This is a genomic window from Pseudovibrio axinellae (assembly GCF_900110875.1).
Taxonomy (GTDB): Bacteria; Pseudomonadota; Alphaproteobacteria; order Rhizobiales; family Stappiaceae; genus Pseudovibrio; species Pseudovibrio axinellae.
Genome location: NZ_FOFM01000005.1, coordinates 56,270 through 286,955 on the forward strand (window position 1 = coordinate 56,270; position 230,686 = coordinate 286,955).

Below are 230,686 nucleotides of genomic sequence, written 5' to 3' on the forward strand. Positions count from 1 at the left end.
CCCTCTTTCTTCAGCTGTTCCAAAGAAGGAACAACAGAAGTCATGAGCTGGATAATAATCGACGCTGAAATGTAAGGCATAATGCCAAGGGCAAAAATAGCCATACGCTCGACAGCGCCACCGGAAAACATGTTGAACAGACCGACAATGCCGGTCTGTACGTTTCCGAAGGCCTGCGCGAGCGCGTCAGGATTAATTCCAGGCAGAGGTATATAGGTTCCGAACCGATAAACCAGAAGCGCGCCTAGCGTGAACCAGATCCGCTTCTTCAGTTCCTCGGCTTTCGCAAAGGCAGAAAAGTTAAGGTTTGAAGCAAGTTGCTCGGCAGCAGAAGCCATTCCGCGCTCCGGTCAGTTTGGATACACCCCAAAAAAAGACAAGGCTGTTAAGCCTTGCCTTCCTTGATGACGACTTTGCCGCCGGCCTTCTCAACTGCTTCAACAGCAGTTTTAGACGCGCCAGCAATTTCGAAGTTCACAGCAGTTTTCAGCTCACCGTCGGACAGAAGGCGAACGCCATCTAGAACGCGGCGAACAACGCCAGCTGCGACAAGTGTTTCAACTGTAACTGTAGCGGAAGCATCAAGCTTACCAGCTTCAATCGCAGTCTGAACACGACCCAAGGACACAATGTTAAGGTCCTTAGCAAAAATGTTGGTGAAGCCGCGTTTTGGAAGACGACGGTGCAATGGCATCTGCCCGCCTTCAAAACCCTTAATTGCTACACCCGAACGGGACTTCTGACCTTTGACACCACGGCCGCCAGTCTTGCCCTTGCCAGAACCGATACCGCGTCCTACGCGGGTCCGATCCTGTACTGCACCCGGATTATCCCGGAGTTCGTTGAGCTTCATGATAGTTCTCCCGGTCCGCTTATGCTTCGTCTACAACGCGAACCAGATGCTGAACCTTACGGATCATGCCGCGTACTTCTGGAGTATCCTTCAGAGTACGACGACGGTGCATCTTGTTCAGACCCAGACCAACCAGCGTTGCGCGCTGATCAGCAGGACGGCGAAGCGGGCTACCGATCTGTTCGACCGTTACGGTCTTTTCAGTATTAGCCATGACACTAACCCTTGTTCATCAATCAGTAAGATCGAGGCTTACGCCCCTGCCTTCACTGGTGCCGCATCATCGTTGTCACGACGGCGTGCCTGTAAGGTAGATACCTTAAGACCACGACGTGCTGCAACAGAACGCGGGCTGTCTTCTTTTTTCAGTGCATCAAAGGTGGCACGAACCATGTTGTATGGGTTGGAAGTTCCGAGGGACTTCGCAACAACATCCTGAACACCAAGTGTTTCAAACACAGCACGCATTGGACCACCAGCAATGATACCGGTACCGGCTGGAGCCGCACGCAGGATAACTTTACCTGCGCCATGACGACCTTCAACATCGTGATGAAGCGTCCGACCTTCGCGAAGTGGCACACGAACCATAGTACGCTTAGCAGCTTCTGTTGCTTTGCGGATGGCTTCTGGCACTTCACGAGCCTTACCGTGACCAAAGCCTACGCGGCCCTTCTGATCACCAACTACTACAAGGGCAGCAAAGCCGAAACGACGACCACCCTTAACTACTTTAGCGACGCGGTTGATGTGAACAAGCTTATCGACAAACTCGCTGTCGCGCTCTTCACGATCCCGATTATCCTGTCTCGCCATAATAATGTTTCCCGTTCTCTAGGAGCACCTACAGGCGCCGATCAGAAGTTCAGACCGCCTTCACGTGCTGCATCTGCCAAGGCCTTTACACGGCCATGGTAGATGTAACCACCACGATCAAACACGACTTCTTTAATGCCAGCAGCGATAGCACGTTCAGCAATTAGCTTGCCAACAACAACAGCAGCATCTTTGTTGCCACCGTATGCTATCTTCACGTCTTTCTCAATGGTAGACGCTGACGCAAGGGTCACGCCCTTGGCATCGTCGATGATCTGAGCGTAAATCTGCTTGGATGAGCGGAAAACGGATAGTCGAGCACGACCATTCGCTACCTTTGTGATCGAACGGCGCACACGGGCGCGACGACGTTCGAAAGAATTTCCATTCGCCATGGTCCGTACCGTTACTTCTTCTTGCCTTCTTTACGGACGATAAACTCATCCGCATAACGAATACCCTTGCCCTTGTATGGCTCGGGTGGGCGATATTCGCGAATATTCGCGGCAACCTGCCCTATTTGTTGCTTATCAATGCCGTTGATGACAATTTCTGTCGGCTTCGGACATTTGATTTCAACACCCTCAGGGATGTCAAATTTGACATCGTGAGAGAAGCCAAGAGCTAGATTAAGGGTTTTACCCTGAACCTGAGCACGGTAACCAACACCGGTAATCGCCAGCTGCTTTTCGAAGCCGGAGGTCACACCAGTGATAAGGTTAGCAACCATAGTGCGGGACATTCCCCACAAAGAACGCGCGTTCTTGGTCTGGTTGCGCGGATCAAGACGGATACCATCATCCGTCATATCGACCGAAACGAGATCGTTGACCACGAAGGAGAGTTCCCCCTTCGGGCCTTTAACGATAACATTCTGGCCGTTGATCGTTGCCGTTACCCCGCTTGGCACGGGGACTGGCTTCTTGCCAATTCGAGACATAAGATCAACCTGTCTGTTATTTTAGTTAATCGTGCTATGCCGCGTCAGAAGACGCGGCAGAGTACTTCACCACCCACATTTTTCTCACGTGCATCGTAGTCTGCCATAACGCCCTGAGGAGTTGACAGAATAGAAACACCCAAGCCGTTTGCAACGTGTGGGATGTTCTTGACTGAAGAATACACACGACGACCAGGTTTTGAAACGCGCTCGATGGTGCGAATCACTGGCGTACCGTCGAAGTACTTCAGTTCAATTTCTAGTTCGGACTTTCCGCCACCGAAGTCTACTTCAGTGTAACCGCGGATATATCCTTCCGCAGCTAGAACGTCCAGGATGCGTGCACGCAGCTTAGAAGCGGGTGTGCTTACTTTAGATTTGCGACGCATTTGCGCATTACGGATGCGCGTGATCATATCCCCGACTGGATCGGAAATCGACATAGCAGTAACTCCTTACCAGCTCGACTTCACGAGACCCGGGATCTTGCCCATGGAACCCAACTCACGAAGCGCAATACGCGACATCTTGAGCTTGCGGTAGTAACCGCGTGGGCGACCTGTGACTTCACACCGGTTGCGTACCCGTGTAGGCGCAGAATTGCGCGGCAGCTTTGCAAGCTGTAGCCGGGCAGTAAACCGCTCCTCCAGGGAAAGACTCTCGTCCTTGGCCATCGCCTTCAGGGCAGCGCGTTTTGCAGCAAACTTGCTTACAAGTTGCTCACGCCGCTTATTTTTCTCGACCGCGCTTTTCTTCGCCATCGTCTGTCCTCGTTCCTTTCCCGTATACCGCTTTTATTTGCGGAACGGGAAGTTGAACGCGCGCAGCAGTTCACGCGCTTCGTCATCGGTTTTAGCATTGGTACAAACAACAATGTCCATACCCCACATTTGATCTACTTTATCGTAGTCAATTTCAGGGAAAACAATGTGTTCTTTAAGTCCCATAGCGTAGTTGCCACGTCCGTCGAAGCTCTTCGGATTCAGGCCGCGGAAATCACGTACACGCGGAAGCGCGATTGTGATCAAACGATCCATGAATTCGAACATCTGATTACGACGAAGAGTAACTTTAGTACCCAGTGGCATATCTTCACGAACCTTAAAGGTCGCGATAGATTTCCTAGCACGGGTAATAACCGCCTTTTGACCAGCAATCAAGCTAAGATCTTCAGCAGCGATACGAGCTTTCTTACTATCACCAACAGCTTCACCAACACCCATGTTCAAAACGATCTTTTCGACCGAAGGGATCATCATTGGGTTGGTGTAGTTAAACTTCTCCTGAAGCTGGCCACGCACTACATCTTTGTAGTGCGCTTTGAGCCGTGGAGTGTAGGTAGCGTCAGCCATCAATCACGTCTCCTGAACGCTTAGCGACACGAACCGTGGCGCCTGCATCATTAGTCGTGAAACCGACGCGGGTCGGCTTGCCATCCTTAGGATCAGCAATGGCAATATTGGAAAGCTGAATTGGAGCTTCCTTAGTGATGATTCCACCTTCGCTCTGCTGGGTCTGGCGCTGGTGACGTTTCACCAAGTTAACGCCACGCACGACAGCGCGGTTTTCGGATGGAAGCATCTGGATAACTTCCCCAGACTTTCCTTTGTCACGACCGGCTATTACGACGACATTGTCGCCTTTTTTGATCTTCGCGGGCATCAGAGCACCTCCGGCGCAAGCGAAATGATCTTCATGTGATTCTTGCCACGCAGTTCACGAGGAACTGGGCCAAAAATACGTGTTCCGATCGGTTCTTTGTTGTTGTTGATCAGCACGGCCGCATTGCGGTCGAAACGGATCACACTGCCGTCAGCACGACGGATGTCTTTAGCCGTGCGAACGACGACCGCTTTCATCACGTCGCCCTTTTTAACACGACCCCGTGGAATTGCTTCTTTGACGGAGACAACAATTACGTCGCCAACGCCAGCATACTTCCGTTTGGAGCCGCCGAGCACTTTGATGCACATGACACGACGTGCGCCTGAATTATCGGCTACGTCGAGGTTTGTTTGCATCTGAATCATGACTCGTCGCCTTATTCTTTCTCAGTGTCCTAAAAATTAGGAGCACTGGATGCGTTCACTAGCTCGCTGCTTCCGAAGAAACAACGGTCCATTTCTTATTCTTAGAAATTGGAGCACACTCTTCAATCTGAACCGTGTCACCAACCTTGTAAGAATTATTTTCGTCATGCGCACGATACTTCTTCGAACGGCGCACAACTTTTTTCAGCAATGGGTGGGTAAAGCGACGCTCTACCTTCACCGTTACTGTTTTCTCGTTCGCATCGCTAACAACGACACCCTGCAAAATACGCTTTGGCATCATTAGCTCCTTATGCGTTATCAGACATACGCTTGTCGCGCAGTACTGTCTGGATCCGCGCAATGTCCCGCCGAACCTGACGGACTCGGGCGGTGTTTTCGAGCTGACCAGTTGCTCTCTGGAAGCGTAGGTTGAACTGTTCTTTTTTCAGTCCTTCCAAGCTATCTTTGAGCTCATCAGAGGTCTTAGCTCTTACGTCGCTAGCCTTCATGGCTTTTTCCTTTCGATGCCCGACTTACTCACCGATGCGCTGGACGAACCGGCACTTGATCGGGAGCTTGGCGGCGGCCAGACGGAATGCTTCACGAGCAATCTCTTCGGACACACCATCAACTTCGAACATGATACGGCCCGGTTTTACCCGGCAAGCCCAGTACTCAGGAGAGCCTTTACCCTTACCCATACGGACTTCCGCAGGCTTGGTGGACACAGGCACGTCCGGGAAAATTCTAATCCACACGCGACCCGCACGCTTCATGTAACGGGTCATTGCACGACGGGCTGCCTCAATTTGGCGAGCGGTGATCCGCTCTGGTTCCAAGGCTTTCATGCCAAAAGAACCAAAATTGAGGTCCGTACCACCCTTGGCGTTGCCATGGATGCGGCCCTTGTGCTGCTTGCGGAACTTAGTACGCTTTGGTTGCAGCATCGCTTTTCTCTCGCTTTAATAGTTAAGCCGTGTGAAGGCGCTGCTTACGCAGCGCGCTCACGCCGACCGCCACCTTGGCGTTCGCTCTTGCCACCACCTTCGGTCGCACGACGTTCAGAAGCCATTGGATCATGCTCAAGGATTTCGCCCTTGAAGATCCAGACTTTAACGCCACACGCGCCGTAAGCGGTGTGTGCTGTAGCAGTACCGTAGTCGATGTCTGCACGAAGAGTGTGCAGAGGCACACGACCTTCACGGTACCATTCGATACGTGCGATTTCCGCACCACCAAGACGACCACCGCAGTTAATACGGATGCCCTGGGCGCCAAGACGCATTGCAGACTGAACTGCACGCTTCATGGCACGGCGGAATGCAACACGACGCTCGAGCTGCTGAGCGATAGATGCTGCAACAAGCGCTGCATCAGTTTCCGGCTTGCGCACTTCAACGATGTTGAGGTGCACTTCCGAATTCGTCATCTCGGACAGCTTCTTACGAAGACGTTCGATGTCTGCACCTTTTTTACCGATAACAACACCTGGACGACCAGAGTGAATAGTTACACGGCATTTCTTGTGCGGACGTTCGATGACGACCTTGGAAATAGCCGCCTGCTTAAGTTCTTTAAGCAGGTATTCGCGGATGCGAAAATCTTCATGAAGAAGATCGCCGTATTCGTTCTTGCCGGCAAACCAACGAGAATCCCAGGTCCGGTTAATACCAAGGCGGAAGCCAATTGGATTAATCTTCTGTCCCATCAGGCAGTCTCCTCAACTTCCCGAACAACGATAGTCAGGTTGGAAAACGGCTTTTGAATCCGTCCAACGCGACCACGCGCCCGTGGCTGAAAACGCTTCATTACAAGCGCCTTGCCAACGAAGGCCTCGGCGACGACGAGATTGTCGACGTCGAGATCGTGATTGTTTTCCGCATTTGCAATGGCTGACATCAAAGTCTTTTTGACATCGCCAGAGATACGCTTGCGAGAGAAGGTAAGGTCAGCAAGAGCTGCGCCAACCTTCTTACCGCGGATCGATGCAGCAACGAGATTTAGCTTCTGCGGGGAAACCCGCAGCATCCGGCATACTGCCTTCGCCTCGCTGTCGGCGAGCGTCCGCTCACGCTTCTGCTTGCCCATCTTTACTTCCTCTTTGACTTTTTGTCAGCACCATGACCGTAGTAAGTACGAGATGGAGCGAATTCGCCCAACTTGTGACCCACCATGTCTTCGCTGATCAAAACGGGAATGTGCTTCTGACCGTTATATACGCCAAAAGTCAACCCCACAAAGTGCGGCAGAACGGTAGAACGACGGCTCCAGGTCTTAATGACCTCATTCCGGCCGGATTCACGAACCTTTTCCGCTTTCTTCAGGAGGTAACCGTCGATGAACGGCCCTTTCCAGATCGAACGTGCCACGATCCGTTCCTCTACTTCTTACGCGCGTGACGAGAACGAACGATAAACTTATCGCTGGACTTGTTACTGCGTGTGCGTTTGCCTTTGGTCGGTTTACCCCAAGGAGTAACCGGATGACGTCCGCCTGATGTACGACCTTCACCACCACCATGAGGGTGATCGACAGGGTTCATAGCAACACCGCGAACATGTGGACGACGGCCCAACCAACGGGAACGACCAGCCTTACCAAGGTTGATGTTCGAGTGGTCCTGGTTGGAAACCGCACCAACGGTTGCCATACAGGTGCCGAGTACACGACGCTGTTCGCCGGAAAGCAGACGGATTACTGTGTAACCAGCGTCACGACCAACGATTTGAGCATAGGCACCAGCGGAACGTGCAAACTGTGCACCTTTGCCTGGCTTAAGCTCAATGTTGTGAACGATCGTACCAACTGGGATAGAAGCCAGCGGCATAGCGTTGCCCGGCTTAATATCTACAGCTTCACCCGCTACAATCTTATCACCGGCAGCAAGACGCTGTGGTGCAAGAATGTAAGCCTGCTCACCATCATCATAAGTGATGAGAGCGATGAACGCGGTACGGTTCGGATCGTATTCAAGACGCTCAACAGTGCCGACAACATCGAATTTACGACGTTTGAAGTCAACCAAACGGTATGTGCGCTTATGCCCACCACCGATGTTGTTTGCAGTCTTGCGACCGTAGTTGTTACGACCACCGGACTTTGAGAGACCTTCAGTCAATTTCTTGACTGGTTTGCCCTTCCAAAGATCGGAACGGTCTACCTGGACCAGCTGACGACGGCCAGGAGATGTCGGATTAAATGTCTTAAGTGCCATTTTGTCCTACCCCTTAAAGACCGGTCGTCACGTCGATGGATTGACCATCTTCCAGTGTGACTACAGCTTTCTTGAAGTTGCTCTGCTTACCTACAACACCTTTGAAACGCTTGGTTTTACCCTTACGGATCAGAGTGTTGACAGATTTGACTTTTACGCCAAACAAAGCTTCAACAGCTGATTTGATTTCCGGTTTAGTGGCAGTGAGAGCAACCTTAAAAACAACCTTGTTCTCTTCAGAAGCAAAAGTCGCCTTCTCGGTGATCACCGGTGATACGATTTTGTCGTAGTGAACGAGCTTACTCATTAGAAGCGCTCCTCCAAAGCTGCAACTGCCGCTTTGGTCAGGACAAGCGTATCACGACGAAGAATGTCGTAAACGTTGATACCCTGTACCGGCAGTACATCTACGAGTGGAATGTTACGAGTAGCCAAACCGAAGTTTGCATCTACATCAGAACCGTCCACAAACAGCGCACTCGTCAATCCGAGGGAACCGAGCTGTGCAATCAGAGCCTTGGTTTTGGCTTCTGCTGCTTTCGCATCTTCAACAACAACGAGGTTGCCAGAAGCTGCTTTAGCAGACAGGGCATGCTTCAGACCCAACGCACGAACCTTCTTAGGAAGATCGTGAGCGTGCTCGCGCACTACTGGACCAAATGCTTTACCACCACCGCGGAACTGAGGAGCCTTACGGTTACCGTGACGTGCACCGCCAGAACCTTTCTGGCGTACGAATTTTTTGGTGGTACCATTAACTTCGGAACGACCCAAAGTCTTATGTGTACCAGCCTGGCGTTTTGCAAGCTGCCAGCGTACTACACGCTGAATAAGGTCGACACGTGGCTCGAGACCAAAGATCTCATCAGACACTGTGATCGAACCCGCTGCGTTACCGCCGAGGGATTTAACCTCGAGTTCCATCACTCACCTTCCTTACCGGCTTCCGCCACTGCAACAGAAGAGTTCTGACGGAAAGCACCTGGCATAGGCACGTTCTCTGGCAGAGACTTCTTGATTGCATCACGCACAAGGATCCAACCGCCTTTAGAACCAGGTACAGAGCCCTCAACCATGATCAGACCACGTTCAACGTCGGTCCGAACCACTTTAAGGTTCTGAGTGGTAACGCGCTCGCTACCCATGTGTCCGGCCATTTTCTTGCCTTTGAACACCTTACCTGGATCCTGACACTGACCAGTGGAACCATGTGCACGGTGAGAAATCGAAACACCATGAGAAGCACGCATGCCCCCAAAGTTGTGTCGCTTCATCGCGCCAGCAAAGCCCTTACCAATCGAGGTGCCGGTTACATCCACAAACTGACCGTTAAGAAAGTGGTCAGCTGTAAGCTCTGCACCAACTTCGATCAAATTGCCTTCAGAAACACGAAACTCTGCGAGTTTGCGCTTTGGTTCCACTTTTGCAACTGCAAAGTGGCCCCGCATTGCGCGGTTCGTGTTCTTAACTTTTGCTGCACCTACGCCCAACTGAAGCGCAGTGTAGCCGTTCTTGTCTGCCGTCCGGTGAGCAACAACTTGACAGTTGTCTAGACGGAGCACTGTAACGGGCACGTGTTCACCTGCCTCGTTATAGATGCGGGTCATGCCCACCTTCTGTGCGATCACTCCAGAACGCATCACTGTGTCCCCTTGCCGCACTTAAAGCTTGATCTCGACGTCAACGCCAGCAGCCAGGTCGAGCTTCATCAAAGCATCTACTGTCTGTGGAGTTGGATCGACGATGTCCAAAAGGCGCTTATGAGTGCGCATTTCAAACTGATCACGGCTCTTTTTATCAACATGCGGTCCGCGAAGTACTGTGTACTTCTCAATCCGCGTCGGCAACGGAACTGGTCCACGCACTTGTGCGCCGGTCCGTTTTGCCGTGTTCACGATTTCCTTAGTGGAAGCGTCAAGAACACGGTGATCAAACGCCTTAAGGCGGATCCGTATATTCTGACCGTTCATGACTAATCCTTAACTGAGTAAGACAACTGCGGTTCAATATGAAGATGAACCGCAGTCCAAACTCAATTCTTATTCGATGATTTCAGCTACAACGCCAGCGCCGACGGTACGACCGCCTTCGCGGATAGCGAAGCGCAGACCATCTTCCATAGCGATTGGCACGATAAGTTCAACCGAAACTGAAACGTTATCACCAGGCATCACCATTTCTGTGCCTTCTGGCAGAGAAACAACACCGGTCACATCAGTCGTACGGAAGTAGAACTGCGGACGGTAGTTGGTGAAGAATGGAGTATGACGTCCACCCTCTTCCTTGGTGAGGATGTAAGCCTCAGCCTTGAACTTGGTGTGAGGATTAACGGAACCTGGCTTACACAAAACCTGGCCACGCTCAACATCTTCACGACCAACACCGCGGATCAATGCGCCAATGTTATCGCCAGCTTCACCCTGATCGAGCAGCTTGCGGAACATTTCAACACCGGTAACGGTAGTCTTAGCTGTTTCTTTAACACCAACGATTTCAACTTCTTCGCCGACCTTAACGATACCGCGCTCAACACGACCGGTTACAACAGTACCACGGCCGGAAATTGAGAACACGTCTTCGATAGGCATCAAGAATGGCAAATCGCGTGGACGCTCTGGAGTTGGGATGTACTCGTCAACTGCAGCCATCAGTTCAACGATCTTGTCTTTACCGATCGCATCGTCGCGATCTTCAAGAGCAGCAAGAGCTGAACCAGCAATGATTGGAATATCATCGCCTGGGAATTCGTAGGAAGAAAGAAGTTCACGAACTTCCATTTCTACGAGTTCAAGCAGTTCTTCATCATCAACCTGGTCAACTTTGTTCATGAAGACAACCAGCGCAGGCACACCAACCTGACGAGCGAGCAGGATGTGCTCACGTGTCTGAGGCATTGGGCCGTCTGCAGCATTAACAACGAGGATCGCACCATCCATCTGCGCAGCGCCGGTGATCATGTTTTTCACATAATCGGCGTGACCTGGGCAGTCAACGTGTGCGTAGTGACGAGCTTCGGTCTCATACTCAACGTGTGCTGTTGAAATGGTGATACCGCGAGCACGCTCTTCAGGAGCGCCATCGATTTCGTCGTATGCTTTAAAATCACCGAAGGATTTAGTAATCGCTGCGGTAAGGGTAGTTTTGCCGTGATCAACGTGGCCGATAGTGCCGATGTTGACGTGTGGCTTATTACGTTCAAATTTTTCTTTAGCCATCGGATTTCTCCGTTCTCTCTGTAATCCCTTTGACTGATGAATTTGAGGTTAGGCGAACTTCGCCATAACCTCATCTGCAACAGCCTGTGGGACCTGGTCGTAATGATCGAACACCATGGAATACTGCGCACGTCCTTGGGACATGGAACGCAAATTGTTCACGTAGCCAAACATGTTGGCCAGCGGAACCATAGCAGTGATAACGGTCACGACACCGCGGTTTTCGGTACCAGCAATCTGTCCACGACGGGAATTCAGATCACCAATGACATCACCCATGTAATCTTCAGGGGTAACAACCTCAACCTTCATCACTGGCTCGAGAAGTTTCGGACCAGCTTTGGCCACGGCTTCACGGAAACCAGCGCGCCCTGCGATCTCAAACGCGAGTACCGAGGAGTCAACATCGTGGTAAGCACCATCAGTGAGGGTAGCTTTAATGTCGACCATCGGGAAGCCAGCGAGTGGACCAGAGGACATGACGGATTCGATACCTTTAGAAACACCAGGGATGTATTCTTTAGGAACGTTACCGCCAACAATCGTGTTAGCAAACGCAAAACCTTCACCGACTTCATTCGGCTCGATTGAGAGTTTGATGCGAGCAAACTGGCCAGTACCACCGGACTGCTTCTTGTGGGTATAATCCACATCGGCAGACTTGGTAATGGTTTCACGGTAAGCAACCTGAGGTGCACCGATGTTTGCTTCAACCTTGAATTCACGCTTCATGCGATCAACAAGGATATCCAGGTGAAGTTCACCCATGCCAGCAATAATTGTCTGACCGGATTCTTCATCTGTCTTCACGCGGAAGGACGGATCCTCAGCAGCCAGGCGGTTCAGGGCAAGGCCCATCTTTTCCTGGTCACCTTTGGTTTTAGGCTCAACTGCGATCTCGATAACCGGATCCGGGAACTCCATGCGCTCCAGAATCACAGGCTTCAGAGGATCACAAAGCGTATCACCAGTGGTCGTGTCCTTCAGGCCTGCGATAGCAACGATGTCACCTGCGTAGGCTACATCAATGTCATCGCGGGAATTTGAGTGCATCTGCATCATACGACCAACGCGTTCGCGCTTGCCCTTAACAGTATTCAGCACGGATGAGCCTTTATTCAGCACACCAGAGTAAATACGTGCGAAGGTCAAAGAACCAACGAACGGATCGTTCATGATTTTAAATGCGAGCATACCAAGCGGCTCTTCATCAGAAGATTCGCGTACGGTTTCTTCTTCAGTCTTGGCGTCGATACCTTTAATCGCCGGCACTTCTACCGGGTTAGGAAGGTAGTCTACAACAGCATCAAGAAGGGGCTGAACACCCTTGTTCTTAAACGCCGTACCGCACAATACTGGAACGAAGTCACCAGCAATGGTACCCTTACGAATAAGCTCCTGAAGCTTTTCATTGGATGGCATCTCGCCTTCCAAGTAAGCTTCCGTTGCTTCTTCTTCAACTTCTACTGCGATCTCGATCAGTTTATCGCGGTATTCAGCAGCTTGGTCAGCAAGATCAGCAGGAATATCCAGCTCATCCCAGCTTGCACCAAGGCTCTCACCGTTCCAAACCAAAGCTTTCATCTTCAGCAGATCGATAACGCCAGCAAATTCGCTTTCAGCGCCGATTGGCAGCTGGAGGCATGCTGGAGTTGCACCAAGACGTTTCTCGATCATTTCTACACAACGGAAGAAATCAGCACCGAGCTTGTCCATCTTGTTGACGAAGATCATGCGTGGAACGTTGTACTTATCAGCCTGACGCCATACGGTCTCAGTCTGAGGTTCAACACCAGCATTCGCATCGAGAAGTGCAACAGCGCCATCGAGAACACGCAGGGAACGCTCAACTTCAATCGTGAAGTCAACGTGACCTGGAGTATCAATGATGTTCAGTCGCTTACCGTTCCAGTGGGCAGTCGTAGCAGCTGAAGTAATGGTAATACCACGCTCCTGCTCCTGCTCCATCCAGTCCATGGTAGCTGCACCATCATGAACTTCACCGATCTTATGGGACTTACCAGTGTAATACAGAATACGTTCTGTAGTGGTCGTCTTACCAGCATCGATGTGAGCCATGATGCCGAAGTTACGGTAGTCCTCGATTTTGTGCGTACGTGACATAGCGTCAGCCTCTATCCAGAAAGATTACCAACGGTAGTGCGCGAACGCACGGTTAGCTTCAGCCATCCGGTGGGTATCTTCGCGCTTCTTAACGGAGTTACCACGGCCATTCGCTGCATCCAACAATTCGCCGGACAAACGACCAACCATAGTGGTTTCGTTACGGCTGCGAGCTGCAGAAATCAACCAGCGGATAGCAAGGGCCTGACGACGCTCTGTACGAACTTCGACTGGAACCTGATAGGTTGCACCACCAACACGACGGGAGCGAACTTCAACCTGTGGCATAACGTTTTCGAGCGCCTGATGGAACATCTCGAGAGGGCTAGCCTTGGATTTGTTTTCGATCACATCGAAAGCACCGTATACGATGCGTTCAGCAGTGGATTTTTTACCATCGAGCATTACTGCGTTCATGAACTTAGTAACGACGATATCTCCGAACTTAGGATCCGGAATAACTTGACGCTTTTCAGCGGCGTGACGGCGGGACATATCGGTCTATATCCTATTATTTCGGACGCTTAGCGCCATACTTGGAACGACGCTGTTTACGATCTTTAACACCCTGTGTGTCAAGAACGCCACGGATGATGTGATAACGGACACCAGGCAAATCCTTTACACGACCACCACGGATCATGACAACGGAGTGCTCTTGGAGGTTATGACCTTCGCCCGGGATGTAGCCAATAACTTCAAAGCCATTGGTCAAGCGGATTTTTGCCACTTTACGAAGCGCTGAGTTAGGCTTCTTAGGAGTGGTTGTATATACACGAGTACACACGCCGCGCTTTTGCGGGCATGCTTCCATCGCAGGAACTTTGTTCCGCTTCGCCGGCACTTTGCGCGGCTTGCGGATCAACTGGTTGATCGTTGGCATAATTTGCCCTTTAACTACTTTTGCTCTTCGACCGGACGCAGTAACTGGTAGACATACGCAAGCGCACCAATTCCGTAGATAAAATCTACGGAAGGCGCTGCGAAAACCAGAGGACCACGGATAAACCGCGGTCTTGCATTCGACTTGTATTCGCCTTTGAACCCGACAGCGTTTAAGCTTCAGTACTCCGAGGCGAGACGCCTCAGGAGAAGGACATTGCTTACTGCCTGTCATAAGGTAGCCGGAACCTACTCATCAGGACACTGTTCGTCAAGTCCCTTCCAAGAGATTCTTAGCCACGGGAGTTCATATTAAGGGTGCTTTACACTAGGATTCAGGCAAAACTAGATATCTAGGCTGAAAACCAGAGTTTTAGAGGTCCACAATTCTCTATTTCGCCTCGGCACGCCGCCATCTAGCAAAATGAAGCAGGACTCGCGCGACAATATCGATGAAAAACCTTGAGTCTTGATTCTCCGCTCAAACACTATACGCCCAGCACATAGTTCGCAGCCCCCATCAAAGGCGTTGCGTTTAGCGCATGCCTTAAAACAATGTGACAACAAGATTGATAGGAATAACGGAAAACAGCGTTGAGCACGTGATGATCGCCGCCATCAGGGCCCTCCCCCCCACTTGACGCGCCCATATATATGAGTTGGCCGCTCTGGGCATCACAGAACTGATGATGCTGGCAATCGCACGCCCCTCGACACCGAAAGTCGCGGCAGCTACCGAAAACAAGATTCAGGAATTTTAGCGTACACCGCCCTGAAGGATGAACGACGCCGACGCACGCGACACCTTCAGCAATGGGCTGGCCAGATGAAGCCCCAGGCACTAACCAAAGTTCCCAGCAGTACAGCTTCAATGACCGGAGCAATTGCATGGACGTCCAATGACGTCTGCCCGATTGAAAAAATAAACAAGGCGGGAAAGAACACATACTATGTCAACTGTTCCAGTGTCTTCCAGAAGCTTTCAGTTGCTCCAAACGAGCGACGAAGCAATGCACCGGCAATCACGACGGTGAATGTGGGGGCAATTTGCAGAAGCGTGATCAACAGAATGCAGTCGGTTTCGTTCTCCGCAGTGTCGCCGCGCAAGACCCTTTGCGCCCACTCCATAAGCATAAATTTCGTTGCTCTGCTCAAACGGTCTCCTGAATCTATTTGGTACGGAGAATCTTCCATAGCAAAACGAAGCATGCCTACCCCACTGTCGGGCTGGAGCGCAGAAGCGCTCCAACATCCAATGGTTGCAGCTCTTCGAAGGCGTGATATGGCGGCACCGCAGCTCCAACTCAGTCAACGACAGACAGTCCCCGCATTATCTTCGCCACCGACCTCGCTATCCGCACGGCCCCTCTAAACTCTCCATAGGAAGAGGGAAACGGAAACTATGGTGAGAACCCAAAAAGCAAGGTAATTGCCGGTTGCCCCGCATGCCCAAGCTGCAGGGCCGGATGGCGGATCGCAAACTCGGTGAGAGCAGCGCTCCTTAACAACTGTACTCACTCAACTTCATCAACACCGCCATAAGACAGTCGCGCTTTTGGAGGATCTACGTAGCTTTCAAATTGTGATTTTGCAGAGCTTGCGCCATCGTGAGGCCCCGCGCATAGAGCAGACCTCAATCTTCAAGTTCTCCAGAGCCGTCTCTGGCGTATACTCTGAGATATCTTTTTCAAAGCAATAGCGATTGCTGTTGTGATCAAGCCCTATATATCCCTGGCGTTCCGCATCACGTAGACGCTGCAGCTCAACAGCCGCTTGAACCGTAACAAAATCTGCACCGCCCTCCTCCAGAGTCAAACCAGCTTGAGATGAGCGTGCCCACTCACCATCTGCCCTTACCTTGGCGATAACCTCCAACCCGTTACGGCATGTGCCGAAGCTCAGCCGCATACCCGGCAGCTCATGCTGCAACATCTGCCCAAACATTTGATAGGTGCTGCGCTCACAGGTCTGCTATCGGGTCACAGGGTTGCACGCATGAAGATGGTAATATCTGACACCACCAGCATAAAGCGCCCTAGCCTCGACTACCGTGTCGCTCACCCCCACTGGAATATCATCACCGAGAAGCATAGCATCAACATCGCTCTGTCCGCCGCCATGATTTTTGGGCGTAAATTTGGCCCTGTTGACGCACAACCAAGAACCAACTTTTCTCGTTTTGCCGCTGATACTACAGAAACCTAACTGGCACTTTTATCAGCGAGGACTTTTAGTAAGAACTAAAGCAAGAGCACGTCTGGTCGCCGCACTCACTTTTTCAAAAGCGCCCCATCAACTCAGCGGTGCCTCCCCTCACGAGCCCAACAACAGCTTCAGCCCCAAGCACCCATGCATTCGCAAATGCTAGCGCATCAAACGCAAAAAAAGGAGAGGTCACCCTCTCCTTTCCTTAAACTACGTACTCATCGTCTTTTGATCTTAAAAAGTGATCACAGAGACGTTGCCTGCCAAAGCATCCTTATAAGGCTGAACGAAGAACTCTTCCTCTGGAACCTCGGTGATATATCCCAGCTGATCAAGAGCTGCATCAACAAAGCCCTGCTCACCCAATGCTTCAACTGCCCGGCGAACAGCTCCATCATCGTCAGGTGCGGTCACCATGACATGGAAAGGAAGAGCATCTTCTTCGTTTCCGTTTTCCTCTTTCCAGGCACGACCCATAATCAGGTAAACCACTGGAGGAGTGTCTTCGTCATTTGTTTCGTCGTTCACATCAGACATTTTGTTTCCTTCATCGCGCTTCCAACTCGGTCCGGTTCAACCAGAAAGAAGCGCGTCAAATCAATTTCCTAATACGCTTCCACCGACCCGCTTCCGGTTCCAAAGGTGAAAGACGCATACGTCCTGTATGGGTCAGATCCGCAGGTCGCGCATAGGCAACCGCCTGCCATAAACGGAAAAGCCGCCCCGAGGGGCGGCTCAACCTAATTTTAAGATGTCAAAGACACTAGAATTGACCGCCGCGGCTGAAGTCTTCCAGAACGGAATCCGCACTTGCAGCTGTTGAAGCTGAACGGCGCGCATCCTGGATGAGATCATCACGCAATGTCGCAATCTTACGAGTGCGGCTCATTGCCCCGCCTGTACCAGCAGGGATCAGACGACCAACAATAACGTTCTCTTTCAGACCATCCAGTGGATCGATCTTACCAAAGACAGCTGCTTCAGTCAGAACCCGAGTTGTTTCCTGGAACGATGCAGCAGAGAAGAACGAACGAGTCTGCAAACTTGCTTTGGTGATACCCAGCAGAACTGGAACACCCTTAGCAGGGTCACGTGCATTATCAACTGCACGCTGGTTTGCTGCTTCAAACTCGATCTTATCAACCTGCTCACCAGAGAAGAACTCTGTTTCGCCCGGATCAGTGATCTCAACTTTCTGCAACATCTGGCGAACAATCACTTCGATGTGCTTATCGTTGATGCCCACGCCCTGAAGACGGTACACTTCCTGAATTTCGTTCACGAGGAACGCTGCAAGCGCTTCAACACCCTTAATGGCAAGAATGTCGTGCGGTGCCGGGTTACCATCGACCAGGTATTCACCCTTCTCGATGATATCACCTTCCTGCAGGTGGAAGTGCTTGTTCTTCGGAATGAGGTACTCAACAGGCTCCAGGCTCTCATCGTTAGCTTCGATGATAACACGGCGCTTGTTTTTGTAATCACGACCAAAGCGGATCGTACCGTCGATTTCTGCGATAATCGCATGATCTTTCGGACGACGTGCTTCAAACAGTTCCGCCACACGTGGCAGACCACCGGTGATGTCTTTCGTTTTTGCAGATTCCAAAGGAATACGTGCAAGAACGTCACCAGCAGAAACCATATCGCCTGGCTGAACCGACAGGATCGCATCAACAGAAAGCAGGGAGCGAGCGTCGCCACCACGTGCTAGCTTTTTGATCTTTCCACTATCGTCTTTAATGATCATCGCAGGCTTCAGATCTGCACCACGCTGAGAAGAACGCCAGTCGATCACGACGCGCTTGGTAATACCAGTCGCCTCATCTGCAGTTTCCTGAACAGAATGACCATCCACGAGATCTTCAGAGTCCACACGGCCAGATACTTCCGTCAGGATCGGACGAGTGTATGGATCCCATTCAGAAATACGATCACCACGCTTGATGCTGTCACCTTCGTCAACGAAGACCTTACCACCGTAAGTCAGACGGTGCGTAGAACGCTCGTTGCCGTCACTGTCAACAATCACAACAGACATGTTACGTGCCATGACGATGTGGTTGCCGTCAGAGTCGCGAACCACATTGCGGTTGCGGATCTTAACAGTGCCTTCGAAGTTGGATTCGATGAAGGAACTATCAACAACCTGTGCCGTACCACCAATGTGGAACGTACGCATTGTCAACTGAGTACCAGGCTCACCAATGGACTGTGCAGCAATAACACCAACAGCTTCACCGATGTTTACTGGAGTACCACGGGCAAGGTCACGGCCATAACAGGTCGCACACACACCAGTCTTGGTATCACAAGTCAGCACGGAGCGGATCTTGACCATCTGGACCTTGGCAGCTTCAATCTGCTCAACATCCTTCTCGTCAATCAAATGCCCCTTCGGAACAACGACTTCACCAGTCTTGTTGTTCACAATATCGGTTGCAGCCGTACGGCCAAGAACACGCGTTCCAAGGCTCGCGATCACGTTACCAGCGTCAACGATAGGCTGAACAGTAATACCACCTTCAGAACCACAATCGGGCTCAAGGATGATGCTGTCCTGCGCAACGTCAACGAGACGACGTGTCAGGTAACCGGAGTTCGCAGTCTTCAACGCCGTATCGGCAAGACCCTTACGGGCACCGTGGGTGGAGTTGAAGTATTCGAGAACCGACAGGCCTTCTTTAAAGTTCGCGATAATCGGGTTTTCGATGATCGAGCCATCTGGCTTAGCCATCAGACCACGCATACCACCAAGCTGCTTCATCTGAGCTGGAGAACCACGTGCACCGGAGTGCGCCATCATGTAAACAGAGTTCATCTGTTTCTGACGACCAGTGTCTTCTTCAAACTCAGTCGCAGAGATGCGACCCATCATTTCATCAGCAACTTTGTCAGTACACTTCGCCCAAGCGTCAACAACCTTGTTGTATTTCTCGCCCTGAGTGATCAGACCGTCATTGTACTGCTGTTCGTATTCCGCAACCATTGCAGTGGTGCTTTCAACGAGCTTCGCTTTGGTATCAGGGATAACCATGTCATCCTTACCAAACGAAATACCAGCATGACATGCGTTTTTGAAGCCAAGCTGCATGACGCGGTCACAGAAGATCACTGTCTCTTTCTGACCACATGCACGATAAACCGTATCGATCATCTGAGAGATGTCTTTTTTGGTCATCAGCTTGTTACAAACGTCAAACGGAACTTCGAAGTGCTTTGGCAGCAGTTCAGCAATCATCATTCGACCTGGTGTGGTCTCATAGATTGCAGAAGTTGGGTTACCCAGCTCATCAACGCTCTTGAAGCGACCACGGATTTTGGTGTGAACCGTGATGGCTCCGCTTTCCAATGCGTGGTGCAACTCACCCAAGTTACCAAAGGCCATGCCTTCGCCTGGCTCACCATCTGCCATAATAGACAGGTAGTAAAGGCCAAGAACAATATCCTGGGACGGAACGATGATCGGACCACCGTTTGCCGGGTGCAGAATGTTATTGGTAGACATCATGAGGGTACGGGCTTCAAGCTGCGCTTCCAGAGAAAGCGGAACGTGAACAGCCATCTGGTCACCATCGAAGTCAGCGTTAAACGCGGAACATACGAGTGGGTGCAGCTGGATAGCCTTACCTTCAATCAGGGTAGGTTCGAATGCCTGGATACCAAGACGGTGAAGCGTTGGCGCACGGTTCAACAGAACCGGGTGCTCACGGATCACTTCATCAAGAATATCCCAAACTTCCGGACGTTCTTTTTCAACGAGCTTCTTCGCCTGTTTAACAGTGGAAGAGTAACCCTTCGCGTCAAGACGGGAGTAGATGAACGGCTTGAACAGCTCAAGCGCCATCTTCTTAGGCAAACCACACTGGTGCAGCTTCAGCTCAGGACCCACGGTAATAACGGAACGACCGGAGTAATCCACGCGCTTACCAAGAAGGTTCTGACGGAAACGACCCTGCTTACCTTTCAGCATATCTGAAAGGGATTTCAAAGGACGTTTGTTAGCACCCTGAATCACACGACCACGACGACCATTATCGAACAGCGCATCTACAGATTCCTGCAGCATACGTTTTTCGTTACGGATAATGATGTCAGGCGCTTTAAGCTCGATGAGACGCTTCAGGCGGTTGTTACGGTTGATCACACGGCGGTACAGATCGTTCAGATCTGACGTGGCGAAACGACCACCATCCAATGGAACCAAAGGACGAAGATCTGGTGGGATCACAGGAACAACGGTCAGGATCATCCATTCCGGGCGGTTGCCGGATTCGATGAACGCTTCAACAACCTTCAAACGCTTAGCCAGTTTCTTAGGCTTCAGCTCAGTGGTCGCTTCTGCGATTTCCTGACGGATCTTTTCAGATTCACGCTGCAGATCCATGCTGGCAAGGATCTCACGGATCGCTTCAGCACCAATCATAGCAGTGAAGCTGTCTTCACCGTATTCGTCTTGAGCCGCAACATACTCTTCCTCTGAAAGCAGCTGACGCAGCTTCATAGGTGTAAGGCCTGGCTCAATAACAACGTAGTTCTCAAAGTATAGGATGCGCTCAAGGTCCTTAAGCGTCATGTCCAGCAGCATGCCGATACGAGATGGCAGCGACTTCAAGAACCAGATATGAGCAACAGGAGCAGCAAGCTCAATGTGGCCCATACGTTCGCGGCGTACACGAGACAAGGTGACTTCAACACCACACTTCTCACAGATAACACCTTTGTATTTCATGCGCTTGTATTTACCACACAAGCACTCGTAGTCCTTAATTGGACCGAAAATCCGAGCACAGAACAGCCCGTCGCGCTCTGGCTTGAAAGTTCTGTAGTTGATCGTTTCCGGCTTTTTAATCTCACCGAACGACCAGGACAGAATTTTCTCCGGGCTGGCGATTGAGATGCGGATATGATCGAATGTCTGTGCGGGAGCCTGTTGATTGAACAGGTTCATGACCTCTTGCGACATCAGCTCTCTCCTATAATGCGCAGGTCGGGGCGTTTGCGAATTGGCAAACACCCCTCACCGGCATGAAAACATGACTTACAGCGAAACACCTTGAAAGGTATTATTCCGCGGCATCGATTGCTTCAGCGTCATCATTGGCTTTCTGACGCGGTTCCTTATCCTGCAACTCGACATTGAGGCCCAGTGAACGCATTTCCTTGACGAGAACGTTAAAGCTCTCAGGAATGCCTGCCTCAAATGTGTCGTCACCCCGGACGATAGCTTCATAAACCTTGGTACGACCAGCCACGTCATCAGACTTAACTGTGAGCATTTCCTGCAAGGTGTACGCTGCGCCATAAGCTTCCAGCGCCCACACTTCCATCTCACCGAAGCGCTGACCACCGAACTGCGCCTTACCACCCAGCGGCTGCTGAGTAACGAGCGAGTAAGGTCCGATTGAACGGGCGTGGATCTTATCGTCGACCAAGTGGTGAAGCTTGAGCATGTAGATGTAACCAACAGTGACCTGACGGTCGAACTGTTCACCGGTACGTCCATCAAACAAGGTGGACTGACCAGAAGGCTTCATCTCAGCGATCTTCAGCATGTCAACCACATCAGGTTCACGTGCACCATCAAAGACCGGGGTCGCGATGGAAACGCCTTTAGTCAGCTGTTCGCCGAGCTTAGCAATTCCTTCGTCGTCATAGTCTTTTACAGGTTCACCCTTGATGTTGTCGCCGTAGATCTCAACGACTTTGCCGCGAAGCTGTTCGATCTCGCCAGACTTACGATATTCTTCGTAAAGCTCGCCGATCTTCTGCCCCATACCGGCACAAGCCCAACCAAGGTGCGTTTCAAGGATCTGACCAACGTTCATGCGTGAAGGCACGCCGAGCGGGTTCAGAACGATGTCAACGTGTTGGCCATCTTCAAGGAATGGCATGTCTTCACATGGGTTGATTTTGGAAACCACACCCTTGTTACCGTGACGACCAGCCATTTTATCGCCTGGCTGAATCTTACGCTTAACCGCAACGAAGACTTTAACCATCTTCATAACGCCAGGTGGCAATTCATCACCACGCTGCAGCTTCTCAACCTTGTCGATGAAGCGTTGCTCAAGACGCTTACGGCTCTCATCATAAGAACCACGAAGCGCTTCAAGTTCGCTCATCAGCTGTTCGTCTTCAACGGCAAACTGCCACCACTGAGAACGTGGGAACTCGTTCAGAACATTACCGTCGATTTCAACACCCTTGCGGAAGTTCTTCGGACCACCAACACTCACATGACCGATGATCATCTCGGCCAGACGGCCATAGACGTTACGGTCAAGAATTGCCTGTTCGTCGTCACGGTCTTTCGCAAGACGTTCAATCTCTTCGCGCTCGATAGCCATCGCGCGTTCGTCTTTTTCAACACCATGACGGTTGAACACACGAACTTCAACAACAGTACCAACAACACCAGGAGACAGACGCATGGATGTATCACGAACGTCAGAAGCTTTCTCACCGAAGATCGCACGCAGAAGCTTTTCTTCTGGTGTCATTGGGCTTTCGCCCTTTGGAGTGATCTTACCAACAAGAATGTCGCCAGGTTTCACCTCAGCACCAACATAAACAATGCCGGCTTCATCAAGGTTCTTCAGGGCTTCTTCAGAAACGTTAGGAATATCGCGAGTGATTTCCTCAGGACCAAGCTTCGTATCACGCGCCATTACCTCAAATTCTTCAAGGTGGATGGAGGTGAACACGTCATCGCGAACGATGCGCTCGGAAAGAAGGATGGAATCCTCAAAGTTATAGCCGTTCCAAGGCATGAACGCGACCATAACGTTACGGCCAAGCGCCAAATCACCCAGATCAGTCGAAGGACCATCTGCAATGATATCGCCTTTACCAACGCGGTCACCTACGTTCACCAACGGACGTTGGTTGATACAGGTATCCTGGTTGGAACGCTGGAACTTCATCAAGCGGTAGATATCTACGCCTGACTTGGAAGGATCGAGATCCTCAGTCGCACGAATAACGATACGAGTTGCATCAACCTGATCAACAACACCACTACGGCGAGCGCCGATAGCAGCACCGGAATCGCGTGCCACAACAGGTTCCATACCGGTACCAACAAATGGCGCCTGTGCACGAACGAGCGGCACAGCCTGACGCATCATGTTGGAACCCATCAGTGCGCGGTTCGCATCATCGTTCTCAAGGAACGGGATGAGAGACGCAGCAACAGAAACCAGCTGCTTAGGCGAAACATCCATCAGATCAACGCGATCGGACGTCACCAGAATGTTCTCGCCAGCATGACGACACTGGATGAGATCATCTGTGAGGCGACCATCGTCGTTCATCGCCGCGTTAGCCTGAGAAACGTAGTACTTGCTCTCTTCCATAGCGGAGAGATAGACAACGTCTTTCGTCACAACACCATCATTTACACGGCGGTATGGGCTTTCAATAAAGCCATACTTGTTCACACGCGCAAAAGTAGCCAGTGAGTTGATCAGACCAATGTTCGGACCTTCCGGTGTTTCAATCGGGCAAATACGACCATAGTGAGTTGGGTGAACGTCACGTACCTCAAAGCCTGCGCGCTCACGGGTCAAACCACCTGGCCCAAGCGCTGAAAGACGACGCTTATGCGTCACTTCAGAAAGTGGGTTGGTCTGATCCATAAACTGTGACAGCTGTGAAGAACCGAAGAACTCACGAACTGCAGCAGCAGCTGGCTTTGCGTTGATCAGATCCTGCGGCATGACAGTGTCGATCTCAACAGAGCTCATACGCTCTTTGATCGCACGTTCCATACGCAGAAGACCAACACGGTACTGGTTTTCCATCAATTCGCCTACGGAGCGAACACGACGGTTACCCAAGTTATCGATGTCATCGATTTCGCCGCGGCCATCACGAAGATTGAGCAGCAGGCTGATCACTGACAGAATGTCGTCTTTACGCAGAACACGAACAGTATCTTCACACTCAAGGTCAAGACGCATGTTCATCTTCACACGGCCAACCGCAGAAAGATCGTAGCGCTCAGCATCGAAGAACAGAGACTGGAACATTGCCTCAGCTGTTTCGATGGTTGGCGGCTCACCAGGACGCATTACACGATAGATATCGAACAACGCACCTTCGCGGCCATCATTTTTGTCTGCAGCAAGCGTATTGCGGATATATGGACCAACGTTAACGTAGTCGATATCCAAAACAGGAAGATCGTGATATCCGCGCTCAACAAGCTCATGAAGAAGCTTTTCAGTCAGCTCCTCACCAGCTTCAGCGTATATCTCACCTGTACCCATGTCGACGATGTCTTCAGCAAGGTACTGACCGTACAGATCTTCATCAACGCCTTTAAGAGCTTTAACGCCCTTTTCGGTGAGTTCACGAATTGTACGTGCGGTGATTTTCTTGCCCGCTTCTACAACAACTTCACCGCTGGCAGCATCAACCATGTCGTTGATAGCTTTAGTGCCTTTCAAGCGTGCGCCATCAAACGGAACAGACCAGCTGTCCTCGCCGTTGCGAACATACTCGATACGGTTATAGAAGGTGTTCAGAATCTCGTCGCTGTCCAGACCAAGCGCCATCATCAAAGATGTTACTGGGATCTTACGGCGGCGATCGATACGTGCGTGAACAATATCCTTAGCATCGAACTCAATGTCGAGCCAGGACCCGCGGTAAGGGATCACACGTGCAGCAAACAAAAGTTTACCGGAAGAGTGCGTCTTACCTTTATCGTGGTCGAAGAATACACCTGGGGAACGGTGCATCTGGGACACGATAACACGCTCGGTACCATTGATCACAAAGGTACCGTTATCGGTCATGAACGGAATATCGCCCATATAGACATCTTGTTCTTTGATGTCTTTAACCGATTTTGCGCCGGTATCTTCATCCACATCAAACACGATGAGGCGAAGCGTAAGCTTCAGTGGCGAAGCGTAAGTCATATCACGCTGGCGGCACTCTTCCACATCATACTTTGGTGCTTCAAATTCGTAATCTACGAATTCAAGAAGGGAATTACCTGCAAAATCCGAAATGGGGAATACGGACTTAAATACGGCTTCTAAGCCTTCGTCAACGCGGCCATCTTCTTCCTTATTGACTTGCAAGAATTGGTCATAAGACGCCTTCTGCACTTCGATAAGATTTGGCATAGCCGCTACATCGCGGATGGATCCGAAATACTTACGGACCCGCTTGCGACCGTTGAACGTCTGCGTCATTGTCGCTCCTCGTATCACTCAAGGTGACGGTTCAAAAAAACGACGCCTTGCCAGAGGCAAAGAACGTAGCTTTTCAGAACCGTCCACAAAAGGCGCTGTCAAGCACCCTCCCCCGTCGGGACGTTTACCCCGGCCGGAAAACCCGCCAGGGTACGGAAAAAGGCCCCGGATTGCTCCGGGACCAAAATGCTAAGAACTCAGAATTACTTGAGTTCTACTTTTGCACCAGCTTCTTCAAGCTTTTTCTTCAGCTCTTCAGCTTCGTCTTTAGAAACTGCTTCTTTAACAGCTTTAGGAGCGCCTTCTACGAGCTCTTTAGCTTCTTTCAGGCCAAGACCGGTGATCGCACGTACTTCTTTGATCACGTTGATTTTCTTCGCGCCAGCGTCAGCCAGAACAACGTCGAATTCAGTCTTTTCTTCAGCAGCTTCAGCAGCAGGACCAGCAGCAGCTACAGCTACAGGAGCAGCAGCAGAAACGCCCCACTTGTCTTCAAGCAGTTTGGAAAGCTCAGCAGCTTCCATAACGGTCAGTGCAGAGAGTTCTTCTACGATCTTTTCGAGATCAGCCATTTTTCAGTACCTTGTTGTTCGAACCGTATTCGGTTTTGACAAAAATTAGTGTGGTTCCGCCTTACGCGGCTTGGTCCTTCTCGGCGTACGCATTGAAGACGCGAGCAAGTTGCCCGGCCGGTGCGCTCGTAACCATGGCCATACGGGTTGCTGGTGTTTGGATCATTCCAACCAGCTTGCCGCGAAGCTCGTCCAAAGACGGCATCGCTGCTAGTGCTTTAACACCAGCAGAGTCCAGGTTAGTTGAACCCAGAGCACCACCAAGGATCACGAAATTTTCGTTAGCCTTAGCGAAGTTAGCAGCAGCCTTAGGAGCAGCAACTGGATCGTCTGAATAGACGATTACAGTTGGGCCCTTGAACAGGTCGCTGATATGCTCAAGTTCAGTGCCTTGAAGGGCAAGCTTGACAAGGCGGTTTTTAGCAACCTTAACGGTACCACCAGCTTCACGAGCATCAGCACGAAGCTGAGTCATCTGAGAAACTGAAAGACCCGCATAGTGCGCAACGACAGCAACGCCAGTGTTAGACAACACTTCGTTGAAATCGCCGACGAACTTTTGCTTATCCGCTCTTTCCACTTGCCTTCTCCAGTTGGCAACAATTCTCATTGTTGCCGGTTTGCCTTTGCCGCATCAAAATCGGGTTAAACCCGACCTCGACAACGACGATTAGGGTCCTGTCCCCTTACGCGCCGGAGCGACGCAGCAAGGCAATTTGGTTCGAACTGTACCGATGAATAGCAATAAGCCATGTCAACCAATTCAGCTCTTCTCCATCTATGCAGGCCTTTCTAAGCGAAAAACTTAAGCTGGCAATGCCAACACCTGCAGTCTCGGACAGGGATGCCGAAAGACCATAACAGCCTTTCAGCGTTAAAACCTCCCACATTAAAGCGGGAGGTAACTCTTATAGACGTGGTGTTTACTCGGTAATGGTACCAAGTTCAACCTTTACGCCCGGTCCCATCGTGGATGAAAGTGCAACGCGCTTAACGTACGTGCCCTTTGCACCTGATGGTTTAGCTTTGATCACTGCATCAACCAAAGATTTCACGTTTTCGGCCAGCTTGTCTGCACCGAAGGAAACTTTGCCAACGCCAGCGTGGATGATACCAGCTTTTTCAACGCGGAACTGAACAGAACCACCTTTAGCGTCTGTAACAGCTTTGGTCACATCAGGGGTCACAGTGCCAACCTTAGGGTTAGGCATCATGCCGCGAGGACCAAGAACTTTACCAAGACGACCAACGAGTGGCATCATGTCAGGAGTTGCGATAACGGTGTCAAAGTTAATTGTACCGCCCTGAACTTCCTTAACCAGCTCTTCAGCACCAACGATGTCTGCGCCCGCAGCTTTAGCTTCGTCCGCTTTCGCGTCACGAGCAAAAACAGCAACGCGTACAGTTTTACCGGTACCGTTTGGAAGAACACATGCACCGCGAACCATCTGGTCAGCGTGACGTGGGTCAACACCAAGGTTGATCGCAATTTCGACAGTTTCGTCGAACTTAGCTGTGCCACGAGCTTTGATCATGTCAACAGCTTCGCTCAGGCCGTAATCTTTGTTACGATCAACACCTTCGCGAGCAGCTGTAATACGCTTACCTACTTTAGCCATGATACCCTTACTCCGTAACTTCCACGCCCATGGAACGGGCGGAGCCTTCGATCATCAGCATTGCTGCTTCAATATCGTTAGCGTTGAGGTCTTTCATCTTCGCTTCAGCGATTTCACGAACCTGAGCTTTAGTCACAGACGCCACGGTACCGCGACCAGCTGTTGCTGAGCCAGATTTGATCTTCGCAGCTTTCTTGATGAAGAAAGAAGCAGGTGCTGTCTTAACTTCGAAAGTGAAAGACTTATCGGAGTAGTAAGTGATAATGGTTGGGCAAGGAGCGCCTTTCTCAACATCCTGGGTCTTAGCGTTAAACGCCTTACAGAATTCCATGATGTTCAGACCGCGCTGACCTAGCGCAGGACCAATTGGTGGGGATGGTGTAGCAGAACCTGCTGGCACCTGAAGCTTTAAATAGCCGTCAATCTTTTTCGCCATAATTCTCTCCAGAATGGATCTGTGAAATCACGCTGCGCGCATTTCACTGGATAAGAGAGCGGGCGGTCTGGCTTCCAGCACACCGACGAAAGTGCACTTCACCTGCCGCCCCAACCCGACCTAGCCGACTTTGTCAACCTGGCCGTATTCAAGTTCAACCGGGGTAGCCCGGCCGAAAATGGACACTGTCACTTTAAGACGTGCCCGTTCCTCGTCGACTTCTTCGACAAGACCAGAGAAGGAAGCAAACGGCCCATCGCTAACGCGAACCTGTTCACCAACTTCAAAGCTAATGGAAGGCTTCGGCGCTTCGACACCTTCCTGAACCTGATTAAGAATACGCTGCGCTTCCGCCTCAGAGATAGGCATAGGCTTCTTGTCATTTCCAAGAAAACCCGAAACCTTCGGCGTATCGTTGATCAGGTGATAAGCATCGTCGCTCATCTCCATCTTCACCAGAACATAGCCTGGGAAGAATTTGCGCTCGGCATCAACCTTGCGCCCACGACGAACTTCAACAAACTTCTCGGTCGGAACCAGAACTTCATCAAAGGAGTCTTCAAGACCCTGCTGCTGCGCTCTTTCTTTAATCGCCTCAGCAACTTTGCGCTCAAAGTTAGAATAAGCGTGAACAATATACCAGCGCTTAGCCATCTTAAATCCCGTTCCTACTATAATTGCCCGCGGAGCTTTTAAAAGCCAAGCAGAAAACTGATACCTAAGCTCATCAGCTGATCAGCAGCAAGAAAGAACATCGCCGCCAGGAAAACCATAATGAACACCATCAAGGTGGTCACGCCTGTCTCCTTACGCGTCGGCCAAGTAACCTTCGCAGTTTCAGAACGAACTTGCTGGATAAATGTAAAAGGATTGGTTTTTGCCATCCGGTCCCGGCCTATTACACGACAGGTGGGCGCGTAGAACTTTCCACGCACCCTATCCCTGAAAAACTCTTCATATGCCACCAACATCGATTAATCAAGAATTTTCTTGCACCGATGGAATGGCAGGGGCAGCAGGGCTCGAACCCGCGACCTACGGTTTTGGAGACCGTCGCTCTACCAACTGAGCTATACCCCTACAAATGTCCCAAGCATGGAACAAAACCTAAACCTTCATCTCAGAAGGCACCGTGTCGCAATACCTATCGCGACACGGTATGTAAAGACCTCAAAAGTCTTTATTCAATAATTTCAGCTACAACGCCAGCACCAACGGTACGACCACCCTCACGGATAGCGAAGCGCAGACCATCTTCCATAGCGATTGGCACGATAAGTTCAACCGAAACTGAAACGTTATCACCAGGCATCACCATTTCTGTGCCTTCTGGCAGAGAAACAACACCGGTCACATCAGTCGTACGGAAGTAGAACTGCGGACGGTAGTTGGTGAAGAATGGAGTATGACGTCCACCCTCTTCCTTGGTGAGGATGTAAGCCTCAGCCTTGAACTTGGTGTGAGGATTAACGGAACCTGGCTTACACAAAACCTGGCCACGCTCAACATCTTCACGACCAACACCGCGGATCAATGCGCCAATGTTATCGCCGGCTTCACCCTGATCGAGCAGCTTGCGGAACATTTCAACACCGGTAACGGTAGTCTTAGCTGTTTCTTTAACACCAACGATTTCAACTTCTTCGCCGACCTTAACGATACCGCGCTCAACACGACCGGTTACAACAGTACCACGGCCGGAAATTGAGAACACATCTTCGATAGGCATCAAGAATGGCAAATCGCGTGGACGCTCTGGAGTTGGGATGTACTCGTCAACTGCAGCCATCAGTTCAACAATCTTGTCTTTACCGATCGCATCGTCGCGATCTTCAAGAGCAGCAAGAGCTGAACCAGCAATGATTGGAATATCATCGCCTGGGAATTCGTAGGAAGAAAGAAGTTCACGAACTTCCATTTCTACGAGTTCAAGCAGTTCCTCATCATCAACCTGGTCAACTTTGTTCATGAAGACAACCAGCGCAGGCACACCAACCTGACGAGCGAGCAGGATGTGCTCACGTGTCTGAGGCATTGGGCCGTCTGCAGCGTTAACAACGAGGATCGCACCATCCATCTGCGCAGCGCCGGTGATCATGTTTTTCACATAATCGGCGTGGCCTGGGCAATCAACGTGTGCGTAGTGACGAGCTTCGGTTTCATATTCAACGTGCGCTGTGGAGATAGTGATACCACGTGCGCGCTCTTCAGGAGCACCGTCGATTTCGTCGTATGCTTTAAAATCACCAAAAGATTTAGTAATTGCAGCAGTCAGCGTAGTTTTGCCGTGATCAACGTGGCCGATTGTGCCGATGTTGACGTGCGGCTTATTACGTTCAAATTTTTCCTTCGCCATGGGCGTAGCTCTCTATTTAATCGTAGTTCCGTCGATCAAGGCTTGAAATCTGTAAAAGACCTCAAGGATTCTGGTAGGACATCTTCAGCGAAAGCGAGAAGAAGTTGGAGCGGGTGAAGGGAATCGAACCCTCGTATTCAGCTTGGAAGGCTGCTGCTCTACCATTGAGCTACACCCGCATTACCAATTTCAAGTCGATGGTGGAGGAGGTTGGATTCGAACCAACGTAGGCATAGCCAGCGGATTTACAGTCCGCCCCCTTTAGCCACTCGGGCACTCCTCCGAGATCGACCAAAACTCTCTAAAAGAGAATTTCTTGAAACTCGTTTTGCCGAACACGCCGCTTAACCGCTATGCAGTTGCGCCGCGTCCTGTGGCGCGGTTTATGCCGCTGAGAACGCCATCTGTCAACGCCTCTTTTGCAAGTGTCTGTGCAAAATTAACAGGACAGTTGGTTTTCCCCCTTTTTTACTGAATTTTCTGCCGATGTTTTCCACGTATGACCTTGCAAACGCACGCCTCTTCACAATCTCGGCCCAAATTTTCCCTGCGGATAATTCAATTCCCGTAGATCTGATAGCTCCAAGCATTCCACCAAACCCGCCTTCGCAGAAAAATCAGGTAATTTGCCAGACGAAAAATATTTGCAAGAGTGGGGACGACCACTGGACGACATACCCTCCCCAAAACAAATGAAGCGCCGAGTAGACTACCAAACATTAAAAACCTTAGGCATCCTCCCACTGTATTTAACTACACAGGACCCATTAAGGGTAAAGTTCAGGCTAGGTATTGCGACAGGAACTTTTTGAAGCTCAGCAACTTCACATCGTTCTTCCGGGACCGCTGATAGCACATGGAAAGCTCCTTCGACGGAAACATTGTTTCCGGAAACAAATTTATAAGCGCTCCTCTTTGAATATCATCCTCTACAAGTTGGTAGGGAAGCTGCGTTACGCCAAGCCCTGCCAAAGCGGCTTTTCGAAGCTCAGCTGCATCAGTAGAGATGAAGTTACCCGCAAAATTACAGAGTAGTACTTCGTTCTCAATCTTGAAACTCCACTGATAGAGCGCATGGTCCGATGAGAAGCGAAAATTTAGGCAATTATGATTTGCAAGTGAATCAACAAACTGCGGGCGTCCGCAGCGCTCTATATAGTCGGGCGAGGCGGTGGTAGGAAACCCAATATCCATCAGTTTAATCGCAACCATATCCTGATGCTTGACATGACCGGTCCGGAAGTAGAGGTCAACTACACCTGAAGCGACCTCTGACGGCCCGTCATTTAACCTCAAGTCAATCGTCATCCTCGGGTACGCTCGCAAGTAATCCTGGATTATACTGGAAAGAAAGGATCTCCCAAACAGAGCAGAGGAATCGATCGTTAAGACACCTGACGGTTCAGATTTAAATTGTGAAACATGACCCTCTGTCAGCTCTATGGCCGCCAACGCCGGGGCGACACCCTTCAGGTACGCCTCCCCCACTTCCGTAAGAGACAGGTTTCGTGAAGTGCGTTTTAACAATTGCACACCAAGTAAGCTCTCCAGCACGGTTATATTTTTGCTTGCAGCGCTACGGGAAATGTTGAGTGCACGAGCACCTGCAGCAACACTCCCCCCCTCGACCGCTGCGATCAAGGTTCGTGCGAGCTGTATCTTCGTTTTCACAAGGGCACCTCACTTTATTGTCAACCAAACAGAAACATTCATGTGCGACTTTCGTGTGTATTCAGTCAACAAACTTGGTCCTACATTTCTTTTCAAGCAGAAAAGGAAGCAGCAATGACCATGAAGTATTACGTATTTGATCCAATCGGAGACATTTCCAACCTTGTACAGCGAACAGGTCGCATTCCTTCACCGCATAAAGATAACGATGTCATTATAAGAGTCGAAGCCACTAGTCTGAACTACAAGGACTTGGTTCTGGCACATGGCCACCTCGCCTTAAATAACAATAGCGCAGAGTATGTCCCTCTATCTGATGGAGCCGGGAGAGTCGTGGCAACGGGCGCTTCGGCTAAATACTTAAGCGTCGGCGAACGTGTAGTTGCTTCATTCTTCCCAACTTGGGAAAATGGCCTCCCCACCGGGAATGAGAAAGCGCTGGGACGAGAACTTTCGGGGATGCTGAGCGAATACATTCGGCTCCCGGCTGAGGCTCTGGTGAGTGTACCCAGGACATTCAATAGTGCTCAGGCTGCCGCATTCCCTTGCGCTGGCGTTACAGCATGGAACGCACTTGTTGAAATGGGCCAGTTCAACGCCGGCCATACTGTGCTAACGATGGGGACAGGTGGCGTGTCGATATTTGCCTTGCAAATAGCAAAAGCAAGCGGCGCGACAGTGATTGCGTTAACCGGAAGCGCGACAAAAGAAGCATTTTTGCATCATCTCGGCGCAGATCATGTAATCAATTACAGACAAAATACTGACTGGGATGAAAAAGTTCTTCAGCTCACACATGGCAGTGGCGCTGACATCATCCTTGAAGTAGGAGGCGCGAAAACATTCCAGAAATCACTAAACGCTGCTGCATTTGGAGGCCGAATTTCAGCTGTTGGAGTTTTGGCAGGCGTCGATGGAATGGCCAACCCAACTGACATCATTTTTAAATCGCTGACGATAAACGGCGTCTATGTCGGCAATACGCGGATGCTTACAGATGTTTTAAACTTCTTTGAAAAGAATAAGTTGCAGCCCATTATCGACAGCCATAGCTTTAATTTCGAAACCGTCCCACAAGCCTACGCACATATGCAAACGCAAGAACACATCGGTAAGATCATTATTGATCTAACCTGAGAGTGTCCGCAAATAACTCTCAGATTTGGCACGTATTTACCACCTTAAGCCCTCTGTTAGGGGCCCATGGACGCAATGCGTGTCATTTTACTCTGCCGCTTTTATATGCGCAGATATAAAGTTTGTTTGGATTGTTCCCTCCTATTTCCTTGAAGCGTGCGCGCGACAAGAGTATCGAAAGACCATGAGCACATATAAAAAGCAAAAAAGCGAGAGTGACTCCCGCTGGAACCCTCACAAGGGCGGCGAGCGATCCTCCCAGCAAAACAAAGCCGGTGGCAAGAGCAATTCGTTTTCCAAATCTGGACCCAACAAAGAGTCTAGAGGCAAACCGTGGCTCAATAAATCAGGCGGCGAAGATGGTCCCTACTATATATATGGTCTTCACACCGTAGAAGCTGCCTTCAACAACCCCCAGCGCAAACGCCATAGCCTAGTGGTAACCCAGAACGCGCTTCGCCGGTTGGAAGAACGCAACATCACAATTGATGTACCGGTCGAAACCAAAAGTCCGCGTGATATTGATCACATGGTTTCAAAAGATGCTGTTCATCAGGGCGTTTTGCTTCTTGTAGACCCCCTGCCTGAATACGGCGCAGAAGAACTGGAAGAGGGACATCTTGTTCTGGCATTGGATCAGGTAACTGACCCGCACAATGTCGGCGCAATTTTGCGCTCTGCCGTCGCCCTTGGCGCCGATGCCGTGGTAACCACCACACGGCACGCTCCAGAAGAAGGCGGCGTGCTTGCCAAATCGGCGTCCGGTGCGCTGGACATAATTAAACATGTACGCGTTCCAAACATGTCGCGCTTCGTCACAGAAATGCGCAACAAAGGCTATCAGGCAATCGCATTAGACAGTGAAGGCCCCGCCTCCGTTGAAGACACCCCCTTCACCTATAAGACGCTCCTTGTACTTGGCTCAGAAGGAAAAGGCGTGCGCGAAGGTGTTCGCAAAAACTGCGACGCATTGGCAAGACTAGATATGCCAGGCCCGATCAAATCCCTGAACGTTTCGAACGCGGCTATTCTTTCATTATATGTAGCGCGCATGAAAATGGGACTGTCATAACCTGACAGCCTCGGGCTCTTGCTCCGCGAGAGCCCCGCCCACTCAACATCCAACCCACCTGCTCCACAACACCTCCTCCCTTATAGATGAAAGAGCCTGTTCAACCGGAAGAAGCGCTGATATCTAGCAGATGTATATATGCACACCTCACGGATACGAGTTCAGCCGGAAGCTTGCAAACGTTTATGCATACTGCACCTTGCGCTTAGGCTTGCCTCCCTATCTGCACCAGCAAGCAAGTGCCTTTTTATGCAAATAAACAAAGCAACTCAGAAAAATGCCGTTCCCCTCATAACAACGCACAAAACAACGCAAAACGCGGGAACATCTAAAATCTTCCATCAATTTCAATAGGCTGCGCGGCGTGCATGTGGAAAAGAAATGCCAAAATAGCCAAATCAAGGCCAATTTTGGAGGAAATTTTCTCTCCCCTGTGAATTCTTCCAAATTTTCGCATTTTGGGTATTTACAAACCCCGCCAGCACCCGTAAATACCCCTCCAACGAAGACGACGCCGGCATAGCTCAGATGGTAGAGCACCTGACTTGTAATCAGGGGGTCGCGGGTTCGATCCCTGCTGCCGGCACCACTCTTCTCCTTGATTTATCAAGAGAATTTCAAAGCCTCCTCCGGGAGGCTTTTTGCTTTTCCGGCTTTTGTCAGCATATTGTAAGCAAATGGGCGTTTTTGTAAGCAGGATTTTACCCCTCTCAGCCCCTCCAATCTCTCTTTCAACTTAATACTGGAAAAGCTGTGAATGCCGTCAATAGCCGTCAGAGGCAAGGCATTCTATGAAGTTTGACACAAACCGAGTCGTCAGGATTCTGTACCCCCTCGTCACAGCCTCCACATGCTAAGTTATCCTCCAACTCAGATTAACTTATGCTCCTCAGATAATTCGACGGCTATAGAAAGAAAAAACTGATTTAGTGAGCTCCAAATTACACGATGAGAACTTGCGTGTCAGTTTGACCGCAGGGCTCTTTGATACCAGTCGAAGTGACAACTATTGCAGCTTCAACTCTACTCGCGCAAACGATGTAATCTATCAGGTAGACGATGCCTAACTTCCAACCACACCAATTCCACACTCCACCGCAGGTAACCCCTCTGAACTTAGATTGCATAAGCTTGGGCGGCGGCGGTTGGGCACCCTCTCAATTTGAAGGCACGACGCAAGATGGCTACGGCATCTATTGTAGGTATCGAGGCGGCTACTTATCGGTAGACATCAGTAACGAACCTGGTGGAGACGCAATTAGTGATGGAAAGGAAATCCTTGGACTCCAATTGGGGCCACAACTTCATGGAGGGATGTCATTAGGTCAATTATGTTCGATTGCAGGGATAACAATTAATGGTGAGAGGCCACCAATGCCAACCCTCGCCGAAATTCGCAAAGAACGCTGGTTAGACCTAAGCGGCACCACAAGCTTCTTTAATTTTTCATTGGATAGCACAGTAGAGACAGCAAAACGTATTGTTAGCTCTATGGGCGATCTTTTGGGAGGAGCGCACTTTGTTGAACGAGTGATGGATATGGATTTTCAAACGACAGGCGCAATCTTGCGCAACACGCCTGCTGAGTTTGAAACTATCGACCCCACAATCATGTTTGGTGAGAGGCCAGTAGCATCCGAACTTGTAAAAGTGTCTGATACAATTAGTCTTCAAGACCTGTATCCAACCTCCCTTTTACTGAACACGAACTTCTCTGGATTTCGACACCCGTTACGTATGTACTTGAGATCGCAGATTTTGGACAAGCAGCTCGACGAACTAGGTCGAAATGTCAAAATCGCAGGGCACGATGATGAATGCTTATATGGGGCACTGATGTTTGCAGCTAGTTTCCCTACAAAAGACGTACAAAAACGGCATACCCTTCAACAGGTTGCTGAAAAAACAAACGCATTAACTCCAGAGTTCAAAGTTCATGCCACCAATTTACAAACAGGGGAACCACTACCTAATTTCGATGAAATCAAACGGATAGATCCAGTAATCACCGATTGGGTTTTGTCTGATGAAAGAAACTGGCTTCAGATACGTATCGAGCGCTTTAATGAGCAACGCATTATTGTTGGTTATAGGCTAAACATGTCACTCAATTAAAGTTCACAGTTGGCAGACATCAGCGTTCTAACCACCAATCAAACAAGGCCTGAGAAGCGTCACGCTTCCCAAGCCAGAGTATTCTGCGAGAGGCAAAGCACCTCTTCATTCCGTGTTTAGTCTTTGGAGGTTTCCAACGCGCAAGGATCAAGCAGAACGGAAATCTTCTCGCTACTTTCCTTGCACATATTCAATGTGATTACGCACAGGCTCAAACAGCATGAGCAACGCTTCATATTCCTGTTTTAGCTTGCCCGCTCTGCTATCTGCGTAGCCACGGTCTTAACCAAAGACCTGTGTTCCACCTCAGCCAACAACAACATAAACATCAAAACCAAGCCCTCACGAAGACCATATAGCCGCTTGCGCCATGGTCCCGAACTACCCGTAGGCAGGCAAAAGCCTGAGAAGGACCCACGATGTTTTGGAAGCGTCGTCTCTAAATGACATCCAGATAAATCAACCGCCTTGAACCCGTCGCCTTCTTTGCCACCTGAATCTGCTTCTGCCTTAAGAGTGGAGCTACACGCTCCACCGCATTACCAAACGCATTCACCTTTTGCGGCCAGAAGCGTGAAGATCTGATCTGGTCACTCACAAACACATTCAGCTCAGCAAGCAACTCAGTTGCCGTGCCCACCCAGCTTTCACCACCTTGTCGAACCATGAGAAACTCATGAAGCGCCACCGCCACCGGGTCGCCCTCAAACACAGCTTCTGCCGTGCCGCGCCGGTTGCTTTCATAAGCCTCCAGAAACTCCCCATCTTTCCAACCAAGCCCGGTAGAGGCTGCAACCATCAGACGCGCAAAATCCGCCATACGTGGATGTCGATCCAGGTGCACACTCTCAATATTGCGGATAGCTGTGCTCAACGCATCCAGCAAAGCCCCAAGCATACCCGGTTTGAGGTGCTCCCATTCCTGCCAGAACAATTCTTCCGGCTGACGGCCCACCTCATCAATACGCTTGAGGCGAACAGAAAGCGCCCGCTCGGCCAGGTCAGCCCGCTCAGTTAGCGCTGGAATGCCATTGAGAAGCACAGGCCGCGCCCCTTGAAACCAATAGGCATCGCCATCCGTATGCAGCTTGCGAGAGATAAAACCACTCCCCGTTGCCATCCGGCAGATGGCATCAGACAACCAGCTTTCCATTTTCGAGACATTATCAAAATTGAGGACATGCCCGTTCTGTGCCATCACCATCAGATCCCGTTCATCCTTGGGAAGCGAGGAAGCCGAAACCGCACACGGATCTGCGAGCGAGCGTATCAACCGAGCCATAGTACTTTTACCGCTGCCCTGCTCTCCCCCAAGAGCTAAAACCGGATAGCTACGACTACGCCCCCAAAGTGAGGCCACCATCCAAGCAATGATAAGCTTGTAATCCTCATCCTCCGCATTGATGAGATGACGCATTTCCTCAATCTGATGCCCTTTCTCGGGCTCCGGTAATGGGGACATTGTCTGCTTGCGGATGAATTTGACAGGAGGGTTTTGCACCACCTCCCAACCGTTACGCGTGATACGGACAGCCCGCCAGCTCTCATCTGCCAGATCCAGCCAGGTTTCTCCTTCCTGCCAGCCAGTCCGCATAAACGGCTCATGGCAAGCCCCTTGCTCCAACGCACGCACCTCAAACACCCGCAGAGCATCGCCTAGGTTCTGCGTAGAAGGAGCAAGCCCGGTCTTCTCATAATATCGACCAACCAGCCAGCGCTTGAAGCTTTGGCTATCAACTGACCAATGCTCATAATGGTCATTCACCAGCACAGAGGCAAAGGCATCCTTTTGCGGAGAATGCCAAAGCTCCAGATCCTGAGCGACTGAAAGCAAACTCACACCACGAGAGCGCGGCTTAGCTTCAGGGTCCTGCGTTTCCTCCACCTGAGAAGACTGGACGAAAGCTTCTGCTTGTTCTGGCGTCCAGCCATCAGCCAAAGCATCCGCAGCATCCCAGCCTTTAGGAACATTATCCGGTGAAACAAGAACCGTTACAGATGCAGCCCCGAACTTAACAAGACAACCGGCAACATCATCAGCATATCTCTGCCCAGCCTCATCCGCATCAGGCCAGATAAAAACCTTACGTCCCTCAAGCCCAGACCAATCTGCTTTCTTAGCTGCGTTCGACCCACCGGGAGAGCTGATACAAACATGTTTCAACAACAGCTGCCTTACAGCATCTGCGGCTTTCTCTCCCTCAACAATGACAACAGCCGTATCAGGAGCTTTCACCAGAAGATCCAATCCATACAACGGCCTCGGTTGCGGCCAAGTCTCCCACCGCCACTGCAGCCGCTCTCCTACTCGAAACAAGCACAGCGGACGATAGCTTTTCCCCTCACCGGCCTCATCAAACCGGCAGACATAGCCAAGCACCTTCCCCTCGGCATTGCGATATGTCCAGCACTGTGACGGCACTCCAAGCTTCCCATGGAAACTTGGCGGCTCCGGTGCATCAGACGGCACCGGCATCACTATCACCTTTGGAGGTTGCTCACGCTTTGGTTTTGTAACTTGTTTTGAGTTGATTGCAGCAAATGGATCATTCATAAGCATCCACTCCAATCATATCCGCCAAGTTACAAGCCGCCTGTTTCTGCGACAGAGAAAACAGATAGGCTCCAAGGCTGATAAAGTCCCGCCCACCTTCACCAGTCGCAAAGTCACACCACAGACCCGATGCAATATTGACCTTAAACGACCCAGCACGGCGATCCATGCGGCGCGGGTTCTTCACGGTATACTCGCAGCCACAAAGCCGCCCACCGGGGAGCCACCTCCTGCAGATGGTGTCACCATGAAGCAAAGCAGATCTCGCGATGTGCTGGAAAGCAATGCGGGGATTGTGCCGACGTCTCATAGCCGTCCCCTCCTTATTAGGAAGAGATTGACGGCCACATCTACGGCAAAAATAATCTGCTCTGAAAACAACCTGTCAGCAGCAAAGAAAATAAACTCAAAGGCCATGATTATCTGGCCTCCACATCACTTGTGGAGCTAGTCAAATGAGATTCAATCCATACCTGTATGTCAGAAGGCCGATAGCGAACCGCCTTACCCAGCTTCACATACTTCGGCCCGCCACCACGCACCCGCCATGCCTGAATGGTGCGAATAGAAATTCCAAGATAGTCCGCCGCCGCCGCTTCTGTAATCAAAGCGTTCTCAACGCTGTTCAGTTCCGTCCTCATAACCATCACCTCCGCTCATTTGCGATGATGGGATCATGACGAGGTATCAGCAGCCCTATCAGTTAAAAGGAGGCAAAACTATTTTACCCATCCCCATCAACTACCCTGCGCCATAGTTGAGTCTTCTTTTTCTTCAGCCATGTTCTGGCTTGTTCGGCATCTGGAACAGATGCACCTCGCATATACTGAAAGCCGTCAAGAAACATGGAAACAAGTTCAGCACCATTTTCTGGAAAGCCTTCTTGTCCAAGTCTGAGAACAAGAGCATCATAAGCCTCGTCCCATAGATATTTTTTGGGACGCCCTGAACCTGCCTGCTTTGGCAAGCACGCCTTATCCTTCAGTTTACTCGGATGATAGATCTTCAAACCTTCTGCGACCTGCACCCACTTGCGCGTATTTGTGCGGCCTAAGGTACAACTCTCAATTCCAACCCGTGTATGAGTATAGGTCCAAAGCTCCGAAGGAATGAGTTTTTCTTCAGCTATTGGCCTTTCTCGCCCTTTCGCAACCAGTTTGCCGGTAGCCAGATAAGATACAAGCGTTTCATAGCGCCCGAACACTGCCAAATAATATTCTTGCATCTCTGGTGAGGATGCCTTCCGCTCTTTTCTGAGAATCCGCACTTTACCTCTCACACGAGTATATTTGGCTTTGACTTCCTGCGTTAAGTCAAATGCCCATTTTCGAGGCTCAGCAATAACAGGCCATCTTGGATGCTTGTTATAGGTCCAATAACGAATGATTGTTTCAGGACTTGGCCTAAAGCTCGGCGTTTCAGCTTGAACGGAATTGATAGCTTCCAAAACTTCGGATGCTTGGCAAACAAATCTCACGAATGCCTGTTTAAAAGACAAGTCGTGCAGCCCCAAAAGTTCCTGGCACTCTTCATCCATCAAACCACCTTCTCCTTACCCTTAAGAGCTTCTTGGAAGGCTAGCGCAAATTTCACGGCTATTCAGCAAAGAAATCTTCATCCATCCGATGGTTGGAAATAGTCCGGCTGGTACGTACACCAACGTCATGCTCAACCATCAACCCGACGAATTGCAACCATCTTCGACGCATCAAATATTTCGAGCGCCAGATTGCGGGGAAAGCCTTCAGGTATTTCTCGGCTATCGTACTCAAGGCAATTTCTCGACGCCCCATGAATACTGAGAAGTCAGTACTCCCAATCTTCGTGAGCTAGAGGTTCAGATTTGAGTTTATCCCTTGCGGAACGCCAAGTGGGCAAAAATTCATCCATCAGACAGCGGAAACGATCATTGTGACGGCGTTCGTGTAAATGAACCAACTCATGCACTACAATATACTCAAGACATTCTGGCGATTTTTTAGCAAGCTCAAGATTGATCAAAATGCTCTTGGTGTTAGTATTGCAACTTCCCCACTTGGTCTTCATTTTTTGAATTTTCCAACCATCCGGCTGTCTACCAACAATCGGTTGCCAGCGCTCAAGAAGCTTAGCAACCTCAATCTTCAAATACTGCCTGTACCATTCCGCTAGTAGGTCAGCTCTGCGCTGTATGGACGTATTTTTCTTCACGTTCATCCGCAGTACGGCATTATTGCAATGCGTCACGCCGGATTTGCCACGTACCTCTTCCAGTTTAAGAATATAGCGGTTGCCACGAAAAAAATGACTTTCACCATCAACATAAACTCTTTCAGATTGACGCGGCTGTTTTCTGAACTCTTCTTGGCGTTTGCGTATCCAAGGCAACCGAGAAATAATTGCTAATCTGAGCCGATCATCATCAAACCTCTCAGGTGATGATAGTTTCACCTTTCCATCTGGTGGACAAACAGACAGGTGCAGATTTTTGATGCTCTTTCGAATGACATCAACTTCCACACCTGACACCGTTATTGTTTTTTTATTCGTACTCATATTGCTGTTTTGCGAGCTCTACGATTTTTTGAACCAGATCTTTGTCATTTACGATTTTGTGAATTGCGGCCATGATTTCGCGTTCTTTAGGTTTGTTGCCAACCCAATCCGCACGCTTTGACGCCCTGATCGCCGTGTCAACTTGCTCAACCCAGATTTCATCCTGTTTAATGTTGTCGTAAAAAGCCTTTTTTGCAGGCGTATTCACATTGACAGGGTAGTCAGTAGGATTGATACCTCCGGGATTTACGACTTGCGCCGACAAATCCTTCACTTTCTCTAAATAGTCTTTGTAGTCTAAAGCCTTCTGGCGACGCTCCTCAATGAGCGCATCTAGGAGCTCGGACATTTTCTCATAGTATTTCGGATTAACCTGCTTCTCATCAATGATCTTTTTTCGGATGTTGTTTTCGATGGTTTCAGCCATTGCCTCTTCCGATCCCACCTTCCCTAGCGGGGATTTATCCAGATCGTCAGTTCCCTTTTTTACAATAAGATCAATAAGCCCCAGCTTTTCGAAGTCCGCAATCACTTCACTGTCTTCAGCGCGTATATATGTATCGAGAAGGTGTCTCATAGCAGGTTCGTAGAGCTTCATGTCTACATAGTCACCGCTTGCGAGTTTGATTTCATCTCTCACTTTTGCGAAATGCTCTACTTCAATCTTGATAGCTTCAAACTCTGCCTCAGAATAACCGGCCTCTTGAAACTCACCTGCTAGGTTTGCATAGGCACGCAAAAGGCTCGCAACTGCTTTGTACAGGGCTAAACGTTTTGGTTCATTCTCTTGAAGTTGTCCTTCAATGGCAGGATCACCACAAAAATACACACGGTATTCATCTTGCCCTTTGGGCTCTAAAACCTGTTCGCAGATTGCCTTGACAACTTCACGCGCATCTTCAAGTTTTTCACGAGCCTTTTCCAAGCGGTCAGAAAGCAGGCCAGCAACATCAGATTTCTCGTATTGATCAAAGGCTCCGCTGGTGTAATCGCCTATAGCCCCCTCTAACCGATGAAACAAATCTTTGTAGTCAACGATATAGCCATACTCTTTATCATCACCGTCCAATCTGTTTACACGGCAGATGGCTTGAAAAAGGCCATGATCCCGCATCTCTTTATCGATGTAGAGATAAGTTGCCGAAGGGGCATCAAAGCCAGTGAGCAGCTTGTCCACCACGATTAAAAGACGCATTTGCCCCGGTGCTTTGACAAACTTGCGCTTTACCTGCTTTTCGAACTCTTCTGCCTTTCCCATCGCATCGTCTTCGCTCTCCTCAAAATACTCGGCGAGCATACGGCGATAAATGGAATATTGGTTTAGCTTTTCGGTGAGGCCTGCACCGGTTTCCTCTCCCTTGATATCTGAAGGAGACGGCTGATAGCTGGTAATGATGGCGCATTTTCCAGCCAAATCTGTTTTGCTGAAAAGGTCATAGACTTTGCAAGCTTGATAGATGCTGCTGCAAACCAGCATCGCGTTACCACGCCCATCCATCAGGCGAGGCTTTGTCTCCATATCCATGAGGATATCATTGACGATCTGCTCAAGACGATCCTGACTTGAAAGAACCTTCTTCAGCGTTCCCCATTTCATTTTGAGCTGGGAGCGAGCCATCTCAGAGAGGTTTTTTGTTTTGGCTTCAAACCACTTGTCGATTTTGTCCTGTGACTTCACGTACTGATCAATATCACGCGCTTCATAGCGCAAATCCAACACCACGCCATCCTCAATAGCCTCGTCAAATTTATAGGTATGAATGAAGCTGCCAAACGTCTCGATACTCTTCTTCTTATCGGCTTTCAGAAGTGGTGTTCCGGTGAAACCAATGAAGGTGGCATCAGGAACAATGGTGCGCATGGCCTCGTGGAGTTTACCAGATTGCGTCCGGTGGCACTCATCAACAAAGACGAAAATCTCCCCCTTTGCTTTGAAATCTGAGGGCAAGCTCTCCTTCAGTTCTTTGATATAATCAGCGGTTGCCCTGTTATCTTCTTCCTCAGACTGGCGGCCAAATTTATGGACGAGAGAGCAAACAAGCCATTCCGTAGATGTATTGAGTGTACTGATAAGACCCTTACCGTTTTTGGTTCGGTAGATCTTCTCATCAACTCCTTGGAAGACGCCTTCAATCTGCTCATCCAGCTCTGTACGGTCGGTAATGACGAGGACACGCGCATTTTGAACGTTCTCTCGTATCCATTTGGCCATCCAAACCATTGTAAGGCTCTTACCTGAACCCTGCGTGTGCCAGATAATCCCGCTGTCACGGCTCTCAATGTACTTATGTGCTGCATTTACACCGAAGAACTGGTTGTGACGGCACATCTTTTTGATGCCACTGTCAAACACAATGAAGTCGTGAATGATTGTGAGGAAGCGCTTCTTCTCGCACATCTTGCGAAGGTGAAAATCGAGTAAATTACCACTTGGCGTCTCATCTTCCTCTTTCCATTGATAATAATGCTTTTCGGGTGTCTCAATGGTTCCATAGCGCAAGCCTTCGGTGTCGTTGCCTGCCATGGTGAGCTGCATGGTTGTGAAGAAGTTGCGGATGAATTCTTTCTTCTGATTATCGAGATTTTGGCGAATGCCTTCGCTCACCGATACGCTGGAGCGCTTGAGTTCAATCACGCCTAGAGCAATACCATTCACATAAAGAACGATGTCAGGGCGTTTTTTGTTCTCGCCTTTTACTGAGACTTCTTCGGCAATATAAAAATCGTTGTTGTCGAAGTTTTTCCAGTCGATCAGCCAGATTGTTTGGTTCTGTTCACCAATTTCGTCTTTGGCTTTCACGCCATAGCGCAGGAGGCCATAAACCTCCTTGTTTGCGTCATAGAGGTGACGACCATCGCCAAGGGCGGAGGCTTGTTCCAGTGCCCGAAAACTGCGAGTTATCAGCGCCTCGCTATAACCTTGTTTTTTTAGCCATGCTTCAAGAAGGTTTTTTTCTATATTCTTATTTTCTTGGTCATGTCGGTCACCGAGATAAGTGTATCCCAGTTCTTCGCAGAACAACTTAACAACTCGGTCCTGTGTTGCGCGTTCAATTTGCCCGACAGAGCTCATAACATTCCCTAACTCTTAAATAATTTAAAACTTACCTGATAGCGGTAGAAATCAATATTGTTGGTCACGCGCAGGGCGCGGCGCAGGCGCAAATCATCTTCCAGCGCGATAATTGCACCGCGAACGGTTTGCCCTTCATCCGTTAATTCATCCAGCACAAAGCCCATATAGCGCTGGATCTGTCCGACCACGGCATCACTGACACGGCCTTTTTTCAGCTCAACAATGAGGTATTCTTTTTTGTCCTTACTGATCGCCAGAATGTCGATTGCGCCGGTATCGGTCGGATATTGCTGGCCAACAATTTCCCCCTCATCCTCAACAATATCATAGCGAGCACCCAGCTCAGTGTTTGGCCAGTTGGAAACAAGGAAATCTTCAAGATGCTTTTCAAGGGCAAAGACACTGGGATCTTCAACCAACTCATCTGTTGAGATGAGCGTTGGTTGAGGATTGCCGCCAATTAATCCCTCAAGTTCAGCAGTGTGCTTGGTGATGTTGCACACTGTACCAATAGAGCCAGAAGAGTTCTGTAAGGGCGTACTCATATCGCTGCGCTGAATGGTATCTTTGTACCACCTCACACGGCGGCGATGCGGTAACAGTGTCGTCTCCTCATAATAATAGTCAGAGATGACTTCCCCCACCCGGTAAGCACGATTTCCATCAGGGCATAAAACAATATCGCCTTGCCTGATGCGTTCGCAAATGGTGAAGAGCATACCGCAGGAAAGCCCTGCGGTGACTTTGCTATTGCCGGGATTAGCGGCGTGAAAGGCAGGCACCACCTGTTCACGAAAAGCTTGCCAGCCGTCATTCAGCAGGTGTGCAAGATCAAAGTGAATAGACCAATGCCCACCAATAAATTCGCCGTCATGGCACTCCCGCGCAAAGCAGCTTTTGCGCCCTAACATAATGCGGTAGTAATTACGGGAAGTGCTCATATCAATCGCGTCCTCCCTGTTAACAGCTCCTGCATCATGCCTTGTTTGAGGGCTTTGGTTTTGGCGAGGCGATTTTCTAACGAATGGATCTCTCCTTCCATTGTGGTCAATACGCTTGCAATAGCTATCTGCTCGTTTTCAAGGCTAGGAAGCGGGAAGAGAACCTTCGCTAGTAGCGTTCCATTCGTAAGAGCTCGTGTGGTGTAGGAACTGGAAGATTTTATTTGTGCTCTAACAACTTCAGATCCAAAGCAGTATTTCTTGAAATTTAAGTGAATTTTCGAGCTGTCTGATTTATCGCGTCCGCGCAATATGAAACCACTAAAAACAGCAGAACTAATATCGTCAAGAAGGACAGAGCTTAAGCCTATTTCTTCTACGGTTTCTGAGGTTCGTGTAAAAAATACATCACCTTTTTTAGCGCTATAATTTTTGATTTCTTCGCGGGAAACATCGACGCAACCAACGACATGTTCCTTACGTATACCTTCTTGTCCAAACACATCCATATAATTGATTATGGGTGTTCCGTATCCAAAGTACTTCTTGGCCTTGTTGAGGCCGTTTTTAAACTCTATGTAATCTCCGATCAGAGCAACATCCCAATCCTCAGGAATTTCGCCAAGTTCGGTTTGTTTGAAACCTTTGCCCTCGCCGAAGCCCGGAAGACGGGTTTTACCGGTCAGGAGTTGTTGCATAGTGCCGGTTTTGATCTGGCGTTTTTTCTCAATCAACGCCTCCAACGACGCAATCAACCCATCTACATCCGACAGTGCCTCAGCAATGGCTTTTTGTTCTCTATTGTCATTTGGAGCGGCAGTTTTCAGCGGAAGAATTTTCGATACTGTTAATCCGGGCTGAGCAGAAGACTCAGAATACTGGTTGAGGTTCATATCAGTGAGAACATAGCTCAACCATTTGATGTTAGTGCCGTCCATGGGTGTCGCAACAACAGCATGCTCAGAAGCAAAGAACTGGCCAGTCGCAAACTCGACGTTACCACACAAAGCTCCTTGACGCCCAACTAGAGCGTAATCCCCATCATGCGTGAATGTTTTTGTAAACCCCCGAAGTCCATTTCCACCGTAACACGGGTATGGAGCAGTTTCGCTTATACTCTTGCTGGTAATGCTTTCTCCGCTCTTCATTATACAAAGTTGCGAAAGCTTCTTATCATCCCAATCCTCAGGAATGACGCCAACTTCAGTTTGCTTGTAACCTGCCTTTACCATGCCAGCCCCATCTTCTTGAGGTGCTCTTCCACACGGGCACTGAAGGTTGCAACGTCCTGCGTCAGACTTGGCAGAGTGTTTTGATAGCGTTCTTCCAGTGTTTTGACGCGGGTGGCAAGCTGCTGAGTGACGCGCTCAATCTCTTCAGTAATCTGCGCTTCAACCGTTCCGAACCACTTATCGAAAATAGTGATCTGTTTAATCTCTTCGATACTCAGGGCTTGAATATTATCAAAGACGATCTTATCCAGCGCATCCTTGGCTTCTTTGTGCTCCTTCTTTGCAGCTTTCAGAGCGTTATTAAGCTTTAACCACTTGTCCAAGGCGGCGATTTCTTCGGCATCATCACTTTGCTTTTTACGATCTTTAGCAGCCTTTTCGACAATTCCACCTTTTTCGTTTTTAGCTTCTTCTAGCAGGCCATCTTCACCGCCATTTTCCTCGATGAAGGTTTCCAGCTCTTGGCTAGCTGCATCAAGATTGGCTTGCAGGTCATCCAGCTCAGCTTGCTCATCAGTAAAGAACTTCGCAATCACCAAAGCAGGTGGGATGATGTCACTCTTGTAACGCTTTTTAGACTTGGCCGCGCCGAACTCGAAATCGTGCTCTTCCTTGTATTTATCCTTGCCGTTTTTATCTTTGCCGGGAACGAGCAGGCGGACGGTATTGGCGACTTTCCAATCCTCTTGCACGATCAGGTGCACATCATCCTGCATAACCTCATCCCAATAACTCATAAGGATTTGATAGATGTCGTACTTGCTGAGCAGATCCGTCCCACCAAATTGAGCAAGCAAATCTTCAGCAATGGTGAAGATGATCTCTTTTGGCTTATCACCAATCTCGATATCGGCAAGCCGGTCTTTGTGGTTTTGCTTCCATGCCTCAAAGCGAGCAAGAGAGCTTTGTTTGAAAGCCTTGAATTCTTCATGCCCAAGGATAGTCGCTTTCACCTCACGCGCTTCGATCAGGCTATTACTGTAGCCTTCGCGCTCGCTAGGCTCAAACAAACTGGTGCGCAGGGTCGGGAATACATCCCAATAATCTTGCAGCGCATCTATATCACGGTTTGGAATACCGCCGCTCAGGTGTGCACTCAGGTCATGAATGTCTTCGGCTGCACTGGAATCGATATAGCGCGGGATGTTGAGGTTGTACTCGTTCTTTTCCGCGATCTCTTTAAACGGGACAAGGCGGGAATAACCATCAACTTCTTGCTGGCGGTTAAACACATCAACGATGCGGTGAATGTCCTGCTCCCTAAGGCGGTTTTTGTTGCCGTCCTTCACAAAGCCCTTGCTCGCATCAATCATGAAGATTGAATTCTGATGGCCGGATTTTTCCTTATCAATCACGATAATACAAGCAGGAATACCCGTGCCGTAAAACAGGTTCGCAGGTAAGCCAATAATGCCCTTGATATAGCCTTGGCGGATGATGTTGCGGCGAATAGCAGCTTCAGCATTGCCACGGAACAAGACGCCGTGAGGAAGAATAACCGCGCCCTTACCCGTACTTTTTAGGGACTTGATGATGTGGAGCAGGAAGGCGTAGTCGCCATTCTTTTCTGGTGGTTCACCGTATTCGAAGCGCTCAAACTCATCATTTGTAAGGTTGATGCCATTGCTCCATGACTTAAGCGAGAATGGCGGGTTGGCCACGGCGTAGTCAAAGGTGCGAAGCTCGCCTTTTGGACTTTTCCAGTTTGGCTCTGCAACTGTATCACCCTGCCAGATATCGGCGGAGGCACTGTTATGCAACACCATGTTCATCTTGGCGAGCGCGGCGGTGGCTTGTTCTTTTTCCTGACCATATAGAGAAAGGCCGTTTGGCGCTTCCTCATTCACCTTCAACAGCAAAGATCCGGAACCACAGGTTGGATCATATGCAGTTTCATCTTGAACCGTATTAGCATTGATACCGAGTACCTTGGCAAGAATACGGGAGACTTCTGCAGGCGTGTAGAACTGGCCCTTGCTCTTGCCCGATTCTGTTGCAAAGTGGCGCATGAGGTATTCATAGGCATCGCCCAGCAGATCATCACCATCGGCGCGGTTTTTTCCGAAATTCAGATCTTCGAAAATGCTGACGAGTTTCGTCAGCGTATCAACCATGGCCTTGCCCTTGCCAAGCTTTTCTTCATTATTGAAGTCGTTGTCAGGGCTGGAGAGCCATGCCATATTGTTTTCATTGGCGATTTTGGCAACGACCTGGTTCATTTTGTCGCCAATGTCTGCCTTGCCCTTAAGGGCAATCATATCCGCAAAAGAGCCACCTTCAGGAATAACAAGCGTGCCGAAATCCACATTGCCGTATTTGTCTGTAACGTACTTCATAAACAGAAGGGTCAGGATATAGTTCTTATACTGAGAAGCATCCATCCCCCCGCGCAGCTCATCACAGCTTGCCCATAAAGAGGAGTAAAGTTCTGTCTTCTTAATCGCCATTTATGCGCTTCCCGAATATGCGGCTCTAGCTTCAGTAATGCACCACGATCAACATCAGGGCACACTACGCTGGCTCACCATTCATTCATGTAATCCTGTGAGTCTTCTAAAGCAGGATGCAACAAAAGCGGCGGTATTTCATCGCGATACAGCACTTTTCCAAGACTTCTCTATTTTCGGCATTCACCTCCGCAACTAGCACAGATTTTTGAGATGTCTTGGCTTAAGGTTTCAAAGAGCTTACCCTCCCTTCAACCCAGCCTCAATCCGCTCCCCAACCGTCTCGGAAAGCACGCGGATCGGATGAGCATCGTGGTTTACATAGCGGTTTGTGATGGTCACGTTGCGGTGGCGCAAAAGATGGCTGATGAGGAAAGCGTTGCTGCCTGATTGCGCAGCAAAGGTGCCAACCGTGTGACGCAGGTCATGAATGCGCACATCAGGAATGTCTGCATGGTGGCGCACCCGCTGCCATGCGTTCTCCACCAACTCTTTTGTAATGTGCCGTGTTGGATCATTGATGCGAGCAAGAACATAGGGAGAGCCGTCTAAGTGCGGTATATCGGAGAGGATGTCGAGCACATTCCCACTCACCGGATGAGGTTTACGGCCATCCCCTTTCTTGGAAGGTAAAGCAATTGCCCCTTCATCAAAGTCCACATGCTTCCATTCAAGAGAAGCGATCTCCATCAGCCGCGCACCTGTGTAAAGCAGCAGCTTGAGGCAGTAGAGCGCCATCGGGTTCACTGGCGTCCGGCGCTTATCAATATCGTTGCGCAGGTGCTTTGTGTGTTCCGGTTCAGCCTTGATAATCCAAGGGAGGCCTTCTTTCTCCGCAAGCTCCAGCGTCTTGCCAAGCTTCTGCAGTTCTTCCCCTGACAAGAACCGGTCGCGCTCATTTTCCTTATAGCGCTTAATTAATCTCACAGGATTACTGTGCTCAGGCCTTAAGCCCCACACCTCAGCCAGATTGAACGCCTTGGAGATGATCGCCAGCACGTGGTTTGCCTGTCGCGGAGTTCTGCGCATGGAGCGATGTAGCTTGGAAATATCCTGCCGCGTGACAGAGGCCAGCTTCGCTTTGCCTAAAGGCTTTCTCACACAGCGCTCAAGAATACGCCGTATCTCGACAAGGGACTTTGGTTTGTTGTGCACCTCAACATGCTCGCTCAAATACATGTCCAGCAGATCATTAACCGTTGGCGCATTGCGAATGATCTTGCGATTAACGGTCGGGTCTTCCCCATTGCGCACTTTAGCCAGAACATCGACGGCCAGTCCCCGTGCTTGATCTGGTGTCAGCTCACCATATTGGCCGATGGTCATACGGCGGGAGCGCCCTTCTATTGTCCTATATTGAACAATGAATGATTTGCGCCCGGTTGGCATCACCTGAAGCCCAAACCCCGAGAGTTTGCCATCCCAGAGGAAGAACTTCTTCGCCTTTGGTTTGGCAGCATCGACCGTCCGTTTTGTAACATTGGGCATCAGGTAAAACTCTCCCGCTGACGGCCCGTGACAAGAACCACCACACATGCAAAAATGGATATTGAAATTAGTTCCCGATTGCTGCTGTTTCTGACGGCCTGACAACTGGTGACGACCTTTTGGGCTTTTCTATTGGCCATGTGCAAATCACGGCCTTATCCCCTTATAGGTCGCTTGCTCTATGCCTACCGTTCTGTGTCAGCATATTGTAAGCAAATGTACGAGTTTCACCGCGAATTACAAGGTAGGTAGGAGCAAATAATTTTCTACAACTCATTGATTCATAGCACTGAATCGTAGTAGAGTGTAAGTGGCAGTGAGTTGTAAATTGCAACTTGTAATCAGGGGGTCGCGGGTTCGATCCCTGCTGCCGGCACCACTCTTCTTCTTGATTTATCAAGAGAATTCCAAAGCTTCCTCCGGGAGGCTTTTTGCTTTTCTGGCACTGGTAAGCGCGCAAAGAATGACCGGCGAACAAGACACCCCGCACTCTGATATTGCACGGCGTAACCACGACTTTCTCCTTGGTGCAATCAAAGCTATGCAACCTCCTCTCCGCAATTATACAGATCGCGCGATTCCAGCAAAGTCTTGCTGTTGATTTGGATTGCCTAGATGTCTCAAAACTCAGATAACCTCGCGCCCTCGTCGGGTCCCTGGCAGGCCTTTTACGCGGCGACTTCTTTCAGTACCAATGTGGCCGTATAATCCTGCCGTTCACACCTTTGCGGCGTTTAGAGTACCTTCTTGAAACCTCCAATATTGCGCCATGAGATGAGACTCGGACAGTTCAGGCGAAAACATGCCGGGAACAGAACAAGAGTAGCTGCTCCAAGATCACAGCTCGTCGGCAACCACAACTTGGGCTCTCCAGTTAGCGGCAGCCCTATAAATTTCTGCAACGGGTTTCTTTTCACTCACGAGAATATCAATTAGCGAAGGATCGCACACATTTATTGGTGCCGATCTTGTAAACTTCCTAGAATCAGCAGCTACGATCTTGCATTTGGAGCGCTGCATGACCGTTCTTGAGATTTCCGCTTCTTCCAGATCAAACAGCATCATTCCTTTTCGTGCGCTGATTGCAGCTGCTGACAAAATGGCATAATCAGTTTCGAAATTTTCAAAGAATGCCCCTGCAGCCGCACCGAAAGCACCGCCATCGTGGGCGCGCAGCTCACCCCCAGCCATAAAAACCCGGTTCTCGTTGCGTGTTGCAAGTTTAAAAGCAACCGCAACAGAGTTTGTAATGACCGTTAAACGTTTATGGTTCTTCAATGCCTCAGCAATAAAGGCCGTCGTGCTTCCAACATCGAGGAATAGAGAGCTGTCGTCTTCAATCATACGAGATACAACTCCGGCAATTTTTCGTTTGGCATCCGAGCATTCAAGCATTCGCGATTGAAAGTTGCTCTCTTCCGCACTCACCTGCAATCGAACCCCTCCGTGAACTTTCTCAAGTCCCCCTTCTCTTGCAAGTGACTTCACATTTCTTCTGATTGTTTCTTCAGACACGCCAAGCTGCTTCGCTAGGCTAACGATTCGACACGTTCCTCCCGCTTTCCTTACCGCATTCAATATTTCGCTTTGCGTATGATTGTTGATGCTTTCCATTAAATCAGTTCCGCAATAGTCCAGCAAAAAGGGCAACTTAAGCTCTCAGTCTAAAATATTGAAACACCTCAAATAGCCACAATACCTCTCCCCACACGCTATCATTTATAACTTTATATATGAGTTTATGTTGATTTCCTTTCTTTCCCTAGCGTAATCTATATTCACTCGGATAATTTCTCTTAATTATTGAATACAGCGTCCAATAGCATCTAGTTTAATATTTCAATCTGCATGAGGGATAAAATGAATTACTCTGCAATACCATCCGCTGCTTTAGCAATCGCATTAAGTATTAGTACATCCAATGCAGAAGTTGAATCTCTTGATCCAATTAAGATAACAACGCATGACTGGTCTGGGCAAATCATCACCACCACGATTATGGGCGAAGTGCTTAAACGGGCCGGATACAACATTGAATATGTGCAAGCAGATTATATTGCCCAATTCGCTGGATTAAAGACAGGCGATTTACACGTTGCAATGGAGATCTGGGAGACGACAGGCCGCGAAGCAATGGATGAAGCTATTGAAACGGGCAATGTCGTGAGCCTGGGTGAAAGCGGCATGATTGCCATCGAAGAATGGTGGTATCCTTCTTACATGGAAAAGGTCTGCCCTGGCCTGCCCAATTGGGAAGCACTCAAGGAGTGTTCGGAGGAGTTTTCAGTTGCGGAAACGGCTCCATTGGGGCGGTATCTCGGTGCCCCCGTGACATGGGGTGGTTTTGATGAAGAACGAATTGAAGCGCTAGAGCTTGGCTTTGAGGTAATTCATGCAGGCACTGACGCAGCTTTGTTTGCCGAGTTAGAATCTGCATATCAAAGAAAAGCACCCATTATTTTGTGGCTCTATGAACCACATTGGGCCCCTGCCAAATACGAGGGAAAGTTCATAGAGTTTCCGCCCTACTCCGCTGACTGTTATCAGGCCCCTGCAACTGGCATAAATCCAGAAGCTGCTTACGATTGTGGCAAGCCGACAGGCCCAATTTGGAAAGTTGCATGGGCAGGTTTAGGTGAAAAATGGCCGGGCGCCGCCAAAGCGATCTCCAGCTTTAATGTCAGTAACGCTGAAATGAGTGCAATGATCACCAAAGTAGATTTGGAAAGCCAGTCTGTAGACGCTGTTGTTGGCGAATGGCTCAAAACCAATGAAGACAGATGGAACGACTGGATTAAATAACACTCTGCAATGAATAAGTCCCTACAGCGGACCTATTCAATCCTTTCAGTTTAAATTCACGTCCCTTTCAAATGGCAGAATTCCCGGAGATGGTCCATGAACCAGTCTGTGCTTTTGGATTGCCAGGGCCTCTGGAAAGTCTACGGTCCCAATGCTGAGAAATTCTTGCGCGGCCAACTCACGTCAATAGATCAAACAGCATTGGAAAAGGCGCACCTGACAGCGGCGGTTCGTGATGCAAACCTCCAAATCCGTAAAGGCGAAATTTTCGTTATTATGGGCCTCTCCGGTTCTGGAAAATCCACCTTAGTGCGTTGTCTATCCCGCCTTATTAAGGCGACCGCAGGCTCAATTCGCTTTGAGGGGCAAGATCTTATTGGAATGTCTGAGCGTGAGTTGATCGAAGTTCGCCGCAAAAAAATGGGTATGGTCTTTCAGCATTTTGCGTTGCTTCCCCATCTGACTGTGCTGCAAAATGTCTCTTTCCCACTGGACGTTCAGGGAGTTCGCCTCACGGAGCGTGAAGTCCGGGCACGAGAGATGATCGACCTAGTGGGGCTTACTGACCGCGAAACAGCTTACCCACGGGAGCTTTCTGGTGGTCAACAACAACGCGTCGGTATCGCCAGGTCACTGGTTGGGGACCCGCATCTATGGTTTCTGGACGAGCCTTTTTCCGCCCTTGATCCCCTTATCCGGCATGAGATGCAAAACGAATTCTTGCGGCTTCAAAATAAGCTTCACAAAACCATTATTTTCATAACGCATGATTTCGAAGAGGCAGTTCGCCTAGCTGATCGAATTGCTGTGATGAAGGATGGTGAAATCGTTCAGATCGCAACCCCAGAACAGTTGGTGACCAGTCCGGCCACTGATTATGTCGAGGAGTTTACGCGCCACATTCCTAAGACCAAAGTCATTCAGCTTGTAACCATCATGCAAGAAGGGTGTCCGGCTGGATCTTATGCCGGTGATCTGAAGCAGAGCCTGAAAGTTGCCGATGTTGTCACACAAGTCGGTCAAACCAGTCGGCCATTTCGAGTGCTGGATCATGATGGAACTCCTGTGGGAACCGTAGACCGCCAAAAGCTTGTCAGCATAATGCTTGGACAGGAGTTGGTGGAATGAGCATCCATTTCCCTAATGGTCTTCGAAAGCCTGTCTACTTCTGGCTCTTCCTATTCACTTGCACGTGGTTGCTGTCCAATTATTCATTCACACTTTACAAAGCACTCGGAGCAAGGTGGATCATCAAGTTCCCCAGCGCATGGGAATGGCAGCTGGATGTTTGGATCAGTTCTTTCATGACATGGCTCGTGGAAGATGCCGGGTTTGGCCTGTTTACTTTTCGCCAACTGACCCGGTTTTTATCTGCTCTGATTGAGGCTCCTTATAACGCAATGCGCGCATTACTCGCAGACGGGTTTAATTCCGGTCTCGGCCAGCACGCCGTTGAAATCTTCCCTGCGATGAGCTGGGTTGCCATAACACTCCTTCTGGTCTTGTTAGCACTATGTGTAGGCGGAAGATCTCTAGCCCTCTTGGTTGGCGGCTGTTTTCTTTACTTAGCTACCTTTGGCCAGTGGCAAAGCGCAATGGTTACCTTAGCCTCGATCGCCATTGCTGTGCCGATTGGCGTCATAGGTGGGTTGGTTCTTGGAATTCTGGCTTACCGCTCAGAGCGTTTTGAAAGGCTACAACGCCCAGTCCTTGATCTTATGCAGACGGTCCCTATCTTTGCCTATCTCGTACCGATTTTATTTCTTTTCGGCTTTGGCCCCGTCTCTGCATTAGTTGCCACCATTATTTACGCCATGCCGCCAATGGTTCGAGTTGTTCTTGTTGCCTTACAATCAGTACCCGAACCTTTGCATGAAGCTGGCCGCATGGCTGGGTGTACCCCACGGCAAATGATGTGGAGGGTGCTGTTGCCCTCCGCTCTCCCAACTTTGATGGTCGGCGTCAATCAGGTCATTATGCTCTCCTTAAACATGGTGATCATTGCATCCATCATTGGAGCGGGCGGTCTTGGTTACGATGTGCTCGCAGCCTTACGCCGATTGGATATTGGTGGTGGCATCGAAGCTGGTATGGCGATTGTCGTTATCGCAATTGCGCTGGATCGCTTAAGCCAAGCGTTTACAAAAAGCGACAGCTCCCCAAATCAAAGCTTCGGATTTGTACGCTCAAAGCCGCTTTTGTATTTTGTGATTGCACTGATGGTCACGATCACCATGGCGTTACTAGGGAAAGTCTGGCCAGTAGTTCAAAACTATCCAGAGCCCATGGTGTTAACAACCGGTAGATTTTGGGATGAGGTCATCAAGTGGATTAATATCAACTTCTTTGAGGTCTTTGAAACTGTCAAGACGGCTTTGCTTACCTATTTTCTTCTTCCCGTAAAACGTTTCTTTGTCGGCATTCCCTGGGCTTGGGGCATTATTGCACTTGGGTTGGCAGGATGGCGAGTTAGCGGTGCGAAACTGGGGCTTTTATGCGCTGCTCTGGCAGGCGCTATCGCCGCCAACGGCCTATGGAGGGAAGCCATGATAGCCGTATATCTTTGTGGTGTTTCTGTGTTGCTCGCAACCGCAGTTGGCATACCGCTAGGAGTCTGGGCTGGGCAGTCTGAAAGTGCGAACAAGATACTCAGTACACTGGTTGATACGCTGCAAACGCTCCCTAGTTTCGTCTATCTGATCCCGGTGGTCATGCTCTTCAGGGTTGGTGAGTTTACCGCCATGGTCGCTATCGTGATTTACGCAATGGCCCCTGCCCTGCGCTATGCAGCCCACGGAATTCGTGAGATCAATCCGCAGGTTATTGAAGCAGGTAAAGTATCTGGATGCACGCACTGGCAGCTTTTGTGGCGGATCAAACTGCCCTTGGCTGTTCCCTCACTTCTCTTAGGCTTGAACCAGACAATCATGCTGGCCTTATCCATGCTGGTGATCACTGCATTGGTCGGAACGCGGGATCTGGGTCAGGAAGTTTATATTGCGCTTACAAAAGCGAATACCGGGCAAGGCATTGTAGCAGGCCTTGCTGTGGCCTTCATCGCAATAATCGCGGATCGGATTTTATCCGCCCTTGCGAAATCCTCTCAAGCAAGATTGGGGCTGGTGACATGACCGAGACATTGACTACGGAACTTGCCGTCGCAAAAGCACTTGAATTACCGTTTTGGAAATCGCCAAGTAACGCTGAAATATTGGGCGGTGGGATCACAAATTTCAACGTAAAAGTCACGGATGAAGGGCGCACCTATGTCGTTCGTCTTGGGGAAGATATTATTGAGCACGGCGTGATGCGGTTCAATGAGCTATCCGCCTGCCGCGCTGCACATGCCGCAGGAATTGCTCCTGCTGTGCGTTATTTCCAAAAAGGCGCGCTCATTCAAGATTACATTGAAGCAGAACCTTTGAATGAAGCCGGTATTCAAGACCCTCAAACTCTTAGTTCAATAGCGCAGCTCCTCACGAAGGTGCACGTGGACGCGACAAAGCTCATACGCGGGCCTGTTCTCGCCTTCTGGGTGTTTCATATTTTGCGCAATTATGCAGAAACAATGCAACTGATGGATTCAGATCACCGTCACAGGTTGAATGCGCTCATGCTCAAGGCAGAAAAGCTTGAGAATGCAGTTGGCAACGTACAATTAGTCCTGTGCCATAACGACCTTCTTCCAGCAAATATTTTAAATGAGAATGGCAGGTTCTGGCTGGTTGATTGGGAATACGCTGGACTAAATTCTCCTTTGTTTGATCTTGGAGGTTTGGCAACGAATGCAAGTCTGTCGGAAGGACTGCAAAAATTACTGCTCGAAACATACTTTGATGCGCACGTCTCTGATGAGCTCTGGGCGCAATACAGTGCAATGAAATGCGCCTCCTTACTGCGAGAGAGCATGTGGAGCATGGTTTCTGAGCAAACTTCCAAAATTCAATTCGATTACGCCAGTTATACCAGAGAGAACTTGCTCCGGTTTGAACGTGCTTACGCTGCGCTGCAATTAGGGTGAGGTGAAATGAGAGAATTACCAAAAACGGCTCAGGCTGTAATCGTCGGCGGCGGCATTGTTGGGTGTTCTACCGCTTATCACCTTGCAAAACTGGGATGGGATGTTGTTTTGCTGGAACGCAAGAAGCTGACATCCGGCACGACCTTTCATGCCGCCGGGCTGGTAGGGCAATTGCGTTCAAGTGCAAATATCACTCAGCTTCTTGGGTACTCAGTTGATCTGTATAAGCGTCTTGAAGAAGAGACCGGCCAAGCAACCGGCTGGAAAATGAATGGTGGCCTTCGTCTTGCTTGCAACCAGGAACGATGGACCGAAGTTCAGCGCCAAGCAACAACTGCCCATTCCTTTGGACTGGATATGCAACTGCTTACCCCTAAGGAAGCGCAGGATCTCTGGCCTTTAATGCAAGTAGATGATGTTGTTGGGGCCGCCTTTTTGCCCAGTGACGGTCAGGCGAACCCCTCCGACATTACCCTATCACTTGCCAAGGGTGCTAAAATGGCAGGGGCTCAGATCTTTGAGGACACAAAGGTTCTGAGCGTTGATGTCGAAAAAGGAATAATCAAGGGCATCGAAACCAGCCAGGGCCGGATCGAATGTGCTGTTGTGGTTGCTTGTTGTGGGCAGTGGACTCGGGAGTTTGCCAAAAGTGTTGGTGTAAATGTTCCCTTAGTTTCAATGCAGCATCAGTATGTTGTGACTGAACCAATACCGGGTGTTCCCAAAAACTTACCTACGCTGAGAGACCCCGACCGGCTGACTTATTACAAGGAGGAAGTCGGCGGCCTTGTAATGGGCGGGTATGAAGCAAACCCACTTTCATGGGCTGAAGACGGCATACCAAAGGGGTTTCATTACTCGCTACTCGGAAGCAATTATGAACATTTTGAACCGCTTATGGAACTTTCCCTTGGCCGTGTACCGGCGTTGGAGACTGCGGGGATCAAAGAGCTCATCAATGGGCCAGAAAGTTTCACACCAGATGGCAATCTCATTATGGGGGAAGCGCCCGAGCTGAAGAATTTCTACGTCAACGCGGGCTTTAATGCCTTTGGCATCGCCGCAGGTGGCGGCGCTGGAATGGCACTGGCGCAGTGGATCGCAAAAGGCGAGCCTCCTTTTGATCTATGGCCGGTCGATATTCGTCGTTTTGGGGCCCCACATTTTGATAGTGACTGGATACGCACACGGACCACAGAAGCCTATGCCAAGCACTACACCATGGCTTGGCCAAGTGAAGAACATGAGAGCGGGCGCCCATGCCGTAAATCGCCGCTGTATGAATATTTGAAAGCTGATGGAGCGGTCTTTGGTGAAAAGCTAGGCTGGGAGCGGCCCAATTGGTATGCGGATATCGCGCAAGGTGAAGAGCAAAGGGACATTTATACCTTCGCACGGCCCAACTGGCATACCCCTGTTGGCCGAGAACATGCAGCGGCACGATCATCCGCTGTCCTTTTTGATCAGACATCATTTGCCAAATTCACTTTGAAGGGACCTGACGCCGTAGATGCGTTGAGCTGGATTGCCGCAAACGATGTAGACAAACCGATTGGAACCTTGATCTACACGCAGATGCTGAACGATCATGGTGGGATCGAATGCGACCTCACCTGCGTGCGTGTCGCAGAAGATAAGTACTACATCGTCACTGGAACCGGTTTCGCAACGCATGATTTTGATTGGATCTCCCGAAACATCCCCAAAGCTATGAATGTACAGCTGGTAGATGTTACATCTGCTTACTCCGTCCTCTCTCTCATGGGCCCAAAGGCTCGCGAGATTTTGGAGTGCGTGACCCGAGACGATGTCAGCAACGAAAGTTTCCAATTCGCCCAAGCTCGCAAAATCGGAATAGCTGGCTGCCCAGTCAATGCTTTGAGGGTAACCTACGTTGGTGAGTTAGGCTGGGAGCTACATTTGCCAGTAGAGTATGCCAGCACCGTTTACGCCGCATTACATGAAGCCGGAAGAGAGTTTGGTTTGCGCAATGCCGGTTACCGGGCCATTGAAACACTTCGCCTGGAAAAGGGATACAGGGCTTGGGGCAGTGACATAGGCCCAGACCATACACCAGAGGAAGCTGGTCTTGGCTGGGCAGTCAAATTGCAAAAGAACACGGCATTTAAAGGCCGCAGCGCCATAGAACAGCAAAGAAGCCATGGCATTAAAAAGATGCTTGCGACATTCGTGGCAGATGGCGACATCATTTTGTCAGGCCGCGAAACGATCTATCGTGATGGTGTTCGTGTTGGCTGGTTATCATCTGGAGGCTTCGGCCACACACTGCAAAAATCAATCGGTCTGGGGTATGTTCGAAATGCAGAAGGTGTCGATGCCGACTTCGTGCTTAGCGGAGAGTATGAGTTGGAAGTTGCTACCCACAGGGTCCCGTGTACAGTACATTTATCTCCCTTATATGATCCTAGGATGACCCGAGTGAAAGCTTGATATATTGTCGATAGTTTGTTCACGCGACCAATCTACTGATCTGCCTTTTGACAAAGTACGCGACCAAAATACTGTAGTTCTCAAGCGTTTAATAGGACAGTCGAAAAGGTGAAAGCTCGCTAGCAAAACACCTCATCCAGCATATGATTAAGGGACTTGGGAGCGGCGTCAGCAGTTCAATCAAGACCAGCTCAGCACAGGAGCTCACTAGCAAAGTGTTTTGTGACCCGCGTTGATCACAAAAACATCGCGACTAAGTATCAAGGGTAAACGCTACATCAAGCGAGCTGGCACAACAGCCATTATTGTGTATCCCCCAGCTCAATCGGCGTCGCATCAAACACTAGTCCTGGCACAAGGGCAAATGTACCCAGCGTTTCCTTTTTCGCTGCAAGCGACAGGTAAAGCGTACCCAGATGTCCAATTTCCATAACCGCATAAAGGTAAGGGTCATCAGGCGTTCCCGCCCCTGTTGGGGGTTCTATTTTACCGCTTGCCAGACTAACGACTGCCGCTCCCCACGCACGCAACATTTCGGGGTCACCGGCTATTTTGTGCACCCAGGTTTCTATGGTCTCTGGAAAGTCTCCACCATTTGAAATCAGGGAAAACCAGTCGATCGCAGCCACTTCACCTAAGCTGCCGACATGACCGCCCAAGCCGAGCGCTGGAAACAGAAGCGGGTTCCATTTGCTCAGCTCATTCGCCGTATCCAAAGCCGCGTTAGCTTCACCCGTTTTCAGGCCGTGCAACGCATTTTTGAGGCAGGTATTAAGGTCCTGATCCAATTTCGTGAGCTGTTTACGCAGCTGGGCAACCGGGTCCTTAAGCCACTCTTTGCTGAGCTTATATTCGTGTGGTGCATCCCCTGCAGGAATAAGCAATCCCACAAGCAGTCCAAACTCCAGCACAGAACGGTCAAGCTCATCCGCTTTTATTGTTTTTTTCACGCCTTCACTCCTCAAACTGGCAAAACTGACAGAGTATGAGGGAGGACGAAGCCTCTTGCTTTTCGTGAATACGCCTACACCCTAGGGGCAGTGATGAGATGCAAAGCCTGTTAAAAATCATGCAGCTTACGCCAGCAAGCTCACCAACCATTCCGCTAAACACATCAACGTCACAAGGACTGATCTGGAAAATTGTAGGATTAAAGACAAAAGCTTAGGGGCACTCTAAGAGCGCATATAATCACCAAACACTCAAAGTCGTGTGTTCACATTTAGACATGGCTTACCTCAAGGCCAATATTTTCACGCCCTTTCCAGATTTTACCAGTAGATCAACAACACCTGTGCATCTGTGAAATGCATAATTGAGGAATATCACGCCTCCATAGGAGCCTTGCAATGAGCGATAAAAACCCAAGCGCAGGTGAAGACTTGAACGCCCTTCGCGGCATCATCAGCACACACAAGTCTGAGATAGAAGATAACGCGATTTTACGTGATAATTTTAAAAAGCTGGAAGCGAGTCTGGCCCACAGAGAAAAAAACACACTCACAGAGAAGCGGCAAATCCTTGAGCACATTTTAAGCGAGCTGGGAGAATCTGCAGAAGATATCCTGCGCATGTCAGAGGAAAGCCCACAAATAGATCATCATGAGGCAGAGACATTTCACCATCTGGACGAGCAAGAAACACTTCGAGACTCCCTCTATAGGTTTCGCAGAACCTACCTGAACTGAAGCCCACCCTACGCTGAGCCACTTACAAGGATAATCGTCTATCGCCGCGCCATCACCACTGCGCACTGCTGGAAGCGCAATCTTTGTATTGAATAATAAAGTGACCATCAGCAACACACTCGTCAGTTGTCAATTCAACAAAACAGTGCGTTGCCAATGGCTGATTGGAAAACCCGTCAAAACACCAGCGTTCTTTCGGGCAGTCGGCTAAGTCAGGCAGTCACAGTCGCCGCAGCATCTTGTGCACCAAGTGTGTAAGCCTCCTCCAACCATAATGCTCGCTGTTCAACGCTGGAGCTCACCAGTGGGGAGTACAAATTGAACGCGTTTTCCTCAAATCCGATAAAGTCAAAGACCTGATTTTGCATGACTTTACGATGGGCAGCTTCGTAAACCCCGTTGAAATACTTTTCGGGCGTGTTTGCTGTAACGAGAAGGCGGGCTGAGCGGCCCTTTAAAAGCTTGGTCGGCAGCGACTGCCCCTCTTCATATTGATAGGCAAAACCTGTGGTAAGAGAGCGATCAAGAAGAGACTTCAGTTTACCCGGCATACTGCCCCACCAAAGCGGGTGGAAGGTTGTCCAGTGATCGCACCACATCAAATTGTCCTGAAACTCCAAAATATCTTTTTCTATCTGCTCTCGTGGCAACGCAAAAATGCCCTCGTCAAAATTTGGATTGAAAACCATGCTTTCCAGGTTTGTAAAGCGCACATTGGCACCATGCTCTTTTGCGCTGTCGACATAGTTTTTCGCAAGCGCCTGGCCAAACCGGCCTTCACCCATGTGAGCTGAGAGTACGAGTATGTTTTTCATTTTTGATTCCTAAATTTGACTGCGGTCAATTAATTAGAATAAGAAATGACCACAGTCAATTATTTTTTTGACCATAGTCACTTTTCAAAGAGAGAAGGGAAATTTGATGCTACAAGCCACGCAGAAACGCGCCCAGAAGACACGCGAGCGAATTCTGGAGGCAGCCGAGCATATGTTTGAGACAAGTCGTTTTGATGCAGTCAGCACCGAAGCAATCGCAGAGGCCGCAAATGTCTCCAAGGGGACAATTTTTGCACACTTCACAGACAAGCTCGGCTTACTGGCAGAAGTCGGTCTGCGCGATTTGGATGTGCGCTTGGAGGAGCTGGAAAAAAGGCTCTCAGAGGCTCAAGCCGATTGCGACACAGAAGAGGAAATCATCAATGTTATTGCGCAGTTTCTAAACTACTTTGAAAAGCAGCCGTATTTCCTACGTTTGTTTATTGATGAAGCTGGATGGAAACAAAGCGCCAAAGCAGAGATGTTCGACAAGCTTGTCTTGCGACAACAACAGCTCTTAACAGCTTGGGTGGAGCTGGGTCAAAAACAAGGAACAATCCGGGTCGCTGATCCTTGTATTTTGGGCAGTGCGTTGCGCGCGTTTCTTCTGCACGTCTCCATTGGCCGTGTATGTGGAGAAAGCACATGCCAGGCTGAACAAATGGTTCAGTTGCGAGAACTGGTTTCAGTTTTGCTGTAAGTGCTGGCATTACCCCGGCACATAGGCCGGGGCTTAGCGAAATTACGCCTGAAAAACGCGGGTGTATTAGTCGCAGTTGATAGTCGTTTTGGTGTCCAGAGTGTAAGGCTCAGCATGAGCCCACTGACGGGTGAATTCGTCAGCCGCAGTCAAAGCATTGCCGTCGTCACTCATCTGGAACACAAACACTCCATTGGCGCTCACACGGATCAAATCATCTTTGACCTCATAGCTATTGTTTACCATGAAGTCATCTTCGCCAGCAGCACTTTTGCCGTTACCGCAAAATCCAAAGCTCTTCGTAAAACCTGCCTTATTGGTGTAAACCCCTTTAACACCTTCCAGCTCCAACGCTGATGCAGCACCCAGCGAGCCCATGTTCATTACTGTTGCAACAATCGCAATATGTACGAATGGAATACGCATTTATCTTTTCCCTCAGTTTGCACTGAGGGGCTAATATTAGCCCACCCTTGCCTCACCAAGAACAAAACCAAGAAAATTCGCTTTATCCAAAATATTTATTAGTAATTTCATATAGCGCTACTCTGAGGTGCAAACACACAGCGCTCTACTGACTCTTCAGATATGTATTTACACGCATCACCTTCTTTAAATAACCACCTGCCCATGCAGAATTATTCAAACCAAAACAAGTAATCACAAGGAAACGAGAGAGATTTAACGTATCGCGTTAGGATTCAATAACTGTCACTGCACCCAATTGCAGCCACTCATTATGCATGTGCTAAAACATTACCTTGCACGATCGAGGGGAAGCTATGACTGAAAAACAGCAAAACACCTCCGCCCATACAAAAGACAAGATGGCGCGTCGTTACGAAGACGGCGCTGAGCATAAGCACGACAAAAACCATCTGGAGTATGAGCGCGGGCATAAAACTCACCCAGCCACCCAACATGGCGGCAATCCAAATGGACACAAACACCCCCACAAAAACCGTGCAGGGAAGAGCCACTCAGACAACGCGCATCATCAAACCAAAATGCGAGATCACAAAGAACACACCCGCGCGCACCACAGAAAAGGCTCTCACTAAAAGTGTATCGCCTATAGGATGACACAAAAAAACACCCCGACCATTTCTGATCAGGGTGTTTAATCATTTTCGGGTTTCTATAGGCTTAGCTAAACAGCAGCCCATAAACCATCACCCAAAGCACAGCTGTCGGCGCGACAATCCGCATAATCCATTTGAACGCAAGCATCAAATTGAAGCTTAGGCGTCCCTGATTGGTCAGCTCGTTACCAACCTTTTCAAGCCCAACCCAACCAGCAAACAACGCGGTCAAGATACCACCGATTGGCAAAGTGTAAGCATCTACGCCGTAAGCCATGAGGTCAAAGATGTTCATGTCAAAGAACTTAATATCACCCCAGACACCCATCGCCAGTGAACATGGTACGCCCATCAAAAAGATCACAAGCCCTACCGCTGTTGCAGAGAACTTACGCCCTACACCAAAATCCTCAGCAAAATAGGCAACTGGAATGGCCAGCAGCGAGATGGAGGAGGTCAGCGCTGCAATCAAAAGCATCGCGAAGAAGAGAATCTGGAAGAAGTAGCCACCAATCATCTCACCAAACACAGCCGGAAGCGTGATGAAAGTCAGGCCCGGCCCTGCAGCTGGGTCCATGCCAAAAGCATACACCGCAGGAAGCACCAGCAAGCCGCCCAACACAGCAACCATCGCCGCAAGGAACACAACCCAGTAGGACGCATTGGGAATATCAGCATCACTGTCAAGGTAAGACCCATAGGTGACCATCGCACCCATACCAAGGGAGAGACTGAAGAAAGCCTGTCCGAGAGCTGCACTTACCATCGGTCCGTCAACCTGAGACCAATCCGGCTTCAGGAAAAACTCAATTCCTTCCCAAGCGCCAGGCAGTGTCACACTGCGCGCCACGAGCACGATCAGCAACACAAACAGAAGGGGCATAAGCACCTTAACTGAACGCTCAATGCCCTCAGCAACACCCGCAAGCACAATGCCGATCGTCAACACCATGAACACACCATGGTAGAAGATTGGCTCACCAACGCCGGTAACAAGGTCATTAAACTGGCCCGCAAGCTGATCAGGCGCATCAACGTGGATGCTGCCGGCAATACTTTTGACCAGATAGGCAATCGTCCAACCACCCACAACCGAGTAGAATGAGAGGATCATAAAGCTGGTGACCACACCCAGAACGCCTGTCGTCATCCATCGCTTACCACCCAAGGCCCTAAACGCACCAACAGGGTTTAGCTTTGCAGCACGACCGATACCTATTTCTGCCATAATCAAGGCAACACCAATCGTTCCCATGATGATGAGATAGACTGCAAGAAAGGCACCGCCCCCTTGCGTCCCTGCCAGATATGGAAACTTCCAGATATTACCCAGACCGACCGCAGAGCCTGCGGCAGCCATAATGAAGCCAAAGCGGCTTCCCCATTGCTCACGTTTCATTATTATTATTGCCGATCAACATGTGATGGTTTGTTTCAATCAAGCATCAAGGCTTGAAATGAATTCGTCTATCTGGCTGTTTTGATGAAATTTTTAGCCTTGTTGATCAGACATTTTGTCACAGGTAAAACCACCTACACCAAAATAAATAGTATTTTTGCGGGTGCAGCTTTTAATATTATCCTCAAATATGGACAATTATACCTATATACTCTTCATTCTAGGCACGAATACGATTTTTATATCGGATTTTCAGCATTTCCAGCCACCACAGAAAAGAGCTGTGACAGCTTAAAGCAATTTACTGCCTTTATGGGCGGCCCACATTTTTTTCTAAAATGCTCCCGAAATTTCCCACCACTCATATAAAAAGCATCGCTGGGACGATGCTTTTTGTTTAATTCGCCATCACACTACACCTTACGGCTGAGGCCACTGTATCCGGACATGGCGGTATCTGGCCTGCTTACCGTAATCAAGACAGGCAATCTCACGTGGCAGTCTGGCATTCATAGAATGCACCCAGTAGCGTTTAAGCCGTCTCAACATTTTAAGCTTCCTTATCGAGACAATATTAGCGAAGGGAATATGCCCAACGCGGCCACACAACGCCTTTTTTCAGCCCAGATTAAGTCCACCATGCAACAACTGATAAACAGCATAAAAAAAAGGCCACCAAAACCGGCGGCCTTTTCATTGTTTTTAAATGATGGTTTAAACATCAAAGGTTGCGTGCAGCATTACATATATAATTGCAATTGGCGCAACCACGCGGCACATCCACTTCCAAGCCGTCAGGTATGTAAAGGGTCGCTCACCTTCATTAGTGATTTCATTTACAAACTTGTCGTAGCTCACCCAGCCAGCAACCAGACAAGTCGCAACCCCACCAAGTGGCAGGAAGTAGTTGTCGGTAATGAAGCCCAGTAATTCAAAGAAGTTCATGCCAAAGAGGGTAAACTCACCCCAAATTCCCAGAGCCAATGAGCTTGGAACACCAAACAGGAAGGTTACGAGGCCAACCCAGATGGTTGCGGACTTACGGCCAACGTTAAATTCTTCGCACACGAACGCCACAACAACCTGCAGCAATGAAATTGCTGAAGTAATGGCAGCAACAAACAGCAATACAAAGAAGCAGAGCTGAATGAACATTCCAAAAGGAAGCTCCGCAAAAATTGCAGGCAGCGTGATAAAGGTTAAGCCTGGTCCCGCAGCAGGGTCCATATTAAATGCAAACACAGCCGGAAGGATCAGGAAACCAGCCAGAACGGCAACAAGCAGGTCAAGACCAACAACCCACATAGCAGCATTAGGAATACTCTCCTTTTTACCAAGGTAAGAACCGTAGGTAATCAACGCACCCATACCAAGAGAGAGCGTGAAGAACGCCTGCCCAAGCGCCGCACTCACCATATCTGCATCCAGATGAGACCAGTCAGGTACCAGGAAGTATTTTACGCCCGCCATCGCGCCCGGGAGTGTCAGCGAGCGAACCACCAATAGTGCAAGTAATATGAACAGAAGCGGCATCATGATTTTGGAGGCTTTTTCAATCCCCCCAGAAATACCCCTGATAACAATCAGAACCCCGATAGCCATAAAGGCACCATGATACACGATTGGCTCAATCGCACTTGAAACAAGCGCACCGAATTGTTTTTCAAACTCCGCACCGGTGTAACCGGAAAAACCACCGCTTACGGTTTTCACGATGTAGGCAACGGTCCAGCCACCCACGACCGAATAGAACGAGAGAATTAAAAACGCAGTCAGAACTGCCAGTAACCCAAATATGGACCAGCCACCACCAGCTGCACGCTTAAAAGCGCCAAATGGGTTAGACTGAGCCTGTCGGCCAAGAGCAATTTCCGCGATCATGACGCACACGCCAATCGCGATCAAAAACGCGACATAAACGACGAGAAACGCCCCGCCGCCTTCTGCGCCAACCAAATATGGAAATTTCCAGATATTACCTAATCCAACAGCTGAACCAGCAGCTGCCAAAATGAAGCCGATACGACTTCCCCAATGCTCTCGTTGCATGTGACCTAAGCCATTCTTGTTGATTTTGCTTGAGTGTATTTGGAAATCAACTTTCGTAAGTCGCCAGATTCTAGCAATATAATGCCAGAGATACACCCCTTTTGTGCAACAGAGTTTCTCATACCTAACTATTTGGTGTCACGATGCCCATAAAATTGTAACACTGATTACTACGGGTGTTTTGCTGAGAATTTTTCAACATTATAAGTAGTACTGATTACTTTGAGTGCTTAGTAATCAGTACTATCGGTAAATATGTAGATCTCAATTACATTTGGAACACGAGTCGGGCCACATCTCCAAGTTACAAAGAGAAGCGATATTGGAAACAATTTCCGAGGCCCCAGACTGCTTGGCGCTTTGACAAGCCGCATTGGCACTGCTCTTTGAGAACCTGCCACCTGAGACAATCGAAAGCGGGAAGCTCAAGTCGCTGCGCTGATAAGTTAAACTGCTCTGACCACACTTAAGCATTGGAAAGGACCCACTGTCGCTACTGCCATCGGCATAAAGCACGTCAGAGCGGTTGCAGTAGTCAGTCATCGGGCGCGGTTCTTCAGCATAGCTTCCTGACGCAGCCATAAACACACCGGCCAGCAAAAGGCCGAGACACCAACTGATACGCATTTTTCTTCCTTTTATTGTTGGTCCCACACACGCCTATTCGTGGCAGGGCACTTTTAAGGACGAAACAACGGCTCAGTTGTGAAAATGCAGATTGCCGAGCAGCTGCCCGGCAATCCAGTAATTAAAGTTCTGATCGTATCAGCTAGAGGACTGCATATCGCCTCCAGTGCATCAGCAGTTTTATTCTGCAGCTTCTAAAATAGGAGCCTGTTCCAGAAGTGTGTTTCTAGCTGCAGCATATTCATTGGAGAATTTAGCAACCAGCTCACCCGCGCTTCCAATGGTCTTGATCGAACCAATACCCTGGCCGCAACCCCAGATCTCTTTCCAGCTCTTGGGTTTGTTTTCAACCTTGTTAAAGTCCATGGTTTTCACATCACCCTCCGGCAGGTTCTGCGGATCCATTCCGGCCTTTTCGATCGATGGCGCGAGGTAGTTGCCATGAACACCGGTAAACAGGTTGGAATAAACAATATCCTGAGCGCTGCTATCAACGATCATCTGCTTATATGCCTGCTCTGCATTGGCTTCCGTGGTCGCAATAAAAGCAGAGCCAATATAGGCCAGATCAGCACCCATAGCTTGTGCAGCAAGAATGGACTGTCCCGTCCCAATGCTGCCAGAGAGCAACAGCGGGCCGTCAAACCACTCGCGAATTTCCTGAATGAGAGCAAACGGAGATGTCGTACCAGCATGACCGCCAGCACCCGCTGCCACAGCAATGAGGCCATCAGCACCCTTTTCGATCGCTTTACGAGCGTGGGTGTTGTTGATGATGTCATGCAACACAATACCACCATAAGAGTGGACCGCATCAAACACCTCAGGGCGAGCACCAAGGGAGGTGATGACAATAGGCACCTTGTATTTTACACAAAGCTCCACATCGTGCTGCAGTCTTTCATTAGAGCGGTGCACAATTTGGTTCACTGCAAACGGAGCTGATGGCTTATCTGGGTTAGCAGCATCATAAGCTGCAAGCTCTTCAGTGATCTGGATCAACCATTCTTCCAGCTTTTCTTTTGGCCGGGCATTCAACGTCGGGAAAGACCCAACAATACCTGCCTTACACTGCGCGATCACCAGATCTGGGTTGCTGATAATAAACAAAGGACTGCCAACCACCGGCAAACGCAACTTCTCTTTTAGAATCTTTGGTAAAGCCATTTCAAATACACTCCCTAACAAAACACCGCATTGCCCGTATCATTTTAAATCAGGCAACATCTCCTCGCCGCCGCTTCAATCTTTCCTGCATGTCATGCATCATTGCTCCGCTCTGGTCATCAACCAAAGCAAGAACATCATGTGCAGTTAAAACTCGAAAATCTTGAGAAAGCACATGTACGCTGCGCACTGGCTCTCCATTTTGCTTATCCAGCAGCTCCAGCCTGGGGCCACCCTCACGAGCTTCCCATCGCTCACTCCACTGGTGCAACGCAATCATGACCGGGTAAAAGTCCATCCCCTTCTCGGTTAGGAGGTAAACCGTTCCCCGTTTATCATGCTTGTCCTGCTCTTTGCGCAGCATCCCTGCCTGTACAAGACGCCTTAATCTATCAGTCAGTACACTTGTCGAAATCTGCAAGTGACCCTGAAAATCATCAAAACGCTTCATCCCTTGAAACTGGCATCTCAAAATCAAAAGGATCCACGGGTCTCCCATCTGCTCGATGGCTTGAGCAACCGCACAATCTACACCTGCAAAGCTTCGCCGCGCGCCACTCATACCAAACCTCAGACCCCTTCATTTAACTTCGCTAAAAGAAGTTATTTCCACTTTACCTAATGGGCAACCTAGTCATTTGGCCTAAACTGCACCGTAAAAGTTCCGTTGTATGGGACCCACACATAAATCCATGCCTCAAGCACGGGCACAAAAAAACCTGGGTGCTATGGCACCCAGGCAAACTCTATTACTTTTCCAATCAGGAGATTAGAAGCGGTAGGTAATACCAGCGCCAACCAACCAAGGGTTCAGCTCAGCAGTACCCGTAGCCCTGCCCCCATCAATCACAACATCAAAATCGGGTTCAAGGAACAGCTTCTTCACGTCAAGGTTCACACCCCAGTTGTCGTCGATCATGTAGTCGAAACCAACCTGAAGCGCAGCACCAAAGGTATTATCAATATCCAACTTATCGGCCCTCTTGCCGGACTGATTATAGAAAATGGTGTAGTTAACCCCTGCGCCAATATATGGTTTAAAGCTACCAAAATTGGTAAAATGGTATTGCAACGTCAGTGTTGGTGGCAAAATCCAAGTACCACCAATATCACCGAGACTAGCCACACTGCCAGCACCACTCACTTTTGAGTAAGTCGTCCCCAAAATCAATTCAGCAGCAATATTTTCAGTGAAGAAGTAACTGATATCAAGTTCAGGCACCACTGAACTTGAATAGGAAAGGTCAGACCCCGGTACGTCATTCACGTAACCATCATCTTCAGGGATCACTCCCAACGCACGAACACGGATCTGCCAAGGGCTTTTTGAAGAAACAGCTTCGGCAATGACTTCATTTTGGGGTGCAGCCAGATCCGCAGCCAAAACTTGACCAGCCGGCACCATGGTCGCGGTGGTGACCACTAGACCTATCACGCTCTTCAAACTCATCTCCAACTCCAATTTTATAAGTATAATTTACACTTACTCTAATATTAACCACCAACCACAGCAGCATTGAGTTGCATCAAACCAGCAGCCTTAATATAAGTAATATTTCCAGTAGTATTATTGCTCGATCATATATCTAAAAATAGATTTCAAATAAACATTGCTTCACGAGATGCGACACTTACGAAAACTCGCAAGTACAAAGAGTAACAAAGCTGCCCCTAAGGCAGGTGTACAAGCACTTCAGACAAGTTTGTAACAATCTCCAGAACCAGCTATGAAGTGATGTCTTTGCAAGAGTACGGTCCCTAAAAGGCAACGCACTTTCAGGAAAACAGTAGGACCTGCGAAGTCTTTTCAACTTTAAGTCTACCGCGTTTTCTGACTGGGGGAATAAATGGCAGCGCAATGGTGTATCGGTCTCATGACTGGAACAGTTATGGATGGCAACGTCGACATTGCTATGATCAAAACTGATGGCGAAACCATCGAGGAGTTTGGCCCCTACACGCTTGCAAGCTACCCCCCTCAAACCAACCAGCTCATTGCAGAGGCGATGGAAGCCGCTCAGAGCTGGAACTTTGCAAGTAAAGAGCCTGAGATATTTGCAAGAGCTGAAAAAGCCCTAAGCGAAAGTCAAGCGCAGGCAATTTCACAATTCCTTTCAAAAAATCGCATTTCCGCGCAAACCATCGCATTAATAGGTTTTCATGGGCAAACCGTGTTGCATCGCGCCCCGAAAGACGGTCAAAAAGGCGCAACGAGACAGCTTGGCGACGGCCAGATAATCGCTGATATGCTCAATATTCCAGTAATTTATGACTTTAGAACGCAAGATATTGAAGCAGGTGGACAAGGCGCGCCCCTCGCCGCAATTTACCATCAGGCGCTTCTTCGTCGCGCAGGCTTGTCCGACAATCCAACGGACACTGCAATTTTAAATCTGGGCGGCGTTGCCAACATCTCATGGTGGGACGGGAACAACACATTAATTGCGTTTGACACTGGCCCCGCCAACGCCCCACTAAACGACTGGATCAACTCACACAATCAAGGCGAAATGGATCGTGACGGTCTCATTGCTTCCCGCGGACAAACCGATGAAGATCGACTGAAAAAGCTCCTACAAAACCAATACTTCACACAGTCCTTCCCAAAATCACTTGATCGCAACAGCTTTACAAAAGATATGGCAAAAGGCCTTTCTTTGGAAAATGGCGCTGCAACACTGACCGCCTTTTCTGCCGCAGCAGTCGCTAAGGGATTGGAGATGCTGCCAAAACATCCAACTCAACTCGTGGTTTGCGGAGGCGGCAGAAAAAATCCACAACTCCTGAGAGAGATCGAAACACGGGCAAACACAAAAACAGTCCAAGCAGAAGAACTTGGCTGGCGCGGCGACGCCGTCGAAGCTGAGTGCTTCGCTTTTCTCGCAGCAAGGTGCGACCGCAACCTCCCAATCAGCTTCCCTGGAACCACTGGTGTTCCCATGGCAATGTCAGGTGGGACAAAAGCATTCGTAAGTTAATGCAACTACTTGCGCCAACTTCGTGCAACAAGCACACACGAAAAGTGGGAGCATTTGCCGCCGCGCAAACGCTCCCACCGACCCCTTGTTCATAGAACAAAAGACCAACTCAGAAAATTGAACAATAAAATCAAAGTAATATCACGGTGCCGCAAACTTTAAATAATTGATATATCGATATAAATCCAACAACCTGCGACACTCACAACATACATTAAAGTTACCCTAACAAAAAGCCTACATAAGAACGCCAAGCAAGACTGTTGTAATTCAGCATCTCGATGTTTATTCGAACACAAATAAGTAGTACTGTTTAAATATACAACATATTACTTAGAGCTTATTATCATTTTTTACGACGATTACAGGAAACACACTCCATCCATCATTGGTAAAACTACAAACAGAACGATAAAGGTAGTTTGAAATCGCCTAAAGTCATGCTACGCCAATTGAAGGGAGGAGCCGTCTTTGAAAAGAAGAACTATCAACCGCATTGCGTTTGTTTCCAGCGATACACCGGAAGCACTTGCAGCATGCCAAGCCCTTGAAAAAATGTACGGATCCGTTTCGCAAGATGATGCGGACGTCATTGTTGCGCTTGGCGGCGATGGAGTTATGCTCTCTTGTCTACATAGGTTTATGAACACCGGCATGCCAATCTACGGCATGAATCGCGGTTCAGTCGGCTTCCTTATGAATGAGTATCGAACCGACAACCTAATCGAGCGGCTGGAGAAAGCAGAAATAACACCGCTGCACCCCTTGAACATTGAAACCGTAGATAAAGATGGAAACGAGTTCATCGCGCGCGCGATCAACGAAGCCTCGTTCCTGCGCAAATCTCACCAAGCCGCTAAGCTGCGTATCTCCGTTGACGGACGCGTACGCTTGGAAGAACTGGCCTGTGATGGCATCATCATCTCAACGCCACAAGGCAGCACAGCCTACAACCTATCTGCACATGGCCCGATCCTGCCGATAGACTCGCCGCTAATGGCACTCACCCCAATCAGTCCATTTCGTCCAAGGCGTTGGCGCGGTGCGTTGCTATCCACACAGAACACTGTGAAAATAGAAGTACTTGAGGCCGACAAGCGCCCAGTGAATGCGGCTGCAGACCACCGTGAGTTCCGAAATGTGATCAGCACAACAATCTATCAGGATGCCACGGCACAAAGCTGCATCATGTTTGATCATGAACATAGTTGGGACGAACGTATTCTATCAGAAATGTTTAAGTACTGATCGCAATATCGCTGGTGGCGACATAAACCCAGTATACTTAAAGAAATTTCTTCGGCTTGGTATTGCTCATAAAACCGCTAGGCATTAGTACAAATTCGAAATATACTCATGCCTACTGCAATGCAGGCTAAGGAAACGCTACGAAAATGGCCTCTTTTTCCAGTTCAGACAAACCTTCTCAAGAACATATCCCTGTTCCCAACCTCCTTGCTAAAAAAGTCAGGAAACTGTCGCCTGTTGAGGCTGCAAAATTTGACCCAGTTAAGGCGGCAGAAGAAGCCATAGAGAAACTCTCTAATAAGTTTGAAAGCTGGATGGCCGCCGAAGTTGAGCGTCTGAAAGACGCAAATCTAGCTGCCCAACAGGCAGACTTCAGTGAAGAAACATATGATGCGTTGTTCCGTTACGCACACGACATCAAAGGCCAAGCGAAGACACTTGGCTTCCCTCTGATCGGTCGTGTTGCAAACAACCTGACTCTTCTGCTTGTTGCAGCCAATACTGAGCAAACCTACCCCAAAGAGCTCATCTCTCAACATGTCGACGCGATCAACGCAATGATCTTTGAAGACGCCCGTGATGAGAGTAATCAACTTGGCGTTGCTTTGGTCACAAGGCTTGAAGAAGCAAGTAAACCACTCACAGACATGGTCGATAGCTAAAAATAGTAGCGCTTAGTAGTAGCTAAGCCACGTCACTCAACATTTCAGCAACGCGGGTCCGTGCGCTTTCGCGGGCGGCCTCATTTGCAAGCCGGTGCAATAAGTCCTGCAAGTCACCAAGGTCCTCAACTCCCAACTCTTCTTCCAGAGCAATCAGATCTCCCGCAACGATGCGCGACTTGGACCAGTGATCAGCCTGCAGGCTCTCTACACGTTGCCAACTCGCGATGCACTCTTGAAACATGGTGTGCGTTCTATCGGGCAAACCAGCAGCGGATAAAATACGCCGAAGCGACGCACTAAATGGCATCGCGAGAGCGTCAAACACCTGATCCTCTTCATATTCGGAAAGTCGGGACAGCGAGCTAGTCAAAAAGTTGAAGCAACCAGTCACTGCCGCACGCAACAGCAAGACACTCGTCATCTGAGCAGAAACAACCAGATGCTCAACGAGCCCATGCAAATCCTTGTCAGAGGCACTCCAAGCTAATGAAATTGTAGAGCGGTCTTGCGCGTCAGCAACAAGTTGTTCTGGCGCTCGCATATTCCGCGCACCCAGAACTTGTGGATGTTCACTTAAACTTTCAGTATATCGGCGAAGCATCATATGGCGGATTTGCAAAGGAACATCACGACGGGACATTAAAGCGTCTTTGACCTCCCGGCTCGTACCAAAGCGCTCTATGATACGCTCCATACTAACTGATGCAACTGTAGCTGTTTCGTTCGCCAACAAAGCAGCACAAGCTTCCTTACAGGCAACTTCGCCAATTGCAGCAGACAAGCCAACCGAGATATCAGGCCTGCAGGCGACCGCGACAAGGCGACGAGACGTTCCCGTAGCGACAAGGTCGATTAGTTCCGCTTCTGGGATTTCTGTCATCCCGGAGAGCAAAGGGATCGACACATCATCAGCGTCGACCAACAAAGCAGAGATGATGTGCGCTGGCACGGCCTTCGAAACTCCAAAGGCTTCGGCAAGAGCCACACGAACGGCGACATCACGATCATCAAGCAAGAATGTCAGAGCAGCTTCAGCTTCACTATACTCAGAGCCCTCAAGGTCCGAGTACAAAAACGCTCGTGCCAAAGCACCAGCGGCCTGTGCGCGGCTGCCACTTGGCGCATGCTGCACCCAATTTAGGAAACTCTTTATGATCATGGCGCTCGGAAACCTATATCCACCTGCTATGGGTAGAAATAATTAATCATAATTCTTAAGGCTTCGTTCACCGCAATCACTGTTTCTCATAAAACAACGAGTATGAGAGCTCAAACCAAGCGGTTTGGCCAAAAAAAACGCGATCTCTAAACTTTTTTACTTATGGATTTTCCGCTCTCTTGTTGAGGAGAGAGAAATTTTGTCAGGTCCAATGGTCCGCCTGAAGGACGAGCGATTGGACGGGGCGCAGCAAATTGCTGGCTCATTGATTCTTGCGCCTCAAACCCCGATTGCTTGGTTGCACTCACTGCTTTGGAGGCAGTAACCGCTGCAGTCTCATTGGTACGAAACAGGGATTGAAAGGGAATTTCGCTATCTGTTGCTGTTGTCGCCCGCCACGCCGTCAAGATACGGCTTTCCACACGATGACTATCAATTGGCTTGGTGATTGGGTCTTGATGATGACCCGCAGTAGCCTTATCCAACTTCGCGATGGTGTCGTTGAAACGCCCAACGAGCCGTTCGTGCACATCAAGCACACCACGAGCCTGCCCCTCACGGTTGTAAAAGACTGCTTTGTTGGACCGAGCCTGCAGTGGAAATAAGTCGGCAGCTTTCTTTTGAGGTGCGTCCTGCACTGCGTTGAGAAGGCGTAAACTGCCCGTCACCCCGAGGAAATGAGCAAGGTACAGCTCGCCTTCAGAAGGCTCTCGCCCTAAGCTATTGGATAAGCCAGACGCATTGTCTTTCGCCAACGCACCAGCGACGAGCGAAGAAACTTCAGGATCATAACGCAGATCTAAAAGTTGCTTTCTCAGGTGTGCGTTATCGACCTGGTATTTCCCCTTAGCATCTACACGAATATGTGCAGAATAGTCTTCCAGGCCCAACTCCTCACCATTCTTCTTTAGGGTCTCAAGCCATGTAGATTCAATGAATTGAAACAGTCCTGATGCTGAGGAGGTCTTAGCTTTGGCTTTGGGGTCAAATGAGGATTCACGCGCAGCCGCCTGGAGCAGAAAATCAAAGGACGTGCCAGTTTTCGAACTCGCTTTTTGGAAAGCATGCTCAATACGCCCTGCAATTGAAGGATCGCCTGCTACCTTCACGAGAAAATACCCCTTCGAATAATAGTAGTTAATATCCCTTAATATTGGTTAACATTTAGTTAACTTAAAACTTGGTGCTGCTGAAATTACTAGGTAATTTTAGGTTAAAGAGGGATTATGCATATGCCCCAGACTCATTCCAATAGGTTACAATTCAATTTCTGATTGGATTCGGAGAACTTCCATGAACTGCCTGCTCCGCATAACTGCACCAACACTCGATCTGAGCGAAGAAATTTATCGTCTTCCAAAGCTCTCAATCGCCCTTACACCCAAAAAACCTGCAATCGATTTTGAAGCCTACGGAGAGCCTGATGTTCTTTCCAAACTTTGCAAGAAACATGAAATCTACTTCTTTTTAAACGAGCAGGCAGAAAGCACCATTCTGTCATCGCTCAAAGCATATAGAGAGATAGGCATCAGCGGCGTAGCCCCAACATTCACCAAGGACGGTGTCGATATCGAGCGCTTACACGCCATACTTTCCGTTTTTGAGGCAGAGCATGCAAAACAAGAAGGAACGCTGAAAATCCTGCCAGAGTTCGGCAAATATCCCTCTGCCTTTAACAGTCTAACAAAGCTAGCAGGTTTAAGCTCTCGACTAACCGCGCTTTGTTGGAGTGAAGAGGAACTAAGGCAAACCCTTGGGGCAAGCGAGTCCAGAGATACTCAAGGAAATCTATTAGGGCCCTTTCAGTATGCTCAAACACAATGCCTTTATGCTGCAAAAGCTGCGCAGCTAATCGCCTTGGATACTGCAACACCAAAACAAATGCGGTTAGCAAGTTCAGAGCTGACAATTAAGAAATCTGCCATGCTTGGCTTTTCAGGCAAGTGCGCGAACACCCTTAGCGAAGCACGTAAGATCCAAGATATATTCAAGAAATAGAAAGTGGGCGCTTCAAGCGCCCTCCCTTATGCTTTTTCAGGAACAGCAGGCCGCTTCATCTGAAAGACCTTATCCGTAACCGAATAGTCCATATACCCCAGGCGGGCCAAAGGCTTCATTTTCGCCACATTAAGCATGCCGTTTTCCAGCACACTATCGTCGATATGCACACCAACGACTTGTCCAAGTATAAGCCAACTATTGGTCACATTTCCGTCAATATCGACCAAACGCTGCACATTCACCACCTTGCATTCAAGGGAAGTTTTGGCTTCCAGAACACGCGGAGCTTTTACCAAATTGCCGCCCTTAGCCGTCAACCCAGCAAGCGCAAACTCGTCCACGTCAGAGTCAACCATGGCGGAAGAGAGGTTCATCGCATCTGCAAGGTCGAGCGTGGCCTGATTACAGACAAACTCGCCTGTCTCTTCGATGTTTCGAACAGAATCTTTATAGCCACTGGAGCCTATGACCACCATAGGAGGCGCATCGCACACCGCATTAAAGAAACTGTACGGAGCAAGATTTCTTATGCCATCTTGAGAAAGAGTTGAAACCCAGCCAATTGGTCGTGGCGCAACGATTGCCTTAAATGGATTATGCGGCAATCCATGAGGCTTATTTACTTCATAAAACATAGACTTACCTCAGGACCTAAGCACCAACACCAGACGACGTGTTTTCAAAATATTCTGTCAATTGGGCCACATCAGGCCGTGATCGCTCTTTTGGCGTTACACTCGGGCTACCTATATGAATAAAGCCTGCAAACCGCTCGCCGGCGCGTGCGCCAAGATAAGTAGCAGCCTCATCATCAAAGGCATACCAATCAGTAAGCCACTGGGCCGCAAAACCTGTTGCAAAACAAGCATTAAGGAGAGAAAGGCAGACCGCGCCCACGGCCAGTTCCTGCTCCCACACCGGAACTTTATGCTCTCTGTTTGGACACGACAAAACACCAATCACAAGAGGTGCTTTTTTAAAGCGTTCAAGTTCCATCATTTTGGCGTTGTCACCAAGAGGCCCCTGACGCTTTTCTGAAAGCTGAACCAGCTTTTCACCAATTCCATCTGCCTGTGAATTTTCATAGACTATGAAACGCCAGGGAGAGATTTTCCCATGGTCTGGAACCCGACAGGCCAGCTCAAGCAATTCGGAGATTTGTGTGCGATCTGGAGCAGGACCCACAAGTGTAGCAGCAAGGTGAGATCGACGAGCTTTGAGAAAACTCTTCAGTTCAGGAAGGGCTGTATTTTCCACGGTCTCGTTTCTTCCTAAGATTTCAAAGGGTAATGCTACGAATAGTCATATATGGAATATCAATTATGTCAAATAAAGGGTAGCCCCGCCCCATTACCGCCACATTGCAGATCAATCCCCAACCCACTCGGTAAAAATTTATAAAACACTTCCAAATCACAGTTTGTCACTGTAATCTGAATTCGTTCGAGCGCTGTCGGTTTTGTATTTACTGTAGCACTCGGGCCACACTTTCTGAGGTAGCAGCGAGAGCACACGTGAAGTTAGAGCGGATATCGACGTTCAGCAAAGCGCTACAATGCGCAGCCATCACCACAGCTCTTTTTGCTGGGATGGCTTTGTCTGGAGCTGTAGCTCAAGCTACAGGACCTATTCCTGTCTCAAAACCTGCTCTACCGTTCTCCAAAGAAGTATTGGACTTAGGCGCCAAGCCGGACAAGACAATCACCCCTCCAATCAGCTACGATCCACTGAGCGGATATCAAGGGCAATCCCTTGCGCCAACGTTCGGCACCAATTTCTTGCCATATGCGCCCCCATCTGTAGGGACCAACCAGGTACCCGTTGGCACAAAGCCAGTCCTATACCTTGTTGCAAAACTGGCAGAGGGAACACCAAACCTCACCCGAGGGCTGAAGTGGCGCGTTTACTCATCCAAAGAGAACGCTGATGGCTCCCTAAATCTGGTTGCCTCCTCTCAAGATCAAGATGCAGAATTCCGGCTCGACCCAGGTACATACTTAGTACACACATCGTTTGGTAACGTCACCGCAACCACCCGCTATGAACTCAAAAGCGGCGTGAAGACTGGTACCATTATCCTAAACGCAGGTGGCATTCGTCTCGACGCAGCACTGGGAAGCGAGCAAAAGATCCCACGCGAAGATGTCGTATTTAACATTTACGATATGACGTATGACGCGACCGGAAATCGCAGCATCGTAGCCTCCGGCATCAAGCCCGGCGAACTTGTGCCAGTAAGCGCTGGGACGTACCATGTAGAAAGTCGCTACGGTACGATTAATGCAGTTGTGCGGGCCGACATCCATGTTCAGGCAGGCAAGCTAACCGAAGCAACGCTGCACCACCAAGCAGGCAATGTGACCTTGAAGCTCGTTAGCGCGAAGAACAAAACCTCGCTAGCCAATACGTCATGGACGATCCTGTCACCCGGCGGCGACACTGTTGCGAGCGGCAACGGAGCATTTCTAGACCTTACACTTGCTGCAGGCACATACACTGTCATGGCACGAAACAGCGGTGATATGTACCGCGATGAATTCACAGTAAGCCCAAGCGTGAATAAGGTAGAAGTTGAAGTGCTGACAAAAAATCCGATGTGAACTTCATACCCAAATCCAACATTCAAGCACCGGAATAACGGTGCCTTTTTTTGTAACTGCACATCACCCCACAAGCTCTTACCCAGACAAAACAGATAGCTACCAAGCCCACAGCTACAAAAAAGGGCTGACAGCAAAACTGCTGCCAGCCCCAAAATTAAACCAGAATCAAGAACTAGGAAGCAAGCTCTTTCAGGTCTGGTGATGTTGCTTCATCGGTCAGGCTTGCAATAGCCTCATCCAGTGTCATGGATGTTTGAGCACGAGAGCCTAGGCGACGAATACTAACTGAGCGTTCTTCGGCCTCACGCTTACCAACTGCAATAATCACAGGCACCTTAGCTAGCGAATGCTCACGGACCTTGTAGTTGATTTTCTCATTGCGAAGATCCAACTCACCGCGCAAGCCAGCAGCTTTCATCGCATCCTTAACTTCGCGTGCGTACTCATCAGCATCAGACGTAATTGCGGCTACAACAAACTGCTGAGGAGCAAGCCAAAGCGGGAAGTGACCAGCAAAGTTCTCAATCAAGATACCAAGGAAGCGCTCAAGGGAACCACAGATCGCACGGTGGACCATGACTGGCTGTTTCTTTGCACCATCACTATCAACGTAAAACGCACCAAAGCGCTCAGGCAAAGTAAAGTCTACCTGAGTGGTACCACACTGCCATTCACGGCCAATCGCATCGCGCAGGGTATATTCAAACTTAGGACCGTAGAAAGCGCCCTCGCCCTCCAAAATACCTGTCTTGATCTTGCCGCCAGAACGCTCTTCGATCTCCTGAAGAACTTCAGTCATCACCTGTTCAGTGTGATCCCAGACTTCATCGGAACCCACACGCTTTTCAGGACGAGTGGAGAGCTTAACAACGACCTCTTCAAACCCAAAATGCTTATAAACAGAAAGGATCAGATCATTGATCTTGTGACACTCTTCAGCCAGCTGCTCCTCGGTACAAAAGACGTGAGCATCATCTTGAGTAAACGCACGAACACGCATCAAACCGTGAAGCGCGCCAGAAGGCTCGTAGCGGGACACAGCCCCAAACTCTGCCATACGCAAAGGCAAATCACGATAGGACTTCAGTCCGTGTTTGAAGATTTGCACGTGCCCAGGACAGTTCATTGGTTTAATCGCGAAAACACGATGGTCTTCGGTTTCAGTCACGAACATATTTTCGTGATACCATTCCCAGTGACCAGAGGTCTCCCATAGAGATTTATCCAAAATCTGCGGAGCATTCACTTCCTGATAATCATCAGCAAGACGGCGACGCATGTAATTCGTCAGATTTTGGAACAGCTGCCAGCCTTTATGGTGCCAGAAAACAACACCTGGGCCTTCCTCTTGGAAGTGGTAGAGATCCATTTCGCGACCAAGCTTACGGTGATCACGCTTTTCAGCTTCCTCAAGCATATGGAGGTAAGCTTTAAGATCCTTCTCATTTGACCAGGCAGTGCCATAAATGCGGGTGAGCATTTCGTTGTTTGCATCACCACGCCAATAAGCACCAGCAACCTTCATCAGTTTAAAAGCCTGACCGATCTGGCCAGTGGAAGCCATATGAGGTCCGCGGCAAAGGTCAAGCCAATCGCCCTGCTTATAGATTTTAACGCTTTCACCTTCAGGGATAGCGTCAACAAGCTCGACTTTGTAGTCCTCGCCCTTAGAAGCAAAGTATTCCTTAGCTTCCTCGCGACTCCAGATCTCTTTTGTAAACTTGGCATTGCGCTGAATGATCTGCTGCATTTTCTTCTCGATTTTAGGCAGATCTTCAGTTGTAAACGGCACTTCGCGTTTAAAGTCGTAGTAGAAACCATTATCGATCACAGGACCAATAGTAACCTGTGTCTCAGGCCACAGTTCCTGAACTGCTTCCGCCATCACGTGCGCAGCATCGTGGCGGATCATTTCAAGCGCACGCGGGTCTTCCCGTGTAACGATTTCAATAGCAGCATTTGTTTCAATAGGATCAGAAAGATCGCGCAGCTCGCCGTCAATTGCGATGGCTACAGCTTTCTTCAAGAGAGATTTAGAAATGCTCCCTGCAACATCAGCGCCAGTCGAACCAGCGTCATATTTACGAACGGAATTGTCAGGGAAAGTCAATTGAAGCATATCAAGTCTCCAGCTCACTCCTGCAAACAAGGCAGGTAAGCGGTTTGGTGTTAAACATGGACTGCCTGAATATACAATTCTCCCGCATGCGTCCAGATGATTTTCTGATCCTGCGCCACAACATCCAGCAGGACCGCACTCCCGTATAACACGTTACACACCTTGAATTATCGCAGGTTCGCAAGGGTTTAGCTGGCCTTGCACTCCGGCGCCCCCCATACTGCCAACCAAACCAAGACTCAAAATACACACTGAGGGCTGCCCGAACCCAATTGGCTTTTGAACTGGAGCTGAGCATGACTACGCCAAAACCTAAGCTCTACTTTGATCTGACCACCTTGAGACAAAATCGCTCCACTTCACTGCAAGCCAACGGCGTCACCAGAACCCTATACGAAACGGCCCGGTGCTTTTATCAGGACGAAATCGAAGTTACATTTATTTGTCATGACGCCCGAACAAACGAATATGTGAACGTCCAGCCAGCCCCCTTTTTTACAAGCGGTGAACTCACACCAGAAGATCTTCCAAATCTCTTGGGCGCACCGCTCAAAGCGCTCAACAAAGAAAAGTACAAAAACCGCAAATTAAAAGGCATGTTCCATCGGATGCGCTACGCATTACGCACAAAGGCGCGCAAAACGACGGGAGCATATGACGGCGATGCTCTGGGAGGACCACTGATCGACATCGACGCCCCGTTCCTCTCACTGGGAAACCTGCAAGAAACACGGCGCTTAGCGGAGTATGTAAAAGCCCGCGCACCTTATGTGCCAGTCTATGCCATGATACATGACATATCGCCATTACGTCTGAACGATACTGAGCACGATCATGGCGCAAAGCTCTGGCTAGATGACTTGAAGCGCACCATCGCCACGAAACCACACATACTGGCAAACTCAGAGTATACTAAAAACGATCTTCTACAGTTCCTAGCAGAACAGGAAATCCCCTCACCTCAAAGCACGAGCGTTGTTCACCTTGCCCATGAATTTAAAGAGGTAAGCCCACTCTTCCCCTTAAGACAGAGACCAAAAAACGGCTTCTTTTTGCTCCTAGGAGATATTCGGTACCGAAAGAACGCGAAGTTGGTTTTCGACGCCTATCTGAACTTACAGCAGCAAGGTGAAGCAGCAAACCTCCCCCAACTCGTTTGTGCAGGTGCCATACCAAATGGCGCATTCGCTAGCCTCAACTCAGACCAACGCTACACCCCAATCGGCAAATACGTCACGATTATCCAAGCCCCCACGCAAGCAGCCCTGACGGCACTTTATAAAGAGGCTATTGCTCTCATTTACCCAAGTCTGTTTGAGGGATATGGCTTACCTGTTGGCGAAGCTCTTTGGATGGGAACACCAGTTCTCGCGTCAAAAGCGACCTCAATTCCCGAAGTTGGAGGCGATTATTGCCGCTACTTTGACCCGCAAAACACTGAGGCGTTGGCGGCTCTGATTCAAAGTACAATTGAGCTTCAGGAAACCCTGCGCGCAGAAATCCCAGAGCGCGCGCAGCTTAGGCATTGGCATAACGTGGAACAAGATATCTGGAACATCATTCGCAGTAACAATACACCACCAGACAAACGCATTTCCGAGAGGCCGAGCACAAAATTTTCTCTAGAGGAGACCTAAGCACGCTTTCGACCGGGAAAGCGAATGAGAAAGAAACATACACTCAAAGATGTTGTATGGTCAGCAAAGGCGGAAAGGCACTCTAGTGTGGCTTTGCAGCGGCTTTATCGCGTTTGAAAATTTTCACCAGCTGGAAGTACTCACAAACCAACTTCATATCAGGAGAAAAAACACCATTGCGTTCGAAGTACTCGCGATGCGCATCCTGCCAGAACTCAAGGCTAAGGTCACCCTCACCTTCAAGCACAGCCCAGACTTCATCAATCTCATTGAACTGACGCACATCAACCGTAACCATCTCGATCACACAGGCAGCCTGTCCTTTGCCGTCGACCACGACATATTGATCACCCGGCTGAGGAAGAGGCTCCCCTTCTCTCTCATAGGAAAGCAGGTCGCCACAACTCGCGGTCTTTGTTCCGTTCAAAACGAGCTCGAGCAAGCGATCAGCCAGATCCGGGCTATCACCAAACGCAAAACTAGGGAGATGTTCGAAGTTTTCCAACGACATACATACTACCTTAAGCAACTGATTATATGAAAGAAAATGGTGGAGGAGGTTGGATTCGAACCAACGTAGGCATAGCCAGCGGATTTACAATCCGCCCCCTTTAGCCACTCGGGCACTCCTCCGTCGCATTGGCCAAGTTGGCCGCGCCGTGTGAGGACGGGTTATCTTCATTTGGGTGCCCTTTGTCAACGCCCCATTTGAATTTGACTAGGGAAAAACCGTTTTTGTCGTGCAAACTGTGCACAACGACACCCCCAAAGATTTAATACCAGCAATTATACGTAGTTAAAAATGTAAGTTTTGCGAAATTTGCCTTTAAAAACAGTCTGGCACAGGCGCTCTGCGGCAAAAGAAAGATAGCAGCACAATGCGCGCATACTCACATGCAGGGCGTGTTGCAAAGTTTTCAGTCAATCCTTCAAGTCAAAACGGGTCTTAGGATCGATATGCTTCCCGCTCCAATTCCCATATCGCCAAGGTAGGAACCACTTGGAGTTCTTAGGCAGCGTCAATGGAACAGGGTCATACCCACTTGCACCATAAGGGTTACAGCGCACGATACGAGACAGCCCTATCCAGCCTCCGCGCCAAAACCCGAAACGCGACATTGCTTCTACCGTATAATGTGAGCAAGAAGGTTGGTACCGGCAGGCCCGCCCAAGTATCAATGACAAACTATGTTGATAGATCCATATGAGCCCGATACCAGCACGCGCCATAATACTGGCTGACCTCTCTTTTGGGAGTGGTTCAGGCTTACACATGTCAAAATACCTTAGGCAACAGGGGCTTCAACTGCATCAAGCGCTTTCACCAATGCTTCAAATGCAAGCATGGTAGAAGCATGCCTCGCTTTATAGCTACGCACCGGCTCCAGGAATGAAAGCTCAGCAAAACGTCCGCTCGGAGGCGGCCCATCTTCCTTCAGCATAGCATGTAGTTGTGTATATGCATTTCTTACTTCGGTTGGAGACGCGCCTATCACATTCCGTCCAAGTATGGACGCCGACGCCTGCCCCAAAGCGCAAGCTTTCACATCTTGCGCAAACGCAGTTATTAGACCATCGATTACACTAACCTCGACACTGACGGTCGAACCACACAGTCGCGAGTGCGCTTTTGCATCAGCCTGTGGATTATCAAGGTGCCCCAATAATGGGATATTCCCTGCAAACTCAAGGATCTTATTATTGTAAATGTCGTCCAACATGCAAAACTCTGTCTACCAAACTGACACCCGCTTTAGAACCCAAAGCGGTCAAGGGTTACGCAATAATAAGGGAAGACCCTTCCCTAACCAAGACATCTACCTTATATAGGTGGTACTGCCGAGACCTTGCTAGAGGTCAAAAGCGGATTATCGCAATCTAGCATACATTACCTAGAAGAAACCATAAGTGCCAATTGATTGGCTGTCTAAACGGGTTGTCGCAGACCATGGCCTGAGCCATACTCGCATCTCCTTAGGTAAGACGCAGTTTTGCATAAGACAACGCAAAGAGCCTGATTTAAGAACAGGCCATCGAAAATAGTTTTTGCGCAGGAGCCTATGGCGGGTTCAGTGTTTTTTTAAGAGCTGTATGTCTTAAGTTACACATCACCTGCGTATTGTTGGAGACATAATATGGACGCTGTTTTGAGACCGGTTACTGACACCGATCCCACGGCTACAGAAGACAACAAGCTCCCCAACCGCCCTAGCCGGGCTGAAGCTGAAGCCGCTGCACGTGTTCTTCTTCATTGGATCGGTGACGATCCCGAACGCGAGGGACTGTTGGATACTCCAAAGCGTGTCGTAAAAGCTTATGAGGATCTTTTCTCTGGCTATAAAGAGGACCCGCGCGAGCATATGGAGCGCACCTTTGAAGAAGTCGGTGGATACAACGACATCGTGTTACTCAAAGATATTAGCTTCACATCGTTCTGTGAGCATCACGTTCTTCCTTTCACCGGCAAGGCGCACATTGCGTACTATCCAAATCACGCGGTGGTCGGGCTTTCTAAGATCGCACGTGTTGTAGACATTTTTGCACGCCGCCTGCAGACACAGGAACACCTGACGGTGCAGATCTCTACTGCAATCGAAAAATACCTGGCTCCACGTGGCGTTGCCGTAATGATCGAAGCAGAGCACCAGTGCATGTCCATGCGTGGCATACAAAAACAAGGTGTATCAACACTCACAAACCGGTTCAGTGGTGCCTTCGAAAATGATGCATCAGAGCAGGTTCGCTTTATGACAATGGTCCGCTCTTAAGCCAGGCCATTCATTCTTAGAAATTCGAGCAATTCATGTCGACGAATATAAAGGCCGGCGGCTTCGCGCCGCGAGCTGACAAAAATACAGTTGAGCTTGGCGATGAGCTGCGCCCAAAATTTGACGAAAACGGCCTGATTGTTGCTGCGGTCACCGACTTTGAAAGTGGCGAGCTGGTTATGGTCGGATACATGAACGCCGAAAGCCTACGCCGGACAATAGAAACTGGCGAAGCTTGGTATTGGAGCCGCTCTCGCCAGGAGTACTGGAAAAAGGGTGGCACTTCCGGCCAGGTTCAAGAAGTCATTGAGCTCAGAACCGATTGCGACCAGGATGCTATCTGGCTTCGCGTTAAGGTTCACGGCAACGGCGCAACCTGTCATGTCGGTTATCGTTCCTGTTTCTTCCGAACGGTTAAATCGGACGATACCGGTGAGGTGTGGTTAGAAAAATCAGAAGCGTCACCGACATATGACCCCCAAGAAGTTTATGGAGAAAATCAATAGGTTTCTCTGCGCCCAAATTCTGTCTTTTTATAGGTTTATGGACCATACTTGCCGTAAGGTAAGGATGACAATTCATTCACTGACTGACAGACGGGGAGAAGGCCGTGCTGCCAAAAATATCTCTTTGGCCTACCAGCAGACAGCCTACAGAACAGGATCAAGAACCTGAAACACCGTCAAATGCGCCTGATCCGGAAATAACGCCTGGAATTGGCTTGGCTCTTGGCGGTGGCGCTGCACGCGGCTGGGCCCATATCGGTGTCCTCAAAGCCCTCTCCGAAGCAGGTATTCAGTTAGATTTCATCGCAGGAACATCAATCGGCGCTGTTGTTGGCGGCTGCTATCTCTGCGGCAAACTGGATCAGCTTGAAGAGTGGGTCCTCACTCTTTCTCGTCGCCGTGTGTTCAGCATGGTTGATCTGTCGTTCGGTGGATCAGGCCTCATTTCCGGTAACAAAGTCCTTTCCTTATTTGAAGACCACTTTGGTGGCATCATGATCGAGGATCTTGACCGACCCTTCGCCGCAGTCGCGACCGAGCTGGGCACGGGGCATGAAATCTGGTTAAAAAATGGCCCACTCGCTCAAGCGATGCGATGCACAACGTCGCTGCCCGGCGTCTTCGAACCTGTTGCCTATGGTGGCCGCTGGTTAGTGGATGGGGCGCTGGTAAACCCGATCCCGGTGTCAGTTTGCCGCGCGATGGGTGCCAGAGCAGTAATAGCGATAAATCTGAATTCAGATACCTTTGGCCGCGGCTCCACTGTTGTCCATGAGCTCCCCCCAATTCCCAAGGATATGATCCCAGAAATTGAAAGCAGACTCCTAAAAGATCCGGGCGGCACAATTAAACGTGTTTTGCGCCGACAGATATTTGGCGGCAAACCCAAAGCTCTTCCGGGCATTTCGGGGGTTATGATGGACAGCTACAATATTATTCAGGATAGGATCGGCCGCTCACGCCTTGCAGGCGACCCACCAGACTCGATCTTAACATTACGCCTGTCACATTTGGGTCTGTTCGATTTTCATCGTGGGGAAGAGGCCATACGCGTCGGCTATGAAACTACATGTCGTGCACTGCCTGAGCTACATCAACTGGCAGAGATGCAGCCATAACGTTTGTAGAACAAACATCTTGCGTGTCTTCTACAAAAATCCACTGGCACAAGATAAGTGTCTATCAGACCTCGACAAAGCGAAACTGCTATGTCCAAGCAACACAGCAGTTTTCACTTACGTTACACGGCTTGTATATAGTTTCTCAAATCATGAGCCTCTCGCTCGACCTGAGCGATCCGGAATTTGACAATATCGCCGATTGAGACCAGGCCAATGAGCTTCCCATCTTCCACGACAGGCATATGACGGAACCGTCCTTCAGTCATCAGCGCCATTAAACCGGTCACTGAATCCGCCTCTGTACAAACGGTGACCTCTTTTGTCATGTACTCACTGACAGGATGCGACAGTGCATCAGTCCCCTCCATGGCGATGGCTCGCACAACATCACGCTCAGAAACGATACCGACAATCACGCCGGGCTCATCACACAACACGATTGCACCCACGCGCCGTCCACCAAGGCTTGCACAAATCTCACTTAAACTGCGAGTACTCGGCTCGGTAAAAACGTCCCGCCCTTTGCCGTTCAATATGGCAGCAACTGTCATCGCGACCTCCTCATTTGTTTATGCCATTCTTCTTTCTCATAGAAAAAAGAGGAAGAGAGTATTTCTAACCCTACGGCATCATGGCATAAAAAAACAATACTTTCCAAGTCAGCAAATTAAGTGCTGCTAACATATGTAGTTAGCTAAGAATTTTATAGCTTCCTTCAACGCGACTTGATTGGGTCAAGCAGAGGAAAGAGGATAAGCCCTGCAAAGAATCCACCAACATGAGCTTGCCATGCGACACTGACACCTTCCCCGGTAAGAGGAGTCGACCAGACACCAAAGAGGAAGTTTAGCCCAAACCAAACAAGAATGAATGTGAACACACGTCTATCACTTAATGCTTCCATCAAGGGTCTGGCAGGCACAGCATAGGCGGCAGTATCAAGACGTCTAAACGACCCCATTGGCCCTCCAGCCTCAAAGATAAACCTCAAGGACGCCGCCATCTGGCCAGAAACGGCTGCTGATGCCCCGATTACCGGAATGCTCTGCCCCCAATTGGTCGCAAGGTGAGCTGCGGCACCAGCAATGGCGCAGATAGCAGAAAGGAGCAAGAAACGGGGGGCACCAAAACGCCGCGCAACCGCGCTCCCGAACACCGCCATCCACAGCAGGTTAAAGCCAATATGCTGCGCACTCCCATGAAGAAAACCGTAGGTCAGGAAGCTCCAGATCGCGGAAGCTGTTTCACCTGGCCAGGAATATGAGTCCATGAAGCCGCTCAGATAACGAACTGGCCAAAATGCAAACAGACGTAGCGCCAGGAAATCAGTGCTCGCAGATAAAACATACACCCGAACGAGATGTATTCCGATCAGTACCAATGACAAGCCAACAACTACGGTTGGCAGATTAAACATTGGCTCCCGTGGTGGCTGCTGAAACTCTGGGTTGCGCGGTGCCATATGCTCTTCATTGGATTGGTTCATTTCACTACATATCCGAAAATTAGTGTCCCATTTTGAACTAGAACAACTTGGCATCCTGCGCAAGTATCACCCGGACATACGAGACGTGGACAGACCTCACGTATCATCAACTCCTAAAGGTCCTCCCGGTCAGGAGCTGGTCTTTCCATCTCTAAACGATGCCAAGGCAACAAAATAGCGATGCATCCATCAGCATTTACAAAACACTAGGCATGCCAGCAGCTCAACCAATGAAACAAGGGCGGAAGTACTCCGAGAGTTCAAGCATAGCAAACAAAACCATCAACCAAGACAATAATTTGATCAATATCTTGATTTCTCTCTAGTTTGGCATGCTCCCTGCTTAACCCCCACCATAGACCAACGGCTAGTTAAAGAAGTCCATAAAAAGGACACTAGCGTCAATCGGGGCACCCAATCAACGGGCTGGGGTGGGAAGAATATGAAACACGGCGCATCGCGGATATTATTTGAATACTGGGACGAGATACGGGCGCAACGCCCCGCACCAGAACGCGGAGATATCCAGCCCTCAGCGATAAAAAGCGTACTGGGTGATACTTTTATTCTGGAACTGGCCAAGCAAAAGCAGTTCAGGTTTCGCCTTGCCGGCACACGATTGTGCTCTCTCTTTTGCCGCGAACTGAAAGGGCGGAACTTTCTCGTCGGCTGGGATGACAAAGATCAACAAGCCGTCACCGCCATGCTCTCAGCAATTACAAAGGACGGAGCTGCCGCGGTCATCAGTTTCACTGGCTCCACCGATATGGACCAGTCAGTTGATTTAGAGGTGCTACTCCTGCCAATTCGAGTGCAAGGCGAGGGCTGTACGCGGATTTTAGGATGCATGGCTCCTTTGAAACGCCCGTTCTGGCTCGGCGTCCAGCCCGTCACAAAGCAAAAAATAAACAACCTTAGGCTAATCTGGCCAGACGATGATGACCCGATTTTCAGTGATGGAAATGAATGTGTTCCACATTTTGGAACCCCTTCCCACCGCGCAGTTGGCCCAATGGAACCAAGAGTGAATCGCACAGGCCGACTAACACGCCCGACTCCGCCCAAAACAGTCCCAATCCCAAATAGCAGACAAGTGGCACACCTAAGGGTCGTTGATGGCGGCAAAATATAAACCTGTACATTTCGCCAGAGTTACCACTCTGTTAACCTTGCTTTCATAGGGTTTGGCCCAAGTTTTGTATCTATCAATTATCGCGTACTTGGGATTCTTGGGCAAATGGACGGGCGCACAGCGACCAACAGAATTGCTGCATTAGCAGCAAAAGGACCTGACAAGCGCCGTTTTTCTCGCGTTGACGTCAATGTATTAGGCCGCTTCATGTTGGAAAACAGGCGCGAATATCCCTGCCAGGTCGTAAACATGTCACCAGGTGGCGCAGCTTTCATCTCTCCTGTTGTCGGGAAGATTGGTGAACGCGTAATCGCCTACCTTGACCATATTGGCCGCATCGAAGGCAAGATCGTCCGGGAAATTGATGGCGGCTTCGCCATGACAGTGAATGCCAGCGCCCGCAAACGCGATAAGCTGGCATCGGTACTGACATGGCTAGCAAACAAAGACGAACTCAACCTGCCCGAGGACCGCAGATTCGATCGCTTTGTTCCAAAGAACCCAATCTCAAAAATTATCCTGCCTGACAACAGGGAGTACGCCTGTCGGATCGTTGACGTTTCTCTGTCCGGTGCCGCACTGAAAACCGATGTACGCCCTGCACTTGGCACACCAATAACACTAGGAAAAATGCGAGCGCGTATCGTGCGCCACTTCGAAGACGGCGTTGCTGTTGAGTTTGCCACTGTCCAGAATCAGCAGCTGCTGGAGAACCATATCTCACATGTTGAAGAGCATTAGATGAACAACACGCCAAAACGGACATTTCGGTTTAGGACTCAACTTAGATTTTTAAAATAATTTGAAAAATATTTCTGGCAAATTTCGTATGCTTTAAGCATGCGTTCACTCTCAAAGCCTAGTTCACAAGCAGCTTGCCCAACGCGCTTATCGCAAAACACCTTTAGAAATCCTAGTTTCCTGCGGTTTCGTGATATAGTTACATTTTGAATTAATTTTAAATCTAATTTTGCGTTTATTTAAATCAATTGCAATAAAACTTTGGATTAAATACCGCGCTAATTTGATTAAATTATACGTATTCGATTTATGACCAAATAAAACAGAGCGTCTGAAAGTAGGCCCGTCCAAGGTTGGAGGGCTCTACTTGTGTTTGAGTACAAGCTGTTCGCGAAAAGTGTATTTGGTATCGTGATAAGCGGATTACTAGGCCTATCTCATGCGAATGCTGAGCAGGTTCCTGGACGCTTTATGCCAGTTATTGGTCAGGCCAGTGCCCCGATTGGTCACCGTGAGTTTTGTCGAAATTACCCTGTCCAATGCGAGTATGGCACAAACACGCCTCTGGTTGTTCGCCTGACGAAAGAACGCTGGCAAGAGCTTTTGGACATCAACACAAACATCAACGCCAACGTACGTCCTTTGACTGACGATCAACTCTTTGGCGTTGCAGAATACTGGACGTATCCGCAAGGAGCTGGTGACTGCGAAGAGTATGTGTTGGAAAAACAACGCCAGTTGATCAACTTGGGATGGCCTCCAAGCGCCCTTCTCATCACAGTTGTCAAAGACTTGGATAACGGCGGCCATGCAGTCCTGAGCGTGAGAACAGATCAGGGTGATCTCATTCTTGATAATCAGGTCACCTCAATTTTGCCTTGGTACTCAACGCCCTACCGCTATGTAAAACGGCAGTCCGCTCGTAACGCCGCAGCATGGTCTGCTATTTCTGATAAGCGCGTTACCACAGTCGCCAGCATTCCTGAATAAGACAGCCAGCGCCCTGTCAATTGAAGACGCCGCAGAAATTCTCTGCGGCTTTCTCATCTCTTTATCGAAACAGCTAAATTTCAACCAATTGTGATTTGAACCGCTGGGAGTTCATTACATACCCATCAGCAGAGCGAATAAGCATAGCTCTGGTCTTTTCATCCAATGAACGAATAACTTTGCCTGGCGTTCCCACAACCAAAGAACCGTCTGGAATGATCTTGCCTTCGGGGATCAAAGCATTCGCTCCAATAATGCAACCTTTCCCGATCTTTACGCCATTGAGCACGGTCGCCCCCATACCAATCAAAGACCCCTCTCCCACGCAGCAACCATGCAAGATCGCCTTATGACCGATGGTACAATTTGCTTCAATAACGAGAGGATACCCCAAATCCGTATGTAAAACCGAACCGTCCTGGATATTGGAACGTGCGCCAATGTGAATGAGTTCATTGTCACCACGCAAAACAGCTCCAAACCAGATGCTTGCTTCTTCATCCAGCTGAACGTTTCCTATCAGGCTTGCACATGGTGCTACCCAGTAGTTCCCGTTTTCAGGCAGTTTCGGGCTTACGTCTCCAAGTTTGTAAAAAGGCACAGGGATCTCCAACACTACAGAATCAACCCTATGAAATTTAGCATAGGAGACACTCAAAGTACCAAGATAATACCCAGAACGATTGTCCCAGAACAGATGCTCCACATTGTCGCAAGCCCGCCAGCAGCAGCGAGCATTTTTGGACTAAACATCTCCCGATAATAGTTCTGTATCGCGTTTCGCATAAATATAAACGGCCCGGCAAAGAGCCACATTATCAACAGTACTAAGCCAGAAACCGGCCCGTTCATCTCTCCAAAAAACCTCGCAGGCTCACCAGTCACCAAATGGTAGAAGCTTCCAAAGACACCTGCAGTTACAAAACCGGAAGCCGCGATGAACCCGGCAACAAACAATTCGCCTAACATGCGCATCTCCCAACTCTTGGTCGGCTCATCCAACACCAAAGGTAGTACTGTGCTTATGAAAGCAAATTCTGTACCGTTCGCTATCCTCAATTAAGCAATTGTAATTATTAGCGTTGAGAAGTTTCTCATCACGGGATCGCATCGCAAGGCGCAGGTTTGTTCCGTTTCAAAACAGCTATGGCCTACTGTATGCCAACATGAAACAAAAAAGGGCCCCGAAAAGGAGCCCTTCAAATCTATCTGATCTTGCGTGTTGCCTTAAAGGCCATCCACGTCAATTTCAAGAATAGCCATCTGGAAGTTCCAGCTCAGCTCTCCATCTTCCTCATCACGGAAGATGACACCGAGAAACTCGTTATCAATATAAACTTCTGCAGAGTCATCTTTAAGAGGACGTGCACGCACTTCCAAGCCTTGGGACTTGAAAGTATTGCGCATGTAGGTTTGCACCTTACGAATTTCATCAGGCTTCACAGCCGTCTCCTTACTATTGTCACATCAAACTTGGGGCACAAACTATACAAGTTTGACCTCATGCCAACCCTCGGAAACTAGCTTATCCTTGTTTGTTTTGCGAGGAAAGTTCTTGACCTTGCCCTATCATTTGGTCCATGGCGCGAGCCGGCTGGTCGCAACCAGCTTCTCCTACAATCTTAGCTGGAACACCAGCGACTGTAGTGCATGGCTCAACGTCTTTGAGAACGACAGACCCAGCTGCGATCCTGGAGCAATGTCCAATTTCAAGGTTCCCCAAAATCTTGGCACCAGCACCAATCAGCACACCCTGACGGATCTTCGGATGACGGTCACCAGTGACCTTGCCCGTACCACCAAGTGTCACACCTTGCAAAATGGAGACATCATCTTCAATCACAGCAGTTCCACCAACCACGATGCCAGTACCATGATCAAAGAAGACTCCCCGCCCAATTGGAACTTGAGGGTGAATATCCATCTGGAACACTTCAGAGCTGCGGCTCTGCAGATACAGCGCAAAGTCCTCTCGTCCCTGTTTCCATAACCAATTGGCTAACCGATGGGTCTGCAGCGCATGGAATCCTTTAAAATAAAGGAGAGGCTCCAAGAGCCGGTCACATACAGGATCACGATCAAAAACAGCACTAAGGTCAACACGCAATGCCTGAACAATATCAGGAGCCTGATCCAACACATCCAAATATGTCTGACGAATAAGAGAAGAAGAAACAACCACATGACCCAATCGGTCAGCCACACGATGAACAATCGCTTCCTCTAAAGAAGAATGGTTCAACACCGTCTCATAAACAAACGACGCAAGCGCAGGTTCAGAGCTGGCCATGGCCTGAGCTTCTGCTTTCACACGATCCCAAACAGGGTCATGAGAAGCGAACTCTTCCGGGCTACTGGAAGGAATTTGCACCATGAAAGAACGTTCCTTTATAAATAGGACTTATTCAAACCTAAATGGGTGCAGCCCGGCTCAATCCAAGCCCCACCCAATGACAATGAATTATCCGCCTATAGTACATCACGCAGTATTGCCATTAGAGAAAACTCGTACCAAACTCCTTACAGGAATTAAAAGTAGGGACTACGTAAGGCGTTACAGCTAGAAATCTATTCTATTTTTAAGCGGCTGCTTGGTACTCTTTTAAGAACGGCATAATCGCGGCCGTGAAAACGTCATTCACATCCCCTGCCACCATATGACCTGCTTCTTTCACATCTGTGAATGTTGCGTGCGGGACCAGCTCTAGAAATTCATCGACATGGCTCTGTTTCACTAACTCAGACGCTGCCCCGCGAACAAGCATGCTCGGTACAGTTAAGTTAGCAGTCGCCTTCAACAGCTCGCCCTGTATTTTGTCCTGCAACTCACCACGGTCTGCATGGCCATTGATAAACCGAGGATCCCAGTGCCACCGATACCGTCCATCTTCGCGCAGTCGTAGGTTTTTGGAAAGGCCATCCAGCGTCTTGGGACGCTTCCGATGCGGCAAATACAAAGCAATCATATCCGCTGCTTCTTCAACACTACCAAACCCGTCTTCTACTTTTTCGGCCATGAACGAGAGAATCTTATGAACACCGCTTTCATCCAAACGCGGAGTAACATCCACCAAGATCACACCAGCCAACGCACCGGGGCTCAAAGCGCCCTCTGCCATAATAGAGGCAATCCCCCCTAAGGAAGCGCCGATTGCTATTGGCTTAATACCAGTTTTCTCATGAATTTGAGCGGCCACAGCTACAACATCTGCACCAAAGTCAGAAAAGAGGTATCTGTCCCCATCAACCCACGCACTGTCACCATGCCCACGCATATCCAGGCAAAAAGCCTGCATACCAGCTCCAGCAATCATTTTGGCAGTCTTGCCCCATGAGTGCCTTGTCTGTCCACCTCCGTGCATCATCATCACGGTTTGGCCCTCTGTACCAAACCGGTCAGCAACAAGGAGGTTTCCGTCAGCTCCGATGAATTCGTGGGTATCGCTTGTCATGTAAATTGCTCCAGAAACTCTAATAAGCCTTCTTTGAAAACCTTGTCGCCAACTGCCGTCATATGGTCCCGGTTGGCAATTTCCAAATACCGGGCGTTAGGCATCAAATCTGTCAGCGCTTGCGGATCTCCCGCAACATCGTCCTTTGTACCAACAGCAACCAACGTTGGTGCGGTAATCGTAGAAACCATTTCTTCAGAAATTGGCTTTCGCGCGGACTGCATACACGCAGCCAGAGCCTTTCGGTCAGACTTCGTCTGTTCTGCAAACGCACGGAAGGTGCGCCCTGTCCGATCCGTCACATCAGTGATTTTCTCGGCCAAAAGGCCTTTAACGATTGGCTCCGGGTTTCCAACACCAGAAATCAATCCATACCCCATCCCACCAAGAGCAAGCGAGCGCACACGGTCCGGTGCTTGCAGGGCACAAAACGCGGAAATACGAGTTCCCATTGAATACCCAAGCAAATCTGCCTGGTCGATATAAAGGTGGTCCAGCAGCCGAAGTGCATCCTCTGCCATTACAGGAGCACCATAGTCCTCTGCATTATAGTATTTGTAGCTCTCGCCATGCCCTCTATTATCAATTGCAATAACGCGGCGGCCATCCTTCACCAATAAATCAACCCAACCAGGGTAAACCCAATTGACGAATTTGTTAGATGCAAAGCCATGAATCAGAAGGATTGGATCACCCTCTCCTTCATCAAGATAAGCGATAGGACGTTCATTATTATTGTATATTGGCATATCATCTAACACTGGCACACAGGAAAACTAAGGATTTAGGGGAGCGTAATTGTAAGTATCAGGAAAGAAAAGACCAAAGACCTATCAATTTGGATTAGTCCCTTAACTATTGTCATAGACTGAAACAAAAGCGTTTTTGCGTTAAAAGAGCAATGCTACGGAAAAAACCGCAGTACAGTTGTGGACCGCATAGGTTGTTTAGCAATCATTCGCTTTCAAAACCTGTTTTTTTGAGCAGAACCATTTTAATGTCATGTACAAATTTTGTTCCTTGGAGCTTGGCGAAACAAATGGCCGATAAAGTCGTACCTCACTTCCACAACAGCAATGGTGTAGATTCAATCAAAATTGGCGCCAAAGAATTTATGTGCATTGGCGCCAGACCACCATTAGATCACCCGCATGTATTCCTTGATATGGGTGCTGACGATAACATCGTCTGTCCGTATTGCTCTACGCTGTACCACCACGATGCAGAACTGGGATCAAAGGAATCCAGCCCTGCTGACTGCGTATGGTCACCTGATGCGGGTTAACCCACTCTTCAGATAGTCAACTATGATTAACTCCCCTGCTTTACCTGGGCCGATATGGGTCAGGTAAAGCACGGCAGGCAAGCTGCGTAATGATACCCAAAAATATCGCTATCACAGGAGCCGGCATTGCCGGACTTACAACTGCTCTATATTTGGCTCGCAAAGGCCACCGTGTTTATTTGTTTGACGCTGCAACGGAGCTTTCCGAAGTCGGAGCAGGAATTCAGGTAACGCCTAACGCCATAAAGTGCCTACAAGCGCTCGGTTTAGGCCCGGCTCTGATGGCACGCGCAGTCTCACCATCCAGCATAATTATTCGCTCTGGAAACAATGGTGCCAAGCTGGCGACCGTGCCCTTGGGACGCATTGCCGAAGACCGCTATGGCGCGCCCTATTACGTCATTCATCGGGCAGACCTGCAACAGCTTTTGCTGGAAGCGGTATTGGAAACTGCAGAGGTGCAACTTCACCTCAACACGAAAATCGAAGATGCCGAAATCACCGATACGGCAGTCAAGCTGATTGGGCCTGACTTTTCTCAGGAACAAGCTGGCCTACCTGAAACCTTTGACCTGTTAATCGGTGCAGATGGTGTGCGCTCCAACATTCGGCAAAATGCGCTGGGTGGCGCACCTGCAAGGCACACCGGCTTTGTCGCTTACAGAGCGACCGCGAAACCGACATTTGATTTAGAACATTTTCTCAGCACATCAGGTCTTTGGCTGGCCCGGAACACCCATCTGGTTCAATACCCGGTGAAGAACGGCAAACTGCTCAATATCGTAGCGGTCACCAAAGAAAAATGGCAGGAAACAAGCTGGTCACACCCAGTAGAGCGAGATCATGTACGCGGGCATTTCCAAAAATGGGCGCCAGAAGCCCTACGTCTCATTGACCTGCCTGAAACATGGACGCGCTGGTCGCTATGCCAGGTTGATACGAGACACCCATGGACCAAAGGTCCGGTCACTCTGATCGGTGACGCCGCCCATGCAATTCTGCCATTCTCCGCTCAAGGAGCCGCGATGGCGATCGAGGATGCCGCGGTGCTATCCAAAATGGTCGATAAGCACGGCGCAACGCCACTGGCGCTCCAGTCATATGAAGCTGCCCGCCGACCACGCATCGAAAGGATGAGCAGGCTGGTGAAGCAAAATGACTGGGTCTATCACATGGGCTTCCCTCTTTGCATTGCGCGAAACATCGTAATGAAATCCAATACACCAAGCCAGCTTTTGGACCGCTTGAATTGGATCTATGAATGGACGCCAGAAGACGACATCGATTAACCAAACAATTTTAGTTTTCAGGGAATGCAAAAAGTCATGAGCACAACAATTATCACCGCAGGCTATATTGTGATCGGCGACGAGATCCTGTCTGGCCGAACAAAAGATAAAAACATTGGCTTTCTGGCATCCTATCTGACTGATCTTGGTATTGATCTGTGTGAAGTGCGCGTTGTTCCTGATGTTGAGCAAAAGATCGTGGAAGCAATCAATGCACTTCGCAGCGAATATACCTACGTCTTCACATCTGGCGGCATAGGCCCAACACACGATGACATCACAGCAGACGCTGTCGCAAAAGCCTTTGGTGTTTCCATCGATCTGGATCCCCGCGCCTATCAGCTTTTGTTAGATTATTATGGCGAAGGGAACTTCAACGTCTCGCGTCAGCGAATGGCCCGCATTCCCGCTGGCGCAGACCTAATCGAAAACACCGTTTCCATCGCACCTGGTTTCAGGCTGGAGAATGTACACGTCATGGCGGGCGTACCTCAGATCATGCAGGCCATGGTTTTAGCAATCACACCTACATTGAAAACCGGCCAGAAGATGCTTTCCGTGACGATTGACGCGCCACTTGCAGAAAGCAGCATCGCAACCGAACTTGGGAAAATACAGGAAAACTTCCCTCAAACCTCGATTGGCTCATATCCACATTCAAAAGATGGAAAATTTTCCACACAGGTTGTTGTGCGATCTAGGGCAAATGATGTACTGGAACAGGCCAGTGAAGCCGTCCGAGCAGCAGTAGAAGCTGCAAAGACAAAATTTCTTTGAAAGAAGACACATGGATAATCAGCAGCAATCCAAAGCATTCCCGGTCTCTTGGGACCAATTCCACCGCGATTGCCGTGCCCTCTCTTGGCGCCTCGCCGACAAAGGCGAATTTACAGCGATTGTAGCCATCACACGTGGTGGTCTTGTTCCAGCTGGCATTATTGCGCGCGAATTGGGTGTTCGCACCATCGAAACAGTTTGCATTGCGTCCTACCATGATTACGACGATCAGGGTGAGTTGAAGGTCATCAAGCCAATCGACCCCAAAGTGGTCGGCTCTGAAGGCGGCGAAGGCATTCTCATCATCGACGATTTGGTCGACACCGGTAAGACTGCAAGAGTTGTTCGCGAAATGCTGCCAAAAGCACACTTTGCAAGCGTCTATGCAAAGCCAATGGGCCGCGATCTGGCTGATACCATTGTGACCGAAGTTTCTCAGGACACCTGGGTCTACTTCCCATGGGATCTGAGCATGCAGTTCCAGCCACCTATCTCGAAAGATACCGCAGGCTAATCAACCCTCCGGAATTCTGCAAAAGAGTTTCAAAAGCCTCGGCCTCCCCGCCGGGGCTTTTTAATATTTGGAGAAATAGATCCCCAATATGGCCAACGCCTTCCAACGTATACCGATACTTTCTGCGTGATCCAAAATGCCACTAGAAAGGCCGGTGAATAGACGAACACGACAGTCAGGCCCGCTAGATAAAACATGACAAGTATAGCAAACGGATTTACGAACTGAAAAGCTGCTGTATCCATAGAGTTTAAAGTCTCAAAGCTCCAAAAAAACAAGCCCGCTAAAGCAAATGCCCCTAAAGCACCTCGACCAGCGCACCACCAGCCGACTTTACCAGCTCCGCCCCAGAAATCAGCAAATGGTACGGAACTCAATATAAAACATAAGCCACCGACCCAAAACAAGTTATCATCAAAGCCTGGCGCAAAACTGCAAAAAGCCACTGTGCACAAGGAAACAGAAATCAGCACAGTTAGGTGTCTCGGAGCAAACTTCATATTACTTTGTAGACCTTACTTAACTAAATCCGCAAGCTACACAACGTAGACCTGTCAACACCGCACCTCAATAGCCCGGTCCGCGATGATCTCATCAGCACTCAAACGGCACCCAATCGCGTAGACCTCAACACCCGCTTTCACAGCCGCATCAAAAGCCTCACCGTATTTCGGATCGATGTCACGGGCCAGGACAAGCGCATCGCAGTCATCACGCTGGATCAGAAACACCATGGCCGAGCGGTGGCCTTCGCGGACCATGTCAGCTAGTTCATCCAGATGCTTTGCACCACGTGCTGTCACAGCATCAGGAAACTCGGCAACCCCGCCTTCACGCGCGAGAGTAACGTTCTTCACCTCAACATAGGTACGTGTATCACCCTCACCTTCCAGCAGAAGATCAATGCGGGAGTTCTTACCGTACTTCACTTCGCGGCGCAGTTTCTCATAACCCATAAGCTCAGGAATACGGCCTGCTTCAATCGCTTCCTCCACCAGACCATTCGGACGGCTGGTATTGATGCCCACCATAGCACCATCAATCTCGAGCAACTCCCAGGAGTACTTCAGCTTACGCTTAGGATCATCATTTGGCGTCAGCCAGACTTTAATGCCCGGATCTTTCAAGCCCATCATGGAGCCCGAGTTGGCACAGTGTGCTGTGATTTCAGCACCGCCATCATCGAGCGTCACATCAGCTAGAAACCGTTTGTAACGCTTAATCAGCCGGCCAGTAACCAGCGGTACATCAAATCGCATAGCGACCTTCCAAATTACTCAGATTATTTGGACCAGAAATCAGGATCCAGAAGAATAAGAACCGTAAACAGCTCAAGGCGTCCCAATAACATCGCAGAGCATAGGATCCACTTTACCGGATCAGGCAGCGGCGCAAAGTTACCAGCAGGTCCAATCATCGTCCCAAGGCCCGGCCCAACATTACCAACAGAGGTTGCGGCAGCAGACACGGCGGTCACCAGATCCAGATGGAACAGCGAAAGGATCAGCGTAAGAATGCCAACTGTACCGATGTAAACCACAAGGAACGCCAGAACAGAGAACGTCAGTTCTGGTGTCAGATGGGTATTCCCGTAGCTCACAGAGATCACACGATTTGGGCGGACCATTCTGCGCATATGCGCGATCACGGTTCCAAAGAACACAAGGAAGCGGAAGATCTTAATACCGCCGGTCGTTGAGCCGGTACACCCGCCAACGAACTTAAGCAGGAACGCAAGACCAATCACCGGCGCACCCCAGGTGGTATAGTCCCCCATGGCATAGCCTGTTCCGGTCACCACGGAAATCACATTAAACGTTGCCTGAAGGATCGCATTTCCAAAGCTCTCGGCATTACCAGAAGCCCCCAGATAGATAGTCAGGGCAAGTGAGATAAGGCCCACCATCCAAAGGAACGCCCGCACCTGCGGATCGCGCCACAGCCGCATCGGCTGACCACGCAGCGCCTGAATAATCAACACAAACGGAAGCGCCCCAACAATCATGAAGACAATAGCAATCCAGCCCGTTACCGGGTTTGTGAAGAAACCAAACGAGTCATCGTGTGTTGAATAGCCACCCGTCGCAATCGTCGTCAGCCCATGATTGAAGGCATCAAACATCGTCATCCCGGAAAACCAGTAGAGTATGATGCAAAGGCTGGTCAGCAAAAGGTAGGTCAGGCTGATCAGGCGGATCAGCTCCACAGAACGACTAACGATCTTCTCGCTCTGATCAGAGCTTTCTGTTTGAAACAGCTGCATACCGCCAACACGCAGAAATGGCAGCAAAACAATCGCCATAACCACAATGCCAACGCCGCCCATCCACTGCATCAAAGAACGCCAGACAAGCAGCCCCGGCGGAAGAGAATCAAGCCCCGTCAGTACCGTAGACCCTGTAGTGGTGAAACCTGAAACAGCCTCAAATGCCGCATCAACATAAGCAATTCCGAGCCAGAAGAACGGGAGCGCTCCAAAGGCAGGCAACGAAACCCAGCACAATGAAGTCAGGATAAAAGTCTGACGCGTATCAAGCCCATCACGCAACGCATCGCCCATAGCAACTATGAGCAGCATCCCAATAAGGCCAGTAATTAAAGCTGAAATAATAAAGGCTTGCCAGTCAGCATTACGTGACACGACATCCACATAAGCTGGGATGAGCATGGCAGCAGCAAGGCCGACATAAAGGTAACCAAGCACACTTAAAACGGGTCGTATGGAAACCAACATCTATACCGCCGACATCAAACCCAAATTTGTCCGCCCGCTAGTCACATATTGTCCCACAACGGACGAGATTAGAACGGCATGCTCAAAGAAATTCGTGAAGCATTGGTTTAAGACACTTAGTGATATCTGGCAATTGAATTAATTGGGGAACTACCTATTCACACAATAAGAATACCGCCAATTACCTTCGAAATCCCCATATAATGTAGCATCACATTTACGCGGACGTTACGTCAGCGCCAGAACTCAGGATTAAACAGCACCAGCACGGTAAAGAGTTCCAATCTCCCCAACAGCATTGCAGCAGATAGCACAATTTTTGCACTGCTTGGGATATCAGCAAAGTTGCCGACAGGACCGATCACTGAGCCCAGACCCGGCCCCACATTTGAAATAGCCGTGGTCGCTGCACTTATGGCCGTCACGAGGTCCAGCCCTAGACCGCCTAAGATAACGGTGATCAGGCCAACAGTAGCCATATAGACCACCAAAAATGCAAGAACAGAAAACGCCAGATCGGGCGTGATCTTCGTATCTCCATATCGCACAGGCACAACCTGATCAGGCCGGATCATCTTGTTCATGTATGCCCGTACAGTGCCAAAGAACACGATGAAGCGGAATATCTTAATACCGCCGCTCGTTGAGCCGGTACAGCCACCAATAAAGGTCAGCAGCAAAAAGAAGCCCATCATCGGCGGGCCCCACGCTGTATAATCACCAAGCCCGTATCCTGTGGTCGTAATGATCGAAACCACCACGAATAACGCTTCCACAACAGCCCTGTTGAAAGTGAATTTATTCTCAACACCAAGATAAAGCGCTGTCAGGCTGGAGAGTATAATCACCACGAAGATGAACACACGCGCCTGAGGATCTTGCATCAATGCCTTTGGGTTTTTGGTCAAAGACTTAATCAACACCACAAAGGGCAGCCCAGCGGCCATCATAAATACAACAGCAACCCACTCAGCAGCTTCACTTTGAAAGTAAGCAAAAGAGGCATCATGAGTGGAGAACCCACCAGAAGACAGCGTCGTCATGGCATGGTTCACGGCATCAAACAGCGTCATACCTGAAAACACATAGAGAGTGGCACAAGCCAGCGTCAACATGATGTAAACGCTGCCAATCAAGCGCGTCAGATCAGTCGCACGGGCAACAATCTTCTCACCACGGTCAGAGCTTTCAGTGCGAAACAGCTGCATACCACCAATACGCAGCAGCGGCATAAGCAAAATCGCCATCACGATGATGCCAACCCCGCCAACCCATTGCGTCAACGAACGCCAGAACAACAATCCCGGAGGCATTCCGTCAAGTCCGATAAGGACCGTAGAGCCAGTCGTCGTAAAACCGGAAACACTCTCAAAGAATGCATTTTCGAATCCAATGCCCAGGCTAAGAAAAGGCAAAGCACCACATGCTGGCATCACGACCCAGGAAACTGTCGTGAGGAGAAAGGCCTGACGAAGTGAAAGGTGAGTAAGCCTGTAGTTGGCTGTTGAAACAGCAAGCAGAAGGCCAAACAAGCCAACAAAAAGGGAAGAGAGCGCAAACGCAACCCAGTCAGGATTGCTGAAATATAGATCCAGCAATGCCGGGGCGAGCATCAAAATGGCCAGCCCAACCATAAAGTATCCAAGCACCCGAAACACGGGACCCACCAGTGTCATAATATCTCTCGTCTCAAGATGAGGCGCCGCCTAAGGCGAATGCACCAACAAGCTTTAATCTCAAATCCTACAGAATCTCAGTTAAGCTTCTCAACAAGCGGACACAACTAATCGGTCCGATGAATTTCGAGGTTACTGGGAAGTGAACTTCTGAAGGAGAATGACAGACCTGCAGAAAGCCCGTCAACATGGAGCGCTATCTACGTCAAAAGTATGAGGTCGCCAAGTTTTTTTTACATAACCTGTCCTGAGCACCAGCCACTGGCATACACCTACCCCTTCAATTCATCGGGCAACTCTCACATGAAATGCCCGCTTGGTGCTTTTAAAGACCAATTTAAACCCGCAAAAACACTTGCATCACGAATTCCCACAGCACTGCGACAATACTACCTATACGTCATTATACCGCGACAGGATGTGACCGTCTGATCACATTTATTTTCACTTCAAACACATACGAAAACTGAATCAATTTCATTATACTGTTGTTTTAAATGGGATATTACTCACTGAAACTTCACCGGTCATCCAAACGGTGCAACTTAATGAAATCAAAGAGATAGCTCATATTGTCGCATTTTCGCCTCTTATAGATTTCATCGATAACCCGATAGACTCATACAATTTCATTTAAGCTGCAACCTTCTGCAAATTCTCGTTGAACACCGTAAGCTTCCCTACGTCATTTTAGGTAGGAACTCACGGAACTGAAGAACTAGAGAAGGGTTTTCATGATCTGAATTTATGGCTTGCAAGGTCCAGCTAAGTGATTAGGGCATCCAACGGAATAAACACAGCACGCATGAACTTACTGTTTTCTGCATTTCACATGACCTCCCAATGAGTATGCAGTTAACAAACAAGCTCCTGACGCTTCCAGTTCCTCCCGGCAAACCAGAATTTCAGATTACGAATTGAGATGCCTTCATCTGCTTCGCCCAATAAGCAAGCACTGTGAAGCCACACTCTCCTTCTCCGGTCAGTTTTATGGAGAATGGCTGTTATGCTGCAGCAAACAGACAAGCAAGAAGAATCCTATAGTCAGGCGCATAAGCCGGCCAGCGAGTTTGAAACCCGCACAGAATACCTGGACCACGAACTTCAGATCATGAAGCCGCGCCGTTGGGGTCTCAACCTGCCGGGCCGCGATTTCCGTTTTGAAATGGAAGATTTTGTACCCGCAATTGCAGGTACAATCGGCATTTCTGTCATGTATTCTGCGGTTATGACAGCATGGGCAACTGGCTTGACCGCCAAATGGCCTGGCGTCAACCTTGGTGCTGAGTGGATCATTGAAGTGGTCCGCGTTGAAATGCTTATCCCAGCCTTGCTATTTTGTATCATCGGTTCTGGCTTCCTAAACCCGCGTGCAAACCTTGCAGGCAACCACGGCCCAATGATCCCGCTTATTGGTTCAATCGCACTTGCAGGTGCACACCCACTGGCACTGGCGGCCCTTGTTTGTGTGTTTGGTTTGCTCCTGAGTTACTTCAAAGGCGGGTCCCGTCTGGTGAACCTGACCAGCCAGGGCGTAGCGGGTGGCTTGCTTGCATTCCTCGGCTTCATGGGAGCAAAGGGGCAGATCACATCCCTATTCTCCTGGGCAGGCGGTTTGCAGGACAAGCATGAGCTTACTTACAGCCTTTCCTATGTCGCGCTCGCGATCTTTGCTGTAAACATCGTGCTTTATGCGTTCCTTGCCAAAATCGGCAAACGCTGGCTTGCAATTCCGGCCTGCTCTATCGTCGCCGTTGCTCTGGCCTTGGCTCTTGGCGCTGGCGTTGATCTGCAGTTCACCACCGCTCCCGGCTTGCCAAACATGAATCCATGGTACTGGTGGGGCTCAACCGAAACTGGTTGGCAGCTTGGCATCCCGAACGTCAGCCACTTTATCGCATCGCTGCCTTGGGCAATTCTGGCTGTTGCAATGTGGTCCCCTGACTTCCTCGGCCACCGCATCTTCCAGGAACTAAACTACCCTAAGAACACCGACAAAGTGCTCATGGACGTCGATGACACCATGACCTGTTGTTCTCTACGTCAGTTCACCGGCACATTCTTTGGCGGCGGTAACATCACCTCGTCCTGGGGCACATACATGATCCCAGCTGCAATTGCGAAGCGTCCAATCCCAGCAGGTGCAATCCTCTTGGGTATCCTTTGCATCGTTATTGCAACCGTCGGCTATCCAATGGATGTTGCGGTATGGCAGCCAGTCATGTCCTGTGCATTGCTTGTTGGCGTCTTCCTGCCTCTTCTGGAAGCAGGCCTGCAGATGGTTAAGTCCAGCAATGACACCAACTCCGCTGGTATCTGTATCTTTGCAGCGCTCGTCACTAACCCGGTTCTGGCATGGGCAATCACCATGTTCCTCGACAACAACGGTTTGATTGGCGACAAAGAGCGGGCAAAACGCCTAAGCTTTACAGATCGTATCATCATTCCAGCAGGTGCCGTCATCGTGTGTACTTTGGCAATGGCTGCTGTTGGCATGCTGCCAGGTATTCCAGCTATCCTGTGAGTCGAACACCAAACAACTTAAGAAAAACGAGCGCACCTACATTGGTGCGCTTTTTCGTTTCAGCTCTCAATTGAACAATACACATCTCAATACGCCCATATCTTCGCAACGCACCCAACAAAGGCAAAAGGTGTCCGCACTAACCGTGCCTGCCGCAGCTGATGTGCCCCACACATCTGTTAGTTCTAGCAGATTCAGTAAATCCCCACCTCCTCACCAAGTGATTAACAAGGCCCCGTGGCCCTTACTCCCACAGCAACCTAATAGTTCACACCTATAACGTTATAGATCTTGTCAATTTCACCACTATAAATATTAGGAGCACACTCTACCTAGAGATGCAGACCTCCTGCCTTGCGTTGGCGTCTTGGCCACATTTCCTGAAAGCGGCTTGCCTTTTGGAACGACGATGTGATCGCAACATAAGATCGAAGCAGTTCGGCGGGCGGGAAATTTACTTTCTGTTTTGGTCACTTAGAGGTTTGCCGATGTTTAAAATACCAAATTTTATGCTTAAAGAAGCAATTGTAGCCAAACCGGGCTTCAATCGCTGGCTCGTTCCACCGGCATCCATTGCTATTCACCTATGTATTGGCTCTGCCTATGCATGGAGTATCTTTAACCCAGCCCTCATAAGAGAGGTCGGTGGCATCGCACCATCTTCGCAAGACTGGTCTCTCAGTTCAGTCGTCTGGATTTTTTCAGTAGCGATTTTATTCCTTGGTTTCTCAGCTGCCATTGCTGGCAAATGGCTTGAGAAGGTCGGCCCTCGCTGTGTTGGTACAACAGCCGCGTTTTGTTGGGGCGGAGGCTTCATTATCGGCTCTGTCGGCATCATGACCCATCAGCTCTGGCTGCTTTATCTCGGCTATGGGGTTATTGGTGGCTGTGGGCTTGGGCTTGGTTATGTCTCACCCGTTTCCACTTTGATCCGCTGGTACCCGGACCGGCGCGGCCTGGCAACAGGCATGGCAATCATGGGCTTCGGTGGCGGCGCAATCATCGCCGTTCCGCTAAAAAGCTGGCTGCTCAGCATGTTTGCAAAAGCACCAGACTATCTGGGGCCGCTCGCTGACGTTCAAACAACGGTAGAAAACGGCATTCGCTATGCGCAAGTCGCTGGTCAAAAAGTCGAGGCCATCGTTGTAAGCACATCGCAAGCAGAAGCCGCATTTCAGGGCGCAAAGGCAGGTGTATATGTTGCCGGCACCGGGAACACGGGCGCAGCCTCAACCTTCCTCACCCTCGGCATCCTCTATTTTATGGTGATGCTCCTGGCTTCTTTCGCATATCGCATTCCTGCTCCAGGCTGGAAACCGAACGGCTGGGAACCACCAAAAGAAGACGCGGCAAAACAGGGTCTCATTACAAGCCATCACGTTCACATTGACACTGCATTGCGCACGCCACAATTTTATCAGCTCTGGATTGTTTTGTGCTTCAATGTAACGGCTGGTATCGGCGTAATTTCCGTTTCCAAAACTATGATCTACGAGATTTTTGGCAACGGTATGCCAACCATTGTGGATGGTGCGTTCACGGCAACCTACGTCCTGATGATTTCTGTCTTCAATGCATTAGGCCGTCTGGGATGGTCCACTCTCTCTGACTACATCGGTCGCAAAAACACCTACACTGCATTCTTCGTTCTTGGCTCGCTGCTTTACCTGTCCATTCCGCTTATTGCAGCAGAGGCAGGCGCAAGTCCCTCGCTCATGTGGCTGGTAATGTTCTATGCAGCAACCATGACCATCTTCACCATGTATGGCGGAGGGTTTGCAACAATACCGGCTTACCTTGCAGATATCTTTGGAACCAAATTCGTCGGCGGTATCCACGGGCGCTTGCTCACAGCCTGGTCCGCCGCTGGTGTCGCAGGCCCGTTCCTCATAACGTTCTTGCGAGAGCGGTCCGTAAACGCCAAAATCTATGAGCTCTCGGACAAAGTTGACCCCGCACTCTTCCTCCAGACATTTGGAGAGAGCAAAGAGAAACTAGCAGAACTCATCGCTGCAAAGTCGATCTCTGTCTCTAGGCTGATGGAAATTGCACCAGACGGCACCGTTGACCCAACGCCAAGCCTTTACAACACCACTATGTATGTCATGGCTGGCTTGCTCGTCGCCGCACTTGTTTCCAACCTGCTGATGAAGCCTGTCAATCCGAAGTATCATATGACTGAGGAGGCGCTGGGTGAGGGAGAAGCACACAAACCTGCTGGCAAACGAGTATCAGCTCCAATGCCTGCTGAGTAAGGTACAAACTCCTACAACAAAGCCCGCATCAGATGCGGGCTTTGTTTACATCAAGGTCGCACCCAAACCGCTAGTTTTCCTGAAACAACGGCTTTGTATATTGTTCAGCACACTCCGCCAATGCTGTGATGATTGCAGGCTCTAACTCCCGCTTCGTCATAACCATTCCAACGCTATGTGAGACAATCGGCTTGATAAGCGGTACAGAAACCACGCCATCACCAAGCGAAAGCGCAGAAAACTCAGGCAGGATCGCGCAGTAGCCAGCGCGAATAAATCCGCCAAGAGACGGGATCGTATCTCCCTCGATCTCAGGGTCAAGCTCAACCCCTAAGAACCGCAGAGTGCTGTCGACCATCATTCTGTTTTGCAGGTTAGGAGACAGCCCCACCATAGGCCCAGCATTGACAGCTGCTTCCCACTCGACCGCCTCAGCACCTTCAAGACGGTGCCTTGCTGGCATGAACAGCCTGTAGCCCTCTTCATAAAGCGAAAAGCTCTTGTGCTTCTTGGCGTCACTAAACTGAGTGTAGGTAATACCCGCATCAATCTGATAATCCTCAAGAGCCTTATGAATTTCATTATGGCTCATCAGGTGGATGGTGGCATGTGCGTGCGGATGGCTCTTTTTCAAATCTAAAATGAGAGAGGCAGTTGCAACATCGGCAGATGGAATAACGCCAATATTGACCTTTCCAAACACCTCAGCACTTTTGCCTGCCACTTCATTTCGCAGACTGTTACAATCAGCAATCACCTTCTTCGCCCAGACGAGAATACGCTCCCCTTCTGGTGTGAGACCATGAAACTTCTTGCCGCGCTCCACAATCGAGACGCCGAGCTCAATCTCAAGCTGCCGGATTCGTCCTGACAATGTAGGTTGAGTGACATTACACATCGCCGCCGCTCGGGTGAAATGACGCTCCTGAGCCAACGTAACCAGGTACTGTAGTTGCCGAATATCCAAAAACGCTCACCCTTCACACGATGCTTGATAGAAATGCTCTATATCACACAGTGTCTTCAAGCAAACACAGGCCAGACGGTAAAGGTCTGCACCTGTTTGCAATATATTTTTTAAAAAGGGAAAGTTTGGTGCGGACGGCGGGACTCGAACCCGCAAGCCTAATCGGCGGCAGATTTTAAGTCTGCTGTGTATACCAATTCCACCACGACCGCTTGTAGGCCCTTGAGTACACGAGCAAACCAGTCTCGTGCAAGTGCCTCTTTTCTGTTATCCAAAAAGTTCGCGTAGTTTACACGGGATAAAGCGGCAGCAGACACCATCAATATCGCCGCCAAACGAAGGAAAGCAGCGCTCTTAACAAAATGCGTGCGCAGTTAAGCTTCCCGCCTTCTTTTTTCTCTACCCTAATCAGAAATACCCGATATAAGTGAGAAAATACCAGAGGTCACCAGAGAGTCCCCCTAAAAAAATAGGAGATGCTTCTACGGAGAAGCAGGGCTTGCGAGCGCATACAGCGGCATTTTACAGTTCCTCATGACGTAATCTGCGTTGGTCCTTGCGCGAAACGGAACAAGGAAAAAACGGGAAAATGGTTGAGTACGTAGACGCTGCCAAAGCGCCCCTGAAAAACACTGGCCAGATCAAGATCTACAGTCAGGAAGATTTTGAAGGAATGCGTAAAGCAAGCCAGATGACTGCCGGGTGCCTTGATGCGCTTGTGCCACTGGTGAACCCGGGCGTCACCACACAGGAAATTGATAACTTCGTTTTCAACTTCGGTAAAGAGCGCGGCGGCGTTCCGGCAACGTTGAACTACCGTGGCTACACCAAATCCTGCTGCACCTCTATCAACCGTGTCATCTGCCACGGCATCCCAGATCCAAAGAAAAAGCTGAAAGAAGGCGACATCGTCAACATCGACGTCACCTACATCGTGGACGGGTGGCACGGCGACAGCTCCCGCATGTACCCAGTTGGCAAGCTCAAACCTGCAGCCCAACGCCTTATTGAAGTGACGCATGAATCCTTGATGCGCGCGCTGGCCGCTGCCAAACCGGGCAACACCACAGGTGATATTGGCCACGCCATTCAAGAATACGTAGAGTCAGAGCGCTGCTCTGTGGTGCGTGATTTTTGCGGCCACGGCGTCGGCAAGCTCTTTCACGACATGCCTAATATCCTTCATTACGGTCAAAAAGGTGCTGGCATTAAATTGATGCCTGGCATGATCTTTACCATTGAACCAATGGTCAATCTTGGCCTGCCAGATGTGCGAGTTCTCAAAGATGGCTGGACAGCAGAGACAAGGGACAAAACCCTCTCTGCACAATTCGAGCACTCCATCGGCATTACCTCAACAGGTTGTGACATCTTCACAAAATCACCAGCTGGCCTTTTCAATCCAATGGAACCGGAAACCGGAGCCGCTGCATAAACGCACCAGTTAAGGAGAGGGAATGAAACAAACAACTTTCGGGTTTCATGAGGCAACCCCCTCTCCTCAGGAGCAGGCACCCGCCGCACCTACGCTGCAAGCGCAAGGCCCTTTGAGCGAACCAACCGTGCCTGCCTCTCCACCCCCTGCTACCCAAAGCAAACCCTCCAAGCCTGCCAGCAAACATTATCACGGCCACCGTGCCCGCCTTCGCGATCGTTTTGAGGACACAGGCATCAACGGCCTACAGTCCTATGAAATGCTCGAAATGTTGCTTTTCTCCTCAATCAAGCAGGGCGATACAAAACCATTGGCTAAGGAGCTTCTTGCGCAATTTGGCTCTTTCGCGCAGGTACTTGCCGCTCCTCGCAAGCGGTTGGAAGAGGTCCCTGGCTGCGGACCCCGCACAGCCAGCTTTTTGAAAGAGATGCAGGCAGCAGCAATTCTGTATGCAAAAGATCAAGTTGTGGAACGAGACCCGCTCTCCTCCTGGAGCAAAGTACTGGAATATGTACGAGCAGCAATGGCACACAATGATAAGGAAGAGTTTCGAATCCTCTTCCTGGATAAAAAGAACCGGCTTATTGCCGATGAAGTCCAACAAACAGGAACCGTCGACCACACTCCGGTCTATCCGCGAGAGGTCACAAAACGCGCGCTGGAACTTTCCGCCTGCGCAATTATTCTGGTTCACAACCACCCGTCCGGCGACCCAACTCCCTCTAGGCAGGACATTGAAATGACAACAAAAATTTCACAAACGCTGGAACCATTAGGCATTGTCCTGCACGATCATATTATCATTGCTGGCTCTGGGCATGTCAGCTTCAGAGGGCTTCAACTCATCTAAACTGCCCCCAACGGCAGAACACCATTCACATTTTATTTTGTCGTCTAAGCCAAAAGACTCTCTCAATACAGGCTCACTCAAGAAAACTCTCAGAACATAAGACTGGGCAAGTGCGTTTACGCATAAAATTGAGAGTTTTATAGGCAGCATGAGTAAAGTGCCGATGGCGGAACAAACGAGTTCGAAAAACCCAATGACCTCAGCGGTGTTGGGCAGTACTTTCGGCAATACAGTAACGCGAGGTAAAAAGGTTGGAGCCCGGCTGACGGCCCTCCTGATTCTGTGCGTTGTGGCCGCTGCATTGGCCGTAGGCTATCTCGCTTTTTACTGGTCGACCCAGCAAGCTCTCAACTTTGAGGTCGAAAAAGAAGTCCGTCTGGTCCAAAGCAATCTAAAGGTTTTCCGCAATGGCTTGGCAAATGAAGCCGAGCGCATCGCAATCTCCAACAAAGCTTACGCATCAGTCCTCTCCGAAGAAACCAACCTCCTCCTCGATGAGGACCTGACACCAACGCCAAGCACGCGTGGGGACAGGGATATTTTTGTCATCCTCAACAAGGATTTGGAACCGCTTTATACCTTCCGTCGCGACCTTCCATGGCACAGCGAAGTGTTCGAAAATCAACTGCGCATGCAGCTGCATGACACGCTGAGTGAACTGAAGAAAAAAGCAACGACCAAAAATATGGAGTTTCGTGTCCCTGAGCCACTGCGCAGCCAAGCCCCGCTCGCACTGAGCATGAGGGACATGGTTATGGTTGATGGCGCGGTCGGCCTTGTCACCGTTGCAGCAATCACACCATCAACCGCAGTTCCAAAAGGCATGCCCGCTGTCGCTGGTTATCTGTTGTGGGTTCGCTCGCTCGATATTCGCTCCATTCGCTCATTTGAAGAGTCCACCGGCCTCTCAGAAATGTACATCACCAACAACAAGCCGAAGGCAACATTTGAACGGGTGTCGCTGCCTTTGCTTCGGCGCAATGGTGAAGAGATTGGAAACCTAAGCTGGAAAACAACTGCTGCGTCTGGTGCAATTTTCACCAATTCCTCGCCGTATTTTCTGGGAACCATTCTTGCAATTCTGCTAATGACCATCGTTATTTTGCTGCGCTACATCAAAATGACAGACCGAATTTTGAAAAACGAAGCGGATGCAACCCACGCGGCTCTGCATGACGCTTTATGCGGATTACCAAACCGTACTTGGTTTGAGATTTTCGCTGCAGATGTGTTGCGCCGTGACCGTAAGAGACAACAAATCACTGGTATTGTCTTTTTGGATCTGGACCACTTCAAACAGATCAATGACAGTCTTGGACACAGCATCGGCGATGAGGTTATCAAACTGGTTGCCGAGCGCCTGCGAACCTCCATCAACAGAGAGGACCGCGTTGCGCGTGTCAGTGGCGATGAGTTTTTGTTGGTGCTCTCTCATCGCAGCAGCATCGAAGAAATTCTCGAAACCTGCATGTACATAGAGAAAATGCTCTCTGACGCCTTTAAAGTCGAAAAGCATAAGATTCTGACTACGGCCAGCATGGGCGTTGCCCTCGCACCGGCGCATGGCCACAACCTGACTGAACTGCTGCGCAGGGCAGATATTGCTCTGTATCAGGCCAAGAAACTAGGCCGAGGTCGCTACGTACTCTTCGAAAAAGAGATGGAAGACACGCTCAGGATTTCACGCGAGATTGAAGAAGACATCAAGCGTGCCCTCAACGCCAACGAATTCCAGAACTACTATCAGCCCATTATGGATCATACGGGCAATAATATTCTGGCTGCTGAAGCTCTCATCCGCTGGAACCACCCCAAGAAAGGCCTCTTGCCACCTGCTGCATTTTTGCCAGTTGCAGAGGAATCGATGCTCATCAACCGCATCGGAGAGTGGGTTTTGGAAAACGCGATCAAGGATGGGTCTTCACTCGATGGTGTGACCATGTGCGTGAATATTTCGCCATCCCAGCTCCGTCATCCAGAGTTCCCTGAGCTGGTGAGCAAGCTGCTTGATAAATACCAGCTTGAACCAAGTCAGCTTGAGCTTGAAGTCACTGAAGACGTGCTCATCAATTACTCTGAAACTGTCGTTGAGGTGATTGAACGGCTTCGCAAACTTGGCGTTAAAATCGCTCTGGATGATTTTGGAACGGGCTTCTCTTCACTCAGTTACCTGCGCCGCGACCTCTTCGACAAGATCAAGGTAGATCGCTCCTTCATCAAGGGTGCGGTCACTGACGCTAAGGCGAAGGAAATCCTGTCCAGTACGATCTCACTAGGCCTTCGCCTTGGCATGGAAGTCTGCGTTGAAGGTGTTGAGGACAAAGAACAAAAGGATCTCCTGCTTTCAATGGATTGTCCAATGATGCAGGGCTACCTGTTCTCTCGCCCAATCCCTCTTGGCAAGTTCCGATTGTGGCGTGAAGATATGAGCGAAGACCACGACCAAAAGCCGCGTAAGATCAGAGTGGGTGCAACACAATACTAAGCACCCACCGCACAACCTCTTATGTTGTTTTACTGTTTTGAGAAGTCCGTCAGGAACGCCGTAAACATTTCTCCGGTTTCCTGTTTGAAGCCAAACGGGTTTTTGACGGCCTCATCCCAGCGCATTTCCTGGTCTTGCAACAGCACAGCAACACCTTGCTGCCCAAACTGAACCTTAAGCTGATCCGTCAGCCAGGCCTTAACCTGAGCGCTGCGTTGATGTGCTAAGTGGTTGCCATCCTTCAACACAGAGAAATGTTCATCACAACCAGTGATCAGCTCATCGATCCCCACACCGTCTATTGCACTCAGCATCAGGACTGGAACCTTCCATCGCCTCTGCCGCGCACTCAAGCTCATGGCACCTTCCACGTCGGCCCGCGCTCGGCTTGCAACCTTAGCCATATCGGCCTTGGTCACGCAGATGATATCCGGCAGCTCCATAATGCCTGCCTTCATGAATTGCAAACTATCGCCTGAACCCGGCTGAATGCATAAAACACAAGTGTCGGCAACGAGCGCTACATCCGCCTCGGACTGGCCGATACCAACGCTTTCAACAATCACCCGGTCCATCACGGCACGCATCAAGATGACAGCAGCAACCGCATGCTCTGAAAGCCCGCCAAGGCGGTCACGCGCTGCCATGGAGCGCACAAAGATCTGGCTGTCTTCAGGGTCAGTTGTCAGGCGCGTGCGATCCCCCAGCAACGATCCGCCGCTCACCTGTGACGATGGATCAACCGCAATGACCCCAACACTGAGACCCTCGCTGCGGTACGCACTAATCATTGCATTTGTGAGTGTGGATTTGCCAACGCCGGGAGGCCCCGTCAGCGCAACAACCTGCGCAATCGGGTTTTGCAACGCCTCATCTAAAAGAGCGGTGAGCTGAGGGTGTCCCTCAAAGCTCTCGATCGCACTAAGCAAACGGGCAAGAGCTGACTTACCGCCAACCCTTAGGTCTTCAAGGCAGGTCGGAGCTGACTTGGGCCAGCTCCTCACCGTTTTAGAAAAAGTACTCACCCCTTCTTCCGCTGAGACAGCACAGCCTGAGCAGCGGCAAGGCGAGCAACTGGAACACGGAATGGAGAGCAGGAAACATAGTTCAGGCCAATGACTTCGCAAAACTCAATAGAGGCCGGATCACCACCATGCTCTCCGCAAATACCGAGCTTGATGTCAGCGTTGGCCTTACGGCCATTTTTGGCAGAAATTTTCACCAGCTCACCAACACCTTCAATATCCAGTGAAACGAACGGGTCTTTCTCCAGCAACTTGCGTTCCTGATACTTACCCAGGAAAGAGGCCGCATCATCACGAGATATTCCAAAGGTCGTCTGCGTCAGGTCGTTGGTGCCAAATGAGAAAAACTCGGCGGAAGCTGCAATATCCTCAGAAAGCAAAGCCGCACGTGGAAGCTCAATCATTGTGCCAACGCTATAGGCAGGCTTTTCGCCCAACTCTTTGGCAACAATTTCAGCAACCTGATCAATGCTCGCGCGCACGATATCCAGCTCGCTCTTCAAGCTGACCAACGGCACCATGATTTCCGGGGCCACGCGGCGGCCATGACGTTTGGAAATTTCCAAAGCAGCTTCAAAAATCGCCCGCGCCTGCATCTCTGCAATCTCAGGATTGGAAATCAGAAGACGACACCCCCGGTTTCCAAGCATTGGGTTGCACTCTTCCAGTTCTTCTGCACGTTCCCGAAGCTCTTCCGGGTCTACGTCCATCTGGCGGGCAACCTCTGCAATATCCTCCTCCGTTTTGGGAAGGAACTCATGCAAAGGCGGGTCTAGCAACCGAATTGTAACTGGGCGATCTACCATCAACTCAAAGATGTCGATGAAGTCTTGCCGCTGGAACGGCAAAAGCTTGGCAAGCGCTGTTTTACGCTCAGCAGCTGTGTCAGACAGGATCATCTCGCGCACCGCAAGAATACGCTCCCCCTCAAAGAACATATGCTCAGTGCGGCATAGGCCTATGCCTTCGGCCCCAAAAGAGAGCGCGACTTTCACATCTGTCGGAGTTTCTGCATTCGCACGCACATCCATTCGCCGAATACTATCTGCCCACTCCATCAGCTTTTTGAAGTCACCAGAAAGCTCAGGCTCTTGCATCTGCACTCTGCCAGCAAGCACCTGTCCGTTTCCGCCATCAATGGTGATCACATCACCCTTGCCAAAGTTGCGTCCACCAACACTCATGAGCTCATTGCGTACATCAACACGGATCGCGCCCACGCCAGCAACACATGGCTTACCCATTCCGCGTGCAACAACAGCTGCATGGCTGGTCATACCACCACGTGTGGTCAAGATGCCTTCGGCTGCATGCATACCGTGAATATCTTCAGGGCTGGTCTCAGTCCGTACCAAGATAACCGGACGGCCATTGGCCTTTTCTGTTTCCGCATCGTCAGAGTTGAAAACAATAGCGCCGCACGCTGCCCCAGGTGAAGCAGGCAAGCCAACACTCAGCTCATCTCGCTCGCTGTTCGGGTCAATGGTTGGGTGAAGCAGCTGGTCCAGAGAGGACGGAGCGATACGCTCAACAGCCTCTTCCCTGGTGATCATACCCGACTCTGCCATATCAACGGCTGTCTTCAAGGCCGCCTTGAGCGTACGCTTTCCCGTCCGCGTTTGAAGCATCCAAAGCTTGCCATGTTCAACGGTAAACTCAAGGTCCTGCATATCGCGGTAATGGTTCTCCAGCGTGTCGCAAACAGCTTTAAACTCCGCGAACACCTCCGGCATAGTTGCTTCTAAAGACGGCTTTTCAGAATAAGCCTCAATACGGGCCTTCTCGGTAATATCCTGCGGGGTGCGGATACCGGCAACGACATCCTCTCCCTGAGCATTGATCAGGAACTCACCGTAAAGGGCGTTTTCTCCGGTAGACGGGTTACGGGTAAAGGCAACACCGGTCGCAGAATCCTCCCCCGTATTCCCAAATACCATTGCCTGAACATTGACCGCAGTTCCCCAACCCTCGGGAATTTCATGGAGTGTACGATATGTTCTTGCCCGCGGGATCATCCAGCTTTTGAAAACAGCACCAACGGCGCCCCAAAGCTGCTCCTCGCAATCCTCAGGAAATGGGCGACCAAGCTCTTCTTTAACTTTGTCCTTATAAGCAGCAACGATCTCTTTCCAGTCGCTGCCACTTAAGTCCGTATCAAGGGCATAGTCGTGCTCGTCCTTGAAGTCCTCAAGAATTTCCTCAAAGAAATCATGGTCAACGCCAAGCACCACATCAGAGTACATCTGGATAAAGCGGCGGTAGCTGTCATAAGCAAACCGCTCATCATTGGCTTCTTGAGCCAATGCTTCGACTGTGCGCGCATTCAAACCCAGGTTCAGCACCGTATCCATCATGCCCGGCATAGAGACCCGCGCACCAGAGCGAACAGACAACAGCAGTGGTTTTGTCGTGCTGTTAAATTTACGGCCGGTCAGCGCTTCAACAGCAGCTATAGCAGAATGAACTTGCTCCTTGAGCTCCTTCGGATACTGCTGGCCATCCTCATAATAATGAGTGCAAACTTGTGTTGTAATGGTAAAACCAGGAGGGACAGGCAACCCTAGTCTGCTCATCTCGGCAAGGTTTGCGCCTTTTCCGCCGAGCAGCTCCTTCATAGAAGCATCGCCCTCAGTTTTCTTATCTCCAAAGATGTAGACCCACTTGGTCATAACACCCCCCTATAATGAGCAAGACCACAACCAGTCCCACTTGGATTCCACCACTGCCTACTATCTGCAATGAACAGGCTCATTATAGCAAGACTCTCAGACCTCGACCTTAGTGTTAATGCGTAAATACTTCTGAATTCTGATGAAATATCAATATACTTAATTATCCGCAGATACTTGAAAAAATGTAGGTTCAATTGCAAGATTGATCGGATACACTAAATTGCATGCGTGAGTTAACAGGCGGCTATAAAAACGCCATTCTTCGCAACTAACAGACTGGTGTAATATTGAGTCGCAATCGGCTCTCAATGAGAGACATATATGACCCTGAAAAGCTATTTCGCGCTATTCCGCTCCAATTCTGCTTATGCTCAGAACAATGGCCATATGACCTATCAATCTGTTATTAAAACCAGTTTTTCAAAAAACGCCTTGCTGGCCTCAACCATGGTGCTGGCCCTATTCAGCTCGCCCTTGGCCCCCGTTGAAGATGCAAAGGCAAGTTCACGACCCTTACCGGCTGCAAGCTCCCTTTCAGGAAGTTACCTGTCAGGCAGAAGCGCCCTGCTCGCACGCGACTTTGATGGTGCCTCAAATTATTTTTCCGCCGCACTCAAGAGCGACCCAAGCAACTTTTACCTTCTTGACCGCGCCTTTGTCATTTCACTGGCAAATGGCGATATCGAACATGCATTTCCGCTGGCACAGCGTATCCTAGAAGAAGACCAGGACCATTTTCTGGCACAACTGGCCACCGCTGTCAGGCGTGTACAGCTCGGCGACTTTGAAACACAGCTTCCAAACTCTGTAACACAGGACGTAAACCCGCTTTCACGCCTAACATTTGCTATCGTTTCGGCATGGGAAAAGGCTGGTCAGGGCAAAGCTGACGAGGCGATCGCTGACCTGACAAGCACAACAGGTGAAAAGTGGTTCGATCTCTTTGTTAATTTCAACGCGGGTCTGGTCGCAGAATACGCCAATACCCCAAGTCAAGCGGCAGAGTTTTACAAGGTTGCTTATGAAATTGATCGCGGTGCCTTGCGCAATGCAATTTCCTACACCCGCATGTTGGCCGCCTCTGGCAGGCAGCAAGAGGCGCTCGATATCATTGCAGAATATGAGCAGCTGATACCCGAACATCCCCTTCTCATTTCTCTAAGAGAAAAAATTGAGAGCGGCAAGATTATCGAGTCTGTGGCCAAAACACCTGCTGACGGATTGGGAGAAGCCTTACACGGCCTTGGTATTGCCCTCAGCAAGGAAGGTGAAGAACTCGCTGCAAACTACCTGCAGCTTGCTGTCTACCTTAACCCTAAAAATGACTCAGCTTTGATTGGGCTTGCCTCCCTGTTTGAGCAGCTTGGCGATAACCAGCGCGCAATCGAATACCTCTCCCAGGTACCAGATAGCTCCCCGATGAAACGGGAGGCAGAAATTCAAATTGCGTTGCACTACAACGTGCAGGACAATCTGGAAGAAGCGCGAGCCCATCTGGAAAAGCTGGTTGAAGCTGATCCAAGCGACTTGGAAGCCATCACGTCTCTGGGAAATGTGCTGCGCAGTCATTCACTCTTTGAGGAAGCCGAAACCTCGTACAATCAGGGCCTTAAAACAATCAGTGAAATCCAGGCAAACCACTGGACACTGTTGTACTTTCGCGGCATCACACGCGAGCGTCAAGACAAATGGTCTGCCGCTGAGGAAGACTTTAGAGACGCTTTGACACTCAAACCTGAGCAGCCAATGATCCTGAACTACCTTGGGTATTCACTGGTCGACCGCGGTCTGAAGTTGGACGAAGCGCAAAAGATGATTGAACGCGCGGTTCGCCTGCGCCCGACCGATGGATACATCGTCGACAGTCTGGGCTGGGTATACTACCGCCTTGGCCGGTATTCTGAAGCTGTTGAAAGACTGGAACGAGCTGTAACACTGCGCCCTCACGACCCGATCATCAATGATCATCTGGGAGATGCTTACTGGCAAATCGGCCGCAAGCTGGAAGCCCGCTACAAATGGAACCATGCCCGTGATCTCAATCCAGAGCCGGAAGATATGGAACGTATATTGAGCAAAATTGAAAACGGCATGGATGAAGCAGTGCCTGTTGGCCTAGCCAGCTCCGCTGAGAACAAATAGCAGATAAAATTGATTGCGATACGATGACTACGGAAGCCACCAAGCATGCGCGGGTTATTGAATTAGCCCGTGCAAAAGTTAATCTTGCACTCCACATCACTGGGCAACGCAGCGATGGGTACCACATGCTTGATAGCCTGGTGGTGTTTCCGCACATTGGAGACGAGATCTCTGTCAAGCCAGCCTCCCGCCTTTCTCTTAGCATAGCCGGCCAATTTGCCGAAAAGATACAAGGTGATCCTGCTGACAATTTGATTTACAAAGCAGCGCAATTGCTGACAGAGCACGTCGCCTCTGCATCTGGTGCACGCATTGAATTGGATAAGTCGTTACCTGTTGCAGCTGGCATAGGTGGTGGCTCAGCAGACGCTGCCGCGACCCTGCGTGCGCTTGCAAAAATCTGGGGCACATGCCCCTCCTCTGCCGACCTTTCCCGACTGTCCTTGAGCCTTGGCGCAGACGTGCCTATGTGCCTTGAAGAAAAACCAGCGCGCATTCGCGGCATTGGGGAGGTCATCGAGCCGCTACCAGCGTTCCCCTCAGGCGCAATTGTACTCGTAAACCCACTCATTGAAGTCGCAACGCCTGCAGTTTTCAATGCATTACTAGAAAAGAACCATCCACCACTACCAGAACTTCCAGATGGTTTTAAAAGCATGAAAGATCTGGCAAGTTGGCTTAAAACCTGTCGCAATGATTTGCAAAAACCTGCAATCGCACAGGCCTCACTGATCTCAACGGTTCTCGATATTCTTGCCAGTCAGCCTGAAACATTGCTTGCTCGCATGTCTGGGTCCGGTGCCACTTGTTTTGCACTATGCGAAAGCCTCTCTGAAGCACAGGCAATCGCGGCCCGACTACAAGAGCATCACGGAAACTGGTGGATCAAACCAGCACGCATTTAGGCCGCCGTAAAACTTACTTCCGGATATAAAGATCGCGTGTGACCCAGCTATGCAACCCGGCCTCATAACCAATGATCTCAAAGGAATGCGGGTTCAGCATCGTGCCTTGCAAAGTAAATGCGTCTTTGGCCTTGGAAACGATGGTAAAGTGCTGACCATCCCAATCGAAAACACCCAGAATATCAACAGTACGCTTGGTGCCCAGTTTCTCACCATCATGACCAGGTGACGCATCAGGCGCGTCGTAGCTAACTGTTCCTCTGAACACCGCTCCATGTTGCTCTATGATCTTGATGCGCAGCTCAACTGAATCTTCGCTCCAACCAGTATCATTCCAACGTAGGTTCTCAATTTTAATCGCATGCCATTCACCAATCAGACTGACAACCTGACCAGGGTGCTCGGTAGGCTTTGTGCTTTCAGCTCTGACGACAACAGATAAAAAGAGCAAAGGGAGTGTAAGCAAGAGGACCTTAGACAAGGTCTTAACCACTGTGTTCATAGCCATTCCAACCAGACCTTATAAGCTTGGGTTTTCTGATCCCTCGTGTTGCAAACTGCTCTGAAAGCAAGGAACCAAAACGTAACACCCAAGGCCGCTGTTCCTTTTTTTACCTTCGTGCATCACCCAACACGAACTCCAGGGCCACCTTACGAGAAATTGCTTTTAAGTCATGACTGGAACTCCTCTCCTAGTAAATTGGAAGAGACTGTTTTCTCCAGTAAGCGGTTCAATGTGTTCTAAAAAACAAACAGTGCGATCGGATCGCTAGGGTCGCACAGCACCCAGGGAAATTGGCATCAGCCGCCATTGCCCCCCCTAGTACGCAGGCCCAGTTCTTAGCAGCACGTCGCCTAAATGAGGTTTTGTGAGAAAGAGCATGGGCATCTAAAGCTGGGTTGGCCAAGACACAAAAAAACGCCGCTGCAATGAAGCGCGGCGCTTTTGTTTTTTTAACAATTTAAAGTCACATCAGCTCACGCGAGCGATACAAAAATCAACTGCTTCCCGCAGCGCCTGTTTCGCTGGCCCATCTGGCAAGCCCGAAAGTGTTTCAATGGCCGATGCACCATAATCACGCGCACGTTGAACTGTATCAGCCAACGCACCGTTTTCTTTTAGCAGTTTGATAGCGTGGTCCAGATCACCTTCGTTGATGTCACCATCTTCAAGGCAGCGCTTCCAAAATGCTTTGTCTTCATCACTGCCGCGCTCCATCGCGTAGATGATAGGCAATGTGATCTTCCCCTCATGGAAGTCATCACCAACATCCTTGCCAAGATCAGCTGCGGCACCACCATAATCCAGCGCATCATCAACCAGCTGGAAGGCATAGCCCAGTTCAAGACCAAACTTGCGGGCAGCGGCACGCACCTCATCGCCTTTATCAGCGATCTCAGGGCTCACTTCACATGCAGCAGCAAACAAAGCAGCTGTTTTTGCTTCGATCACCCGCAGGTACATATCATAGGTCGTAGATGTATCCTGCGCAGCACCAAGCTGAAGAACTTCTCCCTCAGCAATGATTGCAGACGCTTCAGAAAGGATGCGCAAAGCTTCTAAAGAGTGCACATCAACCATCATCTTGAAAGCCTGGCCGAGCAGATAGTCGCCAACAAGCACACTCGCCTGGTTGCCCCAAAGCTTACGAGCTGCCAGCTTACCACGGCGCATATCGCTCTCATCAACCACATCATCATGCAGCAATGTTGCGGTATGCATAAATTCAACAGACGCGGCGAGAATAACGTGTCCCTCGCCCTGATAGCCAAACATCTGGGCAAACGCCAGTGTCAGCATCGGGCGCAAGCGCTTCCCACCTGAATCAATCAGATGGCGCGCAATTTCCGGGATCAGCTCGACATTTGAACCAGCTTTGGAGAGGATCAGCGCGTTCACCTTCTCCATGTCACCAGATACGAGCTCGACCAGCCCCTGAATTCCAGCCGGTTTGGCTGTCTGTGATTGAAGACCAACTACGCCCACGGGATACCTCTATCTTGATTCCACGGGGACAATAGGTTGGTAGTCGAATACGAGCAAGCGTTACTGGGAAATTGATGCCCAGAAAGTCGTGTCCAATGCATATTTTACCAATCACAACACGTTTTTTTGCACAAAACCAACCATAACCTGCATAGTTTGGAGTGAAACAGGCCACTCTCATCAAGAAGGTAGCATCGTGGAAGAACTCATCAGAACAACCGACCCAGTCGTCATTTCACATATCGAGGCGCTTCTGGGCGACACCGACATCCTCTATTTCGTCGCAGACACCAACATGAGCATTTTGGATGGATCACTGGGTTTCCTGCCACGCCGTATTATGGTGGCATCGGACAGACTGAATGACGCGTGCGAGCTGATGAAAGAAGCTGGGCTGGAACACTACCTAAAAGAAACGTGAAAACTACCTCAAGACCAACAATAGGGATTGCATGAAGCCCGCCACACTGTATCACAGCACCATCGCCAATACGTTGACCCGGCAAAGCTATGACAGACCCTAAAACACCATCGAACCAGCTCAAAACCACCCAAGACAAGTTCCTTGGTGGCAAAGTCATAGTGGAACAACCTGCCAAAGGCCGCCATCGCGCCGGGCTGGATGCAGTGTATCTGGCGGCGAGCTTGCCAGAAGACACCACTGGCACGGTCTTCGACCTGGGCACCGGCGTTGGCACAGCTGCCTTTTGCGCAGCCCAGCGTCTGCAGCAGATCAAGGCCGTCGGGGTAGAAGTTGACCCAGTCACAGCAGAACTTGCCCGCAAAGCGTTGAGCCTGCCAGGCAATGTTGCCTTTGCTGATCGCGTGAAGATCATGGAAACAGACCTCACGGCAAAGGGCGCTCAGCGGCACGAAAGTGGCTTGGCATCGTCAATAGCTGACCATGTCATTATGAACCCGCCCTATTACGACAGCGCTCGCTTTCGCGTCACCCCCCACTCAGACCGCGCGCCCGCCCATGCTTTGGATGAGCGCGGCATTGAGCCATGGATCAGAACTGCAAAAGACTTGCTCAAGGATGGCGGAACGCTCTCTATCATCTTCAGAGCAGACGGCTTGCAAGACCTTCTGGACCCCATGCAGCGCCGTTTTGGGGCCATAGACATCGTGCCGATCCGTCCCACTGCTGAGGCACCTGCAACCCGTATTCTAGTGCGCGCGGTGGCTGCAAGCAAAGCACCCTTGCAAATTCTGCCGGGCTTCACCTTGCACGAGCAATCAGGCGGCGCCTTCACCCCACAAGCGACCGCAGTCATGCGGGAGGGCAAAGGCCTTGGCCTGACAAATCGCTAGACCAATCTGCCAAGTGGTTCATCACAATCCGCTTTCAATATACGCTTTTCTCCTTATTATGATCACAGGGCGCAAATCAAAGCGCTTAAAATCCAAGGATAAGGCGGGAGCGGAATATTTATGGGCAGCAAGGTTAGTCTACCAAACTCCATCGAAGAAACCCTCGCGCTCCTAAGTTCTGGCGGGTATCTGGCAGACCGTGCATTGGCAACTGTCCTTCATCTATCTTTGCGTATGAAACGTCCCTTGTTTTTAGAGGGCGAAGCCGGTGTTGGTAAAACTGAAATTGCCAAAGTTCTCGCTGCAACGTTAAACCGTCCATTGGTACGGCTGCAATGTTACGAAGGATTGGATATTTCCTCTGCCGTTTATGAGTGGAACTATGCCGCTCAAATGGTCGAAATTCGCTTGTCAGAAGCAGCAGGCAAGGTCGAGCGTGAAAACCTCACCACTTCACTTTACAGCCCACGCTTTCTCATCAAACGCCCCGTGCTCCAAGCGCTTGAAACCACAGAACGTGGTGCTCCAATTTTCCTGATCGATGAACTGGACCGTACGGATGAAGCGTTTGAGGCCTTTCTGCTGGAAGTCCTCTCAGACAGTCAGGTCACAATTCCCGAGCTTGGCACCATAAAATCTGACGAGCCGCCGATCACCATCATCACCACCAATCGCACGCGCGAAATTCACGACGCCTTAAAGCGCCGCTGTCTCTACCATTGGGTTGACTATCCCAATGCAGAACGTGAATTAAAAATCGTAGAGACCAAGCTGCCAGGGGCCGCCAAAGCTTTGTCCGAACAGGTCGTCGCCTTCGTGCAAAAACTGCGCGAGGATGATGCGCTGTTCAAAAAGCCCGGTGTCGCTGAAACACTGGATTGGGCAACAGCCCTCACGGAACTGCAAGAGGTCGCACTTGACCCTGAAATGGTCTCCGACACTTTAGGTGTCCTGCTTAAATACCAGGAGGATATTGACCGCATCAAAGGATCCAAAACAAAATCTATCCTCGATGAGATCCGTATGGAAGCAAACAGCCAGGCCACTATTGCGGGCAGCATGCACATGCCAACAGCCTAGCGAGCGAAACCATGCTTGACCCGACAGACACACCCAAAACGCCGCGCCCTCCTCATGGCAGAATGACCGAAAACATCGTTCATTTTGCCAGAACACTGCGCAAAGCTGGCTTGCCAGCAGGCCCGTCTGCAGTGGTTGATGCCGTCAATGCAGTCACAATCAACGGTATTGAGAACAAGCAGGACCTGTATTGGACACTCCACTCCGTCTTTGTCCATAAGCGTGATCAGCAGCCCGTCTTTGATGAGGCTTTCCGCCTCTACTGGCAAAGCAAGAACCTCATCGAAAAAATGCTGGCATTGCTTTCTCCAGTCGCACCTGCTGGCCAGCGTGAACCAGAAAAGCCTCGGGCAGCTCAATCGCGGGTTGCCAACGCTTTTGAAGCCAACAAACAACGAGAGGCCAGGGAGACCAAACCACTGATTGAAGTGGATGCCCGCTTCACCATCTCTGAAAAAGAAGTCCTGCAAAAGAAGGATTTTGCGCAAATGAGCGCACAAGAGATGAATGAAGCTCGCAGGGCCCTCGCCAACCTCACCATGCCAGCAGATCAAGTCTCCTCGCGTCGTTTCAAGCCAGCTCACACCCACACGGTGAAGAAGCAGGTGGATGCCAGAAGAACCATGCGAGCCACGCTCAAAGCAGGTGGCTCTATCATCGACCTGAAGCACAAAGCCCCGGCGAAAGTACACCCGCCTGTGGTTGCACTCTGCGACATTTCTGGAAGCATGGGCCAGTACTCGCGCATCATGCTGCACTTTTTGCATGCCCTGTCAGAAAAGCGCAAAACCCATACCTTCCTGTTTGGCACCCGGCTCACCAATATAACACGTGCTCTGCGTATGAAGGACCCGGACGAAGCGCTCGCAGCCTGTACAGACGAAGTCGAGGATTGGTCTGGCGGAACCCGCATTGCAAGCTCGCTGCAAACGTTCAACCGGGACTGGTTGAGGCGCGTATGCCACGGCGGTCCACTCGTCCTGCTTATCACTGATGGCTTGGAGCGCGAAGCTCACGATGAGCTATCAATTGAGATGGATCGCCTCCACCGCTCTTGCCGGCGGTTAATCTGGCTCAATCCCTTGCTGCGCTATGACAAGTTTGAGGCCAAGGCGCAGGGAATTCAGGCAATCTTGCCGCATACGGATGAGTTTCGGGCCATCCACTCGTTGGATGCGGTCAAAGATCTGTGTATTGCGCTCAATGACAGGCACATCCATAGTACATATGATGCGTCCAAAAGATTCCTCAAAACACCATCAGCGCGGTGAACGGCGATCAAACTGCCAGCGCATCTACCCGTGAAACCTTATGCTTGCAGTATGAGTTGGCAGAGCAAGCGCAGTTTTTTGTTAGAGCCCATGACACTTAAAGCCCTCCTGCACGCTGTAAGAGCCGTATCAAACATCTACGCCAAACGGTTCAACATCACCCGCGATGAGCTTTGGTACCTTGCCAAACTTCAAGAAGAGCTTGGAGAGCTGACAGCCGCCCATTTGAAGGCAAGCCGCCGTGGCCGCTCAGGCACATCAACCGCGCAAGAACTGCACACGCAAAAAGAAGATGAAGCCGCAGACCTTCTGGCTCATCTTCTGCTTTACGCTGACCAGAATGATCTGGACCTTGAAGAAGCAATTCGCCGCAAATGGATGCAATACCTCCCCGCTTAAAACATCGCGGCAGAATTCAGCATGTGAGGCGCTTTAAAATAACTGGCTAAGCAGTTCTTTCAAGCGCACCTAACTCAACGAGCGATCAAAATCGGCTTACCATTGCTAGCCAAAAGGCCTTCCCACCGGTTTTTCTCAGTCCTGCGCATTCTGCCTTTCAGGCGCGAAAGGTCGTCAAATAGAACCAGCTCCTGCCCCTTCAGTCCCCAGTTGGAAACAAAGAACAAATCACCATCCATGCAATTATTGGCCCGCGCCTGATAACCATTGCTCTTGGGCGCCTCGCCCAGATCAAGCTGACAAACACGATCATCAGAGTTTAAATAAACAGTCCAACTGCCAACCATGTTCTTGGAGTGAGCCAGACGCACCGGCTTGGCCTCATCTTTCCCAAAAACATCAAGAGCAACACCTTCAGGAACAAAAGCGGTGGTGGTCTCCCTCTCCCCAACCGCGTTCACCGAGACCTTTTGTATTTCGCCAAGCCCCGTATCTTCTTCTCCATTATACGCTACGGATTGAATACTCTGCTCTTGGCCGCTCTCGCTCTGATCAACACCGGCACGAACTATTGGTTGTTGCACCGCGCCCGCAACTTCCTGCGTGCCGCTGCCACCACTTTCACAACCAACAAGCCCCAACAGGCTTGCCGCAAAAATCAATCGGTTCATGTCATCCCCCCAAAGACACAATCTCCAAAACTTTGCTAAGCGCGAAAAATGTCAGGGCCGTTGATAAACCAGACGAAGTACAGGGCCCCCACCCTCATTGACTTCAGCCCAGCCTCCAGCCTCATCCTCATAAAAGAAAACAGAGTCCGCGTGATCAGCTCACAACATGCATAGACAAACTCGCACTCCTCCCAGCACCAGCTGCCTGCCCAGCCACGTTCCAAACCCATCATCAGATGAGTTTGAATCAAACTGTCAGTTTAGCCTAGTAAATTAATAGGGGGTTTGCACAGCAAAAACTCTCACTGGCGACCATGTAGATCAGCACAACAGCAAAAATGAGGTGAGACAAGCTACTGACTTAATAAGGTTTTTTTAGATATTAAGGAACTAATAGAAAACCAAACGGCGCGGTATTCACCCTTCTTGGATAGGGCGGCAAAAAGAGCCCGCTTTTTGCACATCAGCAACTGGCACCAGATTGAGTGTGTACTCAGTTGGCTTTGTATCATCATGTTCAAGTGCAACGAACTGGTACACACCATCCAGCCAGCACCCATCCTGCTTAAACTCAGGAAGCTCGTATATTTCAATGGCGCGCATGTCTTTAAGTGGACCATTGTCGTCAAAAAGCCAACTCACCACGATCGGAACTGGTTCCCCTGACTGGTATGTAGCCTCTTTGAGCTGATCACTTTTCGCCCGGCACGAAAGCTCATCCAACTCTGCCAGTTGAACACGCAGATGCCCCATAAACCCGTGATACGCAGGCGGCGGGTAGCTAACTGAATACGCAAACGGTTTGTCAGTTCCCTCACCAGCTTCTGACAGTGTGGCAGCCACCTCCCATCGCGGCACCGGTGTCTTACCGTCCCCTGCAATACAGGTCGGCAAATCAATCTGCTCAGCACTGTGAGCCCCCGTAAGACCGGCGGCCAAAAAAACGAGTAAATATGAGTGCACTCTCATCAAGCTCTATTTCTCCCGTGGCGCCGTGAACTCTGAAAGTTGAAGCGCCCAAAATGCAGTTACACGATTAAAGCATTCCAATTCCAAAATAGGAGCCATCCTTTGTTCTCCTTTCATTGTAAACGGAATGTTGCAAGCGTTGTTGCGAAAGGCCTTCCAATTAACGTTAGCTTCCTGCATTTCAGTCATGGTTGGCTTATCCTGCCTGAGCCGCAAGTCCTTCTCAGCAGCTGCTATCATCTTTTCCCAAAGCGCAGTTTCACGCGCATAACACTTGCTAATCCCCGTGCTGGTTCGGTCCTTGACTGTCATGGTACAACTTTCAAAAGCCCTGCCAATGCACTGCACCTTCCTGTTAAACACAAGCCCTTCTTTTTGGAGGCAACTTTGAAGCGCCCTAATTTCGTCAGGCCGCGGTGTATCTGGCCCCTGCGCAAACGCCGCAACCGAGAAACACAAAGAGAGAAGAAGCACTAAACACCTGATCATGAGCAGCTACCTTAAAATCCAAGGCGCACAGCATACGCAGATATTCTTAACCTGATGCGCTCCCGACTCCTCCATTCCTAACCAAGCCGTCACACCCTTAACAAGGCCCTCCTCACCTTGTTAAAACTCGACAAAAAAAAGGGTCCCGGAGCAATGCCCCGAAACCCTCATGAACCTGTAAAGGTCATTCTAATGAATTAACGGTACGCGTAAGAACCGTCTTTCCACTCATACCAAACGTAACCTGGAAGGGTAACGTCACCTTTTTCATCGAACGACAGTTCACCAAGAACTGTATCGAACTTTTCAGAGTTCAGCTTCTCAACAACTGTATCGTAGTCAGTTGAACCGGCAGCAGCTGCAGCTTTCGCCCATGTCTGGATCGCAGCGTAGGTGTACAGTGCGTAACCTTCTGTGGTTTTACCAGCAGCTTCAAGAGCAGCAACAACAGCAGCAGCTTCTTCGTTGCTACGTGGATCCGGTGGGAATGTCATCAAAGTGCCAGCACCTGCTGGACCTGTGATTGACCAGTACTCATCAGTCACAAGCGCATCACCAGAAACCAAGATGGTATCCATACCCTGATCAACCATCTGACGCTTCATCAGACCAGCTTCAGTGTGGTAACCACCCACGTAAAGAACGTCGACTTTTTCAGACTTCAGCTTGGAAACCAGCGCTGTGTAGTCTTTCTCACCAGCAGTGTAAGCCTCATAAAGAGCCTCTTCTTTGCCAGCAGCGTTCATCACAGCTTTGGTCGCGTCCGCAAGACCCTTACCGTAAGCTGTTTTATCGTGGATCACAGCGATGTTTTTGTCGCCAAACTCAGTTGCAAGTGTTGTACCTGCAACGCGGCCCTGCTGATCATCACGGCCACATACACGGAAGGTACCTGGACCTGCGCGCTCATCAGTGTATTTCGGGTTGGTCGACGCAGGAGTGATCTGGATGATACCCTCTTCAGCGTAAACCTGAGATGCTGGGATAGAAGAGCCCGAGCAGAAGTGACCAGCCATAAAGGCTACGTTTTTACCAACCATCTGGTTGGCAACAGCAACAGCCTGCTTTGGATCACAAGCATCATCACCAACCTCAAGAACAAGCATCTCGCCGTTCACACCACCAGCAGCGTTGATATCAGCAACAGCCTGCTCAGCACCTGCTTTCATCTGTGCACCAAACGATGCGTACTGACCTGTCATCGGGCCCGCAGTTCCAACAATAATGTCAGCCATAGCAGCGCCAGAAATTGCCATTGCAGCAACACCGGCAACGCTTGCCAAAAGATACTTTTTCATAAAAAACTCCCCTAAGTCAGGTGCATTTCTCAATAAAACACCAGCGGATTACGCGGTGTAATCCGCTGAAGCAGGCAAACCCCTCGCCTACTCAATGCCTCCAGTAACAAGGACCTCTCCGAACTCGTCATCTGAATGCTTCACCAGACACTAGTGTGACTAGAACTGATCAAATTCGCAAGAATTATCTAAGTATTTTTGATAATTAGTAATTATCTTGCTTTCCCGGTTTCAGTTTCCAGCTAAAGACGCTCACTTTATCGTAGAGCCAGCTGTACTGCGTCACCATCTGTTTGGTCCGTGTGCTGCGGTAGCTTGCCAGCCCAATTGCCAAGAGAACGGCATAATCCACCACCAGATACTGGATGGACAGCAAAGGCTCCTCAAACAACGCAAACGACAGAAACCGCACGGCCAGCGCCAGCAGAAACGTGAACCAGAGCAGAATCGGCAAAGGCCGCCAGGTCATCGCAACAGAGCGACCTGTTGCAGCAGATGCGATTCCGCCAAGAATCACGACCAACACAATAAAGACAGACAAAGAGCTGTCGTAAAGAATACCCATCTCATCGCCTCCTTAGTGCGCGCCGCCTTCAAGATAAGCAGCTTTCACCTCTTCACGAGAAAGCAGCTCCTTACCTGTGCCGGTCATGGTGATTGTACCGTTGACCATCACGTACCCACGATGAGCCAGTTTCAACGCATGATAGGCATTCTGCTCAACAAGGAACACAGTCAGACCATCGCTGCGGTTCAGCTCACGAATTGCATCAAAGATCTGCGCCACGATAATGGGAGCAAGACCAAGGGATGGTTCATCAAGCAGCAACAAACGCGGACGGCTCATCAAAGCACGAGCGATTGCCAGCATCTGCTGCTCACCACCCGACAAAGTCCCACCTCGCTGTTGCTGTCGCTCTTTCAGGCGTGGAAACAGCTCAAAGGCACGGCGAAGATCTTCTTCAAAGTGCTCGTTTCCAGCCACCATACCGCCCATCATCAAGTTCTCAAGAACCGTCATGCGTGGGAAGATGCGCCGTCCTTCGGGCGATTGTGCAATTCCTGTTCGCATAATCTCGTAGGTTGGCTTGTAGGTGATGTCCTCACCGCAATAGGACACAGATCCATTACGAGCCTGAGGCGTGCCACAAACAGTCATCATAAGAGTAGACTTGCCAGCACCGTTGGCGCCAATCAGCGTCACGATCTCACCTTCATAAACATCAAGATCAACACCATGCAGTGCCTGAATCTTTCCGTAAAAGGTTTTTATGCCGCGAACACTCAGGAGTGGCTGTCCGGTAGTCATATACCCACCTCCTCTTCTACCTGCCCAACTTCATCATCCTCAACGCCCAGATACGCTGCAATCACATGCGGATCGTTCTTGACGAAGTCAGGAGTGCCATCAGAAATCTTCACGCCGTAATCCAGCACCACAACGTGGTCAGAGATTTCCATAACAACAGACATGTCGTGCTCAATCAGAACAACTGACGTGTCATGCTCTTTGCGAATGTACTGAAGCAGTGTGTTCAGCTCCAAACTCTCTTTCGGGTTCAAGCCAGCAGCTGGCTCATCCAGGCAAAGAAGTTCAGGACCGGTACACATAGCACGGGCAATTTCCAAACGGCGTTGGTCACCATAAGAAAGGTCCGCAGCTGGTTTATCGGCACGGTCAATCAGATCGATCCGTTCCAACCAGTACTTGGCCGTCTCAATAGCTTCGACGTTGGACTTTTTATAACCGCCCAGCCCAAGCAAACCACCAATTGTCCAATTGGAAGCAACCATGAGCGGGTTATGCTGTGCCACCATCAGGTTTTCCAAAATAGTCATTCCGCCAAACAGACGAATATTCTGGAAAGTCCGTGCCACCTTTGCATCAGCGGTAATCTTGAAATCCGCCATGCGCTCCAGCAGGTGCTTTTCACCACCGGAGCGAGCCATGATAAGGCGGCCTTCAGTCGGCTTATAAAAGCCGGTAATGCAGTTAAACACGGTGGTTTTACCTGCACCATTGGGCCCGATCAGCGCAGTGATATCACCGCGCCCGATATTAAAGCTCAGGTCGTTGATCGCCGTCAGTCCGCCAAAGCGCATTGTCAGGTGTTCAACCTTCAAAACGGGGTTGTTGTCCCAGCTACTCATCCGTGACCCTCCTGAACAAGATCGGCAGAGATGCCCTTGGCGTTTTTAGAAAGTGCCACACTTGGCGTTCTGCTCGAAATAAGTCCACGCGGTTTCCAAACCATGATCACGACCATGATCATACCAAAGACAAGCATGCGGTACTCTTCAAACTCACGGAAGAATTCAAAACCGCCAATCATCACAATAGCTGCAATCACCACGCCGATCTGTGAGCCAAGACCACCCAAAACCACAATCGCAAGAATGATCGCAGATTCAAGGAAGGTGAAACTCTCAGGAGAAATGAAACCCTGACGCGTTGCAAAGAAAGACCCTGCAAAACCAGCGAACATCGCACCAAGAGCAAAGGCTGTCAGTTTGGTTGTCGTTGTATTGATACCAAGAGCACGGCAGGCAATTTCATCTTCACGCAAAGCTTCCCATGCACGACCAATCGGCATCCGGCGCAAGCGCATGGTCACAAAGTTGGTGAACAAGGCCATCGCGAAGATGAGGTAGTACAGGAAGATAATGCGGTGAATACTGCTGTAATCCAAGCCAAAGAAGCTCGCAAAACCGCCTTCACCACGGGTGAATTCCAACCCGAAGAAGCTTGGACGCGGAATGCCGGAAAGACCATCAGGCCCACCTGTAAACTGATACCAGTTCAGCAACACAACACGAATGATCTCACCAAACGCTAGTGTCACAATGGCAAGATAGTCTCCTCGCAACCTGAGCACCGGGAAGCCGAGAATGATACCCCAAAAGGCTGCCAAAATGCCGGCAAGCGGCAAACAGATCCAGAAGGAAAAGCCGAAATAGTGGGCGAGCAAAGCATAAGAGTAAGCTCCAACCGCATAAAACGCCACATATCCCAGATCCAGCAGGCCAGCCAAGCCAACCACAATGTTAAGGCCCCAGCCCAACATCACATAGGTCAGCACCAAGATAGCAAGGTCAATATATTGACGAGACCCACGTGCACCCAGCCAAAACATCAACGCAAAGGGAAGAACAACAGCTAAACCAAGCAGAGCGTATTTAAGTACGCTGGAAGTTCCAGTGCTCAACCCACCCTTTGGCAAGAACCCTGAAAGGTTTAATGAAGGTGGGTCTTCCCGTTTCCAGAAGAACACGTTCATGGCAAAACGGCCAGCAAACACAATCACTACAGCGGCTGCAACCGCCAACCAGCGGTGTTCCAGAAACAGCTCCGCACCGCGGCCAGACGCCACGTCAACGCGTAGTCCAATCATCACACAGGCAAGCGCAAACGTAATAATTGCACCGCCCAAACTGTCTTTTACACTTGCAACAAGCAAGCTGTCTTTTTGTCTTGCCTGCATCAGACCTTCTCCACCTCAGGTTGGCCGAGAAGTCCTTCCGGCATAAAGATCAAAACAATCGCCAGGATCGAGAACGCTGCAACGTCTTTGTATTCAACGGAGAAGTACCCAGACCAAAACGTTTCAATCAGGCCAATCAGCAAGCCGCCTAGCATCGCGCCCGGCAAAGACCCGATTCCGCCCAAAACAGCAGCGGTAAATGCCTTCACACCAGCAAGAAAGCCAATGTAAAAATCAATCACGCCGTAATAGAGCAAGAACATAAGACCCGCGACAGACGCCAGTGAGGCACCCATCACAAAGGTGAGTGAAATTGTGCGATCAACATTCACACCCAACAGTGACGCCATCTTACGGTCCTGCTCACAAGCACGCTGAGAACGGCCCAGATTGGTGTTGTTGATGATATAGGTAAAGCCACCCATCAAAATGACCGTCGTTACGACAATCAGGATCTGGATGTAAGACAGGTTTACGATAAAGCCAGAACCATCTGCACCACCATCGGTCAGCTGAAAGCTGCCGGAAAAGAGAGGTTGCAATGGCTTATTCTTGGCACCTTGAGAAACCTGTACGAAGTTTTGAAGAGCAATTGATGCACCAATTGCAGTAATAAGCGGCGCCAACCGGAAAGATCCGCGCAACGGGCGGTACGCCACCCGCTCTACCGTCCACCCCCAAACGGCAGTTAAAGCCATGGCCACCACAAGGACGAGGGCCAGAGCCAAGATCAAGAGCAAAACAGGCGTAGCTGCTGTAATACCAAGTGCAACAATCAGCACAAGTGCAATGAAAGAACCAACCATGAAGATATCGCCATGGGCGAAATTAATCATGCCGATAATGCCATAAACCATCGTATAGCCGATGGCGATAAGCCCATAAATAGACCCCAGCGTTACACCATTGATAAGTTGTTGGAGAAAGTAATCCATGTTTTATTTTGTTCCCCGCATGAGACAAGCTTTTAGTTGCTGTCTGGTCTGAATGCCTCCGAATTCAGCCCCCTATATTTAATTGCAAACCGACCTATAAGTAAATTACCCATACTATCAAGACCATATTTTGGAATTTTTATAACATTTTCACATCGAAGGCGCATTTTTATTTCATATAGCCCATAGAGCCCGGCTTATTCCCACTTCCAAAAACCCCGAAAACTCTCCTCTGAGATCGTTGCCCGACACCCCAAACATGAATCTTTTTCATCCGTTAGCGCATGCCATCTATTGATATATCAGAGGCACTATAGACTGATTATCCCTTGCTGAAAACTCGAAGGTAATATCTAGTTTTTTTAGATGTTTGGGGCCGCGCATTATCACCGGAGCCTCCTGCCAGACTATTTTTCTCGGCACTAGCAGGCAAAGCAGACCAGCAAAAAAATCAGGAAAAACACGTAGCGCGTTAATTAGTTTTGCGCAGTGCAACTAGCTTTTCTGGATGAATGGCTATAACTAAGCTAAATCCAAAAACTGCCGTATTCTGCGTGCTGAAAAGTACTAATGAATAACGGGCAGTATCAAACACAGATCATATCTGTGGGAATATCTTTAAACGAACTGGATAGCGACAGCTTTAACAATGACGACTCCTGAAAATACAAAGACAAGTCTAGCTTCTCATGAGTTCAGAGAAGCAATGAGTCGTTTAGGCGCATCGGTTCACCTGCTGACCAGCACAGGAGCAGCAGGGCGCGTTGGAGCAACTGTTTCTTCGGTATGCTCTGTCTCAGACAATCCGCCAACCCTGCTCGTCTGCCTGAACAGAACCGCTAAAGTAAATCAGATCGTAAAGACGAATGGCGTCTTTTCCATCAACACTTTGATTCACGACCACACAGAGCTGTCAAATGTTTTTGCCGGACAAGGCGAGTTGCCAATGGACGAGCGTTTTGCCAAAGGCAACTGGATCTCGCTTGCAACTGGAAGCCCGATCCTCAACAGTGCTCGTGTTAGCTTTGATTGTCAGATAAAAGAAGTATCAGAAGTCGGCACTCACTCAGTTATTTTTGGTGAAGTGGTTGCTGCACGTCTTGGTGAAGTCGCACCCGCTTTGATTTACCTCGACCGAAATTATCATTCTGTCTAAGGCATATCCGGTATACACGACACTCGGTTTTCGTGAAGGATAGGCCAAGAAATAATTAGGGCATCTCAAAGGTCTGTTTGACCGGAGCTGCTCATGTTCTTTTGCACTATGACTTTAAGGAAACGCCATGGCAGCAGGTTCACGCAATTTAATCACTGACGTCCCGGGCCTGAAAGTCGGGAACGCGCATTGCGAGACAACCAAATCAGGTGTCACCGTTCTCATCCCCGATGAACAGGCCGTTGCCTCGGTTGCAATTCTTGGCGGCGCCCCCGGCACCAGAGATATTGCACTTCTGGAACCGGAACAGACCGTCAATGCAATTGATGCACTGGTCTTGTCCGGTGGCTCCGCCTTCGGTCTGGATGCAGGCAGCGGTGCGCAGGTTCGTCTGGCTGAACTTGGCAAAGGGTTCAAAGTTGGCAATGCGGTCATCCCAATAACTCCAACAGCTATTCTATTCGATCTCCTCAATGGGGGGGATAAGTCTTGGGGTAGAAAGCCTATCTATCGCGAAATGGGCATCCAAGCAGTCGACAACGCATCCGAAGATTTTGAGCTGGGCACAAATGGTGCCGGATTCGGTGCAACAACCGCCGACCTGAAAGGTGGATTAGGCTCTGCCTCTTTGGCTCTGCCACGCGGCGGAACCGTTGGAGCCCTCATTGCTGTCAACGCATTAGGCCGCACAACAATCGGTGACACCCCGCATTTCTGGGCGGCTCAAAGCGAGTATGACAAAGAGTTTGGCGGATTGGGCTGGCCCGCTCAGATGGAGACAATGGACCGCACAGTCCAGACCAAATTCAGCCTTGGCGCGATCGACGCATCCTCAAGCACAAACACAACCATCGGCATTGTTGCCACCGACCTGATCCTGACCAAGTCAGAAGCAAAACGTGTCGCAACCGCTGCACATGATGGCTACGCGCGCGCAATCTGGCCTGCCCACACTCCGATGGACGGTGATCTGCTCTTTGTGGTGTCGACTGGAAAACGAAAAATGCAGGATCCGGCGTTCGAACTGTTAGAGCTAGGCGCTTACGCAGCTCAAACCGTTTCCCGCTCAATCGCACGCGGCGTATATAGCGCAAAAACGTACCCCGGTGACACGGTACCAACGTACAAAACGCGCCATGAGCTTCACACCTCGTGAAGCCGCCACTCGACCAAATGCTGTAAAATAAGAACCACACACCAACGCAAAAAAAACAGAAAAAACGCAGGATCGCGCAAAACAACGCAAAATCTTGCAAACTTTGAATTTATCTGTAGTTTCATGTTCTTGATTGCCTGCAAGGCAAAAAAAGCGCCGCCTCTGGTGTTGGGGGCAGAGGCGACGCGGGGGAGCAAAGGACGGAGATAGCGGTAAATATACACCGCCCCTTGCTTTTCTCGTTGGCCTTCCCGGTTTCAAAGAACCGGGAAGGCCATTTTTTTAAACGGCTTCCAGTTTGTCCTTGTTGTTACTAGCAGCCTTTTCTTCCAGTTCTTCCAGCGACTTAAACGGCATAGCGCTATCCGGCTTCTCACCAGATTTGATGCGGTAGAAGATAATGAACAGCAATGGAACTGCGATCAATGTCAACACAGTCGCAAAAGCCAGACCGCCCATAATAGTCACGGACATACTTGCAAACATCGGATCAACGATCAGCGGAGCCATACCAAGGATCGTGGTAATAGCAGCCATCGACACCGGACGAAGACGAGAAACACTTGCGTTTACAACAGCTTCGAAACGGTCACCACCTTCTTCCAGCTGAAGATCGATCTCTTCCAGCAAGACGATCGCATTCTTGATAAGCATACCTGACAAGGACAGCACACCAAGGATCGCCATGAAGTCGAGCGGCATACCGGTCCCGATCAGACCAATCACAACACCGTTGATAGACATCGGCACGATCAGCCAAATGATGAGTGGTTCCCGCACCTTAGAGAACAACAGGATGGAGATAATAATCATGACGAGGAAGGTTACAGGTACCTTCTTACCCAGCGACGCATTCGCATCCTGAGAGTTTTCATATTCACCACCCCATTCCATGAAGTACCCATCGGGAAGCGAAACCCCTTCAATAGCTCCACGAATTCGAGCATGAGCAACCGACGCTAACTCATCTGGCGCACTAGACCCAAGCACACTAATCGTCTTCACACGATCACGACGACGGATCAAAGTATCTTCAGTCACGGTAGCGATACCAGAAGTGACCTGATCAATCGGCACATACTTGCGCTGCTGCGAACTCCAAACCAGTGTATTTATAAGGGCTTCGGACGCACTCTCACCTTCAGAACGCTTGCGTTTCACGTAGATCGGAATGTCTTCATCCAGATCCCGATAACTGCCAGCACGGATACCATCAGAGGTAAACTGAACCGCAGTAGAAAGATCCTGACGAGTGATACCAGCGATACGAGCACGCTGCTCATCGAACTTCGGCTGCATCACCAGCTCACGCTCACGCCAATCCGTACGAACATCACTCAAGCGGTACTGAGGGTCTTTGAAGATCTGGCTCATCTCCTCGGAGATTTCCCGCAGAACATCAGCATTAGGACCCGAGATACGCGCCTGAACATCAGCACCAGATGGAGGACCAAACACCAAACGTTCAGTATACACCTGTCCCTGTGGCAACTCGGACACACCAAAGGCACGGATCTTCAGTGCAAGATCATCAATGACATCGGTGTTTTCAGTACGAACAATCACCTGGCCATAGTTGGAGCTACCGTCTTGAGCTGCATAAGTCAGCATAAAGCGGGTAGCACCCTGCCCGATGAACGTATTGGTCGCAACGACACCTGGCAAAGACAGGATCTCGTTCTCAAGCTTCTCCATGTCACGCGCAGTTGCGTGAATATCGGTACCATGTGGTAGCCAGTAGTTCACGTAGAACAACGGTGTCGAAGAGTTCGGGAAAAACGAGTTTCCGACAAACTGGAAAGACCAGAAGCAAACAACCGTTACACCGATCAAAATCGCCAGAGACAACCAGCGCAGTTTCAGTGTCAGCACCAAAATCTTGCGGAACAACGTGTAAAGCATGCCACGGTAAGGATCATGCGCTTCTCCTGAGATGGTCGCCATCTTGAAGAAGTACTTACCAAACAACGGTGTAACGAGGATAGCGAACAGCCAGGACATCAGCAGGGAAATACCAACAACAGCAAACAGCGAGAACATGAACTCACCTGTACTGTCACTGGAAAGGCCAATACCAGAGAACGCCATAATACCGATAACGGTTGCGCCCAGAAGCGGCCATTTGGTTTGCTCAACAACAGTCGATGCAGCTTTGATTGGCCGCATACCACGTTGCATATTGATCATCATGCCTTCGGCAACAACGATCGCGTTGTCCACCAACATACCCATAGCGATAACCAGAGCACCAAGCGAAATACGTTCAAGCTCGATACCACCCAGCTTCATCAATAGGATCGTTGAAAGAACGGTCAACAACAGAACCGAACCAACCACAACAGCTGCGCGCCAACCCATAAAGATGCCAAGCACGATAATCACGATGGACACAGAGATCACAAGGTTCCACACGAATGAACCAACCGCCTGATCAACCACTTTGTGCTGTTCATAGACGGGCATGATTTCCATACCGATCGGCAGTTTAGCGCTCAGTGTGCTCAGATGAGCCTCAACATCCTGACCAACGGCCACCACGTTCGTATCTTCAATCGCAGCAACGCCCAGTGTAACCGCACGCTGGCCGTTATGGCGCACCAGAACCTTAGGGTTCTCAGGCTCCTGAACAGAGAGCGTCGCGACGTCAGACAATCGAACCATCGCCGTGGAACCCGGATTACCAATCATGAGATCCTGAATACTGCGGTAACTGTCAAAGGCTGAAACAGTCGATATGCGAATGCGCAGGTCACCTGAAACCGTTGTACCGTTTGCCTGAATAGCGTTTTCAGCATTCAGAACACTTTGTACGTCCGCAATGGTGATACCAAGCTGTGCCAATCGGTCCTGATCCATCGCGATGATAATCTCATCCTCAGGCAACCCAAGAATAGAAACCTTCGCAACATTGTCGACAGTCAACAGTTCACGGCGCAGTTCTTTAACGGTCTTACGAATATCCCGATTGGAGTATCCATCAGCAGACAGGGCATAGTACATGCCAAACACATCACCGAAGCTGTCATAAACAATCGGAGTGCGGACACCATTTGGCAGGTTTGGCACTTCGTCGTTCACTTTACGACGCAGCTCATCCCACACCTGAGGCAGCTCAGTGCCATCATAGATGTCTTTCATTTCCACCTGAATACGGGAAAGACCCGGTTCTGATGTACTACGAACTTGTTTTAGCTGAGGCATCTGCTGAATGGCACTTTCGAGCCGTTCAGTGACTTCTTCCTCAACCTCTGCAGCGCTTGCACCCGGATAGGAGGTGATCACCTGCGCTTCTTTAATTGTAAATGCTGGATCTTCGAGCCGTCCGATACCGCCCAGAGCCCAAATGCCCCCGAGAAGAGCAATCAGAACAACCATCCAGACATTGACCGGCTTCTCAATAGAGTAGCGTGCAATATCCATTTCAAAAACTCCTAGACGCCACTCTTACAACTTTGGAACGATCTGCTGGTTTTCACTCAGGTGGCTTACACCCGCAGTAACAACCATTTCACCGTCCTTCAGGCCGGAAAGCACCGGAATAAAGCTTCCAAGTACTGTTCCCAACTGAACCTTGCGGCGGCCTACACGTTTTTCAGAATCATCGACAACCCAAACGTAGGGACTTTTATCCGGGGCGGAGCCAATAGCTGAAGTTGGTACGAAAAACGCCACGTTTTGAGCGCTACCAAGGCTGTTGAGTTTGACTTTAACGCTTGCTGTCATACCTGGAATGAGGTTGAAGCCTGCATCGTTGTCCATAGCCAAAGTGACTCGGTAGGTCTGAGCGACCTTGTCTGCTTCGGTACTATGCTCACGATATTCCAGAGGGAACACCTTACCCGGATGAGACGGAAACTCAGCTGTCATATTCAGGACAGAAGACTCAGTCGCCTGGGAGAAGAGCGTTTCAGGAACATTAATATTAATACGAACTTCGCTCACATCCTGCAGACGTGCTATGCTCGTCCCTGCACTGATAATTGCAAAGTTATCGAGCGTACGTGAGGTTACAATTGCATCGTACGGCGCAACAATCTTCGTATAACCGAGGTTTTGCGTGGCTTTATCGAGAGTAACCTGAGCAAGGTCAAATGCAGTTTTTGCATTGTCATACTGACCTTCAGAAATAACCTGCTTATTTTTGAGGGTCTCAAAACGCTTCAGGTCTTTCTTCTTTTGCTCAAAGTTAACTTGCGCCTCGCGTACAGTGTTTTGGTAGTCGGTTGGATCAAGCGCTGCGATAAGATCACCTTTCGCAATGCGCTGACCTTCAACAATTGGAAGTTCCACCAGCTGCCCGGACACACGGAAAGCAAGATCAACGGTCTGAACCGCATCAACACGTCCCGTGAAGTTACGTGTGAAGAGATCGTCAACTTGGGAGACAACCATGACACGAGCTGGACGAGGAGCTGCCTCTGTAGGTGCCTCCGCCACATCCTGCTCCTGACAACTAGCAAGAAGCAGAGCGAGTGCCCCAACAAAAACAGGAACGCTTAAACGCCCTATTCGACTTTTTCCGCTTATTTTCTGCATTTTACCTTAGTTTCCAGCTTCAGCTTTCAATCCATCGTGCAGAGAATTCTGGGAGGTAATTTCCAACACGCGATCTATAAGTTCATCGATTTCACCAGTACTATGAACCTTGACTTGCATGGCCTGGCGATAATAAAGCCCGTCTACAATGAGCTCACACATATGACCCAAAATTGGATCATTTACTTCAGTGCTGATTGCCTGCCCAATTTCTGCACTCATTTCCTGAAATTCTGCGACTAATTCCGGTTCCCGAGCAGCAAGGGCAAACAATGTAATGGGAGCGGCCTTCTCTCTGTAGTCTCTGTAAATTTGAAAGCTAGCCCTCAAAGTAGGACAGGCGGCCCCCTGCTCTCGCAACGTGTCACTCAGTGCATAGGTTGTTGTTCGGAAGTCCGAAACAGCCCGCCGAATAACCCCCAACAGCAGTTCTTGTTTACTCCTGAAGTTGTATAGAACACCGCCTTTGGACATGCCAGCTTCTGCAGCCACTGCATCGATAGTGAGCTTGCGCTGTGAGTCAATACAAATAAGCCGCTCGACCGCATCCAGAATATGATCTGCTGTTGTATCCACGCTGGTATTCCTCTCCTTCTTCGGAGCCTGTACCAACCGTTCAGTTTCTGTACCGTCTGGTCGGTTTCTGTACCGTCTGGTCGGTTTTAGAGGAAGTCAAAAAAAAAGACAAGTTTCAATTTTGCGAAAATTGAAGCAGACGTCGGTAGAAGAGCGCATATCAAGTATTATTTGACACAACTGTGACCTGAAACACAAAATGCCGACCCTATTAAGAGGCCGGCACCTTGCAGTATTACGTCGAGAACTGTGTGTTATTCAGCTGCTTCTTTAAACTTGACCGTTGTCGGGTCTTCTTCCAGTCTTCCTAGAAGATTCTCCCGCCTTTCTTGTGCAAGTTTCATGCTCTCATCCTTGATTGGACCATAGCCCCGAATAGAATCAGGCAAACTAACGAGCTCTCGCAACAAACCGTAATTGGCTGTTCCAAGCTTCCCGCAGGTCATAGACAGATCATCGCGGTATTGCTTAATCAATGCACGCTCTTCTTTACGTTCCCTCGCATAACCAAACAAATCAAGCGCAGTTCCACGGAGGCTTTTTAATGAAACAAGCAAGGCAAAAGCCTTAAATATCCAAGGTCCAAACGCCCGTTTCTTCGGCCGCCCTGTCTTCGCGTCCACTTTGCCTGGCAAGAATGGAGGAGCCAGCATCAATTGCAATTCACTAGGATCTGCAAATTGCGCTTCAAGCTTTTTACGGAACTCAGGATCGCAATAAAGACGCGCAACCTCGTACTCGTCTTTGTAGGCCATCACCTTGTAAAGCATCTCTGCAGCGGTTCGGGTCACATCAAGAGAACCTGGTCCAAATTCCTCATCACGAGCCCGAACCTCAGAGATCATGTTGAGATACTGGTTGGCATATGACTTGTTCTGATACGCGGTAAGTTCTTTAGCGAAAAATGCGATTTGCTCGTCCAATGTCATGACCTTGATGGCGTCCTGACGAGGAAGAGCTGAGAAGATAGCATCAGGATTGGCATAGAGAACGCGACCTGCGTGGAAGGCACGGATATTCTTCTCAACAGCAGCACCATTCAGGGCAATCGCATTTTCGATCGCTTGCGCAGAAATAGGTAGCGTTCCCGCCTGATAAGCTAAGCCAACCAACATCATATTGGTATATATGGCGTCTCCAAGCAGTTTTTCTGCAATATTTGCAAGGTCATGGGCGCGAAGGTCATGTGTACCTTGCTCCAGAGTGCGGGCCATTTTTTGTTCGTCAAAGGACTGCTGTTGCTTCATCACGAATTCAGAAGTCGGGGTCACATTGGTGTTTACAAACCCATGTGTCCGGTTCTTGTGGTAAAGTGACAACTGCTCAGCTTTGCTTGCAACCAGCATATCGCTGGCAATCAGAACATCCAGTTGAGCTGGGGGAACGCGCGGTCCTTCAATCGTATCGTTTGCAGCTGCAAAGCGCACATGCGATGTCACAGGGCCGCCTTTTTGAGCGAGACCTGTCATATCCAGCGTAGACGCCTTAATGCCATCAATATGAGCCGCCATCGCGATAATAGCGGAGATCGTTGTAACCCCCATACCGCCAATACCTGCCACCAGTAAATTATGCGTGTTCGTCAAAGCAGGCCGCGTCACATCGGGAAGCTGCTTCACAAACTCATCGAGAGCAAAATCAGCTGGCTTGGCCTGACGCAATTTGGAACCCTTCACGTAAACAAAGGAAGGGCAGAAACCCTTTACACAAGAAAAGTCTTTGTTACACGAAGATTGGTTGATCCTGCGTTTTTCGCCAAACTTTGTTGCTTCAGGCTCAACAGACAGACAGTTAGATTGCACAGAGCAATCACCACAGCCCTCACAGACGCGGTCATTAATGAACAAGCGCAGATCTGGATCTGGATATAGCCCCTTCTTACGACGACGGCGTTTTTCAGCTGCACATGTTTGGTCAAACACAATAGCTGAGGTGCCTTTAAACTCTTTAAGCTCGTTTTGCACTTTCATCAGGTCATCCCGATGATGCACGGGCTCGGACAATGCCAAATCCTGGCGTCCCTCGTAATCCTCTGGGTGTTCACTCAAAAGAACAATCTTCTCAACACCTTCAGCATGAAGCTGATTGAGCAGTTGAGGTACAGTCAGCGAGCCATCAATCTCCTGCCCCCCCGTCATCGCAACAGCGTCGTTATAAAGGATCTTGAAGGTAATCGACACACGGGCTGCAACCGCTTGGCGGATAGACAAAATACCGGAGTGGAAATAAGTTCCATCCCCCATATTGGCAAACACGTGCTTGTCACGGGCAAAGTTCGCCTGCCCCACCCACAAAGTTCCTTCACCGCCCATGGCGATCTGACCATCGGTGCTACGACCGTTAATCTCGGTCATGGCATGGCAGCCGATCCCCGGCATCGAACGGGACCCTTCAGGCACGACCGTCGAAGTGTTGTGCGGACAACCAGAACAGAAGTATGGAGAACGTGCAGCAAGCTCGCCGTGTCCTTGCGCCCACATCTGCTGACGCATCATGGAGTCGGCAACGGAGCGCATCTCATCATTGATGTATTCCTGTGGCAGGAAACTCAGGATCACACGGATCATTTCATCAATGGAGAGCTCAAGCACATCAGAGAGCAAAGGCTCACCCTTGGCATCTTTTTTACCAAAAATCTGCGGCTGCTGGTCACTCGGCCAGTTATAGGCAATCTCTTTTATCTGCGGTTCAATGAAAGCACGTTTATGCTCAACAATCAGGAGTTTTTCGACACCACGCGCAAAACTTGAAAACGCTGTTGGCTCAAGCGGATAAGGCATCCCAACCTTATAGACCGCCAGCCCTATCTCCTTGGCGCGATGATCTGTAATTCCCATCAGGCGAAGAGCCTGACACAAGTCGCGGAAGGCTTTACCAGTTGCGACCATACCAATGCGAGGTTTCTGAGCACCATAGGCTACATGGTCCAGACGATTGGCCTTCGCATATGCTAAGACAGCAGGCATACGGATATCGCGCAAAAGCCGTTCTGTTTCCAAGCGATTGCCAAGCAATAGAACGCGGTTTAGCTCTGCATTTTTACGCGGATCAAAAGCAGCAGGGCGCGAGAATGTCAGACGCCCTGGATCTACAGAAACAACACCAGAGGCATCCATCGTATCTGCAAGGCAGATCAATGCGCTCCACAAACCGGAGTAGCGTGACAGCTCAAAACCGTGCAGTCCGAAATCCAGAACCTCCTGTATATCAGCTGGATTGAGTACAGGAATTTCAGCGTGCTGGAAGAAAAACTCGCTCTGCGCCGGCAAAATGGAAGATTTTGCCATATGGTCATCACCCGCAAGCGCTACGACGCCTCCGTTCGGGTCGGTTCCTGAAGCGCTGGCTTGGTGCAGTACATCGCCTGCTCTATCGACACCTGGCGCCTTCCCGTACCAGATTCCATAGACTCCATCAAAGCTGGAGCCTTTGCCATGTTGGCGTACCTTTTGCGATCCCCACACCGCAGTGGCACCCAGTTCCTCGTTCACTCCCGGTTGAAACTGAATATCCAGCGGATCGAGATATTGACGCGACCTTTGAAGTTCCGTGTCATAGCCTGCAATGGGAGAACCGCGGTATCCTGAGATAAAGCCGCCAGTGTTCAATCCCTTAGCCCGGTCTATCCGACCACGATCCAACGCCAAACGCACCAGTGCCTGTATACCTGTCAGGTAAACATTGCCTGCTTCAGCTGTATATTTATCATGCAAGCTGATCGGTGGCACACTTACATTCATTCCATGAGCTCCTCTCCCATTTGGCTGTGGACGGTCCCCCCCGCCAAAACCAATTCTTTCGTCCTAGCCCATAGTGATCCTTTTATTGCGTGCTTTCTGTGCTATCCTACCAACAAATACGTATTCAGTCGAAATATTATTCCCAAGAGGGCATATGAGCGAAAATTCCTTATTGGATCCATCCGACATCCGTGTTTTGCGGATTCTGCAAAAAGATGCCTCTCAATCTATCGCAGATATCGCCAAAGAAGCCGGTATGAGCCAGACTCCATGCTGGAGGCGAATTAAGAAGCTGAAGGAAACCGGTGTCATCAAACAAACAGCCGCACTGGTTGATCGTGATGCAGTCGGCCTTGGCTTTCTGGCATATGCATTTGTAAAGCTCACTATACCTAGTCGCGAAAACATGGAGACATTTGACAGGCTTATCGGAGTATGGCCTGAAGTCGTTACATGTGAACGCATCACTGGCGCAGTGGATTATCTCATCAAGGTTGTCGCCACCGACATTAAGGCTTATGACGATTTCCTTCGTTTGAAACTTCTGGACAACGCTCTGGTCTCAGATGTTCAGTCCCGCATTGTAGTTTCTACAATTAAGGAAACAGTTGCATTACCACTAAAAGAGTTTGTCGGTTAAAGATCCTTACCAAACCTTTGCAAAGTTGGTTGACGTAGGCTCACCAAAACTCCGAAATGTTTGCTCAAACTCGACTGATATGTTTTAGTCTCGCGATACCGTATACATATGGAATTCGCGTGGACTGAACTTTGCCCTCCCCAACAACAGCGATAGGCAGCCTTAAGCTGATCATCACGCTCCTGCGTTTCTTGGGGCGCAACAGCACCAATGTAATCGCGGTTTCGATATTTCTTGGCCTTTTCCTTCCTTCTATTGCTCAGGCACTGCGAATGTTCCTGACACCCGCAATTTTTATCCTTCTGACACTTTCTTTTGTACGCGTAGATAATGTCACCATCGTGAACCAACTCAAACGCCCGTTGCCAGCAGTTGCCGCGGTGCTTTGGCAAATGCTGGTGCTTCCCGCATTGGCAATCTCAGCATGCCTTATGCTAGGGCTGGATCAGATAGATCCTGGAGTACTCACTGCCCTCTTTATGGTGACAGCAGCACCTCCAGTGATGTCGACCCCGATTTTTATCTGGATGTTTGGTCTCAACGGTGCACTCGCCCTGACCATATCAACACTGTCATTGATGATTGCCCCCTTCAGCACGGCTTTATTTGCCTATCTGCTACTGCCCGAAACACTTCAAGTTGACCCCATATCTTTGGCAGCAAACCTCGCCGTGTTCCTGGTTGGCTCAGCAGGTCTTGGCCGGTTCATCAATGTCATCCTTGGGGCAAAACACATTGCAGCAGCAACGGACCACATCAACGGGATCAATTGCATTGTTCTCTTCCTCTTTGCCATTGCGGCAATGGATGGCGTCGCAGAGTTCACAGCTTCCGAACCTCTAAGAGCTGTTCAACTGTTCATTAGCGTCTTTGCAATCGCAGCATTGCAGTTTCTGGTTACATTCCTGATCTTTAGTTCTGCTGACAGGAAAACCGCATTCATCACAGCCTACGGCGCAGGAAGTCGTAACCTGGGGCTTATGGTTGCAGCATTGGGTGGCACAATTCCAGAGATTGCGTGGCTCTTTTTCGCATTCGCACAGTTCCCAATCTACTTGTTGCCTTGGATTTTGCGGCCCGTTGCGATGCATATCGTCAAAGCGCATCCCTGAAGTTCATGAGCACAAACACATCTGCTGCGCACTTAGCACGACTTGCTTCTCTCGTGCGTCCATGTTAGCCGCACAGCAAAATTGGCACACCAAGGAGATTCCCTGCTATGGCACAGCCGCTCGTTATCGCCCCTTCCATCCTTGCATCGGACTTTTCTAAGTTAGGACAAGAAGTTCGTGATGTTGTCGAAGCTGGAGCCGACTGGATCCACCTCGATGTCATGGATGGCCACTTTGTTCCAAATATCACATTTGGGCCAGACGTAATTGCAAAGCTTCGCCCGCACACCGATAAGGTTTTTGACACCCATCTTATGATAAAACCATGCGACCCATATTTGGAAGCGTTCGCAAAAGCTGGTTCGGATTACATTACAGTTCATGCTGAAGCCACAACACACCTGGATCGCTCATTGCAAGCAATCGGTAATCTAGGCAAGAAGGCGGGTGTATCTCTTAATCCCGCCACCCATGAAAGCTGCCTGGAATATGTTCTGGACCGTCTCGACCTGATCCTCATCATGACGGTGAACCCGGGCTTTGGCGGACAGAAGTTCATCGAAAGCCAGATCGCCAAAGTTGCACGCATCAAGAGCATGATTGGGGATCGTCCGATCCGTATCCAGATTGACGGTGGCATTACGCAACAAACAGCACCTTTGGTCACTAAGGTCGGCGCAGATACGCTTGTTGCAGGATCAGCAGTTTTCAAAGGCGGTACGGTAGAGAGCTATCGCGACAACATCAAAGCAATCCGCTCTGCGGCGCATATTTAGAACCAAACACTGCATCACATAGGCCGCCCATGGGCGGCCTTTATCTTGGATACGCGCGTTTCCACTTAATCCAATGAATGCGCCGCGTCCCTTGCGGCATTGATAAACAACGTCGCATCAGTACCGAATGTCATAAAACGATACCCAGCCGCCTTTGACTGCTGAAGATGCTCCTTGCACACGCAATAGATCCCGGCAATCTTTCCAGCATTGACCGCTTTTCGGGCGATCTCTTTTTGCATCTTCAAAGATTGGTCAGCAACAGGCTCGACACGTGCGCCACCTGACGTTGTCAGAGATAGGTCAGAAGGCCCCACAAAAATCCCATCCAGGCCGCCTACAGCCAAAATGTCATCCAACGCTTCATAAGCTTGCGGCGTTTCGATCATTGCAATCGCAAGTGTTTTCTCATCTGCAGACGAAAAATAGTCATCCATAGAAACACCCGTCGCCATTGTAGCTCCAAAAGCACCGAAGCTACGTGCACCGACAGGCGGGAACTTACAAAACTCAACAAGCTTCCTTGCATCTTCAACACTATTGATCATCGGAGCTATGACAGCCTCCGCACCAGCATCCAGCAGCCAACTGGCAGTCTTGAAATCATCCACACAGATGCGCGCAACACCATGGCCACCCCCGCTGATGATTTCCTTGATCGAATCACGTGCCTCCGACACTGTCTGCAATCCATGCTGCAAATCCAGGGTGATAGCCTTGTATCCCCCCTTCAACAACAAGCTGGAAAAAATTGGAGAAGGCAGACTCGCCCAGGCACTTACAATCGTCTGCCCTGCTCTTAGCTTATCCGCTAGGCACATACTTTCAGTCATTTGATGTCTCACCCCCTCATACCATGACACCATCAAACCTAAAGGTGCCATCTCCCAGCCTGTTCTTGACACTCAAACAAAAAAGCCGCTTCCCTAAGAATATCAAGGGAAAACGGCAATTTTTCAAGTCTAAGGCTCAAATGTAGAACCTGCTTTAAGGTGCGAACTTAGGCTTCCTCGGAAAGTTCCTTTTTCGCAACAGCCATCAGCTCTTCCATAGTGCGGCGAATCTGATGTTCAGACTGCTCAACACCAGCATCTGCAAAATCTTTGGAAATGCGAGCATAAATATCTTCGTCGCCCGGCTCTTGAAGATCTGTTTGCACAATCTTATTGGCGTAATCCTCTGCGATATCACCAGCCAAACCGAGTTTTTCTGCTGCCCACTGGCCCAGTAGCTTATCGCGCCGTGCAGTCGCCTTAAATGCAAGCTCAGAACCCAGTGCGAAACCGCCTTCAAACGCATCAGCTCGTTTGTCAAAGGTGCTCATCTATTCCCTCCTAGCTTAGACAATGTAAAAGGGCCTCTCCCCTCTAACAAGTCACGCTATAACTTACGTGAATCATTGTACGCAACTTCTATTTGCAGGTCAAAAGCCATTAGTTGTAGTCCATGGTATTTCTAGTGCAGATAGTGCCATTCAAATTACGCATTTGTGCTTTATGTAAAAGTCGGGTAAGTTCCGCGCCGCATAGCGGGATCGCGATTTTCGCAATGGCGAAAGATGCGGAGACCACTGCTGGACGGCTATTCGCAGCATTTAAGCTCGGTTGCTTTGGAAGGCATTTTGGTTGAAGCCTCGACGTCACCCGTACTACTTGTTCTACAAACACAATGGTAAGTGCCTATGAACCGCCGTCGGCGAATTTACGAAGGCAAGGCCAAGATTCTCTATGAGGGTCCTGAGCCGGGAACGCTGATTCAGCACTTCAAAGATGATGCTACAGCCTTCAACAACGAAAAGCATGAAGTTGTTGATGGAAAGGGTGTCCTGAACAATCGGATCTCTGAGTACATTTTCAACAATCTGAATAACATGGGTATCCCAACCCACTTTATTCGTCGCTTGAACATGCGCGAGCAGCTGATCCGTCAGGTGGAAATCATCCCGATCGAGGTCGTTGTCCGCAACGTTGCAGCAGGCTCTCTGTGCAAACGCCTTGGATTGGAGGAAGGTACTCAGCTTCCACGCTCCATTATTGAGTTCTACTACAAGAACGATGAACTTGGGGATCCGCTGGTCTCCGAAGAACACATCACCGCGTTTGGTTGGGCAGCCCCGCCGGAACTTGATGACATTATGGCACTCGCCATCCGCATCAATGACTTCCTCTCAGGCCTGTTCATGAGCGTTGGCATCCGCCTCGTTGACTTCAAGATCGAACTTGGACGTCAGATTGAAGGCGACATGATGCGTATTGTTCTTGCAGATGAGATCTCACCTGATAGCTGCCGTCTGTGGGACACCACCACAAACGACAAAATGGACAAAGACCGTTTCCGCCAAAATATGGGCGGTATGGTTGAGGCCTATCAGGAAGTCGCGCGCAGGCTCGGTATTCTGATTGACAACGACCGGCCGGGTCAGTCCGGACCAGTTCTAGTTAAGTGATCGATAAACGGGCCCTTGAGGCCCGTTTTACATTTTTGGGGCAAACAAACTGCCGTCAGGGTATTGAACTATCTCACTAACCTCGGTCGTTTTTGCTTCCCCAGCATAGATTCCCGCGTTATGAACGCGCGCAAGAACGGGTTTAAGCGGCAGGTGCAATGCAACACGCTTAAATCTCCCAGTTGGTAAGGAAGGACCAGTTAGAACCATGAAGGCACGTGTGACCGTCACTCTCAAGAACGGTGTTCTCGATCCCCAGGGCAAAGCAATCGAAGGCTCCCTTGGTTCTCTTGGTTTTGAAGGCGTTGAAGGTATTCGTCAGGGCAAGGTTTTTGACCTGGACTTATCAGATCGCAACGAAGTACAGGCCAAATCTGACATTGAAGCCATGTGCGAACAGCTGCTGGCAAACACCGTCATCGAAAATTACTCTATCGAGCTTCTCTGAAGTAAGCCGATAGCAGAACCTGCGAGGGCATAAACGTGCAAGACGATACAGGCCGGATTATTCGGTTCATGGTTATCAAAGCGATCATCTTTATTGGCTTGCCCGCTGCCCTCTCTGTTCTTGCGGTGTTTTTACTTCTGTAAGATCTCGTCTGTGACAAGCGGCCCTCCATCCAAGAGGAAACATTCATGAAATCCGCAGTGATCCTATTCCCCGGCTCCAACCGGGACCGCGATATGATCAAAGCGCTGGAGCAAATCTCCGGCCAGCCTGTTGCCACGGTATGGCATACAGAAACCGAGTTGCCACAAGCAGATCTTTACGTTCTGCCAGGCGGCTTCTCCTACGGTGATTACCTGCGCTCAGGTGCAATTGCAGCACGCTCCCATATCATGCCAGCCCTCAAAGCAGCAGCTGATCAGGGGCGTCACGTTCTCGGCGTATGCAACGGTTTCCAAATGCTGACTGAGGCAGGCCTGCTGCCAGGTGCATTGATGCGCAACGCGTCCCTCCACTTCGTGTGTAAGGAAGTTATGCTGGAAACCACCAGCACCAACAGCGCCTTCACATCGCATATGGAAAAAGGCAAAGTTTGGCGCTGTCCTGTCGCTCACCATGACGGCAACTACTTTACCGATGCTGAAACCTTAAAAGAACTCGAAGGCGCGGGCCGTGTCGCATTCCGCTATGCTGACGGCACCAACCCAAATGGTTCACTCAACGACATTGCAGGCATAACCAATGCGAAAGGCAACGTCCTCGGCATGATGCCTCACCCTGAAAATCTCATTGAAGATCTTCATGGCGGCCTTGAAGGTCGTGCGCTGTTTGAAAGCGTGTTGCAAAGCCTTGCTGCCTAACCAGCACAGACAACAAATTTTAAAACCCGGGGTGCTCAGCACTCCGGGTTTTTTCTTGTCTGAAGCTCTTAAAGAAACGCAAAGCCAATCCCGGTTAGTCCGAGAAGCACCACAACCACCCATGGCGGCGATTTGAAAGAAACCAACAGGACGAACCCGCAAAGCGCAGCTGCAAAGTCCTTCGCCTCAAGGATCGCGCTGGTCCAGACAGGCGCATATAAAGCAGCCCCAAGAACACCAACGACAGCTGCATTTGCTCCAGCCATAATGCCACGTGCTGACGGCGTTTGGCGCAACATAGCCCAATAAGGTAGCCCCGCCAGAAGTAGCAATGCACCGGGCAGAAAAATTCCGAGTAAAGCAATGCAAGCGCCAACCCATACAGCATAACCCGTGTGCATTTCAGCGCCTAGGTAACCAGCAAACGTAAACAGTGGGCCAGGAACCGCCTGCGTAGCCCCGTACCCTGCAAGGAAGGAGCTTTCGCTCACCAGTCCAGTTCCAACAACTTCAGCTTCCAGCAGCGGAAGCACCACATGGCCGCCCCCAAAAACGAGCGAGCCTGAATGATAAAAGCTGGCAAACACACCAAGCAATGGCTCAGCTATCCAGTCCGTTAAAACTGGCAGTCCGAACAAAAGCACCACAAACAAAATGAAAGAGAGAGCCCCAATTCGTTTCTTGGGCGAAAAAAGCACCTCACCTAATTCTTTCTGCGGCACCGAACGACAGAACAGGAAACCTCCCAGACCACCTGCAACAATCGCTGCAATCTGACCTCCAGCACCACCAAGCCCCACCACAAGAACAACTGCTAAGACGGCAAGGCCAGCACGCAACTGGTCGGTGCAAAAATTTCTGGCCATACCCCAAACAGCTTGGGCGACAACCGCAACAGCAACCAGCTTTAAGCCGTGGATGAGCCCCATGCCAACAGGTCCCTCAAAAGCACTGGACCAGTAGGCAAACCCAAAGAGCAGCAATGCAGAAGGCGCTGTAAAAGCAAAAAACGCAGCAAGTGCCCCTAATGGACCTGCCCGCATAAGGCCTAGGCCAAACCCAACCTGACTGCTGGCAGGACCTGGCAAGAACTGGCACAGCGCGACCAGATCTGCATAGGCTTGCTCAGATAGCCATTTACGCCGGATTACAAGCTCGTCTCTAAAGTACCCAAGGTGGGCAATTGGTCCGCCAAAGGATGTTAGTCCCAACTTTAAAAAAGCGACAAAAACCTCCAGTGCATGCCCTTTGGCATGCTCCTCAGGAAGGTTGTGCGGGCGTTCGGCAAAACTCATAGATGACTCGATCACTTTCTTAAGAATAAACAGATTTGCATATAAAACAGAGATATGACACTAGGACAAACATTCCGAATACCGATACCCTAAGCTCTCACATCTGTTTTCAATGCAACATTGCGCGGAAGCTCTTGATAGCGTCGCTGATAAGCGCGTGACAAAGCAGTTGGAGATGTGAAACCCACCCGCGCTGCAATGCTTTTGAGCGAGCGACCTGCTTCCAGATCCTGCTTAGCCAAAGCCAAACGCCAGTTTCCAAGGTAAGATCCCGGTGTCTCCCCTATCACCTCCTTAAAATGAACTGAAAACTGGGTCCGAGACATCCCTGAAACTTCCGCAAGACTCTCAAGGCTCCAGTTTTTTGCGGGTTCTTCATGAATAGCGACGAGCGCCTGTGCCAAATTGGGGTGCGCTAACCCGGCAAACAAACCACTACGCGCAACACCTGACCGTATCGTGTGACGCAACAAACGTATAAAAACCACCTCGCACAAGCGATTGATGACCGCAGAACTCCCACACTGCGGTGAAAGGACTTCTTCCACCAACAACTCAGAAAGCCGTTGCAGATCTGGCGTCTCATGCAACGCGACTTCAACATATGTTGGAAACGCTGCGCTCAATTGAGAACCCGGCCCGCCAAACTCAATCCGTGCTCCGGCAAGAACAGTCCGGTCGTTACAAATACGCCTCTTCTCTTCCTGGTTGTTTCCGTCGGATGGCAAAAACACGAGCTTTTTCAAACCTTTCCCGCACCGAAGAATAAAGAAGTTCCCCTGCAGAACATCATCCTCAGTGTTTTTAAGGATATATGCTTTCACTTTAAACCGCTCAATGAGCGATGAAAGGCGGTCGGAATGTGGATTTTGTGCTGGCACTGAAACGAGTGTAGCTGTCATTTCCGAACTCTCAGTCATTTATTTCGAACAAAAAACGACTTCAGGTTCATTACCATACCAGACGGAAATCGAACATTGTTGATTGCATTGTCAAAAACAAAATGAGCAAAGCAATAAACACAACAAGCTCAGGAGAACTAAATGTTAACCCCTCGCATGCCCGTCCCAAATTTATCTGCCGATCTTGTCGGTGGAGGTAAATTCGAGTTGTCCAGTGATGTTGCACAGTTCGCTACGCTTGTTGTCTTTTACCGTGGTCTGCACTGCCCGATCTGCGTGTCCTACTTAAGAGAACTGGAGCGATTGACGCCACAGTTCGCGGAGCGCGGTGTCAAACCCATAGCACTCTCTACAGATACACAAGAGCGCACTGAGACATTTGCCGATAAGATCGGCGCAGATAACCTACGCGTTGGCTACGGCATTTCTCTGAAAAAAGCGCGAGAATGGGGTCTTTACATCTCAACTGGTCGCGGCCTCACATCAGCTGGCATAGAAGAACCGGAACTTTTCGCAGAACCAGGTCTGTTTTTTGTAAAACCGGACGGAACTCTTTACTTCGGCAATATCCAGACCATGCCATTTGCCCGCCCTGATTTTAAGCCAATGCTTGGCGCGCTCGATTTCTGCATCAAAAATGACTACCCCGCGCGCGGCGAATACACTGGGGCGCTTTAACCAACATCGTGATAAACTCATTTCCTAGTGCATTGAGAGGCTGTGATTTCGCGGTCTCTCAATTATGTTCTTTTGGTTTTAGCACGTTGGATTTTCTTGCGGTTCATATGTTCAATGTCTGGAAAGTCTGCACCTTGCCAAATGCGTATAACAACCAGCACACAAACCGCAATTATCGCCCCCAAAATCACACCCACTTGTCGATCAAGAACCTGATTGAAATTGTCAACTGGGCCTGAGGACGCCAAAGCAGCAATCACATAAGCGTATCCGCCTTGCTGCCCTGCGTAAGTCCAATAACTCTTTCCAGCTTGGACCGCTCCAAGAAAAAATAAGCCAAGTGCTACAAGCAGCACCCACCAAAAAAATGACTGTAACCCCAGTCCGATCAACACAAAGCCCATCAACGCACCGGCAAAGCATCCCACACTTCGGGTTATAGCAAACTGCTTAACGGAAACGACAGGTCCATATAGCACCACAAGAGAGGTAATAATAATTTGAATCATAGCGGAAAGATCGTGACCTGCGTAAACGATCGGTGCAAGCACAGCAACAACAGCCCCACTCAGACATAAAGCCACCACCCAGCTCTTATCCATCGTGTCAATATTAGGTATAATAAACGGCCCGAGCCCGACGCCGATTGAGCTGTTTTCCAAAAACGAATAGGAAACCACGGTTGCCGTCGCAACCCCAATTGCAACGGTGAGGGTTCGATCAACCATCAAGAAGAAAAGACTATCGATTTCTACCATGGCAAAATATATCGCGAGCATCGCAGTGACGATGCCCATCAACCAGGCATAAGCATAGTTAGGACTAGCCATGCGCTTGTAGATTGCCAGCGCGGCCATTATTCCCAAGGTTGTCCATTGGAAGAGTTCAAAGTTTTTGACAGCAATAGCAATCCAGTACCCGCAAAATCCTCCCGCGATTGTACCGATCACGCGCTGCATGCCTTTGCGCCAAACATTAGTCCAGTCTGCATTAGCCACTGTCATGGCAGACATAGCTGCCCACCAAGGCTCCTGCATATTGACAACCAGCGCAATTACCGATGCCAGCGTAACAATCAGGCTGGTACGAAGTCCAATGGTAAAGTTGAACAGCATGATCGCCTCCCTAATGGACAAGGAAGATGCGAGCATCTCCCCCATACATTGGTTTATGGTGCTCTAGGAGTTCACCCATATCGATCTCAACGGGAAACCTCTGCGAAAGCCTGATCCAATCCGTCGTCAGCGGAATGTAAGGCAGTACTCTGGAGTTTTCATCAATGCGTGAAACGCCGCGACCAATAGATTTTACCGTACCCCTGTGAATGCGATAAGGATCGCTAGAAACTTGGAACCAGACTGTTTGGCCAAGACTCAACCGTGCAGCATGACGCTCGATCAAATTTGCAATAATACGCCAGTTGCCGTTCGTTATAAGAGCAAGCTGCGGCACCCCCTGCAGCACGAAATTTCCAGGATTAACCGAGTACTCGCTCACGACTCCCTCAACCGGCGATAACAAAGAGGACTTGCGAAGGTTGTATTGCGCCAGAGCAGTTGCCGCCTGTTTTGCCAGATAAGTGGAGCGCATAACCTCAACTTGATGAGCAGCCGCTCTTAATGAATCACGTGCAGAATCAGTTTCAGCATTCGCTTCTTCCAAAGAAAGCGTAATGTCATCGAGACGCTGCTGGGTCACAAATCCATTATCAGTCAGCTCTTCAAAACGTTGCTGCTGCGCTGAAAGGTTAGCGACTTTTGCGACAGCCGCCGTCACAGATGCTTCAGAAACTTGAACCTCAGCTTCAGAACGACGCAAATTAGCGAGCGCTTTGGCCTCCGTTGCCCGCGCCTGTTGTACGGCCAACGCAAAAGGTTCTGGATCAATCTGCATGAGAAGCTCACCAGCCCCGACCATCTGATTACGGTCCACGGGGATTTCGGTAACAAACCCGGAAATCTCGGGTGAAACAAGGATAACATCTGCGGAGACGTAGGCATCGGCGGTGTAGGTGAAGAAATAATCAATTACCACATAAGCGCCGATCAAGGCGCATGCGCCTAAGATCACCTTGACCGGACCACTTATTTGAGAAATGCCTCCAGGCACCCTTTATCTCCGCTCACCTGACACTACACAAAACACAAGCATCGGCGAATTCTTGTTAGACAAGCCAGTTTTGGTCACTGGCAAAAGGCACCCATTTGGAGGCACGAGATAGCATCGCATTTGAATGTTTTAAAATCGTGAAAGCCGCCCTCCGAATTCAAAGTAGGTAGTAAATACAAGTGGTTAACTATTATTTCCGAAGAGTGAAATTTTATCATGATCTCATTGCAAATCGCGAAACCAAAAGCTAACCAGCCCTCAAAGCTTCCATTGAAAATACGCTGGCAAATGTGATTGCATCTGAAAAAGACTATGCGGTTTACAGGTAGTAACCCAACACCGAAGAAAGAAGACCAATGGCCCAGTTTCGGAAGTCAGTCTCTGTTTCATCAACGTTTGCGGCAGTGTTTTTCTTCTCAACGGCCACACTGGTCTCAGCTCAGGCCGATCAGATAGATGTTCGTGCAGCAAGTTTCGCACAGACAGCACAGCTGGCGACCTTCGGACTCTACAACAACGCAGTTATTACCGACAAACTCAATCTTAAACGCATCAACGCTGACTATGTCTTTATGGGTGCAAACCCGGAAGATCCGTTTGAGCTGGTTTCAGGGAGTTGTTTTGGTGGCGCAGTTGTGAAGAACGCAAAAATTCAGGGCGGCGGCGTGTGCAGCCTCAAAGATAAGACTGGCGCACCATTTGCTATTAGCTTTGAGGTCTCGCAAATTGAAGGCCGAACCTATTCAGGGACTTGGGCGATTCTTGGCGGCAGCGAGAAATGGGCCACCGCAAAAGGCAGCGGCACATGGAGCCGTTACCAGCTTCCTAATAAGGATCTATCGGTTACTGATCTTAAAGGTGAAGTCACCTTTTAAAGCTTACGCAACAGCACTTATGTAGTGAAAATTTTTGCAAGCAGGGCAAAAGTTTAGCAGTTGCACAGCAAACACCCAAAACAACGCATCGTGATACCGCTCTATCTTGGTTTCGGCGCAAAAATTGGAAAAATGAGGCGTCCTAATGTTTCCTTTTTACTGTGAATCCTGCTAAGCAGCCGGAGACATTTGGCCCCGGCGCGCTGCGCCCAAATTTTCTGAGTGTGATGATCCAAAATAGCGTCAAGATCACCCCCGAACTCATTGAGGCTCACGGTCTTAAGGAAGATGAATATGCTCGTATCCTGGAGCTGATTGGCAGAGAGCCAACCTTCACCGAGCTTGGAATTTTTTCAGCGATGTGGAACGAGCATTGCTCTTACAAGTCCTCAAAGAAATGGTTGAAGACACTCCCGACCACTGGCCCTCGCGTCATTCAGGGACCGGGTGAGAACGCCGGCGTTGTCGACATCGATGATGGTCAGGCAGTCGTCTTCAAGATGGAAAGCCACAACCACCCATCCTACATCGAGCCATATCAGGGCGCAGCAACTGGCGTTGGCGGTATTTTGCGCGACGTGTTCACCATGGGAGCACGTCCGGTCGCAGCCATGAACGCTCTGCGCTTTGGCGAGCCGGATCATCCACGTACACGCCACCTTGTTTCCGGTGTCGTTTCTGGCGTTGGCGGCTATGGCAACTCCTTCGGTGTCCCAACAGTGGGCGGCGAAGTTGAGTTCCACAAATCCTACAACGGCAACTGCCTTGTAAACGCCTTTGCCGCGGGGCTTGCAGATTCTGATAAGATCTTCCTGTCAGAAGCAAAGGGCATTGGCCTCCCAGTGGTCTACCTGGGCGCCAAAACAGGCCGCGACGGTGTCGGCGGTGCAACAATGGCATCCGCCGAATTCGACGATTCCATTGAAGAGAAGCGCCCAACGGTTCAAGTCGGCGATCCATTCACCGAAAAATGCCTGATGGAAGCCTGCCTTGAATTGATGAAGACTGGCGCGGTTATCGCCATTCAAGATATGGGCGCCGCTGGCCTTACATGTTCAGCAGTTGAAATGGGCGCAAAAGGCAACCTCGGTATTGATCTGGATCTCGACAAAGTCCCTGCCCGCGAAGAAAACATGACTGCCTACGAGATGATGCTCTCGGAGAGCCAGGAGCGCATGCTCATGGTTCTTGAGCCATCCAAGGAAAAAGAAGCCGAAGCCATCTTCACTAAGTGGGGACTGGATTTTGCGATCTGCGGCGTAACCACAGATACCTTGCGCTTCGTTGTGAAGCAGCACGGTGAAGTCATGGCCGACCTGCCAATCAAGGAACTCGGCGACGAAGCTCCTGAATATGACCGCCCATGGACACAGTGGGCTGAGCCAGCAGAAATCGTTGCATCCAACGTTGAAGAGCCAGAAGACTACAAAGAAGCTCTGCTAAAACTCATCGGCGGTGCGAACGGGTCCTCCCGTCGCTGGGTCTATGAGCAGTACGACACCCTCATTCAGGGCAACTCGGCAGCAACTCCGGGCGGCGACGCTGGCGTGATCCGCGTCGACGGCACTGATAAAGGCCTCGCATTCTCTGTCGACGTGAACCCTCGCTACTGCTACGCAAACCCATATGAGGGCGGCAAACAGGCTGTTGCAGAAACTTATCGCAACTTGTCCGCAGTCGGCTCCCTTCCATTGGCGATCACCGACAACCTGAACTTCGGCAACCCCGAAAAGCCTGAGATCATGGGTCAATTCGTTGGCTGCCTGAAGGGTATCGGCGAAGCGTGCGAAGTGCTGGAAACCCCAATCGTCTCCGGTAACGTGTCTTTGTACAACGAAACGTTCGGTGAAGGCATACTTCCAACACCTGCAATCGGCGGTGTTGGCCTTCTAAAAGACATCAACCAACGCGTCGGCAGTGCCTTTGTCACAGCAGGCGAATTTATCATTGTCCTGGGCGGCAAAGGCACTCATCTCGGCTCTTCCCAATACCTTCAGGAAATTTTGGGCCGCGAAGAAGGGGCTCCTCCTCCGGTTGATCTGGAAGTTGAAAGGCTCACTGGCACCTTCGTCCGCGAAGCAATTGTTGAAGGCCGCCTCACCGCAGCGCACGACATTTCTTCAGGTGGTCTGGCTGTTGCTCTTGCAGAAATGGCAATCAAAGGGCAGCTTGGCGCTGAAGTAAAAATCACAGGCGATCACCTTCATGCCGTTTTGTTTGGTGAAGATCAAAGTCGCTATGTTGTGACTGTGGCAGAGGAAAAACTCGCTGCCTTCTTGGAAGATGCGATCGACGCTGGTATCAGCACAGAAGAAATCGGTAAGACAACAGGTGATACTCTTGTTCTTGGCGATAAAATCAGTGTGTCAGTTGAAGAGCTGAATAGTGCTTTCGAAGGATGGTTCCCGCATTTTATGCGCGCGAGCTGATACTCCTTTACCGAACTGCTAAACTGAGTTCTAAATAAGATTCGCTTCTCTCTTCTTTTCAGTGGAGGGAAGCAACCAAACATAAGTAACCCAGTCGGGCAAGGAGGCACACCATGGCCATGGATGCAGGCGAACTACAGACCCTTATTAAAGCAGCTTTGCCGGACGCGCATGTTGAAATCAGAGATCTGGCAGGTGATGGCGACCATTACGCTGCTGTTGTTATATCTGAAAGTTTCCGCGGTAAATCCCGCGTACAGCAGCACCAGATGGTGTATCAGGCTCTTAAGGGTAAAATGGGCGATGATTTGCACGCTTTGGCGCTGCAAACCTCCGTTCCAGAATAACAAAAATCACAGGGTGCGACCAAATACTTGCATTACACCCGCAAGTTCCCATATGACTGGCCGCACCATAAACAAATTACAATCACGGTCATCGGGCTTTGACCCCGGTAGAGCGAAAGGAATTCGACGAAATGAGCGATATCCAAAACTGGATCAAGCACGAAGTAGAAAACAACGATGTTGTGCTGTTTATGAAGGGCACACCGAGCTTCCCACAGTGTGGCTTCTCCGGCCAGTCAGTGCAGATCCTTGACTACATCGGCGTGAAATACGTCGGCCATAACGTTCTGGAAGACGATAGCCTTCGTCAGGGCATCAAAGATTACAGCCAGTGGCCAACAATCCCACAGCTCTACGTCAAAGGCGAGTTCATCGGTGGCTGTGACATTATCCGCGAGATGTTCCAGTCTCAGGAACTGCAAAAGTTGCTTGCAGAAAAAGGCATCGAGACTGCACCTGCTGCTTAAGTCTCTGCTGGAAAATTGGATTCTTAAAACGGGCCGTCATTCGAGGGCCCGTTTTTTATTGTCATTGCATCACAAACAGATAGCATTGCCAGCACGCTCTTCAACGGCAGACAAATCATGTTCAGCACCGTAATTTTCGATCTGGATGGTACGATATGCCATCACAAAGCTTCTTACCCCAAGATTTTCTATGAGATCTTCGCAGAGCAATTCAACAAGCATAGCAACATCTGGTTACGCCATATGATGCACAATGGAGAACACAGCGGCATAGAAGCTGTTCATGCTTGCTTCCCAAACATGTCGCCCTCTCATCAACAACAGGCGCTGAAGACGTTTACAGACCGCTGGGCCGCCTGTCAGACACCATATGCAGGTGTCTTTGATGCAATAGTCCTGCTGCGCTCGCACTACAACTGCCAGATCGGCGTTATGACCAACGGCCCCTCACAATTCCAATGGGCTGTCATGAACAAGCTGCGAGTTCTGGATCATGTCGACTTTGCTTATGCCAGTGGCGACGCCTTTCCGGCCGAGTGCAAACCAAGTGTAGCGCTCCTGCGCAAACTAGAAGTCCGACACAACTTCTCGCCTGAAACGGCCCTGTTCATCGGCGACAATCCTCAAAAAGATATCCTTCCAGCCCGGGAGGCAGGCTGGCAGGCGCTGCACGTTTCCCCACATGACAAAGCAGCTGATCCGTTGCCCCTCTCCACTTTCCAAGACGCAATCGCCTCACACGCCAAGCTGGAACTGAACTGGAGTTCCTTGACGCTTTAATATTTGTGAATACAAGATGAACACCTCTCTCAGCGGCCCCTCACACTCTCCTTGCTAAAACCTGTAGTCAACAGAGTTCATCAGGGGATGAGAGATGCGAGTTTATCTAAGAGTTTTGATCCTTGGCATAATCGCTGGCAGTACCATGGGTGCTGTCGCCGCCAGCATTACTCCGTCTAACAAAGATGGGCTGGTACGCTACGAATGCAATCAAATGACTGTGTTTCAAAAGCGGTCTTTACTGAACGGCGCTGATGCCTGCCAGTACTATGGTGGCCTAAAGTGACAGCCTCAAAGAGGCTAAAACTCAAAACTACAAGAAAAAACCGCCGCATCAACAGACGCAGCGGTTGAAAAGTACAACAGTTAAGACAGCTGATTAAGGTGCATTGTCAAACAGCTTCTCAGTCATAGCTTCCGCAGCAGCACAAGGCTCCTGATCGCTCTCCCCCTGCTCTCCCGTATTCGGACGCAAGCCAACAAAATCAAATGCCTTTGCATCATGCAGGTGAGACGGGCTTACATGCGCAAGCGCACGCGCCATGATACCCAAACGACCCGGTGTCTCTTTTTCCCACTGCTGCAGCATGTTCTTTACCTGAACGCGCTGGAGACCATCTTGAGAGCCACACAGGTTACAAGGAATGATTGGGAAATCCATCGCATTGGAGAATTTCTCGATATCCACCTCAGAGGAATTCATGAGTGGACGCAGCACCATCAGGTCTCCATCATCATTCACAAGCTTGGGTGGCATGGATGACATACGCCCACCGTGGAACATATTCATCATAAACGTTTCAAGTGCGTCATCGCGATGGTGCCCAAGCACAATCGCCTCGCAGCCCAATTCGCGCGCAGTGCGATAAAGGATGCCACGGCGCAAACGCGAACACAAAGAACAATAGGTAGAGTTTTCTGGCAGCTTATCAGTGACGATGCCGTAGGTGTTCGCTCGCACAATCTCATTGGGGATTTCAAAGCGCTCAAAAAAATCTGGCAAAATATGCTGAGGGAAGTCAGGCTGAGACTGGTCAAGATTGCAGGCGATCAGGTCCACTGGCAAAAGACCGCGCCACTTCAAATCCATCAGAACAGCAAGCAGGGTGTAACTGTCTTTCCCACCAGAGAGGCACACCAACCATTTAGTTTTCTCCGGATGAGCTCCATCCGGCACCATTTTGTAGTCTGACAGAGCCTGGCGCGTCTCTCGCAACAACCGCTTACGCAGTTTCTTGAACTCAACTGAGCTTGGCACCTCGCGAAAAAGAGGGTGGCAGTCAGGAGATTGAGCTTTTTCCTCAACCACTATCTCGATTGCGTGTTCTGCGCTTAACTGGTTCATGGCGATGTCTGTTTTCTACTCATTGTGCATCAAGCTATGGACAAAAGGGCTTCGCGGAAGGTGCAATACCCTCCAAAAAAGAAAAGGGCCACCCAAGGGGCAGCCCAAATCAAACCGTTCAATGAACAACCATTAGCGGGAATAGAATTCCACAACCAGGTTTGGTTCCATCTGAACTGGGTATGGTACGTCACCGAAAGCAGGAACACGAGCAAATGTCGCGGTCAGCTTGTGGGTGTCAACGTCAAGGTAGTCAGGAACGTCACGCTCAGCGGACTGTACTGCTTCCAGTACGATTGCCAGCTGCTTGGACTTTTCACGAACTTCAATAACGTCACCAGGCTTACACATGTAAGAACCGATGTTTACGCGGCGACCATTTACGTTCACATGACCGTGGTTGATGAACTGACGAGCAGCAAACACAGTGAGAACGAATTTTGCGCGGTAAACAACTGCGTCAAGACGGCACTCGAGAAGACCGATAAGGTTTTCAGAAGTATCACCGCGCTGACGGGAAGCTTCATCATAAGTCTTACGGAACTGTTTCTCAGAGATGTTGCCGTAGTAGCCTTTCAGCTTCTGCTTAGCGCGCAGCTGCACACCAAAGTCAGAAAGCTTACCCTTACGACGCTGACCGTGCTGGCCTGGGCCATATTCACGACGGTTCGCAGGGCTTTTAGGGCGACCCCAGATGTTTTCACCCATCCGACGATCTAGTTTATACTTGGCGCTCTGGCGCTTAGACATCGCAGTTTCCTTAGCGTTTATCTGTAATTTTAAAGGAAACGCGCCCTCCTTTTCCTTCACAAACCCAAAAGGTTCACAAAGATTGACAGCGGTCCTGGCAAATAGCGCATGCCGAACCACACGGGTGCGTAAAACAAAGCGGCTTCAAAGAAACCGCCTTGGACAGCGCATTCCTAGTGAAAATGCATGAAAGAGTCAACGCACTATAGGCCAATACAAACCAGATACCTTCGCCAAATCAATACCGTGTTTGCGCTTCTTCGCCTCTCTGCTTGCTCCAGATCGCCGCATCGACCCCCTCAGACAGCTCAGGGTGCTCGGAAACGTCGAACAACGGCTCCTTACCTTCCTTCAATTGCCGGAGGTAATCCTTTGTCAGCAAGGACACTTTGGGAGCCAACAGCACAATAGCAACCAGGTTGATCGATGCCATCACTCCCATGGCTGCATCCGCGGCATTGAAAACAGTATGAACTGGCTGAATCGCGCCCCACAACACCATGGCCAACGATAATATGCGCAGCACCGTCAGCCCAGGGCGCCAACCATGCTCCAGGTAGATCATAGCGTTTTCTGCATAAGAGTAATTTGCAACGATTGAGGTGAATGCAAAGAACAAAATTGCAACAGCAATAAAGTAGATGCCAAAGTCACCTAAATGAGCTGCTGCAGCAGATTGCGTCAGCGCGATACCGGTAACTCCTGTTGTTGGGTCATATATCCCAGACAGAAGAATGATCAGCGCGGTTGCCGTACAGATCACAATCGTATCGATAAACACGCCCAGCGCCTGTACAAAGCCTTGGGAGGCAGGGTGATGAGGATCAGGAACAGCAGATGCAGCCACATTCGGCGCGGAGCCCATCCCTGCTTCGTTCGAGTAAAGCCCGCGGCGCACACCATTCATCAACGCAGCCATAACGCCGCCCGTAACACCGCCAACCGCTTCTTCAAGACCAAAAGCATGCGCTACGATACTCCACAAAGCACCCGGTACCGCTTCAAAGTTCCATGCCAGAATGCCCAGCGCAACAAGCACATAAGCAATCGCCATAAATGGAACAACCACCGCCGCGAAATGGGCGATCTTGCGCAGACCACCAAAAATAACCAGTCCCGCCGCAACAATCAAAACCACACCTGTCACGATCTCCGGCATGTTAAACGCGCTGTACATGACGTCTGCGATCGAGTTTGACTGAACGGCAGAAAACACAATACCAAAGGCAAAAATCAGCGCCACCGCAAAAACATGGCCGAGCAACGGGCTTTTTAAACCAGCTGCCATGTAAACAGCTGGGCCACCACGAAACTGCCCATCTTCATCTTCAACTTTGTAAAGCTGCGCCAAAGCACTTTCCGCGTAGGCTGTTGCCATGCCAACCAGAGCAACCATCCACATCCAGAAAATAGCACCAGGTCCACCCAGTGTGAGCGCAACAGCAACACCTGCAATATTCCCGGTGCCAACTCGCGATGCCAGACTGGTACACAATGCCTGAAATGAGCTGATCCCGTTTTTGTCCTCATGCCTTGATTTGCGAAGAACACTAAAGAACTGCCCAAAGTGGCGAAACTGAATGAACCCCAGCTGGATCGTAAAAAACACACCAACAGCCAGCAAGCCGTAAAGAAGAACATAATTCCAGAGAATGCTATTAGTATAATTGACGATGCTATTGATGATGTCCAAGGGTCCGTCTCCAGCAAATACGCAGGTCAGGAACAACTAGCAAAACAAATACAAGATCCGCCTAGAACATCCGCTTAAATATGAAAGGATTTTTGCTGAGCCCGGCAAGGAACCAGAAACCCAAAAACAGCAATAAAGCTCTAGTATTTTCAGCAAGGGTAGTCTTCAAGGCATGAACATCTGAAGCATCACCCACCCTCACTAATTGGTCACAAAGAAAAGGTCATCACACCCGATCGCCAAGGCGTCTTTGTCAACTACTTGTGCCAAACGCCGGGCAATGGCAGGGGCAGGGTCGATCCAGGTGACAGGCCAAGGAGCAATCCGGGCCATCTCTTCCTGCAAAAATGGGTAATGGGTACAGCCAAGGACAACACAGTCAGTGCGCTGACCATCTTTCTCAACAAAGCAAGGCGCAATTTCCTGTTTTAGTCGGCCAAGGTCAACGCCTCGCCCAGCCATTTTATCTTCCGCAAGTGCAGCAAGGCCGCTCGCGCCTACAAGAGCGATATGATGATCAGGAGCAAAGTCTACGATCATGTCCTGCGTGTAATCACGCTTTACAGTTCCTGGTGTCGCCAGCACAGCAAACACACCACTTCGTGTTTGTTGAGCAGCAGGTTTGATGGCTGGCACCGTTCCAACTACAGGAACCTTCAAAAAAGATCGTAAACTCTCAAGCACAAGCGTAGAGGCGGTATTACACGCCACAACCACGGCACTGGGGCTCCAAGCCTCACTTACGCTTCTTACCAACTTAGAGAGGTGCTCACACAATTCGCCTGCATCCCAGTCACCATAGGGGAATGCAGCTCGATCAGCCAGATAAAGCAATCCTGCCTCTGGCAGCGCTTGCTTTATCTCACGTTGGACCGACAGCCCGCCAACCCCACTGTCCAGCACAAGCACGCGGCCAGGCGTGTCTGCCTGCAAATGCAGTGACTGGAAGGAGGAGGCAGCAAGGCTATCTGACATTAACTTTTGTCCTTCACACCATACTTCTCAAAACAGGAGATCACCCCACGCATAATACGCACTTCATTTTCGGTGAGGTCTGCTTTTTGGAAGATATTGCGTAGCCTACGCACTGTAACAGGCTTTTTTTCGACCGGACGAAAGAAGCCGCGTGCGTCCAAACCAGTTTCCAAGTGCTCAAACATCCGCTGGATAGATTCTTGTGTCGCAGCTTCCCCATCATAATCATCTAAGGAAAACGGAAGGGCGCCCGCTGTGGCGACGCGACGCCATTCATAAGCACAAACAAGAACTGCCTGAGCAATGTTCAGGGAGGCATAAGTTGGATCAACAGGAAGTGTCACGATCCTATTTGATAAGGCCACTTCATCATTGTTCAGTCCCCAGCGCTCTCGGCCAAACATGTAACCTGATGGGATGCCGCGCAAACCTTGAGCAACGCTCTCATTTGCAGCCGCATCCGGCCCGACGACAGGTTTAGGGATATCGCGGCTGCGAGCAGTGGTCGCAAAGACAAGTTTCAAATCAGCAACCGCTTCTTCAACACTGTCGTAAACCCGCGCTGCATCAATCACGTGATGCGCTCGGCTCGATGCAGAGCGCGCTTTATCGCTCGGCCAGCCGTCACGCGGATTAATGAGGCGCAGATCATGCAGGCCAAAGTTAGCCATCGCGCGCGCAACCATACCGATATTCTCACCAAGTTGAGGCTCACAAAGAACAACAACAGGAGGAATGGCTTGATTTATTTCAGGAGTGCTTTCAGACATGCCGATGCTCTAGCCCATCATCCTTTAAATTTCCAGAGCAGTTTTATCATCAAAACCGATCAAGCACTGCAAACTCTTAACTTCGAAAGTGCCCTATCGTTTTGCATCACCGTAAGTTCACCCCCCGTTCCCCAGCCATACTAAACCTCATAGCAGCTCTGACTGGCGGGCTAACAAGGGTAAAATTCGGCGAATTCAATCAAGAGTAAAGCTGTGTTTTGGTGCTACTTAGAGAGTTAAGCCGTCTTTATGCAGCCTCTGATGGCTATACCCTCTATGAAGGAGACCCTGACGACATGTCTGGACAAGAACACAACACAGGTGGCACCCCGCCTCCACATGTCCCAGAGCCAGCCCCAGACCTTGCACAACTGGTGCGAGACAACTGGTGGAAGTTTCTGGTGCTCGGAGTATTGATGGTTATTGGTGGTATGATTGTGTTGATCATACCGTACGCGTCTTCCATCGCAGTAGCACTGGTGATTGGACTGGTTTTGATCGTCGTCGGGGTTCTTCAACTCTGGCACGCCATGCAAGTCAAAGAGTGGGGCGGCTTCCTCTGGCAATCACTCATCGGAATCGTGGCCCTCTTGGGCGGCATAGCAATCTATTATAATCCAGTTGCCGGAACGCAAGCACTGACCCTTGTGATGTCTATAGTCTTTATCGCACAAGGCCTCGCTCAGGCAGTACTCTCGTTTCGCTTGCGGCCACATGGTGGCTGGGGCTGGATTCTTGCATCTGGCCTTATCGCGATTGCAGCCGGTTTGATGATCTTTATGGACTTCCCTGCATCAACCGCATGGGCTTTGGGCCTCGTTGCAGGCATTTCTATTCTATTCAATGGTTGGAGCTATATCGCAATCGCGATGGGTGCACATAGAAGCCGTTCCTAATGCAAGCAAGGCATCAGGCCAACAACTCTAAAAGCTCAAATGTGCCGCGCATTTTAAAACACACGCGGCACATTTTATTTCCTAAAATTCCCGTAATGTAAAGGGTTGGCTAAGCCCAACATTGGCAGGCTGTTTTAGAATGCACGTAACTGCCATTCCTTGATGCTATCAATTGGGTGAAGGAGCATGATCACGTTGAGCGTGAGGTTATCTCTGATAATAGCACCCACGATAACTTCCATTGCAATGATGAGTACGATGGAAAGCCATACTGGCAAGCGCCCCGCTAACCAGAACCCAAACATCATCCATAGAATATCAAAGATGGAATTGAGTACACTGTCACCAAAGTAATCAAGCGCGATCGTCGCTTCTCGGTACCGGTTGATGACAAAACTCGAGTTTTCTAAGATCTCCCAGGCTGCCTCAAGCACGACCGAAAGCACCAATCGAAAGCCGACTGGCCAGCCAACGCCCCCGGTAAACAGTCGCCCTAACCACCAAAACAGCGCGTAAAACAAAAACCCATGAATGATGTGCGAGGGGGTATACCAATCAGAAATCTGTTGGCTACTTTGCGAACTGTTGACGTCTCCAACCCACAGTCTAATCTCTCCGCACTTACAAATAGGGTCGTGCCCCATTGCCAAAAGGGTAACGGCAGTAAGGATAAGAAGAGTAATGATAATCAAAGCATAATGCTTGGAGCTCAAACGGTCGAGCATTGGTCAAACCTTCACATTGAACAGATTGGAAGATCCTATTCGACAAAAACAAACAGGACCTTCAAAAAAGAATCTGTACACAAGTAAAACTGAAGCGGTTTGCCCCAAGCAGAAGCGCGACACAATCACCCAAACTAGAAATAGCCATTAAAACACAGCGGCGAATGAAAGAGGCTCACAAATCTCTTGAGCCTCCAGTATATGTTACAAGTTTCTAGTTCGGCTTTCCAAAAATCAACGAGGCATTCACACCGCCAAAACCAAAGCCATTGGACATCACATAATCCAGCTCTTTTTCTTTGGCTGTGTTTGCCACCAGCTCGTACTGAGAAGCCACATCATCTGGATTATCCAGATTAAGCGTCGGCGGCAAAATCCCTTCCCTCAGGGCCATAATGGCAGCAATCGCTTCAATCGCTCCAGCAGCTCCCAACAGGTGCCCGGTAGCTGATTTAGTAGAGGAGATTGCGAGGTCTTTGCCTCGGTCTCCAAATACAGCCTGAATGCCAGCAATTTCTGCGGCGTCTCCAATGGGAGTAGACGTGCTGTGTGCGTTGATATAGTCGATATCATCTGGTTCGATGCCAGCTTGCTTCAAGGCCTTACGCATCGCTTTTTGACCTCCAGAACCATCAGGAGGTGACGCCGTAACATGGTAGGCATCGGCAGATGTTCCGTATCCCATAACTTCTGCGAGAGGCGTCGCCCCTCTCGCTAGTGCATGATCAAGTGACTCAAGCACCAACATTGCAGACCCCTCCCCCATCACAAACCCATCCCGATCCCGGTCAAACGGGCGAGAAGCTTTCGCAGGATCTCCGTTGAACCCGCTTGAAAGAGCGCGCGCTGCCGAAAAGCCTGCAAATGAGACCGAATCAATGCAAGCTTCGGCTCCCCCGGCCAAAGCAACCTGAGCTTCACCACTTCGAAGCAAACGAACGGCATCACCAATCGCCTGAACGCTGGCGGCACAGGCAGTAACTGGCGTTCCTAAGGGACCTTGGAAGCCATGGGCAATGGAAACCTGCCCCGCAGCAAGGTTTGCCAGGAATGCAGGGACAACAAAGGGGGACAAGCGACTTGGACCCTTGCTCTCAACAAGCAAGGTCGCCCGTTTCATGGAAAGGAAGCCACCAACTCCGGAGGCAATAATGGTTGCCGTATCTTCACGCTCTTCATCAGTTTCCGGTGCCCACCCAGCTTGGGTCAAGGCTTCCTTTGCTGCAACAAGCGCATAGTGGATAAACAAATCCATCCTTTTTTGGTCACGTCGCGAGATGACAGCGCTGGCATCAAAGCCAAATTCATCCTCATCAATACCAGGAACTTCTCCTGCTATCTGGCATGCCTGATCACCTCCATCAAATCGACTAAGAGCACGAATCCCGCTTTTGGAAGCAATCAACTGCTCCCAGAATCTGTTGGTACCAACACCAAGGGGTGAAACAACCCCCATACCGGTTACAACAATCCGCATATTCCCTAACTCCTAAGTCAAAGAGCGCCATGCCTTAAGTACAAATGCGCCCTGCAAAGTGCTCGCATCCCAAATATGAAACCAATTAGTTTGTAGAGTAATTGGATATGATCGTAGAGTTAAGAGCAAACTGAACAACCGCAACCTAAAGTGGATAACACCTTGGTACTGCGCGATATTCGAGCTGTCATTGAACCTCAAATTTGCGACTGTCCCAATCCCATGATTTGAACCAGCAAAACTATTATAGTACACCCCGCAAATCGGTGTTGGTCTCAATTACCGTTGAAATTGCAGTTTGTTAGAGATCTGGGCTTATGTGGCTCATACGAATTTGGTATTACGTGCAATCCAAACACCGATTTACACTGGCATTAAATTGCGCACATGTGTATACACATGGAAAATTGAGCCTTAATAGGCATCATTATCACGTACCTAAAAAAGCATGAGGTCTCCTTAAATGGCGAAGATTAAGGTAGAAAATCCGGTTGTCGAACTCGATGGCGACGAGATGACCCGCATCATTTGGCAGTTCATTAAGGACAAGCTGATCCACCCTTATCTGGACATTGATCTCAAGTACTACGACCTTGGCATTGAGTCTCGTGATGCAACAGACGATCAGATCACCGTTGATGCAGCAAACGCAATCAAAGAACACGGCGTTGGCGTTAAGTGTGCAACCATCACTCCAGATGAAGCACGCGTTGAAGAATTCGACCTGAAGCGCATGTACCGCTCTCCAAACGGCACCATCCGTAACATCCTGGGTGGCGTCATCTTCCGTGAGCCAATCATCATGTCCAACGTTCCGCGTCTGGTTCCAGGCTGGACTCAACCAATCATCGTTGGCCGTCACGCATATGGTGATCAGTACCGCGCGACTGACTTCAAATTCCCTGGCAAGGGCAAGCTGTCCATCAAATTCGTTGGTGACGACGGCGCTGAGATTGAACACGAAGTATTCGATGCTCCTTCAGCGGGTATCGCAATGGCGATGTACAACCTGGATGATTCTATCCGCGACTTCGCCCGTGCATCCCTAAACTACGCACTGGGCCGTAAGGTACCTTGTTACCTCTCCACCAAGAACACCATCCTTAAAGTGTACGATGGCCGCTTCAAAGACATCTTCCAGGAAGTTTATGAAGCTGAGTTCAAAGAGAAGTACGAAGCAGAAAAAATCTGGTACGAGCACCGCCTCATCGATGACATGGTTGCTGCATCCATGAAGTGGTCTGGTGGTTATGTTTGGGCTTGTAAGAACTACGACGGCGACGTTCAGTCCGACACCGTTGCACAGGGCTTTGGTTCGCTCGGCCTGATGACATCTGTTCTGATGTCACCAGACGGTAAAACCGTTGAAGCTGAAGCTGCACACGGCACAGTAACCCGCCACTTCCGTCAGCACGAAAAAGGTGAAGACACCTCCACAAACTCCATTGCATCTATCTTTGCATGGACACGTGGCCTGGCACACCGTGCAAAACTGGACGACAACGCCGAACTTAAGAAGTTTGCTGAAACTCTTGAGCAGGTATGTGTTGATACAGTTGAGAGCGGCTTCATGACCAAGGATCTGGCGCTTCTCGTAGGCCCTGACCAAAAGTGGCTCACCACAACCGGTTTCCTCGACAAAGTCGACGAAAATCTGCAAAAAGCTATGGCTGCTGCATAAGCAACCTAACGCTGGTTTTGAAAAGGGTGCCTTCGGGCGCCCTTTTTTCTTGCCTGCAGTTTGAAATAGCCCAAAGCTTTTAGGCCTTCAGCCACTAAAATCTTAATCACGCCAAAACAATGCCTAAGTGAGAACACATTACAATTTCAACCTAAGCGCACGGTCTCTGTTTCCAAATCGGCGCTCCTCATGTTTAAAAAGATTGTCTTGCTATTACTCCTGGCATTTTCCGGGGTCTACCTCTACAACGCCTCGTGGCTCTCAAGCCAAACGGCGTCGGGCAAACCAAAATTCATTGCCCACCGCGGCGTCCATCAAACCTATCACCGCAATGAGTTGACCAATCAAACTTGCACGGCGGAGCGTATTGACACGCCCACGCACTCCTATCTGGAAAACACAATCGCCTCGATGCAAGCAGCATTTGAAGCTGGGGCAGACATCGTTGAGTTGGATGTACACCCAACCACAGACAACAAACTCGCCGTCTTTCATGATTGGACACTGGACTGCCGCACCAATGGCCTGGGCATCACCCGCTCTCACTCACTTGCCAAACTCAAAGCCCTGGACATCGGTTATGGCTACACCTCAGATGGTGGAAAAACCTATCCCCTCAGAGGAACCGGCATTGGTGCCATACCAGAACTTGAAGAGGTCTTCCGCGCACTTCCCGGCAAGAAGTTCCTGATCAACTTCAAAGAAAAAGAACTGCGCTCCGCAGAGCTCCTTCAAGAGAAACTGGAAGAACACCCTGAGTGGAAGAAACAAGTCTGGGGCGTCTATGGAGCGTCCGCCCCCACGTGGCATATCGCAGGCAACGCCGAAGAGATCGCAGGTTTCGACAAAACCCAGACCAAGGCATGTTTGGAGGCCTATATGATTTTTGGGTGGAGTGGATACGTCCCGCAAGAGTGCAGAGATACGGTTATCGGTGTCCCCTCAAACTACACTTGGGCAATCTGGGGCTGGCCGCACAAGTTCCAACAACGCCTCAAAGCGTATGATAGCGAAATCATTGCAGCAGGCCCATATCGCTCACAAGGTGCAGGCGGCGGCATAGATACGCCTGAACAGCTCTCCGCGGTTCCAAATGGTTTCAGCGGATACATCTGGACCAACAAGATTGAAGTTCTGAGCCCTTATATTAAAGGGTCTGACTAGGGAGTAAACTCCACATCAACATGGTGAGCTTTGCGCTCATCAATGGCCTCAGCAATGATCTTTTTCGCAACAGCCGGTTTCCGGTCCATGAAACGGCGTAAATCTTCCATCTTAAGCACCATAAGCTGAGCCGGAGTACGTGCAATGGCACTGGCCGTCCGTTTGCTGTGGCCAAACAACGAGGCTTCGCCAAAATGCTCGCCTTCATTGTGCACGACACGGTGCCTCTCAAACACTTCTTCTACCTGGCCCGAGGCAATAAGGTAAAGACTATCTCCGTCCTCCCCCTTCTCGCAGATATACTGACCAGCAGGCACGCTGTGCGAATGCAACAATTCAGTCACAGCAGCAATTTCAACAGCCGATAAGCGCTCAAACAAAGGGACAGTTGCGACCATACCCCAAGTCACCACAAACTCTCTGCTATGAATTTCACGAGCAAAGGCTGTACCCACGATACCGACGGGTAATGCAAACAAACAATAGCCCATCAACATCACAATGCTGGCGACAAACTTGCCCAATGCGGTGACGGGAACCACATCCCCATAACCAACTGTCGTGAGCGTCGAAAAGGCCCACCATAAAGCAGCAGGAATCGTACCAAAATATTCAGGCTGTGCAGCGTGCTCGATACTATACAAGAGCGTCGCCGCTACGAGAGCGACTCCGAAAATAAGAACAAGACTGCCAATAATAGCCTTCTTTTCCTCAACAACGGCAGAAATCAAGGAGCGTACGGCTGGGGAATAACGCGCAATTTTCAAGAACCTCAACAAGCGCAGAATAACCAGCGACTTCCAGCTGATACCAGCAAAGAAGAGCGAAAGCCAAAACGGCATCACGGCTAGAAAATCAATTAAAGTAAGAGGCTGAAGCGCATAAACGAGCCTGGCTTTGAGTGAGCCATACTTCTTCAATGGCGGATGTAAGTCCGAAACCCATAAGCGCAAAAGATACTCGACAGCAAAGACAGAACCCACCACAAAATCTAGTAGAAATATCTCCCGAGAAAATACGTCTCCGATGCTGGGTTCCGTTTCAAGCACAGCCAACCCCACATTGACCACGATGAAAACAATAAGAACTGCATCAATCTGCTGCGCAAGACGGTTGCCAGCACTGCTGCGCTCAAGCAGGTTATAAACTTTAGATTTTATGGTGTTAGCCACCTCATCCCCCAATGGCCCTAAGCCATCGGAAGAATAGATCTCAAAAATAAAGGGGGGATTAATCCCCCCTCAATTCGATGTCAGTTTTAAGTATTACTCAAAGACCTTCAAGGTGCGCCTTAATGGCTTCAATTGCTTCGTCCGCTTTATCAGCATCCGGGCCGCCGGCCTGAGCCATGTCTGGACGGCCACCGCCGCCACGACCACCAAGAGCTGCAGAACCAACACGAACAAGATCAACAGCACTAACAACCTCGCTCTGATCTTTGGTTACGCCAACAACGATGGCAGCTTTACCATCCTCTGCCTTGCTGATGAGCACAACAACGCCTGAACCCAAAGCCGTTTTGCCTTCATCAGCAACAGACTTAAGGTCCTTAGGGTTGATCCCCTCAAGAACACGAGCCATCAGCTTGAACTTACCAGCCTCAACGCTTCCGCTTTCAGATCCAGCCTCACCACCACCCATGGCGAGCTTTTTCTTTGCTTCAGCAAGCTCACGCTCAAGCTTCTTGCGCTCTTCCAATAGGGACGTAACGCGCGCCGGAACATCATGAGCGGAAACCTTCAAGATACCTGCAGTTTCACGCATCAGCGCATCTTGGTCAGCCAGATACTTACGAGCTTCAGACCCGGTCAAAGCTTCAATACGGCGAACACCAGCTGCCACTGCGCCTTCAGAAACGACAGTAACAAGCCCAATATCACCAGTGCGCTTTACGTGCGTTCCACCACAAAGTTCTACTGAATAGGCTTTCCCGGCTTTTTCGCCGCGAGTAGCCGTTCCCATAGAAACAACGCGAACTTCATCACCGTACTTTTCGCCAAATAGCGCCATCGCACCGGCTTCAATTGCCTCATCAACTTCCATCAAAGAGGTCTCGACAGGCGTATTTTGCAAAATCACTTCATTTGCAAGCGCTTCAACCTGCGCAGCTTCATCACCACTCAAAGGCTTAGGGTGTGAGAAGTCAAAACGCAGCCGTTCAGGCGTTACAAAAGAACCCTTCTGAGCCACATGTGTACCAAGAACCTCACGAAGCGCTTCATGCACAAGGTGTGTTGCAGAGTGGTTGGAGCGGATTGCGCTCCGACGGTCATGCTCAACAACCAGCTCAAGAGCATCTTCCACTTTCACTTCACCGCTCTCAACTAAGACCGCGTGAATGAAGAGACCATCGGCTTTCTTCTGCGTATTTGTTACGCGAATAGACCCATTCTCCCCCTTCATGGTGCCGCAATCACCAACCTGACCACCGGACTCGCCATAAAATGGGGTTTGGTTCAAAATGAGGAAGCCCTCTTCGCCTTGCTTCAAACCGGCAACTTCGGCGCCATCCTTCACAAGGTTGAGGACGATGCCTTCAGCTTTCTCAGTTTCATAACCAAGGAACTCAGTTGCACCAGCCTTCTCTTTGATAGAGAACCAGATCGTATCTGTAGCCGCATCACCAGACCCAGACCAGGCAGCACGCGCTTCAGCACGCTGACGTTCCATGGCAGTGTTAAAGCCTTCAGTATCAACAGCAATCTCACGATTACGCAGAGCATCCTGCGTCAAATCGAGCGGGAAGCCATAGGTGTCGTAAAGCTTAAAGGCAGTTTCACCATCAAGCTGGTCACCAGCACCAAGTGAGCCCGTAGCATCATCTAACAGACCAAGACCACGCTCAAGTGTTTTGATAAACCGCTTCTCTTCCAGCTGAACTGTTTCTTCAATCAACTTTTCTGCACGGTGAAGTTCGGGGAAAGCCTGTCCCATTTCACGAACAAGAGTTGGCAGCATTTTATAGATGATCGGTTCGTTAGCGCCCAGCAGGTTGGCATGGCGCATAGCGCGGCGCATGATACGGCGCAACACGTAACCACGACCCTCATTAGATGGCAGAACGCCGTCGGCGATCAAGAAAGCCATTGAACGGAAGTGGTCTGCAATAACGCGGTGACTTGCCTGCGCTTTACCTTGCGCTTCAACACCCGTCAAATGCTCTGAGTTAGCAATCAAGGCCTTAAAGAGGTCGATTTCGTAGTTGTTGTGAACGCCTTGCATGATTGCTGCAAACCGCTCAAGGCCCATGCCCGTGTCGATGGAAGGGCGCGGCAAATTCACACGCTCGTCAGCCAACTGCTCATATTGCATGAACACGAGGTTCCAGATCTCGATAAAGCGGTCGCCGTCCTCATCAGGAGAACCTGGAGGGCCACCCCAAATATGCTCACCGTGATCGTAAAATATCTCAGAACAAGGACCACATGGACCGGTATCACCCATTGCCCAAAAGTTATCAGAGGTTGGAATGCGGATGATCTTTTCATCAGCAAAGCCAGTAAGCTTTTTCCATATTTTAAAAGCTTCATCATCTTCAGAATAAACAGTCACAAGCAGCTTTTCTGCTGGTAGGCCGTATTCTTTGGTGATCAAGTTCCACGCCAGCTCAATGGCATGTTCCTTGAAATAATCACCAAACGAGAAGTTGCCAAGCATTTCAAAGAAGGTGTGGTGGCGCGCTGTATAACCAACATTGTCCAGATCGTTATGCTTGCCGCCTGCGCGCACACATTTTTGAGAGGACGTCGCACGTACATAATCGCGCTTCTCAAGACCGGTAAACACGTTCTTGAAGGGTACCATTCCCGCATTGGTAAACATCAATGTGGGATCATTACGTGGCACCAATGGACTGGAAGGAACTACATCGTGTCCGTTTTTTGCAAAGTAGTCGAGAAATGCCGACCGAATTTCGTTGACGCCACTCATAGGTCTTGATGTCCGTCTCGTTATTTATGGGTTACCGCTTGAATAATCACGACAACCGAACTGCAGGGGATGGGCACCACAAAGATGCCGCAAAATCATATCTGCAACGTTTTAGCCATCCACAACAGGTCTGTCCATAAACCCCAACAAAAAAAGAGGCTGGTAAAAACCAGCCTCTCCAACTCTTATTGGTTTTCCGCAGTTTTTTCTGGATCATCAATCGCTTCAGCAATCAAACCGGCATTCTGGCGGATCGCCAACTCAATTTCATTAGCAAGTTCCGGATTCTCTTTCAGGAAGTTTTTCGAGTTTTCACGTCCCTGCCCCAGTCGCTGACTGTTGTATGAGAACCAGGCACCAGACTTGTCAACGATGCCTCCTTTGACACCCAGATCCAGAAGCTCACCCATCTTGGAGATACCCTCTCCATAAATGATATCAAACTCGACCTGCTTAAATGGAGGCGCCAGTTTGTTTTTCACCACCTTCACACGGGTCTGGTTACCAACAATTTCGTCACGATCTTTAATTGCACCAATACGGCGAATATCAAGGCGGACAGAAGCATAAAACTTCAGCGCATTACCACCCGTTGTCGTCTCAGGCGACCCGAACATCACACCAATCTTCATACGAATCTGGTTGATGAAAATCACCATGGTGTTCGATTTGGAAATCGAAGCCGTCAACTTACGAAGAGCCTGGCTCATCAAACGCGCTTGAAGGCCAGGAAGTGAGTCTCCCATCTCGCCTTCAAGTTCCGCTTTCGGCGTCAACGCTGCAACAGAATCGATCACGAGCACGTCAATAGCGCCAGAGCGCACCAGTGTATCTGCAATCTCAAGCGCCTGCTCGCCAGCATCCGGCTGTGAGATAAGAAGGTCGTCAATGTTTACACCAAGCTTGCGCGCATAAATTGGATCTAGCGCATGCTCAGCGTCAATAAATGCGCAAACACCACCATCCTGTTGCGCACAGGCGACGGTATGCAAGGCCAAAGTTGTTTTACCGGAACTTTCAGGTCCGTAAATTTCAACAATACGCCCTCTAGGAAGTCCACCGATCCCAAGACCGATATCCAGACTGAGAGAACCAGTCGAAACACTTTGGATTTCCACGGCCTGCCCTTGGCCCATGCGCATAATCGAACCTTTACCAAAGGCTCGTTCGATTTGGGAAAGCGCTGCATCCAGTGCTTTATTTTTGTCCATCTGATTGCCCTCAACAAGGCGAAGTGAAGTTTGTGCCATACGTTCTCATCCCTTATTCCACGATGGACGTGCAGTTTCAAAGTCAGTTATTTGTACTCATTTTGTTCCAACCGCGCAACACCTGATAACTAACTAATAAAAAACGTGTAATTGCAACACGTTCTCCTATTGTTCAACATGTAGATAACTTTTCACCCCACACTGAATTTGGATTTTTGAGGGTCATTGAGTTTTGACGAATCGTGAACTTGCACAGTTTTCACTTCGCAAACTCGCGTTGTGGCCTTGCATGACCTCTACCAGAGAGCGGTACACACCCCTTAATTTACGGCAAATTACACCCACTGCTCCCATGGTCTTTTCATAAACACGAATGCTCTACCTCGAGCTTCCCACGGAAAAAGCTGTTCTTTTGATACATCACCCACAGTCTGTATTTGTCCGTAGCTTGCGCCAACCGATCTCATGGAATATCAGCTATCTTTCGAAATCGGGAGGGAGAACCTAGATATGTCTCGAAGCAAGGTCGGTGTTATCGGCGCAATTCATCTAGACAGAATTGCTCATGCAGATCGACCATTTAAGCCCGACACATCAACACCTGGGAAAATTGTGTCGCGTCCCGGTGGTGTAGGCGCAAACATTGCGCGGGCAATGGCACGGTTGGGCATGAACCCAACAATGTATGGTTGCCTGGGAGGCGACGCAGACGGTGCTTACCTCGCTCAAAGCTTACAAGAATGTGGGATCGACACATCTTGTATCAGAACGCTGGATGATGGACGCACTGGCTCATATCTGGCGCTGCATAACCCGGATGGCACCTTATTTTCAGCTATCTCAGACAGTTTAATCACCTCAAAAGTATGTTTTTCAAAGACCAACCCAATCCCTCAGGCTCTGCTTGATTGTGATATCTGGCTCTGCGAAACCAATCTGGAAGAAGAAACTCTTCTGGAACTGGCAAGAGCAAAAGAACATCGCCTGTTCGCCGCTGACACTGTCTCCATAGCCAAGGCCCCTAAGCTGCGCCTGCTTCTGTCTGAGATCGATATTCTCTTTACGAACACAGACGAAGCAGCCGCCCTGCTCGATTGCAAACCTGGTCAGTTCACAACACAAGAGCTTGCTCAAAAACTCGCATCAATGGGCATTCCAACCGTGCTTGTAAGCGACTCCAACAAACCACTGGCCCTTTGCTGCAAAGGGAAAACAAGCTCACACACACCATTTTCTGTTGTGCCAGTGGACGTTACTGGCGCGGGCGATGCTTTTATTGCAGGCTTTCTTTATGCAAGCAGCCGCAATAACGAGCCCGTTAACGCCGTAAAAAGCGGCCTTGCTTCTGCATCAATTACAGTAGAGGCAACTGGAGCTGCGCCAGAAACGCTCTCACCCCAATCACTTAACGCTCGTTTATTAGAGCGCAACTAAGCACCAACAACATACGAAAGACTGGGAAAACCATGGGAAATAATATCAAGATCCACCACTCAAAAGAAGTAGCAGAAGCTCTCAGCAACGGTGCCCCAATCGTTGCGCTCGAATCTACCATTATCACCCATGGCATGCCGTACCCTCAAAACGTGGAGACCGCCCGCGAAGTCGAACAAATCATTCGTGATGGCGGTGCAGTGCCAGCAACAATCGCTGTACTGAACGGCGACCTGCACGTTGGCTTGGAAGACAGCACGCTGGTTGAACTAGCAAACGCCAAAGACGTCATGAAATGCTCTCGCGCAGATCTGTCCTTTGCCATGGCGCTGGGTAAAAACGGCTCCACAACGGTTGCAGCTACCATGATGGCAGCACATGCAGCAGGCATTCGTGTCTTCGCAACCGGAGGCATTGGCGGCGTTCATAAAGGCGCTGAAACCAGTTTTGACATTTCAGCAGATCTTGAAGAACTATCCAGAACACCTGTATGTGTCGTATCCGCCAATGCAAAAGCGCTACTAGACATTCCTAAGACCCTTGAAGTTTTGGAAACACGCGGTGTGCCTGTAATTGGGTTTGGCTGCGACAACGTTCCTGCCTTCTGGTCCCGTGATTCAAAGATTAAAGCGCCATACCGTCTTGACGAGGCATCCGACGTTTCAAAACTGATCGAGTTCCGCGAGAGATTCGGTGACCACGGCGGTATTCTTGTTACCAACCCGGTTCCGCTCGAAGACGAAATTCCTGCCGATGAAATGCAGGTCTTCATCGATGCATCCCTCAAAGCAGCCGAAGAGCAGAACATCACCGGCAAAGCCGTAACCCCGTTTATTCTGCAGGACATTTTTGAACGCACCAATGGCCGCAGCCTTGCAACAAACATTGCTTTGGTGAAAAACAACGCCAAGCTTGCTGCAAAAATCGCAGCTGGTTTGTCTGCTTAAACTAAAGATTATCGTAGGAACCGGGCTGGCCATCCAGCTCGGTTTTTTTGTAGTTCCGTGAACAGTGCCCCTATACACTGCAACTTGTCAGCACCGATAAGCTAGGGGCTTTTTAGCCTGTTTCGCACAGCCGTGTAACCTTGGCTTTGGTCCTCTCACTGGCTATGCTCCCCTCCCAATGGAGGTTAAGAAAACCAGATACTCCGGCAAAAGGTTGGCACAGCTCATGGAAAAAGAACGAAGGAACTTTTCGTTTCTCAGCAAGGCCTGCATCTACCTCTTCGCTCTTGGTATCCTTTCATCCACTGCGATTGAAAATGCCTTACCTCAAGATTCAATTGCCCCAGACTTTGCGAACTGGAGCAACGCGCAATTGATCTTTGTGGAAAGCACCAGTCCTTTGGAAAGCGCTGTCGCAAACGCTATGAACAGTCCCTACGCACATGTTGGCATCCTGCGACTAACGGGGGGTGGCCCGGTTGTCTTAGATACCAAACCATCCCTTTGGGAAATATTGCTGGAAACCTTCTTAAACAAGACGCAGTCACACCGCTATGCAATCTATGAGGTTCGCGGCTTATCTGAAACAAACGCATACATTCCTCCCAGACTCGCAAATGAATATCTTCACACACCAAACGATTATTTTTGGAGAAGCGGCTCTTCAGAACTATCTGGTGCTGAACTCGTAAACCTCACCTACAAAGCAGTCGGTTTCGATCTCGGAACTCCGATTAAGATCAATGAGATTGGTATCCACGGCAAAGCACTCTATGAGTGGCTCAAAGGCAGGTGGAAAGATCACCCAGATTGCAATACCCCAAATCTCAGCTTAGATGATTGTTGGCAGCATTTTAAACAGCAGAAGGTCATCACCCCAGCCAGCATTGCAGCCGACCAGCGGTTGGTTTGTGTGTGGTCGACCTTTCCCAGTGACAGGAACAGGTGCCCGGGTCCGCGCTATATTCCTGCCAAGCGCTCAGGCGACACCCCTTCGCACAGGTGAAATCAAAAAAGTGTCCTCAATTTCCCCATAGTTCTAGTCAGCTCTGCACATGCTTAGGCTTTGACTCTGCTTTCGGGAAACGCACCGTTGTTTTTCCTCTCCTATTATTTTAGGTATTCTTGAGCTATAGAACTTCCCATCACTGTGTTTTATTGGCGTATCTGCTTTTTTTGGTCGTATAGCGCCCATCAAATCGCCATTTGGCAGGCATATGCGATAATGACTGGCCGAAGTTATCGGTTGGCCCAATTGAAATCACGCCTCAATAAAGTTTCGCGGCTGCTGATAGTTGTCGTACTTTTATCATCCGCAGGATTTACGCTATGAAGAAACTAATTTTTATCGGATTAACGGCAACCCTCGCAGCTTGCCAAAGCGGCCCATCGCCTCGTGGTGGCCTGCCAACTATTCGCGCGGCGAGTAACGCGCAGACCGTACAGATCAAAGCGTCTCCTGAAGTTGTGCGTAACACATTAGTTAGCAGCGCAAATGCCAAAGGCACCATTGTGCAGCAAAACGAGCTGAACATGGTCGTAATGGAAAGCTATGTGCGTGGCAGAGACCCTGTTCTCGACAGCGAGTTCGGACCATCCGATTCAGGCGAGCGCGCCTACCGCATTCGCGTCCGTTTCTCTGGCTCCCAATGTCACACGACAGCGGTTCAAGACGTGGCGCTGATTAACAACATCTATACGCCAGATGAGCGATCTTTCAGCCTCCCTGGAAACCCGGGCTTGACGCGAAGCTTGCAGAGCATGAAGGCAAATGCAGAAGCCTCCTCTGGTTGCTCATAAACAAATATGAAGAGCTGCTGATTACTCCAAATTAAAAAAAGCCGGACACGCAAAACGTGACCGGCTTTTTTTAATTGAAACCAGAGCGATGAAAGAATTCACACGCGCTCTTGTGTCTTTGCTTCCAGTGTCTTTTTCACTGTCGTTGCTAGCTCTTTCAGCGTAAATGGCTTTGGCAAGAAGGTGAAGCTCTCTTCTGCTGGAAGGTTCTTCTCAAAGGCTTCCTCAGCATATCCAGACACAAAAATAATCTTAAGGTCAGGGCGGGTTTTCCGCAGCTCAATCAGCAGGCTCGGCCCATCCATCTCCGGCATCACCACATCGGAGACCACAAGATCAACCGCACCGCCGGTCTCCTCCATAATCTCCAAGGCTTCCGTGCCAGACCCCGCTTGGTAGACTTCATAACCACGCCCGCTCAAAGCACGGGCAGCAAAGGCTCGCACAGCTTCTTCATCTTCCACCAATAAGATTGTCGCAGACCCGGTCAAATCGGCATTGGTCGGTTCCTGCTCAGGCTTGACCTCGACAACCTTGTCCTTTTCAGAGGCGATGTATCGGGGAAGGAAAATGCGGAACGTCGTGCCACTGCCAACCTCACTGGTGCAGAATACATAACCACCAGTTTGTTTCACAATGCCATAAACAGTTGAAAGCCCGAGGCCTGTCCCCTTGCCCACCTCCTTAGTGGAAAAGAATGGCTCAAAGATCTTGTCCATCACTTCCAACGACATACCATGGCCATTGTCGACAACCTCAATGAGCACATACTCACCCGCAGGCATTCCGCGCGTATTTTCATAGCTTCGTGATGCGTCCTCACTCACATTGAGCGTACGAATTGCGACCTCGCCGCCGCTCTCCATCGCATCACGTGCGTTCACTGCAAGATTGACGATCACCTGCTCAAGTTGGTTCACATCGGCCATGACAGGCCAAAGCTCGCGGCCATGAACCAACTTCAGCCCAACTTTCTCGCCAAGCAGCCTGTCCAAAAGAATGGAAACGTCTGCCAGCACATCAGCTAATGCAAGTTCTTGAGGACGCAATGTCTGGCGTCGGGAAAAAGCGAGCAATTGGCGCACAAGCCCAGCCGCGCGGGTCGCATTTTGCTTGATATTCATGATATCTTGGAAGGCCGGGTCCGATGGCCGGTGGCTTGCCAAAAGAAGATCAGAGAAACCGATAATTGCTGTCAGGACATTATTGAAGTCGTGCGCAACACCACCTGCCAGCTGGCCAATGGCCTGCATCTTCTGGCTTTGTGCAAACTGAGCTTCAAGAGCGCGCTGCTGCGTCGTCTCCAACACATAAATCACGGCAGCATCTTCACCGATCTGCCCATCCTGAACAGCTGAAACATAAAAAGTTGCAGACCTTGGGTCTCCCTTATCTTCAAGGGATACATCAAGTGGGGCAATCTCACTTTTACCCATAGCCGCTTCATCGAGCGCATTTTGCAGCGCAGCGCGGTCACCCTCCACAACAAACTCAGTCAGCTTCACATCTTTGCCAAGGCCCTCGCCCTGCTCAAACAAGCGCATAAATGGGCCATTGGTGCGCTCCACCCGGCCAGCCTTGTCAATGGATGCAATTGCAACCGGTGTGTTGTTGAAGAACCGGGAGAAGCGAACTTCTGCTGCGCGCAGCGCTTCTTCATCATCATTGCCCGCCGAGCGGTTGATAACAAGCGTGCGGCTGTCACCTGCTTGCCCTTCAGCCCCAAACGGAACGCGATGTACAAGGCGCACCGGCAAGCCTGTTCCACTGCGTGTTACAAGGTCAATATCAAAACTCTCGGTTTTAACTTCGCCCTCAGAACCCAGCAGCGCCTCCACCAAGGCAGCACCTTCGCCGCGCACAATGTCCTTCAAAGTCAGTTCGCCGGAAATGAACTGCGTCAGATCATAACCCAGCCAGTCTGCAAGGGTCGCGTTCAGGTACACCAGTTTGCCGCTGCTGTCTGACGAGAAGAAACCACAAGGAGCATGGTCGAGGAAATTGATAACGCGCTGAAGTTCCTGAAACGAATTCTCTTGCTCGGTACGATCGCGTGTAATATCCGCCACCTGCCAGATAGCGATCCCGCCGCCAACACCAATAGCAACATCTTGCTCAAGAGGCCGAACACCAATGCGGTACCAACGCGCACCGTTTGCAACTTCCCCAACAGCATTGGGCAAGCGCACTTCTTCAGTGGCATATCGCCCGGCACGCGCTGCTTGTGACAAACGGAATATGGCATCAGCAGCATCCGGGTCGGAGGAGAAAACCCGTTCCACCGTGCGTACGTCAGCCGGGCCACGAGCCCCAGTCAGCTCAGCATAGGACTGGTTTGCATAGACAATGCGACTGTTGTGGTCTGCCAGCAAAACCCCGTCCTCTAACGAGTTCATAAAGGATTCTGCCAGCGGATTACGATCGGACTTGGAAATAAACCGCAGTAGCCCAATGGACAATGCAAACAGAGAAAACACACCAACAACGGCAAGAACACCCAACAGCCCAAGTATATACGGCTCCGCTTCCTCTTTGCGCATCAACGCAAATGCGGCAGTTGCTGCAACAAGGCCCAATGCAAGTAGCATCAAGGCCCCAAGGCTGCCGCCCCTGTCTGTTTTGTCAATCACCGGCTCAGGTCGCCGCGCTTCGGTCTTCGTCATCTTACCCTCTCTACGGCTACCCGCAGACGATTTGGCTCAATCGTACCCTGAGTATATCCCACCCTGAAGCTCGCATACCAGCACTCACATGCTGTTATGACCGCCAGCTCCCCTTCTTTTGCAATTGCAAGACGTAACCAATCACCTTGGCAACTGCAGCGTAGTGCTCCTCAGGCACATAATCATTCAACTCTGTCGATGCATACAATGCACGTGCCAGCGGTGGATTTTCCACGATCGGCACATTAGCTTCTTTAGCAACCTCTCGTATGCGTAGCGCCAGCTCATCCACCCCAAGCGCAACACATGTTGGCGCTCCCATACCCTCTTCATATTGCAGCGCAACTGCATAGTGGGTTGGGTTGGTAATCACAACCGTCGCATTCGGCACACTTGCCATCATTCTGTTGCGTGAACGCTGAAGGCGCAACTCTCGAATTTTGGCCTTAATCTTTGGATCGCCCTCAGACTGTTTGTATTCCTCTTTCACTTCCTGTTGGGTCATTTTTTGCTTTTCGAACCATTTCTTGCGCTGCCAGACCAAATCGGCTCCCGCAACAACAGTCATAAAAGCAAGAATCGCCCCAATCACAAGGATCGCTAATTCCTGTACTTCCACCAGCACAAGACCGGTTTCTCTAAACACCACCGTATCCAGTCGCTCGCGTTCTGGCCACAACACCAGAAAAACCACAGTCGCAACAACTGTGATTTTCACCAGTCCCTTCAGAAAATTCGCAAGGCTGTCCTTAGAGAACAGGCGCTTACCCCCTGAAAGTGGCGAAATCTTACTGAGTTTTGGCTTCATTCGCTCACCGGTCCAAAGCGGCTTATGCTGAACCAGGTTACCAATCACAGCCAGAACCAGAAGCGTTAACAACGGAAGTGCCACCACCCCCAGTATTTCAGGCCCAGTTATTTCCAAAAGGAAAACAAGAGCCGCTGGATCAACAGCTATTGTATCTGCATGCGCAAAAAAGCCCTTTAAGATACCGGTGATCCCAGCAGCCATTGAGGGCGCAAGGAAAAACACCACCAACGCAGTACCCAGCAAGGAGAACCAGGAACTGACCTCCTGCGATTTGGGTATGTCCCCCTTTTCATGAGCTTGATCGAGCCGTTTTTGGGTTGGGTCCTCGGTTTTCTCCGAATCGTCGGTATCTTCAGCCATTCAATCCCTCTTTAATTCAAAAGGAACGGCTGAAGCGCATTTCGAAACTCCGATAGGTAGTACCCCATCAAAGTCGATAGCAGCAGCAAAAAGATACCAAAGCCAATCATGATGTTAATCGGCATAGCAATGAAGAAAATCTGCATTTGAGGCATGAGTTTATTCAGCAAGCCAAGGCTGAAATAAAACACAATCCCAACAACAATAAATGGAGAACCAAGACGAACGGCAACTGAAAACATATGAGATACAGTATCGACCGCGAGCGCTGAAAGGTCCCCAACAGGCAAGGGGTTTCCAGGTGGAAACAGCGTAAAACTGTCCTGCATGGCAGCAATCATCACGTAATGCAGGTTCGTGACAAAAACCATGCAGATGCCAAGCACGTTAAGAAAGTTCCCCATCAACGCGCCCTGCTGACCAGAGTTGGTAGCATCACCGCCCATCGCAAATGCAAGGCCAGACTGGTTGGCCATGATGGTTCCAGCGGTAGACAGCGCATAGGAAATGAGCTTCATGGACAGCCCGATAAAGATCCCCACCAGCAACTCACCTCCAAGCAAGCTCAGAAGTCTGGCAAGGCTGCTCATCGCATCAGCAGGATAAAGACCAGAGTTGATCGGCAACATCACATAGGTAAGCAGCAGCGCAATAGTCAGCCTGACCCGAACCGGAATGAAGGTTTCACCAAAAGCTGGAATAAGCATCATCATGGTGCCGATGCGAGCAAACATGAGCAGAAAAGACATAACGATCACCGGTAGGAAATCCAGATTGACCGTCACAAAACTGCTCCCAAAATGCTGGTGACCCCGCGCCGCGTTATTCTCAATATCCGGAGACTATCAACCCGGCAATGCGGTTCGTAAATGAATTCATCAACTCCCCCATAAAGGGAAGCGTTACAAGAAGTGCGATAAAAATGCTCAGAATTTTTGGAACAAAGACCAGTGTTTGTTCCTGAATTTGCGTCAAAGCCTGAAACAGCGCCACAATCACACCAACCAGCAACCCGATAAGCATGACGGGCGCGGACACTAAAATAAGTGTCCAAATACCTTCACTGGCAATATCCAGAACTTCCGCACCGCTCATCGTGGCCTCACCATTATCTTGATTTCGCTCTTAAGACTGGCAATCACACATAAAGCCAAACGATCAAATAGGCATCCGCATAATTTCTTCATACGCAGAAATAACACGGTCCCGAACAGAGACAACGGTCTCCAAAGCAAGCTCGGTTTCAGCAACAGCCGTCACCACATCAACCACATTGGCCTTGCCTTGCAGCAGATCCAGCGATTGCACATCAGCAACTTGACCGCTTTCATTGATCTCGCTGATTGCAGATTGAACCATGTTTCCAAATGCGCCGCTCTTGTCAGCAACTTCATTGCCAGCTTCAAGCGGGTTCGCGAGCTTGGCTGTATTGGCATAAGCACTTGCAGCTACAGAAGCATTAGACATGATGTTTCTCCTTCCGGTCTGTCACAACCGCTCATCAACCTTTAAGAATATCGAGTGTTTTCTGCATCATTGAACGCGAGGATTTCACAACGTTCAGGTTTGCTTCATAAGAGCGTGTTGCTTCCTGCATATCCGCCATCTCAACCAGCGTATTCACATTCGGCATTTTGATGTAGCCTTTTTCATTGGCTGCGGGATGGTCTGGTTCGTAACGAACCTCAAACTCACTTTGATCTTCCCGAACCCTGCCAAGCTTCACAAGTTCAGCTTCTACCTTGCTGTCAAAGCTGCTTGAAAATGTTGGAACCTTACGCCGATATGGGTCAGCACCCGGCGTTTGCCCGGTAGAATCAGCATTAGCAATATTTTCTGCGATGACCCGCATCCGGCCCGTCTGTGCCTTAAGGCCAGACGCAGCGATAAACATCGACTTCATGAAATCCATGGGTGCCTCCCGCAGTTACCCTAGCGTACTTTCCATCCCGGCAGCTGCACTCGATCAACCTCGAAGTGCGGTCTTCAACATGCCTAGGCTGCGTGAATAAAGGCTCGTCGCAGTTTGATAATCAATCTGGTTTTGAGCAATTTCCATCATCTGCTCTTCCAGAACGACGCTGTTACCGTTCGGTGTTCGCTCAAAGCTGGAAGCCTTATTCACTTTTGTTCCAACACTCACGCTCATACCGCCACTGCTAATGTGCGTGGAATTGGTCACAGCAGGTCGTAAAGTCCCTGAATCTTGCTCAGCATCTACCATATCGGAGAAGCTCAGCTCCTTGAGGTCTTTACTGCGATATCCCGGTGTATCAGCATTTGCGACGTTTTCCGCAAGCACACCCTGACGTTGTTGATGCCATTGCATTTTTTCACGCAACGCCTGAAACATCGGAAGATCAATTAAGGCCATTTGGCAACACAACCTATGCGAATAGATTTAGTAAATTAAACTAGGTAGAAAGTGCCTAGGTATTGGTTAACAAAAAGTTAACATTAATAATCCATTAATATTTACGCACCGAAGAATCCTTCAAATGCAGTGGACTAGCACATCCCAGCCACGTCCTCATCACCAATGAGAATCACCACATTCAGATTTCATTAATCAATACACCTCAGCAACCGGAAAAAATTGTCTGCCCACCTGCATTCAGCTCGCTCAAACAGCCTAAGAACCATTTTCCAGCAAAAAACTCGGGTAACGCGACAAACTTCCTCCCTCTGAACTGTTCATTCTAGCTAAACTATAGGTTACAAATGCGCGAAGAATTTTAGCGGGGAATCGTCCCCCGTTCTCGGGCTGTTTTATCTACAAGCCAGTCCGCTGAATGTTGAATACGTTTTGAGGAGCCTTCATGCCTGACTGGTTGGCCAAAACCACCGGTGCGTCTCAGGGAACAGCTCAGTTTCTGGCAGTCGTACTGGCATTGCTGATTATCGTCGTTCTTATCGCGGTGTGCATACCACTGTTGAAGCGCCTGGCTAGAACAAGTTACAAAGGCTCCAGAAGTCGCCAGCCTCGTCTTGCCATTATGGACGCCACTGATATCGACGCCCGCCGCCGCCTATTGCTCGTTCGGCGCGACAACGTTGAACATCTGATTTTGATCGGTGGAGCTAACGATGTTGTGGTTGAGCAAGGTATTATCCGAGGAGTGCCAGTTTCAGCTCCCTCACGCGGGCAAGCTTTTGCAGGCGCGGCACAAACCGAACCAAATCAATCTGGCTTCGAACAAGGCGCACTCCCAACCGAACCAAGTGCAGCGCTGAACTGGGGCACACAAGCCACAACAGAGCCAACGCCGCCTAAGCCTGCGCCCACACCCCGTGCTTACCCAGAACAATCAATGGCGGCAAAAACGCCTGCGCCTAAGGCAATGGCTGCACAAACAGCAGCGGCTACTCCTTTAAACGAGAGGTCAGCTCCTGCGGCGCAGCCAGCACAAGCGCGCCCGATCAGACCTGCAGCCCCTGCGCCAATCGCTCAAGCCACAAAGCCTGGCGCATTGCAAACACCAACCATTGGTGGCGCACGCCCGGTTCAAAAGGTCGCCGCACGGCCTATCACAGCACGGCCTGCACCTTTGCGCAGCCAAGGGTTTTCTCCGATAAAGCCACTGGCAACATCTGCTGAGCCAAAGGCACCAGAAGCTGAAAAGACTGGACCAGCACCTGTAGCCCAAAGGGCAACAACACCAGCAGCAATAAAACCAACTGCTCCAGCAGCGATTACACCCCCGCTCAGCGGTCCTGCTGCAAATGCCAAGAGTGCCTTCTTACGTCCCCGCGTGAACGAAGCGAAAGCAAAGCCACAAGAGGAAAAGAAAGAAGAGCACAAACCGGCCCCGGAAAAGCCGGCACCGCAAAAAGAAGCCACTGCAAAGGCTGCAGCAAAAGCTGAAACAGCACCAGCCCCTGCCAAGGAACAAAAACCTGAGACAAAACCCGAGATTGCACCAGCTCCTGCCAAAGAACAAAAGGCTGAGCCGGTAAAGGCAAAAGAAAACACCAAAGCCAAGGACAACCGGACCAACAAGCCGGACACTCCTAAAGCAGCTCCTGAGCAAGCAAAGCCCAAAGAGGCCTCTAAAAAGCCGGAACCAACAAAGGCAGCGGCAAAAAAGAACGAAAAAACACCACCAAAAGAAACCAAAAAAGAAGCCGTTGTTGGCATCGAAAAGGAAATGGCAGACCTGCTAGATGACATTGAGGCCAACACTAAATAATTTGATGGGACGAGCAAAAGCAAAACTGGGCGGAACCAAAGGGCAAATTGGCCTGTTGGTTTTCGCTCTCCTGCTTTTCTGGCTTGGTCCTGCCGCCGCCCAAAGCATTTCCATTGACTTTGGCGGCGGAGAAGGCAACTCGGTAACAGAGCGCGCTGTACAGCTGGTCATGCTGTTGACAGTCCTTTCTCTGGCACCAAGCATCCTGATCATGGTGACAAGCTTCACACGTATTGTCGTGGTGCTTTCCCTGCTTCGCTCAGCCATCGGCCTACAAACTGCACCACCCAACGCGGTTATGCTGTCCTTGGCCATGTTCCTGACTGCTTTTGTGATGGCTCCCGCGTTTGAAACAGCGTGGGACCTTGGCGCAAAGCCAATGATCGAAGGAACAATTGATCCGCAAGAGGCATATGAACGAGCCTCAGAGCCGTTTCATAAGTTCATGCGCCAACAGGTGCGGGAATCTGACCTACTCCTCTTTCAGGAGCTGGCAAAGGCCCCCACTCCCGAAACTCCGGAAGACCTGAGCATGCGGGTTTTGGTCCCTGCCTTTATGATCAGTGAGCTGCGCCGCGCATTTGAAATTGGCTTCCTGCTCTACCTGCCGTTCCTTATCATTGACCTGGTCATCGCATCTGTTTTGATGTCCATGGGTATGATGATGCTGCCGCCAATCGTAATCTCACTGCCATTTAAACTGATCTTCTTTGTGTTGGTTGATGGCTGGCAATTGATTGCTGGAAGCTTGGTAAGAAGCTTCGGAACTTAACGTGGATCGCCCGAACACATTCATTAAAGGTGTTTGGGCGTCCCGTATTATTTTGAAAAAGCAGACACGACAAAGCGACGTCCCTTACCTAAAATTCAAAGAGCCTCTCATATTTCCATTAAGACCCCACATTATTTGGGGATGTCAATTTATCATTTTAGCGGCAGCTTTCGTCTATCAAAAGATAAAAGCACTCCAATCTTTGAGGCTCCAATGAAGTCCTTTCAAAAATTATTTTTTTGTTTCTCCCTCATACTGATACACAGCGCAATAAGCGCCACCGCTCAGACCCCGACAAAGCAAGAAATTGAAGTTATTGCGAAGTGCGTAGAGAACAGGGGCGGCGGCTATCCTGCCATGGCATGTTACGGTGAAGTCACGGAAGAATGTATCGGTGAGGCCTACCAAAACAGCAAGATGGTTTACTGCGCCGTGCAAGAATACATGATTTGGGATCAGCGCTTAAATGCAGCCTATCAAAAAATCATGAAAGTGGCGAAGCCCCAAGTAAAGACAAGCCTGAAGTCAGCTCAAAAATCCTGGATCAAGTTTCGCGATGAAACGTGCTCGGCAAATGCAATGGTGTTTGAGGGCGGAACGCTCGCCAGCCTTATCATGGCAGATTGCCTCAGCGAACAAACTGCTGTGCGCAGCTTGCAACTTGAGCAATTTATTACAGAAGCTGACCTCTTTGACTGACCAAAACGGTTCAGGCCGATCCTTCTTCAACCTCGGCTGCGTTCAATCAAGCTTCTTCGGTTGGCACCAAAGGAACGGTTGAGAGGTATTGGCGTCTGTATTCCTCAAGAAACGACACCAGACTATCTCCGCCGCCAATGGACTTTGCAACGTTAAGAAACTCAACGCCGCGATCATCGATTGGACGGGTAACAATCTCAAAGACTTCTGCATCAGGTGACTGGCTCATCTTTTGAGAATACTTCTGGCGAAGACGCTCAAGCCCCAGACTGTCTTCCGCAAGCGTATAAGCAATTGCTGCACGAACAACATCAACGCGCTCATGATCTGCAAGTGGGACTTCATCAGACCAGCGGCTTCCATTCATTCGCTCAAGCTGCTCACCAGCCTTCTGCCATGACTGGGCAGACCACAGAGTATCAGCCCGAAGGCGATCCACATCAGAGCCAGACATATTTCGAACAAGCTGCAAAGCAAGGTCAGGTCGCCCGCGTTCACTCAAAGCACGCGCTTCAACAATGTTACGTTGCCGCTGCAATGCTGCTGGTAATTGCCCTTGCCGTGTCTGCGAAAGGATACGCAGCGCTTCCTCTGGCTTGCGGTTGAGCAGATAAACAACAGCCAGATCCGCTGCAATTTGTGCACGAGCAGCACCTTTAAGACGCTTATCAATCTGGTGTCGCAGCACCGAAGCTGCCTGATCCAGAAGGTCCATGTCAATCAGACGACTGGCAAGCATACGCGCCATTTCATCACCTTGGCGCCCGGCCGGCACCAACTCTCTGAAATCATAAAATAGCGCCAACGCCTTCACCGGCTCCAAAGCCTGTGCCTTGCCCTCTAAGAACAGCGTTGCAAAAACTGACCCCATCTCATGCTGAATGCTGGAGGTGATTCCAGCATCCGCATCAGACTGCACAGCCTGAGACATGGCCTCAAAAGCTCTGCGATAGTTTCCTTCCTGCGCATGAAGCTGGGCCATCAGCCTCAAAGTCTTCAGCTCGGTATCATCTCCGCGCCAGGACGTAGCTAGCCCTTCCAGTGCAGACAAAGCTTCACCGGCATCAATCATGCCATCCCGAAAACGCAGCTTAATACTTAGAAAATTGGCCTCAGCACTCTCCGGCCCGTCGTTCGAGTGAACGACCAATCCATAAACGTCCAGCGCCTCTTGAGACCGGCCAGAAGCATCAGCAATGCGCCCGCGCAGCAAGTCATATCGAATGGCTTGCTTTTCGATCATATCTGCAGGCTCAATCTGAGACAAAGCAGAAAGGGCCGCTCCGAAGTTTCCCAGCTCTATCTGCGTCTTTGCAGAAGCCAGATTGAAGCGCACTTGCAGCATGAGCGGGTAGTTTGCCATAACAGCCTGCCCGCGCGCCAAGTTCGCGTGCGCACCTTTCCAATCGCCAAGCGATGAATGCGCAAACGTGCGCCAAACAGCGGCATCTGGGCTACTGGCAAGCTCCGGCGCGGCCAAATACTGGAGCGCTTCGCCCGGCCTTGACGCCAGCATTTGAGCAGCGCCCATCATCACATTGAACGTTGCATCTTTTCTGATAAGAGGATCATCCTCTTCCATAATGCTCAAGGTACCAATAGCTTCATGCGCAAACCCGCTGGAAAGGAAGAAACGCGCCATATCCAAACGCGGGCCTTTCAGCTGGTCTGGCTCAGAGCGGGAAATAGCTTCCTCATGGTCCCGAAGCTTACGCATATAATCTTCAGGCTTTTGCTGCTCAATCTGCGAAAACTCAATCAACCCAGGCTGAGTTGGGTCTTTAAGATGGGTTCCAACAGTGGTGCCTTTTGAAAGACCTCGATTAGAGATCTTCAAGCCATCAGGTCTGGAGATCACCAAGTCTTCACCAGTCAACTCAACATCAACGCCATCGGCGCTCGGAACGACCGCAAGACCTTGAGAACTGCGAAGAACCTGAACCTGCGGAAACAGATAGGACTTTAAGATGCCACGAACAGGCGCAGGGCCACTCACAACATAAATCCGGTCCCCTACGCTTTTATCGGTCAAACTATGAAGACGGCCATTTGCGCCAAATGGCAACCGCAAAATATTGGAGCCATCTCCCTGCACGTTTCTTTCAACATTCACTGGTGCAGTTTTTGTTGAGATGGTCGGCCCCAGAGTTATGGCCCAAGCATCATCTTGATATTCAATGGAAATCAGCGTAGTGCGCTTTAAATCAAAACGTAGCACCTGCGCATCGTCGATTTCTTCAAGCTCCACATTGCGCGCAAGATCGCTCAGCACTGCCGGAATGCCGCGTCCATCCAGTTGCTCTGAGCTATCAAAGACGGCCCAAACCTTGCCATTGCGGCGAAATACAGCAGCCCCCGCCTGACTTTCAAACGGAAACACCAAACGAACCGTATCACCGATACGATACGTTTCAACGCCAACGACTTTCCTGGGAACAGCGCTCTCTTCCTGCACAATTGTTTCTGCAGAAGCACGGCGCGCTAAAGCAGGCTCGCGTCGTAAATCACCAAGCACAGTCGCTGTCGCCGAGACAGCGACGTCACCAACAACCTCCGCATCAAGTGACAAAGGCACTGCATCCTGAGCAGCTGCCTGAACAACCTCACCAATTAGGTCAGCCTTAGGCTGAGCCTTGGCAGCGGGTGCATTTTCCACCGCTTGCGCCTTTTGGTCCGGCTCCGTTTCAGGTTTTGGTGTTGAAGTTGAAGCGGCCTGCTCAACAACCGCAGCCTCATGCTTCAAGACCTCAGCAGGTTCATCCTTCAAAACCTCCACGCTCTTACGCTCGGCTTCCGTCGGCTTAGAGATGGGAACATCAGGGGGTGTAAGGTGTTGGACAGGTTCACCAATGCGTTGCGGGGCAGGTTTTGCCTTTGGAAACGCCATCTGAGTATACGCAAGGTCTTCAAGTCCCGCAGCAAGCGCTGCAGCCACGCTCACAGGCGCCTCCTCGCTCGAAGGCTTTGGTTGCAAACTTACAGCAGCTTTGGCACGAGCATGCTGCCCGTCAGAAGGCACTTTAGCAGCACTTGCCGCTTTATCTCCAAGGGTCTTGATCATATTCGATGCACCCTCGGGAATCCCGTCGTCACCAAACAGCTCCTCGCGAACGTCAGAGACACGAGGGTCCAGTGTTCCGGTATTCTCTGGCGTCACATCAACAATAAACCGCTTTCCGTCCTGGAAAGAACGCACATCAGCACGTGGGTCAACGATCATATTAAAGATGAGATCATTGTCGCGTGTCTGCGATGCCACATCCAATACGCTTTGCGGCAAACTCACTTTCAATTGCGAAAGATCCAGATCAGCCGCCTGATCAAACTTCACGCGCACGTTGTTTCCACTGCGCTCAAAAGCACTGCTGACTTTCACATTCCAGTCAAAAATCAACCGGGAAAATGTTGGATGAACTCCTGTGCGCAATCTGACCTTGATCTCTCGGTCTTCCAGTGCATTGGCTTCTTCCAGCACACGAATACGCTCCAACGCCTCAGCAGCACGCTGTGCCAGTTCGTCAACCACGTTCTGCGGTAATGCAGGTGGTCGGCCCTGATAGTTGGAGGGAAGAAGGTCAATAAACAACCGTTCTCCTGCTTCCATACTGCTGATGTTCAACGGCTGGCGTAAAGCAAAACGCATCGCTGCGCCATCAGGATCAGTGCGGGCAATGGAAATGTAGTCCGCTAAGACGTCGGGCACCTTATCAACATTTGCAGCAATTCCCTCTGGAAAGGAAATGCGCAGCACGCTGGTCGAGATAGAAGCCTCATACGGAGGGAGCAAAGAGCGTTCAGGAAACGTAATCACTATTCGAGCAAAGCTGCCAGCATCTTCCACCTCCACAATAGCAGAGGCAGGTTCGGCCCAGGCATTCATGTCACACCCGCCTAAAGCGGTTGTAGCAAGCATTGAGGACACAAGCCAAGCCTTGCCCTTTACCTTCACCAAGCCGACCCAATGCAAAACATAACGTAGCCGGTAAGGTAAGGTGGCGCGCAGAAAGGAACGCTTCTGCTTCTCCCCAAAGTCCCCCATACTCGATTCTTACTCCTAAATTTAATTAGGTATGTGTAACAATTGGCTATTAACGCAAGCTTACAGACTCCAGCGCTAACAGCGATAAACAGACAACCGGCTTGGTTAATTCCCCTGAATCTTCGGAAGAATCGAAGAAGAGGTTTTCACGTTCCGGCTTTCCCCAACGGCAAGGGCAATTGTTAACTGCTCAGCCATATCGGGGTTCATCTCAGACAACACATCGGCCATTTTGCGGGGTTGCATCTGTTTGACAACTTTCAGCATGATATCTAGGTCCAACCGATCAAAGATCCGTGCAGCATTTTTCGCTTTCATGCTCTCATAAATTTGAACAAGGTCGAGGATTTCTTGCGCGGCCTGCTCTTCTTTGCGCTCAACTTCTGAATCGATCGTGGCCTTCAAAGCCTTGAGTTCCTGAAACTGCTTGTTCAAACGCGCTTCGGCTGCAGCAAGCACCTGCTCACGCAACTCCAGTTCCTTCTCAAACTTGTTCAGTGCGTCCCGGCGATTCCCTAAACTGTTCAGCACCGCCAACTCAGAAACAGTGTTGGTTGGTACGCCGCTTTCTATGACAGCACTTGTATTTTGAGCAACTTGGATAGACCGTACATGTGAAGAGTTTGAAGGCGCATCAGAAACAGGCGTTTCAGTACTGGCAACCTCCACAGGCTCAGATTGCTGCGCATCTGCCACACGAATAGCCCCAATCGAGTAGGTACCTCCAAGAAAAAGCCCCAGCACCTTTAAAAGGAGAAGTGCGCTACCAGCAAAAACAACGATTGGTAGAAGCCTTAGTTTCATGCCACGCGGTCCTGAGCTTGCCTGCGAAAGCGCTCGATACGCGCCGCAGACTCATTGGCAGCTTCACTAATCCCGCGAGCAACAGAACGCGACTTGCTTTTAGGCGCAGGCGGTTGGCGTACATCGCTCTCTTGCTCGGCAATAATTCCAGCCACGAGCCCTTCAGCAGCAGTTTCATAGGTCCGTGAGGTGGCCGATGCTGGTGTACCAGCACGCGAAGCATGGTCCGCAAGAGCGCGGTCAGCAACACCGCCAACACGGTCCAGCACATCTTCTCCAGCCCCTAACTGATCGGAGAGCTTACGCGAAACAGCCTCTGCCTCACCCAGACGAGCGCCTAAAGTTCGGTCTGCATTTCCTGCGGTGGACTTGAGCCCCATAATGGCGCGCTCTGCAATTTCAGTTGCTGTGATCAACTCTGAGATCGTAGCGCGCAAGGATTCTTCATCAGAGCGCAAACGGCTCAAACGCTGATTCAGCCTCCAGCAATAGCTGATGGTGACCACAAGAAGAACTGCAACAATGCATTCAATGATAAGACCGAGGGTCATAGCTAGCTTGTCTCCAGTTCGTTTTGCAGGGACTTTTCAAAAGCGGCAAGTGTCATTTTGGATTGTTTTAATTTCTTCGAAATCTCAATGGAAATTCGGTCATCAACATGCCCCATCAGGCCCTCCGTCAATGCCACTCCCCCGCATTTCACCTGCACAGGATCACGTGGGCCAGTGTCAAACAACAATGTTTGCCCCACTTCCAGATTCAACACCCGTTGCAACGGGATTGTATTTTCGTAAAGCACTGCATCAACTTGCACTTCTGAGGAGTAAACCTCTGTCGCAAGGTGCTCTTCCCAAATGGAATCACGCCCGAACTTTTCCCCCATGAACATCTGCAGCAGCAGGTCACGGATTGGTTCAAGGGTCGCATAGGGCAGCACAATCTCCACCTTACCGCCACGGTCTTCCATATCGATACGCAGCTCAACCATGATGGCTGCATTCGCAGGCCGCGAGATCGCAGCAAAGCGCGGATTGGTTTCAAGGCGTTCCAGCGGGAAACTGACAGGCGAAAGCGGACCAAACGCCTGTTCTGCATCCAGCAGGATAATCTCAATCATCCGGCGCACCAGATTACTTTCGATCGTCGTATATGGTCGTCCTTCAACCCGTGTTGGAGAAGACCCCCGACCACCGCCAAGCAACACATCAATAATGGAATAAATCAGAGAGCTTTCAACGGTAACAAGCCCAAAGCCATCCCATTCTTTTGCCTTGAACACGCCAAGGATTGCAGGCAGCGGAATAGAGTTGAGGTAATCACCAAAGCGCACGTTGGTCATGGAGTCTAAAGAGACTTCTACATTGTCCGACGTAAAGTTGCGTAAAGAAGTCGTGGTCAGCCGCACCAAACGGTCAAACACGATTTCTAGCATGGGCAAACGCTCATAGGACACCATCGCCGAGTTGATGAGGGCACGAATGCCACCTTCATCACCGGTCAGCGACCCATCCAGCGTAAAGCCGAGCAGGTTATCAATTTCTTCCTGATTAAGGATACGGTCGGCACCGCGAGAAGCACTCTCAAGATCAGGCTCACTGTCATCAATCATTGCAGCCCATTGGGCCGCAGCTTCTTCGCCGCCTTCTACGCCTTGCTCTTGAAGCGCCGCGCCCCACGCAGCTGCAAGGTCCTCATCGCTATCTCCACTACCATTTTCGGGAAGAGTATCGGTATCTGACATATGCCGCTCCCCTACTGAATCAGGATCTCTTTAAAGAGAACCCCTTCAACTCTGGCTGGATAGATTGCAGAATTAATGCGGCGCAGCAGTTGTTCCTTCAAACGAAACAAACCAGCAGAGCCTTCAAGGTCGGCTGGACGAAGCTCGCGCAAATAAATCTGAAAGGCATCAAGAATACGGGGCAGATAGGGCTCCACCTGAGCAACCATACTGGCGCTCTCTACCTCAAGGGCAATACGCACCTTCAAATAAGTGGTGCGACCTTGAGTGGACAGGTTCACCGTCATTTCTGGCAGATCGTAAAAAACAACAGGCCGGGTTTCAGTCTGACCCAGAGTACCGCCACCTCTTTGGACGGTGGTACCCTCGCCTAGATTAAACAGGTCCAGGACATAGGCACCGCCCACACCAACGGTTAACAGTAAAGCGCCAACAATCGCGCCGATAACGACCTTGCGCTTGCCGACCTTACCATCATCCTTGGTATTTTGCAGTTCCGGATCTGCCATTTTTGCGTCCCGCCACATCGCAATCAAAGGTTTAACGACTGTTAATACTAATTAAATGATTAACGAAGATTACCAATTGGTTAATACCACCTTACTAAGCAATTTTTGCCTGCTAGGAAATTAAAGTAGGCATCTTTTATCAGGTACTTAACAGATATTTTGCATTCGCCCCTCTCAAAACAGCAGAAAACCGCCAAAGCTCGAAACTGGCACAACTTATGCAAGTACTGGTGTGCGGCAGGTCTGAATGGACTTACTGCAATGCTGGGGAGCATAAAATGGAAAACGCACAGCTTATCGGCTTGTCACGTCAAAGTGCCCTTCGAAGGAACTTGGATGTGGTGGCCAACAATCTGGCAAACGTCAATACGACTGGCTACAAAGCGCAAAGGCTTCTCTTTGAGGAGTTTCTTATGCCGACGGCTCAGGCAACTGAGTTTCAGCGCCCGGACCGTCCGCTTTCTTTTGCCCAGGACGTGGGCACAGCAACCGTGATGACGCAGGGCTCAATTCGTCTTACAGGCAATCCACTTGATCTTGCGATTGAAGGCGATGGGTACCTTGCTGTAACTGACGCTGACGGTGAGCAACTATACACCCGCGCAGGCAGCCTAGCGATCGACCCGGACGGCACGCTCGTGACCGATGGCGGTCTTCCTGTTATGGCAGAGGGCGCTCCAGTTCAAATCAACCTTGAAGACACTGAAATCACCATCACCAAAGACGGCATGATTTCCACCCCTCAAGCACAACTCGGTCGCCTCGACATCTACACGTTCGAAGACAACCAGACACTTCAGCACGCTGGTGCAAACCTGCTTTCCGGCTCCAACCCAATTCTGGCAGAGAGCCCGACCGTCATCCAAGGAGCTCTGGAAGGTTCCAACGTGGAAGGCGTTCGAGAAATCTCCCGCATGATTGATATCACCCGCCAATATCAAAGCGTATCCAAGATGATGTCGCAGCGCAACGAACTCCGCCAGCGCTCCATCCGCGAACTTGGATCAGTTGAAGCTTAAGGAACACCACAATGAAAGCCCTACACATCGCCGCCACCGGCATGAAAGCGCAAGAATTAAACGTCGAAGTCATCTCCAACAACGTCGCAAACATGCGCACCACCGGCTATAAACGCCAACGCGCAGACTTTCAGGACCTGCTTTACGAAAACCAACGTCGTATGGGCACCGAAACCTCTGATGCTGGAACAATTGTCCCAAATGGCGTTCAGATCGGCTCGGGCGTACGCACTGTTGCAACGACCCGTATCATGTCTGCTGGCCCAGTAACACAGACTGGCAACGAGTATGACGTATCAATTCGCGGAGAAGGTTTCTTCCAAATTGAGCGCCCCGATGGCACTACAGGTTACACGCGCGACGGCTCCTTTGCACGCTCTCAGACTGGCGAGCTGGTTACCAAGGACGGCTACCGTGTCCAGCCAGGCATCACCCTTCCAGACAACGCCCGTGACGTTACAATCAACGCTGAAGGCCTTGTTCAAGCAATGGATGACAACGAGCAGATTCTGAATCTTGGGCAGCTAGAAATCGCGCGCTTTACAAACAAAGCGGGTCTGGAAGCAATTGGCGACAACCTCTTCCTTGAGACCCCGGCCAGTGGCCCTGCGCAAGTCAACAACCCGGCTTCTGCTGGCTACGGAGATATCTTGCAGCTCCACCTTGAAGCGTCCAACGTTGACGCCGTGAACGAGCTGACTGATTTGATTTCCGCACAGCGCGCCTACGAGATGAACTCAAAAATCATCAAGGCAGCCGACGAGATGTACTCCACGACCACGAACCTTCGCTAAGGGGCTGATCTGATGAGAAAGCTGGCGACCACATTCTTTGCAGGCCTGATGGCACTGGCAGCAGGCAACGCATTCGCCGCACCAACATTGCGTCCGACAGTCAACGTCACCGGCCCGATTGTCACGATCGGAGATTTCTATTCAGAAGCTGGCGATCTGGCGGCAACTCCAATCTTTCGCAGCCCAGATCTTGGAACCACAGGTAACGTCTCCGCACTCATCATCGCACAACAGGCCCAAGCCGCTGGTTTCATTCAGGCTGGTACAGATGGCCTGACAACCGTCAGTGTCCACCGCCTTTCCATCCCGGTGGATGAAGCCCTGATCTCCGATATTTTGCGCAATGCATTTGCAGAGCGTGCAAACACTCAGCCAGATCAGATCGATATTTCCTACACCTCTTTGCTGCCGATGAACCTGCAAGCAGATGCCAATGCCGTCTCCCCGCTAACAATTGGACACATCAACTGGTCCCCGCGCACAGCACGCTTCAAGGCAATTCTCAACGTTGTGCAGGAAGGCCAAAGCAAACCACTCTCCGTGACCGGAAGCGCCTCCCAGGTGATCTCCATCGCCACTTTGGCGCGCAATATGGACCGCGGAGCAATCATCACAGCCAATGATATTCGTCAGGAACGCAAACCTGCCTACCCCTACGCACGTCGAGAGCTTCTTGCTGCAAATGAATTGATTGGGATGGAAGTGCGCCGAAATATTCGCGCCGGGTCCACTCTCTCGCCAAAAGATGTCAGCACGCCGGTTCTCATAAAGCGCGGAGCAAAGGTAACAGTGATTTACAAGGTTCCTGGCATGAACATTTCAACCCAAGGCAAAGCCAGATCAGAAGGTGGTAAAAATGACCTCATCGAGATCATCAACCCTATCTCGCAAAAAGTGATCCTGGCCGAGGTAATCGCCAAAAACATGGCTGTTGTAACAACGACAAACACGCAGGTCGCTGCCGTACTGGAGAACCGCTGATGTTCAAAACCTCTTCAGTAAGCAAACTCAAGCATGGCGCAGTACTGATTATCGCCCTTCTTGCACTCGCGGGTTGTGAAACTGCCGACAAGCTTTCCAAAGTCGGGCAGGAACCTGAACTCACGGCCATTCAGGACCCGCGCAGTCAGCCTGGGTATCGCCCGGTGCAGATGCCAATGCCGATGAAAGAAACAGAGCGATACAACGCCAACTCTCTTTGGCGCACCGGCAATCGCGCATTCTTTCAGGACCAGCGCGCCAAACGTATCGGTGACATCGTGACCGTCAAAGTCACGATCTCCGACAAAGCAGCCTTCGCGAACACATCACGAAGTGCAAGAAGCGACGCTAAAGACGCTGGCGCAGGCGGTGCGATCGGCACAGCTATTGATGAGTTCATCCTGCCATCTGGCACCTCTGCGGACGCCCTGGCCTCAATCAGCAGCTCCGACACCTTCCAGGGCAGCGGGTCAATTGACAGAACAGAAAGCCTTGAAACGACTGTCGCAGCGGTGGTGACGCAGGTTCTGCCAAACTCTAACCTGGTTATCGAAGGTCGACAGGAAGTACGCGTCAATCACGAGGTGCGTGAGTTGATTGTTGCAGGTGTCGTACGCCCGCAAGATATCGCTTCCGACAACACAGTTGAAAGCACAAAGATCGCAGAAGCGCGCATAGGCTATGGCGGGCGCGGACAGCTCTCCATCGCGCAGCAACCGCGATACGGCAGTCAGGTACTCGATATTATCCTGCCATTTTAAGCTTCAAAGACCTAAGCCGCTCAATAAGCTCCCCAGCTTGAGCGGCCCATAAAGCGAGCTCGGCACATTGCTCCCCAGCATGCCGAGCTCGTTTACTCTTGCAAGCGACGGCACAACAAAGGCTCGGCAGCCACACTTCAAAATGAAACAAGGGAAGCACAGCAATGCCGCGCTCCCCTTGCAAAGTTACATTCCAAAATGCGGTTACAATTTAAGGACCACAGCTTGAAAGGTGATATTCAGTCCCCCCAAAAAATCAATCATCCCGATAGATTTTCTCGCGACGCTCATGAGCCTCCTGCGCCTCAATGGAGAGCGTTGCGATAGGCCGAGCATCCAAACGGCGCACAGAGATTGGTTCACCAGTCTCCACACAGTAGCCGTAGGATCCGTCTTCAATGCGAGCAAGAGCATCGTCGATTTTAGAAATCAACTTTCTTTGCCTGTCACGCGCACGTAGCTCAATCGACCGATCGGTTTCAGAAGAAGCACGATCAGCCAGATCTGGGTGATTTGTGCTTTCTTCCTGAAGCGCAGCAAGGGTCTCCTTGCTCTCCTTCAGAATATCTTCCCTCCACGCAAGCAGCTTTCTACGAAAGTACTCGCGCTGTTGGTCGTTCATGAATGGTTCATCCGAAGATGGACGATAATCAATTGCGACATCAACTGCCATCTGAAACTCCGCCTATTTATATTGGCGGCTGGAATATAACGAGAGGATGGTAAAACAACAATCTACTAAAAAGGTGAAATTATCAAAGAATGCAATTATTCATTGTATTCAGCAACTTATGCAGTTGGAAACCTGAATTCCTATCACGGTATAATGGGTTATTCTACGTAATGCCCAAGCTTTGCTAGCTCGATTCTTGCACGCAGCTCAATATCTTCAACAACCTTGTCTAAACCCGGATTGCCACTCTTGATGCGCATCGACAGGTTTCCGACAAGCCGCTCAAGGCGCTCTGGCTGGACCTGTCCTTGCAAGAGATCTATGCGCAGTGCGTCCAGCTGGTCCAGCAATTGGTTCCCATGCTGCACCGCCCTGCTACGGTCATCCACCTGCACGTCCATTTGCTGGAGCGACAATAAAGAATCGACGCCCTGCAGCGAGGGCGTAGGCACACCGGTAGACGATTGAGCAACAGCAGGAGTGTCCTCTTCCAGTGCAAATGCACCAGCTTGCTCCCCGTCAGATCCTTTACGACGTTTCGTGCCCACTTTACTCGTGGAGTTCAGACCAGAAACTGGAGTGCTACGTACAAGCAAGGCTTCCCCCTCAGAGCTTTAAATTGAAACAAATGGGCCGACCCGAACAGATTTGCCGGGCAGTCGATATAAAAAACCTTAGCAAGCAGGCAACAATTGCCGTATCGAAATTTGCTAGGCTTCAAGCGTTATCCACCTCCTACTAAAATTACCCAATAGAAACAAGGCATTAAAAAATGAAAGACTGCACACCGTAAGTGGCATAGTTTTCGCATATCAATGACGAGTATGAACTGTACAGCTGGGTATCTATGCGCTCCATCGCACAATTAAGCAGAATCGCTGCAACCGCCTTACTGGTCTTTTTGATCGCGGCCCTTCCGGGCAACGCAGCATCAAGGATCAAGGATATTGCCGATTTTGAAGGCATTCGAGACAACCAGTTGATCGGATATGGTCTGGTGGTCGGCCTCCAAGGCACTGGCGACTCTTTGAATGCCTCGCCATTCACCCGGCAATCTTTGCAGGCAATGCTGGAGCGCCTAGGCGTAAACACAAACGAGGCTGACTTAAACACCAAAAACACAGCTGCCGTCATGGTGACAGCAAACTTGCCAGCATTCTCAACACAAGGCACACGCATTGATGTCACTGTGAGCGCTTTGGGTGATTCAAAGAACCTACAGGGCGGCACTCTGCTGGTCACCCCGTTGATGGGCGCGGATGGCGAAGCCTATGCCATCGCGCAGGGTTCACTGGCGATCGCAGGTTTTGCAGCGCAAGGGGAAGCAGCTTCCGTGGTACGCGGCGTTCCAACCTCTGGCCGCATTCCAAATGGCGCGCTGGTTGAACGCGAAGTTGAGTTTAATCTGTCTTCACTCAGTACAATTCGGCTCGCCCTGCGCAACCCGGACCTGACCACATCCCGCCGTATTGCAGTCGCCGTCAACGAGCTTATTGGCCTGCCAACAGCAGAACCATTGGACCCGGCGACAGTTCGCCTGACACTGCCAAAGCAGTTCGACGGCAACATTGTTGATCTCATCACGGATATCGAGCAGCTCATTGTGGAACCGGACCTGCCAGCAAAAATCGTCATTGACGAAAGCTCGGGCATTATTGTTATGGGCCAGCAGGTGAAAGTCTCAACCGTTGCGGTGGCGCAAGGCAATTTGACTGTAACCATCGCAGAATCGCCAGAGGTGGTGCAGCCACTCCCATTCTCGCAAGGGCAAACAGCGGTCGTCCCACGCTCCAACGTTCAAGTGACCGAAGACGAGCGTCAGCTGGCACTGGTCAACGAAACAATCACACTTCAGCAGCTCGTAGATGGCCTGAACGCTCTTGGTATCGGACCAAGAGACCTCATCTCCATTTTGCAAGCGATCAAGGCAGCCGGTGCCCTTCAGGCCGAAATCGAGGTTCTCTGATGCTAGAGCAAGCACAACTTCCCTCACCCGCATTAACAACCTCAACGCAAATGATGGCCAGTGCGAACGCCAGAAAGCCTGAGACCGCTCACACGCCAACAGCAAGTGCAGACCCGCTGATGAAAAAAGCCGTCGAGTTCGAGGCCGTGTTTCTCAATGAGATGCTGCAGAACATGTTTACAGGCTTGGACAACGGCGGAACATTTGGAACAGAAGAAGGCTCAGATGCGTGGAAATCCATGTTGATTAACGAATATGCCAACACCTTGTCGCAATCTGGCAATATTGGCATTGCTGAATCTGTTCACTCCCAGCTCCTACAAATTCAAGAGACCTCAACATGACCACTCAGCACGACACTGACATTGTTCAAAGTACAGTATCGTTTGAAGAAGAGCCTATTCAAACCCGTGTGCAAGCTGAAGTCTTTTGCGAGAGCTTTGAGACCGCAGTTGAGAACCTGGTCAGCATCATCGAGGCAGAGACTAATCTCTTGCGCGATGGCCAAATTTCTGAGCTTCCGACAGTTACCCCCAGAAAAAATGCGGCTATTGAATCTTACCTGTCGGGCATCAGGGTCGCGAGCGCCAACGCAATTGCTCTGGGAAACCTGGCTCCGCAATCTATTCAACGTATGCGCGAACGTCACGGAAACCTGCGCCCAATTCTTCAGCGTAACCTGCAAGTTGTTTCTACGGCACGTACAGTTACGGATAACGTTATAGAGACCGTCGCCAAGGCAGTTGGTTCCCAATTAAAAACAAAGGGTTACACGGCAAACGGCGTCATGACTACGCCCCAGAGATCCGCACAGGGGATTGCTGTTAACCAAACCCTTTAGAGCACTCAAAATTAGCCGTGCATATTAACGATTATTCTTGAGAACCGCGCGAACGCCCATAAAAAATCATGGGTTTCCTGCGGTTTTTAGTGGTATTTCTCTAAATATTTAGTAAACTTAACCCGTTAATATTAATATTTCATAAGAATATTCCCCATAAAGTTGTGTAATATTTTACACGTGGGGGAAATTATGGAAATCGTCGCACAACGACCAACGCTTCTACATCAAGCGCTTTCGACGCAAGTCGCACCAGTCAAGTCAGAAACCGAACAAGTTAAGACTGAACTGTCAGGCGCACGCGCAGTCACAGCCTCAGCAGAGACAATTGAGAACCAGACCACAACCGATAAGCCGTTCAAGTCGGATTCGCGTCGGGTCGACGTGCAAACCATACCGCAGTCCAACTCAGAGGATACACGCGTCGTTCGTGCCTATAACTTTGATGAGGAATCGCAGGAGCTGGTTTATTCATTGACGCAAGAACCCGATGGCGATGTTATTTACGAACTTCCCTCTCAGATCACGCGTCGCATTCAGGCCTTCGTTGACGAAATCATTCAGATGCAGGAAACACGCAGCCTTGGTGGTGAAGTCAAAGACACAGCCAAAGCTGCTCCGGAAGCCGAGAGCGCTGCACCAACACGGGCATAGCCGCACCTCGCGACTTATCCCCGTATCTGCAAATATTTATCCCCTCTGGAGTCTTGCCGCCCCCGCAGCAAGGCTCTTTTTTTGTCTGCCCCCTATCGCCAGCAGAAAACGCCCCAAGGGGAAAGACCGTAAAGGCTCGCACACTCGCCAACTGCTCTTGCTCTGCCTTAACAAGGCAGATCAGGCAGAGGTCAATACGAGCCAGGGCAGAAAGCGCAACGCAAACCCAGCAACGCTCGCTCACGCATAAATCGCAAAGCAACGCACACAGCAACGCAAACCCCAGCACAAAGAAAAACGCGCCCCAAAAGAGCGCGTTCTCCAAACTCAAATCTGTTAAAAAGCTTAGCCGATCAACTGAAGAACAGACTGATTGGACTGAGCTGCCAGAGCCAGTGTAGAGGTAGCGATCTGATTCTGCGTATTCAAAGCAGAAAGGTTCGCACCTTCAAGGTTGGTATCTGCAAGAGTAAGTTTTCCAGCACCAACTTCCAAAGTATTAATTAGGTCTGCAGTAAAGTCCTGACGATTCTCAACAATGGTAAGGTTCGTGCCGAAGGTAGAAGCCTGCGAGCGGACGGTAGAAATTGCCCTATCCAACTCCTCAAGAGACTGGTCAATACCTGCAGTCGTTTCCCAAGCACCAATAGCGCTCTCCGCTACTGCTGAGCCATTAAAGCTGGCATTACCCCCGACATCAACATCAGAAGAATCAACCTGGTTAAAGGCGATACCGTTAGCGGTAGTTGCGTCCGTATCTGCGGTAGCTGAGTAGATCTCAAGCTTTCCATCTTCGATAACTGCCTTGGTACCAGACCCTAGTCCATCAATAGCAGCAATCAGGTCATCTACGGTGGTATCGGCGGCAATAGTTAACATGTCAGCCGCACCAGCTTCGTTCAAATCCGCTGTGATCTTATCTGTTACATCAAAACCATCGATATCAGTGAGCAATGTAGAACCTGAGATCTGATCGGAACCGAAGTCGATACTTGTAACCTGATAGTCACCTTCAGCCAATTCGTCGAGGAACAACCCTTCAGCACTTCCCAAATCGGTATAATCAACTGCCGAAATCGTAAGGTTTGAAGATCCATCCTCATTGAACTTTACATCAACATCGTTGCCGTCACCAGCAAGCAAGTTCTTACCTTTATAGCCAGAATCCTTAGCGATGTCCTGAATCTGAGTACGCAGTTCGTTAAACTGTTTTTCATATACAGCGCGCTCTTCAAGATCGTCGGTCTGTGCAGCCTGATTGGCTTTTGCTTTTGCAGAGTCAAGCAAATCTGAAATTGAACTAAGTCCAGCATCAGCTGCTTCTACAGTAGATACCGACTGACCGATATCATCCTGAAGATTAGCCAGATCAGATGCGCGAGCATTTAGACCTGATGCAGTGAAAAATGAGTTCGGATTATCAAGCGCAGAGTTAACTTCCTTACCAGTTGCAAGACGTTCCTGCGTTTGAGAAATCAATGATGCGGTATTCTGCAAGGTACTAAGATTAGAACGCACTGCAGCGGTTAGTGTAATATCAGCCATTATATTTTCCCTTCTAGGACAATGAATGACCCATCCTGGGTCACAACTACAGCGATTACTCACTGAGTTTTAAGTGGGTACAATTACCCGTCCTACGAGTAAAGGGCTGAACCTGTTAATAGGACCTTAATAAATCAGAGATTGCAGCACTCGCAAAACCTACTGACAGAAACCAACATAATTAAATTTTTAATTTCAACGATTTATCGATTTGATGGCCGCCGACACACCCCCAATTTTGCCTGTGCATATTTCACAGGTTACGAGCCTTCCCTCCTTCAATCAGACCCACAATTCCAGCGCGACTCAAGTACTTGAGCGCCATCACTCATCCCTGTGCAATACAACACACTTATTTCCACCTTTTCCGCTGAATATCATGCAAATTTTAACTAGATTAACCCTTTGGTTGCCATCATACTGAATAGTGATTTGAAGGAGGCTATATGGCACTGAAGGTTGAATTAAAGCCGGGAGAAAAACTAATTGTTGGTGAGACGCTTATCACCAACGACAAGCAACGTGCACGCTTTTTTATTCAAGGAGATGCACCTATTCTCCGCGAAAAGGATATCCTTCTTCCAGACCATGCAAAAACGATAGCACAACAGGTATATCTTGCAGTACAGGTTATGTACTTAAAGCAGGATATTACGGTCACGCAAAAAGTATACTTCGACATTATCGGTCAGATCCTGGAGGCCGCCCCAAGCACACGCGACCTTATCAGCGACATCAGCACAGCAATATTGCAAGAAGAGCTCTACAAAGCCCTCAAACTTGCCAAGAAACTGATTGAATATGAAAGGACTTTGATAAGTCATGTATCAACAAGCAACGCAGGCGTATCAGCAGTCCGCCAACACCTCGGTCTCGACGGACCCGAGGGCACTGGAAGCTGAAGCCCTGATGAAAGCTGCAGCCCGCCTTGCGGTATTACAACGCAAGTGGGACACTGTCACGCGTGAAGAGCGCAATGATGCACTGATATTCAACCGCACGCTCTGGACAGTTTTTGTGACCGACGTAACCTCTGAAACCAGCCAGCATCCGCTTGAACTTCAAAACAATATCGCCAACCTCGCACTCTTTATCTTCAACAGAACAGTTGAGATGATGGGAGGGGCAGAGCCGAAGGCACTTGAGACGATGATCAACATCAACAAGTCTCTGGCAGCCGGCTTAAGAGGCCAAAAAGCCACCGCATAATATAAAAAAGCCTCCGTTTCAGGAGGCTTTTTCTTATCTCAGAAAATTTGTAATACTGAGTCCCAGAAGCATGGCAGTCGCCTGATATGATGCTTCCAGATTTGTACTCAAGACAGCAATTTCCGTTCCAACCTCAGTCTTGTCGACATTCTCAAGGCCAGTCAGAGTATTTTGATAGGAAAGCGTAAGCTGATCTTGGCGATCAACAGTGCGGGACAGCGTCGCATTCACCACCGACATCTCCACAGCCACACTCTGCACACCCGAGTTTGTATTACCTGAAGCAGAGAGGGCGTCCTCACTACGTTCTGCTAAGGTACTGTAATAGCTAATAGCTAGCGCTTCACTCTCAGGGTCATCCGGCACCGCTGCTGTAAAGTCTGCAGCTATAAACACTGCCATATTCTGCAGAAGCTCTGAGAACTCAGATTCATTTGCACGCGCGCCATATTCCACGCTCACATCATCGTCAATCTGCACAATTTTGTCGGAACGCGGGTCACTGTCATCATCATAGCCAGTATACCACTCCACCAAAAGGTCAGTTGCAGTTTCATAGCCCGAACCGTCTGCCAACGGCACCAGCGGAGCCGGATCAGGACGCCCATGGTTGCCAAAAAACTCTTCACCTGCCTGAATATCAGCAACAGCACGCAGATCTGTCTGGGCGATATCACTGATCGCCGCATCAAAAGCAGCCTTCGCATTTTGAGCACTTTCAAGGGTGGGATCTGTCCCAGTCCCAATCAGGAACGTCCCACTACCTGCTTCCGTGTCGTCCGTTGCCGTCAACTGGATCACCTTTGTCGTCCCGTCAGGCAACCCCAGCTCAACCTCAATCACATCCCCAACAACCGGTGTATCAGTAAACTCAAACACCCCCTGCACGCCTTCAGGATTGGCCGGATCAGTCAGGTCCTCAGGCACAACTGACGTCGTAACGTCTGGTGAAGTCGCAGAAATGGAGTTGATGGTGAACCCGAAACCCTCAACATTGTCCTGCTGAAGCGTCAGCGTCGGTACGCCGCTAGGTGCCGTAACATTGGATTCAATGCGGCCATTTTCGGAAGTACCCATATGAGCATTCTCATAACGCTCCATAAGCTCCTTCAGGCCGAGCTGTCCATTCTGCCCGTCCATAATGACATCCATCGAAGCCACCGGCGGCTCAGTCGCCCCAAGGCCGCCAAACAGATAGTAGCCGTTCACCTCAGAATTAAGCACCGAGATGGTCTCAAGCATCATAATTTCAGTTGCTTGCTGGCTCGTCGTTTGCCCACTGGTAGTCAGCGTATAGTTGTTGTCATCAATGGCACTCACACTTTCAGAACGCATCTGTTCCATGTGTTCCAGAGATTCGCCCATAACCTCCAACTGGATGCTCGCCAGCGTGTTGGAATCCTCATAAACCTCAATGCTGGAGATCTCGCGTCGCAGCTCAAGCGCCATACGAGAATCTGCACTAATGCCGCCATACGTCTGCGACTTTAATCCAGACGCTAATTGAACAGACTTATTCTCCAACTGCGCTTTCTGCTGCATAAGGAGGTCAAGCATATAACTATGAGATTTTGAATAACCAATTGTAGTCATAAGGAAAACCCGATCCTAAAAGGACACTACGCTATTGAAAAGAGAGTATCATAGATTTCGTCGATTGCAGTCAAGACACGCGCATTTGCAGCATAAGCATTCTGCAATTCGGTAAGTTTCACGAGTTCTTCGTCCACATCGACCTTGTAGCTGTTTTCATAGGCAACTTGAGCAATGCTGGTCACAGTACCACTGTTGAGCTCCGCAGTTGCCGCCGCGCTCGCAATCTGACTTTGCTTCGCCACCGTCTCAATCGCAAAATCTGATATTGTTCCGACATACGGAGAATTTTTGGCACCAATCCCTGAACTTGGAGAGAAAATGAACTCCGTTTGAGTCAGTCGATCTTTCAAGAGACTTACGCGCTCAGAACTTGGATCATCACCGCCGCCCACCAGAAGGCTTGGATCATTCAGCACAGCAAGATTAATTACCATGCGTTGCGCAAACCCTTCTTCCTGCCCCCCATCTTCCAGCGCCCCGGTATAGGGTATGCCGCCATCTTTGGAATCCATAAAGAGAGGAATTTCCGAACCATCCTCGGCTGTCACTGTTCGCGTATTTTTTGCTATAAGGCCAGTTATTTCAATCGTACCGGAACTGGTTGGCGTCAAGATGCTCAGCTCACCACTGGCATCAACGGAAACATCGAACCCAGTCCCCAAAGCACTCGAGATCTGGCTTTCCAGCGAGGCGGTTGTTGCAGGGATCACAATCCCATGAACGATATCGTCGGAGTCAGCTGTCACATCAGAGGAAAGCGGCAAAAGACTTGCATCTGTAACAGCCACAAAGCTGACCTTACGCAGCTCTCCATTGACTTCAAACTCAAGTTCAATCGTATCACCGGACGACATGAGATTAGAGGTGTCAACACTCATACCAGTTGCAGCAGGAGGAACGCCGCCATCATCTGCAGCAACGCCTTCACTGACCTGCTGAGACAATGCAAGCGCCATCTGGCTTGCCAACTCATCCAGACGAGCCTGCGTTTCAGGCAGGGTCGTGTCACGCAGCTCCACCAACGCACCAATACTGCCACTTTGCAGGTCATACTGGGAGAGCGTCATCACAGAACCAGAAGGCGACACCAGCTCAATCGGGTTCCCTTCCACGCCCACCCCAAGAGTTGGACTGGCAGTAAATTTCAATTCAGAAGCACGGCCATCGTAAAGCGTCAAACCGGTGGGTGTTGTAATACCCAACAGACCATCATCACCAACGCTGATCTCAACATCCATCTTCTCAGTCAGCGCATGCAGCTGCACATCCAACTGATCTTCCAGATGAACCGTTGAACGCCCCGCAGACCGCTCAGCCACAATACTATCTTCCAGGCTCTCAATTTCCTGAAGGAGAGAATTGACCTTACTCACTTCATCAGCAATTGAAGCGTCAGAATCCCGGCGCAGCTCCTGCACTTCCTCAGCGGAGTTGTTGATTACATTGGTCAGTTCAACAGCTGCACTCACGGCAACTTCTTGAGTACTTTGAGAGCTCGGATCCGTCGCCAATGCCGTTAACGCATTCGTGAAGTCGTTCATGAGACTTGGGATAGAGGATGCATCCCCAACGACCCCGAACATTTGGTCCAACCGCTCGATATAGTCGTTGTACTGCGTTGCAAACGAAAAATCGCTCAAACTCTCCCAATAAGAAGACTGCAGCTGGGTATTGACCTGCCGGGTGACTTGGTTAGTCAAGACAGAGGAGGTCGAACCCGTTGAATTGTAGACTTCTGTGCCGACAATCGTCTTGAGCGTATATCCATCAACATTCGCATTCGCGATGTTTTGTGATGTGACCACAAGCTGCGCTTTTGTAAGCGACAAGCCCGACATCGCCGCATTAAGAGCTGAACTCAGTCCCATGCCTTAACTCCCCAAAGCAATGAGGCAGACAACCGCCTGCCTCATACACAACAGATTATCGAACGATATTAAGGACCGTATCCAGCATCTCGTTTGCAGTAGATAGAACCTTGGAGTTCGCTGAATAAGCCTGCTGGGTGATAATCAGCTTAGAGAACTCCTCTGCGATATCAGCATTCGAGCTTTCAAGCGCATTTGAGCGGATCGTTGCACCGCTGTCAAAATCAGGTTCACCAGATGTGGATGTCGCTGAGAATGCAGCACCGTCTACCCGTTGCAGTTCCTGCTCCGCAGAAAAAGTGGCTATAGCAACCTTAAACAACTGCTGAGATTTGTCATTGGAATACATCCCAATAACATTACCTTCCGCATCAACCATGATATCTTGCAAGGCACCTGATGGATAACCGTCCTGCTCAACATCAATACTCGTGGCGGTGCCAATGGTATCTTCATATTGGGTCAGGGTATCCAAGCCAAAGTTAAAGCTTATATCACCCGCGCTGACGCCATTCACCTCTAGATCAGTCACATCAACGACGCCTGAAGCTGGCGTAATCAGACGCCCTCCAGCATCAAAAGTCATATCACTGATGGCTTCCCAGGCAACCTCGTCACCAGAAGCACTTGGATCAGTGTTGTAATAAAGTGTCCAGTTATTCTCCGCGTTCAGCGCCCAGCGCATCTCCACGTTGATAGCGGTACCATTGTTATCGTATAAGGTAACCTGACCGCCCGAGATGGAAGAGCTTATAAACTCATCAGCTTTATCTGCGGTCACCACGGTTCGATCAACCGTACCGCCAGCAGTCAGCGGCTGGGCTGTCAAGTTCATACTAACAAGACTGGCAGGCGGAGTAGCGCTTGCCTGTGTCACCTGAAGATCATCGAATGATGAGATACTGATTTCCCCGGTACTTGTGAGCTCAGCGGTGACGCCATGCATACTATTCAACTGGTCCAGCAACTCTTGAACAGTGGTGTCAGCATCAATATCGAAAGTCACATCATCATTCAGGTTCAGGCTAAGCGTAAGAGTATCGCCAGCGATAAACTGGGTAGAATCCGCTAGTTTATCAGTAGCCGTTAAAGCGACAGGAGGAACCATACCATCATTCAAGGCAGGCGTCGTTTGAGTATCAGGATCGGAAAACACTCCCAAGTCCACATACTGCGAATTCTCGATCTCTTCGTCATAGTTGCCTGTGGTTGGTGTAGAAGGCAGGTTTGCCTGATATTCAACCTCGGTGGACGCTTCCGCTGGCATCGGGGTGTCAGATATCTGTATCGGCTCCGACTGGTCACCAACCGCACCCGTCGCTGGATTAATGGGATAGCCCTGCAAGAAATAACCAGCAGAGTTTACCAGATAACCCTCAGTATCCATCACAAAGTCACCCGCACGAGTGTAGTAACTCTCAGGCGTTTGCTGTGTCAGACCATCATTGTTTGTGACTAGAAAATAACCAGATCCATTGATAGCCATGTAGGTATTACTATCCGCAGATGTGATATCGCCAGCTAGGTAATTCGTCGCCCGTGAACTCGCCATAACGGTGCCCGCAACCTGCTCACTCTGATTATTACCAGAGCTCGCCACAAGGTCCGAAAAGCTTGTATCCAAACGCTTGTAACCAGTCGTAGAAGAGTTTGCTACGTTGCCGGAAATATTCTCCAGCGCTGTAGACTGTGCTTCCAAACCAGTCGTCGCAGCATTAATTGCACCATAAATACTCATCGAGCCCACCTAAATTCAAAACTCACCGAAGCTGTCGCAGCCTTTTGCAGACAAAATAAGCAACTTACGTGCCAACTTTAACAGAGTTAATTCTCAATATATTTCAATTACTTGAGATCTTAATCCTCTATTAACCATGGGATACGCTGCCCTTACTCGGCAATTAACTCGCCTTACTCGGCATATAATTCCCAGGTAGGTAAAAGAATCCACATGAAGCCGCTAAAGCGGAAGATAAGCCCAATGGCGCACACTCGCAGGTATTGCCCAATAGCTATCAAGAGATTAGTGTTTTCGCCAAATCACGATGTTTAAGCAGGATTTAGCAATGAAATTTGAAGGGACATCCCAATACGTTGCCACAGAAGATCTACGGATCGCGGTCAACGCAGCAATTACCCTTGAACGCCCCCTGCTTGTTAAAGGAGAGCCTGGAACCGGCAAAACTGTCCTGGCGCAAGAAATCGCAGAAAGTCTTGGTAGACCGCTGCTTGAGTGGAACGTCAAGTCCTCAACGAAAGCCCAGCAAGGGCTTTACGAATACGATGCGGTATCACGCCTTAGAGACAGCCAGCTCGGAGATGAGCGCGTCAAGGACATTAAAAACTACATTCGCAAAGGCAAACTCTGGAATGCCTTTGAGATGGACGAGCGCCCGGTTCTTCTGATTGACGAAATTGATAAGGCAGACATTGAATTTCCAAACGATCTCTTGCAAGAACTCGATCGAATGGAGTTCTACGTCTATGAGACTGGTGAGACAATAAAAGCCAGACAACGCCCAATTGTTATAATCACATCTAACAATGAGAAAGACCTGCCAGACGCCTTCCTGCGTCGCTGCTTCTTTCACTTCATCAAGTTCCCAGATGAGGGAACAATGCGTGAAATCGTGAACGTCCACTTTGGCAACATCAAAGACAGGCTTCTCAAAGAAGCGCTGAGTTCTTTCTACAATCTGCGCGATATCCCAGGGCTTAAAAAGAAGCCCTCAACCTCAGAGCTTCTGGACTGGATCAAGCTGCTCTTGAATGAAGATATCGACCCTGAAACTTTGAAGGAAAAGGAAAACCGCAAGGTGATCCCTCCACTGCACGGGGCATTGCTGAAGAATGAGCAGGACGTCCATCTATTTGAACGCCTTGCATTCATGAACCACCGCTAACTCCGGCACGACTTGGCAATATAATGAACCAGAATAACAAGTCAGTGCTCATGAACCCACGCAAAATATGCAACGCGTTCAACTTTCTTGTTGCGGGCTGCCTATTGTCTTTAGGCAGCCCGCACGTTCATCCAGCGCAGGCCAACAACACAGTATCTGAAAGCCTTTTGTACCAACCGCACACCTTATACAGCGGCTGGCGCAAAGACATTGATACCCTGACACATTTTACAGGCATGTTTTGCCCAGACTACATTGGTAGGCTTTCCAGATCAGCAATCGTTCCTGACCTGAAGGAGCTTGGTACCGGGTGCGTCTATGAGACTGAAAATGGAGACATCAAAGTCATTTTCCGACGCCACAAGAAAGACACCTCAGCAACGCTCATCAACAACTTCAAAAGTGGCTACACCAAAAGCAAGTTCACACTGCTCAAAATGGACACCCCAACCAACGAAGTTGCCTTCCAAACCGAGACAATTTCGCGCGTAGGACGTATTGAGAGCTTTTCTGCATACACTGCTCCTGCCGCAGACTATACAGTCTGGACCTCAATCTCTTCCGCACTTCCTATGAGCGAACTAGATACAATCAGAGTACTCTTCAAGAAACTCACAGTGCGTATTGAGCGGCAACAAAGCTCACGGTAACCTGCATTCAGCTTCAAACGAACGAGCAATCAATGGCCACGGCTGAGTATATTTTTTCGTGCAACACGCATACGATTGAATAAATTCTTCCAAACACTTGAGGGAGCAGCTTGTGCTCCACTACCCATGTCATTGCTCGTATCTATCAGTGAATATTGATCATCTTTAAATGCATGTTTCACAAATAAATAATTCAGTAATAACGAACAAAAAACCCCATACTATTAGGGGAATACTATTCACTTTCCAATTCATCAAAAAAAATGTAGGTTTCAAACGGAACCAAATAAAGTAAATCGAAAATAAGTCCATATCAATTTGCTGCGTCGCAATACAACACAGCAATAAAAATGCAATTTAATATATCTCTACCTCTTAGGAAGATAAAGTAATAACGCATATATGGAGAATGACCTATGCTTCGCTTAATGCTGCTGCGTCATGCAAAATCTGACTGGAATGACGAGGGTGTCCATGATCATGATCGCTCCCTCAACTCCAGTGGCTGGAAAGCCGCAGCACGGGTCGGTGCCCACATCCACCAACACAAACTTCACCCTAAGCTAATACTCTGCTCCACTGCATTACGCACGCGGCAAACGCTCATGGAGATAATGCCTTACCTTCGCTGTGATACCCGCATCCAGCTTTTGCGCGATCTCTACAATTCCAGTGATGCAGACTACATCGACACAATTCGCGCCTTTGGTGGCGGTTACGACACAGCCCTCGTTATAGGGCACAACACAGCTATTCAGGACACAGCGCTTGAGCTGACTGGAAAGGGCAACCCAGAGTATATGCAGCAGATGCAGTCTAAATTCCCAACCTCTGCACTTGCAATGATTGACTTTGAGGAACACCGTTGGTCAGAAATTGAACGCCGGAAGGGTCGCATCGTCTCGTTCTTCCAGCCCCGACACCTCCAGGCTGTCTCAGGCTCTTAGGCAGGAGATTTTTTCTCCTTTGCGCAATTATTAGCCTTTTAAGATTGCATTCTTCCATAGAACGCACCACATCGTTCTTTGGAGGATGATTTGTGAGCCCACTGAATTCATTATTTAAAACCGCGCAGCTGGCGCTATCTGACGCCCATACTGCATTGGATAATCTGACAGAGTCAGCCATTGACCTGACAGTCCCAAACATTCGCCTCGGCGTCACTGGGTTAGCACGGTCCGGAAAAACGGTCTTCATCTCTGCCCTCGTACATAACCTGACGGCTGGTGGGCGCTTACCTTTGTTTGATGCAGCAGGCACAGGCAGACTGGCACAAGCATACCTACAACCACAACCAGACGACAATGTTCCTCGCTTCAACTACGAAGAGCATGTTGAAACGCTGATCAAGGATCGCCTCTGGCCGGAATCGACCCATCAGATCTCTGAGCTCCGTCTCACGCTGGAATACGAGTCAGCCACGTTTTTTAATCGCCAACTCGGCGGTGGCAAGCTGCATCTTGATATTGTTGATTACCCGGGTGAGTGGCTGCTAGATTTAGTGCTGCTAAAACAGGACTTTCGCCGTTTTTCTGAAGAGGCAATCAAACGCGCAAAGGCGCGGCCAAACCTCTCCAACGACTTCCTCTCAACACTCGCCAGATATCAAAACAATTTGCATGATGAGTTCTCCGAGGACATTGCACGAGAACTAGCATCAACCTTTACTGAATATTTGAGCAGATGTCGGGAAGACGAGAACGCATTATCCATGCTGCCCCCAGGCCGGTTTCTTATGCCTGGAGACATGAAGGGCACGCCCGCCCTCACATTCGCTCCTCTAGACCTAGGTACGATCCAAACCAAACCCAAAGCAAACACACTGCAGGCAATGATGGAGCGTCGTTATGAGGCCTATCGCAAGCATGTGGTCCGTCCATTCTTCAAAAACCACTTTGCTAAACTCGATAGGCAAATTGTTCTGGTCGATGCTTTAACCGCTATCAATGCAGGCCCCGAAGCGCTCCAGGACCTGAACCAAGCGCTCTGCGAAATCATGGGCGCATTCCGGCCTGGCAAGTCCAGCTGGCTCTCTTCCGTATTGCCCCGCCGGATTGATCGCATCTTATTTGCAGCCACAAAAGCAGATCACCTGCGAAGAGAAGATCATGACCACCTGGAGGCATTGCTTAAACAGCTCGTCGATCAGGCAATGAACCGCGCTAAATTTTCTGGTGCAAAGGTCGAAACACTGGCTTTGGCATCTGTACGTGCAACCAGGCAAGCCACAGTGCATCATGAAGGCATAGAAACACCTGCATTGCTTGGCACGCCCTTGCCGGAGGAAACAATCAGCGAGATGATGTTTGACGGAGAAGAGGAAGCTGCGATCTTTCCCGGTGACCTACCTGAGGATCTCAAAGATTTATTCTCGTCACAAGAAGACAGCAACAATTCAGAGGATCGATCTGCGCTGAAATACGTTCGCTTCCGGCCTCCAAAACTAGAACGCACAGCTGAAGGCATCACCTTGTCACTCCCTCACATTCGCCTAGATAGTGCTATGGAATTCTTGTTGGGAGATAAGCTCGCATGACCAGCAAGAAGCCACACCCGCAAAAGCCTCAAGCACGCCGTGCGCCAAAAGCATTCAAGCTGGATGACAGTTCGGTTCGTTTCGAAGGAGAGTTCGCACACGAACCCCTCTCCTCTGAAGCTGTGGTGTCTGAGGAAGAAGAGAACGCAACCGCATTGCCACAACGCGATATCGCACCCGAGCCCAAACCGGCTAGAAGTCGCTGGAGCAGAATTATCGCAATTGGTGGGGGTGGTCTTGTTTCTCTGGCAATTGGCCTGGCAGTCGATAGCCTCATCAGAGATCTCTTTGCCCGTTACGACTGGTTGGGCTGGACAGCCGTGGGGCTCACCGCTCTTGCCGTACTCGGTCTGATCGGACTTTGCTTCAAGGAGTGGCGTGCTCTGTCACGACTGGAGCAGATTGACCACATTCGCGAAGACTTGCAGAGCGCTGCCGAAACCGACAGCCATAAAGACGCTCATCTCGCCCTTCAAAAACTTATGGCGCTCTACTCTGACCGACCGGAAACAGCTCATGGCCGCACTCAGTTAAAGGGCCATATGCAAGAGATTATTGATGGCAGGGATCTGGTAAAACTGGCAGAACGCGACCTGCTGGCACCATTGGACGCACGTGCACGCCTGATTGTGATGGAAAGTGCCAAACGTGTTTCTGTAGTCACGGCTCTTTCTCCAAGAGCACTCGTGGATATCCTTATCGTCCTTTATGAAAACCTTCGCATCGTACGCCGTGTATCCCGCCTTTACGGTGCCCGACCCGGAACGCTTGGTTTCTGGCGTTTAGCACGAGACGTTGCAACTCATTTGGCCGTAACCGGAGGAATGGCAGCAGGTGATAGTTTGCTCGAACAATTCATCGGTCAAGGGTTAGCCGCAAAGCTATCAGCGCGACTGGGAGAAGGGTTGGTGAATGGCTTTCTCACAGCACGCATTGGTGTCGCGGCAATACAGGCTTGCCGCCCAGCTCCGTTTATCGTCACAAAGGGCCCATCTCTCACAGAGCTGATGAGCGAAATCACAAAGTCCGCCCCAGAGGACCTTGCAGATAAAGATTAACGAACATCAAAGCGAAGTTCCACGCCTTGCGTTGTGCGTAGTAAGCTCTGCTCTTACGCAGTACAGGAAACAGGCACGGTGATGATTACACGCAGGGTGAAAGTGGTAGACGCGAACGACCAATGGCCAGAAGACTTTGATCAGGAGCAAAAGGTCCTGCGCGATCTTCTTGGTGAAATCGTTGAGGACATGCATCATATCGGCAGCACATCCGTACCTTACCTTGCTGCAAAGCCGATCATAGATATTCTGCTAGAAGTCTCAGACATCAAGGCACTAGATGCTCAGAGCGCAGAGCTGGCCAATATTGGGTATGTTGCTAAAGGAGAGTACGGCATTGAAGGGCGGCGCTACTTTGAAAAAGGAGGAGATGATCGCACCCATCACCTTCATGCCTTCAAAACCGGAGACCCTCACGTCTATCGACACTTGGCGTTTCGCGATTATTTAAAGGCTCATCCGCAAGTGCGCGAGAAGTATGCTCATCTCAAGAAAAAGACCGCGCTGGCTGTAAACGGAGACGTTGACGGGTACCGTGAAGGAAAGAACGATTTTGTTGAACTTCATTTAGCTAAAGCAATTGACTGGGCAAGAGGCGCCTATTGATCCTTATGCTTTTGCCTAAGGTCTCAATTGGCACTCGACAGGAAGCCTCCCCTTCGCATAATCTGCCCCTATGTTTATTCAGTTTTTCGAAGAGCTAAAATCCGCTGGCCTACCTGTTTCCGTGCGCGAATACCTGACGCTTATGGACGCCTTGGATGCTGACCTCGCCTATAAACGCGTTGAGGACTTCTACTTCCTTGCACGCGCAACATTGGTTAAAGATGAATCCAATCTGGACAAGTTTGATCGGGTCTTCGGGCACACGTTCAACGGCCTGGATCTAATGAGCGAAGTGCCAACCGCCGAAATACCAGAGGAATGGCTGCGCAAGCTGACTGAAAAACACCTCACCGAGGAAGAGAAGCAGCTAATCGAATCCATGGGTGGCTTCGAAAAGCTTATGGAAACACTTCAAAAACGGCTTGAAGAGCAAAAAGAACGCCACCAAGGCGGAAGTAAGTGGATCGGTACCGGTGGCACATCTCCCTTTGGTGCCTATGGTTACAACCCTGAAGGCATTCGTATTGGTCAAGATGGCAGCCGTCATCGCCGCGCAGTTAAGGTCTGGGACAAACGCGAGTTTAAAGATCTGGACGACACGGTTGAACTGGGCACACGGAACATCAAAGTAGCGCTCAAACGCCTGAGAAAATTTGCCCGAACCGGCGCCGCTGACGAGCTGGATCTGGACAACACCATTAAGTCGACCGCTCATAAAGGTCTGCTTGATATTCAGATGCGCCCTGAAAGGCGCAATGCGGTTAAGGTACTGCTCTTCTTTGATATTGGCGGCTCAATGGATGACCATATCCGAGTGTGCGAAGAGCTGTTTTCAGCGACCAAAACCGAGTTCAAGGTGATGGAGTATTTCTACTTTCACAATTGCCTCTATGAATTTGTATGGAAGAAGAACAACCGCCGGCATACAGAGCGGATCAACACATTGGATGTGCTGCATAAATACCCAAGCGATTACAAGCTGATATTTGTTGGCGACGCCTCAATGAGCCCCTATGAGATCACCTATCCCGGCGGCTCTGTCGAACACTGGAATGAAGAACCCGGGCAGGCATGGATCAAGCGCTTTACAGACCTTTACCAAAGAGCCGTCTGGCTGAATCCCGTTAAAGAACAACATTGGGATTACACCCACTCTATCGGCATGATGAAGGAACTGTTTGACCAGCGCATGTATCCGCTCACTCTGGAAGGCTTGGATTCCGCCATGAAGGAACTTGTGCGCTGATACGCTGCAACACGGCAGCCATCATAAATTTACAGCTAGACTGCAACGGTTTTGAGTTTTAGACAGCACCACCAGCGCGGTTAGAGCGTGTGGGACAGGAATACGCAATTGCTTTCAGCTGGGCGCAAGCTGGTTGCGTTAAGCATCAAATGCATCAGATGAGCTAAGAGAGGCTATGCTGTGAGCAAATCTATTATGCGGCACCTGTTCACAAGGAAAGCAGCGGGCGCGATTGCCCTGATTGCAGGGCTCCTTGCAGGCAACGCCAATGCAACCCCTATTCCTCTGATCAACTCAGTTATTCCAGATCTCATCATCGAAAGCTGCCTGGATAAAACCGACGCTGCATTGGATAGCCCTCAATTTATTGATTGCCTGACGAACACCCTCACCAGGGAGCCAGGTGGCGACAACATCCATCGCAGTGATCCAACACACCGGCCTTCAACGGCAAACCATGTAACCAATACGCCAGACCGCCTGGACGGCTCCAACGTGGTTATATGCGCCTCCGACGACGCAAGCTACACCAAGTGCACGGTCTCCAACGCCAATCGCAACTACGTCCAGCTGCTGCGCCAAACCTCCACAGCACTGTGTAAACTGAACGAAAGCTGGGGCGTTGTTCCTTCCGCAATATGGACGGATAAAGGCTGTGCAGGCATTTTTTATGTTGGCAACAAGCCGTATGTACGTAAAACCGAAAATACAATCACCGCAAGCTCCTCTTCCGTCAAAAAATACATAACGCCGACAATCCCACGCGGGGTGGTCACTCCGATACCTAAGCTTCCCGAGTTTACGAAAGACGGTTGGCGGAAATGCGCATTGGAATTCCAAGTCTGTAAACTGCCTTTCGCAACCAAAGTTCGCTTCGGAAGACCTGGTGCTTTTTATGAAAGAAGTGCCGAAGGAAACGTTCACTGCCGAACAAGCACGTTTGGGGATCCAGCACCATCCTCAAAAAAAGCGTGCTATTATAAGCCCAAGCAAGATAGATCATCTCCTCAGGCAGCTCCGCCAACACAAGTTGTGACACAGGACCTACCACCTCTAAAAAATAGCCAGATTGCGCCCAACGATGACCTGTTCCTCAATGTCGCTGAACCATTATGGAAAGCTCGGGGTGCCTGTTCAAAGCTTGGCAGCAAGATCATTGCCAGCAAGAACTCACTGAATGAGCGGCCACTTTTGTATTTGGGGCTTGGCACCTTTGAAAACCAGCAGTTGAACCAAAAGCCGGTACTGGTGCGGACAGGCGACAAACTTGCAGGGCGCGGCGTCTATCAGCATCACGGGCTTTATGTCCCATTCAACTTTTCATGTGCATTGAACCGGAGCGGACGAACCGCTCAGCATTTTGTGTTTCATGAGCAAAACAGCGATTTAATCACACAGGATCTGCTTCCTAACCCAGATACGTTCTCAAAAGAGGCTGCCTCTCAAGATGGCGTTGATGGCTCTTATGTCTGGGCAGCAGGACTACCTGTTGGCGAACAAGATGACAAAGCGGCAGTACTGGTGCACGGCGTACCAAAAACCGACGACATAGATTTTTATGCACGCTGCCTCACCGGAAGTGGGAACATAGAAATTATGTTCCAGAAAACGGTGCCAAACCTACAGCAAGGTGACAGCTTGCTCATTTCTCTGGCAACAAGCCGCTTTACAGAAAGCTATGTCGGCTTAGGGAGCGCGCTGGAGCCAGAAACAGGGGTTCCGCTGCCACTTCTCAAACTTAGCAACGACGCTTCTTTGTGGAACCGCCTGACGCATGACAACACATTAAAAGTCAACCTTGGCGGTTATGGAATTTACAATATCAGCCTGAAAGGCAGCGCAAAGGCTGTTCCCGACTTTGTCCGCGCCTGTGGCAACACCCGATGAGTTATTGAGTATTAAAGTACTTTCCAGGTGTCGTACCAAAGGCCTTGCGAAACTTGGAAATAAAGGGACTAGCCCCCTCATACCCAAGTTTATGAGCAACATCACCAACGCTGCGCCCAGCTGAAAGAAGCTCCAAGGCACGAAACAGTTTCGCCTGCCCACACCATTTTCGATAGCTCCAACCCGTTTCATCAAAGAACCGGCGCTCAAAAGTGCGTTGCGACATTTGTGTTCGCTGTGAAGCCTCTGCCAAACTTGGCAAATGCGCGGGACAGGAAGTAATTGACCTGCACAGCGCTTTCAACAGCTCATGATTTACCGGCATTGGCAACTGCAATGGCGCATCTGGCAGGCACTGCAGCTGATCCATGATAACACCGGCAATCCGCGCTGTTGGCCCATCAAGTGCGTAATTTCTCGGTGCTGCCATCAACTCCTGAATAAGCTCTTTAAGCAGCGGCGTCACCTGAATGACCACAGGTTTGGGAGGCAAAGCCCCCAACAAGGCCTCTTTCATGTACAAGCTGCGAAACCGGGTTTTTGCGGGGTAAACGGTCTTATGCGTCATACCAGCAGGTATCCAGAGAGCCCGCTCAGGCGGGGCAACAAACGTTCCCTCCTCGGTAAAAACCGTAACAGAACCTTGCACAATATGAACCAGCTGCCCGCGAATGTGAGAGTGATCTCTCCCTGCTTCACCCAGAAGTCTGTCTTCCGCATAAGCAACGATAGGCTGAGGGAGATCATGTTGAGGCGCGGTATAAACATCTTCATGAATTGGCATCAAAAGTCCTTTGGCGATTCAGCGATATTTTTTGGCAAACTAGTACTAACACGTAAGTAAAGATTTCTCTTATTTAATTCTGAAGTCACTCATAAGATTGAAGCCCATGTTCACCATTATCCAAGACATCCGCGCCAACTGGCGCTCCCCCTTTGTATTTCTTCTGGTTGTCACCATTGCCTCCCAGCTTTCATTTTCTGTGTGGTGGAACCTTGTCAATAATTTCGCAGTCAACACGCTTGGGTTCACTGGTCAGGAGATTGGTATCCAGCAGTCCATCCGGGAAATTCCAGGCCTTTTGGCATTCACCGTGATCTTTATGCTCCTGATCTTCAAAGAGCAGACATTCGCCCTCATCTCATTGGCATTGATGGGCTTTGGCATCGCGATTACTGGTTACTTCCCATCAGCAATTGGCTTTTATGCAACCACGCTCATCATGTCCTTTGGGTTTCACTATTACGAAACACTCAAACAGTCATTGTCTTTGCAGTGGCTACCCAAAGAACAAGCCCCTCAGCTGCTTGGTAAAATTCTTGCTGTTTCTTCACTGGCGTCTTTGTGCGTTTACGGGCTGATACTGGTCAGCTGGAAAGCATTCAACCTGACATATGAAGATGTGTTCCTGTGGGCTGGTCTTGCTGGCATGGCATTAACGCTCTTTGCTGCTCTTGCATTTCCCAAATACAAGGCAGCGGTTGAACAGCACAAGAAACTCATCTTGCGCAAGCGCTACTGGCTTTACTATGCCCTCACCTTTATGAGCGGAGCCCGTCGCCAGATCTTCACCGTCTTCGCTGGCTTCCTCATGGTAGAGCGCTTTGACTATGAAGTGCACCACGTAGCAGGCCTGTTCTTGCTCAATGGAGCAATAAATATGATCCTTGCTCCGAAAATCGGCGCCTTTATCGGCAAGGTCGGCGAACGTACAGCCCTCACCTGCGAATACATCGGCTTGATCATTGTCTTCATGGCTTACGCATTCGTAACGAATGTGTACGTGGCTGGAGCGCTTTATGTCATCGACCATGCATTCTTTGCCATGGCAATTTCAATGAAGACCTATTTCCAGAAGGTCGCGGAGCCTGCAGACATTGCCCCGACCTCCGCAGTTGATTTCACAATCAACCATATCGCAGCCGTGGTGATACCAGTGGTATTCGGGACGATCTGGCTTTTCTCGCCCACTCTCGTGTTCATCGCAGGCGCTGCGATGGCCTCCATCAGCCTGATCCTGAGCCGGATGATCCCGCGCCACCCAGAACCAGGCAATGAGACAGTCTGGGTTGCCGCATCAAAGCAACAACCTCTTGCCGCAGAATAACAAAATCAACGTATATACAAAAAAGGCTGGCCCTAAGAGCCAGCCTTTTTTGTTCGCTATAAAGCGTAATTAACTCTGGTTCTCGGGAATATGAACCACGAGGCCGTCCAGCGCATCTGTCACGCGGATCTGGCAGGACAAGCGCGATGTGTCACGAACATCCTGAGCGAAGTCCAGCATATCTTCTTCCATAGGCTCAGGCTCCCCTGTCTTGTCGTTCCACGCAGCATCTACGTAGACATGACAGGTCGCGCAGGCACATGCACCACCGCACTCTGCTTCGATTCCAGGAACCATGTTCTTTATTGCGTTCTCCATAACGGTAGAACCAGCAGCAGCATCCACATCATGGCTTTCACCTGATGAGGTGATGAAAGTAATCTTTGGCATATTGAAAGTCGTCCCGACCCTGATTGACTTATTCTGATGTCATCAGATACAGGCAGGCGCGCTGCTATTCAAGAACTTCTGGTAAAGGCCTATCAGGCGAAGCAGCACAGCCAGTGGTTCACTCATAGTTTACGCAGGGTCTCCACGTCTTTAGTGACGGCCTCAAGGCAGGCATTTACAAGGTCCAGCTTAGGTGCACTCCCATGAACGCTCGCTTGTTCAACAGCCTCCAGCGCATCCGCGAATGCAAATGCCCCAACCCCAAGCGCTGAGCCTTTGAGGCGATGCAGCCGCCGCAAAAAAGACTCAGAGTTCGACGTCGCGAATAGGCCCCGACGGAAATCCTCGAGCTGCTGACCAAACACCTCTAGCAATTGTCCTTGCAAATCTGGGTCATCAAATGTCACCGCAAAGAAGTGCTCCCTACATATGGAGCCTGTAAATTTATGTAGTTCCGCAGCCATGTTAATGCCACACCTCCAAACACAGCCAAGTGACTCAAAGTTATCGTTATATTCGGAAAGTTGATTCGCTTGCGTAATTCAAAACGCGCCGCAGCAATGACTCAGCGGCGACTCTGCCCCTTAATTCCCTTGGGCTACAGAATCTATTCCCCACATGAAAACACAGGTTTATATTTTATGGTTAACAATATCCTAGCGCCCAGATTCAAATCTAGACTCGCCAACTCGCAAGCAACCTTCACTGCCACCATAAGTTAACATTGACAAGATGCTCTGTTAAAAATGGTTAACAAGATTTTTCGAATTATTATCCCGCCCCAGCACCTCACGACCCTTTTCTGTGAGCTTACAAACAAGCCATTCAGGCTTCAACGGGTTGGAAAACCAAGGCTCCGCCCACCCTGCCGCAACGCACACCCGCACGGTCGCTGCTGGCACTTGTCGCCCACTCTCATCAAACAGCGGTAACTTTCCACCTGCTTCGTTAAGACCTCGCCTTAACCATTTGAGTTGCGTAGGACTCGGCCGGTCGATCCCTTTAGAACTGACTGGAGAATTATCGCGATTACTCATAGAGAGTTCCCCCCAAAAATGCTGCCTGTGACTTATCGTAGGGCACCTAAAAATCACGGCTACTTCTGTTGTACAGTCCACCGGATTGTGCCATTAGGTTAAGGGTAGCTGCAAGGTGGGGAAATCTAAATCTTAATGCACCGTTAATCTTAACGGGTCGCTTTGATTCTTAAAACTCCCTGTTTTTGGCCCTAGAAGTTCAACAGTGCTCTCGTTCAGAGCCGTTGGATTCTATGGGGCCATTACGTTTTGTTTGGAGTGCGTTCTTGTTTGGGAGGAATGCTTTCGATACGGGCAAACACCTTGCGGTGACGGCGCTGGCACAAAAGGCGTAATCATGTGCTGACGACCGGCAAGTAGAGAGTACGGACGCGAGGCGAGATATGGCGAACACCCCGAAGGCGAAAGCACCATCGGAAGTGGCTCTGTCAGCGGTAGAAGAAGCCCTTCAGGCGGATTTTGGCGCTCCACAAGAGTCGATTTTATCCGGCGAACAGGACACCAAGGTTGCAGATGCTCCGCAAATGTCTGCCAGCCAGGCGAAGGAGGCTGCCACAACCGCACCTTCCTCCGACAAAAAGCTGGCGCAGCTTGTAGAAGAGGATCAGGCTCCTAGGCAGGTTCGCAAGCGTGGTCGTGGTGGCCGTCCGCCAACAGCAAGCAACGATGACCGTCAGTCTATCGGTTCATTGATGTTTGCCTTGCAGCGCAAGCCCTCCGCAGCTCCGTTCTGGTTCTCATTTGCAGTCTCCGTTGTTTGGGCAAGCCTTGGCCTGGCAATGTCTTGGGGTTCCTTTTCTGCTCAACTGGAAAAGTCGTCTTCTTTTGCTGGCGTATTTGATAACCCAACCCTCGTTCTTATCTCCGTCTTTATTGTTGTCCCAATCGCATTTGCCTGGGTCATGGCTCTTATGTTCTGGCGCGCGCAGGAAATGCGCAACGTCGCAAGGGGTATGACAGAAGTTGCTCTGCGACTGGCTGAACCAGAAGATGTTGCCAAAGAGAGCATTTTGAACGTCGGTCAGGCAATCCGCCGCGAAGCCGCTGCAATGGGTGATGGCATTGAACGCGCCATTGCACGTGCCAGCGAGCTGGAAGTGCTCATTCATAAGGAGGTCTCTTCCCTAGAGAACTCCTATAATGATAACGAACTGAAAATCCGCCGTCTTGTAGAGGAACTCGTGAGCCAGCGCGAAGCCATTCAGGCCAATGCCGAACTGGTACGCGAAACCATCTCCGGCTCTCATGAAAACCTTGCCTCACAGCTCGCAAACACATCTGAGGAATTCGCCTCCTCAGTAGATCGCGCCCGGGAACGCCTCACCGGTTCGATCGATGCCACGCTTGAGCAGATGACGAGCAAGATTGAAACTCGCGTCTCTGAAGTCACCGACAGCTTTACAGAAGCTGGAAGCGATATGGTCTCCTCGCTGACCGTTCGCTCTGATGATTATGTCGAACGCCTGACATCAACTGGGTCTGAACTGGTCGAGACACTCTCCGAGACCGGTAGCAAACTCTCAGAAACCCTGCATGAACGTAGCTCTTCCATTAATGAAGAGTTCTCCTCTACTGCAAGTTCCTTTATCGACAACCTGACAGATCGTGGTTCGGACCTGAACTCACGCCTGTCAGAAACCTCAGAAACTCTTGTCAAAAACCTGGCAAGCCGCAGCGACGAAATTACCTCTTCCCTGTCCACCACAGGAACCGAGATTGTCGCCGGCCTGTCCGCTCACGGCAACGAAATTAGCGAATTGCTTGCTGAACGCGGAGAAGCTCTTAACGCAACTCTGGGCGCTGCTGGCGCTGATTTGTCTGCGACCATCACTGGTCAGACAGAAGCAATGAGAGGTGCGCTACAGGCTCAGGGCACTGAGCTGACTGCATCTATCGAAGAGACTGTCTCCTCTGTAACCAACCAATTCACCGGCGCAAGCAGCCAGCTTACAGAAACGCTGGTTACCACTTCTGGTGCCGTTGTTGGTCAGATTTCTGCAGCAAACACAGAGCTCAACTCAATTCTGACCACAGGTCTTTCTGAGTTCACAAGCAGCGTTTCAGA

General features: G+C 50.0%; 221 protein-coding genes and 6 tRNA genes (2 of these 227 cut by a window edge). 87 read left to right on the forward strand and 140 right to left on the reverse strand.

What is annotated here, in order from left to right; genetic code table 11:
* The 28 genes from secY to BMZ51_RS12415 form a co-directional block, all read right to left on the reverse strand.
* Positions 1 to 338: the beginning of a preprotein translocase subunit SecY gene (gene secY, locus BMZ51_RS12280; protein WP_068001580.1), read on the reverse strand. The gene continues 1,003 nt to the left of window position 1, outside the view; only the first 338 of its 1,341 coding nucleotides appear in the window; the start codon lies at positions 336 to 338; its stop codon lies beyond the left edge, outside the window.
* Positions 339 to 385: 47 nt separating this feature from the next.
* Complete coding sequence (rplO, locus tag BMZ51_RS12285; RefSeq protein WP_068001582.1) at positions 386 to 853, reverse strand: 50S ribosomal protein L15; 468 nt, start codon at positions 851 to 853, stop codon at positions 386 to 388.
* 19 nt (positions 854 to 872) lie between these two features.
* On the reverse strand, positions 873 to 1,067 hold the full coding sequence (gene rpmD, locus BMZ51_RS12290) for a 50S ribosomal protein L30 (protein ID WP_008548093.1): 195 nt from the start codon (positions 1,065 to 1,067) through the stop codon (positions 873 to 875).
* 38 nt (positions 1,068 to 1,105) lie between these two features.
* On the reverse strand, positions 1,106 to 1,669 hold the full coding sequence (gene rpsE, locus BMZ51_RS12295) for a 30S ribosomal protein S5 (RefSeq protein ID WP_068001585.1): 564 nt from the start codon (positions 1,667 to 1,669) through the stop codon (positions 1,106 to 1,108).
* Between the two features lie 41 nt (positions 1,670 to 1,710).
* Complete coding sequence (gene rplR / locus BMZ51_RS12300) at positions 1,711 to 2,064, reverse strand: 50S ribosomal protein L18 (protein ID WP_068001588.1); 354 nt, start codon at positions 2,062 to 2,064, stop codon at positions 1,711 to 1,713.
* A gap of 11 nt (positions 2,065 to 2,075) precedes the next feature.
* The gene (gene rplF / locus BMZ51_RS12305; RefSeq protein WP_068001592.1) at positions 2,076 to 2,609 is read right to left on the reverse strand and encodes a 50S ribosomal protein L6; all 534 of its coding nucleotides are present in this window, start codon (positions 2,607 to 2,609) and stop codon (positions 2,076 to 2,078) included.
* Between the two features lie 44 nt (positions 2,610 to 2,653).
* Positions 2,654 to 3,052, reverse strand: coding sequence for a 30S ribosomal protein S8 (gene rpsH, locus BMZ51_RS12310; protein ID WP_068001595.1), 399 nt, complete (start codon positions 3,050 to 3,052; stop codon positions 2,654 to 2,656).
* A gap of 12 nt (positions 3,053 to 3,064) precedes the next feature.
* Complete coding sequence (gene rpsN / locus BMZ51_RS12315) at positions 3,065 to 3,370, reverse strand: 30S ribosomal protein S14 (protein ID WP_068001600.1); 306 nt, start codon at positions 3,368 to 3,370, stop codon at positions 3,065 to 3,067.
* Positions 3,371 to 3,403: 33 nt separating this feature from the next.
* Positions 3,404 to 3,961, reverse strand: a complete 558-nt coding sequence (gene rplE / locus BMZ51_RS12320) for a 50S ribosomal protein L5 (RefSeq protein ID WP_068001603.1) — start codon at positions 3,959 to 3,961, stop codon at positions 3,404 to 3,406.
* A complete protein-coding gene (rplX, locus tag BMZ51_RS12325) occupies positions 3,954 to 4,271 on the reverse strand; it encodes a 50S ribosomal protein L24 (RefSeq protein WP_068001605.1) in 318 nt (105 codons plus the stop codon). Before rplX ends, rplE begins: the two co-directional genes overlap by 8 nt.
* Complete coding sequence (rplN, locus tag BMZ51_RS12330) at positions 4,271 to 4,639, reverse strand: 50S ribosomal protein L14 (RefSeq protein WP_068001608.1); 369 nt, start codon at positions 4,637 to 4,639, stop codon at positions 4,271 to 4,273. The genes rplX and rplN overlap by 1 nt, the downstream gene beginning before the upstream one ends.
* Before the next feature lie 58 nt (positions 4,640 to 4,697).
* The gene (rpsQ, locus tag BMZ51_RS12335; protein WP_068002767.1) at positions 4,698 to 4,940 is read right to left on the reverse strand and encodes a 30S ribosomal protein S17; all 243 of its coding nucleotides are present in this window, start codon (positions 4,938 to 4,940) and stop codon (positions 4,698 to 4,700) included.
* 10 nt (positions 4,941 to 4,950) lie between these two features.
* Positions 4,951 to 5,151 carry a 50S ribosomal protein L29 gene (gene rpmC, locus BMZ51_RS12340; RefSeq protein ID WP_068001611.1) on the reverse strand — a complete coding sequence of 67 codons (201 nt, stop codon included), beginning with the start codon at positions 5,149 to 5,151 and terminating at the stop codon, positions 4,951 to 4,953.
* A 24-nt stretch (positions 5,152 to 5,175) separates the two neighbouring features.
* Positions 5,176 to 5,589 (reverse strand): 50S ribosomal protein L16, encoded by a 414-nt coding sequence (rplP, locus tag BMZ51_RS12345; RefSeq protein WP_068001614.1) that lies wholly within the window; start codon positions 5,587 to 5,589, stop codon positions 5,176 to 5,178.
* Between the two features lie 44 nt (positions 5,590 to 5,633).
* Entirely contained in the window at positions 5,634 to 6,350 is a 717-nt protein-coding gene (gene rpsC / locus BMZ51_RS12350; RefSeq protein WP_068001616.1) for a 30S ribosomal protein S3, read from the reverse strand.
* Positions 6,350 to 6,730 (reverse strand): 50S ribosomal protein L22, encoded by a 381-nt coding sequence (rplV, locus tag BMZ51_RS12355; protein ID WP_068001620.1) that lies wholly within the window; start codon positions 6,728 to 6,730, stop codon positions 6,350 to 6,352. Before rplV ends, rpsC begins: the two co-directional genes overlap by 1 nt.
* A 2-nt stretch (positions 6,731 to 6,732) precedes the next feature.
* The gene (gene rpsS, locus BMZ51_RS12360; protein ID WP_068001623.1) at positions 6,733 to 7,011 is read right to left on the reverse strand and encodes a 30S ribosomal protein S19; all 279 of its coding nucleotides are present in this window, start codon (positions 7,009 to 7,011) and stop codon (positions 6,733 to 6,735) included.
* 11 nt (positions 7,012 to 7,022) lie between these two features.
* Positions 7,023 to 7,856, reverse strand: coding sequence for a 50S ribosomal protein L2 (rplB, locus tag BMZ51_RS12365; RefSeq protein ID WP_068001626.1), 834 nt, complete (start codon positions 7,854 to 7,856; stop codon positions 7,023 to 7,025).
* Between the two features lie 13 nt (positions 7,857 to 7,869).
* Positions 7,870 to 8,163, reverse strand: a complete 294-nt coding sequence (locus tag BMZ51_RS12370) for a 50S ribosomal protein L23 (RefSeq protein ID WP_068001629.1) — start codon at positions 8,161 to 8,163, stop codon at positions 7,870 to 7,872.
* Complete coding sequence (gene rplD, locus BMZ51_RS12375; RefSeq protein ID WP_068001632.1) at positions 8,163 to 8,780, reverse strand: 50S ribosomal protein L4; 618 nt, start codon at positions 8,778 to 8,780, stop codon at positions 8,163 to 8,165. The genes BMZ51_RS12370 and rplD overlap by 1 nt, the downstream gene beginning before the upstream one ends.
* Positions 8,780 to 9,496: a 50S ribosomal protein L3 gene (rplC, locus tag BMZ51_RS12380; protein WP_068001635.1), complete on the reverse strand. Its 717-nt coding sequence runs from the start codon at positions 9,494 to 9,496 to the stop codon at positions 8,780 to 8,782. The genes rplD and rplC overlap by 1 nt, the downstream gene beginning before the upstream one ends.
* A gap of 21 nt (positions 9,497 to 9,517) precedes the next feature.
* Entirely contained in the window at positions 9,518 to 9,826 is a 309-nt protein-coding gene (gene rpsJ / locus BMZ51_RS12385; RefSeq protein WP_008547405.1) for a 30S ribosomal protein S10, read from the reverse strand.
* Positions 9,827 to 9,895: 69 nt separating this feature from the next.
* The gene (gene tuf, locus BMZ51_RS12390; RefSeq protein WP_068001637.1) at positions 9,896 to 11,071 is read right to left on the reverse strand and encodes an elongation factor Tu; all 1,176 of its coding nucleotides are present in this window, start codon (positions 11,069 to 11,071) and stop codon (positions 9,896 to 9,898) included.
* Positions 11,072 to 11,119: 48 nt separating this feature from the next.
* Complete coding sequence (fusA, locus tag BMZ51_RS12395) at positions 11,120 to 13,195, reverse strand: elongation factor G (RefSeq protein ID WP_068004246.1); 2,076 nt, start codon at positions 13,193 to 13,195, stop codon at positions 11,120 to 11,122.
* Between the two features lie 24 nt (positions 13,196 to 13,219).
* The gene (rpsG, locus tag BMZ51_RS12400; protein ID WP_068004249.1) at positions 13,220 to 13,690 is read right to left on the reverse strand and encodes a 30S ribosomal protein S7; all 471 of its coding nucleotides are present in this window, start codon (positions 13,688 to 13,690) and stop codon (positions 13,220 to 13,222) included.
* Positions 13,691 to 13,706: 16 nt separating this feature from the next.
* Complete coding sequence (gene rpsL, locus BMZ51_RS12405; protein ID WP_040617481.1) at positions 13,707 to 14,078, reverse strand: 30S ribosomal protein S12; 372 nt, start codon at positions 14,076 to 14,078, stop codon at positions 13,707 to 13,709.
* A gap of 947 nt (positions 14,079 to 15,025) precedes the next feature.
* On the reverse strand, positions 15,026 to 15,286 hold the full coding sequence (locus tag BMZ51_RS12410) for a hypothetical protein (protein WP_068004252.1): 261 nt from the start codon (positions 15,284 to 15,286) through the stop codon (positions 15,026 to 15,028).
* A gap of 366 nt (positions 15,287 to 15,652) precedes the next feature.
* Positions 15,653 to 16,021, reverse strand: a complete 369-nt coding sequence (locus tag BMZ51_RS12415; RefSeq protein ID WP_068004254.1) for a hypothetical protein — start codon at positions 16,019 to 16,021, stop codon at positions 15,653 to 15,655.
* 51 nt (positions 16,022 to 16,072) lie between these two features.
* Here BMZ51_RS12415 and BMZ51_RS12420 point away from each other — a divergent pair, with 51 nt between their 5' ends.
* Positions 16,073 to 16,282 carry a hypothetical protein gene (locus tag BMZ51_RS12420; RefSeq protein ID WP_068004256.1) on the forward strand — a complete coding sequence of 70 codons (210 nt, stop codon included), beginning with the start codon at positions 16,073 to 16,075 and terminating at the stop codon, positions 16,280 to 16,282.
* 234 nt (positions 16,283 to 16,516) lie between these two features.
* Here the strand turns inward: BMZ51_RS12420 and BMZ51_RS12425 are convergent, their stop codons facing one another.
* The 14 genes from BMZ51_RS12425 to BMZ51_RS12495 all read right to left on the reverse strand — a co-directional run bounded on the left by BMZ51_RS12425 (position 16,517) and on the right by BMZ51_RS12495 (position 32,145).
* Positions 16,517 to 16,819: a regulator gene (locus BMZ51_RS12425; RefSeq protein WP_068004259.1), complete on the reverse strand. Its 303-nt coding sequence runs from the start codon at positions 16,817 to 16,819 to the stop codon at positions 16,517 to 16,519.
* Between the two features lie 226 nt (positions 16,820 to 17,045).
* Positions 17,046 to 21,248: a DNA-directed RNA polymerase subunit beta' gene (rpoC, locus tag BMZ51_RS12430; RefSeq protein WP_068004261.1), complete on the reverse strand. Its 4,203-nt coding sequence runs from the start codon at positions 21,246 to 21,248 to the stop codon at positions 17,046 to 17,048.
* A 100-nt stretch (positions 21,249 to 21,348) separates the two neighbouring features.
* Positions 21,349 to 25,491, reverse strand: a complete 4,143-nt coding sequence (gene rpoB, locus BMZ51_RS12435; RefSeq protein WP_068004264.1) for a DNA-directed RNA polymerase subunit beta — start codon at positions 25,489 to 25,491, stop codon at positions 21,349 to 21,351.
* 203 nt (positions 25,492 to 25,694) lie between these two features.
* Entirely contained in the window at positions 25,695 to 26,063 is a 369-nt protein-coding gene (rplL, locus tag BMZ51_RS12440; RefSeq protein WP_068004267.1) for a 50S ribosomal protein L7/L12, read from the reverse strand.
* A gap of 61 nt (positions 26,064 to 26,124) precedes the next feature.
* Entirely contained in the window at positions 26,125 to 26,643 is a 519-nt protein-coding gene (rplJ, locus tag BMZ51_RS12445; RefSeq protein WP_068004269.1) for a 50S ribosomal protein L10, read from the reverse strand.
* Between the two features lie 343 nt (positions 26,644 to 26,986).
* On the reverse strand, positions 26,987 to 27,682 hold the full coding sequence (gene rplA / locus BMZ51_RS12455) for a 50S ribosomal protein L1 (protein ID WP_068004277.1): 696 nt from the start codon (positions 27,680 to 27,682) through the stop codon (positions 26,987 to 26,989).
* Between the two features lie 7 nt (positions 27,683 to 27,689).
* Positions 27,690 to 28,118 (reverse strand): 50S ribosomal protein L11, encoded by a 429-nt coding sequence (gene rplK, locus BMZ51_RS12460; RefSeq protein WP_068004279.1) that lies wholly within the window; start codon positions 28,116 to 28,118, stop codon positions 27,690 to 27,692.
* A gap of 120 nt (positions 28,119 to 28,238) precedes the next feature.
* Complete coding sequence (gene nusG, locus BMZ51_RS12465) at positions 28,239 to 28,772, reverse strand: transcription termination/antitermination protein NusG (protein ID WP_068004281.1); 534 nt, start codon at positions 28,770 to 28,772, stop codon at positions 28,239 to 28,241.
* A 38-nt stretch (positions 28,773 to 28,810) separates the two neighbouring features.
* Entirely contained in the window at positions 28,811 to 29,002 is a 192-nt protein-coding gene (gene secE / locus BMZ51_RS12470; RefSeq protein WP_063297949.1) for a preprotein translocase subunit SecE, read from the reverse strand.
* A gap of 120 nt (positions 29,003 to 29,122) precedes the next feature.
* Positions 29,123 to 29,198 (reverse strand) — tRNA-Trp (locus BMZ51_RS12475).
* A gap of 100 nt (positions 29,199 to 29,298) precedes the next feature.
* Positions 29,299 to 30,474, reverse strand: a complete 1,176-nt coding sequence (gene tuf, locus BMZ51_RS12480; RefSeq protein ID WP_068001637.1) for an elongation factor Tu — start codon at positions 30,472 to 30,474, stop codon at positions 29,299 to 29,301.
* A 105-nt stretch (positions 30,475 to 30,579) separates the two neighbouring features.
* Positions 30,580 to 30,653 (reverse strand) — tRNA-Gly (locus BMZ51_RS12485).
* A gap of 19 nt (positions 30,654 to 30,672) precedes the next feature.
* Positions 30,673 to 30,757: transfer RNA gene (locus BMZ51_RS12490), tRNA-Tyr, on the reverse strand.
* 497 nt (positions 30,758 to 31,254) lie between these two features.
* The gene (locus tag BMZ51_RS12495) at positions 31,255 to 32,145 is read right to left on the reverse strand and encodes a LysR family transcriptional regulator (protein WP_068001640.1); all 891 of its coding nucleotides are present in this window, start codon (positions 32,143 to 32,145) and stop codon (positions 31,255 to 31,257) included.
* Between the two features lie 114 nt (positions 32,146 to 32,259).
* Here BMZ51_RS12495 and BMZ51_RS12500 point away from each other — a divergent pair, with 114 nt between their 5' ends.
* The 4 genes from BMZ51_RS12500 (at position 32,260) to BMZ51_RS12515 (ending at position 36,469) form a co-directional block, all read left to right on the forward strand.
* Positions 32,260 to 33,282 (forward strand): zinc-dependent alcohol dehydrogenase family protein, encoded by a 1,023-nt coding sequence (locus BMZ51_RS12500; RefSeq protein WP_068001643.1) that lies wholly within the window; start codon positions 32,260 to 32,262, stop codon positions 33,280 to 33,282.
* Between the two features lie 184 nt (positions 33,283 to 33,466).
* Positions 33,467 to 34,354, forward strand: a complete 888-nt coding sequence (locus BMZ51_RS12505) for a TrmH family RNA methyltransferase (protein ID WP_068001646.1) — start codon at positions 33,467 to 33,469, stop codon at positions 34,352 to 34,354.
* 513 nt (positions 34,355 to 34,867) lie between these two features.
* Positions 34,868 to 34,943: transfer RNA gene (locus BMZ51_RS12510), tRNA-Thr, on the forward strand.
* A 542-nt stretch (positions 34,944 to 35,485) separates the two neighbouring features.
* On the forward strand, positions 35,486 to 36,469 hold the full coding sequence (locus tag BMZ51_RS12515; RefSeq protein ID WP_139201387.1) for a hypothetical protein: 984 nt from the start codon (positions 35,486 to 35,488) through the stop codon (positions 36,467 to 36,469).
* A 439-nt stretch (positions 36,470 to 36,908) separates the two neighbouring features.
* Here the strand turns inward: BMZ51_RS12515 and BMZ51_RS12520 are convergent, their stop codons facing one another.
* The 12 genes from BMZ51_RS12520 to BMZ51_RS12580 form a co-directional block, all read right to left on the reverse strand.
* Entirely contained in the window at positions 36,909 to 39,023 is a 2,115-nt protein-coding gene (locus tag BMZ51_RS12520; protein ID WP_068001651.1) for an ATP-binding protein, read from the reverse strand.
* Positions 39,016 to 39,333, reverse strand: a complete 318-nt coding sequence (locus BMZ51_RS12525) for a hypothetical protein (protein WP_068001655.1) — start codon at positions 39,331 to 39,333, stop codon at positions 39,016 to 39,018. The genes BMZ51_RS12520 and BMZ51_RS12525 overlap by 8 nt, the downstream gene beginning before the upstream one ends.
* A 109-nt stretch (positions 39,334 to 39,442) precedes the next feature.
* Positions 39,443 to 39,664 (reverse strand): helix-turn-helix transcriptional regulator, encoded by a 222-nt coding sequence (locus BMZ51_RS12530; protein WP_175485024.1) that lies wholly within the window; start codon positions 39,662 to 39,664, stop codon positions 39,443 to 39,445.
* A gap of 83 nt (positions 39,665 to 39,747) precedes the next feature.
* Positions 39,748 to 40,560, reverse strand: a complete 813-nt coding sequence (locus tag BMZ51_RS12535; RefSeq protein WP_068001658.1) for a hypothetical protein — start codon at positions 40,558 to 40,560, stop codon at positions 39,748 to 39,750.
* A gap of 58 nt (positions 40,561 to 40,618) precedes the next feature.
* Positions 40,619 to 40,795, reverse strand: coding sequence for a hypothetical protein (locus tag BMZ51_RS24095; protein WP_175485025.1), 177 nt, complete (start codon positions 40,793 to 40,795; stop codon positions 40,619 to 40,621).
* A gap of 34 nt (positions 40,796 to 40,829) precedes the next feature.
* Positions 40,830 to 41,558, reverse strand: a complete 729-nt coding sequence (locus tag BMZ51_RS12545) for a M48 family metallopeptidase (RefSeq protein WP_068001664.1) — start codon at positions 41,556 to 41,558, stop codon at positions 40,830 to 40,832.
* Positions 41,545 to 44,631, reverse strand: a complete 3,087-nt coding sequence (locus tag BMZ51_RS12550; RefSeq protein WP_068001667.1) for a type I restriction endonuclease subunit R — start codon at positions 44,629 to 44,631, stop codon at positions 41,545 to 41,547. The genes BMZ51_RS12545 and BMZ51_RS12550 overlap by 14 nt, the downstream gene beginning before the upstream one ends.
* Before the next feature lie 8 nt (positions 44,632 to 44,639).
* On the reverse strand, positions 44,640 to 45,575 hold the full coding sequence (locus BMZ51_RS12555; protein ID WP_068001669.1) for an endonuclease NucS domain-containing protein: 936 nt from the start codon (positions 45,573 to 45,575) through the stop codon (positions 44,640 to 44,642).
* A complete protein-coding gene (locus BMZ51_RS12560; protein ID WP_068001672.1) occupies positions 45,572 to 46,807 on the reverse strand; it encodes a restriction endonuclease subunit S in 1,236 nt (411 codons plus the stop codon). Before BMZ51_RS12560 ends, BMZ51_RS12555 begins: the two co-directional genes overlap by 4 nt.
* On the reverse strand, positions 46,801 to 49,254 hold the full coding sequence (locus BMZ51_RS12565) for a type I restriction-modification system subunit M (RefSeq protein ID WP_068001673.1): 2,454 nt from the start codon (positions 49,252 to 49,254) through the stop codon (positions 46,801 to 46,803). Before BMZ51_RS12565 ends, BMZ51_RS12560 begins: the two co-directional genes overlap by 7 nt.
* Positions 49,255 to 49,494: 240 nt before the next feature.
* Positions 49,495 to 50,742 carry a tyrosine-type recombinase/integrase gene (locus tag BMZ51_RS12570; protein ID WP_068001677.1) on the reverse strand — a complete coding sequence of 416 codons (1,248 nt, stop codon included), beginning with the start codon at positions 50,740 to 50,742 and terminating at the stop codon, positions 49,495 to 49,497.
* 837 nt (positions 50,743 to 51,579) lie between these two features.
* Entirely contained in the window at positions 51,580 to 52,356 is a 777-nt protein-coding gene (locus BMZ51_RS12580; RefSeq protein ID WP_068001680.1) for a DeoR/GlpR family DNA-binding transcription regulator, read from the reverse strand.
* Positions 52,357 to 52,602: 246 nt separating this feature from the next.
* Here BMZ51_RS12580 and BMZ51_RS12585 point away from each other — a divergent pair, with 246 nt between their 5' ends.
* The 5 genes from BMZ51_RS12585 (at position 52,603) to BMZ51_RS12605 (ending at position 60,016) form a co-directional block, all read left to right on the forward strand.
* Positions 52,603 to 53,544 (forward strand): ABC transporter substrate-binding protein, encoded by a 942-nt coding sequence (locus tag BMZ51_RS12585; protein WP_068001684.1) that lies wholly within the window; start codon positions 52,603 to 52,605, stop codon positions 53,542 to 53,544.
* Between the two features lie 96 nt (positions 53,545 to 53,640).
* The gene (locus BMZ51_RS12590) at positions 53,641 to 54,672 is read left to right on the forward strand and encodes a quaternary amine ABC transporter ATP-binding protein (protein ID WP_068001687.1); all 1,032 of its coding nucleotides are present in this window, start codon (positions 53,641 to 53,643) and stop codon (positions 54,670 to 54,672) included.
* Complete coding sequence (locus BMZ51_RS12595) at positions 54,669 to 56,675, forward strand: ABC transporter permease (RefSeq protein WP_068001692.1); 2,007 nt, start codon at positions 54,669 to 54,671, stop codon at positions 56,673 to 56,675. The genes BMZ51_RS12590 and BMZ51_RS12595 overlap by 4 nt, the downstream gene beginning before the upstream one ends.
* The gene (locus BMZ51_RS12600; protein WP_068001695.1) at positions 56,672 to 57,565 is read left to right on the forward strand and encodes a phosphotransferase; all 894 of its coding nucleotides are present in this window, start codon (positions 56,672 to 56,674) and stop codon (positions 57,563 to 57,565) included. The genes BMZ51_RS12595 and BMZ51_RS12600 overlap by 4 nt, the downstream gene beginning before the upstream one ends.
* Positions 57,566 to 57,571: 6 nt before the next feature.
* The gene (locus BMZ51_RS12605) at positions 57,572 to 60,016 is read left to right on the forward strand and encodes a GcvT family protein (RefSeq protein ID WP_068001697.1); all 2,445 of its coding nucleotides are present in this window, start codon (positions 57,572 to 57,574) and stop codon (positions 60,014 to 60,016) included.
* 302 nt (positions 60,017 to 60,318) lie between these two features.
* On the opposite strand, the gene BMZ51_RS12610 is transcribed toward BMZ51_RS12605, so the two are convergent.
* Entirely contained in the window at positions 60,319 to 60,966 is a 648-nt protein-coding gene (locus tag BMZ51_RS12610; RefSeq protein ID WP_068001700.1) for a hypothetical protein, read from the reverse strand.
* Between the two features lie 399 nt (positions 60,967 to 61,365).
* On the opposite strand from BMZ51_RS12610, the gene BMZ51_RS12615 reads away from it, so the two are divergent.
* Positions 61,366 to 61,704: a hypothetical protein gene (locus BMZ51_RS12615; RefSeq protein ID WP_068001702.1), complete on the forward strand. Its 339-nt coding sequence runs from the start codon at positions 61,366 to 61,368 to the stop codon at positions 61,702 to 61,704.
* A 212-nt stretch (positions 61,705 to 61,916) separates the two neighbouring features.
* Here BMZ51_RS12615 and BMZ51_RS12620 read toward each other — a convergent pair whose 3' ends face one another.
* A complete protein-coding gene (locus BMZ51_RS12620; RefSeq protein WP_074882091.1) occupies positions 61,917 to 62,519 on the reverse strand; it encodes an NAD(P)H-dependent oxidoreductase in 603 nt (200 codons plus the stop codon).
* Between the two features lie 106 nt (positions 62,520 to 62,625).
* On the opposite strand from BMZ51_RS12620, the gene BMZ51_RS12625 reads away from it, so the two are divergent.
* The gene (locus tag BMZ51_RS12625) at positions 62,626 to 63,219 is read left to right on the forward strand and encodes a TetR/AcrR family transcriptional regulator (RefSeq protein ID WP_068001708.1); all 594 of its coding nucleotides are present in this window, start codon (positions 62,626 to 62,628) and stop codon (positions 63,217 to 63,219) included.
* Positions 63,220 to 63,285: 66 nt separating this feature from the next.
* On the opposite strand, the gene BMZ51_RS12630 is transcribed toward BMZ51_RS12625, so the two are convergent.
* The gene (locus BMZ51_RS12630; protein ID WP_068001711.1) at positions 63,286 to 63,645 is read right to left on the reverse strand and encodes a hypothetical protein; all 360 of its coding nucleotides are present in this window, start codon (positions 63,643 to 63,645) and stop codon (positions 63,286 to 63,288) included.
* A gap of 356 nt (positions 63,646 to 64,001) precedes the next feature.
* Between BMZ51_RS12630 and BMZ51_RS12635 the strand changes: the two genes are divergently transcribed.
* Entirely contained in the window at positions 64,002 to 64,280 is a 279-nt protein-coding gene (locus BMZ51_RS12635) for a hypothetical protein (protein ID WP_068001714.1), read from the forward strand.
* An 85-nt stretch (positions 64,281 to 64,365) separates the two neighbouring features.
* Here BMZ51_RS12635 and BMZ51_RS12640 read toward each other — a convergent pair whose 3' ends face one another.
* From BMZ51_RS12640 to BMZ51_RS12665, 6 genes are all read right to left on the reverse strand, one after another.
* Complete coding sequence (locus tag BMZ51_RS12640; protein WP_068001716.1) at positions 64,366 to 65,700, reverse strand: sodium-dependent transporter; 1,335 nt, start codon at positions 65,698 to 65,700, stop codon at positions 64,366 to 64,368.
* Between the two features lie 714 nt (positions 65,701 to 66,414).
* The gene (locus tag BMZ51_RS12645; protein WP_068001718.1) at positions 66,415 to 67,749 is read right to left on the reverse strand and encodes a sodium-dependent transporter; all 1,335 of its coding nucleotides are present in this window, start codon (positions 67,747 to 67,749) and stop codon (positions 66,415 to 66,417) included.
* Positions 67,750 to 68,013: 264 nt separating this feature from the next.
* Positions 68,014 to 68,376, reverse strand: coding sequence for a hypothetical protein (locus BMZ51_RS12650; RefSeq protein ID WP_068001721.1), 363 nt, complete (start codon positions 68,374 to 68,376; stop codon positions 68,014 to 68,016).
* Positions 68,377 to 68,556: 180 nt separating this feature from the next.
* The gene (locus tag BMZ51_RS12655; protein ID WP_068001723.1) at positions 68,557 to 69,543 is read right to left on the reverse strand and encodes an NAD(P)H-dependent flavin oxidoreductase; all 987 of its coding nucleotides are present in this window, start codon (positions 69,541 to 69,543) and stop codon (positions 68,557 to 68,559) included.
* Positions 69,544 to 69,592: 49 nt separating this feature from the next.
* Entirely contained in the window at positions 69,593 to 70,105 is a 513-nt protein-coding gene (locus BMZ51_RS12660) for a winged helix-turn-helix transcriptional regulator (protein ID WP_068001725.1), read from the reverse strand.
* A 207-nt stretch (positions 70,106 to 70,312) separates the two neighbouring features.
* Positions 70,313 to 70,993 carry an OmpW/AlkL family protein gene (locus BMZ51_RS12665; protein ID WP_068001727.1) on the reverse strand — a complete coding sequence of 227 codons (681 nt, stop codon included), beginning with the start codon at positions 70,991 to 70,993 and terminating at the stop codon, positions 70,313 to 70,315.
* A gap of 397 nt (positions 70,994 to 71,390) precedes the next feature.
* Here BMZ51_RS12665 and BMZ51_RS12670 point away from each other — a divergent pair, with 397 nt between their 5' ends.
* From BMZ51_RS12670 to BMZ51_RS12680, 3 genes are all read left to right on the forward strand, one after another.
* On the forward strand, positions 71,391 to 72,521 hold the full coding sequence (locus BMZ51_RS12670) for an anhydro-N-acetylmuramic acid kinase (RefSeq protein ID WP_068001730.1): 1,131 nt from the start codon (positions 71,391 to 71,393) through the stop codon (positions 72,519 to 72,521).
* 471 nt (positions 72,522 to 72,992) lie between these two features.
* Positions 72,993 to 73,769, forward strand: coding sequence for an NAD kinase (locus tag BMZ51_RS12675; protein WP_068001733.1), 777 nt, complete (start codon positions 72,993 to 72,995; stop codon positions 73,767 to 73,769).
* A gap of 146 nt (positions 73,770 to 73,915) precedes the next feature.
* Positions 73,916 to 74,431 carry an Hpt domain-containing protein gene (locus tag BMZ51_RS12680; protein WP_068001736.1) on the forward strand — a complete coding sequence of 172 codons (516 nt, stop codon included), beginning with the start codon at positions 73,916 to 73,918 and terminating at the stop codon, positions 74,429 to 74,431.
* 22 nt (positions 74,432 to 74,453) lie between these two features.
* On the opposite strand, the gene BMZ51_RS12685 is transcribed toward BMZ51_RS12680, so the two are convergent.
* Positions 74,454 to 75,593, reverse strand: a complete 1,140-nt coding sequence (locus BMZ51_RS12685; protein WP_068001738.1) for a DUF2336 domain-containing protein — start codon at positions 75,591 to 75,593, stop codon at positions 74,454 to 74,456.
* 146 nt (positions 75,594 to 75,739) lie between these two features.
* Positions 75,740 to 76,702 carry a transglycosylase SLT domain-containing protein gene (locus BMZ51_RS12690; protein WP_068001741.1) on the reverse strand — a complete coding sequence of 321 codons (963 nt, stop codon included), beginning with the start codon at positions 76,700 to 76,702 and terminating at the stop codon, positions 75,740 to 75,742.
* 184 nt (positions 76,703 to 76,886) lie between these two features.
* On the opposite strand from BMZ51_RS12690, the gene BMZ51_RS12695 reads away from it, so the two are divergent.
* Positions 76,887 to 77,591, forward strand: a complete 705-nt coding sequence (locus tag BMZ51_RS12695; protein ID WP_068001745.1) for a citrate lyase subunit beta — start codon at positions 76,887 to 76,889, stop codon at positions 77,589 to 77,591.
* 26 nt (positions 77,592 to 77,617) lie between these two features.
* Here BMZ51_RS12695 and BMZ51_RS12700 read toward each other — a convergent pair whose 3' ends face one another.
* Both BMZ51_RS12700 and BMZ51_RS12705 read right to left on the reverse strand, forming a co-directional pair.
* Complete coding sequence (locus tag BMZ51_RS12700) at positions 77,618 to 78,229, reverse strand: flavin reductase family protein (protein ID WP_068001750.1); 612 nt, start codon at positions 78,227 to 78,229, stop codon at positions 77,618 to 77,620.
* A 16-nt stretch (positions 78,230 to 78,245) separates the two neighbouring features.
* Positions 78,246 to 78,851, reverse strand: a complete 606-nt coding sequence (locus BMZ51_RS12705; RefSeq protein ID WP_068001753.1) for a nitroreductase family protein — start codon at positions 78,849 to 78,851, stop codon at positions 78,246 to 78,248.
* 257 nt (positions 78,852 to 79,108) lie between these two features.
* On the opposite strand from BMZ51_RS12705, the gene BMZ51_RS12710 reads away from it, so the two are divergent.
* Positions 79,109 to 80,194: a hypothetical protein gene (locus BMZ51_RS12710; RefSeq protein WP_068001756.1), complete on the forward strand. Its 1,086-nt coding sequence runs from the start codon at positions 79,109 to 79,111 to the stop codon at positions 80,192 to 80,194.
* A 175-nt stretch (positions 80,195 to 80,369) separates the two neighbouring features.
* Here the strand turns inward: BMZ51_RS12710 and thrS are convergent, their stop codons facing one another.
* Positions 80,370 to 82,316 (reverse strand): threonine--tRNA ligase, encoded by a 1,947-nt coding sequence (gene thrS / locus BMZ51_RS12715; protein WP_068001759.1) that lies wholly within the window; start codon positions 82,314 to 82,316, stop codon positions 80,370 to 80,372.
* A gap of 296 nt (positions 82,317 to 82,612) precedes the next feature.
* Here thrS and BMZ51_RS12720 point away from each other — a divergent pair, with 296 nt between their 5' ends.
* Positions 82,613 to 83,953, forward strand: a complete 1,341-nt coding sequence (locus BMZ51_RS12720) for a glycosyltransferase (protein ID WP_068002773.1) — start codon at positions 82,613 to 82,615, stop codon at positions 83,951 to 83,953.
* Between the two features lie 82 nt (positions 83,954 to 84,035).
* On the opposite strand, the gene BMZ51_RS12725 is transcribed toward BMZ51_RS12720, so the two are convergent.
* The 4 genes from BMZ51_RS12725 to BMZ51_RS12740 form a co-directional block, all read right to left on the reverse strand.
* Entirely contained in the window at positions 84,036 to 84,464 is a 429-nt protein-coding gene (locus BMZ51_RS12725) for an ASCH domain-containing protein (RefSeq protein WP_068001762.1), read from the reverse strand.
* A 37-nt stretch (positions 84,465 to 84,501) separates the two neighbouring features.
* Positions 84,502 to 84,586: transfer RNA gene (locus BMZ51_RS12730), tRNA-Tyr, on the reverse strand.
* A 288-nt stretch (positions 84,587 to 84,874) separates the two neighbouring features.
* On the reverse strand, positions 84,875 to 85,228 hold the full coding sequence (gene yidD, locus BMZ51_RS12735; RefSeq protein ID WP_074882093.1) for a membrane protein insertion efficiency factor YidD: 354 nt from the start codon (positions 85,226 to 85,228) through the stop codon (positions 84,875 to 84,877).
* A gap of 11 nt (positions 85,229 to 85,239) precedes the next feature.
* Positions 85,240 to 85,674, reverse strand: coding sequence for an iron-sulfur cluster assembly scaffold protein (locus BMZ51_RS12740; RefSeq protein WP_068001765.1), 435 nt, complete (start codon positions 85,672 to 85,674; stop codon positions 85,240 to 85,242).
* Between the two features lie 414 nt (positions 85,675 to 86,088).
* Between BMZ51_RS12740 and folE the strand changes: the two genes are divergently transcribed.
* The 3 genes from folE to BMZ51_RS12755 all read left to right on the forward strand — a co-directional run bounded on the left by folE (position 86,089) and on the right by BMZ51_RS12755 (position 88,345).
* Entirely contained in the window at positions 86,089 to 86,721 is a 633-nt protein-coding gene (gene folE, locus BMZ51_RS12745; RefSeq protein ID WP_068001768.1) for a GTP cyclohydrolase I FolE, read from the forward strand.
* 35 nt (positions 86,722 to 86,756) lie between these two features.
* On the forward strand, positions 86,757 to 87,227 hold the full coding sequence (gene hisI, locus BMZ51_RS12750; protein ID WP_068001771.1) for a phosphoribosyl-AMP cyclohydrolase: 471 nt from the start codon (positions 86,757 to 86,759) through the stop codon (positions 87,225 to 87,227).
* Between the two features lie 104 nt (positions 87,228 to 87,331).
* On the forward strand, positions 87,332 to 88,345 hold the full coding sequence (locus BMZ51_RS12755; protein ID WP_244271355.1) for a patatin-like phospholipase family protein: 1,014 nt from the start codon (positions 87,332 to 87,334) through the stop codon (positions 88,343 to 88,345).
* Between the two features lie 122 nt (positions 88,346 to 88,467).
* Here the strand turns inward: BMZ51_RS12755 and BMZ51_RS12760 are convergent, their stop codons facing one another.
* Positions 88,468 to 88,899: a CBS domain-containing protein gene (locus tag BMZ51_RS12760; RefSeq protein WP_068001776.1), complete on the reverse strand. Its 432-nt coding sequence runs from the start codon at positions 88,897 to 88,899 to the stop codon at positions 88,468 to 88,470.
* A gap of 164 nt (positions 88,900 to 89,063) precedes the next feature.
* Positions 89,064 to 89,834, reverse strand: a complete 771-nt coding sequence (locus tag BMZ51_RS12765) for a rhomboid family intramembrane serine protease (protein WP_068001779.1) — start codon at positions 89,832 to 89,834, stop codon at positions 89,064 to 89,066.
* 442 nt (positions 89,835 to 90,276) lie between these two features.
* Here BMZ51_RS12765 and BMZ51_RS12770 point away from each other — a divergent pair, with 442 nt between their 5' ends.
* The 3 genes from BMZ51_RS12770 (at position 90,277) to BMZ51_RS12780 (ending at position 92,697) form a co-directional block, all read left to right on the forward strand.
* Entirely contained in the window at positions 90,277 to 90,966 is a 690-nt protein-coding gene (locus BMZ51_RS12770) for a PAS domain-containing protein (protein ID WP_068001782.1), read from the forward strand.
* Positions 90,967 to 91,071: 105 nt separating this feature from the next.
* On the forward strand, positions 91,072 to 91,707 hold the full coding sequence (locus BMZ51_RS12775; RefSeq protein WP_068001785.1) for a PilZ domain-containing protein: 636 nt from the start codon (positions 91,072 to 91,074) through the stop codon (positions 91,705 to 91,707).
* 369 nt (positions 91,708 to 92,076) lie between these two features.
* Positions 92,077 to 92,697 carry a transglutaminase-like cysteine peptidase gene (locus tag BMZ51_RS12780; protein WP_068001788.1) on the forward strand — a complete coding sequence of 207 codons (621 nt, stop codon included), beginning with the start codon at positions 92,077 to 92,079 and terminating at the stop codon, positions 92,695 to 92,697.
* Between the two features lie 73 nt (positions 92,698 to 92,770).
* Here the strand turns inward: BMZ51_RS12780 and BMZ51_RS12785 are convergent, their stop codons facing one another.
* The 6 genes from BMZ51_RS12785 to BMZ51_RS12810 form a co-directional block, all read right to left on the reverse strand.
* Positions 92,771 to 93,298 carry a gamma carbonic anhydrase family protein gene (locus BMZ51_RS12785; RefSeq protein ID WP_068001791.1) on the reverse strand — a complete coding sequence of 176 codons (528 nt, stop codon included), beginning with the start codon at positions 93,296 to 93,298 and terminating at the stop codon, positions 92,771 to 92,773.
* Between the two features lie 53 nt (positions 93,299 to 93,351).
* Positions 93,352 to 93,666 carry a DUF6949 family protein gene (locus tag BMZ51_RS12790; RefSeq protein WP_068002775.1) on the reverse strand — a complete coding sequence of 105 codons (315 nt, stop codon included), beginning with the start codon at positions 93,664 to 93,666 and terminating at the stop codon, positions 93,352 to 93,354.
* A 258-nt stretch (positions 93,667 to 93,924) separates the two neighbouring features.
* A complete protein-coding gene (locus BMZ51_RS12795) occupies positions 93,925 to 94,140 on the reverse strand; it encodes a DUF3126 family protein (RefSeq protein WP_068001795.1) in 216 nt (71 codons plus the stop codon).
* 82 nt (positions 94,141 to 94,222) lie between these two features.
* On the reverse strand, positions 94,223 to 95,071 hold the full coding sequence (gene cysE / locus BMZ51_RS12800) for a serine O-acetyltransferase (RefSeq protein ID WP_068001801.1): 849 nt from the start codon (positions 95,069 to 95,071) through the stop codon (positions 94,223 to 94,225).
* Between the two features lie 205 nt (positions 95,072 to 95,276).
* A complete protein-coding gene (locus BMZ51_RS12805; RefSeq protein WP_068001802.1) occupies positions 95,277 to 96,149 on the reverse strand; it encodes an alpha/beta fold hydrolase in 873 nt (290 codons plus the stop codon).
* A complete protein-coding gene (locus BMZ51_RS12810; protein WP_068001809.1) occupies positions 96,146 to 96,898 on the reverse strand; it encodes an alpha/beta fold hydrolase in 753 nt (250 codons plus the stop codon). Before BMZ51_RS12810 ends, BMZ51_RS12805 begins: the two co-directional genes overlap by 4 nt.
* A 290-nt stretch (positions 96,899 to 97,188) precedes the next feature.
* On the opposite strand from BMZ51_RS12810, the gene BMZ51_RS12815 reads away from it, so the two are divergent.
* The 4 genes from BMZ51_RS12815 (at position 97,189) to gpt (ending at position 100,014) form a co-directional block, all read left to right on the forward strand.
* On the forward strand, positions 97,189 to 97,434 hold the full coding sequence (locus BMZ51_RS12815; RefSeq protein WP_175485026.1) for a zinc-finger domain-containing protein: 246 nt from the start codon (positions 97,189 to 97,191) through the stop codon (positions 97,432 to 97,434).
* Between the two features lie 89 nt (positions 97,435 to 97,523).
* Entirely contained in the window at positions 97,524 to 98,723 is a 1,200-nt protein-coding gene (locus BMZ51_RS12820) for an FAD-dependent oxidoreductase (RefSeq protein WP_068001819.1), read from the forward strand.
* 36 nt (positions 98,724 to 98,759) lie between these two features.
* Entirely contained in the window at positions 98,760 to 99,500 is a 741-nt protein-coding gene (locus tag BMZ51_RS12825; RefSeq protein ID WP_068002778.1) for a competence/damage-inducible protein A, read from the forward strand.
* Between the two features lie 10 nt (positions 99,501 to 99,510).
* The gene (gene gpt, locus BMZ51_RS12830; protein WP_068001822.1) at positions 99,511 to 100,014 is read left to right on the forward strand and encodes a xanthine phosphoribosyltransferase; all 504 of its coding nucleotides are present in this window, start codon (positions 99,511 to 99,513) and stop codon (positions 100,012 to 100,014) included.
* 554 nt (positions 100,015 to 100,568) lie between these two features.
* Here the strand turns inward: gpt and sfsA are convergent.
* From sfsA to BMZ51_RS12850, 3 genes are all read right to left on the reverse strand, one after another.
* A complete protein-coding gene (gene sfsA, locus BMZ51_RS12840) occupies positions 100,569 to 101,273 on the reverse strand; it encodes a DNA/RNA nuclease SfsA (protein WP_068001828.1) in 705 nt (234 codons plus the stop codon).
* Between the two features lie 23 nt (positions 101,274 to 101,296).
* On the reverse strand, positions 101,297 to 102,748 hold the full coding sequence (locus BMZ51_RS12845) for a TrkH family potassium uptake protein (protein WP_068001831.1): 1,452 nt from the start codon (positions 102,746 to 102,748) through the stop codon (positions 101,297 to 101,299).
* A 233-nt stretch (positions 102,749 to 102,981) separates the two neighbouring features.
* Positions 102,982 to 104,397 carry a TrkH family potassium uptake protein gene (locus tag BMZ51_RS12850; RefSeq protein WP_082825548.1) on the reverse strand — a complete coding sequence of 472 codons (1,416 nt, stop codon included), beginning with the start codon at positions 104,395 to 104,397 and terminating at the stop codon, positions 102,982 to 102,984.
* Positions 104,398 to 105,430: 1,033 nt separating this feature from the next.
* On the opposite strand from BMZ51_RS12850, the gene BMZ51_RS12855 reads away from it, so the two are divergent.
* Both BMZ51_RS12855 and BMZ51_RS12860 read left to right on the forward strand, forming a co-directional pair.
* Entirely contained in the window at positions 105,431 to 106,948 is a 1,518-nt protein-coding gene (locus BMZ51_RS12855; protein ID WP_208979451.1) for a DUF3360 family protein, read from the forward strand.
* Between the two features lie 488 nt (positions 106,949 to 107,436).
* Positions 107,437 to 109,203 (forward strand): OFA family MFS transporter, encoded by a 1,767-nt coding sequence (locus BMZ51_RS12860; RefSeq protein WP_068001843.1) that lies wholly within the window; start codon positions 107,437 to 107,439, stop codon positions 109,201 to 109,203.
* 70 nt (positions 109,204 to 109,273) lie between these two features.
* On the opposite strand, the gene BMZ51_RS12865 is transcribed toward BMZ51_RS12860, so the two are convergent.
* Entirely contained in the window at positions 109,274 to 110,170 is an 897-nt protein-coding gene (locus tag BMZ51_RS12865) for a LysR family transcriptional regulator (protein ID WP_068001846.1), read from the reverse strand.
* 126 nt (positions 110,171 to 110,296) lie between these two features.
* Positions 110,297 to 110,382: transfer RNA gene (locus BMZ51_RS12870), tRNA-Leu, on the reverse strand.
* A gap of 377 nt (positions 110,383 to 110,759) precedes the next feature.
* Here BMZ51_RS12870 and map point away from each other — a divergent pair.
* The 3 genes from map to BMZ51_RS12885 all read left to right on the forward strand — a co-directional run bounded on the left by map (position 110,760) and on the right by BMZ51_RS12885 (position 114,940).
* Complete coding sequence (map, locus tag BMZ51_RS12875) at positions 110,760 to 111,605, forward strand: type I methionyl aminopeptidase (protein WP_068001849.1); 846 nt, start codon at positions 110,760 to 110,762, stop codon at positions 111,603 to 111,605.
* Positions 111,606 to 111,627: 22 nt separating this feature from the next.
* Complete coding sequence (radC, locus tag BMZ51_RS12880; protein ID WP_068001851.1) at positions 111,628 to 112,455, forward strand: RadC family protein; 828 nt, start codon at positions 111,628 to 111,630, stop codon at positions 112,453 to 112,455.
* Positions 112,456 to 112,603: 148 nt separating this feature from the next.
* Positions 112,604 to 114,940 carry a bifunctional diguanylate cyclase/phosphodiesterase gene (locus BMZ51_RS12885; RefSeq protein ID WP_208979452.1) on the forward strand — a complete coding sequence of 779 codons (2,337 nt, stop codon included), beginning with the start codon at positions 112,604 to 112,606 and terminating at the stop codon, positions 114,938 to 114,940.
* Positions 114,941 to 114,969: 29 nt separating this feature from the next.
* Here BMZ51_RS12885 and BMZ51_RS12890 read toward each other — a convergent pair whose 3' ends face one another.
* Positions 114,970 to 115,965 carry an ArgK/MeaB family GTPase gene (locus BMZ51_RS12890; RefSeq protein WP_244271356.1) on the reverse strand — a complete coding sequence of 332 codons (996 nt, stop codon included), beginning with the start codon at positions 115,963 to 115,965 and terminating at the stop codon, positions 114,970 to 114,972.
* A complete protein-coding gene (gene ppdK / locus BMZ51_RS12895) occupies positions 115,962 to 118,634 on the reverse strand; it encodes a pyruvate, phosphate dikinase (protein WP_068001854.1) in 2,673 nt (890 codons plus the stop codon). The genes BMZ51_RS12890 and ppdK overlap by 4 nt, the downstream gene beginning before the upstream one ends.
* Before the next feature lie 324 nt (positions 118,635 to 118,958).
* Here ppdK and BMZ51_RS12900 point away from each other — a divergent pair, with 324 nt between their 5' ends.
* A complete protein-coding gene (locus BMZ51_RS12900; RefSeq protein ID WP_068001856.1) occupies positions 118,959 to 120,779 on the forward strand; it encodes a tetratricopeptide repeat protein in 1,821 nt (606 codons plus the stop codon).
* A 23-nt stretch (positions 120,780 to 120,802) separates the two neighbouring features.
* Positions 120,803 to 121,684: a 4-(cytidine 5'-diphospho)-2-C-methyl-D-erythritol kinase gene (locus BMZ51_RS12905; RefSeq protein ID WP_068001859.1), complete on the forward strand. Its 882-nt coding sequence runs from the start codon at positions 120,803 to 120,805 to the stop codon at positions 121,682 to 121,684.
* 13 nt (positions 121,685 to 121,697) lie between these two features.
* Here the strand turns inward: BMZ51_RS12905 and BMZ51_RS12910 are convergent, their stop codons facing one another.
* On the reverse strand, positions 121,698 to 122,186 hold the full coding sequence (locus BMZ51_RS12910; RefSeq protein ID WP_139201389.1) for a hypothetical protein: 489 nt from the start codon (positions 122,184 to 122,186) through the stop codon (positions 121,698 to 121,700).
* 471 nt (positions 122,187 to 122,657) lie between these two features.
* Positions 122,658 to 123,671: a polyprenyl synthetase family protein gene (locus BMZ51_RS12915; RefSeq protein ID WP_068001865.1), complete on the reverse strand. Its 1,014-nt coding sequence runs from the start codon at positions 123,669 to 123,671 to the stop codon at positions 122,658 to 122,660.
* Between the two features lie 196 nt (positions 123,672 to 123,867).
* On the opposite strand from BMZ51_RS12915, the gene BMZ51_RS12920 reads away from it, so the two are divergent.
* The 5 genes from BMZ51_RS12920 (at position 123,868) to BMZ51_RS12940 (ending at position 127,735) form a co-directional block, all read left to right on the forward strand.
* Complete coding sequence (locus BMZ51_RS12920) at positions 123,868 to 124,092, forward strand: putative signal transducing protein (RefSeq protein WP_068002786.1); 225 nt, start codon at positions 123,868 to 123,870, stop codon at positions 124,090 to 124,092.
* 89 nt (positions 124,093 to 124,181) lie between these two features.
* A complete protein-coding gene (locus BMZ51_RS12925; protein ID WP_068001867.1) occupies positions 124,182 to 124,985 on the forward strand; it encodes a tRNA1(Val) (adenine(37)-N6)-methyltransferase in 804 nt (267 codons plus the stop codon).
* A 120-nt stretch (positions 124,986 to 125,105) separates the two neighbouring features.
* Positions 125,106 to 126,065 carry an AAA family ATPase gene (locus tag BMZ51_RS12930; RefSeq protein ID WP_068001870.1) on the forward strand — a complete coding sequence of 320 codons (960 nt, stop codon included), beginning with the start codon at positions 125,106 to 125,108 and terminating at the stop codon, positions 126,063 to 126,065.
* A gap of 11 nt (positions 126,066 to 126,076) precedes the next feature.
* Positions 126,077 to 127,336, forward strand: a complete 1,260-nt coding sequence (locus tag BMZ51_RS12935) for a vWA domain-containing protein (RefSeq protein WP_068001872.1) — start codon at positions 126,077 to 126,079, stop codon at positions 127,334 to 127,336.
* Between the two features lie 90 nt (positions 127,337 to 127,426).
* Positions 127,427 to 127,735 (forward strand): nucleoside triphosphate pyrophosphohydrolase family protein, encoded by a 309-nt coding sequence (locus BMZ51_RS12940; RefSeq protein WP_068002789.1) that lies wholly within the window; start codon positions 127,427 to 127,429, stop codon positions 127,733 to 127,735.
* 74 nt (positions 127,736 to 127,809) lie between these two features.
* On the opposite strand, the gene BMZ51_RS12945 is transcribed toward BMZ51_RS12940, so the two are convergent.
* The 9 genes from BMZ51_RS12945 to BMZ51_RS12990 form a co-directional block, all read right to left on the reverse strand.
* Entirely contained in the window at positions 127,810 to 128,406 is a 597-nt protein-coding gene (locus tag BMZ51_RS12945; protein WP_068001874.1) for an AprI/Inh family metalloprotease inhibitor, read from the reverse strand.
* A 417-nt stretch (positions 128,407 to 128,823) separates the two neighbouring features.
* Positions 128,824 to 129,375 carry a hypothetical protein gene (locus BMZ51_RS12955; protein ID WP_068001880.1) on the reverse strand — a complete coding sequence of 184 codons (552 nt, stop codon included), beginning with the start codon at positions 129,373 to 129,375 and terminating at the stop codon, positions 128,824 to 128,826.
* A 6-nt stretch (positions 129,376 to 129,381) separates the two neighbouring features.
* Entirely contained in the window at positions 129,382 to 129,687 is a 306-nt protein-coding gene (locus BMZ51_RS24305; RefSeq protein WP_208979453.1) for a lysozyme inhibitor LprI family protein, read from the reverse strand.
* A 374-nt stretch (positions 129,688 to 130,061) separates the two neighbouring features.
* Positions 130,062 to 131,162, reverse strand: coding sequence for a branched-chain amino acid ABC transporter substrate-binding protein (locus BMZ51_RS12965; RefSeq protein WP_068001888.1), 1,101 nt, complete (start codon positions 131,160 to 131,162; stop codon positions 130,062 to 130,064).
* A 205-nt stretch (positions 131,163 to 131,367) separates the two neighbouring features.
* Positions 131,368 to 131,727, reverse strand: coding sequence for a DUF6867 family protein (locus tag BMZ51_RS12970; RefSeq protein WP_068001891.1), 360 nt, complete (start codon positions 131,725 to 131,727; stop codon positions 131,368 to 131,370).
* A gap of 12 nt (positions 131,728 to 131,739) precedes the next feature.
* The gene (locus BMZ51_RS12975; protein ID WP_068001902.1) at positions 131,740 to 132,471 is read right to left on the reverse strand and encodes an ABC transporter ATP-binding protein; all 732 of its coding nucleotides are present in this window, start codon (positions 132,469 to 132,471) and stop codon (positions 131,740 to 131,742) included.
* On the reverse strand, positions 132,468 to 133,313 hold the full coding sequence (locus tag BMZ51_RS12980) for an ABC transporter ATP-binding protein (protein WP_068001905.1): 846 nt from the start codon (positions 133,311 to 133,313) through the stop codon (positions 132,468 to 132,470). Before BMZ51_RS12980 ends, BMZ51_RS12975 begins: the two co-directional genes overlap by 4 nt.
* Positions 133,310 to 134,644, reverse strand: a complete 1,335-nt coding sequence (livM, locus tag BMZ51_RS12985; RefSeq protein ID WP_068001908.1) for a high-affinity branched-chain amino acid ABC transporter permease LivM — start codon at positions 134,642 to 134,644, stop codon at positions 133,310 to 133,312. Before livM ends, BMZ51_RS12980 begins: the two co-directional genes overlap by 4 nt.
* Positions 134,644 to 135,579, reverse strand: a complete 936-nt coding sequence (locus tag BMZ51_RS12990; protein ID WP_068001910.1) for an ABC transporter permease subunit — start codon at positions 135,577 to 135,579, stop codon at positions 134,644 to 134,646. Before BMZ51_RS12990 ends, livM begins: the two co-directional genes overlap by 1 nt.
* A 706-nt stretch (positions 135,580 to 136,285) precedes the next feature.
* Between BMZ51_RS12990 and BMZ51_RS12995 the strand changes: the two genes are divergently transcribed.
* On the forward strand, positions 136,286 to 136,735 hold the full coding sequence (locus BMZ51_RS12995; protein WP_082825544.1) for a flavin reductase: 450 nt from the start codon (positions 136,286 to 136,288) through the stop codon (positions 136,733 to 136,735).
* Between the two features lie 127 nt (positions 136,736 to 136,862).
* Positions 136,863 to 137,891 (forward strand): P1 family peptidase, encoded by a 1,029-nt coding sequence (locus tag BMZ51_RS13000; RefSeq protein ID WP_068001914.1) that lies wholly within the window; start codon positions 136,863 to 136,865, stop codon positions 137,889 to 137,891.
* A 282-nt stretch (positions 137,892 to 138,173) separates the two neighbouring features.
* On the opposite strand, the gene BMZ51_RS13010 is transcribed toward BMZ51_RS13000, so the two are convergent.
* From BMZ51_RS13010 to BMZ51_RS13025, 4 genes are all read right to left on the reverse strand, one after another.
* Positions 138,174 to 141,311 carry an efflux RND transporter permease subunit gene (locus tag BMZ51_RS13010; RefSeq protein WP_068001917.1) on the reverse strand — a complete coding sequence of 1,046 codons (3,138 nt, stop codon included), beginning with the start codon at positions 141,309 to 141,311 and terminating at the stop codon, positions 138,174 to 138,176.
* Between the two features lie 24 nt (positions 141,312 to 141,335).
* Positions 141,336 to 142,427 carry an efflux RND transporter periplasmic adaptor subunit gene (locus BMZ51_RS13015; protein ID WP_068001918.1) on the reverse strand — a complete coding sequence of 364 codons (1,092 nt, stop codon included), beginning with the start codon at positions 142,425 to 142,427 and terminating at the stop codon, positions 141,336 to 141,338.
* A 6-nt stretch (positions 142,428 to 142,433) separates the two neighbouring features.
* Positions 142,434 to 143,003: a TetR/AcrR family transcriptional regulator gene (locus BMZ51_RS13020; RefSeq protein WP_068001919.1), complete on the reverse strand. Its 570-nt coding sequence runs from the start codon at positions 143,001 to 143,003 to the stop codon at positions 142,434 to 142,436.
* A 254-nt stretch (positions 143,004 to 143,257) separates the two neighbouring features.
* A complete protein-coding gene (locus BMZ51_RS13025) occupies positions 143,258 to 146,743 on the reverse strand; it encodes an indolepyruvate ferredoxin oxidoreductase family protein (RefSeq protein ID WP_068001922.1) in 3,486 nt (1,161 codons plus the stop codon).
* 154 nt (positions 146,744 to 146,897) lie between these two features.
* On the opposite strand from BMZ51_RS13025, the gene BMZ51_RS13030 reads away from it, so the two are divergent.
* The 3 genes from BMZ51_RS13030 (at position 146,898) to rpe (ending at position 149,271) form a co-directional block, all read left to right on the forward strand.
* Positions 146,898 to 147,383 carry an Lrp/AsnC family transcriptional regulator gene (locus tag BMZ51_RS13030; RefSeq protein WP_068001925.1) on the forward strand — a complete coding sequence of 162 codons (486 nt, stop codon included), beginning with the start codon at positions 146,898 to 146,900 and terminating at the stop codon, positions 147,381 to 147,383.
* Positions 147,384 to 147,514: 131 nt separating this feature from the next.
* Positions 147,515 to 148,495, forward strand: coding sequence for a symporter (locus BMZ51_RS13035; RefSeq protein ID WP_068001927.1), 981 nt, complete (start codon positions 147,515 to 147,517; stop codon positions 148,493 to 148,495).
* A 107-nt stretch (positions 148,496 to 148,602) separates the two neighbouring features.
* On the forward strand, positions 148,603 to 149,271 hold the full coding sequence (rpe, locus tag BMZ51_RS13040) for a ribulose-phosphate 3-epimerase (RefSeq protein ID WP_068001930.1): 669 nt from the start codon (positions 148,603 to 148,605) through the stop codon (positions 149,269 to 149,271).
* A gap of 65 nt (positions 149,272 to 149,336) precedes the next feature.
* On the opposite strand, the gene BMZ51_RS13045 is transcribed toward rpe, so the two are convergent.
* Both BMZ51_RS13045 and BMZ51_RS13050 read right to left on the reverse strand, forming a co-directional pair.
* On the reverse strand, positions 149,337 to 150,104 hold the full coding sequence (locus BMZ51_RS13045) for an HpcH/HpaI aldolase family protein (RefSeq protein ID WP_068001933.1): 768 nt from the start codon (positions 150,102 to 150,104) through the stop codon (positions 149,337 to 149,339).
* Between the two features lie 167 nt (positions 150,105 to 150,271).
* On the reverse strand, positions 150,272 to 150,595 hold the full coding sequence (locus tag BMZ51_RS13050) for a DUF1476 domain-containing protein (protein ID WP_068001935.1): 324 nt from the start codon (positions 150,593 to 150,595) through the stop codon (positions 150,272 to 150,274).
* Between the two features lie 357 nt (positions 150,596 to 150,952).
* Between BMZ51_RS13050 and purC the strand changes: the two genes are divergently transcribed.
* The 4 genes from purC to purQ all read left to right on the forward strand — a co-directional run bounded on the left by purC (position 150,953) and on the right by purQ (position 153,025).
* A complete protein-coding gene (gene purC / locus BMZ51_RS13055; protein ID WP_068001949.1) occupies positions 150,953 to 151,717 on the forward strand; it encodes a phosphoribosylaminoimidazolesuccinocarboxamide synthase in 765 nt (254 codons plus the stop codon).
* 208 nt (positions 151,718 to 151,925) lie between these two features.
* Entirely contained in the window at positions 151,926 to 152,165 is a 240-nt protein-coding gene (purS, locus tag BMZ51_RS13065; RefSeq protein WP_068001956.1) for a phosphoribosylformylglycinamidine synthase subunit PurS, read from the forward strand.
* Positions 152,166 to 152,200: 35 nt separating this feature from the next.
* Positions 152,201 to 152,308 carry a phosphoribosylformylglycinamidine synthase-associated small membrane protein gene (locus BMZ51_RS24500; RefSeq protein ID WP_193757775.1) on the forward strand — a complete coding sequence of 36 codons (108 nt, stop codon included), beginning with the start codon at positions 152,201 to 152,203 and terminating at the stop codon, positions 152,306 to 152,308.
* A gap of 45 nt (positions 152,309 to 152,353) precedes the next feature.
* Positions 152,354 to 153,025: a phosphoribosylformylglycinamidine synthase subunit PurQ gene (gene purQ / locus BMZ51_RS13070; protein ID WP_068001959.1), complete on the forward strand. Its 672-nt coding sequence runs from the start codon at positions 152,354 to 152,356 to the stop codon at positions 153,023 to 153,025.
* 68 nt (positions 153,026 to 153,093) lie between these two features.
* Here the strand turns inward: purQ and chrA are convergent, their stop codons facing one another.
* Positions 153,094 to 154,320 carry a chromate efflux transporter gene (gene chrA, locus BMZ51_RS13075; RefSeq protein WP_068001962.1) on the reverse strand — a complete coding sequence of 409 codons (1,227 nt, stop codon included), beginning with the start codon at positions 154,318 to 154,320 and terminating at the stop codon, positions 153,094 to 153,096.
* A gap of 89 nt (positions 154,321 to 154,409) precedes the next feature.
* The gene (locus BMZ51_RS13080) at positions 154,410 to 155,222 is read right to left on the reverse strand and encodes a helix-turn-helix domain-containing protein (protein ID WP_068001966.1); all 813 of its coding nucleotides are present in this window, start codon (positions 155,220 to 155,222) and stop codon (positions 154,410 to 154,412) included.
* Between the two features lie 141 nt (positions 155,223 to 155,363).
* Between BMZ51_RS13080 and BMZ51_RS13085 the strand changes: the two genes are divergently transcribed.
* Positions 155,364 to 155,900 (forward strand): peroxiredoxin-like family protein, encoded by a 537-nt coding sequence (locus BMZ51_RS13085; protein WP_068001969.1) that lies wholly within the window; start codon positions 155,364 to 155,366, stop codon positions 155,898 to 155,900.
* Between the two features lie 62 nt (positions 155,901 to 155,962).
* Here BMZ51_RS13085 and BMZ51_RS13090 read toward each other — a convergent pair whose 3' ends face one another.
* On the reverse strand, positions 155,963 to 157,015 hold the full coding sequence (locus tag BMZ51_RS13090; RefSeq protein WP_068001978.1) for an FUSC family protein: 1,053 nt from the start codon (positions 157,013 to 157,015) through the stop codon (positions 155,963 to 155,965).
* A gap of 10 nt (positions 157,016 to 157,025) precedes the next feature.
* Positions 157,026 to 158,009 carry an HlyD family secretion protein gene (locus BMZ51_RS13095; protein ID WP_175485027.1) on the reverse strand — a complete coding sequence of 328 codons (984 nt, stop codon included), beginning with the start codon at positions 158,007 to 158,009 and terminating at the stop codon, positions 157,026 to 157,028.
* A gap of 356 nt (positions 158,010 to 158,365) precedes the next feature.
* On the opposite strand from BMZ51_RS13095, the gene BMZ51_RS13100 reads away from it, so the two are divergent.
* From BMZ51_RS13100 to BMZ51_RS13125, 6 genes are all read left to right on the forward strand, one after another.
* On the forward strand, positions 158,366 to 158,884 hold the full coding sequence (locus tag BMZ51_RS13100; RefSeq protein WP_068001987.1) for a hypothetical protein: 519 nt from the start codon (positions 158,366 to 158,368) through the stop codon (positions 158,882 to 158,884).
* A gap of 227 nt (positions 158,885 to 159,111) precedes the next feature.
* On the forward strand, positions 159,112 to 161,313 hold the full coding sequence (gene purL, locus BMZ51_RS13105) for a phosphoribosylformylglycinamidine synthase subunit PurL (protein WP_203416125.1): 2,202 nt from the start codon (positions 159,112 to 159,114) through the stop codon (positions 161,311 to 161,313).
* 113 nt (positions 161,314 to 161,426) lie between these two features.
* Positions 161,427 to 161,660 (forward strand): BolA family protein, encoded by a 234-nt coding sequence (locus tag BMZ51_RS13110; protein ID WP_068001991.1) that lies wholly within the window; start codon positions 161,427 to 161,429, stop codon positions 161,658 to 161,660.
* A 131-nt stretch (positions 161,661 to 161,791) separates the two neighbouring features.
* Positions 161,792 to 162,127, forward strand: coding sequence for a Grx4 family monothiol glutaredoxin (grxD, locus tag BMZ51_RS13115; RefSeq protein WP_068001994.1), 336 nt, complete (start codon positions 161,792 to 161,794; stop codon positions 162,125 to 162,127).
* Between the two features lie 117 nt (positions 162,128 to 162,244).
* Positions 162,245 to 162,907 carry an HAD family hydrolase gene (locus BMZ51_RS13120; RefSeq protein WP_068001997.1) on the forward strand — a complete coding sequence of 221 codons (663 nt, stop codon included), beginning with the start codon at positions 162,245 to 162,247 and terminating at the stop codon, positions 162,905 to 162,907.
* Between the two features lie 94 nt (positions 162,908 to 163,001).
* A complete protein-coding gene (locus BMZ51_RS13125; protein WP_068002004.1) occupies positions 163,002 to 163,193 on the forward strand; it encodes a hypothetical protein in 192 nt (63 codons plus the stop codon).
* A 93-nt stretch (positions 163,194 to 163,286) separates the two neighbouring features.
* Here the strand turns inward: BMZ51_RS13125 and ttcA are convergent, their stop codons facing one another.
* From ttcA to BMZ51_RS13150, 5 genes are all read right to left on the reverse strand, one after another.
* Positions 163,287 to 164,252 carry a tRNA 2-thiocytidine(32) synthetase TtcA gene (ttcA, locus tag BMZ51_RS13130; RefSeq protein ID WP_068002005.1) on the reverse strand — a complete coding sequence of 322 codons (966 nt, stop codon included), beginning with the start codon at positions 164,250 to 164,252 and terminating at the stop codon, positions 163,287 to 163,289.
* Between the two features lie 132 nt (positions 164,253 to 164,384).
* The gene (gene rpsD / locus BMZ51_RS13135; RefSeq protein ID WP_068002799.1) at positions 164,385 to 165,002 is read right to left on the reverse strand and encodes a 30S ribosomal protein S4; all 618 of its coding nucleotides are present in this window, start codon (positions 165,000 to 165,002) and stop codon (positions 164,385 to 164,387) included.
* A 238-nt stretch (positions 165,003 to 165,240) separates the two neighbouring features.
* Entirely contained in the window at positions 165,241 to 166,686 is a 1,446-nt protein-coding gene (locus tag BMZ51_RS13140; protein ID WP_175485030.1) for an alanine/glycine:cation symporter family protein, read from the reverse strand.
* A gap of 210 nt (positions 166,687 to 166,896) precedes the next feature.
* Complete coding sequence (gene murI / locus BMZ51_RS13145) at positions 166,897 to 167,670, reverse strand: glutamate racemase (protein WP_068002011.1); 774 nt, start codon at positions 167,668 to 167,670, stop codon at positions 166,897 to 166,899.
* On the reverse strand, positions 167,670 to 168,440 hold the full coding sequence (locus BMZ51_RS13150; protein ID WP_068002013.1) for an RNA methyltransferase: 771 nt from the start codon (positions 168,438 to 168,440) through the stop codon (positions 167,670 to 167,672). The genes murI and BMZ51_RS13150 overlap by 1 nt, the downstream gene beginning before the upstream one ends.
* 296 nt (positions 168,441 to 168,736) lie before the next feature.
* Here BMZ51_RS13150 and BMZ51_RS13155 point away from each other — a divergent pair, with 296 nt between their 5' ends.
* Positions 168,737 to 169,336, forward strand: coding sequence for an HdeD family acid-resistance protein (locus BMZ51_RS13155; RefSeq protein WP_068002802.1), 600 nt, complete (start codon positions 168,737 to 168,739; stop codon positions 169,334 to 169,336).
* 134 nt (positions 169,337 to 169,470) lie between these two features.
* On the opposite strand, the gene BMZ51_RS13160 is transcribed toward BMZ51_RS13155, so the two are convergent.
* Both BMZ51_RS13160 and fabF read right to left on the reverse strand, forming a co-directional pair.
* Complete coding sequence (locus BMZ51_RS13160; protein WP_068002015.1) at positions 169,471 to 170,061, reverse strand: DUF2585 family protein; 591 nt, start codon at positions 170,059 to 170,061, stop codon at positions 169,471 to 169,473.
* A gap of 214 nt (positions 170,062 to 170,275) precedes the next feature.
* Complete coding sequence (gene fabF / locus BMZ51_RS13165) at positions 170,276 to 171,538, reverse strand: beta-ketoacyl-ACP synthase II (RefSeq protein WP_068002018.1); 1,263 nt, start codon at positions 171,536 to 171,538, stop codon at positions 170,276 to 170,278.
* Positions 171,539 to 172,001: 463 nt separating this feature from the next.
* On the opposite strand from fabF, the gene BMZ51_RS13170 reads away from it, so the two are divergent.
* Together BMZ51_RS13170 and BMZ51_RS13175 are read left to right on the forward strand one after the other, a co-directional pair.
* Positions 172,002 to 173,219, forward strand: a complete 1,218-nt coding sequence (locus BMZ51_RS13170; protein WP_068002021.1) for an NADP-dependent isocitrate dehydrogenase — start codon at positions 172,002 to 172,004, stop codon at positions 173,217 to 173,219.
* A gap of 189 nt (positions 173,220 to 173,408) precedes the next feature.
* A complete protein-coding gene (locus tag BMZ51_RS13175) occupies positions 173,409 to 174,383 on the forward strand; it encodes a glycerophosphodiester phosphodiesterase family protein (RefSeq protein WP_068002024.1) in 975 nt (324 codons plus the stop codon).
* Here BMZ51_RS13175 and BMZ51_RS13180 read toward each other — a convergent pair.
* From BMZ51_RS13180 to recA, 3 genes are all read right to left on the reverse strand, one after another.
* Positions 174,380 to 175,555 carry a cyclic nucleotide-gated ion channel gene (locus BMZ51_RS13180; RefSeq protein WP_068002027.1) on the reverse strand — a complete coding sequence of 392 codons (1,176 nt, stop codon included), beginning with the start codon at positions 175,553 to 175,555 and terminating at the stop codon, positions 174,380 to 174,382. The two genes, BMZ51_RS13175 and BMZ51_RS13180, sit on opposite strands and share 4 nt — an antisense overlap.
* 97 nt (positions 175,556 to 175,652) lie before the next feature.
* Entirely contained in the window at positions 175,653 to 178,313 is a 2,661-nt protein-coding gene (alaS, locus tag BMZ51_RS13185; RefSeq protein WP_068002030.1) for an alanine--tRNA ligase, read from the reverse strand.
* A 185-nt stretch (positions 178,314 to 178,498) separates the two neighbouring features.
* On the reverse strand, positions 178,499 to 179,563 hold the full coding sequence (gene recA / locus BMZ51_RS13190; RefSeq protein ID WP_068002033.1) for a recombinase RecA: 1,065 nt from the start codon (positions 179,561 to 179,563) through the stop codon (positions 178,499 to 178,501).
* Positions 179,564 to 180,034: 471 nt separating this feature from the next.
* Between recA and BMZ51_RS13195 the strand changes: the two genes are divergently transcribed.
* The 4 genes from BMZ51_RS13195 (at position 180,035) to BMZ51_RS13210 (ending at position 183,705) form a co-directional block, all read left to right on the forward strand.
* Positions 180,035 to 180,958 (forward strand): carbohydrate kinase family protein, encoded by a 924-nt coding sequence (locus BMZ51_RS13195; protein ID WP_068002039.1) that lies wholly within the window; start codon positions 180,035 to 180,037, stop codon positions 180,956 to 180,958.
* A gap of 32 nt (positions 180,959 to 180,990) precedes the next feature.
* The gene (locus BMZ51_RS13200; RefSeq protein WP_068002042.1) at positions 180,991 to 181,905 is read left to right on the forward strand and encodes a pseudouridine-5'-phosphate glycosidase; all 915 of its coding nucleotides are present in this window, start codon (positions 180,991 to 180,993) and stop codon (positions 181,903 to 181,905) included.
* Between the two features lie 226 nt (positions 181,906 to 182,131).
* Positions 182,132 to 182,911: a C40 family peptidase gene (locus BMZ51_RS13205; RefSeq protein WP_068002045.1), complete on the forward strand. Its 780-nt coding sequence runs from the start codon at positions 182,132 to 182,134 to the stop codon at positions 182,909 to 182,911.
* Positions 182,912 to 183,234: 323 nt separating this feature from the next.
* Entirely contained in the window at positions 183,235 to 183,705 is a 471-nt protein-coding gene (locus BMZ51_RS13210; RefSeq protein WP_068002047.1) for a hypothetical protein, read from the forward strand.
* A gap of 98 nt (positions 183,706 to 183,803) precedes the next feature.
* Here the strand turns inward: BMZ51_RS13210 and cckA are convergent, their stop codons facing one another.
* From cckA to flgB, 7 genes are all read right to left on the reverse strand, one after another.
* Positions 183,804 to 186,368 carry a cell cycle histidine kinase CckA gene (gene cckA / locus BMZ51_RS13215; protein ID WP_068002050.1) on the reverse strand — a complete coding sequence of 855 codons (2,565 nt, stop codon included), beginning with the start codon at positions 186,366 to 186,368 and terminating at the stop codon, positions 183,804 to 183,806.
* Between the two features lie 94 nt (positions 186,369 to 186,462).
* Positions 186,463 to 187,539, reverse strand: a complete 1,077-nt coding sequence (gene flhB, locus BMZ51_RS13220; RefSeq protein WP_068002052.1) for a flagellar biosynthesis protein FlhB — start codon at positions 187,537 to 187,539, stop codon at positions 186,463 to 186,465.
* Positions 187,540 to 187,550: 11 nt separating this feature from the next.
* Complete coding sequence (fliR, locus tag BMZ51_RS13225) at positions 187,551 to 188,324, reverse strand: flagellar biosynthetic protein FliR (RefSeq protein WP_068002058.1); 774 nt, start codon at positions 188,322 to 188,324, stop codon at positions 187,551 to 187,553.
* A 43-nt stretch (positions 188,325 to 188,367) separates the two neighbouring features.
* Positions 188,368 to 188,634 (reverse strand): flagellar biosynthesis protein FliQ, encoded by a 267-nt coding sequence (gene fliQ, locus BMZ51_RS13230; RefSeq protein WP_068002063.1) that lies wholly within the window; start codon positions 188,632 to 188,634, stop codon positions 188,368 to 188,370.
* Between the two features lie 63 nt (positions 188,635 to 188,697).
* Positions 188,698 to 189,006, reverse strand: a complete 309-nt coding sequence (gene fliE / locus BMZ51_RS13235) for a flagellar hook-basal body complex protein FliE (RefSeq protein WP_068002071.1) — start codon at positions 189,004 to 189,006, stop codon at positions 188,698 to 188,700.
* Between the two features lie 34 nt (positions 189,007 to 189,040).
* Positions 189,041 to 189,451 (reverse strand): flagellar basal body rod protein FlgC, encoded by a 411-nt coding sequence (flgC, locus tag BMZ51_RS13240; RefSeq protein WP_068002079.1) that lies wholly within the window; start codon positions 189,449 to 189,451, stop codon positions 189,041 to 189,043.
* A 54-nt stretch (positions 189,452 to 189,505) separates the two neighbouring features.
* Complete coding sequence (flgB, locus tag BMZ51_RS13245; RefSeq protein ID WP_074882094.1) at positions 189,506 to 189,913, reverse strand: flagellar basal body rod protein FlgB; 408 nt, start codon at positions 189,911 to 189,913, stop codon at positions 189,506 to 189,508.
* A gap of 445 nt (positions 189,914 to 190,358) precedes the next feature.
* On the opposite strand from flgB, the gene BMZ51_RS13250 reads away from it, so the two are divergent.
* From BMZ51_RS13250 to BMZ51_RS13265, 3 genes are read left to right on the forward strand one after another with little or no spacing between them, the layout of a single operon-like run.
* A complete protein-coding gene (locus BMZ51_RS13250) occupies positions 190,359 to 191,729 on the forward strand; it encodes a flagellar biosynthetic protein FliO (protein WP_068002082.1) in 1,371 nt (456 codons plus the stop codon).
* 4 nt (positions 191,730 to 191,733) lie between these two features.
* Positions 191,734 to 192,501: a flagellar type III secretion system pore protein FliP gene (fliP, locus tag BMZ51_RS13255; RefSeq protein WP_139201390.1), complete on the forward strand. Its 768-nt coding sequence runs from the start codon at positions 191,734 to 191,736 to the stop codon at positions 192,499 to 192,501.
* A gap of 33 nt (positions 192,502 to 192,534) precedes the next feature.
* Complete coding sequence (locus BMZ51_RS13265) at positions 192,535 to 193,200, forward strand: lysozyme inhibitor LprI family protein (RefSeq protein WP_208979454.1); 666 nt, start codon at positions 192,535 to 192,537, stop codon at positions 193,198 to 193,200.
* Positions 193,201 to 193,246: 46 nt separating this feature from the next.
* On the opposite strand, the gene BMZ51_RS13270 is transcribed toward BMZ51_RS13265, so the two are convergent.
* The 5 genes from BMZ51_RS13270 to BMZ51_RS13290 form a co-directional block, all read right to left on the reverse strand.
* Entirely contained in the window at positions 193,247 to 197,239 is a 3,993-nt protein-coding gene (locus BMZ51_RS13270) for a hypothetical protein (RefSeq protein WP_208979455.1), read from the reverse strand.
* 105 nt (positions 197,240 to 197,344) lie between these two features.
* Positions 197,345 to 198,043: a MotE family protein gene (locus tag BMZ51_RS13275; RefSeq protein WP_068002090.1), complete on the reverse strand. Its 699-nt coding sequence runs from the start codon at positions 198,041 to 198,043 to the stop codon at positions 197,345 to 197,347.
* Positions 198,040 to 198,594 (reverse strand): DUF6468 domain-containing protein, encoded by a 555-nt coding sequence (locus BMZ51_RS13280; RefSeq protein ID WP_068002093.1) that lies wholly within the window; start codon positions 198,592 to 198,594, stop codon positions 198,040 to 198,042. Before BMZ51_RS13280 ends, BMZ51_RS13275 begins: the two co-directional genes overlap by 4 nt.
* A gap of 2 nt (positions 198,595 to 198,596) precedes the next feature.
* On the reverse strand, positions 198,597 to 199,784 hold the full coding sequence (fliM, locus tag BMZ51_RS13285) for a flagellar motor switch protein FliM (RefSeq protein ID WP_068002096.1): 1,188 nt from the start codon (positions 199,782 to 199,784) through the stop codon (positions 198,597 to 198,599).
* An 11-nt stretch (positions 199,785 to 199,795) separates the two neighbouring features.
* On the reverse strand, positions 199,796 to 200,293 hold the full coding sequence (locus BMZ51_RS13290; RefSeq protein ID WP_068002098.1) for a flagellar basal body-associated FliL family protein: 498 nt from the start codon (positions 200,291 to 200,293) through the stop codon (positions 199,796 to 199,798).
* A 278-nt stretch (positions 200,294 to 200,571) separates the two neighbouring features.
* Between BMZ51_RS13290 and flgF the strand changes: the two genes are divergently transcribed.
* The 4 genes from flgF to flgH are packed head-to-tail and all read left to right on the forward strand — an operon-like array spanning position 200,572 to position 203,848.
* Entirely contained in the window at positions 200,572 to 201,312 is a 741-nt protein-coding gene (gene flgF, locus BMZ51_RS13295; protein WP_068002101.1) for a flagellar basal-body rod protein FlgF, read from the forward strand.
* An 11-nt stretch (positions 201,313 to 201,323) separates the two neighbouring features.
* Entirely contained in the window at positions 201,324 to 202,106 is a 783-nt protein-coding gene (gene flgG, locus BMZ51_RS13300; protein ID WP_068002102.1) for a flagellar basal-body rod protein FlgG, read from the forward strand.
* Positions 202,107 to 202,118: 12 nt separating this feature from the next.
* A complete protein-coding gene (flgA, locus tag BMZ51_RS13305; RefSeq protein ID WP_068002103.1) occupies positions 202,119 to 203,087 on the forward strand; it encodes a flagellar basal body P-ring formation chaperone FlgA in 969 nt (322 codons plus the stop codon).
* Positions 203,087 to 203,848: a flagellar basal body L-ring protein FlgH gene (gene flgH, locus BMZ51_RS13310; protein ID WP_068002104.1), complete on the forward strand. Its 762-nt coding sequence runs from the start codon at positions 203,087 to 203,089 to the stop codon at positions 203,846 to 203,848. The genes flgA and flgH overlap by 1 nt, the downstream gene beginning before the upstream one ends.
* Before the next feature lie 256 nt (positions 203,849 to 204,104).
* On the opposite strand, the gene dksA is transcribed toward flgH, so the two are convergent.
* Together dksA and BMZ51_RS13320 are read right to left on the reverse strand one after the other, a co-directional pair.
* Positions 204,105 to 204,521 (reverse strand): RNA polymerase-binding protein DksA, encoded by a 417-nt coding sequence (gene dksA, locus BMZ51_RS13315; protein WP_068002113.1) that lies wholly within the window; start codon positions 204,519 to 204,521, stop codon positions 204,105 to 204,107.
* 158 nt (positions 204,522 to 204,679) lie between these two features.
* The gene (locus BMZ51_RS13320; protein WP_068002116.1) at positions 204,680 to 205,117 is read right to left on the reverse strand and encodes a flagellar assembly protein FliX; all 438 of its coding nucleotides are present in this window, start codon (positions 205,115 to 205,117) and stop codon (positions 204,680 to 204,682) included.
* Positions 205,118 to 205,368: 251 nt separating this feature from the next.
* On the opposite strand from BMZ51_RS13320, the gene BMZ51_RS13325 reads away from it, so the two are divergent.
* The 4 genes from BMZ51_RS13325 to BMZ51_RS13340 all read left to right on the forward strand — a co-directional run bounded on the left by BMZ51_RS13325 (position 205,369) and on the right by BMZ51_RS13340 (position 207,982).
* Positions 205,369 to 206,487, forward strand: a complete 1,119-nt coding sequence (locus BMZ51_RS13325) for a flagellar basal body P-ring protein FlgI (RefSeq protein WP_068002119.1) — start codon at positions 205,369 to 205,371, stop codon at positions 206,485 to 206,487.
* Positions 206,487 to 206,831, forward strand: a complete 345-nt coding sequence (locus BMZ51_RS13330; protein WP_068002120.1) for a rod-binding protein — start codon at positions 206,487 to 206,489, stop codon at positions 206,829 to 206,831. Before BMZ51_RS13325 ends, BMZ51_RS13330 begins: the two co-directional genes overlap by 1 nt.
* A complete protein-coding gene (locus BMZ51_RS13335; protein ID WP_068002121.1) occupies positions 206,828 to 207,328 on the forward strand; it encodes a hypothetical protein in 501 nt (166 codons plus the stop codon). The genes BMZ51_RS13330 and BMZ51_RS13335 overlap by 4 nt, the downstream gene beginning before the upstream one ends.
* A gap of 192 nt (positions 207,329 to 207,520) precedes the next feature.
* The gene (locus tag BMZ51_RS13340; protein WP_068002122.1) at positions 207,521 to 207,982 is read left to right on the forward strand and encodes a hypothetical protein; all 462 of its coding nucleotides are present in this window, start codon (positions 207,521 to 207,523) and stop codon (positions 207,980 to 207,982) included.
* 345 nt (positions 207,983 to 208,327) lie between these two features.
* On the opposite strand, the gene BMZ51_RS13345 is transcribed toward BMZ51_RS13340, so the two are convergent.
* Complete coding sequence (locus BMZ51_RS13345; protein ID WP_068002124.1) at positions 208,328 to 209,527, reverse strand: flagellin; 1,200 nt, start codon at positions 209,525 to 209,527, stop codon at positions 208,328 to 208,330.
* Positions 209,528 to 209,973: 446 nt separating this feature from the next.
* Between BMZ51_RS13345 and BMZ51_RS13350 the strand changes: the two genes are divergently transcribed.
* Both BMZ51_RS13350 and flaF read left to right on the forward strand, forming a co-directional pair.
* On the forward strand, positions 209,974 to 210,429 hold the full coding sequence (locus BMZ51_RS13350) for a flagellar biosynthesis repressor FlbT (protein ID WP_068002126.1): 456 nt from the start codon (positions 209,974 to 209,976) through the stop codon (positions 210,427 to 210,429).
* Positions 210,350 to 210,736: a flagellar biosynthesis regulator FlaF gene (flaF, locus tag BMZ51_RS13355; protein ID WP_074882096.1), complete on the forward strand. Its 387-nt coding sequence runs from the start codon at positions 210,350 to 210,352 to the stop codon at positions 210,734 to 210,736. The genes BMZ51_RS13350 and flaF overlap by 80 nt, the downstream gene beginning before the upstream one ends.
* 33 nt (positions 210,737 to 210,769) lie before the next feature.
* Here the strand turns inward: flaF and BMZ51_RS13360 are convergent, their stop codons facing one another.
* From BMZ51_RS13360 to BMZ51_RS13370, 3 genes are read right to left on the reverse strand one after another with little or no spacing between them, the layout of a single operon-like run.
* The gene (locus BMZ51_RS13360; RefSeq protein ID WP_208979456.1) at positions 210,770 to 212,329 is read right to left on the reverse strand and encodes a hypothetical protein; all 1,560 of its coding nucleotides are present in this window, start codon (positions 212,327 to 212,329) and stop codon (positions 210,770 to 210,772) included.
* A 26-nt stretch (positions 212,330 to 212,355) separates the two neighbouring features.
* On the reverse strand, positions 212,356 to 214,200 hold the full coding sequence (flgK, locus tag BMZ51_RS13365) for a flagellar hook-associated protein FlgK (RefSeq protein WP_068002134.1): 1,845 nt from the start codon (positions 214,198 to 214,200) through the stop codon (positions 212,356 to 212,358).
* A gap of 55 nt (positions 214,201 to 214,255) precedes the next feature.
* Positions 214,256 to 215,938 (reverse strand): flagellar hook protein FlgE, encoded by a 1,683-nt coding sequence (locus BMZ51_RS13370; RefSeq protein ID WP_068002137.1) that lies wholly within the window; start codon positions 215,936 to 215,938, stop codon positions 214,256 to 214,258.
* A gap of 328 nt (positions 215,939 to 216,266) precedes the next feature.
* Between BMZ51_RS13370 and BMZ51_RS13375 the strand changes: the two genes are divergently transcribed.
* The 8 genes from BMZ51_RS13375 to BMZ51_RS13410 all read left to right on the forward strand — a co-directional run bounded on the left by BMZ51_RS13375 (position 216,267) and on the right by BMZ51_RS13410 (position 225,086).
* The gene (locus tag BMZ51_RS13375) at positions 216,267 to 217,103 is read left to right on the forward strand and encodes an AAA family ATPase (protein WP_068002140.1); all 837 of its coding nucleotides are present in this window, start codon (positions 216,267 to 216,269) and stop codon (positions 217,101 to 217,103) included.
* Positions 217,104 to 217,126: 23 nt separating this feature from the next.
* Positions 217,127 to 217,753, forward strand: a complete 627-nt coding sequence (locus BMZ51_RS13380; RefSeq protein ID WP_208979457.1) for a hypothetical protein — start codon at positions 217,127 to 217,129, stop codon at positions 217,751 to 217,753.
* A 416-nt stretch (positions 217,754 to 218,169) separates the two neighbouring features.
* Positions 218,170 to 218,700 (forward strand): SixA phosphatase family protein, encoded by a 531-nt coding sequence (locus BMZ51_RS13385; RefSeq protein ID WP_068002141.1) that lies wholly within the window; start codon positions 218,170 to 218,172, stop codon positions 218,698 to 218,700.
* A gap of 92 nt (positions 218,701 to 218,792) precedes the next feature.
* A complete protein-coding gene (locus tag BMZ51_RS13390; protein WP_068002144.1) occupies positions 218,793 to 220,289 on the forward strand; it encodes a YcjX family GTP-binding protein in 1,497 nt (498 codons plus the stop codon).
* The gene (locus BMZ51_RS13395) at positions 220,286 to 221,347 is read left to right on the forward strand and encodes a YcjF family protein (protein ID WP_068002146.1); all 1,062 of its coding nucleotides are present in this window, start codon (positions 220,286 to 220,288) and stop codon (positions 221,345 to 221,347) included. Before BMZ51_RS13390 ends, BMZ51_RS13395 begins: the two co-directional genes overlap by 4 nt.
* 81 nt (positions 221,348 to 221,428) lie before the next feature.
* Positions 221,429 to 221,953 carry a GrpB family protein gene (locus BMZ51_RS13400; RefSeq protein WP_068002147.1) on the forward strand — a complete coding sequence of 175 codons (525 nt, stop codon included), beginning with the start codon at positions 221,429 to 221,431 and terminating at the stop codon, positions 221,951 to 221,953.
* A gap of 70 nt (positions 221,954 to 222,023) precedes the next feature.
* Positions 222,024 to 223,199, forward strand: a complete 1,176-nt coding sequence (locus tag BMZ51_RS13405; protein ID WP_068002149.1) for a vWA domain-containing protein — start codon at positions 222,024 to 222,026, stop codon at positions 223,197 to 223,199.
* A 180-nt stretch (positions 223,200 to 223,379) separates the two neighbouring features.
* Positions 223,380 to 225,086, forward strand: coding sequence for a DUF3011 domain-containing protein (locus BMZ51_RS13410; RefSeq protein WP_208979458.1), 1,707 nt, complete (start codon positions 223,380 to 223,382; stop codon positions 225,084 to 225,086).
* A 1-nt stretch (position 225,087) separates the two neighbouring features.
* On the opposite strand, the gene BMZ51_RS13415 is transcribed toward BMZ51_RS13410, so the two are convergent.
* Entirely contained in the window at positions 225,088 to 225,870 is a 783-nt protein-coding gene (locus BMZ51_RS13415) for an AraC family transcriptional regulator (protein ID WP_068002154.1), read from the reverse strand.
* A gap of 106 nt (positions 225,871 to 225,976) precedes the next feature.
* Between BMZ51_RS13415 and BMZ51_RS13420 the strand changes: the two genes are divergently transcribed.
* Positions 225,977 to 227,194: an MFS transporter gene (locus BMZ51_RS13420; RefSeq protein ID WP_068002158.1), complete on the forward strand. Its 1,218-nt coding sequence runs from the start codon at positions 225,977 to 225,979 to the stop codon at positions 227,192 to 227,194.
* Positions 227,195 to 227,263: 69 nt separating this feature from the next.
* On the opposite strand, the gene BMZ51_RS13425 is transcribed toward BMZ51_RS13420, so the two are convergent.
* From BMZ51_RS13425 to BMZ51_RS24100, 3 genes are all read right to left on the reverse strand, one after another.
* On the reverse strand, positions 227,264 to 227,584 hold the full coding sequence (locus BMZ51_RS13425) for a 2Fe-2S iron-sulfur cluster-binding protein (protein WP_068002161.1): 321 nt from the start codon (positions 227,582 to 227,584) through the stop codon (positions 227,264 to 227,266).
* A 122-nt stretch (positions 227,585 to 227,706) separates the two neighbouring features.
* Positions 227,707 to 228,048, reverse strand: a complete 342-nt coding sequence (locus BMZ51_RS13430; protein ID WP_208979459.1) for an Hpt domain-containing protein — start codon at positions 228,046 to 228,048, stop codon at positions 227,707 to 227,709.
* A gap of 276 nt (positions 228,049 to 228,324) precedes the next feature.
* The gene (locus BMZ51_RS24100) at positions 228,325 to 228,621 is read right to left on the reverse strand and encodes a hypothetical protein (protein WP_068002164.1); all 297 of its coding nucleotides are present in this window, start codon (positions 228,619 to 228,621) and stop codon (positions 228,325 to 228,327) included.
* A gap of 383 nt (positions 228,622 to 229,004) precedes the next feature.
* On the opposite strand from BMZ51_RS24100, the gene BMZ51_RS13440 reads away from it, so the two are divergent.
* A protein-coding gene (locus BMZ51_RS13440; RefSeq protein WP_068002167.1) for an apolipoprotein A-IV repeat region-like domain-containing protein crosses the window boundary here: on the forward strand, positions 229,005 to 230,686 show its 5' portion. Its footprint extends 5,317 nt past the window's final position; the window shows 1,682 of its 6,999 coding nt (coding positions 1–1,682); the start codon lies at positions 229,005 to 229,007; the stop codon falls past the right edge of the window.

Coding starts and splice junctions, on each gene's coding strand:
- BMZ51_RS12905 (WP_068001859.1), top strand. CDS start 120,803: ATGACTACGGAAGCCACCAAGCATGCGCGGGTTATTGAATTAGCCCGT.
- cckA (WP_068002050.1), bottom strand. CDS start 186,368: ATGACGAAGACCGAAGCGCGGCGACCTGAGCCGGTGATTGACAAAACA.
- BMZ51_RS13250 (WP_068002082.1), top strand. CDS start 190,359: ATGCCTGACTGGTTGGCCAAAACCACCGGTGCGTCTCAGGGAACAGCT.
- BMZ51_RS12775 (WP_068001785.1), top strand. CDS start 91,072: ATGGACGGGCGCACAGCGACCAACAGAATTGCTGCATTAGCAGCAAAA.
- rplV (WP_068001620.1), bottom strand. CDS start 6,730: ATGGGCAAGCAGAAGCGTGAGCGGACGCTCGCCGACAGCGAGGCGAAG.
- BMZ51_RS13050 (WP_068001935.1), bottom strand. CDS start 150,595: ATGAGCACCTTTGACAAACGAGCTGATGCGTTTGAAGGCGGTTTCGCA.
- rpsE (WP_068001585.1), bottom strand. CDS start 1,669: ATGGCGAGACAGGATAATCGGGATCGTGAAGAGCGCGACAGCGAGTTT.
- BMZ51_RS12585 (WP_068001684.1), top strand. CDS start 52,603: ATGAATTACTCTGCAATACCATCCGCTGCTTTAGCAATCGCATTAAGT.
- flgF (WP_068002101.1), top strand. CDS start 200,572: ATGGAAAACGCACAGCTTATCGGCTTGTCACGTCAAAGTGCCCTTCGA.
- BMZ51_RS12615 (WP_068001702.1), top strand. CDS start 61,366: ATGAGCGATAAAAACCCAAGCGCAGGTGAAGACTTGAACGCCCTTCGC.
- BMZ51_RS12760 (WP_068001776.1), bottom strand. CDS start 88,899: ATGACAGTTGCTGCCATATTGAACGGCAAAGGGCGGGACGTTTTTACC.
- BMZ51_RS13420 (WP_068002158.1), top strand. CDS start 225,977: ATGTTCACCATTATCCAAGACATCCGCGCCAACTGGCGCTCCCCCTTT.
- flgA (WP_068002103.1), top strand. CDS start 202,119: ATGAGAAAGCTGGCGACCACATTCTTTGCAGGCCTGATGGCACTGGCA.
- BMZ51_RS12935 (WP_068001872.1), top strand. CDS start 126,077: ATGCTTGACCCGACAGACACACCCAAAACGCCGCGCCCTCCTCATGGC.
- BMZ51_RS24305 (WP_208979453.1), bottom strand. CDS start 129,687: ATGACAGTCAAGGACCGAACCAGCACGGGGATTAGCAAGTGTTATGCG.
- purQ (WP_068001959.1), top strand. CDS start 152,354: ATGAAATCCGCAGTGATCCTATTCCCCGGCTCCAACCGGGACCGCGAT.
- BMZ51_RS13280 (WP_068002093.1), bottom strand. CDS start 198,594: ATGACCCTCGGTCTTATCATTGAATGCATTGTTGCAGTTCTTCTTGTG.
- BMZ51_RS12550 (WP_068001667.1), bottom strand. CDS start 44,631: ATGAGCTCTGTCGGGCAAATTGAACGCGCAACACAGGACCGAGTTGTT.
- BMZ51_RS12820 (WP_068001819.1), top strand. CDS start 97,524: ATGATACCCAAAAATATCGCTATCACAGGAGCCGGCATTGCCGGACTT.
- BMZ51_RS12940 (WP_068002789.1), top strand. CDS start 127,427: ATGACACTTAAAGCCCTCCTGCACGCTGTAAGAGCCGTATCAAACATC.
- fliM (WP_068002096.1), bottom strand. CDS start 199,784: ATGTCAGATACCGATACTCTTCCCGAAAATGGTAGTGGAGATAGCGAT.
- BMZ51_RS13380 (WP_208979457.1), top strand. CDS start 217,127: ATGAACCAGAATAACAAGTCAGTGCTCATGAACCCACGCAAAATATGC.
- rpsQ (WP_068002767.1), bottom strand. CDS start 4,940: ATGCCAAAGCGTATTTTGCAGGGTGTCGTTGTTAGCGATGCGAACGAG.
- livM (WP_068001908.1), bottom strand. CDS start 134,644: ATGCAGGCAAGACAAAAAGACAGCTTGCTTGTTGCAAGTGTAAAAGAC.
- BMZ51_RS12625 (WP_068001708.1), top strand. CDS start 62,626: ATGCTACAAGCCACGCAGAAACGCGCCCAGAAGACACGCGAGCGAATT.
- rpsJ (WP_008547405.1), bottom strand. CDS start 9,826: ATGAACGGTCAGAATATACGGATCCGCCTTAAGGCGTTTGATCACCGT.
- BMZ51_RS12770 (WP_068001782.1), top strand. CDS start 90,277: ATGAAACACGGCGCATCGCGGATATTATTTGAATACTGGGACGAGATA.
- rplA (WP_068004277.1), bottom strand. CDS start 27,682: ATGGCTAAAGTAGGTAAGCGTATTACAGCTGCTCGCGAAGGTGTTGAT.
- BMZ51_RS13110 (WP_068001991.1), top strand. CDS start 161,427: ATGGCCATGGATGCAGGCGAACTACAGACCCTTATTAAAGCAGCTTTG.
- BMZ51_RS12630 (WP_068001711.1), bottom strand. CDS start 63,645: ATGCGTATTCCATTCGTACATATTGCGATTGTTGCAACAGTAATGAAC.
- BMZ51_RS13120 (WP_068001997.1), top strand. CDS start 162,245: ATGTTCAGCACCGTAATTTTCGATCTGGATGGTACGATATGCCATCAC.
- purC (WP_068001949.1), top strand. CDS start 150,953: ATGAACCGCCGTCGGCGAATTTACGAAGGCAAGGCCAAGATTCTCTAT.
- rpoB (WP_068004264.1), bottom strand. CDS start 25,491: ATGACGCAGACGTTCAACGGTCGCAAGCGGGTCCGTAAGTATTTCGGA.
- BMZ51_RS13025 (WP_068001922.1), bottom strand. CDS start 146,743: ATGAATGTAAGTGTGCCACCGATCAGCTTGCATGATAAATATACAGCT.
- BMZ51_RS12410 (WP_068004252.1), bottom strand. CDS start 15,286: ATGCTTCGTTTTGCTATGGAAGATTCTCCGTACCAAATAGATTCAGGA.
- BMZ51_RS12525 (WP_068001655.1), bottom strand. CDS start 39,333: ATGAGACGTCGGCACAATCCCCGCATTGCTTTCCAGCACATCGCGAGA.
- ttcA (WP_068002005.1), bottom strand. CDS start 164,252: ATGAACCAGTTAAGCGCAGAACACGCAATCGAGATAGTGGTTGAGGAA.
- rpsC (WP_068001616.1), bottom strand. CDS start 6,350: ATGGGACAGAAGATTAATCCAATTGGCTTCCGCCTTGGTATTAACCGG.
- BMZ51_RS12685 (WP_068001738.1), bottom strand. CDS start 75,593: ATGATCATAAAGAGTTTCCTAAATTGGGTGCAGCATGCGCCAAGTGGC.
- BMZ51_RS12930 (WP_068001870.1), top strand. CDS start 125,106: ATGGGCAGCAAGGTTAGTCTACCAAACTCCATCGAAGAAACCCTCGCG.
- BMZ51_RS13195 (WP_068002039.1), top strand. CDS start 180,035: ATGTCTCGAAGCAAGGTCGGTGTTATCGGCGCAATTCATCTAGACAGA.
- BMZ51_RS12955 (WP_068001880.1), bottom strand. CDS start 129,375: ATGAGAGTGCACTCATATTTACTCGTTTTTTTGGCCGCCGGTCTTACG.
- BMZ51_RS13090 (WP_068001978.1), bottom strand. CDS start 157,015: ATGCTGTTCAACTTTACCATTGGACTTCGTACCAGCCTGATTGTTACG.
- BMZ51_RS13045 (WP_068001933.1), bottom strand. CDS start 150,104: ATGACTGAAAGTATGTGCCTAGCGGATAAGCTAAGAGCAGGGCAGACG.
- BMZ51_RS12825 (WP_068002778.1), top strand. CDS start 98,760: ATGAGCACAACAATTATCACCGCAGGCTATATTGTGATCGGCGACGAG.
- thrS (WP_068001759.1), bottom strand. CDS start 82,316: ATGCTTCAATTGACTTTCCCTGACAATTCCGTTCGTAAATATGACGCT.
- rplL (WP_068004267.1), bottom strand. CDS start 26,063: ATGGCTGATCTCGAAAAGATCGTAGAAGAACTCTCTGCACTGACCGTT.
- tuf (WP_068001637.1), bottom strand. CDS start 11,071: ATGGCTAAAGAAAAATTTGAACGTAATAAGCCACACGTCAACATCGGC.
- BMZ51_RS12370 (WP_068001629.1), bottom strand. CDS start 8,163: ATGAGTAAGCTCGTTCACTACGACAAAATCGTATCACCGGTGATCACC.
- BMZ51_RS13160 (WP_068002015.1), bottom strand. CDS start 170,061: ATGCTCGACCGTTTGAGCTCCAAGCATTATGCTTTGATTATCATTACT.
- BMZ51_RS12975 (WP_068001902.1), bottom strand. CDS start 132,471: ATGACTACCGGACAGCCACTCCTGAGTGTTCGCGGCATAAAAACCTTT.
- BMZ51_RS12845 (WP_068001831.1), bottom strand. CDS start 102,748: ATGTTGGTTTCCATACGACCCGTTTTAAGTGTGCTTGGTTACCTTTAT.
- rplD (WP_068001632.1), bottom strand. CDS start 8,780: ATGGAACTCGAGGTTAAATCCCTCGGCGGTAACGCAGCGGGTTCGATC.
- BMZ51_RS12670 (WP_068001730.1), top strand. CDS start 71,391: ATGGCAGCGCAATGGTGTATCGGTCTCATGACTGGAACAGTTATGGAT.
- fliE (WP_068002071.1), bottom strand. CDS start 189,006: ATGTCTAATGCTTCTGTAGCTGCAAGTGCTTATGCCAATACAGCCAAG.
- flgH (WP_068002104.1), top strand. CDS start 203,087: ATGTTCAAAACCTCTTCAGTAAGCAAACTCAAGCATGGCGCAGTACTG.
- BMZ51_RS12790 (WP_068002775.1), bottom strand. CDS start 93,666: ATGTTAGGCGAATTGTTTGTTGCCGGGTTCATCGCGGCTTCCGGTTTT.
- rplR (WP_068001588.1), bottom strand. CDS start 2,064: ATGGCGAATGGAAATTCTTTCGAACGTCGTCGCGCCCGTGTGCGCCGT.
- yidD (WP_074882093.1), bottom strand. CDS start 85,228: ATGTGTAAGCCTGAACCACTCCCAAAAGAGAGGTCAGCCAGTATTATG.
- BMZ51_RS13170 (WP_068002021.1), top strand. CDS start 172,002: ATGGCGAAGATTAAGGTAGAAAATCCGGTTGTCGAACTCGATGGCGAC.
- BMZ51_RS13275 (WP_068002090.1), bottom strand. CDS start 198,043: ATGAAACTAAGGCTTCTACCAATCGTTGTTTTTGCTGGTAGCGCACTT.
- BMZ51_RS12680 (WP_068001736.1), top strand. CDS start 73,916: ATGGCCTCTTTTTCCAGTTCAGACAAACCTTCTCAAGAACATATCCCT.
- BMZ51_RS13345 (WP_068002124.1), bottom strand. CDS start 209,527: ATGGCTGATATTACACTAACCGCTGCAGTGCGTTCTAATCTTAGTACC.
- BMZ51_RS13415 (WP_068002154.1), bottom strand. CDS start 225,870: ATGCCAATTCATGAAGATGTTTATACCGCGCCTCAACATGATCTCCCT.
- BMZ51_RS13290 (WP_068002098.1), bottom strand. CDS start 200,293: ATGGCAGATCCGGAACTGCAAAATACCAAGGATGATGGTAAGGTCGGC.
- rpsN (WP_068001600.1), bottom strand. CDS start 3,370: ATGGCGAAGAAAAGCGCGGTCGAGAAAAATAAGCGGCGTGAGCAACTT.
- BMZ51_RS12900 (WP_068001856.1), top strand. CDS start 118,959: ATGACCCTGAAAAGCTATTTCGCGCTATTCCGCTCCAATTCTGCTTAT.
- BMZ51_RS12720 (WP_068002773.1), top strand. CDS start 82,613: ATGACTACGCCAAAACCTAAGCTCTACTTTGATCTGACCACCTTGAGA.
- BMZ51_RS13085 (WP_068001969.1), top strand. CDS start 155,364: ATGTTAACCCCTCGCATGCCCGTCCCAAATTTATCTGCCGATCTTGTC.
- fusA (WP_068004246.1), bottom strand. CDS start 13,195: ATGTCACGTACGCACAAAATCGAGGACTACCGTAACTTCGGCATCATG.
- chrA (WP_068001962.1), bottom strand. CDS start 154,320: ATGAGTTTTGCCGAACGCCCGCACAACCTTCCTGAGGAGCATGCCAAA.
- BMZ51_RS12665 (WP_068001727.1), bottom strand. CDS start 70,993: ATGAGTTTGAAGAGCGTGATAGGTCTAGTGGTCACCACCGCGACCATG.
- rplE (WP_068001603.1), bottom strand. CDS start 3,961: ATGGCTGACGCTACCTACACTCCACGGCTCAAAGCGCACTACAAAGAT.
- BMZ51_RS12925 (WP_068001867.1), top strand. CDS start 124,182: ATGACAGACCCTAAAACACCATCGAACCAGCTCAAAACCACCCAAGAC.
- BMZ51_RS13200 (WP_068002042.1), top strand. CDS start 180,991: ATGGGAAATAATATCAAGATCCACCACTCAAAAGAAGTAGCAGAAGCT.
- BMZ51_RS12645 (WP_068001718.1), bottom strand. CDS start 67,749: ATGCAACGAGAGCATTGGGGAAGTCGTATCGGCTTCATTTTGGCAGCT.
- flgG (WP_068002102.1), top strand. CDS start 201,324: ATGAAAGCCCTACACATCGCCGCCACCGGCATGAAAGCGCAAGAATTA.
- BMZ51_RS12420 (WP_068004256.1), top strand. CDS start 16,073: ATGAAGATGGTAATATCTGACACCACCAGCATAAAGCGCCCTAGCCTC.
- hisI (WP_068001771.1), top strand. CDS start 86,757: ATGTCGACGAATATAAAGGCCGGCGGCTTCGCGCCGCGAGCTGACAAA.
- BMZ51_RS13210 (WP_068002047.1), top strand. CDS start 183,235: ATGAAGAAACTAATTTTTATCGGATTAACGGCAACCCTCGCAGCTTGC.
- BMZ51_RS12725 (WP_068001762.1), bottom strand. CDS start 84,464: ATGTCGTTGGAAAACTTCGAACATCTCCCTAGTTTTGCGTTTGGTGAT.
- BMZ51_RS13330 (WP_068002120.1), top strand. CDS start 206,487: ATGCTAGAGCAAGCACAACTTCCCTCACCCGCATTAACAACCTCAACG.
- rpmD (WP_008548093.1), bottom strand. CDS start 1,067: ATGGCTAATACTGAAAAGACCGTAACGGTCGAACAGATCGGTAGCCCG.
- BMZ51_RS12545 (WP_068001664.1), bottom strand. CDS start 41,558: ATGAGTACGAATAAAAAAACAATAACGGTGTCAGGTGTGGAAGTTGAT.
- purS (WP_068001956.1), top strand. CDS start 151,926: ATGAAGGCACGTGTGACCGTCACTCTCAAGAACGGTGTTCTCGATCCC.
- cysE (WP_068001801.1), bottom strand. CDS start 95,071: ATGGTGCAAATTCCTTCCAGTAGCCCGGAAGAGTTCGCTTCTCATGAC.
- BMZ51_RS13175 (WP_068002024.1), top strand. CDS start 173,409: ATGTTTAAAAAGATTGTCTTGCTATTACTCCTGGCATTTTCCGGGGTC.
- BMZ51_RS12655 (WP_068001723.1), bottom strand. CDS start 69,543: ATGGCTTTACCAAAGATTCTAAAAGAGAAGTTGCGTTTGCCGGTGGTT.
- BMZ51_RS12580 (WP_068001680.1), bottom strand. CDS start 52,356: ATGGAAAGCATCAACAATCATACGCAAAGCGAAATATTGAATGCGGTA.
- BMZ51_RS12530 (WP_175485024.1), bottom strand. CDS start 39,664: ATGAGGACGGAACTGAACAGCGTTGAGAACGCTTTGATTACAGAAGCG.
- BMZ51_RS13205 (WP_068002045.1), top strand. CDS start 182,132: ATGGAAAAAGAACGAAGGAACTTTTCGTTTCTCAGCAAGGCCTGCATC.
- alaS (WP_068002030.1), bottom strand. CDS start 178,313: ATGAGTGGCGTCAACGAAATTCGGTCGGCATTTCTCGACTACTTTGCA.
- flgB (WP_074882094.1), bottom strand. CDS start 189,913: ATGGCCTTAATTGATCTTCCGATGTTTCAGGCGTTGCGTGAAAAAATG.
- BMZ51_RS12570 (WP_068001677.1), bottom strand. CDS start 50,742: ATGCCCAATGTTACAAAACGGACGGTCGATGCTGCCAAACCAAAGGCG.
- BMZ51_RS12505 (WP_068001646.1), top strand. CDS start 33,467: ATGAGCACATATAAAAAGCAAAAAAGCGAGAGTGACTCCCGCTGGAAC.
- rplK (WP_068004279.1), bottom strand. CDS start 28,118: ATGGCGAAAAAGATTGACGGCTATTTAAAGCTTCAGGTGCCAGCAGGT.
- BMZ51_RS12995 (WP_082825544.1), top strand. CDS start 136,286: ATGAGTCGTTTAGGCGCATCGGTTCACCTGCTGACCAGCACAGGAGCA.
- flaF (WP_074882096.1), top strand. CDS start 210,350: ATGTATCAACAAGCAACGCAGGCGTATCAGCAGTCCGCCAACACCTCG.
- rplO (WP_068001582.1), bottom strand. CDS start 853: ATGAAGCTCAACGAACTCCGGGATAATCCGGGTGCAGTACAGGATCGG.
- flhB (WP_068002052.1), bottom strand. CDS start 187,539: ATGGCTGAAGATACCGACGATTCGGAGAAAACCGAGGACCCAACCCAA.
- murI (WP_068002011.1), bottom strand. CDS start 167,670: ATGTCAGATAGCCTTGCTGCCTCCTCCTTCCAGTCACTGCATTTGCAG.
- BMZ51_RS12640 (WP_068001716.1), bottom strand. CDS start 65,700: ATGAAACGTGAGCAATGGGGAAGCCGCTTTGGCTTCATTATGGCTGCC.
- BMZ51_RS12415 (WP_068004254.1), bottom strand. CDS start 16,021: ATGTTTGGGCAGATGTTGCAGCATGAGCTGCCGGGTATGCGGCTGAGC.
- BMZ51_RS12595 (WP_068001692.1), top strand. CDS start 54,669: ATGAGCATCCATTTCCCTAATGGTCTTCGAAAGCCTGTCTACTTCTGG.
- BMZ51_RS13405 (WP_068002149.1), top strand. CDS start 222,024: ATGTTTATTCAGTTTTTCGAAGAGCTAAAATCCGCTGGCCTACCTGTT.
- BMZ51_RS13335 (WP_068002121.1), top strand. CDS start 206,828: ATGACCACTCAGCACGACACTGACATTGTTCAAAGTACAGTATCGTTT.
- BMZ51_RS12910 (WP_139201389.1), bottom strand. CDS start 122,186: ATGAACACAGTGGTTAAGACCTTGTCTAAGGTCCTCTTGCTTACACTC.
- BMZ51_RS12855 (WP_208979451.1), top strand. CDS start 105,431: ATGCTGCAGCAAACAGACAAGCAAGAAGAATCCTATAGTCAGGCGCAT.
- BMZ51_RS12565 (WP_068001673.1), bottom strand. CDS start 49,254: ATGGCGATTAAGAAGACAGAACTTTACTCCTCTTTATGGGCAAGCTGT.
- BMZ51_RS13430 (WP_208979459.1), bottom strand. CDS start 228,048: ATGGCTGCGGAACTACATAAATTTACAGGCTCCATATGTAGGGAGCAC.
- BMZ51_RS13370 (WP_068002137.1), bottom strand. CDS start 215,938: ATGAGTATTTATGGTGCAATTAATGCTGCGACGACTGGTTTGGAAGCA.
- BMZ51_RS12620 (WP_074882091.1), bottom strand. CDS start 62,519: ATGAAAAACATACTCGTACTCTCAGCTCACATGGGTGAAGGCCGGTTT.
- flgC (WP_068002079.1), bottom strand. CDS start 189,451: ATGGATTTCATGAAGTCGATGTTTATCGCTGCGTCTGGCCTTAAGGCA.
- rpsL (WP_040617481.1), bottom strand. CDS start 14,078: ATGCCAACGATCAACCAGTTGATCCGCAAGCCGCGCAAAGTGCCGGCG.
- BMZ51_RS12605 (WP_068001697.1), top strand. CDS start 57,572: ATGAGAGAATTACCAAAAACGGCTCAGGCTGTAATCGTCGGCGGCGGC.
- BMZ51_RS13385 (WP_068002141.1), top strand. CDS start 218,170: ATGCTTCGCTTAATGCTGCTGCGTCATGCAAAATCTGACTGGAATGAC.
- recA (WP_068002033.1), bottom strand. CDS start 179,563: ATGGCACAAACTTCACTTCGCCTTGTTGAGGGCAATCAGATGGACAAA.
- BMZ51_RS12990 (WP_068001910.1), bottom strand. CDS start 135,579: ATGGATTACTTTCTCCAACAACTTATCAATGGTGTAACGCTGGGGTCT.
- rplX (WP_068001605.1), bottom strand. CDS start 4,271: ATGCCCGCGAAGATCAAAAAAGGCGACAATGTCGTCGTAATAGCCGGT.
- BMZ51_RS12815 (WP_175485026.1), top strand. CDS start 97,189: ATGGCCGATAAAGTCGTACCTCACTTCCACAACAGCAATGGTGTAGAT.
- BMZ51_RS12560 (WP_068001672.1), bottom strand. CDS start 46,807: ATGGTAAAGGCAGGTTACAAGCAAACTGAAGTTGGCGTCATTCCTGAG.
- folE (WP_068001768.1), top strand. CDS start 86,089: ATGGACGCTGTTTTGAGACCGGTTACTGACACCGATCCCACGGCTACA.
- BMZ51_RS13155 (WP_068002802.1), top strand. CDS start 168,737: ATGTCTGGACAAGAACACAACACAGGTGGCACCCCGCCTCCACATGTC.
- BMZ51_RS12425 (WP_068004259.1), bottom strand. CDS start 16,819: ATGTCTGATGTGAACGACGAAACAAATGACGAAGACACTCCTCCAGTG.
- BMZ51_RS12660 (WP_068001725.1), bottom strand. CDS start 70,105: ATGAGTGGCGCGCGGCGAAGCTTTGCAGGTGTAGATTGTGCGGTTGCT.
- BMZ51_RS12500 (WP_068001643.1), top strand. CDS start 32,260: ATGACCATGAAGTATTACGTATTTGATCCAATCGGAGACATTTCCAAC.
- BMZ51_RS12700 (WP_068001750.1), bottom strand. CDS start 78,229: ATGTTTTATGAAGTAAATAAGCCTCATGGATTGCCGCATAATCCATTT.
- BMZ51_RS13340 (WP_068002122.1), top strand. CDS start 207,521: ATGGAAATCGTCGCACAACGACCAACGCTTCTACATCAAGCGCTTTCG.
- BMZ51_RS12970 (WP_068001891.1), bottom strand. CDS start 131,727: ATGGGTATTCTTTACGACAGCTCTTTGTCTGTCTTTATTGTGTTGGTC.
- fabF (WP_068002018.1), bottom strand. CDS start 171,538: ATGCGGATTGTTGTAACCGGTATGGGGGTTGTTTCACCCCTTGGTGTT.
- ppdK (WP_068001854.1), bottom strand. CDS start 118,634: ATGACCAAGTGGGTCTACATCTTTGGAGATAAGAAAACTGAGGGCGAT.
- BMZ51_RS12555 (WP_068001669.1), bottom strand. CDS start 45,575: ATGAGCACTTCCCGTAATTACTACCGCATTATGTTAGGGCGCAAAAGC.
- BMZ51_RS12650 (WP_068001721.1), bottom strand. CDS start 68,376: ATGCGTATCAGTTGGTGTCTCGGCCTTTTGCTGGCCGGTGTGTTTATG.
- rpsG (WP_068004249.1), bottom strand. CDS start 13,690: ATGTCCCGCCGTCACGCCGCTGAAAAGCGTCAAGTTATTCCGGATCCT.
- BMZ51_RS12805 (WP_068001802.1), bottom strand. CDS start 96,149: ATGACAAGCGATACCCACGAATTCATCGGAGCTGACGGAAACCTCCTT.
- BMZ51_RS13030 (WP_068001925.1), top strand. CDS start 146,898: ATGAGCGAAAATTCCTTATTGGATCCATCCGACATCCGTGTTTTGCGG.
- rplF (WP_068001592.1), bottom strand. CDS start 2,609: ATGTCTCGAATTGGCAAGAAGCCAGTCCCCGTGCCAAGCGGGGTAACG.
- fliQ (WP_068002063.1), bottom strand. CDS start 188,634: ATGAGCGGTGCGGAAGTTCTGGATATTGCCAGTGAAGGTATTTGGACA.
- BMZ51_RS12980 (WP_068001905.1), bottom strand. CDS start 133,313: ATGAGTAGCTGGGACAACAACCCCGTTTTGAAGGTTGAACACCTGACA.
- flgK (WP_068002134.1), bottom strand. CDS start 214,200: ATGGGACTGAGTTCAGCTCTTAATGCGGCGATGTCGGGCTTGTCGCTT.
- tuf (WP_068001637.1), bottom strand. CDS start 30,474: ATGGCGAAGGAAAAATTTGAACGTAATAAGCCGCACGTCAACATCGGC.
- BMZ51_RS12535 (WP_068001658.1), bottom strand. CDS start 40,560: ATGGATGAAGAGTGCCAGGAACTTTTGGGGCTGCACGACTTGTCTTTT.
- nusG (WP_068004281.1), bottom strand. CDS start 28,772: ATGGCTAAGCGCTGGTATATTGTTCACGCTTATTCTAACTTTGAGCGC.
- grxD (WP_068001994.1), top strand. CDS start 161,792: ATGAGCGATATCCAAAACTGGATCAAGCACGAAGTAGAAAACAACGAT.
- BMZ51_RS12520 (WP_068001651.1), bottom strand. CDS start 39,023: ATGAATGATCCATTTGCTGCAATCAACTCAAAACAAGTTACAAAACCA.
- rpmC (WP_068001611.1), bottom strand. CDS start 5,151: ATGAAGGCTAGCGACGTAAGAGCTAAGACCTCTGATGAGCTCAAAGAT.
- sfsA (WP_068001828.1), bottom strand. CDS start 101,273: ATGCGATTTGATGTACCGCTGGTTACTGGCCGGCTGATTAAGCGTTAC.
- rpe (WP_068001930.1), top strand. CDS start 148,603: ATGGCACAGCCGCTCGTTATCGCCCCTTCCATCCTTGCATCGGACTTT.
- BMZ51_RS13325 (WP_068002119.1), top strand. CDS start 205,369: ATGCGCTCCATCGCACAATTAAGCAGAATCGCTGCAACCGCCTTACTG.
- BMZ51_RS13425 (WP_068002161.1), bottom strand. CDS start 227,584: ATGCCAAAGATTACTTTCATCACCTCATCAGGTGAAAGCCATGATGTG.
- rpoC (WP_068004261.1), bottom strand. CDS start 21,248: ATGTCGCAAGAGGTCATGAACCTGTTCAATCAACAGGCTCCCGCACAG.
- rplP (WP_068001614.1), bottom strand. CDS start 5,589: ATGCTGCAACCAAAGCGTACTAAGTTCCGCAAGCAGCACAAGGGCCGC.
- BMZ51_RS12600 (WP_068001695.1), top strand. CDS start 56,672: ATGACCGAGACATTGACTACGGAACTTGCCGTCGCAAAAGCACTTGAA.
- BMZ51_RS12965 (WP_068001888.1), bottom strand. CDS start 131,162: ATGAAAAAGTATCTTTTGGCAAGCGTTGCCGGTGTTGCTGCAATGGCA.
- fliP (WP_139201390.1), top strand. CDS start 191,734: ATGGGACGAGCAAAAGCAAAACTGGGCGGAACCAAAGGGCAAATTGGC.
- dksA (WP_068002113.1), bottom strand. CDS start 204,521: ATGGCAGTTGATGTCGCAATTGATTATCGTCCATCTTCGGATGAACCA.
- BMZ51_RS12765 (WP_068001779.1), bottom strand. CDS start 89,834: ATGAACCAATCCAATGAAGAGCATATGGCACCGCGCAACCCAGAGTTT.
- BMZ51_RS13375 (WP_068002140.1), top strand. CDS start 216,267: ATGAAATTTGAAGGGACATCCCAATACGTTGCCACAGAAGATCTACGG.
- BMZ51_RS12635 (WP_068001714.1), top strand. CDS start 64,002: ATGACTGAAAAACAGCAAAACACCTCCGCCCATACAAAAGACAAGATG.
- BMZ51_RS13080 (WP_068001966.1), bottom strand. CDS start 155,222: ATGACAGCTACACTCGTTTCAGTGCCAGCACAAAATCCACATTCCGAC.
- radC (WP_068001851.1), top strand. CDS start 111,628: ATGAAACAAACAACTTTCGGGTTTCATGAGGCAACCCCCTCTCCTCAG.
- BMZ51_RS24100 (WP_068002164.1), bottom strand. CDS start 228,621: ATGAGTAATCGCGATAATTCTCCAGTCAGTTCTAAAGGGATCGACCGG.
- BMZ51_RS13150 (WP_068002013.1), bottom strand. CDS start 168,440: ATGTCTGAAAGCACTCCTGAAATAAATCAAGCCATTCCTCCTGTTGTT.
- BMZ51_RS13100 (WP_068001987.1), top strand. CDS start 158,366: ATGGCCCAGTTTCGGAAGTCAGTCTCTGTTTCATCAACGTTTGCGGCA.
- BMZ51_RS12590 (WP_068001687.1), top strand. CDS start 53,641: ATGAACCAGTCTGTGCTTTTGGATTGCCAGGGCCTCTGGAAAGTCTAC.
- BMZ51_RS12945 (WP_068001874.1), bottom strand. CDS start 128,406: ATGAACCGATTGATTTTTGCGGCAAGCCTGTTGGGGCTTGTTGGTTGT.
- gpt (WP_068001822.1), top strand. CDS start 99,511: ATGGATAATCAGCAGCAATCCAAAGCATTCCCGGTCTCTTGGGACCAA.
- BMZ51_RS13400 (WP_068002147.1), top strand. CDS start 221,429: ATGATTACACGCAGGGTGAAAGTGGTAGACGCGAACGACCAATGGCCA.
- map (WP_068001849.1), top strand. CDS start 110,760: ATGGTTGAGTACGTAGACGCTGCCAAAGCGCCCCTGAAAAACACTGGC.
- secE (WP_063297949.1), bottom strand. CDS start 29,002: ATGGCAAAAACCAATCCTTTTACATTTATCCAGCAAGTTCGTTCTGAA.
- BMZ51_RS13000 (WP_068001914.1), top strand. CDS start 136,863: ATGGCAGCAGGTTCACGCAATTTAATCACTGACGTCCCGGGCCTGAAA.
- rplB (WP_068001626.1), bottom strand. CDS start 7,856: ATGGCACTTAAGACATTTAATCCGACATCTCCTGGCCGTCGTCAGCTG.
- BMZ51_RS12860 (WP_068001843.1), top strand. CDS start 107,437: ATGTTTAAAATACCAAATTTTATGCTTAAAGAAGCAATTGTAGCCAAA.
- BMZ51_RS13270 (WP_208979455.1), bottom strand. CDS start 197,239: ATGGGGGACTTTGGGGAGAAGCAGAAGCGTTCCTTTCTGCGCGCCACC.
- BMZ51_RS12695 (WP_068001745.1), top strand. CDS start 76,887: ATGAACTGCCTGCTCCGCATAACTGCACCAACACTCGATCTGAGCGAA.
- BMZ51_RS13395 (WP_068002146.1), top strand. CDS start 220,286: ATGACCAGCAAGAAGCCACACCCGCAAAAGCCTCAAGCACGCCGTGCG.
- BMZ51_RS12740 (WP_068001765.1), bottom strand. CDS start 85,674: ATGTTGGACGACATTTACAATAATAAGATCCTTGAGTTTGCAGGGAAT.
- purL (WP_203416125.1), top strand. CDS start 159,112: ATGATCCAAAATAGCGTCAAGATCACCCCCGAACTCATTGAGGCTCAC.
- rpsD (WP_068002799.1), bottom strand. CDS start 165,002: ATGTCTAAGCGCCAGAGCGCCAAGTATAAACTAGATCGTCGGATGGGT.
- BMZ51_RS13125 (WP_068002004.1), top strand. CDS start 163,002: ATGCGAGTTTATCTAAGAGTTTTGATCCTTGGCATAATCGCTGGCAGT.
- BMZ51_RS12810 (WP_068001809.1), bottom strand. CDS start 96,898: ATGCCAATATACAATAATAATGAACGTCCTATCGCTTATCTTGATGAA.
- rplN (WP_068001608.1), bottom strand. CDS start 4,639: ATGATTCAGATGCAAACAAACCTCGACGTAGCCGATAATTCAGGCGCA.
- rpsH (WP_068001595.1), bottom strand. CDS start 3,052: ATGTCGATTTCCGATCCAGTCGGGGATATGATCACGCGCATCCGTAAT.
- BMZ51_RS13360 (WP_208979456.1), bottom strand. CDS start 212,329: ATGACTACAATTGGTTATTCAAAATCTCATAGTTATATGCTTGACCTC.
- BMZ51_RS13015 (WP_068001918.1), bottom strand. CDS start 142,427: ATGCAGAAAATAAGCGGAAAAAGTCGAATAGGGCGTTTAAGCGTTCCT.
- rplC (WP_068001635.1), bottom strand. CDS start 9,496: ATGCGTTCTGGAGTGATCGCACAGAAGGTGGGCATGACCCGCATCTAT.
- BMZ51_RS13350 (WP_068002126.1), top strand. CDS start 209,974: ATGGCACTGAAGGTTGAATTAAAGCCGGGAGAAAAACTAATTGTTGGT.
- BMZ51_RS12885 (WP_208979452.1), top strand. CDS start 112,604: ATGAGTAAAGTGCCGATGGCGGAACAAACGAGTTCGAAAAACCCAATG.
- BMZ51_RS13010 (WP_068001917.1), bottom strand. CDS start 141,311: ATGGATATTGCACGCTACTCTATTGAGAAGCCGGTCAATGTCTGGATG.